Genomic DNA, 217367 nt, shown 5'->3' on the forward strand with positions numbered 1-217367 from the left:
TCCGTCCGCCGGGCACTCGACGTCGGCCGCACCGCCGCCGACCTGCACGCCTTCCTCACCACCCACTCCCGCACCCCGGTCCCGCAGCCGCTCGCGTACCTGATCGACGACGTGGCCCGAAGACACGGCCATCTGCGGGTCGGGGCGGCCTCGGCGTACGTCCGCTGCGACGACGACACCGTGCTGGGCGAGATCATGGCCGACAAGCGGGCCGCCGCCCTGCGCCTGCGCCGCCTCGCCCCGACCGTCCTCGCCACCCAGGCGGACCCCGCGACCCTCCTGGAGGGCCTGCGCGCGATGGGCTACGCGCCCGCCGCCGAGTCCGCCGAGGGCGACGTCCTGATCACCCGCGCCCACGCCCACCGCACCCCGCCGCGCACCGCCCCCGAGCCGGTGCCGGACGGCCCGCCTGCCCCGGACCCCACCCTCCTCGCCGCCGCGATCCGCGCGATCCGCGCCGGCGATCTCGCCGCCACCACCCCACGCAAGCCCACCGGCACGACGGTGCAGGGCGGCGAGCTTCCGCGCACCACGGCGGCCGAGACCCTCGCCACCATGCAGGCCGCCGTCCTCACCGGCGACACCCTCTGGATCGGCTACGTCAACGCCGAGGGCACCGCCAGCCAGCGGGTCATCGCCCCGATCCGCGTGGAGGGCGGCTTCGTCACGGCGTACGACCACACGGCCGACGAGGTCCGCACCTACCCCCTGCACCGGGTGACCGGCGTGGCGGAACTGGCGGAGGACTAGGGCGCCGGCCGCCCGCGCCACCGTCGTGGCCGGTCGCGTCGGCCGGGCGGTCAGCCGTTCCGCACCGGGGCGTCCGCCGGCAGGCCGAAGTGGGCGCGGGCCGCGGCCTCCAGCCCGGCGGACGCCATCTTCCTGTGGATGCGGGACACGGCGGAGGGGCTGAAGTGCTTCTCGTACCACGCGGTGCCCGCGTCGTCCGGGGCCTCCTCGGTGGAGACGACCCGGTAGCCGCCGTGCGCCGTGTCCCGCTCCAGCCGCACCACCTGCGGTGTCTCCGCGCCGCCGAACAACACCAGGGCTCCCTCGTGGGCGCCGAACTCCTCGCACAGGCTGTCGATACCGGCCCGCACCCGGTCCCCGCTCGCCTCCAGTTCCAGGGCCTCCGCCCGGCAGAACCAGCGCGCCCCCGCAGCGGTCCCGCTCTCCCCGGTGCCGGTCCCGGCGGACCGCGCCACCAGCCGGGCCTCGATCGCGGGACGCACCTCGGCCCAGAGGCCGGCGTCCACGGCACTCGACCCGCGTGCCCACACCCCGGCGGCGAACAGCACCACCAGGGCCCCGGCGCCGGTCCCCCAGATGCGTACGGACATCACCCCGCCCCTCCTCCCCGAGCCGCACGCGCCGCGCGGCTCCCCCCGGACAGGACACCCGAAACGGGCTCAAGGTTGCACAGGACGATCGGACAGCCGCGGACACCGGGCACAGGCGGAGCACATTGCGTACGACGGCGAAGATGATCGCTCGCGCTTCAGGCACACTGGAACTTTGGTCCATGACGATGGCCGCCATGACGATGGCCGCATGGACCGAAGGGAAAGGGTGCCGCGCGTGAATGGTCCGTTGATCGTCAATACGATCAGACGCGATGCGCACACTAGCGGATAGATCCGAACTGTGGAGTGACTACGGTCGGCTGCGCGTGCTGTCGTTGCCGTCAGTTCTGGCAGCCACAGCCGCTCGCGGCCTTGGCCTCGGCGACCGTTGTCGACGGATCGGCGGCCTGCTCATCGGGGGTGCAACAGACACTTACGCCGCAGCAGGCCGCGGTTGCGGAAGAGTCGTCCGTGTCGGCCGTGCTGGCAGGCCTGACCGCGCGGACGATGGCGGAGTGCATGCCGTCGGCAACCGGGTGGGTGGGAGTGATCTCGACGTCAGCGAAGCCTGCGGCCTCCAGCCCCTGGCGGTATTCGGAGAAGGACAGTGCGCCAGCGATGCAGCCGACGTAGTCGCCGCGCTCGGCTCGCTGTCCGGGCGTGAGAGTGTCGTCGGCGACGACGTCGGAGACGCCAATCCGGCCGCCGGGCTTGAGGACGCGGAAGGTCTCGGCGAACACGGCGGGCTTGTCGACGGACAGGTTGATCACACAGTTCGAGATCACCACGTCGATGGTGTTCGCGGGCAGCGGGATCGCCTCGATGGTGCCCTTCAGGAACTCGACGTTCGTCGCGCCGGCCTTCTCGGCGTTGGCTAGGGCCAGGGCCAGCATCTCGTCGGTCATGTCCACCCCGTACGCCTTGCCGGTGGGGCCTACGCGTCGGGCCGAGAGCAGGACGTCGATGCCACCGCCCGACCCCAGGTCGAGGACGCGCTCGCCCTCACGCAGTTCTGCGACGGCGGTCGGGTTGCCACAGCCGAGGGAGGCGGCGACGGCCTCAGCGGGGAGGGCATCGCGCTCGTCGGCGGCGTACAGGGTCGAGCCGAAATTCTCGTCGATCTCGACCGGTTCGGGCCCGCAACATGCGGCGCCCCCCTCGGTCACCTTCACGGCCGCCGCGGCATAGCGCTGGCGGACGGTTTCACGCAGTTCAGTGGACTGCTCGCTCATGACTCACTCCCAGGTGACGGGGCATGGCGGTGCCCCGGAACGGCCTATATTGACGTTCATTGATGCAACCTTGCGCCTTGAATCGAAAAACGTCAACATAGAGGCATGTCGAAACAAGAGCTTGAGGTGATCGGGCAGGACGCCGCGTGTTGCGCGGGGCTGTCCTCACCGCTGGATGAGGACCAGGCGGCCGAGCTGGCGAAGGTGTTCAAGGCCCTGGGCGACCCCGTCCGGCTCCGGCTGATGTCGATGATCGCCTCCCGTGGGGAGGGCGGCGAGGTCTGCGTGTGCGAGCTGACGCCGGCCTTCGAGCTGTCCCAGCCGACGATCTCCCACCACCTCAAGCTGCTACGGCAGGCCGGACTCATCGACTGCGAGCGACGCGGGACTTGGGTGTACTACTGGGTGCTGCCTGGCGTCCTGGACCGACTCGCCGCATTCCTGACCGCGCCGCAGACCGCCGGAGCCACCGCGTGACCGCGCTCCTGAGCCGCCGTGTCGCCGCCGAAACCATCGGGACTGGGCTGCTGGTTGCTGTCGTCGTCGGCTCCGGCATCCAGGCCACCGAGCTGTCGCGCGACGTGGGCGTGCAACTGCTCGCCAACTCCCTCGCCACCGTCTTCGGCCTCGGCGTGCTGATCGCCCTGCTCGGGCCGGTCTCCGGCGCGCACTTCAACCCGGCCGTCACCCTCGCCGCCTGGTTCACCGGCCGCCGCAAGCCCGACGGCCTCACCCTGCGAGACGTGGCCGCGTACGTGCCCGCACAGATCGCCGGGGCCGTCGGCGGGGCAATCCTGGCCGACGCGATGTTCGCCAAGCCGCTGGTCCAATGGTCCACGCACGACCGGTCCGCCTCTCACCTGTGGCTGGGTGAGGTAGTCGCCACGGCCGGGCTGATCCTGCTGATCTTCGGCCTCGAACGCATCGGCAATGCCTCCCTCGCACCGGTGGCCGTGGCCTCGTACATCGGGGCCGCCTACTGGTTCACTTCCTCGACCTCCTTCGCGAACCCGGCAGTGACCATCGGCCGGGCCTTCACCGATACCTTCGCCGGAATCGCCCCTGCCTCCGTCGTCCCGTTCATCGCTGCCCAACTGGCTGGAGCCTTGCTCGGGCTGAGTGCCGTCATCGCTGTGTACGGCCGTCCCACCCCCGCCGGGGACAAGGTCGTCGTCCAACACGGCGAACCCGAACTCGCCTCCTCCTGACCCACTCCGCTCTCCCGGAAAGACGCCTGCCATGAGCACCCCCACCCCACGCCCCTCGGTCCTGTTCGTCTGCGTTCACAACGCCGGCCGCTCCCAGATGGGCGCCGCCTTCCTGAACCACCTGGGCGGTGACCAGATCGAGGTCCGCTCGGCCGGCTCCGCCCCCGCCGATGCGGTCAACCCCGCCGTGGTCAACGCCATGGCTGAGGTCGGCATCGACATCTCCGCTGCAACACCCAAGGTCCTCACCACCGAGGCGGTGCAGTCCTCGGACGTGGTGATCACGATGGGCTGCGGGGACGCCTGCCCGGTTTTTCCCGGCAAGCGGTACCTGGACTGGCAGCTGGACGATCCCGCCGGGCAGGGTGTCGACGCCGTCCGGCCCATCCGGGACGAGATCGAGCAGCGCGTGCGCGGTCTGCTCGCCGAACTCGGTATTTCAACGGCGGCATGACAGACAGGCTGCGGTCGCGGGGGCTCACTCGGCAAGGCGCGACTTCCGCCCTCTCCTGGTGTGATCGTCGGCGGGCAAGCCCAGGGTCGGCGAGCGCCGCCGCTGCCGTCAGCGCTGCTGCCATCGGGGCACACGCGTCAGCCGAGGTACGGCTGCTCACGGTGTTCTAGAAAGTGCTGAAGCCGTAGCCGCTGGGTGTGGTGCATAGGCAGCTCGCCCAGCTCCTCCGTCGGGACGAATCGCAGTTCCGTGGATTCGTCGGAGATCGCGAGTTGCCCGCCCACTACTCGGGCGGTGAAACAGACATTGAACTGTCGGCGCACCTCACCGTCCGTATAGGCGATGACGTGGCGCGGGTCGGTGTACGTCCCGACGAGCCCGGTGATCTCCACGTCCAGGCCCGTTTCGTCGGCGTCAGCCCTGGCTGTCAGCCGCCTCGATCTCCCGTTCGCTCTCCTTCGCCGCTGCCGCCCGCCGCATGTGGCCCTCCTCGCCGAAGTACACCGACAGACGCGACGTGTCCAGCTTCTTGCCGCCACGCCGCGCGGGTGCCACCTCCACGTAGCCGCCCGCGTTCAACAGCAGATCTCGCTTGCCGGCCACGTCCGAGCGCTTCCACTGCTCGGCGTGCGTCTCGCCGGTCGGCTCCGCCTTCACACCGCCCGGCCTCGCCGTTCGCTGCCTCTCCTTCAGGGTCGCCAGTCGCTCTTCCAGCTTGGCGTACTGCTCCGCGTACCGGATCGCTCCGTCGTCGCCTCTGAACAGGCCCCGGTCATAGCGATCCTTTTGCAGGTCGGCCAACGCTTCCTCGGCCTGCCTGATCTGCGGGCGGAAGTCCTCGCCCACCTCCTGGACCATCCGCATCACGGAAAGGTGCCCGTACTTCGCGAGGAACTGCTCGGTGACGTGCTCCTCGGTGGTCACCCCGGCCACGGTCGGCCCGTAGCACTTCACGCCCTGCTTCTCCTCCCCCTTGGCCGCCCGCTGGCGGTACTTCAGCGGGCCGATGCACCGGTACCGAAGCTGACCGTTGCGCCCGCTGAAGGTGTACATGCGCTCGCCGCAGACTCCGCAGTGCATGATGCCGCGCAGCAGCGACGTCCCCTCCCGGCGCTTCTCACCGGGATTGGCCCGGCGCTCCAACTCGTCCTGGAGCGCCTGCCAGGTGTCCGTGTCTAGGATCGGCGGGCGGTTGACCAGGGGCAGACCGTCCGTCCGCAGGATCGGCTTTCCGTCCTCGATGACCTGGCCGAGCAACTGGGGGTTGCCCAGCATGCTGCGCAGCGTGGTCGTGTACCACTGCTTGGAGTCGCTGCGCTTGCCCGTGGTCTGGCGTGAGGTGTGGCCGGGTGACGGGACGCCCTCCTTGTTGAGATCGTTGATGATCTGCATGAGCGAGTCCTTGGCCAGGACCCGTTCCACGATCCGCTTGATCGTCTTGGCCTCGTCCTCGTTGACCGCGAGGACCTTGCCCGCCCCGTTGGGGTTGGGGACGACCATGTACCCGTACGGGACCCGACCGCCGGTGTAGCGGCCCTCGCGACGCAGGTGCTCGTGCGCGCTGGATACCCGCATCCCGATGGTGTCGGACTCCAGCTCAGCGAAGACCGCGATCACCTTCGCCATGGCCCGGCCCATGGACGACGTGAGGTCGAGCGGCTCCGTCGCCGACGCAAGCGCAACGCTCTGGTGCTCGGCGAGTCTCATGATCTCCGCGAAGTCGACCGTCGAACGCGCAAGCCGATCGATCTTGAAGAACACGATCACGTCCAGCTCGGCGAGCCTGGTCAGGATGCGTTGCAGGCCCGGCCGGTCGAGCCCGCGTGAGAAGCCCGAGACATCGATGTCCTCCTCGGCGGCCACGACCTCCCAGCCGCGTGCCTCGCACAACGCTTCACAGGCCGCGCGCTGGCGTTCCGGCGAAGTCGTCTCGTCGGTTTCGCGCGATAGGCGAACATAGATAGCGGCGCGCATCCCCGGCGCGCTGGCCGGGACGCCCTTCCGGCGTCGGGCACGGGGCATAGCCCGTGCTGTGACAGGCGTTGGTTCTGTCACGAGACGACCTTATCTCCGGAGGTATGTGTGTCCTGCCTAATCGTCCAGTCCGACAAGACCCTGCTCCTCGAAGTGGACCACGAGCGGGCGGACGAATGCCGTCGGGCCATCGCGCCCTTCGCCGAGCTGGAGCGGGCACCGGAGCACATCCACACCTACCGGGTGACCCCGCTGGGCCTGTGGAACGCGCGGGCGGCCGGTCACGACGCCGAGCAGGTCGTGGACGCGCTGGTGGAGTTCAGCCGCTACCCGGTGCCGCACGCGCTGCTGGTCGACATCGCCGAGACCATGGACCGCTACGGCCGGCTGACGCTCAGCAAGCACCCGGCGCACGGGCTGGTGCTGACCACCACCGACCGCCCGGTGCTGGAGGAGATCCTGCGCTCCAAGCGGATCACCCCGCTGGTCGGCGCCCGCATCGACCCCGACACCGTCGCCGTGCACCCCTCCGAGCGCGGGCAGATCAAGCAGACCCTGCTCAAGCTGGGCTGGCCCGCCGAGGACCTCGCCGGGTACGTGGACGGCGAGGCGCACCCGATCGAGCTCGCCGAGGACGGCTGGGCGCTGCGGCCGTACCAGAAGCAGGCCGTGGAGAACTTCTGGCACGGCGGGTCCGGTGTCGTCGTGCTGCCGTGTGGCGCGGGGAAGACGCTGGTCGGGGCCGGGTCCATGGCGCAGGCCAAGTCGACGACCCTGATCCTCGTCACCAACACCGTCTCCGCGCGCCAGTGGAAGCACGAGCTGGTCAAGCGCACCAGCCTCACCGAGGACGAGATCGGCGAGTACAGCGGGACGCGCAAGGAGATCCGGCCCGTCACCATCGCCACGTACCAGGTGCTCACGACGAAGCGGAAGGGTGTCTACCCGCACCTCGAGCTCTTCGACTCCCGCGACTGGGGTCTGATCGTCTACGACGAGGTCCATCTGCTGCCGGCTCCTGTCTTCAAGTTCACCGCCGACCTCCAGGCGCGCCGGCGGCTGGGTCTCACGGCCACCCTCGTGCGCGAGGACGGCCGGGAGTCGGACGTGTTCTCCCTGATCGGGCCCAAGCGCTTCGACGCCCCCTGGAAGGAGATCGAGGCGCAGGGCTACATCGCACCGGCCGACTGTGTCGAGGTGCGGGTCAACCTCACCGACTCGGAGCGGCTCGCCTACGCCACCGCCGAGACCGAGGAGAAGTACCGCTTCTGTGCGACCACCGCGACCAAGCGGAAGGTCACGGAGGCGATCGTGAAGCGTTTCGCGGGCCAGCAGATCCTCGTCATCGGCCAGTACATCGACCAGCTCGACGAACTCGGCGAGCATCTGAACGCCCCCGTCATCAAGGGCGAGACCTCCAACGCCCAGCGCGAGAAGCTCTTCGACGCCTTCCGCGAGGGCGAGATCAGCGTGCTGGTGGTCTCCAAGGTCGCCAACTTCTCCATCGACCTGCCGGAGGCGACGGTCGCCATCCAGGTCTCGGGCACCTTCGGGTCGAGGCAGGAGGAGGCCCAGCGGCTGGGCCGGGTGCTGCGCCCCAAGGCCGACGGCCACCAGGCGCACTTCTACTCCGTCGTCGCCCGGGACACGATCGACCAGGACTTCGCCGCCCACCGCCAGCGGTTCCTGGCGGAGCAGGGCTACGCCTACCGGATCGTGGACGCGGACGAGCTGCTGACGGAGGGCTGAGCACGGCCCGGCGGGTCCAGAGCGTGGGCCGCCGCGCCCGCCAGCAGCGCCAGCCCCACGAGCGGGTACGGGGCCGCGAGAGGCTGTTGCCACCACGGGAGACGCAGGTCGAGGTCGCCCTCGTGGGGCAGCAGCCACATCGTGCGGGCGGTGAACACGGCCCCGGCGGCCAGGGCCAGGCGCGCGCGGCCCGTGGCGAGCAGCACGGCCAGGAGCGGGACGCACCACACCCAGTGGTGGGACCAGCTGATCGGACTGATCAGCAGGGCCGTGAACGCGGTGAGGAGGATTCCCCAGCGGTCCCCTGCGTCACGGCCCCCCGCTTGACGGTCGTCGCGGTGGACGCGGGACGCCAGCCACAGGCCCGCCGCCGCCACCGCGGCCGCCGGGACCGCCCAGGTCAGGCCCGGTGTCTCGGAGTGCAGCGATCTGGCGATCAGGCCCTGGAGCGACTGGTTGTCGATGATCCAGGCCCTGCCGACCCGGCCGGTCTCGAACAGGCGCCGCGTCCAGAAGTCCGCGGTGGCCGAGGGGAGGAGCAGGGCACCGAGCAGTGCCGTGCCCGTGAAGGACGCCGTCGCAACGCCCGCCTCCTTTCTGCGTGCGGTCAGGAACAGGTAGGCGATGAAGACCGCCGGGGTGAGTTTGATGCCGGTCGCGATGCCCAGGGCCAGGCCCTTGGCGCGGGAGCCGGACGGGCGGGTGAGGTCCCACAGGACCAGGCAGGTGATCGCCAGGTTGATCTGGCCGAAGAGGACGGTCTGGAAGACCGGCTCCAGCCAGAGGGCGCCCGCGGTCGCCGTGCAGAGCAGGGGCAGGGGTGCGGTGCGGCCGGCCAGCCGGGCGGAGAGGGTGACGAGGGAGGCGAGCAGGAGCGCGTTGCCCGCGAGGAACGCCACCTTCAGGGCCGGGACGGAGATCCAGGTCGTCGGGACGAAGAGGACCGCCGCGAACGGCGGGTACGTCGCCGGCAGCCGCCACTCGGTGACCGTGAAGCCGTACAGATCACCGCCGTGCACCACGGCCTCGCCCTCGGCCCGGTAGACCAGCAGGTCGGCCATCGGGGCGTGGAGGAGAAGACAGAGGGCGGCGAGGGAGGTGAGGGAGGCTGAGAGGAGAGAGACCGGCAGGAGGAGACGCGACGGGAGGGACCGGGGCGGGGGAGGGCAGGGTGGCGGCACCGTGCGGTTCGGCACGGTGGAGACCCTATGCCGTCACTTGCGGTGTATGCCCGCTTCCTCGCCGTACTCGCCGAGTATGGCGACGCTGAACGCCGCGGTGACGAAGACCTTGACGGCTCGCAGGGCGTCGCCCAGGCGGTGGTGGGGTGCGCCGTCCACGGCTGTGGCGCCCGGCGGGCGGCTGGGGGCTGGTGTGATGGCTGCTGCGCTCATGTCTCAATGGTCGTACTTCGGGCATGAGCGCGGCATCGGTCCACGGGTCCAATTTCCGGCATCCTCCCGTCCACCCCGGGATGGACCCCGACCCCTACCTCCGACCGGCCTTCAGGGTGATGTCTCCCCTAGGGGGAGGAGCGCCGAGGAAATCCGTTGGCCTCCCCCGCCCCCACCTCACTACAATCTCCGCTCTTGCCCGCCTCCTTCCCCGGAGTGCCGCCGACCGGACGGAAACCGGTCGGCTGATCGCCACCCGCGCGACAAACCGCACGCGCCGTCCACCGCAGGCCCTCGGAGGCACCCCCTTGTCCACGCCCGCCCACGACCCGCTCACGGACCGACACACCGCGACGGCCACCGCAGCCGCACCCGCGACCGCACCCGCACCCGCGACCGACCCCCTCTCCCGTGAGCGCGCGCACCTCGCCGAGTCGCGGTCCGCCCTGCGCGCCATGCGGGAGGACGTGGAGTCACTGGACATCCGCGACGTGACCGCGAACTGGGTCAACGCCGAGGTACTGGCCCGTCAGATCGACGAGCGCATCAAGGCGCTGGCCGACCTCAGCGACACCCCGCTCTTCTTCGGCCGCCTCGACTACCTGCACGCCCCCGGCGCCGACCAGGCCGAGGGCGCGGACGGGGAGCGCTTCTACATCGGGCGCCGGCACGTGCACGACCACGACGGCGACCCGATGGTCATCGACTGGCGGGCGCCGGTCTCGCAGCCGTTCTACCGGGCGTCGAAGAAGGACCCGTTGGACATCGCGCTGCGCCGCCGGTTCGGGTACACCCGCGGCGAGATCACCGCCTACGAGGACGAGCACCTCTCCGACCCCGCCGAGGCGGCCCGTACCAGCAAGCTGCTCCAGCAGGAGATCGAGCGGCCGCGCGTCGGCCCGATGCGCGACATCGTCGCGACCATCCAGCCGGAACAGGACGAGATCGTGCGCAGCGGGCTCGGCGGCACGGTGTGCGTGCAGGGCGGCCCCGGAACCGGTAAGACGGCCGTCGGCCTGCACCGGGTGGCCTACCTCCTGTACGCGCACCGGGAGCGGCTGGCCCGTACCGGCACCCTCGTCATCGGCCCGAACCGGTCCTTCCTGCACTACATCGAGCAGGTGCTGCCCGCGCTGGGCGAGCTGACGGTCCAGCAGGCGACGGTGGACGACCTGGTGGGCCGGCACGTCGAGCTCCGGGGCAGCGACGACGCGGCCGCCGCGGTCATCAAGGGCGACGCCCGGATGGCGGAGGTCCTGCGCCGGGCCGTCTACGCGCACGTCACGATGCCCACCGAACCGGTCGTGGTGGTCCGCGGCTCCCGGCGCTGGCGCGTTCCGGCGTACGAACTGGAGGACATCGTCCGTGAGTTGCTGGACCGGGGCATCCGGTACGGCGCTGCGCGCGAGGCCCTGCCGCAGCGCATCGCGCACGCCGTGCTGGTCCAGATGGAGCGGTCGGGGGAGGCGCCCGACGACCGCGTGCAGGACTCGGTGGCGCGCAACGCGGCGGTGAAGGCGGCCGTGAAGCAGGTGTGGCCGCCGGTCGACCCCGCGAAACTGGTCCTGCGCCTGCTCACCGACGCGGACTTCCTGGCCGAGCACGCCGACGGGATCCTCACCGAGGACGAGCAGAAGACGATCGTGTGGGCCAAGCCGGTTCGGTCGGTGAAGTCGGCCAGGTGGTCGCCCGCGGACGCCGTGCTGATCGACGAGGCGACGGATCTGGTGGAGCGCACGCACTCCCTCGGCCACGTCGTCCTGGACGAGGCGCAGGACCTCTCTCCCATGCAGTACCGCGCGGTGGGCCGCCGTTGCACCACCGGCTCGGCGACCGTCCTCGGCGACCTGGCGCAGGGCACCACGCCCTGGGCCACCCGGAGCTGGGACGAGGCGCTGGCCCACCTCGGCAAGGCGGACGGCGTGATCGAGGAGCTGACGGCGGGTTTCCGCGTCCCGACCGACGTGATCACCTACGCCTCCCGGCTCCTCCCGCACATCGCGCCCGGCCTCACCCCGGTCGCCTCGGTCCGTGAGAACCCGGGTTTCTTCGCCGTCCGTGCCGTCACCGAGGCCGCCGACGTGGTCTCGGCGTGCGCGGAGCTGCTGCGCAACGAGGGGTCGACGGGGCTGATCGCGGCGGACGCGCGCGTGCCCGCGCTCGCCCAGGCGCTGTCGGCGGCCGGGATCGGCCACCTGTCCCCCGGTGAGGAGACCACGGCCGAGACCCGCCTCACCCTGGTCCCCGCCTCGCTCGCCAAGGGCCTGGAGTACGACTACGTGGTCCTCGACGAGCCGCAGGCGGTGGTGGACGGCGAGCCGGACGAGCGGACGGGCCTGCGGCGGCTGTACGTGGCGCTGACCCGAGCGGTGTCCGGGCTGATCGTGACCCACACGGCCCCGCTGCCCCCGCAGTTGACCTGACCGGTGCGGGTGCCCAGGGGGCGCTGGCCCACCAGGCCGGGAAGGCCCCACCGGCTGCTGCCCCGCGGGCCACGGGCCCACCCGACTGGCCGAGGGGTGCCCACCCCGGCCGGGAGGCCGGGACCGGTGGGGTGTCGTCCGCTGGTCGTCGGCGGGTGCGGGTGCACGGGGGGGGCGTACCGGCCGGGCGGCGGAGTTGCGGGTCAGCGCGGGTCCGCGACCCTGGGTGGGGCCACCGGCGGTCGGTCCGGTCGGTCCAGTGCGTGGCGCCACTCCCGTACCGCCGCCTCCGACACCGGGCCGGTCCAGCCGCCGGGGCGGGCCGCTCCCCCGATGTGGAAGGCGTCGACCCCTGCCGCCAGCAGGTCGGGGACGTGGTCGAGCCGAAGCCCTCCGCCGACCAGGAGGGTCTGCTCGTAGCCCGGTTCGCCGCGTCGGCGTGCCTCCGCCTGCAGCGTGGGCAGCCCCTCGTCCACGCCCTCCGCGGCGCCCGCCGTGAGGTAGGTGTCCAGGCCGGGCAGGTCGGCGAGCTCCTTGCGCAGGGCGTCGCGGTCGGCGGCCCGGTCGATCGCGCGGTGGAAGGTCCAGCGGCAACCCGCCAGCACCTCCGCCACCCGCTCCACCGCGCGCAGGTCCACCCCGCCGGCCGCGTCGAGGAACCCGAGCACGAACTGGTCGGCGCCCGCCGTGCGCAGTTCCCCGGCCACGTCCAGCAGACGGTCGACGTCCCCGGCCGCGAACCCGTCCGCCAGCCGCAGCATCACGCGCAGGTCGAGGTCGACGGCGGCCCTGATCGCGGCGAAGGTCCCGGGCGGCGGCGTCAGCCCGTCGGACGCCATGTCGGTGACCAGTTCGAGGCGGTCCGCGCCTCCGGCCTGGGCGGCGACCGCGTCCTCGACGTCGAGGGCGATCACCTCCAGGACTGCACGCGTGCTCATAGGGCCCCTTCCGTGGTGTTCCCCGTGTACCCATGCGACCGACCACAGGAGGTCTAGTCCAATCCAGGGTACGCGGGGAACACCGAGGGCCGCGAGACCGCCTCCCGGGGCCGGCCGGACCGAAGAGGGTCAGCACCGGAGAGGTTCACCCGTACAGGTTCAGCTCCTTCGCTTCCGCCCCCGTCAGCTCGTACGACGCCCCGTCCGCGGACCGTCCGGTGTACAGCCGTACGAGCGTCGCCGCGTCCCCGATGAAACGGGCCGGGGTCCGGGTCCCGCTCGGCTCGCCCAGTTGCAGGGGCTCGTCCACGTCGTCCAGGTCGGCCTGCAACCGGAGGTGTCCCCGCTGCCGGGTCACCTGGGCCAGCAGCGAGAGGGCGTCCGGCAGGCCCGCGCCCGCGTACGCCCCCGGCTCCCCGAGGGTGTCGCGGACATCACCGGCATGCACCCACTCCCCGAGGGCGACCCGGTCCAGCACGCCGTCCGCCCGCCCCGCGATCACCTCCCCGGCCTCGGTCATGCCACGCTCCAGTTCGTCCAGCACGCGCGCGTGGGACCAGTCGGCGCGCTCCGCGATGTCCCGGTCGTTCGACGCGGGCGAGAACACCCCCTCCTCGAAACGGCCGTCCACCACCCGCATCAGGGCGGACGAGCAGTGCGCGAGCACATCCCGCACCGTCCAGCCCGGACACGCGGCGGTCGGCAGCGCGAAGTCCGCGTCCGGCCGGGCGCGCAGGAGCGGGATCAGGGTGTCGCGCTCGACGGTGAGAAGACGTCCGGGCAACTGGGGATCACGTACGTCGGCAACAGTCATGCCTCCCACGCTAGGGGGATGTCAGTGGTGCGCGGGAGAATGAACGCATGGCCGATCTCGACGACCTGCGTTCCCGCTGGCTGCGCGCGCTGCGCACGACAGGGGAGGAGGACGCCCGCCGTCCCGACCCCGCCCGTTACGCCGACGCCCTGCTGGACCGCTGGCAGGAGCCGCAGCGCCGGTACCACACGCTGGCCCACCTCACCGCGGTCCTCGACCACATCGACACACTGGAGGAGTACGCGGACGACCCGGACCTGGTCCGGCTCGCCGCCTGGTTCCACGACGCGGTGTACGCGCCGGACCGCTCGGAGAACGAGGAGCGCTCGGCCCGCCTCGCCGAGCGCGCCCTCGCCGAGGCCGGGGTGTCCGCGTCCGCGACCGCCGAGGTGGCCCGCCTGGTCCGGCTCACCGTCACCCACGACCCGGCCCCCGGCGACCGCAACGGTGCGGTGCTGTGCGACGCCGACCTGGCGATCCTCGCCGCCCCGCCCGCCCGGTACGCGGCCTACACCGCCGAAGTGCGCGAGGAATACCACTTCGTGCCCAACGACGCCTTCCGCGCGGGCCGTTCCGCGGTTCTGCGCCAACTCCTGGACCTGCCCCAACTGTTCAGAACCCCGTACGGACGCAGCAACTGGGAGCCGACCGCCCGCTACAACCTCGCCGCCGAGCTGGAAATGCTGTCGACCGCCGAGGATCCGGCGTTCTAGGGTGCGGCCCATGCGTGCAATGGGCGGGGATCAGGTGGCGGAGGCCGTCGCGGACTGTGTGGCGACCCTGGGGACGGCGGTCGACCGGGACTGGGAGGGGGTGACGGCGGGGCGGCTGGAGTGGAGCTGCCGCGAGACGGCCCTCCATGTCGCCGACGACCTCATCGGCTACGCCGCCAACCTGGCGGGGGACGCCCAGGACGACTACGTGCCCTTCGAGATCAGCCTCGAAGAGGGCACCGACAACTCCGGCCTCCTGCACGTCGTCCGGGCCACCGGCGCCCTGCTCGCCGCCGCCGTGCGCACCGCGCCGCGCGGGGCCCGCGCCTTCCACCCGTACCCGTTCCGCAGCGCCGACCGCGTGGGGTTCGCCGCGATGGGGGTCGCCGAGGTGCTGCTGCACACGCACGACATGGCGCAGGGCCTGGAGATCCCGTACCACCCCGCCGAGGAACTCGCCGAGTTCGTCCTCGCCTTCCTCTTCCCGCACGTCCAGCCCGGCCCGACGCCCTGGGAGACCCTGCTGTGGGCCACCGGTCGCGGCGAACTGCCCGGCCGCGCCCCCGTCACCGAGTGGCGCTGGCGCAACAACCTCGTCCTGTCCGCCGACCGCCTCGACCTCGTCGGCATCCGCCCGGCCGAGGCCCGCGACCTGCGCCTGGGCGGCGACGGCGGCTTCGAGTGGATCGAGGGCGGCCCCTACGAAGGCACCAGGGACGCGGCGGGCTTCCTGCTGAAGGCGTACGAAACAGGCGTGCACCGGCCCGAGTTCGGGGTCTTCGCCCTGGTCCGCCGCGAGGACGGCCGCGCGATCGGCGGCCTCGGCTTCCACTCCGCGCCGGACGAGGAGGGCCGCGTCGAGATCGGCTACGACCTGGTCGAGGCCGCCCGCGGCAACGGCTACGCGACCGAGGCACTGCGCGCCCTGGCCGACTGGGCGCTGGCCCGCGACGACGTGAACTCGCTGTTCGCGACCACCGACCCCGCCAACAGCGCCTCCCAGGCGGTGCTCGTCCGCGCCGGGTTCACCAGGGTGAGCGAGGACGGCGAGGGACCGGCCTTCGAACTGCGTGCCGGCCGGTGACCGTCACCGGGGTACGTCGCTCTTGCGCCTGCGCAGCCCCGCCCCGTGCAGCAGCCGCACCACCTCGCGGCTGCTGACCTCCACGGCACCGGCGCGCACCGCGTCGGCGTAGCGGTGCGCGGGGATGTCGTAGTGGTCGCGTTCGAAGGCGCGGCGCGGTACGGACAGGTGCTCGGCGAAGACGTGCAGTTCGGCGTAGGAGACGTCGCTGACCAGGTGGGACCACATCCGGCCGTGGCCCGGCCAGTTCGGCGGGTCGATGTACACCGTCACGAGGACGCCGCCCCGCCCGTGGCGTGCCCCAGGGAGCCGATGGAGGCGACCTTCACGCCCGCCTTGTGGCACACCCAGTGCGGGTCGGGGCCGAGTTCCGGTTCGACGTCCAGCGCGTGCGGGTCGCCCGAGCCGCACACCGGGCACAGCGGCCAGCGGCCGTACCGCTCCAGCAGCGCGTCCTGCACGTCCTGTGCGACCAGCCCCGCCACGTACCCCGCGCCCTCGGGCCACTGCTCGACCCACCAGCGCCGCTGTACGACCGAGTCCTCGACCAGCGAGACCACGTCCGCCTGGGCCACGTCGCCCGCGACGAGATCGGCGAGCACCAGGGCGCGGGCGGCGTGCAACGTCTGTTCCAGGGGGCTTACCGGGTCCATGGACCCATTGTGCGGGGTCTTGACCGAGAGCCCGAGTCGAAAATACTTTTCACGAGTGAACGAGGACGTGAAGGAAACTTTCACCCAGAACCGTTCCACTCCGCACCGGGACCGCCCGGGAAACGCGCGGCCACCCGCCCCGGCCGCGCTCGCCGCCAAGGTGCGCACCCTCGCCTCGTCCATGACCCGCTCCATGCAGCGCGTCGCCGAGGCCGTCGCCGGCGACCCCGCGGGCTGCGCGGCCCTCACGGTCACCGGCCTCGCGGAACTCACCGGCACGAGCGAGGCGACCGTCGTGCGCACCGCCCGGCTGCTCGGCTACCCCGGCTACCGCGACCTGCGGCTCGCCCTCGCCGGGCTCGCCGCGCAGCAGCAGTCGGGGCGCGCGCCCGTCCTCACCACCGACATCGCCGTGGACGACCCGCTCGCCGACGTCGTCGCGAAACTCGCCCACGAGGAACGGCAGACCCTCGCGGACACGGCCGCCGGCCTCGACACGGCACAGCTGGGGGCAGCCGTCGACGCGCTCGCCGGTGCCCGGCGGACCGATGTGTACGGCATCGGGGCGTCCGGGCTCGTCGCCCAGGACCTCACGCAGAAGCTGCTGCGGATAGGGCTGATCGCGCACGCCCCCGGCGATCCGCACCTGGCCGTCACCAACGCCGTGCAGCTGAGGGCGGGTGACGTGGCCGTCGCGATCACCCACTCCGGGTCCACCGGGGACGTCATCGAGCCGTTGCGGGCCGCCTTCGAACGGGGGGCGACGACGGTCGCCGTCACCGGGCGGCCGGACTCACCGGTGACGCAGTACGCCGACCACGTGCTCACCACCTCGACCTCGCGGGAGAGTGAACTTCGGCCCGCGGCCATGTCCTCGCGGACGAGTCAGCTGCTGGTGGTGGATTGTCTGTTCGTGGGGGTGGCGCAGCGGACGTACGAGGCGGCGGCACCGGCGTTGGCGGCGTCGTACGAGGCGCTCGCTCATCGGCACCGGTAGCCGCACCTCCCCCCTGTCCCGCGCCCCTGAGTCAGCCGACCCGGCGCCCGTCGAGAAGAGCCCTCTGCCCATGACCACCGAACACCCCGTCCTCCGTGCCGAACTCGACTCGCTCACCACTGAGGCGTTCAGACCGGAGCTGGCCGACATCGACACGCTGCCCACCCTCGACATCGCCCGCCTGATGAACGGCGAGGACGCCCAGGTCGCAGCCGCCGTGGGCCGGCGCCTTCCCGAGATCTCGGCCGCCGTCGACGCCATCGCCGCCCGGATGGCGGACGGCGGCCGGCTGGTGTACGCCGGGGCCGGTACCGCCGGGCGGCTGGGCGTCCTCGACGCGTCCGAGTGTCCGCCCACCTTCGACACCCGCCCCGGTCAGGTGGTCGGGGTCATCGCGGGCGGGCCGGAGGCCCTGGTCACGTCGGTGGAGGGGGCCGAGGACTCGGCGGAGCTGGCCCGGCAGGACCTCGACGCCCTCGGTGTCGGCGCCGCCGACACCGTCGTCGGGATCTCGGCCTCCGGCCGCACCCCCTACGCCGTCGCCGCCGTCGCACACGCCCGCGCCCGCGGCGCCCTCACCGTCGGCCTCTCCTGCAACGAGGGCAGTCCGCTCGCGGCCGCCGCCGAGCACGGTGTCGAGGTGGTCGTCGGCCCCGAGCTGCTCACCGGCTCCACCCGGCTGAAGGCGGGCACCGCCCAGAAGCTCGTCCTCAACATGCTGTCGACGATCACGATGATCCGCCTCGGGAAGACCTACGGGAACCTGATGGTCGACGTCCGCGCCTCCAACGACAAGCTGCGCGCCCGGTCCCGGCGGATCGTCGCCCTCGCCACGGGTGCCTCGGACGCCGAGATCGAGGACGCCCTCACCGCGACCGGCGGCGAGGTGAAGAACGCCGTCCTGGTGATCCTGGCCGGGGTGGACGGGCCGACCGCCGCCCGCCTTCTGGAGGAGTCCGGCGGCCGTCTGCGCGCGGCGCTCACCACGGCGGCGGGCTGACCCGCACGCTCGGGGGGTGCAGAGAACGCCGTACGACACCGCCAGCGCGCTGCTCCCCCTCCTGGGCGGCCCCGCGAACGTGACCTCCGTCGCCCACTGCATGACCCGGCTGCGGGTGGGTCTCGTCGACCGCTCGATGGCCGACGCTCAGGCGGTGCGGGCGGTGCCCGGGGTGCTGGGGGTGGTGGCCGACGGGGACACCCTCCAGGTGGTGATCGGGCCGGGCGCGGTGGTGACGGTGACCGCGGCGTTCGAGGCGCTGCTCGGCGCGGCCGAGATGACCGAGGGGACACCGGCCGCTGCCCGGCCCAGCGCCCTCGAACCCGCCGCGCCGGCCTTCGACACCAGAACCATCGACACCCCGGCGATCGACACCACGGCCACCGACACCCCGGCCACCGACACCACGGCCACCGACACCACGGCCTTCGAGGCCCCGGCCTTCAACACCACGGCCACCGAGACCTCGGCCTTCGACACCACGGCCACCGAGGCCCCGGCCTTCAACACCACGGCCACCGAGACCCCGGCCTTCAACACCACGGCCGAGACCTCGGCCTTCGACACCACGGCCACCGAGGCCTCGGCCACCGCCGCCCCGGTTTCCGACACCACGGCCATCGATGCCCCGGCGCTCGCCGCCCCGGCCATCGACGCCCCGGCGCTCGCCGCCCGTGGTGCCGAGTTGCGGGCGGACCGGGCCCGGCGCAACGCGACCCCCTTCAAGACCGCCCTCCGCCGGGTCGCCGACGTCTTCGTCCCGCTCATCCCGGCGCTGATCGGGTGCGGGATGCTCGCCGGGCTGGGCGGGCTCCTCGTCAACGCCGGTTGGCTGCCCGGCCTGACCCCCGCCCTCGCCGCCGTCTCCTCCGGCTTCATGGCGCTGATCAGCGTCTTCGTCGGCTACAACACGGCGAAGGTGTTCGGTGGGACACCGGTGCTGGGCGGCGCGGTCGCGGCCGTCGTCGTCTACCCGGGCGTCGCGAAGGTGACCGCCTTCGGGGTCGCCCTCTCCCCCGGCCAGGGCGGGGTCCTCGGCGCCCTGGCCGCCGCCCTGCTCGCGACGTACGTCGAGAAGTGGTGCCGGGGACGCGCCCCGGCCGCCCTCGACGTCCTCCTCACCCCCACCGTCACCGTCCTCACCGCCGGCCTGGCCACGCTCTACGGCCTCATGTACGTCGCCGGGGTCGTCTCCGCCGCCATCGGCACCGCCGCGAACTGGCTCCTCACCACCACCGGCCCCCTCGCCGGACTGGTCCTCGGCGGCCTCTTCCTCCCCCTGGTCATGCTGGGCCTGCACCAGGCCCTGATCCCCATCCACACCACCCTCATCCAGCAGCAGGGCTACACCGTCCTGCTCCCCCTCCTGGCCATGGCGGGCGCGGGCCAGGTCGGCGCGGCCCTCGCCGTCTACGCCCGCCTCCGCCACGACACCTCACTGCGTACGACGATCAGATCGGCCCTCCCCGCGGGCCTGCTGGGCGTGGGCGAACCCCTGATCTACGGCGTCTCGCTCCCCCTCGGCCGCCCCTTCCTCACCGCCTGCGCGGGCGGCGCGGCCGGCGGCGCGTTCGTCGGGTTCTTCGCGACGCTCGGCGACCGGGTGGGCGCGACCGCGATCGGACCGTCGGGCTGGGCCCTGTTCCCGCTCGTCACGGGCAACAGGGGACCGGCCCTGGCGGCGGCGGTGTACGCGGGCGGGCTGCTGACCGGGTACGCGGTCGGCTTCCTGGCCACGTACATCGGGTTCAGGGGCGACACGCCGCGTGGGCGGAGTGGGCGCAGCGCACCGAACCGACGGAGCACGGCGGGCGCCCCGTCACCTCGGTGAGCCGCGGCGACCCGGCGCCGCGGCACCGCGGCTGACGCTTTACCGACGCTTCACCGCGTGGCGGCGTCGGCGAGGATCGCCCGGAGCCGGGCGAGGCACTCGGTGACGAAGGCGGGAAACGTCTCCCAGTAGTAGGCGACCCCGGCGACACCGACGGCGATCGCCCAGGCGCGGGCCCGGACCCAGGTCGGGTCATCGAGGCCCATGGCGTCCCAGTAGGCCTGCCGGGCCTCCTGCGGCAGGTCCCAGAGCACGGCGTGCTCGGCGTCCGGGTGGCCGACCGAGAGGGCGCCGAAGTCGATGACCGCGTGCAGCCTGCCCCGCCGGACCAGCAGGTTGGTGGGCCTGAGGTCGCCGTGCAGCCATACGTGCGGCCCGTGCGGATCCGGCAGCGCGAGCGCCGCCCGCCACAACCGCTCCAGGGTGTCGACGTCGAGTTCGCCGCCCGCGATCCGGCGGCAGTCCGCGAGGTACTCCCCGACCCAGTCGTCGCACTCCCGGAGGCTGCCCCCGCGGTACCAGCTCAGATCGTCCGCACGCACCGCCCCCATGAGGCCGACGCCGTGCAGTTCCCGCACGACCGCCGCCAGGTCGGTGCCGAAGGCGGCCCAGTCCCGGACGCTGTCCGGACCGGCCTCGGCACCGTCGATCCAGCGGTAGACCGACCAGCGGGCCGGGTAGGCGTCGGTGGGCGTCCCGGCGTGGACGGGCTCGGGGACGGCGTACGAGAGGGAGGGCGCCAGGCGCGGCAGCCACTCGTGCTCCTTGCGCAGGGCCGCGCCCTTCTCGACGGTCCGGGGCAGCCGCACCAACAGCTCGTCCCCCAGCCGGTACATGGTGTTCTCCGAACCCGCCCCCACGAACGACAGAGACAGCCCCGCCCACTCGGGACACTGAGCCACCAGCAGCGCCCGCACCACCGCCTCGTCGACCGCGATCTCACCCTCATGAAGAACCACGACGGCAGTGTCCCCACCGCACACTTCGCCGGGCCAACGAATTACCACCTTGGGTTCAGATCACCCGTTCTCACTCGTTCCAGTGATCGCTGCTCGCGAGCAGCGATATGCTGTTGGCGACATAATACGGTCCGCCACATGGCTGACTTGTACGCGATCGAGCTGGAGCCCGAGGTGCGCAGTCGGCTGGAGCTCCTCCCCGGCAAACAGCACCGCAAAGTGGCGGAGTACGCCGACTTGCTGTCCACCCTCGGGCCTCGGACACCCATGCCGTTCGACCGCCCTCTGGAGGACGGGGTGTACGAGCTGCGCCCCACGCTGGGCGGTGTGAGCACACGGATCACGTACTGGTTCGCGCCTGGGCGGCGCATCGTCCTCCTCACCGTCTCCCGCAAGACCCGCATACACGAAGCGGACCAGGTCGCCCGTTCGGTGGCCGCCCGTAAGGTGTGCGCCGACGAGCACGGTCCGGCCCACGTGACGTACAGCCGCGCCGAGGAAGGAGACGCGTGATGAACCACTCCCGCTGGAAGTTGGCGCGCGAGAAGGAACTGGCCCTGGGGCCCGCCGAGGCCCCCGAAGTTGCCGCCGAGCGCGCGGAGATCCGACTGGCCATGGCCTTCGCTCAAGCCGTGTACGAGCGCCGCAAGGAGTTGGGATTGTCCCAGGCCGGCCTCGCCGAACGCGCCGGGCTCACCCAGGCGAAGATCTCCCGCCTGGAAGGCGCCGACACCGTACCGACGCTCCCCTTGCTGCGGCGCCTGGCCCTGGCCCTGGACGCCTCACTCAACATCGCCCTGGACGGCGATCGCGAGGAAGTCACCTTTGTCGCCCATCCGGCAGCTTGACGGCGCATACTGCCGGCTGCCTGGTCGGCCTTCGTGGCGGACGTGAAGGAGAGCGCCCGGTGACGAAGTGACTCCGGGGAGGCGATCGACGGCCGTTGTCAGTGGCGTCTGCGAGGGTGGGGTCACAGAGATCAGCCGGGCTGGAGGGGGCGCGGGATGACGGGGCGGGATGACGGGGCCTGGGCCGGTATGGACTACCGGGGCTGGCTTGACCACGCGGACGTGAGGCGGAGGCTCGATGCCGGGGCCGATCCGGAGAGGTGGGGTGTCGGAGGCTCACGGCCCCTGCACCGCGCGGCGGTTTTCGGCTCACCCGAGGTCGTCGCCGAACTGGCCCGCCGAGTCGCCGACGTGGACGCGCTGGAGAATGACACAACCGCCTTGTGGGACGCGGTGCTCGCGGGTCGTACCGAGAACGCGCGAGCACTCGCCGCCGCCGGGGCCGACCCGCTGTGGACGGGGTTCGGCGGCTGGACTCCGGCACGCCTGAGTCTGGCCGGGCCGGAGCCGGACCTGTTCACACCGGCCGCGGGCGTGTCCCCTCTGACGGACACCGAGCGCGCCAGGGCGGAGGAGAGCCGGAGGCTTCTCGCGGCGCTGGGGGAGTTCCCCTACGAGGGCCTGGGGCTGGCCTGCGTCGCAGGGATCGACGCCGAGGAGGCGATACGTCGCCTGGAGGCGGTGCCGGCCGACGCCCAATTCATGGAAGACCTGCTGGAGGACCCGTACGAGTACGAGCTCGACGACACCCTGCTGCTGGTCGGCGTGACGACCGTGCCAGGCGGCTGTGTACTCACCCAGCCCTGGGGATACGGCCCGTCCATGCCCGGACTCCATGCCCGCCTCTCCTCGGGCACCGTCTCCTACGGCCTCTACGCCAACCCCAAGAGCGGCAACCAGGGCAGCATCCACCGCGACGGCGTCTGCGAGGGCTGGGACCTGCACCCCGGCGGCGGCCCGGACGCCGAGGACAGCCCGGAGGAGGTCCTGCTCTCGTACCTGTACCAGTACAAGGCCGTGGCCTACTGCCTCGCCCGCACCGGCCTGCGCCCCACGAACGCCCGCGCGGTCATCGGCCCACCGGACCACTGGGTCGCACTGCCCGAGCGCGACTACTGGGCGACGTGAGAAGGGTTCCCGAGGCTCGAGCGTCCAGACGCTCCGGCGGTGTTGTCAGCGCCCTGTGCAACCCTGGTTCCCATGAACCACGCCCAGCTCACCGCCCTCGGCCGGGCCCTTCGCGTGCTCGGGGAGCACGGGGACGCGCTGACCGGCGACACGCCCGATGCCAAGCTGTACGAGGTCAAGGACGATCTGCGGCGCGCTCTCGACCTGCTGGAGGAGAGCGTCGGCGCCGCCGCCCCCACCACCCGGTGCCCCGAGCACCCGCAGGGCCCCGTGGACAAGAGCGCCCCCGATCTGTGCCTGCTGTGCGAGACGCGGCGGCGGGCCGCGCGGCGGTCGGAGTTCGCCGGTGGGCCCCGGCCCGCCGGGGCGGGAGAGGCCGCGGGGCCGTCCATGTCCCGGTACGGGGTGCGCGCCGACCGGCCGCAGCCGCAGCAGCGCTGGCTGCCGGAGGCGTGGAACGGGCGGGAGTGGCAGCTGTGCGGCACCCCCCGGCGCGACCGGCGGGAGGCCGAGCTGTACATCGCCGCCCAGCGCCGCGGGTCCCGGCCCGCGATGGCCTACCGGCTGGTGCACGAGTTCACCGACTACGAGGTGGTGCGGGTGTGGGGCAACCCCGTCCACGTCGACGTCGAACCCCTCGGCAACCTCTGACCCCCGGCCGACGGCCGGCGCGGGTCAGCCGAGCAGGGGGGACGGGGTGAACTCGTACCCCTCCCAGAGCTGCCTCGTCCGCTCCTCCGGGTACGCCGTGGCCGTCGGGGTCGCGTCCATGAGCTGGGTGGCGCGGGTCCGGGTGTCGTACGCCGGCCAGCCCGGGTCCCCGGTCCTCGCGAACGCCGTCCACGCGGTGCGGAAGCGGGTGGAGAGGGTCTGGGCCTCGGCGGTGACGTCGGCGCCCGCCCAGAGGAGCTGGGCGAGGTCCGCGTCGAAGGTGCCGAAGAGGAGGGGGATGTCCAGTCCGTGGCAGGCGCCCAGGACCCCGCCGCTGCCGGGGGCGCCCCAGGTCAGTTCGTAGAGGTGGGCCCGGCCGCCGCCCGTGGTCTGGGCCTCCGCGAGGCGCAGGGACGGCATCGCGAACAGCCAGTCCGTCTGCACCTGTTCGTACAGCGCGGTGGGTGACGCGTCGGGGTGGGCCGCGCGGTAGGCCTGCTCGCCCGCCTCGCCGCCCGGTCCGAACAGGCGCAGCGCGCCGGTCGCCTGCTCCTCCGTGATCCTGCCGTGCATGCCGGCCAGGACGAGGAAGAGGCGGAACTCGTCGCGGTTGTGGCCGACGAGCAGGTCCACGTCGCGGGCGGCGCCGGAGGCGAGTGCCTCCCAGGGGGTGCTGGGCAGCACGTCCCCGTCGACCACCGGGGAGAACGGGGTGACCGTCGGCGCGATCCGGCCCCAACGGTCCACGTACTGGGCCATCTTGGCGCCCAGCGCCTGTCCGGCCTCCGGCAGCCGGCGCGGGTCGGTCGTCGCCAGGTCGGCCACCGTGGGGCGCAGGCCGGCCTCGGCCGCGAGGGCCCTGCCGATGTCCTCGGCCAGCTCGGCGGAGAAGAAGGTGCCCGGGACGCTCTGCGCGATCGCCCGCCGGAACAGGCCGCGCGCCCTCGGCATGGTGAGGAGCGAGGCCACCGACCCGGCGCCCGCGGACTCGCCGAAGAGCGTGACCTGGCCGGGGTCGCCGCCGAACGCCGTGACGTTCTCCCGTACCCACTCCAGGGCCGCCACCTGGTCCAGCAGGCCGCGGTTCGCGGGCGCTCCCTCGATGTGGGCGAAACCCTCCATGCCGACGCGGTAGTTGAGGGTGACCACGACGACGTCGCCCTCGCGGGCGATGCGCTGCGCGTCATAGCCGGGGCTGCCGGAGTGGCCCAGCTTGTACGCGCCGCCGTAGATCCACACCATCACCGGGCGGCGGGCGGCCGGGTCCGGGTCGGGCGTCCACACGTTCACCGTCAGCCAGTCGTCGCCCTCGGGGGCCTCCAGTACGCCCGTGCGCCCCTGGATGCCCAGGTCCTGCGGGGGCGGCGGCCCGAAGGCGTACGCCTCGCGGGTGCCGTCCCACGGGTGGACCGGCCGGGGTGCCGCGAATCGTGCCTCCCCCACCGGGGGTTCGGCGAACGGGATGCCCCGGAAGACCGCCAGTCCGTCCTCCCAAAGTCCGCGCACGGCACCGGCGGCCGTCCGCACGACGGGTCCCTCGGCGGCCGCGGGGGCCGGCGTCCGGGTTTCACTGGCGGTCATGGTCGCTCGCTCTCACCTCGGCGGCTGCTGGTCACCGGTGGAACGCACGGCACCACGGGTAAGTGCCGGTGTCCGCGGCCAGTGCAGTCGCGTGTCTCGCTCCTGGTCACGTTCGGCGTGCTGGCGGGATGCGGGTCGGGCGGCCCGAGACGCGCGGGGCACGCGGCGTCCGGGCCGGGCTGGTGCTGCTGTCGGCGCTCGCCGCCGTCGGCGGCTGGGGCTGGGCGCGGCGGCGCCTGGGGGCGGAGACGGCGCGGACCTGCGCCCTGGTCCTCGGCGTCCTCTCCCTGCCGGTGCAGGGAGAGGACGCGCTGGTCATGACCGTGTTCCGGTGATCACACACGTCTCCGCCCGCCGACCCGCCCGGCTCGGCTCGGAAGCAGCTCAGCTCAGCTCAGCGACTTCAGGGCCGCCGCGTCGTACGGCTTCAGCTCGTCCGTCCTGCCGGCGAGGACCTTCGACGCCCACTCGGGGTCCTGGAGGAGGGCGCGGCCGACGGCGACCATGTCGTACTCCTCGCGCTCCAGGCTGTCGAGGAGGTCGTCGATGCCCCTGACCTCGGAGCCCTCGCCCATGAAGCCCTTGATGAAGTCGCCGTCGAGGCCGACCGAGCCGACGGTGATGGTGGGCCTGCCGGTGAGCTTCTTGGTCCAGCCGGCCAGGTTGAGGTCGGAGCCCTCGAACTCGGGGAGCCAGTAGCGCCGGGTGGAGGCGTGGAAGACGTCGACGCCGGCGGCGGCCAGCGGCGTGAGGATCGCCTCCAGCTCCTCGGGGGTCTCGGCGAGGCGGGCGTCGTAGTTGTCGGACTTCCACTGCGAGAAGCGGAAGATGACCGGGAAGGTGGCGGAGACCGACGCGCGGACCGCGGCGACGATCTCGGCGGCGAACTTCGTACGGGCCACCAGGTCGCCGCCGTACGCGTCGGCACGGCGGTTGGTGCCCGCCCACAGGAACTGGTCGAGCAGGTAGCCGTGGGCGCCGTGCAGCTCGACCCCGTCGAAGCCGATGCGCTCGGCGGCGGCCGCGGCCTCGGCGAACGCGGCGATCACGTCGTCCAGGTCCTGCCGGGTCATCTCCTTGCCCTCGCCCTCGGTGCCGTCCAGGCGGATGCCCGAGGGGCCGACGGCGGGGGCGTCCGCGAACGGCGGCCGGCCCTGCTTGCGGACCATGCCGATGTGCCACAGCTGCGGGACGATCGTGCCGCCGGCCGCGTGCACGCCCTCGGCGACCTTCGCCCAGCCCGCCAGCTGCTCCTCGCCGTGGAACCGCGGGACACGGCTGCTGTCGCCGGCCGAGTCGTGGCCGACGTACGTCCCCTCGGTGACGATCAGACCGACACCGGCGGCGGCCCGGCGGGCGTAGTACGAGACCACGTCCTCGCCGGGGATGCCGCCGGGGCTGAACTGGCGGGTCATGGGCGCCATCACGATCCGGTTGGGGACCGTGAGCCCGTTCAGGACGATGGGGCGGGAGAGGATCTCCGCCGCGCGGGAGGCGGGGGGCGTGGTGACGGTCACGTGGGGGGCTCCTCGTGAGTGGGGCGGGTACCCGAGGCCGGGCACCCGAGGTCGTACGGTCCGGCTCGTCGACCGGGTGGTATGTGCACGCGCATCGAGTGCGCGTCGTGCACAACGATCCGTCCGCCCGCGCGCATTCCCGCTCCCGGCACCGAAGCCGTGTGACCCCCGCCACGGCCCCGGCGGGGGTGCCTCGCGTCCCTTATCGGGTGGCGGCCCGCACCGGGGCGCTGCGAGCATCTGCGGATGCAGACACTCGCCGACGAGCTCGGTCACCTCTCCTACTCCGTCACCGGTGACGGACCGCCCGTCGTACTCGTGCACGCCGGCGTGGCGGATCACCGCATGTGGGACGCGGTCGCACCCGCCCTCGCCGAACGGCACACGGTCGTCCGGTACGACCTGCGCGGCTTCGGCGCGTCCGCGCCGCCGAGCGGACCGTTCGGCGAGAGCGACGACCTACGCCGCCTCCTGGACCACCTCGGCCTCGACCGGGTCCGGCTGGTGGGCGCCTCCTGGGGCGGCCGGGTGGCCGTGGACTTCACGCTCACCCACCCGGACCGGGTGCACTCGCTGGCGCTGCTCGCCCCGCCGTGGCCGGGGTACGACTGGTCCGCGCAGATGATCACGTACGACGAGGCCGAGACGGCGGCGCTGGCCGCGGGCGACCTGGACACCGCCGTCCGGGTGAACCTGGACATGTGGCTGCGCGGGCCGGCCCGTGGCTGGGACGACGTCGCCGACGGACTGGCCGACCGGCTCCGCGAACCGCTGCGCACGTCGCTGGTGAACCAGGACGTGGTGGGCGAGTACTCCCAGGGGCCCACGGCCGGCGACCTCGCCGGCATCCGCGTGCCCACCCTGGTGGGGATCGGCAGGCTCGACGTCACCGACTTCCAGGACATCGCGCGCCGCTACGCCGCCGGGATCCCCGGCGCCACCCTGGTCGAGTTCCCCACCGCCGCGCACCTGATCGCACTGGACGCACCCACCGAACTCACCGCGGCACTGGGCCCGTTCCTCGCCCGTTGAGGACTGCCGGGACCGCCCGCGGCACACTCGTCGGTCACCGGCCTCCCCCAGCCTCCGGCCAGGAGGCACCCCGCCGCGCCGTCCGCCGCGGCAGCGACCGCCCGAGCACGGCACCCCCGCCCCGCGGCCGGACGCACCAGCCCCCGCCCGCCGAACGCCCCGCCGAACGGGGCCCGCTCCCCGCCCGTCGGGGGCCTGGGCCGGGCCCGGGTACGGCGAAGGGCGGTACCCCCTGGCGAACAGGGGGTACCGCCCTCGGCGCTGTGCGGGAGCTGCCGAGCCGTCAGGCTCAGAAGTCCATGTCACCGCCCGGCATGCCGCCCGGGGCGGCCGCGGCGGCCTTCTCCGGCTTGTCGGCGATGACGGCCTCGGTGGTGAGGAACAGCGCGGCGATGGAGGCGGCGTTCTGCAGGGCGGAACGCGTCACCTTCGCCGGGTCGATGATGCCCTCGGCGACCAGGTCGACGTACTCACCGGTCGCGGCGTTCAGGCCGTGACCCGGGGTGAGGTTGCGGACCTTCTCCACCACGACGCCACCCTCGAGGCCGGCGTTGACGGCGATCTGCTTGAGCGGGGCCTCCAGGGCGAGCTTCACGGCCTGCGCGCCGGTCGCCTCGTCACCCTCCAGCTCCAGCTTCTCGAAGACCTGGGAGGCCTGCAGCAGGGCCACGCCACCACCGGCGACGATGCCCTCCTCGACGGCCGCCTTCGCGTTGCGCACGGCGTCCTCGATGCGGTGCTTGCGCTCCTTGAGCTCGACCTCGGTCGCGGCACCGGCCTTGATGACGGCGACGCCACCGGCGAGCTTGGCCAGGCGCTCCTGGAGCTTCTCGCGGTCGTAGTCCGAGTCGGACTGCTCGATCTCGGCGCGGATCTGGTTGACCCGGCCCTGCACCTGCTCGGTGGAGCCGGCGCCGTCGACGATGGTGGTCTCGTCCTTGGTGATGACGACCTTGCGGGCGCGGCCCAGCAGGTCGAGGGTCGTGTTCTCGAGCTTGAGACCGACCTCCTCGGAGATGACCTCGCCGCCGGTGAGGATGGCGATGTCGTTCAGCATCGCCTTGCGGCGGTCGCCGAAGCCCGGGGCCTTGACGGCGACGGACTTGAAGGTGCCGCGGATCTTGTTGACGACCAGGGTCGACAGGGCCTCGCCCTCGACGTCCTCGGCGATGATCAGCAGCGGCTTGCCCGACTGCATGACCTTCTCCAGGAGCGGGAGCAGGTCCTTGACGGAGCCGATCTTGGAGTTGGCGATCAGGATGTACGGGTCGTCGAGGGACGCCTCCATCCGCTCCATGTCGGTGGCGAAGTACGCCGAGATGTAGCCCTTGTCGAAGCGCATACCCTCGGTGAGCTCCAGCTCCAGACCGAAGGTCTGGGACTCCTCGACGGTGATGACGCCTTCCTTGCCGACCTTGTCCATCGCCTCGGCGATGAGCTCGCCGATCTGGGTGTCGGCGGCGGAGATGGAGGCCGTGGAGGCGATCTGCTCCTTCGTCTCGACATCCTTGGCCTGCTCGAGGAGGGCACCGGAGACGGCCTCGACGGCCTTCTCGATACCGCGCTTGAGGGCCATCGGGTTGGCGCCGGCGGCTACGTTGCGCAGACCCTCCTTGACCAGGGCCTGGGCGAGAACGGTCGCGGTGGTCGTACCGTCACCGGCGACGTCGTCCGTCTTCTTGGCGACTTCCTTGACCAGCTCGGCGCCAATCTTCTCGTACGGGTCCTCGAGCTCGATCTCCTTGGCGATGGAGACACCATCGTTGGTGATCGTGGGGGCGCCCCACTTCTTCTCGAGGACGACGTTGCGGCCCTTGGGGCCGAGCGTCACCTTGACGGCGTCCGCGAGCTGGTTCATGCCGCGCTCGAGGCCGCGCCGCGCCTCCTCGTCGAACGCGATGATCTTGGCCATGTGAAGTGGTCCCTCCAGGACTGGGGGTGAGTCTTCGAGGACCGCGCCCGCGCCCGCGACGGACGGCTCGCCGACCCGTGGGTTCCTTGCCCCACCCGGCCTGCGGGCCTCACCGACCCGGTCCTTCTTTGTCACTCTCACCTTCAGAGTGCTAACGCAATGATTAGCACTCGGCCTAGGCGAGTGCAAGCGCCTCCCGGGTATCGGGCGGCGCGCTCAGCCGCCCGCGAACACCCGGGCGGCGCCCTCCGGGGCCCGGACCGGCGCCCTCCGGGACACGGCGAAGGGCCCGCCCCCTGACGGGAGCGGGCCCTTCCTCGTGTGTGCCGTTTCAGGCGGTGACGCGAACCATGTCGGCCTGCGGGCCCTTCTGACCCTGCGAGATCTCGAACTCGACCCGCTGGCCCTCTTCCAGGGTGCGGTAGCCGTCCATCTGAATCGCGCTGTAGTGGACGAACACGTCCGCACCACCGTCGACCGCGATGAAGCCGTACCCCTTCTCCGCGTTGAACCATTTGACGGTGCCCTGAGCCATGCCTAACTCCCCTATTACTGGCCCTTGCACAGATCCACACTTCGCGGATCCGGGTCAGACCTCACCCCCCATTGGTTGGGGGCGTGCGCCGGAACGCGTCGACCGCGGCTGAATGTATCTGTCCAACTGCCGTCTGCAACAGGTCAATCGGACGAGAATTCTGGGCGGGAAGGGTCCGGAATGTAGCGAGAATTCGGTTGAATTCAGGGCAAGTCGGGCCCCATAAAAGCCACGAAAGCCGCATATGACCGGCACACTTTGGCTACTTCTTGGCAGGCCAGCGGTATCCAATAACAGGGCCCGCGCCCCGGTGATCGGGACCGTGTTCCCCAACTGTACCGCGCTCAACCACACAGAATTGCCCCCTCCGCTTCTCTCGCGGAGGGGGCAATCCCATTCACAACCCGTGATTCCTGTTACCGAAGGTAATGTTCGGTCATTCGGCCATCACGTCAGGCGGGTCGGCGGCTCAGCCACCGGCGACGGCCGGGATGATGGAGACGCCGGCGCCGTCCGGCGTGACCGTCTCCAGGCCCTGCTCGAATCGCACGTCGTCGTCATTGACGTACACATTGACGAACCGGCGCAGCTTGCCCTGGTCGTCGAGAACGCGGGCGGCGATCCCGGTGTGGTTCTTCTCCAGGTCGGCGATGACCTCGCCGAGGTTGGCGCCTTCCGCGGCGACCTCGGCCCGGCCGCCGGTGTAGGTACGCAGGATGGTGGGGATGCGAACGGTGACGCTCACTGTCTAGACCTCCGGTCCGGGCAACGCCCTGGTTCTGTGCGGTCGGCTCAGGCGAGCCCGGCCTCGTGGAAAGACTCGAGATTCGGGCGGATGGTCGCGGTGAGTCCCGTACCCGCGACCGCGTCCAGTGTCTTCAGTCCGTCACCCGTGTTGAGGACGACGATCGACTTCGCCGGATCGATGAGCCCGTTCTCGATGAGCTTCCTGGTGACGCCGACCGTCACCCCGCCCGCGGTCTCCGCGAAGATGCCCTCGGTCCGCGCGAGCAGCTTGATGGCGTCGACGACCTGCTCGTCGTCGACGTCCTCCACCGCGCCGCCGGTGCGCCGCGCGATGTCGAGGACGTACGGGCCGTCGGCCGGGTTGCCGATGGCGAGGGACTTGGCGATGGTGTTCGGCTTCTGCGGCCGGACCACGTCGTGACCCGCCTTGTAGGCGGTCGACACCGGCGAGCAGCCCTCCGCCTGCGCACCGAAGATCTTGTACGGCTTGTCCTCGACGAGCCCGAGCTTGATCAGCTCCTGCAGCCCCTTGTCGATCTTCGTGAGCTGGGAGCCGGAGGCGATCGGGACGACCAGCTGGTCCGGGAGCCGCCAGCCGAGCTGCTCGCAGATCTCGTACGCGAGCGTCTTGGAGCCCTCGGCGTAGTACGGCCGCAGGTTGACGTTGACGAAGCCCCAGCCCTCGCCGGCCGGGTCGCCGATCAGCTCGGAGCAGAAACGGTTCACGTCGTCGTAGTTGCCCTCGATGCCGACGAGCTCGCCGCCGTAGATCGCGGCCATGACGACCTTGCCCTGCTCCAGGTCGTGCGGGATGAACACGCAGGAGCGGAAGCCGGCCCGGGCCGCGGCGGCGCCGACGGCACCGGCCAGGTTGCCGGTGGAGGAGCAGGAGAGCGTGGTGTAGCCGAAGGCACGGGCGGCCTCGACGGCCTGGGCGACGACGCGGTCCTTGAAGGAGTGCGTCGGGTTGCCCGAGTCGTCCTTCACGTACAGCCCGCCGGTGACGCCGAGCTCCTTGGCCAGGTTGTCGGCCTGGACGAGCTTGGTCCAGCCCGGGTTGATGTTCGGCTTGGTCGCCACGTCCGCGGGGACGGGCAGCAGCGGCGCGTAGCGCCAGATGTTCGCGGGTCCCGCCTCGATCCGCTTGCGGAGCTCCTCGGTGTCGTAGCCCGAGAAGTCGTACGCGATCTCCAGCGGGCCGAAACACTCCTCGCAGGCGAACACCGGGCCGAGCGGCACGCGGTGGCCGCACTCGCGGCAGGACAGCGCGGCGGCGGGGCCGAGGTCCACGGTCTTCGGGGAAGCGGTTGCAACAGTCTGCGCAGCCATGTGAGGCGAGGCCCTTTCTCCTCATCTTCCTCACGGCGCATCTCGCCGTGAGACGGATTTGGCACCTTCCCTAGCCGGGAGCCTCGCTGTGAACACGAGACCGGCTGGAGGGTTGCCGGGGCTTCATCGGGCCGTTTCCCTCTGCCCCTCTGGATGAGCTGTATTCGGTTGTCAACGCACGGTGACCCCAGGACATGCGATGGTCACGCGCGTTGTTCAAGACTGTAACCGAAGGCCAGGACAGTTGAGATAGTCGTCCGTACCGCGAGATGGATCACACCCCGCAGTGTGACCGTGACAGTGAGGAGCCGCTGACTGTGCTGGAAGAAGCCGAGCGCTGGCTGGCCACCCGCTCCTGGTCCGTGACCGACCGTCCGCTGCACCGGATACTCGCCGCCAAGCAGCGCACCGGTCAGTCCGTCTCCGTCGTGCTGCCCGCGCTCAACGAGGAGGAGACGGTCGGCGACATCGTCGCGGTCATCCGTCACGACCTGATGCGGCAGGTGCCGCTCGTCGACGAGATCGTGGTCGTCGACTCGGGCTCCACCGACCGCACGGCGGCGGTGGCCGCGGCGGCGGGCGCCCGGGTCGTCCACCGTGACACGATCCTCCCCCGCATCCCCGCCGTCCCCGGCAAGGGCGAGGTCCTGTGGCGCTCCCTGCTCGTCACCGGCGGGGACGTCATCTGCTTCGTCGACGCCGACCTGAAGGACTTCTCCTCCGACTTCGTCACCGGCATCGTCGGCCCGCTGCTGACCGACCCGGACGTGCACCTGGTCAAGGCGATGTACGACCGCCCGCTCGCCGGCGCGGCGGGCCAGGGCGGCCGGGTCACCGAGCTGATGGCCCGCCCCCTGCTGAACATGCACTGGCCGCAGCTGGCCGGGTTCGTGCAGCCGCTCGGCGGCGAGTACGCGGCCCGCCGCACCCTGCTGGAGCAGCTCCCCTTCCCGGTCGGCTACGGCGTGGAGCTGGGCATGCTGGTGGACGCCCTGCACCTGGTCGGCCTGGACGCGCTCGCCCAGGTGGACGTCGGGGTGCGCAAGCACCGCCACCAGGACGGCCAGGCCCTCGGCCGGATGTCCGCCGCGATCTACCGCACGGCCCAGCTGCGGCTGGCCCGCGGCCATCTGATCCGCCCGTCCCTGACCCAGTTCGAACGCGGCGAGGACGGCTTCGAACCCCGCACCTACTCCGTGGACACGGAGGAACGCCCGCCGATGGTGGAGATCGCGGAGTACGCCGACCGCCGGGTGGCCTGACCTGGTACACGTTCGCCCGTCGGGCGTGGCCGTACGTTTGAGCGTTTACAAGCCGGGCTAGGTTGAGGCGTATGGCTTCCCCCATGGCTTCCACCGGCAGTGCAGAGGTGCTGGTCGCGTCCAACCGCGGCCCGGTTTCGTACGAGGTGCACCCTGACGACGCGGACCGCGCCCTGCGTGCCAAACGCGGCGGCGGCGGGCTGGTCTCGGGGCTCTCGGCCATCGGGCCGGACGCGAACGCGGTGTGGGTGTGCGCCGCGCTGAGCGACGGTGACCGCGAGGCGGTCCGGCGGGCCGGGGGCGGCCTGCTGCCGGAGGCGGACACCGGGGGCCAGCGGGTCCGGATGCTCGACATCGAACCGGGCGTGTTCTCGGACGCGTACAACGGCATCGCGAACTCGGTGCTGTGGTTCGTCCACCACATGCTCTACCAGACCCCGCTGGAACCGGTCTTCGACGCGGAGTTCCGGCGCCAGTGGGAGTCGTACCGGGCCTACAACCGCGCGTTCGCCGAGGCGCTGGCCGAGGAGGCGGGCGACGGCGCGGTGGTGGTGATCCAGGACTACCACCTGGCGCTCGCGCCCCGGATGCTGCGGCAGCTGCGGCCCGACCTGCGGATCGGTCACTTCTCGCACACCCCGTGGGCACCGCCGGACTACTTCCGGCTGCTCCCCGACGACATCGCGGCGGAGCTGCTGAGCGGGATCCTCGGCGCCGACCACGCGGCGTTCCTGACCCGCCGCTGGGCGGACGCGTTCGTGGCCTGCTGTCACACGGTGCTGGGCCCGGGGATCCCCTCCTCGTCGGACACCCGGATCGGGGTGCACGGCCTGGGCGCCGACGCCGACTTCCTGCGCAAGCGGGCGCACGAGCGGGACGTGGACGAGCGGATGGCGGCCCTCCGGGAGGAGATCGGGGAGGGCCGCAAGACCATCGTCCGGGTCGACCGGACCGAGCTGTCGAAGAACATCGTGCGCGGGCTGCTCGCCTACCGGCAGCTGCTCGACGACCGTCCCGAGTGGCGGGAGCGGGTGGTGCACGTCGCGTTCGCCTACCCCTCGCGGCAGGACCTCGCCGTCTACCGGGACTACACGGCAGAGGTGCAGCGGGTCGCGGACGAGATCAACTCGGCGTACGGGACGGCGGACTGGACCCCGGTGGTGCTGCACGTCAAGGACGACTTCGCGCGCTCGCTGGCGGCGTACCGGCTGGCCGACGTGGCCCTGGTGAACCCCATCCGGGACGGCATGAACCTGGTCGCGAAGGAGATCCCGTTGGTGTCGGACGAGGGGTGCGCGCTGGTGCTCTCGCGGGAGGCGGGGGCGTACGAGGAGCTGGGCGAGGACGCGGTGGTGGTGAATCCCTACGACATCGGGGGGACCGCGGCCGCGTTGCAGGAGGCGTTGACGATGAGGGTGGAGGAGCGGGCGGAGCGGTGCAAGCGGCTGGCCGCCGCGGCGACCGCGTTGCCTCCTGCGGCTTGGTTTCTTGAGCAGTTGGGGGCGTTGGGAGGGTAGTTCGTCGGGTGCGGGTGGGTGGGGGCTGGTCGCGCAGTTCCCCGCGCCCCTAAAGGGCGCTCATGGCAGCCAGGGTCTGTAGGAGCCGTACGACGCCCTCCGGGCCGTTCACCACCAGGTCTGCTCGGTCGGCGAGGTCGGTCACCTCCTCGTTGCCGCTGCACACCAGGAGGCCCGGGACGTTCTCCTTGCGGAGTTCCTCCACCGCGGCGAAGGCCGGGATGTCGCCCAGGTCGTCGCCCGCGTAGAGGACCGCGCCCGCGCCGATCTCCCTCGCGAACTCGCGGAGCGCCACCCCCTTGTCCATGCCCGGCGGGCGGAGCTCCAGGACCAGGCGGCCCGGTTCGACGATCAGGGCGTGCCGGGTGGCCAGGTCGGTGAGGGGGACGCGGAGGGCTTCGAAGGTGGCCTGGGGGTCGTCGGCCCGGCGGGTGTGGACGGCCACCGCGAACCCCTTGTCCTCGATCCAGGTGCCGTGCGCGGCGCCCACGCGGTCGAGGAGGGCGGGGAGTTCGGCGCGGACGGCCGCGATGCCGGGGTGCGGGGGCGGGGCGGTGAGTTCGCCGGTGGCCGCGTCCCAGCGTTCGGCGCCGTAGTGGCCGAGGACGACCAGGTGTTTCAGGCCGGGGATCTCGGCGAGGCCGCCGTGGCGGACGGCGACCTCGGCCGGGCGGCCGGTGATGACGGCGACGGCGGCCACCTTCGGCGCGAGGGCCGACAGGGCCGCCGCGGCGTCCGGGTGGGCCCGCGCCTGCTCGGGGTCGGCGACGATCGGCGCCAGCGTCCCGTCGAAGTCGAGGCCGACGAGGGCGGTGCGGGGCCGCGCGAGCAGCGCTTCGAGTCCTTCGCGACCGGCGGGGGTGCGTGGCGTCGGGAGGGGTTCCGTGACGTGGGGGTCCGTGCTGTGGTTGCCCATACGGCTGACAGTATCCGAGCGCCCTCGTTTCAAGCGTCCCGAAGATCCCCCACGGCCGTCAGCGCTCCCCGCGCCGCGTCTCGCGCACTCTGCGCAGCCGGTTCACCGTCACCGGGTCGTGGGCCAGTGCCCGCTCGTCGTCGAGCAGGGCGTTGAGGAGCTGGTAGTAGCGCACCGGCGCCATGTCCAGCTCCTCCCGTATCGCCCGTTCCTTCGCGCCGGGGCTCGGGAAGCCCCGGCGTTCCAGGGCGAGGATCGTCAGCTCGCGTGCGCCCAGTTCTTGCCGGTCCATGCCGAGAACCGTACGCGCTCAGCCGGTCGCGGCCGCCGTACGGCTGTCCGCGAGGGACGCCTCGGCCTGGATCTGCGTGAGCACGCTGGTCGGGTTGCCGGACGGGCTGACCGCCGTACCGATCTGCTTCTTGATGTCGGCGCTGACGGCCGCCCAGGACGTCTTGCCCGCCGGGTACAGCTCGGAGGTCGGCAGCTGCTCCAGGAAGGGGCGCAGCTGCTTGTCCTGGGCCTGGCCGGAGTCGGTCATCGTCTGGGACGCGGACGTGGTGACGGGCAGCAGACCGTACTCGCGGGAGAAGTCGAGGACGTTCTTCTCGCTGTAGACGTAGTTCAGGAAGTCGCCGACCTGCTTGGCGTGGCCGTTCTGCTTGAACGCCGCCATCCAGTCGGTGACGCCCATGGAGGCGGTGGGGGTGGACTGGCCGGCGCGGGCCGGCATGGCGACCGTGCCGAACTTCACGCCCTTCTTCTCGGCCTGCTTGATCAGGGTGGGGTGGCCGTTGAGCATGCCGACCTGGCCGTCGGCGAACGCGGCGAACGCGGTCGCGCGGTTCAGCCTGCCGGGGGCGGTCGGGCCGGTCAGCCCCTTGCCGACCAGCTCGTCCTTGAGCCAGGTGAGGGTGTCGATGTTCTGCGAGGAGTCGATCGTGTACGTGCCGGTGTCGTCGGTGTAGCCGCTGCCCCCGCTGAGCAGCCACTGCATCGTCTCCGCCTGCGCCTCCTCGGGGCCGAGCGGCAGCGCGTACGGGTACTTCACGCCGCGTGCCTTGAGCGCCTCGGCGTCGGCCGCCAGTTCGGTCCAGGTGGTGGGCGGGGTGAGGCCGGCTTCGGAGAAGAGGGTCTTGTTGTAGAAGAGGACGCGCGTGGACGCGGCGAAGGGGATGCCGTACTGCGCGTGGTTCCACTGGCCCGCCTCGGCGAGCTGGGACGGGAAGTCGGCCTGCACCGGGATGGAGAGCAGGTCACCGGCCTCGTACAGCTTGCCGGCCGCCGCGTAGTCGGCGTACGCGCCGATCTGGGCCAGGTCGGGGGCCTTGTCGGCGGCGACCATCTCCTTGACCTTGCGGTCGACGTCGTTCCACGAGTAGACGGTGACGTCGATCTTCACGCCGGAGTGCGTGGCCTCGTACGCCGCGGCCAGCTTGTCCCAGTACTTCTGGGAGCTGTTGGCGGCGGAGTCCCCGTAGTCCGCGGCGACGAGTCTGAGGGTGACGTCCGAGGATCCGGTCGTCCCACAGCCACCGAGGACCGCCGTCATGCCCAGAGCGGACACCACCGCGGTCATTCCTGCCTTACGCCGCCGCACCTGTACTACCTCGATCTAACTGTCTCGCCGTTCAACATGTGGACCCATAAGGTCTACACCACGCGAGTGGACTAGACCTCTTGCGGGTCGGCGGGCCACACTGTCCTCGTGAGACATGTCATCGCCCTGGACGTGGGCGGCACCGGAATGAAGGCCGCGCTGGTCGGCCCGGACGGCGAGCTGCTCCACCAGGCCCGCCGGGCGACCGGCCGCGACCGCGGCCCCGACGCCGTGGTCGCCGCCATCCTCGACTTCGCCGCCGACCTGCGGGCCCACGGCGAGCGGCAGCTCGGCGAGCCGGCGGCCGCGGCCGGCGTGGCGGTGCCGGGCATCGTCGACGAACACGCCGGGACCGCGGTCTACGCGGCCAACCTCGGCTGGCGCGACGTTCCGCTGCGCGCCCTCCTCTCCGACCGCCTCGGCGTCCCGGTCGCCCTCGGCCACGACGTCCGCACCGGCGGGCTCGCCGAGGGCAGGCTCGGCGCGGGCCGGGGAGCGGACCGCTTCTTCTTCGTGGCGCTCGGCACCGGTATCGCGGGCGGCTTCGGCCTGGACGGCCGGGTGGAGCCGGGCGCGCACGGCTTCGCGGGCGAGATCGGCCACGTGGTCGTACGGCCGCGGGGCACCCCCTGCCCGTGCGGGCAGCGCGGCTGTCTGGAGCGGTACGCGTCGGCGGCGGCGGTGAGCGAGGCGTGGGCGGAGGCCTGCGGCGACCCGGAGGCGGACGCGGCGGACTGCGCGAAGGCCGTCGCGTCCGGCGACCCGAACGCCGTACGGGTGTGGGAGGAGGCGGTCGGCGCCCTGGCCGACGGCCTGGTCACGGCCCTGACCCTGCTGGACCCACGCGTCCTGATCATCGGCGGCGGCCTGGCGGAGGCGGGAGACGTGCTCTTCGACCCGCTGCGGGAGGCGGTGCGGACCCGGGTGACCTTCCAGAAGCTCCCGGCGATCGTCCCGGCCGAACTGGGAGACACGGCCGGCTGTCTGGGCGCGGGACTGCTGGCCCAGGACCTGTTGACTACGACGACTACTGCGGAGGTAACGCCCTGATGGCTGCCAACGAGCGTGAGGACGGCGCCCCCTCAGGGGCGCGGGGAACTGCGCGATCAGCCCCCACGCACCCGCAGCCGGGGGCAAACAGCCTGATCCTCTCCGGTGCCCGGACAGTCCTCCCCACCGGAGTGGTCGACAAGGGGCGCCTGGTCGTCGACGGCACGAAGATCGCCGCCGCCGCCCCGGCGGACGCCCAGCTCATCGACCTCACCGGCCACTACCTGATCCCCGGCTTCGTCGACATCCACAACCACGGCGGCGGCGGAGCCTCCTTCAGCTCGGGCACCGCCGAACAGATCCTCACCGGCGTCCGCGCCCACCGCCTGCACGGCACCACCACCCTGGTCGCCTCCACCGTCACCGACGACATGGACGTCCTCGCCCGCCAGGCCGCCCTCCTCTCCGAGCTCGCCGAGCAGGGCGACATCGCCGGCATCCACTTCGAGGGCCCGTTCATCTCCCCGTGCCGCAAGGGCGCCCACTCCGAGGGGCTGCTGCGCGACCCGGACCCGGCGGAGGTCCGCAAGCTGGTCGACGCGGCGCGCGGGCAGGCGAGGATGGTCACGCTGGCCACCGAACTCCCCGGCGGCATCGAGTCGGTACGGCTCCTCGCCGAGCACGGCGTGATCGCGGCCGTCGGCCACACGGACGCGACGTACGAGCAGACGGTCGAGGCGATCGACGCGGGCGCCACGGTCGCCACCCACCTCTTCAACGCGATGCCGCAGATCGGACACCGCGCGCCCGGCCCGATCGCCGCGCTCCTGGAGGACGAGCGGGTGACGGTCGAGCTGATCAACGACGGTACCCATCTGCACCCCGCCTCCCTCCAGCTGGCGTTCCACCACGCGGGGCCGGACCGGGTCGCGTTCATCACGGACGCCATGGACGCGGCGGGCGCCGGTGACGGCCGCTATCTGCTGGGCCCGCTGGAGGTCGAGGTCACGGACGGGGTGGCGCGGCTGGTGGAGGGCGGTTCGATCGCGGGCTCGACCCTGACCCTGGACCGCGCGCTCCGACGGGCGGTGACCGTCGACCGCCTCCCCGTCGAGCACGCCGTCGCCGCGCTGTCCGCCAACCCGGCCCGCCTGCTCGGTCTTTACGACCGCGTCGGCTCCCTGGAGCCCGGCAAGGACGCGGATCTCCTGGTCCTGGACGACGAGTTCACGCTGAAGGGCGTGATGAGGAAGGGCGAGTGGGTGGTCGCACCCGAACTGCCCTGACCGCGGGGTATCGCGGGGGTGGGGGAGGTCAGGCCAGGCCGGCCGCGATGGCGCGGCGCACGGCCTCGGCCCGGTCCCTGATGCCGGCCTTGGCGAAGAGGTTGTTGATGTGCGTCTTCACGGTCGCCTCGCTCACGAAGAGCTTCTCGGCGATCGCGCGGTTGGGCAGGCCCTGGCCGATCAGGGTGAGCACTTCGCGTTCGCGGGGCGTGAGGTCCGCGGGCAGCTGCGGTCCGGACGCCGTCGGTCTGGCGCGGACGGTGGCCAGCAGCCGATCCTGGACCTCGCGGTCCAGGACGGACTGCCCCGCGGCGGCGGCGCGGATCGCGCGGACGATGTCCCGGCGTCCGGCGTTCTTCGTCAGATAGCCGCGGGCGCCCGCGCCGAGGGCGGCCAGGATCGAGTCGTCGTCGGCGAACGTGGTGAGCACGACGACGGCCACCTCGGGGTGCCCGTCGCTCAACCTGCGGGTGGTCTCGATTCCGTCGAGCACGGGCATGCGCAGGTCCATCAGCACGACGTCCACCGGACCGGCGGCGACCGCGTCCAGTACGCCGTTGCCGTCCGCGGCCGCCGCGACGACGTCGATGTCCTCGGCCAGACCCAGCACCGCGGCGAGCGGCTCCCGGACGGCCGCCTGGTCGTCGGCGACGACCACGCGCAACGGCGCGGAACTCTCGGTGGGTTCACTCATCGCGGGATCACTGCCTCCACTTGCCAGCCGCCTTGGTCCGGTCCCTCGGTGACCGGGCCGGCGGTGAGGGTGCCGCCCAGCAGGGCGACGCGTTCGCGCATTCCGATCAGTCCCATTCCGCTGCCCGCTCCCGCGTTCACCGCACGGCTGGCCCGCCGGTTGCGGATCGTCAGCGTCGTCGAGGAGGCCGCGAAGACCAGCTCCAACCGCACCGCACCGCCCGGGGCGTGCCGCGCGGCGTTGGTCAGGGATTCCTGGGCGATCCGCAGCAGGTTCTGGGTCACCTGGGCCGGTATCTCCCCGGGGGTGCCGCAGACGGTCAGGGCGTCGCGGTGGCCGGACGACTCGAGCATCGCGGTGAGGGTCTTCACCAGCGGCAGCGAGTCCTCGCGGAGCGCGTGGACGGTCCACTGCGCCTGCTTCAGGCTCTCCTTGACGAGGCTGTGGGCCTTGTCATTGACCGCCCTGACCTTCTCCAGGTCGCCGGTGTCGAGCAGCGCGTCGGCCAGTTCCAGCTGCATGTTGATCCCGGCCAGCGAGTGCGCCAGGACGTCGTGCACGTCCCGGGCTATCCGGCCGCGTTCGGCGAGCACGGCTGCCTGCGCCTCGGCCCGGGCGGCGCGCTCCGCGCTCTCGGCCGCCGACAGCGCGGCGTCCACGGCCTGATGCTGGACGCGGTTGACTATCCCGATCAGGACCGGTGCGCCGGTCGTGAGGCCAACAGCCCAGGGCAGCAGGTCGTGACCGGGCCCGACATCGAAGTACAGGACGCCGCCGCAGAGCAGGCCACAGGCCAGCGCCAGGACGAGGGCCGGTCTGGTCGGCAGCCGGTACCCGATGTGACCGGAGATGAAGAAGGCGAAGAGGTAACCCGTTCCGCTGCGGCTGACGCCGATCAGCGCGGCCGCCGCGAGGACGCCCAGCGACAGCCAGACGACGGCGACTCGCGGTGGGACCTTGCCCAGGGGCAGGCCCCGGCCCAGCAGCGCCGCACTGTTCAGTACGAACAGGACCGCGACCACCAGCCCCCGCCCGCTGCCGCCCATCGGTCGGATCGTCAGGGCCCCGCAGACGATGACCGCCGCGGTCAGGGCCCACTGCACCCGGGGGTCCCGGCCCGGGATCGGCCGGGGTGCGGCCGACGGGGGCTGGACCTGTCCGGGGGAGGAGGCGGTCTCGGCGGTGGGCACGGCCAGACCATAACTCACGGTCGGACCGCGACGCGGTGCGAGGCGGGGGCGGGCTGCCCGGCGGTCAGCATCCGGCTGCGGACGAAGATCGTGGCCAGCCGGGTGACGACCTCGGTGAGCGCCATCAGGACGAAGGCCGCCACCCATGCCTGGTCGCTGGTGATGTGGTGGGCGAGGCTGAACCGGGCAACGTCGTCGGCGCCGCCGTGCTCGGTCCACAGCTGGAAACCCATCCGGGCACCCATGCCGAGCACCCACAGGATCGCGGAGACCGCGCCCGCCTTGATGAGGATGTGCTCGCCCGCGGTCCTGACCCTGGTGTAGACGCCACCGGCGACGCCGAGTACGGCGCCCGCGGCCATGAGTGCTCCTACCAGCACCAGGTCGTTGCCCTCGGTGGGAACGGAGTCCAGGTACGTGTGGGCCACGTAGGCCACGATCCCCAGGGGGATCAGGAAGGTCTTGAGGTCCAGCCGGCCTTCCCGCAGCTGCCGGAAGACGACGAGGATGAGAGTGATGTCGGTGATCCACTCGGTCGTTGTCATGCCCCCAAGCCTGCTGTCACAGGGCCCGCGACGCCTGGACCCATGGGTGGAAACGAGGGTGGAGAAGCAGGCGGGGCGCCACGACAGCACCTAGGCCCGGCCGCCGTCCCTTTGGCATGATCGAGCCCCCGAAACGAACCCCACGGCCGCGCCTGCGCGGGAGGTCGCCGGTGATCCTCACCGTCACGCTGAACACCGCTCTCGACATCACCTACCGGGTCGGCGCACTGCGCCCGCACACCTCGCACCGCGTCTCCGCCGTGACCGAACGGCCGGGCGGCAAAGGGGTGAACGTGGCACGGGTGCTGGCCGCGCTCGGGCACGAGACGACGGTGACCGGGTTCGCGGGCGGGGCCACCGGGGCGACGGTACGGGAGCGGCTCGCGGAGACGGCGGGGATACGGGAGGCGTTGCTGCCGGCGGCCGGGGCGACCCGGCGGACGGTCGCCGTCGTGGACGAACGGACGGGCGACACGACCCAGTTGAACGAGCCGGGGCCGCAGATAGCACCCGCCGAGTGGGGTGCTTTCCTCGACCACTACGAGGAGCTGCTGCGCGGGGCCTCGGCGGTGGCGTTGTGCGGGAGCCTGCCGCCGGGGGTGCCGGTGGGGGCATACGCCGGGCTGGTCAAGGCGGCCCGTGCCGCCGCTGTCCCCGTTCTCCTCGACACCAGCGGCGAAGCCCTGCGGCGCGGGGTGGCGGCCCGGCCCGACCTGGTCAAGCCGAACGCATTCGAACTGGCCGAACTCACCGGCTCCCACGACCCGTCCCGCGCCACCCAGGACGCCCGCCGCCGCGGCGCCCGCGCGGTGGTCGCCTCCCTGGGCCCCCAGGGTCTCCTCGCGCTCACCCCGGAGGGCTGCTGGCGAGCCGTCCCACCCACCCGAGAACACGGCAACCCGACGGGAGCGGGCGACGCGACGGTGGCCGCCCTCCTGTCCGCCCAGGTGGAGCAACTCCCCTGGCCGACCCGCCTGACCCGCGCGGTGGCCTTGTCAGCGGCGACGGTACGGGCACCGGCGGCGGGCGAATTCGACCGCGGGACCTACGAGAAGCTGCTGGGCCAGGTCACGGTGACCGGTGAGATCGCTGTGGCGTAATTCCGCCTTCAGTCTGGTTCAAGCGTTCGATAAGGTCGCAATCGATCATGGATCCACTTGACCAGGATCCAATCCCAAGGGGGTATGTCATGCGCGCATCAAGAAACTTCGCCCGACTCGCAGCTGTTGGCATCGCATCGGCGGGCCTCATCGTCTCCATGAACTCCTCGGCAATGGCGCGCGACTGGCCCGGCGCTTACGCCTACACCGGCCACACCGCTACCGTCAGGGCCGACAAGACCACCAGCTCGGCCAAGCTCGACACCATCTCTGGGCTTCAGGGACGGAAGTGTGGAGTCAGCGATTGCGAAGCGCACGCCGGGGGTTCGTACACGTGCTGGAGTGGCGGCCCGAAGGGCAACACGTGGGTCACGGTCTTGTACAACGGCAACCATCTCGGCTGGGTAGCCGAGAAATGCGTGAACTTCGGGCGCATCGAGTGACAGGAATTACTCCTTGAAGGGGTCCCTGCCGCCCTCTGGGCGACAGCGACCCTTCTGGCGTTTCGAGGCGCTCAGCCGCCGGACTTGACCCAGCCCTTCACCAGCCACATCTGGTCGAGCAGAGCGTCGCACTGGTTGCCCTGTTCGCAGGAGAGCTTGATGGTGTTGGTGCCCTTGTTGAGCTGGACGTAGTTGTAGGTCCGCGTCCAGCCCTTGGTGTAGTCGCCTGCCGCTGCGTGCGCGTAGTTCTTCATGCCGACCGGCGTGTTGGACGCCGTGCCGTTGACCGTGAGGGTGGCGGTGGCGTCCTTGCCGGGGACGCTGTAGCCGACGTACACCGAGTACTTGCCGCTGTCGGGTATGCCGTTGACGGTCCACGTCACTGAGGCGCCGACGGCGTTGAAACCCGTCACGTAGGTGCCGCCGTCGGCATTCGCGCCCTTGACGTCCGAGGCCACGGTCGCGCCGCCGTCCAGGCGCAGCGCCTTCGCGTCGATCTTCGGCAGCTCGCCCGACGCCGACACCGAGCTGGTGCTCGACGGGGAGGGGGACGCGGTCCCCGACTGGGTCGGGGTGGTGGAGGCGCCGGTGTTGGCCTTGTTCTTGTCGCCGTTGCCGTTGAGCATGGCCACGCTGATGCCGATGACCACCGCGGCCACGACCGCGATCGCGCCGATGAGGAGGCCCTTGGTGTTCGGGCCGCGGCCGCGGGCCGGGGCGGGCGGGGCCTGGCGGGTGGTCGGGGCGCCGCCCGGGAAGGTCTCCGGGGCCTGGTAGGCCGCGGCGGGCTGCTGGCCGTAGCCCCCTGCTCCCGGCTGCTGCGGGATGGTCTGGCCGCCGTACTGCGGCGCCTGCTGCTGCCCGCCGTACGTGCGCTCGCCGACCGAACGCACTCTGCTGACGGCGTTCGGGTAGCCGTAACCACCGGAGCCGGACGGCGGCTGGGCCCCTCGGGCCTGGCCGTCGGCGTAGAGGTAGCCGAACGGGTCGTCGTCCTCGGGCGTGCTCGCGCCGTTGTCGCCGGGCGTCATCCCTTGGTACTCCTCAACAGGTGCGGGCGGATGCAGTACAGGTATTGAGTGTCGAGCCTACCCGGTCTGACTGAGCCAAACGGGTGACCCAGACCGCATCAGCGAGCTGACCTGCGCATCATCCGGCACGCCGATGCGCTTTGGGACGAGATCGTTTCTCTACGTACATCCGCTCGTCCGCGGATTTCAGGACTTCGTCCGCCGTCATGCCGCAGTGCGCCCAGCCGATGCCGAAGCTGGCGCCCACCCGGACCGCCCGGCCCTCGGCGCGGATCGGCTGGATGATCTCGTTGCGCAGGCGTACGGCGAGGTCCTGGGCGTCGGCCTGGCCGAGCCCGTCGGCGAGGATCACGAACTCGTCGCCGCCGAGCCGGGCCACGGTGTCGCCGTCGCGGACGCCCCTGCTGAGGCGCCGGGCGACCTCGATGAGGACCGCGTCACCCGCGTTGTGCCCGAACCGGTCGTTGATCGACTTGAAGCCGTCGAGGTCGCAGAAGAGCACCGCGAGCCCCTTGGCGCCGTCGTCGCGGCTCTCGTCGGGGGCGACGGTGTGCACGTGGTGGTCGAAACCGTCGTACGACGACGAGGAGCCGCCCGTCGCGCCGGCGAAGTCGAAGCCGTGGCCGTTGACGTCGTAGGCGGGGTGGCCGTAGGCCGCGTCCAGCGACTCCGGCTCCCCGCTGCGGCGGCAGAGCCGGGCGGTGAGCCGGGAGCGCAGCTCGGCCGAGTTCGGCAGGCCGGTGAGGGCGTCGTGGGAGGCGCGGTGGGCGAGCTGGAGCTCGCGACGCTTGCGTTCCTCTATGTCCTCGACGTGGGTGAGCAGGAAGCGGGGCCCGTCGGCCGCATCGGCGACCACGCTGTTGCGCAGGGACACCCAGACGTACGTGCCGTCGCGGCGGCCCAGGCGCAGTTCCGCGCGGCCGCCCTCCGCCGAGGTGCGCAGGAGGGTGCCGATGTCCTCGGGGTGGACCAGGTCGGAGAAGGAGTAGCGGCGCATCGCGGAGGCGGGGCGGCCCAGGAGGCGGCACAGGGCGTCGTTGGAGCGCAGTATCCGGCCGTGCTGGTCGCCGCCCATCTCGGCTATCGCCATGCCGGAGGGGGCGTACTCGAAGGCCTGCCGGAAGGATTCCTCGCTGGCGCGCAGGGCCTGCTGCTCGCGCTCCAGCCGGACCAGGGCCCGCTGCATGTTCGCACGCAGACGTGCGTTGCTGATCGCGATGGCGGCCTGGAAGGCGTACATCTGAAGGGCCTCGCGGCCCCAGGCGCCGGGGTGGCGGCCGTTGCGCGGGCGGTCGACGGAGATCACGCCGAGCAGTTCGCCGCAGGAGCTGCCCGATATGCCGGGCGTGTACATCGGGGCGAAGAGCCGGTCCGACGGGTGCCACTCGTCCTCGAACCGGGGGGCGGGGCCGTCGGTGTACCACTGCGGGACGTCGTCGTCGTCGAGGACCCAGCCCTCGGTGTGCGGTATGAAGACGAGGTCGCCCCACTTCTCGCCCATCCCCAGCCGCCGGTCCCAGGAGTCGCGGGAGCCGACCCGGCCGGTGATCAGGGCCTCGGCGGCCGGGTTGCCGGAGAAGGCGGCGACGACGAGGTCGCCGTCGGGGCGCACGAGGTTGACGCACGCCATCTCGTAGCCGAGGGCGGATATGACGCCGTCCGCGACGGTCTGCAGTGTGTCCGCCAGGCTGCGGGCCGTGTTCATGTCGGCCATGACCTGGTGCAGCTGTCGCAGGGACGCAAGACGGACGTAGGGTTCCGATTCGGTCTCCATGCTCGCCCTCCCCCCGAGACCTCGCAGCGAATCAAGGGTCTGCTTCGGCGCTACTTTTCCCCGCCACTGAATCACAGCGCGCTGCCCACTCGGTACACAGGGTCAACAATTAATGCCCCTTGTGACTCAAGTCACAGGGAAAGGTGAGCAATTGCGTGGAGTTTCTGCGTTTTCCCTGTGTGTTTACGAACACAGCCTTTGTCGGCCCATGGTCCTAGGACCCGGCTCGGGCCGATGGCCGATGCGGTCGCGCGGGGACCGACATTAGCGTTTCCGGCGTGCTGAAGACTCCCTCTCCCGCCGCCGCAGAAGCCACCGGGCATGCTGTGGGGGTGAGCAACGAAGCGTTCAAGGCCGCGATGTCCCGGCTGGCCGCCGGTGTGGTCCTGGTGACCGCGCAGGAGCCGCCGCTGGACCCGGACGACCCGATGGCACCGGCGGGCGAGGACGTCGGCATGACGGCGACCGCGTTCCTCTCGGTGTCGCTGGATCCGCCGTTGGTGCTGGTCAGCCTGCGTACCGGGGCCCGTATGGACGACATCCTCGACGAGCAGCCACTGTGGGCGGTCTCCGTGCTCACCGAGAGCCAGCGGCACATCGCCGGCCGCTTCGCGATGAAGGGCCGCATCAGCGACCGGCTGCTCTTCGAGGACATCCCGTACGTCCGCGGCGAGGTCACCGGCGCCCCGCTGGTCGGCGGCGCGCTGGCGACCCTGGAGTGCCGCACCGAACAACGGGTCGTCGCGGGCGACCACACCCTCGTCATCGGGCGCGTCCTCGGCGCGGAACTCCCGAGCGCGGAAGGCGGGCCGCTGATGTATTTCCGGGGCCGGTATCGCCAGTTGGGATGAGACCGCGCGGTCTGTTTTCCGGAATTCCCCCGGCCGACCGCCGAACGCCCTCTTACAGAAGTGACTTCTGCGAATTGACGACGGGCACACGGGCGCCCCGACGGAACCGGAACGCCCGTCGTGTGATCGTCGGCACAGACCGCGCGGTCTGGTTTTCCGTGCTTACCAGTCGCGGCCCGTCCGTCCCCGTTTGGTCTCCGAGCGCTGCTTCTTCTCGCGCAGCCGGCGCTCGTTGATACCGCGGGGGATGCGGGTCGGTCTGCGGGGCTTGGGCGGGGGTGCGGTGGCCTCGGCGAGGAGGGCTGCCAGGCGTACGGCGGCGGTCTCGCGGTTGCGCCACTGGGAGCGGTGCTCGGAGGCGCGCACGGTCACGACGCCGTCCACGAGCCGCCCCGCCAGCTTCGCCAGCGCCCGTTCCTTCCACACCTCCGGCAGCGCCGCGGTGTTCGCCAGGTCGAAGCGCAGCTCCACCTGTGAGTCGCTGGTGTTGACGTGCTGCCCGCCGGGCCCGGAGGAGCGCGAGAAACGCCAGTTGAGCTCGGCCTCGGGGAGCGAGACGGAGCCGCGGATGACGTAAGGACCGGACATGTCCTCCATGGTCGCGCGCCTGACCGGCGCACGTCACGCGAATAAGTTCCTCATCCGTTTGGCAAAGAAGGTAAAGGAAGCTGGAACCTTCGGTACCCCTCGTGGCGTTCATACCGGTAGCTGTAGCTTCAAGCCCGTACGCCGCACGGCCGTACGCATACGAGGGAAAGGACCCCCGACCATGGCTGTAAGCCTCTCCAAGGGTGGCAACGTCTCGCTCACCAAGGAGGCTCCGGGCCTGACCGCCGTCACCGTGGGCCTCGGCTGGGACGTCCGCACCACCACCGGCACGGACTTCGACCTCGACGCCTCGGCCATCGCGGTCAACGCGCAGGGCAAGGTCTACTCCGACGCCCACTTCGTGTTCTTCAACAACAAGAACACCCCGGACAACTCGATCGTCCACACCGGCGACAACCGCACGGGCGAGGGCGCCGGCGACGACGAGGCGATCAACGTCAACCTGGCGGCCCTGCCCGCCGACATCGACAAGATCGTCTTCCCTGTCTCGATCTACGACGCCGAGAACCGCAGCCAGAACTTCGGCCAGGTCCGCAACGCCTACATCCGCATCGTCAACCAGGCGGGCGGCGCGGAGATCGCCCGCTACGACCTCTCCGAGGACGCGGCGACGGAGACGGCCATGGTCTTCGGCGAGCTGTACCGCAACGGCGCGGAGTGGAAGTTCCGCGCGGTGGGCCAGGGTTACGCCTCCGGCCTGGTCGGCATCGCCCAGGACTTCGGCGTCAACGTCTGAGAGACGCTGCGCTGAGCGGGAGCCCCTGGTGCAACGCCGGGGCTCCCGCCTCCCGCCGCTCAGCTCACGGACGCGGACGCGGACGCGTGGGACACGAAGGCGGCCCAGGCGGAGGGGGCGAGGGCGAGCCGGGGGCCGGGGGCGGCGGGCGTGTACGGGTACTTGGAATCGCGGATGTGGATCGTGGTGGGGGTGAGGGCTATTTCGAGGCAGGAATCGCCGTCGGGGCCGTCGCTGTAGCTGCTCTTGAACCACGCCAGTTCGGAGGCGTCCACTGAGGGTCCCTTGCGAATCATGTCTCTCCCAGCAGTTGCTCGATGAAGGCCAGCGACTCTCGCGGCGTGAGCGCCTGAGCCCGGATGGTGCCATAGCGCAGCTCAAGGATCCGCAGCTCTTTCGGATCGGAGGTCAGCCGCCCGCCGTACGCGCCGTCGGAGCGACCCACGGCCGAGCCATCCGGGAACTTCAACACCTCGATCTTCCCGCTCAGGCCTGGATGGGCTTCAGCGTTCGTCGGCATCACCTGAAGGGTGACGTTTCGCAACTGCCCGACCTCCAGCAGATGTTCAAGCTGCTGTCGCCAAACCATTGTGCCTCCGACCGGCCGGCGCAGCGTCGCCTCCTCTTGGACGAAGCTGAGCGCCGGTGCGGGTGAGCGTTCGAAGATGGACGCTCGGGCCATACGAGCAACTACCCGCCGCTCCGCCTCCTCCGGCGAATACGCTGGCTGCCACGCCTCGAACAGGGCCCTCGCATGCTCCGGCGTCTGCAACAGGCCGTGAAGACTGAGCCCGACGTACACCCCGATCTCAACAGCCTGCCCCTCCAGCTTGGCCAGCTCCCGCACCTTCTTCGGGTACCGGACCCGCTTCACGTCCTCCCACGTCGCCGAGATCAGCCCCCCGGCTTCCAGCACCTCGTCAGCCCGGTTCAAGTACTCCTGCCGGGGGATCCGCTTCCCTCCCTCCACCTTGTAGACCATGTCCTCCCCGTAGCCGACGGCCTCCCCGAACTCAGCGGCGCGCATCCCCACCGCCTCGCGCCGCAGTTTCAGTTGACGTCCGACGGTGGCGATGACGGCCACTCCCCAGTCGTCGTCCGGGTCGACCTCCCACCCCGGCTCGGCCACCTCACCGTCCACGGTCATCCCGGGCACCCCTCTCTCCGACAGCCAAGACAGCACTGGACAAGCGCCGGACAGTCACGGTACGTAGCGCCTCCATCGCTGTTCACGGTACGCACGGGCGGCCACGCTGGGTGACGTGAACGACGAAATCTCCACCCCCCTCCGGAACATGAGCCTGCGGCTCTCCCCCACTCCGCGAGGCGCACGCCTGGCCCGGCTGCTGACTGCCGAGCAACTCCGCACGTGGGGACTGCCCCTGGACCCGGCGACGCAGATCGTGGCGGAGCTGGCGGCGAACGCGGCGACGCACGGACGGGTGTCAGGCCGCGACTTCGGCCTCCTTCTCTACGTCGTGGGAAGCACCCTGCGCATCGAGGTCACAGACACGCGAGGTGACCTCCAGCCACAGCCCCAACGCTGCACGCCGGACGCGGAGTCGGGCCGGGGCCTCGTCCTCGTCGACGCGCTCGCCGACAAGTGGGGCGTGACCCGGGGGCTGTCGCCGCGCAAGACGGTGTGGGCCGAGATCGAGGTGCACCCGTAGCCCGGAAACGCGGACCCCGGGTGCACGGGACGTCACCACCAAAGAACGAGGGGAGAAAGAACTCCCACCAAACCCCACCCCTCCCGCCCGTCGCGCAGAGTCACTCCCGCGAGTGAATATGCCCAAGTCAGCTGGATTTGAGGCGGGTTGGGTGCCCTACGCTCAGCGCACCAACCGCAGAAAAAACTTCGGCCCCCGCCGGGACGGCAATCCCAGTGCGAGGGCCTGACCACCTAGGAAGCCGACCTTCCCGATGGATACCGAAAACCCTAGCGCGCCCTCCTGCGCCGAGTCCCGCGTTGCCGCCAGGAAGCACCCGAACCGGGGGTCAGGCGGTCTCCTGCACGACAACGCCCGCCACACCTCGCACTTCGTGGTGATCGGCAACCACCTCGCCCAGCACCCCACCCTCTCGGCGCTCGCGATCGGCCTCGGGGTGCACATCCAGTCGCTCCCCAAGGGCGCCCAGGTCGACATCAAGAGCCTGGCGCTGCGCTTCCCGGAGGGGAGGGACCGTATCGGCGCGGCCCTGCGGGAACTGGAGGCGGAGGGCTACCTGCGGCGCGAGCGGGAGCGGATCCCCGACGGGCGGATCGTCACCCGCACGGTCTCCTGCAACAAGCCCGGGCACCGGACCGCCACGGCCGAGACCCCCGACCGGCCCGCCCGGCGCACGAAGACCGCCACGGACAAGCCGCCTCCCCGCAAGCGCCTCCCCGCCGTACCGCGGCCCTCCACCACCTCCCCGGCGCTCCTCGGCACAGCCCTCGACATCCTCGCCGGCCTCCGCCGCCGCGACCCCCGCCTGTTCCTCTCCGCCACGGACGCCGAGCACCTCGCCCCGGGGGTCGCCGCATGGCTGGAGCGCGACATCTCCCCCACAGCCGTACGCCACGCGCTGACCGACAACCTTCCGGCGGAACCCCTGATCCGCCCGGCCGCCTTCCTGGCCCACCGCCTGGCGGAACGACTCCCGCCCCCACCCCCGTTCCGGCCCCCTGCCGCACCGGCCCCGGAGCCCAGACACCCGTTCCAGACCTGCGACGGCTGCGACCGCCCCTTCCGCGCCCCCACCCCCGGCCCCTGCCGCGACTGCCGGACCGGCCATGCAGGACCGTCCGAGAAAAGTGCCCCGGCACGCGGCCACCTGGAGGTGCGACTGTGACCGGCGCTGGCGTGAGCGCAGGCGCGCGCTTTTCCGCAGGGCGACCAACTGGGCCCCCGTCTGGGCGCAAGGTCCGTTTTCGCCGCAGGCAAGAGCTCGCGTCTCTGCGGTCTAGCTGGAAACCGTCCGTGCGATGTTGTCGATCGCGGCGTCGGCGATCCGGTTTCGCGTCTTGGTGTCGACCCCTGCTTTGGCGAGCGCCTCGAGCCCTCGGTGTGTGGTGAGGATCAGCCCGCCCAGCACCTCGGCGTCGGCGGACGGATCCACGTGTCCGGCGCGCTGTGCCTGCTCGACGAGTCGGCGGCAGCTGTCGAGCAGCGTTTCGTACGCCGCGAGCGACCTGGCCGCGATGGCGTCGTTCTCCCACGACAGTTCGGCCGTGGTCTTGGCGAGGAGGCAGCCACGCCGGCCCTGGTAGCCCTCCGGCGCTCGGAGCCAGCTGCGGAGGCGGTCAAGGGCCTGGTCTTCGGGACCTTCGAGCCGTGCGGCAGCACCCTCGTCCGACCGCGCGCAGTACTCCTCGAACACTCGCCGGAAGAGTGCCTCTTTGTCACCGAACGCACCGTAGAGGCTGCCTTTGCTGAGCCCTGTCGCGCGGGAGAGATCGTCGACCGAGGTGCCGTGGTAGCCGGTTTCGTTGAACTGCCGGTGCGCAGCAGCTATGACGTCCTGCTCGTTGAACTTCCGGGGTCGCGCCATGCGGCGATATTACGCCGTTCCGAACTGTCGGTCCAAAACTTCTGGACGATCGGTCCAGAACTCCTTTATTGTGGACCGCATGTTCAGAACTACTACTTCACCCGACCCCATCGAGTTCGCCGGCAAGCGCGCAGTCGTGACGGGAGGTTCCCGCGGGATCGGCGCGGCCATCGTGCAGCGGCTGCTCGACGGCGGCGCGACCGTCGCCACCACGGCCCGCAACGCCACCGACGAGACGCCGAAGGCCGCCACCTTCATCCAGGGCGACATCAGCACGCTCCCGGGTGTGCGGGCCTTCACTTCGGCAGCACTCGACGAACTCGGCGGCGTCGACATCGTGGTCAACAACGCCGCCGCAGCGGGCACCCACCTCGGGGGCATCGCGACCATCCCCGACGAAGAGTGGGTCGACGCACTCAACCTCAACTACCTGTCCGCCGTGAGGGTCAACAACGAGCTGCTGCCGGCGCTGCGCGAGGCCGGAGCGGGCAGCGCGATCGTGAACATCTCTTCTGGAGCGGCCGTCACGCCCATGCCGCCGCTGGCCCACTACGGTGCCGCCAAGGCCGCGCTCAACAACTACGGCAAGGCCCTGGCTGCTGAGCTCGCGCCTGCCGGAATCCGCGTCACCACGATCATGCCCGGCAACGTGCTCACCCCGGGCGCCGACGCCATCCGCCAGAACTTCGCCGACGCGATGGGGGTCCCTCTCGCCGACATCACAGCGGGAATCCCGCTGGGACGCCCCGGAGACCCGCGCGACATCGCGGAGGCCGTTGCCTTCCTCGTGTCAGACCGGGCCCAGTGGGTCACCGGAGTGAGCCTGGCAGTCGACGGCGGCGAACTCCCGATCATCTAGCAGTACTTCGTCAGCCCGTAAACACCGTCCCTGGCGCAGTCCTGCCGTCGGCAGGACTGCGCCGTATGTGACGTACCACGGCCGACGAGACGCTGTGGGCAGCCTCGCCGGCCGCGATCAGTGCAGGGTGGCTCAGCCGATGGCGTTCAGCATCGCTGCTTCGACGTGGTCCGCGGCGTTGCGGTGGCCGAGGGCGTTGGGGTGTACGAAGGACAGCTGGTCGGGGAGGGTGACGAAGCCTTCGACCCACTTGGCGTCGTCGCAGACGCTGTGGTGCTGGGAGGAGCCGTAGAGGTCGACGAAAGTGGCGGCGTCCTGCGTGCCGGTCGAGTCGTCGATGGCCTTGTTGAGGGGTTCCAGGACGTCCTTGCGCAGCCAGTCCAGGTCGCCCTGGGTGATCGTGCCGAACTTCGTCAGATCGCCGAAGCCGCACTTGGAGGCGTCCTTGGGGACGATGGTGGGGTAGCCGACGGCAATGATCTTCGCGTGCGGGGCGCGCCCGTGGAGCACGCGGAGCATCCGGTCGTACTCCTCGCGCACCTTCCGCAGCCGGGCCGGGACGCCGGCGCCCAGGGCGTCCTTGCACGGGGTGCCCTTGCCCTCGCTCTCGCCGCCCAGCTGTGGACACTTCATGAGGAGGTCGGCGAAGCCGAGGGTGTTGCCGCCCGCGCCGACGGTGATGACGTCCGTGCCGGGGCCCACCGCCTCGGACTGGGGCGGGACCGGGGGGAAGGGGTAGTCCGGGTCCTCGGAGAGGGGCGGCAGGTGGCGGCCGATCGGATGCTGGGGGGTGTCGGTGACGTTCTCGATGGTGGCGGCGCCGCAGCTGACGTTGGTCAGGTCGAAGAGGCCGCCGAGGTCGCGGTCGATGACCTGCGGGTAGGAACGGTCGGTGCGCTCGCAGCCGTCGCGCGGGACCTCGAAGACGTCGCCCGCGGCCTGGATGACCCCGGCGGTGTAGGAGTCACCGAGGGCGACCCACTGATAGTCCGCGGCTGCGGCGGGTTGGGCCCCCACGAACTGGGCGGGGACGACGGCGCCGGCGGTGAGGGCTGCGGCCGAGCCGAGCAAGGCCAGACGAGTGCGGAAGCGAGCCACGAATCCTCCAGGGATACGGTCTTGGCGTTGCTTTGACCATAAAGAGGGCTTCACTTAACGCACTAGATCCAATACTGACAGTAGCTACTTGCTGGTCGGGGTGCGTCTCTGTGGGTGACCGGGGGCGGCGTGTCGACCGTTCGGGGGCGGTCCCCGCACAGCGCGGCGACCGTTCTTGATCGAGTGCGGGGCACCGGCCGGACACACGCCCCGGCGACGGCTGGCTCGTTCTCGATCACCGGAGGGGCGGGGATAGGTTGCCCGCATGATCCTCCAGCCCCTGGCCGTGCGGCCCGGTGACGACATCCCGGGACCGGTGCTCACCGAGATCACCGCCCTGTACGCCTCGAACCGCGCCTTCCACGCGCTCAGCGGGGACTTCCCGGACCCGGACGACGTGCGGCCCGAGCAGGTGGCGCGGGCGCTGGCGGACGAGCTGGCGCATCCGGACGCGGAGGTGCTGCTCGCCCGCAGCGGGGGGCGGCTGGTCGGGATCGCGGTCACCCTCGCCCGGCATCCGGACCCGGCCGACCCGGACCCGTGGATCGGGCTGCTGATGGTGGACGCGGGGGTGCGGGGGCAGGGGCACGGCCGGCGGATCGCGACCGCCGTCGAGGACCGCTTCCGGGAAGCCGGCCGTACGGCCGTACGGCTCGCCGTGCTGGAGAACAACCCGGACGGCCTCGCCTTCTGGACCGCCCTCGGCTACGAGGTGATCTCTCACCGCCCGGACCGGGAACACGGCCGCCCGTGCGCCGTCCTGCGCAGGGAACTGGGCGGCGTGGACGGCTGATTCGCCGGTGCCGCATCAGGCAACGCTCACCCGCTCCTCGTCCTGCGATGCCGGGTGGCTGCGGTCAGTCGGTTGGTGATCTCTTCGGCGGTCAGCACGAGCGAAGCTATGCGGTGGCTCAGTTGACCGCCCACTGAGTGCCGACGACACTGACGCCCCCTACCGGCGTGGCATCCTCGCCATAAGGCGATCATCCCGGCAGGCGACCCGGGAGAGAACGGAGTGTGACCGCACCACAGAAGTGGACCAGAGCCGGAAATCGGGTTCGGGCTCAGCTTCTGTGGTGCGGCCGCCGAACACGCCCTAGCAGTACATGTCCGAGCCCTGGTTCTGGACGCCCGACCCCGAGAAGTTCCACGTCGGGGTGTAACCCGTGCAGATGGGGTTGCCGTGGCTGTCGGTGAACTGGACGTCGCCGAGGTAGTTGCGGTCAGTGCTCGGGTAGGAGTTGATCGGCAGGAAACCCGAATCCCACCACGCGGTCCCGTCGAAGACGACCGTCGGAGACTTCGGACCGAGTGCGAAGGAGCCCCTGGAGGAGTTGAAGACGTTGATGTAGCCGTGCGAGCCGGTCCAATTCGTATTGGTGATGTGCGCCTCCGTGTAGGCGGTGCGATCACACGAATTCCAGTCGAGGGAGAAATAGCCGATGGTGTGACCGCCACTCCAGATGTTGCGGGTCGGACCGAGTTGGGACTTTCCGCACGAGGCGGCGGCAGCAGCGGGGCCGGTGATTGCCATGGTCAGACCGCTTGCGGCGACTGCGAGTGCCAGCGCGGTGGCGCCGGCCCGTGTACGGGCGTGCAGCTTCATACAGGCTTCCCCCTTGGTGAGTTGACTGGGCTCGCGGCCTGCCGGCACCGGCTGACCGCCCCGCAGGAAACGCTACGAACGCGGATCCTTCACCTGTCCTAGATCCGTCCTAGGTAACAGAGAGCTACTGGGCTCGGGCAGGCGTTCACCAAGGTCATGACGGAGTCCTCCTAGGGATGCGCCGGCTTCCCGTCGCCGTACAGCCAGTCCTTCCAGATCGCGTCGAAGTTCTTGCCCGGCGCCATCTTCTCCACGTACGCGGTGAACTCGGCGGTGTCCGCGTTGCCGTGGCGGTGGGCGGCCGCCCAGCCCCGGAGGATGGCGAAGAACCTGTCGTCGCCGACGGTCTGCCGGATCTTGTGCAGGACCATCGCGCCCCGTTCGTACTCCGGCCGCTCCGAGATGTGGGCGGCGCCCGGCGGTTTCGCCGGGGGGAAGCCCCACAGGGTCGCGTCGTCCTTGCGGGTCGCGTAGACCCCGTCGAATATCTGCTGCGCGGTCTGGCCGCCGTGGTCCTCCTGCCACAGCCACCCGGCATAGGTCGCGAAGCCCTCGTTGAGCCACATGTCCCGCCAGTTCTTCGGGGTGACGGAGTCGCCGTACCACTGGTGGGACAGTTCGTGGACGAGGGTGTGGAGTTCCGGAGCACCGGGGAACACCGGCCGGTTCTGGGTCTCCAGCGCGTACCCGGCGTCGCCCGGCCGGTCGACGACCGCGCCGGTGGAGGAGAAGGGGTAGGGGCCGAAGGTGTGCTGCTCCCACGCGATGATCTCGGGGATCCTCGCGAGCACGCTCTTGCTCGCGGCGGCCTGCGTCGGGTCCACGGCCACGTACACCGGCAGACCGTCGGAGGTGGTGGACCGGGTGATCGTGAAGTGGCCGATGGCGAGCGTGGCGAGGTAGGTCGCCATCGGCTCCGCACAGTGCCAGACGAAGGCGGTCCGGTCACCGTCGGTGGTCTCGCTCTTCAACTCGCCGTTGGAGACGGCCTGGAGGCCCTTGGGCACGGTGATCGTGATGTCGTACGACGCCTTGTCGGAGGGAAGGTCGTTGCCGGGGAACCAGGCCATGGAGCCGACGGGCTCGCCGAGGGCCAGCGCGCCGTCGGCGGTGCGCAGCCAGCCCTCCTTGGAGCCGTCGGGGTCGGTGATCGTCTCCGGGCTGCCCGCATAGCGCACGGTGGTGGCGAAGGTCGTGCCCTTCTTCAGGTCGTCGTGCGGGCGGATCGTCAGCTCCTGGCCGGCGCGGTTCCAGCGGGCCTTCTTGCCCCCGACGGTGACCGTGTCGACGTCCAGCCCCTTCAGGTCGAGGTCGAAGGCGGTCAGGTCCTGGGTGGCGCGGGCGGTGATGACGGCGGTCCCGGTGAGGTGCCGGGTTCCCGGGTCGTAGGCGAGGGTGAGGCCGTAGTGGCGCACGTCGTAGCCGCCGTTGCCGGCCTTCGGGAAGTACGGGTCGTGGAGGCCCGCGCCACCGGGGGTGCCGTGGACTCCGCCGCTCGCGGTGAGCGTGAGGGCGGCGGAGAGCACGAGGGCACCTGCGGCGACCGAGAAAACGCGTACACGTTTGGACACGCGATCGATCCTAATGAGGCCGGGGCGATTCCCTCAGGCCGATGAGGCGGAAGGTTCCGGCCGTGACACCATCGGTTACGTGCTCGACATCGGCTACGCCCTCTCCAACCGCTTCCCGGACCCGCCCCAGACCGACTACCGGCGGGTGGACGTCCACGCGCTGCGCCACGACCTGTTCTGCGGGGACGTCTACCTCGCCGACACCAAGGCGGACCGGGAGGTGTCCACAGCCTGGGGATGGGTGCCGGTGCTCGACTTCGCGTGGGCGCTGTGCGACATCGTGGAACGGCTGGACAGGGATCCGGCGGGGTCCCGGGCCGCCCGGCCCCAGCACGCGGAACTCGACTTCACCGAGTCCACCGACCGCATGCTCTTCGAGCGCCGCTTCGGCTGGGTGGACATCGAGGCCGACTGGATGCCCGCCGAGGAGCCGCCCCTCACCTTCTCCCACGCCGAACTGCGCCGGGAGGCCCGGGACTTCCTGCACGACTTGCTCGCCGACCTCACCGACATGCACGAGGACCTCGCCGACAACCCGGCGGTCTGGACCCTCCAGGCCCGCTTCCCGAGACTCCGCTGAGCGACGGCGGTGCTGCTGAACGACCTCCGCGTGTACGGGAGTTGACCGCTCGCTGAGGTGGGAGTGACAACTGGGGCCGGAGTCGGCGGAAGCCGTCGCGGCCGTCCCGGCCGTGCGTACGTTGACTCCGTGCGGACGCAGCGCCAGGCAGGCGACAACGGAAAAGACGCCTCTCCCGAGTCCTCCCGGGCGCCGGTCGGCGCCCGGCCCACCGGCCCCACGGAACACGCCGTGCTCGCCCTCCAGGGCAAGGCGGGGAACACGGCCACCACGCTGGCACTGCGCGGCGGCAAGGGCATCGGCAAGGGCAAGGGCAAGGGCGTCTCCCGGCCGACGACGGGGCGCGGCCGGTCCGCGCCACCCGCCTCCATCGAGGAGGAGCACACCGCACCGGGGCTGGTCCTGCCGCCGTACCTCATGGAGTTCCAGGCCGCCGGACTGTCCACGGCGTACGGGCTGACCGGGCACGAGTTCGTGCGCAACGCCGTGGCCGCCGTCGTCGGCCACGCCGCCGACGAGGTCGCCGCCCTCGCCGCCGACCTGGCCGCCCGCCCCGAGGCGTACTACGGACAGGGCCGCGCCGTCGCGGTCCAGGGCAGGAACGGCAAGGAGAAGTACGACGTCACCGTCACCGTCTCCCGCTCCCCCGACGACCGGCCGCCCGTCTTCCACCCCGGGAACCTGCTCGCGAAGACGGTGCCGGACCCGGACGGGGCGCCGCTCGCCGCCGTCGACGAGGCCGAGGGCAAGGACACCAAGGTCGACGTCCAGCACAACACCGCCGCCACCGTCGCGACCACCGCGACCGGCGGGTCGAGCAAGGGCCTGGGCGGCATGGCCTTCGGGCTCGCACCCGTCGTACCGGGGCTGTGGCTGGGCGGCGCCGGGATGGCGAACGCGCAGCCCTGGCAGTCCTCGCGGGAGTCGCGCGGGCAGCGGAACGTGGCCGAACCACGGGTGCTGCGCAGCGACAAGGGCTCCGTCGAGGCACCCCGCAAGGTGCGCTACGGCGTGCGGATCAAGAAGCACGGCGCCGAGCGCGTCCAGACCTTCCACGGCTCCGGCACCCTCACCCAGCGGGTGCCCACCGAGCACCTCGTCCCGGCCGGCACCCCGGCGCCCGCGGCCCCGGCCGCCGTCGGAGCGGACACCGCCCGGCGCGTCTCGCTCGCCGACTCCCTGGCGCCGGTCGCGGTCACCGCCACCGGCGCCCCGCACCAGGGCGGCGGTGGGCTCTTCGACACGGTCGCCTCCGTGCTGCACCCCTCGCTCACCGCCCCCGGGGCCCCCGGCCGCGCCCGGCTCCACGAGGCGACGGCCACCGCGACCGTCCTGGAGGACCTGCCCCGGCTGCTGCGGGACGGCGTGACCGGCGAGGACCTGTCGTCCAAGGACGGCGCCACCGTGGGCAGTTACCGCATGCACGCCGCGATCACCGGGATGTCGCCCGCCTGGAGCACCGGCGGGACCCAGCTGCGCACCCACCAGCAGACCCAGCACACCGTCACCGAGGGCGCCGGCAAGGGACGGGCGGTCACGGGCGGCCTCGGCCCGGCCATCGGCGTCGGCGCGGCCGGGAACGCCGCCGTCCTGCGGGGCACGGCCATGCCGGTCGCGGCGGCCCGCAAGGCCCGGTTCACCGTGGCCGAACAGACCGTGTCCAGCCGCCAGGGCGCGGAGGTGCGCGGCGACAAGGTGCTCTACCTCGCGAGCGTGCAGATCACCGCGGAGGGCACGGGACCGCGCTCGGCCGAGATGATCCTGCGCCCCGGCACCCGGGTGGCCCGGCACTCGATGCAGGTGTGGATGAGCCTGCGCGCCGACGAGGCGCAGTCGCTCGGGCTGCCGCTGCCGCCCGGCGTCGAGGCCGGCGAGTTCATCGAGAAGCCCAGGCGGACCGACGAGCACGGGACCGAGACCGACGTCGAACGCCACCTCCCCTTCGGCGCCCTGGGCTCCAGCGTCACCCTCAGCCAACTCGACACCGGCCCCATGATCCGGGCCGTACGGGAGCTGTTCGCGACCGACCCCCGACTGGCCGGCTACCTGCCCGCCTTCGGTACGGACGCGCTGACGTCGGCGCCGGGCAAGGAGGAGGCCGCGCTCCAGCGGCGCAACCACCGGGAGCTGATGGCCGCCCTGTCCGAGACCAACCTGCGCGTCAACAAGGACCAGCTGACCACGACCGGCATCCGGGTACGGCTGCGCCGCAAGACCACCCTGCACGCGCACGACGTACAGCTGCGCGTCCGGGGGCACCTCCGCGAGACCGGCTACCTCGGCGACACCGACAACTGGCTGGTCCGCAGCCACTCCGGGGTCACCGGCAGCACGCAGAGCGGGCGCAGCAGTTCGCGTTCCATCGGCGGTCTGGTGCTCGGCCAGGCCAGGATCGTCCCCGGCGCCCTGACCGGCTCGGCCCGCTACGAGAAGCACCGCACCGGCACCCGCCGCAACCAGGCCGGCCCCACCACCCGCACCGACGTCCTCACCAACGGCTCCGAGAAGGCCGCCACCTTCGGCGCCGCCCTGCGCCTGGACGTCGACGTCACCATGACCTCCCGGCAGCGCAAGCTCGGCCGCGCCCTCGTCCCCGGCTCCCCGGGCCAGGACGCTCCGGTGGTCGCCCCGCTGGCGGGACTGCGCCTGGACGAACAGGACGTACGGCTGGTCACCCCGACCGAGTTCACCCTCGACGAGGAGGGCAGGCAGCGCCGGGACGCGGTGCGCGAGCGCCGCAGGGCACAGGACCCGCGGCCCGAGCACGCCGTCACCGCCGAGGGCATCGGCGACCTCGCCGGCCTCGTCCCCCGGCCGTCCGTCGGGCAGCCGCTGCGGGACTGGCAGCTGGTGGAGACGGTCGGCGACGGCAAGGCCGTCCGCGACCTCGCGTTCCAGTTGCTGTCCCGGGCCGCCGCCCGCAGCAAGGGCGTCCGCGAGGATCCCGCGCTGGCCGCCGAGGGGCTCGCGCCGCGGCTGGCCGTCGAGGAGCGGTTCGCGCCGCAGGCGATCACGGCGGCGCTGCGACAGGCCGCGTCCTCCGGGTGGGTGGTGAAGAACCTGCGCTACCCGCGGCGGCTCGCCGCGCTGAACGGGGCGGTGGGCACCCGGCTCACCCTGACCAACCCGAAGTTCCTGCACCGGGGCGCGGGCCCGGGCACCGAGACCTTCGTGCTCGGCGGTCACCAGGCGGCCGGCCAGGAGGGCCGGGGCACCACCAGCACCTGGCAGTTCGGCGCCACCGGCTCCGAGAACGCCGCCGAGTGGCGGCTCGGCCAGGGCCTCTCCGGGAGCCGCACCACCAGCACGGGCGACACCCGGTCCGCGGCCCTTTCGGGCACGGTCGAGCGCAACGCCCACACCCCGAAGAAGGCACCGCTCTACCTGGTCCAGTGCGATCTGCTCGTCACCATGGTGGCCGAGGTCAAGGTCACCGGCGGCGGCCCGTACGTGGCGACGGCCGCCCGCACCCTGCCGGCCGAGGCGGCGGTGTGGCTGACGGAGGCGCAGCTGCCGGCGCCGATCCGCAGACAGCTGAACCTCGACCCGGAACCGACCCTGATGACACCCCCCTCCCGACCGGGACAACACCCGGGAGAGAAGGCACGGACAGCGGAGGGCTCGCGGACGGCCGGCGATTCGCGGACAGCGGAGGAGGCGCGGACGGCCGAGGGCCCGCGCACGACCGAGGGCTCGCGCACAGCCGAAGGCCCGCGCGCGGCCGAAGGCTCCCGAGGGGCCGAAAGCTCGCGGGCCGGGGCGGAACGCGAGGCTCGGGAAAGGGCGGCGGCCACCACGGCTCCGGCCGAGACCGCCAGGCCGGCGGCCGGGCCGGCCAAGGACGCGACCGGCTCCGCGAGGGGCCCGGCCGGGCCCGCGAAGTCCGCCGCCGACCCGACATCCAGGTCCGCCACCCACCCCCCGTCCAAGTCCGCCGCCGATTCCTCCACCTCCACCTCCGCCGCGCCGCGCAGCGCCCCCTCCTTCGGCCGTGCCCTCCCCCTCGGCTTCGGCATGATCGAGGACCTGCCGAACTTCGTACCGCTCCTGGCCCGGCTGCGCACCCGCCTCACGGAGAGCGGCCGGCAGGACCTCGCCGACGCCCTGCTGCCCCGGCGGCAACTGGCCGACCGCAACGACAACGTGCAACGGCTGCTGCGCGTCCTGGACCGCGACGGCAGCACCGGCCTGCTCTCCGGCGCCATGGACGGCGGCGTCACCGTCGAGCTGTTCGACGGCCGGAGAACCCCGTACTGGGCGGTGTTCAGGATCAACCGCCTCGGCGACGGCGGCTACGACGGCCCGGCGGGCGACGGCCGGGACATGGAGTACATCACCGCGGCCGTCGCCCAGCAGGCCACCTCCCACGACGACGGCGTGACGACCGGCGTGGAGGGGATCTTCGCCGGCTCCGGCAAACCGGACGGCGGCGCCGGGCAGTTGAAGAGCACGGGTGGCGCGGCGGGGCTCGGCGCGGGCTGGGGCGGCTCGCGGCGCTCCGGCGCGGCCGGCCGCGGGCAGCTCGGCATGAAGACGGTCGCGGAGGCGAAGACCGCGAAGTCGTCGAGGATGCGGCTGCCGATCGAGGCCACCCTCGAACTGCACCAGGGCGACCGCCGACTCGCCCTGGTCTCGCTGGGCCGCCAGGCACTGACCCACCGCGTCCTGGACCAGGACCTCGCCGCCCTCGGCCGGCTGACCGCACCGCGCCACCGGACCCCGGCCCCGACCCCGGCACCCGGCCCCCGGGACGACCACCGGGCCGCGCTCGGCACCTGGCGCTCGGGCGGCGTACGCCTGCCGATGGAGGCGCAGGTCAACGGCTTCCAGGGGGCCCCGCAGGTACGGGAGCTGGTCAACGCCGCGGTCCGGGAGGCGGGCGGCGGCGACCGCTTCCGCACCAGGGGCCAGGCCGCCGCCTACGCCCTGAACGAGGCCGTCTCCACCGAGTGGCTGATCGCGGCGCTGCCCCTGCTGACCTCCGCCGGGGCCGAACTGCCCCCGGTGCACGCCACCGGAGCGACGGGCCAGGACCTGCGGACGTCGCTGCACGCGCGGCTGCGGGACGGACGGGTGCTGGGCGTCGGCGACAAGATGACCTTCGAGACGGTGGGGCAGAGCCATCTGGACGCGCCCCGGCCCACCCAGACCGACGGCCTGAGCTCCGCCGACCACGGCAGGTCGGCGCGCGCTCTGGCGGGCGCGGGGCTGCTCAACGCCGACGAGTTCCGCCTCAACCAGCTGATGGGCAACGCCGGGGGCGCGGGCGGCGCGGCCGACCTGGCGGCGAACGCGGCCGGCTCGATGCCGCTGCACAAGCCCAAGTCCGGCTCCGTCCTGGTGCAGTTCACGCTGGACGTGCGGGTGGTGGCGAAGGTGACCGACCGCGTCCGCTCCGGCCGCACCGGCACCGCCGTACGGGAACTGACCCTGCCCCGGCCGGTGGTGATCCGGATGCCGGAACCGGTGGTCCGCCGCATGCTTGCCGCGCAGCCGGACCGGCTCCAGGACCCGGACGACCGTCTGGGCCTGCGGAAAACGTCGGCACCCCCACCCCAGGCCTGAGCCCCCGACCCGAGCCACCGGAGGCGCCCGGTGGCTCTCACCCCTCCACGCGGATCCCCAGCTGCACCGCCAGCACCGGTGCCAGGTCCAGCAGTTGGGACATGCTGATCACCGCCCCGGCCAGCCGCTCCACCCCGCTCGCGATCTCCAGCGACGCGGCACCGCGCAGATCGACGTCCTTCATCGTCACGCCCCGGAAGTCCGCCCCCTTCACGGCGCAGTCGACGAACTCCACGCGCTCCAGGACGGCGTCGCCGAAGTCCGGCTCCACCAGGACGCAGCTCTCGAAGACCACGTCCCTGACCTTGGCCGTGCGCAGGTTCAGGTAGTCGATCTTGCCGCCGCGGACCACCACCCGCTCCAGCACCGAGCCGTGCAGCTGGGTGCCGCCGAGCCGGGCGTCGACCAGCTCCACATCGCGCAGGGTCGCCTCGGCCAGGTTCGTGCCGACGCCTCTTATGCCGGTGAGGACCGTGTCCAGCACCCGGGCGTGGCGCAGCCCCGTCTCGTCGAAGGCGCAGTTCGTCACCGCGCAGTCCATGAAGCGGGCGCCCGCGCCGTCCTGTCCGGCGAAGTCCGCGTCCCGGAACTCCACCCCGTCGTAGTCCCCGTCCGGTTCCAGCCCGCCGTCGACCCACGGCTCCAGCGGGGGCAGCCGCACCTCCGGCCGCCGCGCACCCTTCACCCTGCCGCCACCGACCCCGCCGGACCCGCCGGCCCCAGTCCTCGCCATGCCCCCCATAGTGCAGCCCCCCACTGACAATCCCCCCCACTGCCCATCCCTGTCACACTCCGGCCGCCCGATCCGTCGTACCGGTGAGGAAGCGCAGTCTTCGGCCCGCACGGCCGGAAAGGTGGTCCTGGAACCATGACCAGGAACAGCACAGCACGGGATGCGGAGCGTCCCGATCCGTGGTCTTCTGACCGAATGAGCGGCGCCCGGACGGCTGGGACGAACGCCGGTGCGGACGGAGCCGACCCGCGCCGCTGGTGGGGGCTGGTCGTCATCGCGCTGGCCCAGCTGATGGTCGTACTCGACGCGACGATCGTGAACATCGCCCTGCCGTCCGCACAGCGTGCCCTCGGCATGTCCGACGGCAACCGGCAGTGGGTGATCACCGCCTACACGCTCGCCTTCGGCGGGCTGCTCCTGCTGGGCGGCCGGATCGCCGACCTGGTCGGCCGCAAACGCACCTTCGTCATCGGGCTCGTCGGCTTCGCCGCCGCCTCCGCGTTCGGCGGCGCCGCCCAGACCCCTGGGATGCTGTTCGGCGCCCGCGCCCTCCAGGGCGCCTTCGCCGCCGTCCTCGCGCCCTCCGCGCTCTCCCTGCTCACCACCACGTTCACCGACCCGCGCGAGCGCGGCAAGGCCTTCGGCATCTACGGCGCCCTCGCGGGCAGCGGCTCCGCGATCGGCTTCATCGTCGGCGGCCTGCTCACCGAGTACCTGAACTGGCGCTGGTGCCTGTACGTCAACGTGCCCATCGCCATCCTCGCCGTCGCCGGCGCGCTCACGCTGCTGCGGGACCGGCCCGGCCACACCGGCGCCCGCCTCGACGTGCCCGGCGCGCTGCTCGGCTGCGGCGGACTCGTCGCGCTCGTCTACGGCTTCAGCGAGGCCCAGCCGCGCGGCTGGAGCGACCCGCTGGTACTCGGCCTGTTCGCGGCCGGTGCCCTCCTGCTCGCCGGGTTCGTGTGGTGGCAGACACACGCCCCGAGCCCCCTGCTGCCGCTGCACATCGTCAAGGACCGCAACCGGGCCGGCAGCTTCCTGACGATGGCGCTCGCGACCGTCGCCATGTTCGGGCTGTTCCTCTTCCTGACCTACTACCTCCAGGTCATCCTCGGCTACTCCCCGGTCCGGGCGGGCCTCGGCTTCCTCCCCCTGACCGTGGCGATCATCGTCGGCTCCACCCAGATATCCGCCCGCCTGCTGCACCGGGCGGCCCCGCGCCTGCTCATGGTCCCCGGCATACTGCTCGCCGCCTGCGGCCTGCTGCTCCTGACCCGGATCACCGTCCACTCCTCCTACCCCACCGAGATCCTGCCCGCGCTGCTGCTGATGGGCCTCGGCATGGGCCTGACCTTCATGCCGGTGTTCGCCACCGCCACCTCCGGCGTCGCCCCGCAGGACTCCGGGGTCACCTCGGCCACCGTCAACACCTCACAGCAGGTCGGCGGCTCCATCGGCACCGCCCTGCTCAACACCGTCGCCACCACCAGCACCGCCACCTACCTCGCCGCCCACCTGCACGACCCCGCCCAGAAGGCGGCGGTCGTCCCGGAAGCCGTCGTCCACGGCTACACGGTGGCCATCTGGTGGGCGGTGGGCGTGATGCTGCTGGCCGCCCTGGTCGCGGGTCTGCTGGTGACGGCGAAACCGCCGAAACACGACGCCGCGGCCGAGACACCGATGCCGGAGCCGGTCGGCTGACCGTCAACCGGCCGGAATGTCATTCACCCGTGCGACGTCACAGTCGTGCGTGAATCACTTCATGGGATTTCTCCGGGGCCTCGGCAGCAGGGCGTGGGCGTACGTCCGCAGCGCCCCCGGCACGTACATCTGGCTGGCGATTCTGTTCGTGACGACCGTCGCGCTGCACTACATGTCACCGGCGTTCGAGCAGCAGTTCCTGCGACAGCGCTCCACCAACCTGCGGGAACTGTCCGACAACCCGGTGCGGGTGCTGATCGCCAGCGCGATGTGGATCGACGGCGGGGACTGGGTGCCGTACGCACTGCTCTACACCGTCTTCCACGCCCCGGCCGAGCGCTGGCTGGGGACGGTGCGCTGGCTGCTGGTGTGCGTCCTCGCGCACGTGCTGGCGACGCTGATCAGCGAGGGCGCGCTGCTCAAGGGCATCCACGACGGCATCGCCCCGCACTCCGCCGTCAACGCCCTCGACTTCGGAGTGAGTTACGCGCTCGCCGGGGTGATCGGGGTGCTCACCTACCGGATCGCCCGGCCCTGGCGGTACGCGTACGCCGTGATCGTCCTGCTCGGGTACGGACTGCCCCTGACGGAGTCGCCCACCTTCACCGACCTCGGCCACTTCGTCGCCGCACTGATCGGCCTGACCTGCTGTCCGCTGGTCAGAGGCCGCGGAAAAGCATGGAATCCGAAGGAGACACTGGACGCCCTCAGAGGTTAGCGTCCGGACATGAACAGCTCGGCACGCAGTTCGGCAGGCAGCTTCGTCAACGGCGGCATCTCCTTCTGGTACGCGGACGACGGCCTCCCCGCGGGACGGGAGCCGCTCACCGGCGACGCCTCGGCCGACGTCGTGATCGTCGGCGGCGGCTACACCGGTCTGTGGACCGCGTACTACCTGAAGCAGGCCGCCCCCTTCCTCCGGGTCACCGTCCTGGAGCAGAAGTTCTGCGGCTACGGCGCCTCCGGCCGCAACGGCGGCTGGCTCTACAACGGCGTCGCCGGCCGCGACCGGTACGCCGCACGACACGGCCGGGAAGCCGCCGTACGCCTCCAGAAGGCCATGAACGAGACGGTCGCCGAGGTCGTCGCGGTCACCCGGGCCGAAGGCATCGACGCCGACCTGCACCAGGGCGGGGTCCTCGAAGTCGCCACCACCCCCGCCCAACTGGCCCGCCTCAGGGCCTTCCACGAGCACGAGCTGTCCTACGGCGAGACCGACCGCGAACTGTACGGCGCCGGGGCGACCCGGGAACGGATCCGGGTGGCCGACGCCGTCGGCTCCACCTGGACCCCGCACGGCGCCCGGCTGCACCCGGTGAAACTGGTGAAAGGGCTGGCGGCGGCCGTGGAGGCACTCGGCGTGGTCATCCACGAGTCCACCCCGGTGACCGAGATCCGGCCCAAGCACGCCGTCACCCCCTACGGCACGGTCCGCGCCCCCTACGTCCTGCGCTGCACCGAGGGCTTCACCGCGAACCTCAAGGGGCAGCGGCGCACCTGGCTGCCGATGAACTCCTCGATGATCGCCACCGCCCCGCTCACCGAGGAGCAGTGGGAGACGGTGGGCTGGACCGGCCTGGAGACCCTCGGCGACATGGCACACGCCTACATGTACGCCCAGCGCACCGCCGACGGACGGATCGCGCTCGGCGGGCGCGGGGTGCCGTACCGCTTCGGCTCCCGGACCGACAACGACGGCCGCACCCAGCAGACGACCATCGACGCCCTCCGGGACATCCTCGTCCGCTGCTTCCCCTCCCTGGCCGGTCTCGCGATCGAACATGCCTGGTCAGGAGTGCTCGGGGTGCCCCGCGACTGGTGCGCGACGGTCACCCTGGACCGCTCCACCGGCCTCGGCTGGGCGGGCGGCTACGTCGGCTCCGGCGTCGCCACCACCAACCTCGCCGCCCGCACCCTGCGCGACCTCGTCCAGCTCGACTCCGGGCAGGCCGGCCGCACCGACCTGACCGAGCTGCCCTGGGTGAACCACAAGGTCCGCAAGTGGGAACCGGAACCCTTCCGCTGGCTCGGCGTGCACGGCATGTACGCCACCTACCGAGCCGCCGACCAGCGCGAACGCCTCCACCCCAGCACCACCTCGTCCCCGCTGGCCCGCATCGCGGACCGCGTCGCGGGCCGCCACTGACCCACCGCGCCGCGCGAAGCCCGTTACGGCTGCTGCCCAGGGGTACCCGTGTGCCACGGCCGGCCGTGTCCGGCACCCGCACCCCACACAGCGCGGAGCAGATACGTGAAGACCCTCGTCCCCCGCAGCGCCCACCGGAGATCCCCCGCGCCCCCGCGGCCGCGGGCGCTGCCTCACACGGCCGGCGCACGGCTGCCCCAGCCCGCCGGACGACCGGCCACCCCGCACGCCACGACCCCGATCACCGTCCACGCGAGCACCCCGGTGCCGGGCGCGAACCCGTGGGTGCCTCAGAGGACGGGGGCCCGAGGATGACGGCCGATTCCCTCACCACCTCCGCCCCCCGGTTCCGGTGCTGGGCCCCGCCGGGGGTCTACCGGCCCGGGACCGACACCGGGCTGCTCGGCCGGGCGCTGCGCCGGGAGCACGTCACCAGCCGTACCGAGGTCCTGGACCTGGGCACGGGCAGCGGCGCCCTCGCGGTGCAGGCCGCCCGACTCGGCGCCCGGGTCACCGCCGTCGACATCTCCTGGCGGGCGCTGGCCACCACCTGGTGCAACGCCCTGCTGAACGGCCGGACCGTACGGGTCCACCACGGTGACCTGGCGTCCGCGGTGCCCGGCCGCCGCTTCGACCTCGTCGTCACCAACCCGCCCTACGTCCCCGCCCCACCCGGCGACGGCCCGCCCCGGGGCCCCGCCCGCGCCTGGGACGCCGGCACCGACGGCCGCCTGCTGATCGACCGCATCTGCGCGGCGGCACCGACCGTGCTGCGCCCCACGGGACGGCTGCTCATGGTCCACTCACACCTCAGCGGCGTCGAGGAGAGCCTCGACCGACTGCGGGCCGCCGGCCTGCGCGCGGAGATCGTCGACCGCACCCGGCTGCCCTTCGGCCGCGTACTGCACTCCCGCCTCGCCTGGCTGCACGAACGCGGACTGGTCGCCGACAGCACCGGACGCCCGACGGAGGAACTGGTGGTCATCCGTGCCGAACACACCTGACCGACCGCGCCGCGTCCGCGTCCAGCGCGACGGCCCGCTCCTGGTGGAGGGGCCGGTCGAAGTGGTGGACGAGGACGGCGAGGTGTGCGTGTCACGACGCTTCATGGTGGCCGTCTGCACCTGCCGCCGCACCCGCACCCCACCCTGGTGCGACACCAGCCACCGCCGCCGTACGAAACGGGACGAGACCTCATGACCGGTGCCCCCCTGCCCGCGCCCCGCGGCCCGCTCTCGGCCGCCCTCCTCGACACCCTGCGCGGCTCACCCGTCCCCGACCCGCCGCCACCGCTCCCCGCCGACCCCTACGGCGACGACCTGCAACTCTCCCTCTACATCCTCTACGAACTGCACTACCTCGGCTTCGACGGCGTCCCCGACGACCGCGAATGGGACCCCCGACTCCTCGCCCTGCGCGCCGAGTTGGAGGCCCGCTTCCTGCACGCGCTGCGCACCGACGTGCCCGTCGAGCTGACCGCGACCGCCGCCCAGGCCCTGGACGAGCTCCAGCTCGAACCGGTCGGCGAGGTCGACGGCAGCCTCTCCCACTTCCTGCGCGACCACGGCACCCTCGACCACTTCCGCCAGTACGCGGCCGTGCGCTCGCTCTACCACCTCAAGGAGGCCGACCCGCACGCCTGGGTGATCCCACGGCTGCGCGGACGCGCCAAGGCGGCCATGGTCGCGGTCGAGTTCGACGAGTTCGGCGGGGGCCGCGCCGACGAGATCCACGCCCAGCTGTTCGCCGACCTGATGGCGGACCTGGGCCTGGACACCTCCTACGGCCACTACCTGGACGCCGCCCCGGCCGAAGCGCTGGCCACCGTCAACCAGATGTCCCTGTTCGGCCTGCACCGGGCCCTGCGCGGCGCGCTCGTCGGCCACTTCGCCACCGTCGAGGTGACCTCGTCCCCGGCCTCCCGCCGCCTCGCGGAGGCCCTGCGCCGCATGGACGCCGGCCCGGCGGCGGTCCGCTTCTACACCGAGCACGTCGAGGCGGACGCGGTCCACGAACAGGTCGTACGCCACGAGGTGGTCGCGGGCCTCCTCGCGGACGAACCCCACCTGGAACCCGACGTGGTCTTCGGCATCCGCACCACCGGCCACCTGGAGGCCCGCCTGGCGGCCCACCTTCTGAGCACGTGGCGGAACGATCACTCCGAAAAAGAGAAAGACCGGGTCACCACAACGTGACCCGGCCCCTGCGGAGCCCCCTGTCGGATTCGAACCGACGACCCTTCCCTTACAAGGGGAATGCTCTGGCCAGCTGAGCTAAGGAGGCACCGCGCACTACAACGCCGTACGCGAAGGCGGCTCCACTGTACACAGTGCCCGTTTCCGGAGCCACGAAGTTCCACCCCCCACTCGTCGAAGAACTGTGCGTAACCATCCGTGCACCCGTTCGTTGATCGGTCTGACGTGCTGTTCCGGAGACCGGATCCTGTGGAGGGGTGCATGGGGGAGTCGGCGAAGAGTCCGAAGCCCGAGGTGGTGGAGGGCGAGGAGGCCGAGCGGATCAAGCGGGAGGCACTCGGTATCGGCGGCCGTCGGAAACACCACGCTCGTGAAACCACCCGTCTCACGGCGCACGCCAAGGACGCGGACGCCCGGCACCGGCTCTACCGGTTCCGCTTCTATCCGACGGAAGAGCAGGCGGCGCAGCTGGAGCGGACGTTCGGTGCCTGTCGGTGGGTCTACAACGAAGGGCTCGCGTTGCGCTCCGGGGCCTGGGAGCGGCATCGGGTGAAGGTGGGGTTCGCTGAGACGTGCCGGGCTCTGACGGGTTGGAAGCGGGCTGAGGGGACGTCCTGGCTGGGGGATGTTTCGTCGACGGTGCTGCAGCAGTCGCTTCGGCATCTGGATCAGGCGTACGGCCGGTTCTTCAAGGGGCAGGCGAAGTATCCGAGGCGGAAGAGGAAGGGGCGGTCGCGGGATTCGGCGACGTATGTGCGTACGGGGTTCCGGTGGGTCGAGGATCTGGGGCGGCCTGGTACGGGGTTGATCACGCTTGCCAAGCAGTCGGTGCCGTTGGACGTGCGTTGGTCGCGGGCGTTGCCCGCGGGTGTGGTGCCGGTGCGGTTGTCGGTGACTCGGGACCGGGCCGGCCGGTATTTCGTGTCGACGCTGGTGGAGGAGCGGATAGCGCCGCTGCCTGCGGTTTTCGTGTCGGGGACGGGGGAGCCGAAGGCGGTCGGACTGGATCTGGGGGTGGCGTCCCTGGTCACTCTGGACGATGGTTCGACGTTCGGTCATCCGAGGTTGTTGAAGCGGTATGCGGAGAAACTTGCGCGGTTGCAGCGGGAGCTGCACAGGAAGGTGAAGGGGTCGAGGAACCGGGGGAAGGTCAGGGAGAAGATCGCGCGGTTGTACGCGCTCATCGGTGACGTGCGCAGGGACATGCTGGACCAGTTGACCACCCGCCTCGTGCGCGAGAACCAAGTGCTCGTGGTGGAGGATCTTTCGGTCGCGAGCCTGACGCGGGTGGCGCGTGGCAGGGGGAGGCGGCGCAAGGCGAAGCTGAACCAGGCCATCCTAGATGCCAGTTGGGGTGAGTTGGTGCGGCAGTTGCGGTACAAGTGCGAGTGGTACGGGCGGGAGCTGGTGATGGTCGACCGGTTCTTTCCGTCGACCCGGCGCTGCTCGGCCTGTCACGTCGTGGGGCCGAGGTTGGACGTCTCGGTCCGGCAGTGGACGTGTTCCGGGTGCGGTGCGCTGCATGATCGGGATGTGAATGCCGCGGTGAACCTCCGGGACGAGGGTTTGCGGTTGCTGTCCGCCGTGTAGGCGGCCGGCGCGGTACGGACCGACGGGCCGTCGGCCGGAATGCCTGTGGAGTTCATGTAAGACCGGTCGGGCGCGGCTCACAGGGCCGTGTGCGGTCGGCTGCGGGCGATGAAGCAGGAAGCCGTATGGGCAAGGTCACAAGACAGCTGCTCTGCCTTCGCTCGAAAATTTCCGCGAAGTTCACAGGGCTCCAGGTACTGACATACAGGGTGAACGCCAGGTACCGTCTCGATCCAGTTCACTCTCGTGGACTACACCACCACCTTCCTACAACGGATCGTCCGGCACGTTCCTGCCGGTAGAAGGGGGCCTCTGAGCCATGGCCACTGTCACGTTCGACAAGGCGACCCGGATCTACCCCGGTTCCACCAAGCCCGCCGTCGACGGCCTCGACATCGCGATCGAGGACGGCGAGTTCCTCGTCCTGGTCGGCCCGTCGGGTTGCGGCAAGTCCACCTCGCTCCGGATGCTCGCGGGGCTCGAGGACGTCAACGGCGGCGCCATCCGCATCGGTGACCGCGACGTCACGCACCTGCCGCCGAAGGACCGGGACATCGCCATGGTGTTCCAGAACTACGCCCTCTACCCGCACATGACCGTCGCCGACAACATGGGCTTCGCACTCAAGATCGCCGGCGTCAACAAGGCGGAGATCCGGCAGAAGGTCGAGGAGGCCGCGAAGATCCTCGACCTGACCGAGTACCTGGACCGGAAGCCGAAGGCCCTGTCCGGTGGTCAGCGTCAGCGTGTCGCGATGGGCCGTGCCATCGTGCGTGAGCCGCAGGTCTTCCTCATGGACGAGCCGCTGTCCAACCTGGACGCCAAGCTCCGTGTCTCGACCCGTACGCAGATCGCGTCGCTGCAGCGCCGCCTCGGCATCACCACCGTCTACGTCACCCACGACCAGGTCGAGGCCATGACGATGGGCGACCGGGTCGCGGTCCTCAAGGACGGTCTGCTCCAGCAGGTCGACTCGCCCAGGAACATGTACGACCGGCCCGCCAACCTCTTCGTCGCCGGCTTCATCGGCTCCCCCGCCATGAACCTGGTCGAGGTCCCGATCACCGACGGTGGCGTGAAGTTCGGCAACAGCGTGGTGCCGGTCAACCGCGAGGCCCTCAAGGCCGCCTCCGACAAGGGTGACCGCACGGTCACCGTCGGCGTCCGCCCCGAGCACTTCGACGTCGTCGAGCACAACGGCGAGGTCGCCTCCGCGCTGTCGAAGGACACCGAGGACGCCCCGGCCGGTCTCGCGGTCTCCGTGAACGTCGTGGAGGAGCTCGGCGCCGACGGCTACGTCTACGGCAGCGCCAAGGTCGGCGACGAGCTCAAGGACCTGGTCGTCCGCGTCAGCGGCCGCGCGGTCCCGGAGAAGGGTGCCACGCTGCACGTCGTGCCGCGTCCGGGCGAGACCCACGTGTTCTCGACCTCCACGGGTGAGCGCCTCTCCGACTGAGGTCTTCGCGACTGAGCGCTCGTCACCGTGACAAACCTCTGACCAGGGTGAATCCACCCAGGTTGACGTCGAGGGCCCCGCAGCCTGCTGCGGGGCCCTTTCCGTTGCCCGATTTACCCCGGCAAGCGGGTGGTTTTCGAGCAGCGTGCGTCAACCCCTTACCCAGAACAAGGCACTTCCCCGTCCCCCGAACCGGTGACTAAATGTCGCCAAATCATTACCGCACGCTACCCTCACACGCGTGAAGCACTCCACCACCCCTCAGACGCGACGTGGCCACCGGGGCGGCCCTGCCCGCCGGATCGGCCGCACACTCGCCCTTGTCCTGCCCGTCGTCCTGGTGCTCTCCGGGACCCTCGCCGTCACCCGCGTCAACTGGACGGGAAGCCCGCGGAGCTCGGTGCTCACCGCGACCGACGTGACCGAGGCGAGCCTCTCCCGCAAGGCCACCGTCCAGGCCCCGCAGGACGTGCTGCGCGACCAGTTGATGACCGAGCTCCAGGACAAGAACCCCGGCCAGGTCCTGACCCACCTCCAGCAGGCGGTCAACGGTCATCCGTCGCTGGCCGAGCACTGCACGTCCATCGCCCGCGCGCTGGGCCGGGCCGCCGTGCGCATCTACGGCGCCTCGCGCGCCCAGTCGTACGCCCGCCCGGTCTGCGACACGTCGTTCGCGTCCGGTGTCCTGGCCGCGCACAGCTGACGCCGGCGGGTAAGGGAGGTAACGGCTCCTTAAGGGCCCCCGGGCGGCGGTCGGCCGCCCCCGGGGCGCGTCGTACAGTTCGGGGCATGACCCATCCGAACGCCGCGTTGCGCCCCACTCAAGCCGTGGTCCTGGCCGGTGGCCAGGGCTCACGGCTTCGTCCGTACACCGATGACCGGCCCAAGCCGATGGTCGAGATCCCCGGTACGGGCACGCCGATCATCGGCCACCAGCTGACCTGGCTCGCCGAGGAGGGCGTCACGGACGTGGTGGTCTCCTGCGGCCACCTCGCCGAGGTACTGCAGAAGTGGCTGGCGACGGCCGACCTGCCGCTCTCCGTCACCACGGTGGTGGAGAACGAGCCGCTGGGCCGCGGTGGCGGCCTCAAGTACGCCGCCGCCCACCTTCCCCACCCCGAGCGGCCCTGGTACGCCACGAACGGCGACATCTGGACGCGGTTCTCGCTGCGCGACATGGCCGACTTCCACACGGAGCGGGACGCGGTGGCGACGCTGGCGCTCGCCCGGCCGCGGATCCCGTGGGGTGCGGTGAAGACGGACGGCTTCGGGCACATCACCGACTTCATCGAGGCGCCGCCGTCGACGTTCGAGATCAACGCGGGTGTGTACGTGTTCTCGTCCGCGTTCGCCGGGATGCTGCCGGAGCGGGGGGATCATGAGCGGACCACGTTCCCGCATCTGGCGCGGAGCCGACAGCTGGCCGGGTTCCCGATCCCGCAGGGGGCGTACTGGCGGGCGATCGACACGGCGAAGGATCTGACGGAGGCGGCGAAGGAGTTGGCCGCGCTGGGGCGGTAGCCGAAAAGGGGGCTTGCGGTCGGTTGTCGGCCGCGGGTGCCTGAGGGTTGCTCGCGCAGTCCTCGCGCCCCTGAAGGTTCACTTGCGCGCGTCAAGAAGGCCCGGTGACGGGCCCGGCCCGTCACCGGTTCCGCTGGGCTGGGTCCTCCTCGGTGTGGATCCCGTGCCGGTGCGCGTACACGATGGCCTGCGGGCGGTCGCGGCTGCCGGTCTTGGCGAAGATCTGATTGATGTGGGTCTTTACCGTGGAGCGGCTCAGGTACAGCCTGGCGGCGATCTCCGCGTTGGACAGTCCCTGCGCGATCAGGCCGAGCACTTGGCCCTCGCGTTCGGTGAGGCCGTCGGGGAGGGTGGCGTCGTTCCTGGGGTGGCCTGGGTCGTTGCGGCGGCTTGCGTGGATCAGGCGGGCGGCGGCGAGCGGGTCGAGCATGGTGTGGCCGGAGACGGCGGCCTTGATGGCGCGGTGGATGTCCGCGGCGGAGGCGTTCTTCGTCAGGTAGCCGGTGGCGCCTGCTTCGAGTGCGGCGAGGATGGAGTCGTCGTCGGTGTAGGTGGTGAGTACCACGACGGCCGTGGCCGGACGCTCGGTCTTCAGCCGGCGGGTGGCCTCGACGCCGTCGGTGCCGGGCATGTGAAGGTCCATCAGGACCACGTCGGCCTCATGCTCGACGGCCAGTTCGACGGCCTGCGCGCCGTCCGCGGCCATCCCGGCGACGTGCACCCCGTCGACGGCGCCGAGAATGGTGGCCAGGCCCTCGCGCACGACCTGGTGGTCGTCAGCGATGATCACGGAGGTCGGGGTGGGGCTCATCGGTCGCTCCCGTCGCTGCGGTTGCCCGGGGTGGCCCGTCGGTAGGGGATTCGTGCGGTGACCTGCCATCCGCCGTCGGGTGTGGGGCCCGCCTGAAGGTCGCCGCACGCCTGCTCGACGCGTTCCCTCATGCCCCGGAGCCCGAACCCGCCGCCGCTCGCGCGCGGCGCCGGGGGTGTGTCCGGGCCCGGGGCGGGTCGGGTATTGCCGACCTGGACGGTCACGTCCCGCGGACCGAAGCCGACCCGCGCGCTCACGCGCGCGCCGGGGGCGTGTTTGGCGGCGTTGGTCAGTGCTTCCTGGACGAGCCGGTAGAGCGTGAGCGTGGTGTCGGTTTCGAGCTCTTGCCGGCCGCCGTCCACCTCGAGCTCTGCCTGATGGAATGCGCAGAGCCGTTCGAGCTGCGCGGCCGGCGGTGCGCTCTCGCCGCGCAGCGCGCGGACCGCCTGGCGTGCCTCGTCCAGGCCCGTGCTGACCAGCTCGTGACCGAGCTCGATCTGTGGGATGAGCTTCTCGGGCGGCGCGTTGGTGCGGGCGAGGGTGTCGATCGCGGTGAGCTGGATCGACAGGGCGCCGAGCGTATGGGCGAGCACATCGTGCAGTTCGCGGCCGAGGCGGTTGCGCTCACCGGCGAGTTCCGCCTCGGCCCGAGCGAGCTCGGTACGCCGGCGTTCCGTGGCGACCAGTGTGCTGCGCCGGGCTCGCTGGTCGATCTCGCGTCGGCTCGCACCGGCCACCAGTCCGGCGAGGGCCACAGCGGCGGTGGCCAGTAGGCGCCCGGGAAACGGCCCGTGAGGGATCGCTGCGAGACAGTGGGCGACGGGGCCGGCGGTGGACAGCACGAGAGCGGCGACCGGATCGAATGCGACGGCGGCCGCGCTCGCCGCGACGCCGGTGAAGATCAGCCCGTTGGTATCGGTGACGGCGATCACCGCCCCGGCCGCGCACATCACCGCGGCGACCACGGCCACGTGGCCACCGCGGGTGCCGGCGATCAGGGCAAGCCATGCCAGCGAGGCGACGGCCAGGGCGACGGGCGCCACGATCCCCGGGTCGGCGGGGAGTGTGACGACGTTGATCCAGATCGACACCCCCAGCCCCACCAGCATGACCGCGACGCGCGCCCGCGGGTCGGGGATCATGCCGCTCAGCCCGATCCCGGGATGGTCCGCGGCCGGCCTGAATCTGCGGGAGATGCTCATCGGTCCTGATGATCCCAGGACGGCGTGTCTGAAGAGCGTGCCCGAAGCGCGCGGACCGTGCGGATGATCCAGGTGAGCAGCGGTGTGAGGATCACCGTGCGACGCCCATCGTCTGCGCGGCGCCCACGACCGGGACGGCCCGGGCCCGGCACGCGCGGCCTCGCGCCCACAGCCCCAGGCTGCGGAACAGGCTCATGCTCACGGACAGGAAGATGAAGCCGTTCGTCAGAGCGGTGTCACTCAGGTGCTGGGTGGCCATGAACACGCCGAGTCCCACCGGAAAGATGTGCTGGGCGCCGTAGGCGAAGCCGAGCCGGGCGGCGGTCACAGCGATCCAGACCGCCGCGTAACCAGCCCCCGAGCGGCTGACCGCAGCGGGTCTGCCCGGGGTGGGCGAGGTGCGCGGCCGGCCCCCTCGCCAATCCGGGTGGTAGTCGACGGACACCAGCAGCGGGCAGACCGAGAACAGCCCGAGCGCCGCCCCGACAAGCGTGCCGGCGGCCTGAAGCAGCAGGTCGTTGCCGCCGGTGGGCAGCGAGGTGAAGAAGAACGGCACGATGAGGCCGACGCCGATGATCGGCCGTCCCACCCGGAACCAGCCGATCTTGCGGCGGCCGAGATCGGACTCGAGTACCACGGCCAGGATCACCAGCTGCATGATCACGATGTTCGCTGTCATGCCCCCCACCCTCGCCGCGACGCCCGGTCCTGCCATCGGCCTCCGGGCTGGTCACCGGGTGGAGATGCGAGGACGGGGGGTGGAGACCGCGGTCCACCCCCTCTGCCGAGGACCGCGGGCGGGTTACTTGCTCCCTGGTGTCCGAGCTTGGGTGTCCGAGCTTGGGTGTCCGAGCTCGGACACCCGGGCCAGGAAGCCCCGTACCTCTCCGGCGGTACGGGGCTTCCTGCTCTGCTCCTGCTAGCCCAGCAGGCCGCCCACCAGGCCCGGTTGGCCTGTGGAGGTGCCGCCGCCGGTGGTGGTGCCGGTGGTGGTGCCGCTGCCTCCGGAGGAGGACGTGCCGCCGGTGGCGGTGCCGCCCGAGGTCGGGCCCGCGGTGGTCGGGGCCGGAGCTGTGTGGCGGCGCGGGACCTGGCCCGTGGTGCCCTGGGTCTGGCTGGGGGTCGTGGTGGTGGTCCCGGTGCTGTGGGTCGCGCCCGGGGTGGATGCCGACTGGGACGGGCCCGCCGTGGCGCCGCCGGAGGGAGCGGTGCCGGCCGAGGGGGTCTTCTTGGGGTGGCGCTTGGTCGACTCGCCGGGGAGCGGGGAGCCGGGGAGGTTGTTGCGGGGGGCCTCGCCGGGGCCGGGGACGACCACGCGGCTGGAGTCGCGGACCGCGCCGCCGAGCAGGGAGCCGACGAGGAGGGTGAGGCCGACGGTGACGGCGGTGATCAGAGCGCCCCGGCGCAGCACGAAGGCACGCAGGTCCCAGATGTCGGAGTGGGGGCCGAGGCGGCGCCAGGCGCTGCCCGCGAGACGGCCGTCCACCGAGTAGACGGGGGCGCCGGCGATGATCAGCGGCGACCAGGCGGCGAGGTAGATGATGTCGGGGGCGTCGTACGCGGGGACCGTCTTCCAGCTGACGGTGACGATGAGCGCGGCGGAGAGCAGGGCGCCGACGACCGCGGCGACCCGCTGCCAGCAGCCGAGGACGGTCAGCACGCCGACGATCACCTGGAGGAAGGCGATGACGAGGCCGGAGCCGACCGGGTGCTGGAGGGCGAACTGGCGCAGTGGCTCGGCGACTTCCCAGGGGTGCAGGGAGTCGAGCCACTTGACCATGGAGCCGCGCTTGCCGCCGTCGAAGTAGACGGGGTCGCACAGCTTGCCCATGCCGGCGTAGACGGAGATGAAGCCGAGGAAGATCCGGAGCGGGAGCAGGACGACGCCGAGGTTCATCCGGCGGCCGGGGTAGTAGGCGTGCCGGGCGGGGTCGCCTTCGCCGGTCCGCCTGGCGGGCGCCGGTTCGCCGAAGTCCTCGAACCGGTCGTCGTAGCCGTGGTCGCCGTAGCCCGACCCGTGGTAGCCCGGTTCGTCGTAGGCGCTGCCCACCTGCAGCATGTCGGGGAGCAGCCGGTTCTCGCCGGAGGCCGGGGAGCGGGGGTGGCCGACCAGTGGTGTCTCGACGGTCTGGTCGAGTGCGCCGTAGCCGTCGTCGACGCGCGGGATGACCCGGGTCGCGCCGGCCGGTTCGAGGGGCTCCTCGGCGTGCCGGACGCTGCCGCCCCGGACGGCCTGGAGCAGCCGGTGGGCGCCGGTGTCGTCGGGCGCGGACTTGCCGCTCCAGACGACCGGGCGGCGTCGGCCGGGTGCCGCCCCCGCCCTGCCCGCCGGGCCGGCGGCCGGGATGCGCGCGGTGTCCTGGGTGGCGCTCAGGTGCCGTGCGACCCGGGGGGATTGGGTACGCCGTGTCGATGCGCCCAACTGCACGCGGAAACTCGCGTGGTTGACGATGACCTGCGCCGGATCGCTCGGCACCTTCACCATGCTCAGCGCGGGAGCGTCGTCGGGCCCGGAGGCGAATCCGGAGCGGAATCCCGGCGAGCGGTCCCCCGTGGGAGTGCGGGGTGTTCTGGTGTCCACACTCATCTAACCGAGTGACGTGGAGTTAGGACACTGCTTTGACCGGCCGGATGTGTCCGGACCCCGTCAAGGATGTCCTGGACGCCGGAATCACCCCGCACGGGTGAGGTTACGGACGTTTGTTCATTCCCGGCGCCGGGTCGCCTCGTACGGTGGTCAGCTGCGCTTCCGTGCCGCCTCGTACAGCACGATTCCCGCCGCCACACCGGCGTTCAGCGACTCCGCGCCGCCCGGCATCGGGATCCGTACCCGGAAGTCACAGGTCTCGCCGACCAGCCGCGACAGGCCCTTGCCCTCGCTGCCCACGACGATGACGACCGGGCCGGACAGGGCCTCCAGGTCACCGACCTCGTGCTCGCCGTCGGCGGCGAGGCCGACGACCACGATCCCGGCCTTCTTGTACGACTCCAGCGCCCGGGTCAGGTTGGTGGCGCGGGCGACGGGCGTACGGGCCGCCGTACCGGCCGACGTCTTCCAGGCGCCCGCCGTCATACCGGCCGCGCGGCGCTCGGGCACGACCACGCCGTGGCCGCCGAACGCAGAGACGGACCGGACGACCGCACCGAGGTTGCGCGGGTCGGTGACCCCGTCGAGGGCGACGATCAGCGGGTCCTCGCCCTCGTCGGCGGCCGCGTCCGCGAGGTCCTCGGGGTGCGCGTACTCGTACGGCGGGACCTGGAGGACCAGGCCCTGGTGGTTGAGGCCGTTCGTCATGCGGTCCAGCTCGGGGCGCGGGGCCTCCATGAGGTTGATGCCACCGCGCTCGGCGACGAGCTGGAGGGCCTCGCGGACCCGCTCGTCGTTGTCGATGAACTGCTGGACGTAGAGGGTGGACGCCGGGACGCCCTCGCGCAGCGCCTCGACTACCGGGTTGCGGCCGACGACCATCTCGGACGTGCCCTTGCCGCCCCGGCCGCGCGCGACCGGACGGCGCTGGGCCTGCTTGGCCTTGGCGGTGGCGATGCGGTTCTTCTTGTGACCCTTGCGCATCTCGGCGGGCGGGGTCGGGCCCTTGCCCTCCAGGCCCCGGCGCCGCTGGCCGCCACTGCCGACCTGCGCGCCCTTCTTGCCGGACATGCGGCGGTTGTTGGCTGCCATGAGTTACCCGTCTCCGTGAGCGTCGTTTCGTACGTGCGTCTTATGCAGTGTGCCGCCCGGGGGGCCGGGCGGCACAGTTGATCTTCAGATCGGGGCGGCTGGGCCCTAGGACCTGAGGGTCCAGCGCGGGCCCGAGGGGCTGTCCTCGATCGCGAGACCGGACTGGTTCAGCTGGTCGCGGATGGCGTCGGCGGTCGCCCAGTCCTTGCGGCCGCGGGCGGACTCGCGCTGGTCGAGGACGAGTCGTACCAGGGTGTCGACGACCCCGTGCAGGTCCTCGCCCTTCTCGGTCCCGCCGGCCCAGTGCGCGGCCAGCGGGTCGAGGCCGAGCACGCCGAGCATGGCGCGGACCTCGGCGAGGCGGGCGACGGCCGCTTCCTTGTCGTCGGCGGCCAGCGCGCTGTTGCCCTGGCGGACCGTGGTGTGCACGACGGCGAGCGCCTGCGGGACGCCCAGGTCGTCGTCCATCGCCTCGGCGAACGCCGGCGGGACCTCCGCCGAGGGCTCGACGGCTCCCCCGGCCAGCTCCACCACGCGCTGCACGAAGCCCTCGATCCGCGCGAACGCCGACTCGGCCTCGTGCAGCGACTCCTCGCTGTACTCGATCATCGAGCGGTAGTGCGGGGTGCCCAGGTAGTAGCGGAGCACGATCGGGCGCCAGTGCTTGACCATCTCCGAGACGAGCACCGAGTTGCCGAGGGACTTCGACATCTTCTCGCCGCTCATGGTGACCCAGGCGTTGTGCACCCAGTACTGGGCGAAGTCGTCGCCGAACGCCTTGGCCTGGGCGATCTCGTTCTCGTGGTGGGGGAAGATCAGGTCGAGGCCGCCGCCGTGGATGTCGAAGGCCTCGCCGAGGTACTTGTGGGCCATCGCCGAGCACTCCAGGTGCCAGCCGGGACGGCCGCGGCCCCAGGGCGTCTCCCAGCTGGGCTCGCCCGGTTTAACGGCCTTCCAGAGCGCGAAGTCCCGCTGGTCCCGCTTGCCCGTCTCGCCCTCGCCGCTGGGCTGGCGCAGGCTGTCCAGCTCCTGGTTGGAGAGCTGGAGGTAGTCCGGGTAGGAGCGGACGTCGAAGTAGACGTTGCCGTCGGCCTCGTAGGCGTGTCCGCGCTCGATCAGGCCGCGCATCATCTCGATCATCTCCGGTACGTGCCCGGTCGCGCGGGGCTCGTACGTCGGCGGGAGGCAGCCGAGCGCGGCGTAACCGTCGTTGAACGCGCGCTCGTTCTCGTAGCCGATCGCCCACCAGGGGCGGCCCTGGTCGGCGGACTTGGTGATGATCTTGTCGTCGATGTCCGTGACGTTGCGGATGAACGTGACGTCGTAACCGCGGTATTCGAACCAGCGGCGCATGATGTCGAAGTTCAGGCCCGAGCGGATGTGGCCGATGTGCGGCGCCGCCTGCACGGTGGCACCACAGAGGTAGATCGAGACACAGCCCGGGACGAGCGGGGTGAAGTCACGGATCTGCCGGGCGTTGGTGTCGTACAGGCGAATGGTCACGGGTCCAAGGGTAGTGGGCGGAGGGTGGTGCGCGGCACCGGTATGGGGAGCGCCGTGGTCGGGTGCGGGTGCACGGCGGCTTGTCGCGCGGTTCCCCGCGCCCCCATAAGAATCCGGTCACGCCGTTTTCACGACCAACGCCGTCGCCACCGCCATGAGACCTTCGCCCCTGCCCGGGAACCCCAGGCCGTCCGTAGTGGCCCCGGAAACCGACACGGGAGCCCCGGCCGCGTCCGAGAGGATCTTCTCGGCCTCGTCCCGGCGCTTTCCGATCTTCGGGCGCGGGCCGACGACCTGTACGGCGACGTTCCCGATCACGAATCCGGCGGCGCGGACGATCCGGGCCGCCTCCGTCAGCAGGGTCACCCCGGACGCGCCCGACCACTCGGGACGACCGGTGCCGAAGTGCTGCCCCAGGTCACCCAGTCCTGCCGCCGAGAACAGCGCGTTGCACGCGGCGTGCGCGACGACGTCCGCGTCGGAGTGCCCGGCGAGTCCCGGGCCCTCGCCCTCCCACTTCAGGCCGGCGCACCACAGGTCGCGGCCCTCCTCGAAGGCGTGGATGTCGGTACCGATGCCCACCCGGGGGAGGATCACCTCAGAAACCGGCTCAGAAACCGGCTCAGAAACCGGCTCAGAACCCATCGTTCAGCCTCCTGCGGGCCAGGACCGCTTCCGCGAGCACCAGGTCGAGGGGGCGGGTGACCTTGAAGGCCTCCTCGTGGCCGGGGACGACCACGACCTGCTCGCCGAGCCGCTCCACCATGCTCGCGTCGTCGGTGACGTCGTCGGTGACCGTCTCGTGGGCGCGGACCAGCGTCGCGCGGTCGAAGCCCTGGGGCGTCTGGACCGCGCGCAGGCGGTCGCGGCGCGGGGTGGCGAGCACGGGCTCGGGGTCGCCGGGTACGGCCGCCGGCTCGACCTCCTTGACCGTGTCGGCCAGCGGAAGGGCGGGGACCACGGCCCGGGCGCCGTCGCGGACCGCCTGGACGACCGCGTCGACCGTGTCGACGGGGACGAGGGGGCGGGCCGCGTCGTGGACGAGGACGATGTCGTACTCGGGGGGCAGCGCGTCGAGGCCGAGCCGCACGGACTCCTGGCGGGACTCGCCGCCGGGGACCACGAGGAAGTCGGTGCGGTCGGGAAGCGCGTGCGCGTCCAGCAGGGACTTGACCTCGGAGGCGCCGTCGGGCGGGGCCACGACCACGACCAGGGAGACGGCGCGGGAGGCGGCCAACGCGCGCACGGCGTGGACGAGCATGGGGGTGCCGTTCAGCGCGCGGAGCGCCTTCGGGGCGCCCGGACCGAGCCGTACGCCACGGCCGGCGGCGGGAATCACGGCTGCCGTGCGCAGTGCGGCGCGCGGTTCCGCCGGCCGTTCCGTCAGCGGTTCCGTACGCGAAGGACGCGAATCGTCAGACATCGGTTCCTGTCAGGTTTGTGTGCGGGCCTGGCGTGGGTATGGCCTGGGAAGTGCCGGGCGCGACGCCTTGACCGGACCCTTCCGTGACACTGGTCGAGCCAGCAGCCCGGGCCCGGCACGCCTAGTATCGGGGGTCCCCGCCGGGGTGGGTCTCAGGGCGGGTTTCCGAGTGAGAGTTCCGTACGGTGGGTGCCGTTGCCGTATGACGTTTCCGTACGACGGGTGCCGGGCACAGAGATGCCGCAGCGCCCGGCGACAGTGGCTTGTCATCGGGCACCGCGGCATTTCAGTGTGCGGAGTTCAGCGTTTCAGCGTGTCGAGCCGGACCGCGTCAGGACGCGAGCACCTCGTCGAGCAGGGCCTCGGCCTTGTCCTCGTTCGTGTTCTCCGCGAGGGCGAGCTCGCTCACCAGGATCTGGCGGGCCTTGGCGAGCATGCGCTTCTCACCTGCGGAGAGTCCGCGCTCGCGCTCACGACGCCACAGGTCACGCACGACTTCCGCGACCTTGATGACATCGCCGGAGGCGAGCTTCTCCAGGTTTGCCTTGTATCGACGGGACCAGTTCGTGGGCTCCTCGGCGTACGGCGCGCGCAGCACCTCGAAGACCCGGTCCAGCCCGTCCTGACCGACCACATCACGCACGCCGACGAACTCCGCATTGTCCGCTGGCACACGTACCGTCAGGTCACCCTGGGCGACCTTCAGCACCAAGTAGGTCTTGTCCACGCCTTTGATCTGGCGAGTTTCGATGGCCTCGATCAGCGCGGCCCCGTGATGGGGATAGACCACGGTGTCGCCAACCTTGAACGTCATGTGACAGGTACCCCTTCCGTGGCTATCCAGGGTAACACGGAAACCGGCGGTTCTGAATGGCGTTTTCGCAGGTCAGGGCATATCTCAGGGCTTGACAACAGCGACAGGAACGTGCTGCGCGGGCCGTCCGGAGGCAGGTATTCGCAGGTCGGAGCACCTCTTCGGGCGAGGAGAAACGCGCACGTTACACACATCCGGACAGCTCCCCAAGTGGCTTAACGTCCACAAATGTCCGCTTCCAAGCGTACGACTTCCGCTACTCCGTTCGGTCACCCGAGCCGGATCCGAGGGGTTTCCGGAATTGATCACCCGCGTCCGACCGAACGGTACGTGATCGATTTCCCCGGTGGTCATGCATTCCTTCACGTAAATTTTGCGCCGCGTGTTGCGGACGAGTTATGTGAATGCCTGACGCGCGTCGCGGCAAAGCGGCCGGGGCGCCACGTGCGGCGCCCCGGGTACCCCCTGGTGGAGGGAAGGACGGGGCTTGGGGAGGGTCGGGTGCGGCCGCGCGGGAACGGCTCGGTAACCTAAGGCCGCTGACAGACACTTAGGGTGGCTTTATAAGGGAGTCGCCCGCGCGTTCAAGGAGATGCCGCCGCCGTGAGCAGCAGCCTTCGACGCGGCGCCCTCGCCGCCTCCGCCATCGCCTTCTCCGTCGCCTCGCTCGCCGCGTGCGGTGCCGGCAACGACTCCCAGACCCTGGAGATCAAGCCGGACAACGCCGCGACCAGCGTCGGCGACATCAAGGTCCAGAACGCGACCGTGATCACCCAGCCCGACCTCACGTCGACCGGCCCCGCGGTGATCTCCGCGACCATCTTCAACACGGGCACCCAGCCGGAGACGCTCCAGTCGATCGTCGTCGCCGGCACCGACAAGACCGCCGAGCTGCACGCCACCAAGTCGCAGCCGCTGACCATCCCGGGCGGCGGCCGGCTGATCCTGGGCGGCAAGGACAACGCCTCCGCGGTGCTGCCCAGCAGCCGTGAGGCGATCAAGGACGGCAACGCTCAGAAGATCACGTTCACCTTCAGCAAGACCGGTGACGTGAGCCTGCGGGCGTTCGTGGTCCCCGCGGAGAGCTACTTCACCGGCTGGGGCCCGAGCTCGGTCCCGTCGCCCTCCGCCTCCGCGTCCGCCTCCAGCTCCCCGGCCGCCTCCGGCTCCCCGGCCGCGGGCAGCAAGGCGAGCGAGAGCGCCAAGCCGGGCAAGGGCAAGGCGTCGGAGAGCGCCTCCGCCAACCCGAGCGACTCGGCGTCGGCGTCGGCGAACGCGGGCTGATCGGTCGCAGGCCGGTCGCGCCGTCGTACGAGAACGCCTGAAGGGCGGCCCCCGGCGGGGGCCGCCCTTCAGGCGTTCGTCCAGGTCAGCGGTTTACGGCTCGAACTTGTACCCGAGCCCCCGGACCGTCACCAGGTACCGCGGCGCGCCCGGGTCCGGCTCGATCTTCGCGCGCAGGCGCTTGACGTGGACGTCGAGGGTCTTGGTGTCGCCCACGTAGTCGGCGCCCCACACCCGGTCGATGAGCTGCATGCGGGTCAGGACGCGGCCCGCGTTGCGCAGCAGCATCTCCAGCAGGTCGAACTCCTTGAGGGGGAGGTCGACCTTGGAGCCGGAGACGGTGACCACGTGGCGGTCGACGTCCATGCGGACCGGGCCGGCCTCCAGCGCGGCCGGCGTGACCTCCTCCGGCTCGCCCCGGCGGCGCAGCACCGCGCGGATGCGGGCGACCAGCTCACGGGAGGAGAAGGGCTTGGTGACGTAGTCGTCGGCTCCTATTTCGAGCCCGACGACCTTGTCGATCTCGCTGTCCTTGGCCGTCACCATGATGACGGGGACGTTGGAGCGGCCGCGCAGCTGGCGGCAGACCTCGGTACCGGGCAGCCCCGGCAGCATCAGGTCGAGGAGGACGAGGTCGGCGCCGTTGCGCTCGAACTCGTCGAGTCCGTCGGGCCCGGTGGCCGCCACGGCGACCTCGAAGCCCTCCTTGCGGAGCATGTACGACAGGGCGTCGGAGAAGGACTCCTCGTCCTCGACGACGAGCACACGGGTCACGGAAGGACCTCCGGGGCGGGAAGCGGTTCGTACGGGGATGACTCGGTGGTGCCGGCCTCGTCGTCGAGGTCGGGGTCGGGGTGCTGCGACGCGCGGTCGCGTACCGCGCCCGCCTCCGGCAGCCGGAGGGTGAACGTGGAGCCCTGGTTCTCGGCGCTCCACACCGTGACCTCCCCGCCGTGCGAGGCGGCCACGTGCTTGACGATGGCGAGGCCGAGGCCGGTGCCACCGGTGGCCCGGGAACGGGCCGGGTCGACGCGGTAGAAGCGCTCGAAGATGCGCTCCTTGTCCTTGTCGGAGATGCCGATGCCCTGGTCGGTCACGGCGAGCTCGATCATGTCGCCGCCGGGCATGCTGACCCGGCGGGCGGCTATCCCGACCCGGGTGCGGGCCGGGGAGTAGTTGACGGCGTTCTCGACCAGGTTGCCGAGCGCGGCGGCGAGCTGACCGCGGTTGCCCCAGACGTGCAGGTCGGCGGTGCCGCCGGCGGCCATGGTGATCTGCTTGGTGCCGGCCTGGTGGCGGCACCGGTCGATCGCCTCGGCGACGAGTTCGTCCACGCGGACGGGCTCGGCGTCCTCCAGCGGATCGTCGTTCTGCACTCTCGACAGGTCGATGAGCTCCTGGACCAGGTTGGTCAGGCGCGTGGCCTCGATCTGCATACGGCCGGCGAAGCGCTGCACGGCCTCCGGATCGTCCGAGGCGTCCATGACGGCCTCGGAGAGCAGGGAGAGCGCGCCGACCGGGGTCTTGAGCTCATGGCTCACGTTCGCCACGAAATCACGGCGTACCGCCTCGATGCGACGGGCCTCGGTGAGGTCCTCGACGAGCAGCAGCACGAGCCGGGAGCCGAGCGGCGCCACCCGGGCGGAGACCGCGAGGGCCTCGCCGCGGCCGGTGCCGCGTCGGGGCAGGTCCAGCTCCACCTGTCGTATCTCGCCGTCCCGACGGGTGTCCCTGGCCATCCCGAGCATCGGCTCGACGGCGAGTTTGCCACCGCGCACGAGTCCGAGGGCGTACGCCGCCGAGCTCGCCTTGACGACGGTGTCGGCCTCGTCCAGGACGACCGCCGAGGAGCGCAGCACGCTCAGCACGGTGTCCACGCCCGGGGGCAGTACGGGGTCGGTGTGCAGAGAAGTCCTGGTCGGTCGCTTCTGGTCGCGTTCGCTCCAGCGGAACGCCAGCATGGCGATGACACCGGTGAGTACCCCGGCGATCGCTGCCGCTGCGGCGACCGCCGCGTTCACGTCCATGCAAACAGGTTAAGCAGGGGGTACGACATCCCCACAGCCATGGAAGTGCGACCTCGAACACTCGTCGCCCAGAGTTCACCTTGGAGCCAGTATTGGTTCATTTGGGGTGGCAGAAACGGTCGCGTTGAGACCGGAACGTGGGAGCGTGGGGTTCGCAGCTGGTTTCGGCCACGGGCCCCGGCCCCCGGAACCCCTGGAACACACGCACGAGAGGGAACCCCTGATGCGGGACGCGTACCACGAGGAACTCGACTCGATCGGCGACAGCCTGGTCGACATGGCCAGGCTGGTCGGCTCGGCCATCGGGCGCGCCACGACGGCGATCCTCGACGGCGACCTGAAGCTGGCCGAGAGCGTCATCGAGGCCGATCAGAAGGTGGACGAGCTCCACCACGACCTGGAGGCGCGTGCGATAGCCCTGCTCGCCCGCCAGCAGCCGGTGGCGACCGACCTGCGGATCGTCGTCACCTCGCTGCGGATGTCCGCCGACCTGGAGCGCTCCGGCGACCTCGCCCAGCACGTGGCGAAGCTGGCCCGGCTGCGCTTCCCGGAGCGCGCGGTCCCGCGGGACCTGGAAGCCACCATCCTGGAGATGGGCCAGCTCGCGCAGCGCCTGATGGCCAAGGCCGCCGAGGTCATCGTCACCAAGGACGTCGACCTGGCGCTCCAGCTGGAGCAGGACGACGACGAGATGGACCTGCTGCACCGCACGCTCTTCTCGCACCTGCTGGACGACCGCTGGAAGCACGGCATCGAGACGGCCGTCGACGTGACGCTGCTCGGCCGCTACTACGAGCGGTACGCCGACCACGCGGTCGCCGTCGCCAAGCGCGTCGTCTTCCTGGTCACCGGCGAGCACGCGGACGATCTGCAGCCCGACATCCAGCCGGTGACGGGCACCGAGGGGGCGTGACCGCCTCGGCGGGCGGGGCTCGCGCGGTGCGGGGCAGGCGTGCGAGCGCCACCGTGCGCCGTTGATGCGCCCAGCGGAACGGGCATGGAATGGGCAAGGGCACCCCTGCTTCTGGGGAATCCAGGGGCCAGGGCTGCTTTTCTCTAGGGACCTCTAGGAGGGATCCATGGCCGAATCCCCCAGCACCACGCCCGACCCCACGCAGGAACGCGACACCGACCAGCCCACCGAGATCAAGAACCTCCTGGTCATCGGCGCCTGCGGGTGCGGCTCGGGCTGCGGCTGCGGCTGCCAGTCGGGCGGCCCGTGCCAGTGCGGCTGAGCGGACGACCCGGACACGGCGGAGGGCCCCGGACTCAGGTCCGGGGCCCTTCGCGTGCCGGGCACGCGCGACGGGCGCAGCATGGAATTGCCCCGTAAAAGGTGAAGGAGGTGGCAGCCATGCCGCAGTTCATGGACGTCCACCACGGGATGCAGGGCATCACCGCCGACCAGCTCAAGGAGGCCCACGAGGCCGACCTGGCCGCCGAGAAGGACGAGGGCGTGCACTTCGAACGGGCCTGGGCCGACCCCGAGTCCGGCAACGTCTACTGCCTCTCCGACGCACCCTCGGCCGAGGCGGTCAGGCGCGTCCACGAACGCACCGGTCACCCGGCCGACGAGATCCACGAGGTACCGCTGTCGATCTGGTGAGCACGGGCGTTCCGTGCAGCTACTCGTACCAGGGCCCGGGCAACGGCCCGCGCTTCCCGCCCGCCGGAACCCCCGCCATGTCACCGGCCTTCCCGAGGTCGCCCCGGATGTGCAGGTAGAGGGAGGGGGTCGGCAGTCCGACGGTCTGGATCCAGCCCCTGCCGTGTACGTGCCCTGCCGCGATCAGTTTCTCGGCCTGACCGGGCGGCGCCATGGTGCGCGCGTAGCTCTGGCAGATCGTCTCGCCGCTGTCGGCGAAGGCGTAGCGGGCGGCGTAGGCGTAGCCCTCGTGGAGCCACACGTACAGCACGATCGGCTTGTCCAGGACGGTGCGGAACCAGTCCGCCGCGAGCCGGGCGAGCCGGTCCGTCGGCCCCGTGGCGTCGAGCGCCCATGCGCTGGGCGCGTCCGGGAGCCGATACAGCTGGTTGTGCAGCCGGTCCCCCTGGACACGGTCGCCGACCAGGTGCACGCCCAGGTCGACGAGGTGCAGCCGCGGCTCCACCCGGTCGGTAAGACCGACCGACGCCAGCAGCGCCCCCCAGCCGTCGGGCCGGGCCACCTCCCCGAACACGTCGGCCGGCGCCCAGGCCCGGCAGAAACCGTTCAGCCCCGAGACGAACTCCCGCTCGGCGTCGGTGAACTCGAACTCGTCGTCCGGGTCGTCGATCTCGAACCAGTCCCGCGTTGTCATGGACCGGACTCTACGAGGGCGGACGGCCCGCGCTCGACTGCTTTTGAACGGCCCTCGCGGCCGCCCCGGTCCGTCGGCCCACCTGCGGTCACCTACGGAACTCCCCTTCGGGGATGCGAAAGTGACCCCATGACGACACCGGAGACGTGGCAGGCCGAGGAGACAGAGGCACTCGCGGTGGACGGGCTCCGCTGGCTGACCGGAGTGGCACGGGAGACGACCGGAGCAGGTCTCGCCTGGCCGACCAAACCATCGGACGACGAACTCGACCCGACGCTCTACGGCGGTACGGCCGGTGTCGTCCCCCTACTCCTCGAAGCGTGGCGGCACTTCGGCGACGACACCTACGCCGACACCGCGCTGCGCGCCGCCCGCAGCCTCGCGGAGTCGGTCGACGGCATCGACGGCGACTCCCTCTACGTCGGCCGCACCGGAATCGCCCTGGCCCTGCGCGCCGTGCACGAACAGCTGGGCGACACGGCCGCCGGTGCCGCCGCCGACCGTGCGCTGGGCCTCGTACGGGCACACTTCGACGGCACCCGGTGGGGCGAGCCGTTCGACCTGATAGGCGGCAACGCGGGGATCGGCCTCGGGGCGTTCCTGGCCGGCGACGCCGACCTGGCCGTCCTGGCCCTGGAGCCGTATCTCCGGACGGCGGAACGGACTCCGGCGGGCGTCCACTGGGCGTACCGCACGGGTGTCGACGCCCGTCTGCACCACGTGTCGCACGGCACGCTGGGCATCGTCCTGGCGCTGGCCAGGGTCGGCGCGGGCACCGGCCGTACGGATCTGGTCGAACTGGCGCTGGCCGGCGCCGCCGACGTCGTCGCCCGCGACGAGGCCGGACCGGCGGGTTTCCTCGTACCGCACTCGACCCCCCAGTACCGCCCGGGTACCACCGCGTCCGTGAGCTACGGCTGGTGCCACGGCCCGGCCGGGGACGCCCACGTCTTCCGGCTCCTGCGGGACGTCACGGCCGACCCGGTCTGGGCCGCCCTCGCCGACCGCTGCTGGCACACCATCACCCACTCCGGCCTGCCCCGGCGCCTGCACCCCGGCTTCTGGGACAACAACGGCCGCTGCTGCGGCACCGCGGGAGTGCTCGCCCTGGCCGGCGACCGGATCGCCGAACTCCAGGACCCGTACGACTTCGCCGACACCCTGGTCCGCGACCTGGCCGTCCGCGCGATCCGGGACAGCACGGGCGCCCGCTGGTCCAACCACGAACACCGGGCCACCCCACCCGACCTGGAACCACGCACCGGCTGGGCCATGGGCAACGCGGGCATCGTCCGCGAACTCCTCCGCCTCGCCCGGCTGCGCCGGGGCGGCGCCCCCGCCTACGCGTTCCCCTGGCCGGACCAGCCTCCGGTCCACACCGTGACCACCCACACCACGGCGTGAGCCGACGTCCCCACTCCAGCGTGTGAGGCCCCGCGAGGGCGGGGTGCGGCACTGTAAGCGGTCCGGCAGGATGCGCGGAGCTTCACCTGCCCGACAGACCTGGCACCAGCGGCCACCGTGTCTCCGTACGTGTCCTCGGGCGTTCTCAGTCCGGAATCCTGACCGGACACGACGTCCTCGACTGCGAGATCGTCCTCGTGACGGAAACCGTCAACGCCACCTTCGCGGTGACCGTCCTCCCTGAGGACCTGGAGGACGGGGAGAACGCTCTGACGACCCTGGAATCCGGTCGGTTCGCCACGTGGCTCGATTCCGGACGGACTCCCTCCATGAAGTTCAAGCCCGACCAGAGCGGCGGGCTATGGGTGTCTGTTCACGACGAGCCCTCGTCGGGAGTGATCGTCACCGTCCCGCTGTTCGCGCCGTCGAAGGCATGGGCCGCCGAGCAGCGGCACCTGCTCGCGCGAGCGCGCGTGGCCTACCCGCGCGAGGTCGTCGAGACGTCTCCCGGAGCCTACGAATGGCGGCGACCGTCAACGGCCGACGACCCCGTCTGCAATGGAAGGCAACGGCGCGCTGAGGCATGGAGGTTGCCGTACGCCGTGGGGTTCTCTAGGGGGCCGTACGGCTGGCGGCTTCGGCCTGGGCGATGGCTTCGGCTTCACTGTCGGCCAGGGCGAGCGCGACACCGAACGCCTGGGCGATGTGGCCGGCGGCTGACATGACGCGTGCCGTCCCGACGACAGGGGCGATGGCGACGAGCAGGTCTTGAAGTTGCTCGACCGTGAATTCGGCTTTGATCGCGGGGTTGATGTGGGCCAGATAGGAGATCGCTGGTGCGTCCATGGCCACGAGTGCGGCAATACGGGAGAGGATGAGCGTCCGCTCGTCCATGTGACAGTGCTCGATGGAGTCGATCGTCATGGCGGCGATCGTGTCGAATACCGGAGTCTCGGGTGCAGTAGCCATGGTTGGCCTGCCTCCTCGCGATGTAGGGACATTTCATCCGCTCAAGCGGGAATCCCCCCTGCACAAGCGGAGGTTGCGAATCAAGCGTAGGCACGCTCGGCTGGTAGCGCGCGTCGAGCCGGGCTGCTGGACCGGGCGCGCGACAGGTCCGCTTCGCGCGCGTGGCCCAGGGCAGCGAATCCGTGGCTTCGTTCCCGTGCTCGCCGAATGCCGCGCTCGCTCCGTCCGGGTCCGAGGCGTCCCCTGCGGAACCACCCGCAGGGTGTGAGGCGGCCGGTCCCCTTCAGGCGCACCGTGGACTCTGAACGTCCGGTGAAGCCGCGGGGGAGGAAGAAAGGACCACGCAGACATCGGCCGCACCCAGGCGCGTCACCGCCTTCCACGGGAGCAGGAGGGCCCGGACATGTGCCGCCGGATCGCTTACTCGGGTACGCCCGTCCTTCTCAGCAAGGTCCTGTTCGAGCCCGAGAACAATCTGATCGACCAGAGCCTGCATTCCCGCCTGGGAGTGGAGACGACCAATGGCGACGGCTTCGGTGTCGGCTGGTACGCCTCGGGCTCGGCATGAGGGCCCACAGTGGGCCCAGACCGTGAAAATGCCCCCGCGCCGCGCTGTATGCGCAGGTCGGGGGCATGATCACGGAACCTACTTCTTCTTGCCCTGGGTGTTGCCGGGAATCTCGGTGAGCTGGGTTTTTGCTGGTCAGGAGCGGCGGGCTCGTGCTCCTGGTGGTCGTCGTTGGTCGTCCTTGGCCACTGTCGAGCGACCTCGGACGGCCCAGGGACGGCCCGGCGCTGACGCTCGCCAGGTCTTCATGGCAAGGCGTTGTCAGTGGCGCCAGCTAGGGTCGCGGATGCGCGGCTGGCATCCGAGGTACCCAGCTCTGTAGTGCAGTTGCATCCCCGGCCCTGTCTGGGGGCGGCCCGGGAACAGGCCGGGACCTAACCGACGGTCGGGCTTCGTCGATGGTCAAGAGCGAGACCTGCCAGCGCCGGCCGCGCACCTCTTCGTCCCGAACTATCGGCTGCGGGGCCATTGAGGACTGCTGGGCTGGTCACTCGGCCGTTGACGTTCCTTGATGGTCGGCCGCGCGCGGAGGTTGCTGTACTCGCTGCTGTACCGCAGCCAATGGAGCTTCCGAGATGGACCCGGTGATCAAAGCATGCTTATGGAGTGCCCCGGTTGCCCTCCGGCCGTGGGGCTGGGCCGACTCCTCCGCGATGCTCGACGATCGGGCATGACAGTCGGTCTCTGCAGCTACCCTGCATTGGGTAGCGGGACGTGTCGGGGGAGGTGCCCTTCGTGGCGACCATCAGCGCGAGCCGGAAGATCGAGCGTGCCGGAGTCAACGCCCTGCGGACGCTGCTTGAGGAACATGACCATCTCGTCCAGGAGATCGACGGGGGCGCTGATCACGGCGAAGACCTATACGTCGGGTTCGCCAGTGAGGGCCGGCGTACCGGGCACGTCATCGCTATCCAGGTGAAGAGCGGCCAGAAGTACAAGCGAGCCAACGGGTACGCCATCCCTGTCGCCGACCATCGGGATGATTGGAAGGAGAGCCGTCTCCCTGTGGTGGGCGTGGTCTATGACCGCGACGAAAAGCGACTCTTCTGGGTCAACCTCACGAAGGAATTGCGGCGTGGTAGCGAAGCGACGTGGATTCAAGTTCCGCGGGCCAATGAGTTAAGCGATGGGTCTCTCCCCGGATTTATCGCTGAGCTTCAGGGGTTCATCGATGCGCAGGGTATGTGGCTCGGCAGCGAAGACGAGACGGAAGGCCAACCACCCGACGCAGTCGGTGAGTCCTCCAAGGGAAATCCGAAACTCACCACCCCGCCAACCCCGTCGGAGGCTACGTCACCCGGCCCGGAGTCGAAGCAGAGGAGCACCGTCACTGCAGGGCTAAACCGGACAGGTCCGACATCCGGCCTCGACGCGGCAGTCGCTGCGTTGAAGGCCGATCGCCATCGTGCACGAGAGCGCGGCTACCAGGACGGAGTGCGCCTAGCTCCTCACCTTGGCTGGTCCGCTCTCGATGAGCTTGGCAACCGAGATTTCGACTTCGGAAGCTGGTTGGAAGGCTGGCGCAATGGGTGGCTAGACATTCAGATGGGACGAGCCCCCTCGGGTACCACGAGGCCAACATGGCTTCCACTGCTCGCCGATCACCTCGGGGCCCTGGTGGCCCCGATCGGCTACGAGCAATGGTCCTTTACTCCGAGCAGGGCATACATCGACGGTTTCATCGCCGGGCTTCGCGCGGTGTGGCAGGATGCAGGTGCGTCCATTCCGGGCGGTATATCGCCCAAGCAGCAATCTGCCAGCCCACAGTCTGCACCCACCTCCGGTGCCAGCACCGCACGGAACCATGGAGAGCAGCAGAGCAGCAGCGCTGATGCCGCACCTGCAGCACCAGCAGGAGGCCAGCGGCTCTCACGCGCCGTTCCTGGAGAGGATGTCACACCACCGGCTGTGTGCAGCGATCAGAAGAGACTAACCACCGTTAAAGGCGTCCTCGGGAGCATCAACTTCGACGGCGAAACCGTGTTTATCCGCAAGGAGGGCTACGGCCCACGCATGAAAGGCATTCGGTCGCTCACCGTCCGAGAGATTGACCACGTCATCGTCAAGCCAGCTACGGCGATGTTTCACGGGTACATTCAATTTGTCCTACGAGATCACCCACCTGCGCCTGACCAACTCCTAAGCATGGCCAGCGGACGACCACACCGGGAAGACCCAGACTCAATGTCATTCACGCGCCGCGCCAACCGTGAAATCGAACACCTTAAGACGGAGATTGAGAGCGCAATCGCCACGGCGAGGGATGGCGTCCCGCCGAGTGGTTCAGCAGCACCACGGCATAGCCCAAGGTCATGAGGCGGCCATCGTGATGGAGATCCCTGGGGACTCCCGGATCATCATCGCCCTGGACGTGTAACACGCACGTCCTGCGCGAGCCATGAGGCACATGGATCGGCTGCTGTGGAGGCGTCCCGGTCGGGCCGGCGCGCATCGACGGCAGAGGCAGATGTCAAAAGCTCCGTCGGGATGGAGCCTGCGACATCCGCTTTAGGAGTTCGATCCGGTGGCCGTGCCTGCCCCGTATCCCCGGTGTTGGAGGGCGGCGCCGAATCCGAGGCCAGCTGCCTTGGTACGCCACCGTGTGCGCCTGTTGATGTCAGTGGTGGATGTCATTCCTCTCCACCCATCTGTCTTCAACCGAACGGCTCGCCCTCGCCTGGCTCCCGTGCAAGGCTACGGTGATTCCGTGCTGCAGGGGGACCCATGTATGTGCCGTCAGACGGACCCGCAGACCGCTTCGTACCGCCGCCCGGGGGCCTGCACCGGCTTCACCTCGTTGAGTACCAAGGTGGTTTACGCCTCTGCGAAGACGCTACGGGCCTCCTCGTCGGTCCAACCGATCGGCGCCTGCAGCGGGCCGGGCTCTACGTCACCAACCTACGAGGTGTGACGTACTACCAGGCGGCGGCAAACGGGCTGACCTGCGCCCAGGTCAGCCCTTGCGACTGGTGCCTGAGCCTGACAACCCCCACGATGGCTATGCCGTGGCGGTCTATCCCAACACAGGCAACGGTCCGATCGGCTACGTCAACAAGCAGAAAGCTCGTGCCTGGTCTCGGTTGATCGCCGAGGGAGCAGAGCTCTCCGCGGTGAGCCTGAGGGGGACTGGGCCGGGAATGAAGTGCGATGCAGTGGCAGTTCTGGCTGCCGAGCCGAGGGTGGTCGCCCACCTCCTGTCGCCGCGGCCCACGTTGCTTCCTCGGCCGGCGTTCCTCGGGTAGCGATCGGCTATGGCGCGCTCTCAGCTTGGGAAGCTTGGGTTCTCCACGGGCGATTGCTCAGCTGACCTGCGACAGAGCGGCGGCGTGGCCCATTTAATGTCGGCTGAGTTCCCCGCCGTTCCCCGTGGTTCCCCGCTCGATCTGGCACGGTTATGGCACGTCCTGCTCGCCCCGTACGCTCTATCGGAGACTGGGGTTTCGATCATTTGGCGTGGTCGGCATGCGGGTGTAACGCTCCTGCTAGCGTGTTGTGTTCCAGCCGAGGGATAGGTATCTTGCCAGCTCTTCGGCACTCAGCCAGTGCGTTCCATCAGCGTCCCTGATCGGGCACTTAACGGCTGCTGGATCTCGCTTACTGGACAGAATGAACGGTTTGTGAGCGTCGGGCTGCTGCGGGATATAGATCACCAGAATGCCAGCCTCAGAATCAATAGGATGCCATTCAACTTCAAGTCCGCGAATGTATGGCTTGACTCGACTGCGCAGGATCTTTCGATATTGTTCTCTATTGATCTCTACAGTTCGAATTGGGGTGATGGCTTCAATGATTTCGCCATCCCGTTTCGCCACTGTTGAAAATCCAATGACTAGCAGCCCTCCGTGCAAATTGGCGAACGCGGCCACATCTTTGCAGAATTCTTCCTCAGCTGCTGGATTCCCCAGCTTGTAAGGTTGACTCTTGACGTCAAGCCAACTGCATTCTTTACGCCCCAGCAATGCTCCTGGGTTACCAGAAACAATTGCCGAGTAGGCTTGGGGTAGTGTAAAACGACTCTCTGTTACGGGTGGAGGCGTAACTTGGTGGACGCTTGTCTGCCACTTTTTAATAGCCAGGGCCAGGGAGTCGCCTGACAATTCCGGTGCGAAGAGAGCCGCAAAGGAAGAGTCGAGGGAATATCTGGGGCGCGCGGAGGTTGTGGGCAAGCTTGCGCTTAGCAAGGCCCCTGTCGTTAGTAGCGCTGCAACCGGACCTGTACGCAGGTACTCGCGCGCGTTGTCCCTATACCAGGGAGTGCCGCGGGGGTAGCCAGCTTGCTCACACAGCCGTTGGACCTTGCTCGCGCGTCCTGGCCCCGTTACCGCCTCGTAGTAGGCTCGGCGGTCCATGTCACTACGTCGAGCCGCGATTGAGTCGCTCATCGCTGTGACGGTCACGATGTTGATTGGCCGCACGCCGTCGATCGAACCCACATAGAGGGCTACGAAGACCACAGCTGCGGCTCCCGGACTCGCGCCATGCGGAGCGCCAGCAGAAGTGGCAGGGAAGATTAGAGACAGGCGTTGCAAATACTCTTCTTGGGAAGGCAAGAGCGCAGGCAGTGCGTCTTCTGTTAGCGTCTCAAGCATGCTTCACCCTACTGCCGCGGGCGTCAGGCGACACGGGCTTTAGCTCCGACTCCGGTCTGAGCAACCGCTGAAACCGGCTAACACGGTTCCGACCACCGCTTTAGGGGAGAGGAGGGGTGATCTGCGAGCTGAGCTGGGGCTTCGCCGGCCGAGGAAGGGGGCGGGCACTTGACCGTGAGGCACCGGCGCTGCCCGTGACAGCCCCCTGCATCTGGCACGGTTGTGGCACGAACCTCAGCCGACGACAGTCAGCCACGACGGCGGGCGCGCCGACCGACCAGGCGCGCGTGTGTTTCAGTACCCCCCACTGACCTTCGCCACGTTGCTGCTGTCGTCGACCAGAGTGAGTCGCGACGGCCGCTCCGTGACGACGTTACCCGAGCCCGCAGCCCGCTGTGACTATGAGGGCGGTCCGACCACTGACCTGGGGTGTTCTCGCCTCCTGGGAATTCTAAGAGTTTCGCGGCGGTCTCCCTGCGATTGCAACCTCCAACGGCGCTTGATTAAGAGAATTCCACCGCGCTTGAGAAACTTCTGAAGTTATCTTCGTTCGAAGACGCTGTAGCTTCCACCATGGCTTGGAAATTGGTGATTGCTAGTGCTACGCGGTCCGCGTTCTTCAACCCGCCAGAAACGGCTTCATTCAGTTGATGGGCGAACGGCAAACAGGCGGCCACGATGGGACGCCATTTTTCCTCGGCGACTTTCGGACTGATTGAGTCCTTGAAGCGGAGAGAAAAGCGATCAGGGATTGCGGATCCCAATACGGTCTCAAGACATTCCGCGATAGCGGACACCATCAGATGAATAGCGCCGCGCTGCCTGAAGAATGCCATGTGGCGATTTTGAGCCGCAGTCCTGCCATTTTCAGAGATATGTGTGATTTCTAGCTTTGCCGCCTCGATGGCTCGCAGAAGCGAGTAGGCAAACAATACGTGGCGCGCGGAGGTTTTGTCGTTGTAGAACTGGGCGTAAACGCCATCTTCATCCCAGATTCGACGGGTGTCGTTGTAGGCGATGTTCGGCTTTCCGTGGAAGTCTGCAAGAGCCTGTGCGACTGTCGAATCTGGCAACAGATTCCTTGATCGCTCGATAGCATCCCGAGTACCTCCCCGGCGGCCCCCCTTGTAGTCGGCGTCGGGGATGGTGGAGAATTCCTGGCGCAATCGCTCTTGGACGGCGTCCTTGCTGCGAAAGTCCGACGCTTCTACCTTATTTTGAGTGTTGTTGTACCTGACGATCTCGCCTAGTACCTCTGGATCGTCGCATTTAACAAACCGAGCCATAACCCAGGTCTCATCAAGGTTGCCGGCTTCACCATCTGTAAGTGTGCCAATCGACCCAGTGGTCTGAGCGCCGTTGATGATCCCAAGCCCTGAGATCTCTAGGGTTGCCTCACTTCCAGTTGTCGCAGGCGTGTGAGAGAAGGAATTAACTAGGATGGTGAGCCCATTGTTGTAGACCCAGAAGTTATCAGGAGTGTCGCGAGCGGTATTTTTTATCCCGTAATTGATGTTACGTTCAGAGCGGACGATCCCTAGATAATCCCGAACATTCGGAGACATCAGATCGGATTCATGAATCTTCCATAGATCCCGCAGCCAAGAGGCGCGAACTGATGTGCAAAAAGAGCGCCATTTGGCCCCGTTAGCTTCAAAGCCACCTTGGATCGGGATAATGAAGGAGTCCGTTACCGAAATCGGATTCTTAGTCCTGGTGTAGAACTCCTCTAGGCGATTGAGGCCGATCTCTGAAGAGGTGATAGAAGTGGTTCGCGCCTTAGGGAACTCGGAAGAAATCAATGCCTTGGCGGTATGAGCCACCTGGTCAAGCTCCGAGCGGACATTGAGGGATTCCGGAAGGTTGTGACAATACCAGATATCGAATTCACGGACCTTATCGGATTGAAAGGCTTCCCTTACCTCCTCTGCCGCGTACCGGAGATTCTCGGGCAAGCCGTTCAAAGGCCCTTTGAGAAGCCAGGTGACCGCCGTATTGAGGTCGCTTGCCTTATTGGCCGGCGCTTCCTGCTTCTCCTTGCCGGAATAGTACGCCTGCCCAACTACTACGCGCTCACGGTCAGTGTCCACAAAAACCAGATCGCACTTCTTGTCATTGCTGCCGTCCGTGAGAGCGGTGGCGGCAACGGACTGGATGTCCTCGATTCCGAGATTAAGCTGAAGAGCGAAAAGAATCAGACCATTATCGCCGTACTGCTGAAGGTCATCACGGCTAGCGTATGCCGCGATGGAGGACGACTTACTCGGAACCTGTCCAGTCATGCGCAGATCGTAGCGTCCGGGGCTGTAGACCGACCAGTGAAATGACTTCTTACGGCAAGCGGCTGATTGCTGTGCGCGCGGCACGGACACCGGCCGGGCTGGAGCGGGACGGAGGCAGGAGCGCAGGCCCGGACGGGGGCCGGGCCGCGCGCGGGGAGCGGAGCGAGCCGCCTTGAACCTGTAAGGAAGGTTGTAACTCAGTCGGTTGTGTGGGGCGCCTGAGGTGCTGTGTGCGGTTTGAAGTCGTCTGTGCAGAGCGGGAGTTCAACGCCTTGGCGGTGTGCCAGCGGCAGGAAGATCACGGGCCGGATCGCCCATGTGATGCGGGTGCTGGCCTGCGTGACTGTCACCGTGCAGGGCTCGGCTCGCAGGAGAGCTTTCCTCGTCGCTATGCGGCCGTCGTACAGCCATTCCCACGCTTCCTGGGATGCGTCGGGGTCGAGTGCCGGTGAGATGGTGCGGAGTGCGATGGCGACCCATCTGTCTGCCTGGGGCGCGGAGTAGGCGTCGAAGGATGCCCGGAGCGCCGGCCATCCCGTCTCGTCGGTGATGTCCTCGGTCCAGCATTCGCACCAGTAGCCGCGCTGCGGCTTGTCCATCAGCACGGGTGGCCTCCGGTCGGTCGGCCCGCGAACAGCTCGGCGGTGACCGTGTAGCCGCCGTCGCTTTCGTGGACGACGACGCGATGGGCGATTGCGCTGACCATGCCCAGGCCTCGGCCGTGTTCGGCCTCCTGGTCCTGGCGCTTGATCTTCGGCGCTGTGCCGGCGGCCCCGTCGTCGGTGACCGACAACGCGATCACCTGTGCTGACACCGCAAGGGCCAGATGGAAGCTGCCCGACTCCTGGCCGCTGGCCGTGTGGAGGATCGCGTTCGCGCTCAGCTCGCTCACGATCAGTTCGACGTCTTCGGCTAAAGGGGAGCCTCGCAGGATGTCGCGGGTCCAGCGGCGGGCTCGGCTGACCTCTTCCGGGAAACCTGGGCAACTGAGCCCCCAGACCCGGGCTGTACTCATATACTCGTGCATACAAGTTCCTTCATGCTGGTAGGCCGCCATGTGCAGCGGATTCGGGCTAGACGAGTTTCACGCCATCGTGGGCGCGGATCGCAGGTGGAGACGCCGCGTCCATCGCGTCCAGGACACGGATGGCGTACGCCTCGTCGGCAAGCTCGGAGACTTCTTCACGGGTCGCCCAGCGCAGGGCGCGGGTCTCGTCACCAGTGGTGGGCGTGCCGTCGGCGGCCTCGCAGCGGAAGACCAGAGAGACGATCAGGCCCGTCATGTTCTTGTAGACGCCGGTCAGGGTCGCCGGAAGGACGATCTTGATGCCGGTCTCTTCGAGGACTTCGCGTTGCAGGGCCTCGGGGATGGTCTCCTCGCGTTCGAGGACACCGCCCGGCGGTTCCCACTTGCCGTTGTCCCGGCGCTGGATCAGGAGGGCCCGGCCGCGGGTGTCTATGACGACCCCGGCGACGCTCACGGAGTGCGGGCGTTCTGTGCTCACGTTCCTCGGCCCTCTCGGCTGGCTAGGCTCTCACCGTAGCAACAACACTCACCCACTCGTCTAGATACCTAAAGGAGTACAAGTGAGCCCTGCTCTTCCTTCGGGCCTCCTCGGAGATCTCGACCCCACGAGCGATCGTGCGGTCTTCCGGCAGATCGCCGACCAACTGCGCGAGGCCATCGACCGTGGGCGGTTCGGCGAGGGCGAGAAGCTGCCCTCGGAGGCTGAGCTTGTCGAGCACTACGGGGTGTCCCGGATGACGGTCCGGAACTCCTTCTCCATCCTCCAGGGGGAAGGGCTGGTGCATGCCGAGCACGGGAAGGGTGTGTTCGTGCGGCCCCGGCCTCCCGTGCGGCGGCTCGCCTCCGACCGGTTTGCCCGGCGGCATCGGGAGCAGGGGAAGTCCGCGTTCATCGTGGAGGCGGATGCGGCCGGCAGTCACCCCCAGGTCGACAGCCTTGAAGTGAAGGAAGAGAAGGCCAGCCAGGACGTCTCCACGCGGCTCGGGTCCGTGCGGCGCGTGCTGGCCCGGCGGCGCCGGTATCTTCTCGACGGCCGGCCGGTCGAGTTCGCCACCTCATACCTCCCCCTCGACATCGCCCGCGGCACCCAGATCGCCGAACCCAACCCCGGGCCTGGTGGCATCTACGCCCGGCTCGAAGAGTTGGGCCACCGCCTCGATCACTTCGAAGAGGAGATTCGCGCCCGGATGCCCTCGCCCGACGAGGTGAAGACGCTCCGGCTGGCCTCGGGTGTGCCGGTCATTCACCTGATCCGTACCGCCTTCGACACCGAGGGGCGGCCCGTCGAGGTTTGCGACACGGTCATGGCGGCGGACGCCTACGTCCTGTCGTACCAACTCCCGGCGACCTGATCGTCATGGTTTGCGGTGGTGTGCGGGCGCAGCTCTCCGAACTCGTATACCCCAACACACTCACTCGTATAGACGAGTGGGCAAGTTGTGTGACAGGGTGATCGTCGTGAGCCCGGGAGATCGGGTTCGCAGATCGCTAGATGTATAGACGAGTAGATAGGAAGTGTCCTGTGCGCACCATCCGTGTGGAGACCACCGCCGCCACGATCCTCCTCACCGAGGCTCCTGAGCCCAAGGTCCGCGACCGCCAGACCGGCGAGATCGCCAAGGACGCCCTGAGCGGTGAGGCGCTGATGACCATCGGCGTCGTCTACATCGAGGACGGGGAGTCCTCCCTGATCAAGGTCACCGTGCCGGAGGGCGGCGTTTCCGAGGGGCTGAACCTCGGTGCGCCGGTCTCGCTCCCCGGTCTCGTCGCCCGGCCATGGGAGTCCGTGTTCAACGGGCAGCAGCGTCACGGCATCGCATATCGGGCCGCTGCCGTCACTCCGGCCGCGTTCCCGGCCGCCATGGGGGCCACCGCCTGATGACCGACCTGACAACGCTTCTGGAGGTGGGTGGTCCTGTCGCCGCGCTCGGCGGTGGGGCCGCCTACACCCGGGCCAAGTACCCGGCGCTCTACTGGTCCGCCGTCGGCGGCCCGATATCCACGGTCCGTCTGCTCAGCTCGTACGGCTCCGTCATGGAAGCCTGCGGCCTGACCGTCGCGCCCTCCCGGCTGCGGGTCCTCGCCGTCAAGGCCACCACTCGGCGGGAGGTCCGGGCGGTCCCGCCCCGCCGGGGCATCATCCGTCCCACCTCGACCGGGCTGCGGCTTCGCCTCCGGCTCGCTCCGGGGCAGGAACCCGCCGACCTCGCCGCCTCGGCCGAGCGGTTGCGGCACGCCTGGGGAGTGCATGCCGTCTACGTCACCACGGTGAAGCCGGGTGTGGTGGAACTGCGGCTCGTCGGCTACGACGTCCTGCGGCGGGTACGCATGCCCCGCAAGTCCGGCGGCGGGTTCCTCAAGGTGCCGGTGGCGCTGCGCGAGGATGCCATGCCCTTCGTACGCGACTACCGCGCCGTTCCCCACCAACTCACCCTCGGCGCAACCCTGTCCGGCAAGTCCATGTACCTCCGGCACCTCATCGCCGGCCTCGCCCCTCAGCCCGTTGCCCTAGTCGGAATCGACTGCAAGCGGGGTGTCGAACTGGCGCCGTTCGCAGCAAGGCTCTCGGCGCTCGCCACCGACCCGGACGAAGCCGCCGAGCTGCTGCCCGCCCTGGTCAAGGAAATGGAGGATCGATACGACCTGATCAAGGAACGGCAGGGCATCGCGCCCGGCACCCCGGACGAGGAGATCACTTCCGACATCTGGGGCCTGCCGGAGAGCGAACGCCCCGTGCCCATCGTCCTGTTCGTCGACGAGGTGGCCGAACTCTTCCTCACCGCGACCCGCAAGGACGAGGAACGGCGGGACGAGATGGTCACCCAGCTCATCCGTCTCGCCCAGCTCGGCCGCGCAGCCGGCATCTACCTGGAGGTGTGCGGGCAGCGCTTCGGCGCCGAACTCGGCAAGGGCGCCACCATGCTCCGGGCTCAACTCACCGGCCGCGTGTGCCACCGCGTCAACGATGAAGCCTCCGCCAAGATGGCGCTCGGTGACATCGCTCCCGAAGCGGTCTTCGCCGCCTGTGCCATCGCTCCTGAGATGCCTGGTCTCGCCGTCGCGGGCGACACCTCCGGCGGCTGGTCCCGCATCCGCACCCCGTACCTCTCCCTCGGTGATGCCGCCGGGTCCTGCCGGGAGACGGCGCACCTGGTGCCCGACCTGCCTTCACTCAAGCCCTTCCGGCCTCACGTGCCTGTGCACCCGGTCGAGACTCCGGCCCCGGTCGTCCGGCCGCGTCCGGTGACCGACTGACCGTCGTCCCTTCCTCGCATCGGTCGGCGTGACCACCTCGCGTCATGTCCCTACCCCTGCCATGCCCGAAACCGAAAGGAGCCGGACCGTGCGCGCCCACCTCGGCCGTGTCGACGCCGTGTTGGTCCAAGCGCTCATTGCTGCCGCGCTGTCCTTCGCCCACCTCCATGACGTAGCCATGGCGGCCGGACAGGACGGGTGGAAAGCCTGGGCCTACCCGATCAGCGTTGACCTGCTGCTCGTCGCCGCATGGCGTCGACTCCGCTCCGGGACGGCCAAAGCGGCGGCCTGGTGCTGGTTCGTCATCGCCCTCGTCGCATCCCTCGGAGCGAACGTCGCCACCGCCGGCCTCCTCGACCTGGACGACGTCCCGGCATGGCTACGAATCCTCGTCGCCGGATGGCCCGCCGTCGCCTTCCTCGGCGGCACCCTCCTCGTCCACTCAGCGCCGAAAGCAGCCACCGAAGAGATCGGCGCCGACGTCATCGAGGACCAGGAGCACGAGCCCGAAGCCACACCAGCACCGCCGCCTGTCCAACCCGCCATCGAGGCGCCGCCGGAGCAGCCGCCCGTCCCGGTCCCGGCCGCCCTGGTCGACCACGCCCGAAAGGTCGCCGCCGAACACCACACCCGCACCGGTACCCCGATCGACACACCGACCCTCCGCGCCCGCCTCGGCGTCCCGGCCCCCATGGCCGAAGCCGTTGCTGCGCAGCTCTGAGGCGAATGCCGATGAGGGGGTTATCGCTTCCTCAGCGCTCGCCGCGTTCCGACAACGGCCGAAATGATCATGACCTCAAGGCAGCACGTGGTGATCACGGTGGCCCAGGACTCGCCCACCCACCACCTTCCCCCAACACACGCGAGCCCAAGTACCAACGCGGCCGTACCGAAGGCGGCCAGCCGCCGTGCCCCTTGTGACATGCCGCCTATCTACACGCCGTCACGCCCAACAGGCAAGCAATCAAAGGGAAGGACGCCTCTCTTGCCAGCCAACCGCCGCTTCCGCAACGTCATCCGGATCGGCCCCGTCCAGGTCGGCACCGCCTACGACGACCGGGGCCGCGAGAAGCACACCGCCGCCTGCACCGCCCCGCGTTGTGGCTTCTCCGCCGACTACGACAGCCGCGCCGCCGCCGAACTCGCCGCCCGCACCCACCGCTGCCCCGTCCGCTGAAAGGACCCTGCGCCCCGTGACCCTCAACCTTCCGCTCGTCGTCGTCCTCGGTTTCTTCGCCTGGGCGGCCGTCAAGTACCTCGGCGTCCGCACCTGGATCGTCGTCCTGGTCGCCCTCTTCGGCTTCTGGCTCTCCCACACCTTCCTCGCCCCCGCCATCGAATCCGGCACCCGTTCCGGCGTGACCGTCATAAACGGCTCACATGCCTAGACGAGTAGATAAGGAGTCTTGACTGTGTTCCTGCCCAAGTACCCCGACAGCCCCACCCCGCCGCCCGCACACACCCACACCCCGACCGACCCGGCCCCCGCCCTGCGCTCCGCGCTCCCGGCCGTCTCCATCAGCACCGGCGCCGTCGTCGCCGTGCTCACGGGCGGCGTGGTCCTCACCGCGCTCCTGACCGCCGTCGCCGTCTCGGCCATCTCCGTGGCCATCGCCGCCGTGGTCCTGCGCTCCCTGCTGCGCGAACACAACCGGCGCTGAACCGTGCCCGACCCCTGGGGCGGCCACGACACCGCCAAGCATCCGGCCGCCCCGGGGCCCGTCACCCCCTGACCGAGCCAGCCAGAAGGAGCCCGCCATCTTCACCCGCACCACCCCGCCCCCGCTGCGCGAACTCACCAACCTCGCCGCAGGCGGCACCCTGCCCGGTATCCTCCGCCAACTCTCCGGCCTCGGCGGCTGCACCAACCCCATCCGCCTCGACGGCCACCGCACCGAGTACGACGTCGACACCACCACCGGCGAGATCGGCCGCATCCTCCAGCACCTCGACTCCACCGACCTGCCCGCCGGCCAACTCCTCGTCCGCTGCAACAACCGCCGCACCACCCGCTGCCCGGCCTGCGCAGAGGTCTACCGCCGCGACACCTTCCACCTGATCACCACCGGACTCCGGGGCGGCAAGGGCACCCCTGAACACGTCGCCACCCACCCCCGCGTCTTCGCCACCTTCACCGCCCCCGGCTTCGGCCCAGTCCACAACCGCCGCACCGACGGTCGCGCCTGTCGCTGCGGCACCCACCACGAACAAAACGACGACGCCCTCGGCACTCCGCTCGACCCCGACACCTACAACTACGAAGCGGCCGTGCTCTGGAACGCCCACGCTGGCGCCCTCTGGCGGCGCTTCTCGATCTACCTCCGCCGGGAGGTCGCCAAGCGCGCTGGCCTCTCCCAGCGCCGCCTCCGCGACCATGCCCGCGTCTCTTTCGCCAAGGTCGCCGAATACCAGAAGCGCGGCGCCGTCCACTTCCACGCGGTCATCCGCCTCGACGGCCCGAACGGCGGCGACACCCCGCCCCCGCCCTGGGCCACCGCCGAACTCCTCACCGACGCCATCCAAGCGGCCACCGCCAAGGTCCGGGTTGACGGCCCGGCCCTCGACGGCCGCACGCACACCTTCGCCTTCGGCCGCCAACTCGACGTCCGCACCATCCGATCCGCCGACTTCAACGACGGCCAAGAGCTGACCGAAAGGGCCGTAGCGGCGTACATCGCGAAGTACGCCACCAAGGGCGCCGAGACAGCCACGGGCGCCCTCGACCGGCCGCTGAAGTTCGCCGCCGAACTCGCCCAGCTCGACATCAGCGACCACGCCCGACGACTCATCCGAACCGCCTGGACCCTTGGCGCCCGTAAGAGCCTCGAACACCTCCGCCTCCGCGCCTGGGCCCACATGCTCGGCTTCCGCGGCCACTTCTCCACCAAATCCCGCCGCTACTCCACCACCCTCGGCGCCCTCCGCGACGCCCGCGCCGAATGGCGCCGAGCACAGGCGGCAGCGACCACCACGCCCGACAACGCGCCCGGGACGACGTACGTCCTCGCCCACTGGGTCTTCGCCGGCACCGGCCTCTCCGCCGCCGAAGCCTGGCTGTCCGCATCCCTCGAACCAGCCCCCGGAACCGAAGGAGAACCCACTCGTGGCTAGCCGACGCCTCACCCTCGCCGACTTGGCCACCGAACCGCGCGCCCTGCCCGCGCGGTACCTGACCCCCGAGGACCTGGTGGAGATGTTCGAGCTGCCCAGCGTCGAGACGGTCTACCAGTGGCGCCGCAAGCGCACTGGTCCCCGTGGCTTCCGTGTCGGTCGGCACCTGCGCTTCGATCCGGCCGACGTTCGGGCCTGGGTGGACTCGCAGCGCAAGGGGGCGGCTGCCTGATGGCCGGACACATCCAAGACCGCTGGTACAGAACTGAGGTCGGACAGGACGGCAAGGACCGCAAGGTCAAGACCGAGCGCTACGGCACCGGCATGCGCTACCGGGCCCGGTACGTCGGTCCGGACGGCACGGAGAAGTCAAAGAGCTTCCCCGACCGGCAAAAGCGACTCGCCGAACAGTGGCTCGCCCACATCGAGGCGGACATGGCGCGCGGGCAGTACATCGACCCGCGCGCGGCACGGATCACCTTCCAGCAGTATGCGGAGACCTGGGTGGAGACGCAGGGAGCGGACCCCAACACACAGGCCTCGATGGAGTCGCAACTCCGCCTGCACGCCTTCCCTCATCTGGGATCACGTCCGCTCGGTTCCTTCCAGCCCGCCCATATCCGCGACTGGGTACGGAAGCTCCAGGAGAACGGTGTCCGGGGCTCGTACGCCCGGACGATCTACTCCAACGTTCGCGCCGCCCTGAGTGCGGCGGTGGACGACGGACACCTTCCGCGCAACCCGTGCGCAGCCCGCTCGGTCCGGCCGCCCACGGTCGACACGAAGCGGGTCGCCCCCTGGACAACGGAACGGCTCTTCGCCGTCCGGGCCGGCATGCCCGAGCGTTTCCAAGCCATGGTTGACCTGGGTGGCGGCTGCGGGCTACGCCAGGGCGAGATCCTCGGCGTCGCCGTCGACGCCATCGACTTCGGTTCGGACACACTTCACGTGGTCCAACAGCTCAAGCTGAGTCGGAGCAAGGCGGTGTTCGCTCCGCCCAAGGGCGGCAAGCTGCGAGACGTACCGCTTCCCGCGCCGGTCGCCGATGCACTGCGGGACCACATGAAGCGGTTCCCGCCGGTCGAGATCACCTTGCCGTGGAAGGTGGCCGACGGGCCTCCGGTGACCAAGCAGCTGATCTTCACCGGGCCGCGGGGCGGGCACGTCTGGCGTACGTCGCTCAACGAGGAGGTGTGGAAGCGGGCTCTGGCCTCGGCCGGTGTGATCCCCGAGCGAGAGCCAGGTGGGGCGTACGCGGAGTCGCGCGAGAACGGCATGCACGCACTCCGCCACTTCTACGCCTCGGTGCTCCTGGACGCGGGCGAGAACATCAAGGCCCTGGCCGAGTACCTCGGCCACTCGGACCCCGGCTTGACGCTGCGGGTGTACGCACACCTGATGCCTTCCAGCCAGGAGCGCACCCGCAAGGCGATCGCTGCCACTTGGGGCGATTCGGGGAGCTAGCTTTCAGCTCAATCTCCACGCGAATCACGGCGACAGATTCATTTGAAACCGGATTCACGTTACGCGATTTCGCGACTCTCGAATCACACATCATGATTACGCGTTTCCGATTACGGCTTTGGCATCCGGCGTCTTTTCACGTTCACCAATCCTGAATCCTGTCCACGTGAACTGCCTACCAAAGTTCGTCGCTACATTTGGCCCCAGCAGGCCAGCCAGTCCAGCCGTGTCGCGGCGCGTGCCGCACCTCAGGGAGGCCGTTCGGCGACGCCCGACCAAGCGCCACAAGGTTCTACATCCGCCCAGCCCCTGATACGGACGGCTAGTTAATAGGGTAGATATAGCGCTGAGCTGAGCCTTTGGTTAATCACCAGCTGAGGCAGTATGGTCCTGCTACCCAAATAGCGGAGAGGCCGCCCATGCAGGGGCGACCTCTCCTCTCCATGGGCTTGTTCATTGACCCAGCGATAGGACAACACATGACTCACATGGAGAAGGCCATAGTGCCACGGCGGGGCCTGCGCATCGACCTCGCCCTCCGCGAGAAGCCGTTCACCTTCATTGGCCTCGGCGGTGCCGGCCTGGGCCTGCAGTCTGGAACCGGCCCCGTTGCCGCTTACCTGTTCGCCCTCGTCGTGGCAGTCCGCGTGCAGATCAGTCGCATCTAAGTCCCACGGCCCCCAGACGGCCCCAGCACACCAACGAGCCCCCTACCAGCGGCGAACCCGCAGGTAGGGGGCTTGATCAGTCAGGCTTACTTCTTCTTGCCCTGGTTCTTGACCGCCTCGATCGCCGCTGCTGCCGCTTCCGGGTCGAGGTAGCGGCCGCCGGGGGTGGTCGGGGTGAAGTCGGGGTTGAGCTCGTAGTAGAGGGGGATGCCGGTGGGGATGTTCAGGCCCGCGATGTCGGCGTCCGAGATGCCGTCCAGGTGCTTGACCAGGGCGCGGAGGCTGTTGCCGTGGGCGGCGACCAGGACCGTGCGGCCGGCCAGGAGGTCGGGGACAATGCCGTCGTACCAGTAGGGGAGCATGCGGACGACGACGTCCTTGAGGCACTCCGTGCGGGGGCGCAGCTCCGGGGGGATGGAGGCGTAGCGGGGGTCGGAGGCCTGGGAGAACTCCGAGTCGTCGGCCAGCGGCGGGGGCGGGGTGTCGTACGAGCGGCGCCAGAGCATGAACTGCTCCTCGCCGAACTCGGCCAGCGTCGCCGCCTTGTCCTTGCCCTGGAGGGCGCCGTAGTGGCGCTCGTTCAGGCGCCAGCTGCGGTGGACCGGGATCCAGTGGCGGTCCGCCGCTTCGAGGGCGAGCTGCGCCGTGCGGATCGCGCGCTTCTGGAGGGACGTGTGGACCACGTCGGGCAGGAGGTCGGCGTCCTTCAGGAGCTCACCGCCGCGGACTGCCTCCTTCTCGCCCTTCTCGTTGAGGTTGACGTCCACCCAGCCGGTGAACAGGTTCTTCGCGTTCCACTCGCTCTCGCCGTGGCGGAGGAGGATCAGCTTGTACGGTGCGTCGGCCATGGGTCAGAGCGTAATCGACGTGTTCGAGCCGGGGAGCCGACGGCAGGGTGGCGTCCCAGGGGGCGGACAGTTGACTGCATTTGTTAATTGAGTGGCTCAGCAGAGCAAGGGGTCAGTAAGTTCCGTTCAAGCCTCGCACTACTTACTTCTTGCCCTGGGGGAGCCATGCCGTCCGCAGCCCTGCGCCGCGCCGTCCGGGAGACCGTCTCCGGTCTGCCCCGGGAGTTCTGGTGGCTGTGGACCAGCACCCTCGTCAACCGGCTGGGCGCCTTCGTCGCCACGTACATGGCCCTCTACCTCACGTTGGACCGGGGATACAGCGCCTCGTACGCCGGGCTCGTCGCCTCGCTGCACGGGCTGGGCGGCGTCGTGTCCTCGCTGGGCGGCGGGGTGATGGCCGACCGGCTGGGACGGCGGCCCACCCTGCTCGTCGCCCAGAGCGCCACCGCCGGGGCCGTCGCGCTGCTCGGGTTCGTGCAGGACCCCGTCGCCATCGCCGTCGTCGCCTTCCTCGTCGGCATGGCCTCCAACGCCTCCCGGCCCGCCGTGCAGGCGATGATGGCCGACATCGTGCGGCCCGAGGACCGGGTGCGGGCGTTCTCGCTCAACTACTGGGCCATCAACCTCGGGTTCGCCTTCTCGTCCGTGGGCGCCGGGTTCGTCGCCGAGGTCAGTTATCGCGCCGGGTTCCTCGTCGAGGCCGGGATGACCGCCGTGTGCGCGGTCCTCGTCTTCCTCAAGCTGCCCGAGTCCCGGCCGCAGCGCACCGTCAAGGAGGCCGAGGCGGTCGGCCTCGGGAGCGTGCTGCGCGACGGCCGGTACATGGCCGTCGTCGGACTGTCCTTCCTCGTCGCGCTGGTCTTCCAGCAGGGGTCCGTCGGCTTGCCGGTGGCCATGGGCGAGGCCGGGTTCACCCCCGCCGACTACGGCCTGGCCATCGCCGCGAACGGCGTGCTGATCGTGGTGCTGCAGATTCCGGTCACGCGCGTCATCGAGCACCGCGATCCGCGCTCCCTGCTCGTCGTGTCGTCCCTGCTCGCGGGGTACGGCTTCGGGCTCACCGCCTTCGCCGGGTCCGTCGGGGTTTTCGCGCTCACCGTGTGCGTGTGGACGCTCGCGGAGATCGTCAACGCGCCGACCCAGACCGGGCTCGTGGTACGGCTCTCGCCGGTCCACGGGCGGGGGCGCTACCAGGGGATGTACACGCTGTCCTGGTCCGCCGCCGCGCTCATCGCGCCGCTGATGTCCGGTGTCGTGATCGACCGGTTCGGGGCGCGGTGGCTGTGGGGGCTGTGCGCGGTGGTCGGTACGGGGGCCGCGCTCGGGTACGGGCTGCTGATGCGCCGCCTGCCGGAGGAGCACGCGTCGGTGACGGGGACCGCGGATGCGGCGACGGGGACCGCGGATGCGGCTGCGGGCGGGGCGGAGGCGGCGGCCGAGGTACGTGCCTGACGGCCGCCGCCCCGCTCGCGCGCGCGGGGGTCAGTCCGTGCAGCCCGTGACGATGACCGGGCTGCCCGCGCAGTTCGTCGGGGTGTTCCGGGTGATCGTCGCGTCGCGGACCGTGAACTGGTTGGTGGTGTAGACGCCGCCCGGAGCCACCCTGGAGGCGTTGTCGCGGACGTAGGTGTGATCGAGGGTGACGCGTCCGGCGTTGTTGTAGATGCCACCGGCCCGGGAGGTGCCGACGCCGTTCGCGCTGTTGGTGAGGACCTTGCTGTCCTCCAGGACGAGCTCGGCGTTGCCCGTGGCGTTGTAGATGCCGCCGCCGACGCCCGCCGTGCCTGCGACGACGTTGCCGACGACCTCGGTGTTCGTCAGCCTCAGCCGCGACAGGTTCCAGATCCCGCCGCCCTGGTCACCGGCCGCCGTGTTGTTCGCGACCTTGCTCTCGCTGACCTCCAGGGACGCGCTGCCGCTGGCGGCGACCCCACCGGCCCGCCAGGCCGAGGTGTTGCGCCTGATGAGGCTCGCGTCGACGAAGGTGTTGCCGGCGGCCAGGTAGAGCGCGCCGCCGACGCTCCGGGCGTGGTCGCGGCTGAACTCGGTGCCCTGCACGCTCAGCGTGCCCGCGCTGTACACCCCGCCCCCGTAGGCCGCGTTGTCGAACGCCACCCAGCCGTTCCGGACGACCGCCGTGGCGTTCGGGGACACCGCGACCCCGCCCCCGTTGCCGGTGGCGGTGTTGTCGATCACGTCGACGCCGGACAGCGTGAGCCTGCCGCGGCTGTCGACGAGCACTCCCCCGCCGTCCCCGTCGGTGCTGCCGCCGCGGACGGTGAGGTCCTCCAGCCGGAGGTTGCCGCCCGCGGCGACGTGGAAGATCCGGAAGGTGGCGGGCGGGTTCCCGGACCGGACGATCGTCGCGCCGTTGCCCCGGATCGTGAGCTTCTGGTCGACGACCGGCAGGCCGTCACCGGTGCTGAAGGGAGCCGTCAGCCGGTAGGTGCAGCCGGCGGAGAGAGACAGGACCTCATCCGGTGACGCGGTGGCGACGGCGGTCGTCAGCGCCGTCGAGTTGCAGGCGACCGGTGTGGCGGAGGAGTCGTCGCGGGCCGCTGCCGGTCCGCCCGCCGCACAGGTGACGATCGCCGCCGCGACCACGGCCGAGCTGGGGAATCGGAGGTATCGCATGTTTCTGAGATGCGACATTCGTCATGATGATGGTCGGATACGATCATCCGCTCACCCGGTCACGCCATGCGATTCCTCCGGTCGGCGGAGTCACGGATGCATCCGCGCCCCCTTCAGCACCTTGTCCACCCCGTTCCGCGGCCCGTGGACGGCGAGCCCGACCAGGTCCAGCTCGGCGGTGGGTACGGCACGGACCGCCGCGCGGTTGTCGCGGTCGTTGCCGGTCGTGAACAGGTCCGCGGTGAAGACGGCACGGAACAGCGCCCGGCTCAGGGCCCGCTCGTGCGCCGCCCGCAGCGTCTCCTTCGTCCCCTCGAAGACCAGCACCGGCTGCCGGAACATCGGCAGGTACGCCACCCCGTCGGCGTCCTCGTAGGGCTCCCCGACCACCTCGGGGACGGTCGCGCCCAGTCCGCTGACGAGGAACGCGGTGACGTTGAGGCGCTGCCAGGACTCCAGGTCCTCGCGCAGCAGTACGGCGATCTTCGTGTCGAAACGGACTGGTTCGGTGCCCGTGGAACTCACGGAACTCAAGGAACTCGGGGAACTCGGGGAACTCGGGGAACTCAAGGAACTCATGGCATGAGACTGCCGATCGGCGTACCGCCCCGTCTTGTACGTTGTTTGCATGGCCAACCGGCACCCCGCCAACGCCCGGCAGCCCGCCACCCAGGAGGTCACCGCGTGGCGTCCCCGGGTCCCGGGCGTCGCCGAGGTCTTCCACGCGCGCTTCACCGGGTACGCCTATCCGATGCACGTCCACGACGCCTGGACGCTGCTCATCGTGGACGACGGCGCCGTACGGTACGACCTCGACCGGCACGAGCACGGCACCCCGGGCGACACGGTCTCGCTGCTGCCCCCGCACGTGCCGCACAACGGCTCCCCGGCCACCGCGGACGGCTTCCGCAAGCGGGTGGTCTACCTGGACAGGGCGCTGCTCGGCGACGACCTCATCGGGGCCGCCGTCGACGGCCCCGACCTGCGCGACCCTCTGCTCCGGCAGCGCGTCGGCCGGCTGCACACCGCGCTCGCCCGCCCCGGCGACGAGCTGGAGGCCGAGAGCCGCCTCACCCTCATCGGCGAACGGCTGCGCGACCTGCTCCGCCCCCGGCCGGACACCCGCCCGGACACCCGCCCGGAGACCCGGCGGCGCCCCGACCCGGCGCTCGCCCGCACCCTGCGCGAACTCCTCGACGAGCGGGTCACCGAGGGCCTCGCCCTGGCGGAGGCCGCACGGCTGCTGCACTCCCATCCGGCCCATCTGGTGCGGGCGTTCAGCGGCGCGTACGGCATCGCCCCGCACCAGTACCTGATGTCCCGCCGGGTCGGCCGGGCCCGTCGGCTGCTGCTCGACGGGGTCCCGCCCGGCGAGACGGCCACCGCCACCGGCTTCTACGACCAGGCCCACCTGACCCGGCACTTCAAGAGGCTGGTGGGGGTGCCCCCGGGGCGCTACCGGGACAGCGCGCGCTGAGCCTCGTACAGGTTCCGTGGCCGTACCGCGTCCCAGGTGCCGTACAGGTCGAGGCGGGAGTGCAGGTCGCCGGTGAAGTCGGGTACGTCGATCTGGTCGAAGTCGGTGACCGTGTTGAGGCCGACGGTGGCGGAGTACGGGGCGAGGCCGTCGAGGCGCATCAGGCCCGCCCTGCCGTTGGTCACGCGTACGTTCCAGTGGGTGAACCGCGCTCCGAACAGCGGGCCCGCGTTGGCGTCGCCGCCGTGCCGGCCGTTGTTGTTCACCGTGATGTCGGTGCGGACGTTCGCGAAGGGCAGGCCGCGGTGGGAGTCGAAGGTGCCCATCTGCATCTCGCCGCGTGACCAGACGTTGTGGGAGGACAGGCCCTCGACGTTGATGCCGTGCAGCTGGGTGTCGGACGGGGCCGGGACCGTGCGCTGTTCGATCGTGAAGTCCTCGACGAGGTTGTCGTGGGAGCCCTCGCGGCAGAAGTAGGGGTGGTGTTCCCCCCGGCCGCCGACCCGGGTGCGGCGCAGGGTGCAGGCGGAGGCGGCGACCAGACCGAAGCCGTTGTCGACGTTGCGGACCGTGACGTCGTCCACCCAGCAGTCGTACGCGCACTGCAGGACGACCCCGTTGTAGCCCTTGTCGAGGAGGTGCGGGGACTGCGGGGTCTCCATCACGTCCAGGGTGAGGCCCTCGACCCCGGACCCGGTCAACTCCGGCACGTGCGTGGTGAACCGGGGGTTCCACTCGGGGCGCAGGTCCACCGGGAGCGGGCGTTCCAGGGTCACCCGGCGGCCGCGGACGGCGGTGACGCGGACGGGCCATTCGTAGGGGACGTAGGACAGCAGCTTGGTCTTGTCCTCCCAGGTGTAGGCCGCGGGGCCCGGACCGCCGCCCGACATGTGCTGGAGGAGGGTGTGAGCGGTGTCGTCGAAGACGCGGAGCAGGACCAGGCGGCCGGGGCGGAGCCGGGCGGCGTCCGCGACGGTGACCGTCCAGTCGCCCCGGCGGGCGGGCGCGACGGGCGTCAACTGCTCCCACTCGTCGCGCTTGTTGCCGGTCCAGCCCTCGAACGGCCAGGCCTGCGCCCGGACGGCGGCCACCAAGGAGTCCCAACGGGCTTTCGGCGCCAGCCAGATCAGGCCGCCCGCCCAGGACCACGCCGACTTGGTGCCGCCGTAGCGGGAGCCGTAAGGGCCGATCAGCTCGGTGAGGTTCTTCGTCGCGTACAGGGTGGTGCGGCCGCTGCCCGCGCCGCGCAGCACCACGTGGTCGTACCCGAGCTGGACCAGGCCGTCGATGCGGAAGGTGCCCGGCGGGATGGTGACCGTGCCACCGCCGGCCCTGGCGGCTGCGGCGATGGCACGGTTGATCGCGGGGGCGCAGTCGGTGACGCCGTCGGCCACGGCGCCATGGGCACGCACGTCGGTCACCACGGGGAGCCGGCGGATGCGTGCGGCGCCGGCCCGTCCGACGTACGGGATCTGCGGGTGGGTGAAGGGGGTGCGGATGAACTCACGCCAGAGGGCGGGGACTTGGGCGTCGGAGGCGCGGGCGGTGCCGACACCGGCGACTGCGGTCGCGGCCACTGCCGTGGCGCCGGCGAGCAGGGTCCGTCTGGTCATGCCGTGGTGCGCGGTACTCATTCTGCGCGTCCTTCCATGCGAGTCAGTCATGGATGTGAACGACGTTCAGATCTGCGTCGAGCGTGAGCATGCCACGGGTGCCGTGCCCCACGAAAGGGCCATGCAGAGGTCAGTCAGCGGGGTGTTCGATCAGATGAGTGAACGCTTCCAGGTTCCGGGTCGACTCGCCCCGCGACACCCGCCACGCGTACTCCTTGCGGATCGAGGAGGCGAAGCCCAGCTCCAGGAGGGTGTTGAAGGCGCCGTCCGCGGCCTCCAGGACCTGGCCGAGCAGGCGGTCGATCTCGTCGGCGGTGACGGAGCCGAGCGGCAGCCTGCCGGTGAGGTACACGTCGCCGAGCCGGTCGACGGCGTAACTCACGCCGTACAGCCGCAGGTTGCGCTCCAGGAGCCAGCGGTGCACGGCCGGTTCGTTCTCGTCGGGGTGACGGATGACGAAGGCGTTCAGGGAGAGCGAGTGACGGCCGACCAGGAGCGAGACGGTGGTCTTCAGCTTGCGGGTGCCGGGGAGTTGCACGACGTAGCTGCCGGACTCCGGGCTCTCCCACTCCAGTTCGGCGTCCTTCAGGACACCCTCGATGACCTGCGCCGCCCGCTGTTCCTGTGAAGCATCACCCATGGGCCGAGCGTACGCGACGGCGGTGGGACTGGGTCGCGGCCAGGTAGACGTCGGCGGTGGCGGCGGCCGCCGTGTCCCAGCCGAAGCACCCGGCGTGCCGGGCGGCGGCGCTGCCGAAACGGTCGGCGAGGGACGGGTCGTCGGCGAAACGGCTCAGCACGCGCGCGTACGCGGCGGGATCGTGGCCGCGCACCAGGAAGCCGGTCTCGCCGTCCCGTACGGCCACCGGAAGCCCGCCGACCGACGCGGCGACGACCGGGGTGCCCGCCGCCTGCGCCTCTATCGCCACCAGGCCGAAGGACTCGCTGTAGGAGGGCATCACGAGGACCGAGGCGGCCCGGAACCAGTCCGCGAGCTGCTCCTGCCCGACCGGCGGCCGGAACCGCACCACGTCCGCTATGCCGAGCCGCGCGGCCAGCTTCTGCAGGCCCTCCGGCTTCGCGAGGCCGCTGCCGCTGGGACCGCCGACGATCGGCACGACGATCCGGGAGCGGAGTTCGGGACGCTCGTCGAGGAGGACGGCCACGGCACGCAGCAGCACGTCGGGGGCCTTCAGCGGCTGGATGCGGCCCGCGAAGAGCGGCACCAGGGCGTCCTGCGGGAGGTCCAGGCGGGCGCGGGCGGCGGCGCGGCCGTCGCCGGGACAGAACCGGTCGAGGTTCACGCCGGGGTGGACGACGGCGACCTTCGCGGGGTCGGCGCTGTAGTGGTGGACGAGTTCCTCGGCCTCTTCGGAGGTGTTCGCGATCAGCCGGTCGGCGGCGGACACGATCTGGGTCTCGCCGATGACGCGGGCGGCGGGCTCGGGCGTGTCGCCGTCGGCCAGGCTGGCGTTCTTGACCTTGGCCATGGTGTGCATGGCGTGCACGAGGGGGACGCCCCAGCGCTGGGCGGCGAGCCAGCCGACGTGGCCGGAGAGCCAGTAGTGCGAGTGGACGAGGTCGTAGTAGCCGGGGCGGTGGCCGGCCCAGGCCTGCATCACGCCGTGCGTGAAGGCGCACAGCTGGGCCGGGAGGTCCTCCTTGGCGAGCCCCTCGTAGGGGCCGGCGTCGACGTGCCGTACGAGGACGCCCGGGGCGAGTTCCACGGTGTGCGGGAGGCCGCCGGCGGTGGCCCTGGTGAAGATCTCCACCTCGATGTCGATCGCGGCGAGGCGCTGCGCGAGCTCCACGATGTAGACGTTCATGCCGCCCGCGTCGCCGGTGCCGGGCTGGTGGAGCGGTGAGGTGTGCACGGAGAGCATGGCGACGCGGCGGGGGCGGCGGGAGCGCAGGAGCCTGCTGACGTACTGGCTCACGTGGCGGTCCTCCTTGTGCGGGCATGCCTTCGGGAGGACGTGGGGGTCCTCTCGGTCTGCAACAGCGGGAGGACGGGTTCCCATTCCGGCGGTGGTCAATTTTACCGACAGATTGCCTGTCGTCGCTCAACCGTTCGATGACCGGGGGCGTGGGGGTGGCGTGCGTGGGGATGGGGAGCGTGGGGGGGGTGGGGCCCGAAGTGGCGCTCACACTTACCCTCGTATGCATGACTACCCGCGCCTCCCGCCCCGTGGGGACGGTGACGCGCGGGACCACCAACCCCAACCGGTTGCGCCGCATGGACCGGTGGATCGCCGCGTCCCACGGGGCCGAACTGCGGCGCGCCCGCGACCCTCTGGCCATCGACCTCGGGTACGGGGCCGCGCCCTGGACCGCCGTCGAGCTCCTCGGGCGGCTGCGGACCGTCGCGCCGCGCGCTCGGGTCGTCGGGGTCGAGATCGAGCCCGCCCGGGTGGCCGCCGCGCGACCGTACGAGCGCGAGGGGCTCGCCTTCCGGCACGGCGGGTTCGAGATCCCCGTCCCCACGCGGCCGTTGCTCATCCGCGCGGCCAACGTGCTGCGGCAGTACGACGAAGGTGAGGTCGGCGGCGTCTGGGAGCGGCTGCGCGCGCGGCTCGCGCCCGGCGGCCTGCTGGTCGAGGGGACCTGCGACGAGATCGGGCGACGGCACGTGTGGGTGGCGCTCGGGCCCGAAGGGCCGCGCACGGTGACCTTCGCGACCCGGCTGGGCTCGCTCGAACGGCCGTCGGACCTCGCCGAACGGCTGCCGAAGGCGCTGATCCACCGCAACGTGCCGGGCGAGCCGGTGCACGCGTTCCTGCGCGACTTCGACCGCGCCTGGGCGGCGGCCGCGCCCTACGCGTCGTACGGCGCCCGGCAGCGGTGGATCCGGGCGGTGCGGGACCTGACGGCCGACTGGCCGGTGACGGACTCGGCGGTGCGCTGGCGGCAAGGGGAAGTGACGGTGGCCTGGGAGGCGTTGGCGCCGGCGGCCTGACGGGGCGACCCGACGGGATGGTTCGACGGGACGGCTCGACGGGACGGCTCGACGGGACGGCGGGAACGATCTCGGTGAGGCGTACGTCACACAGGCGGGGAGATCGTCATGTCCGGGGGGAATCCGGGGAGGAACCCACCTGCCGTCACCCCTGTCGCTTTTCGGCGCCGCGTGGCACGATCCTCCCCGTATCGTATGTTACTGACGATTAATCAGTTCTGGGGGCGGAACATGGGACCGGACAAGCACTCCGTCCGGCCGGGTGGGCGCGGGATCCTGGCGACGGCGGTGACGGTGGTCTGCGCGGTGACCGTACTGACGGCACCCGGCACGGCGTTCGCGGCACCGGACCCCACACCCTCCCCGAGCGCGTCCCCGAGCGCGTCCCCGAGCCCCTCGGTGACACTTCCGCCCGACAAGGACCTCGAAGCGGTACAGCGGAAACTGGACGACCTCTACCACGACGCGGCCGTCGCCACCGACGCCTACAACGCCGCCGAGGAGGCCGCCCAGAAGCAGTCGGCCCAGATCGTCGACCTGGCCAAGAAGATCGTCAAGGGGCAGCAGAGACTCGACCTGTTGAAGCAGCGGGCGGGCCGGGCGGCCGCCGCCCAGTACCGCACCGGCGGACTCCCGGACACCGCCCAGCTGATGCTCAGCGACGACCCCTCGGAGTTCCTGGACGGGGCCGGACGGGTGCTCCAGGGCGAGCGCGCCACCAAGGCCCTGATCAGCGAACTGACCCAGACCCAGCAGGACTTGAAGCAGTACGCGGCGGACGCGGCCGACCAGTGGGACAAGCTGGAGGCCGGACGCAAGGCGAAGGCCGCCGCCAAGAAGAAGATCACGGAGCGGATCGCGGCCGCCGAGGAGCTCCAGTCGAAGCTGCAGAAGAAGCAGAAGGAACGGCTGGCCGAGCTGGAGCGGCAGGCCGCCTACAAGGCGCAGACCGCCTGGCTGGACACCGGGATACTGGGCGAGATCCACGGCAAGGCCTCCGCGGCCGGCGAGAAGGCGATCGCCTTCGCCACCGCCCAGATCGGCAAGCCGTACGTGTGGGGCGCCGAGGGCCCGGACTCGTACGACTGCTCCGGACTGACCTCGCAGGCCTGGGCGAGCGCCGGGAAGCCGATCCCGCGGACCTCGCAGGAGCAGTGGAAACAGCTCAAGCACGTCGACGTCAAGGACATGCGCCCCGGCGACCTGATCATCTACTTCGACGACGCCAGCCATGTCGCCCTCTACATCGGGGACGGCGCGATCATCCAGGCCCCGCGGCCCGGACGGACGGTGTCGATCGGGGGCGCCGGGACGATGCCGATCCTCGGAGTGGTGCGCCCGGATGCGTAATGCCCCTTTCGTGAGCTGTGTCATGTGACCCGGCCCACGGCAACACCCGCTCAAACCCGGGTGGCACGTGAGCTTCGTCATCCCTGTTCCACCGCCCGCTGCCCCAACTGCGGTACAGCACACGGCATATGACAGCGGCCTGAGACCGAGCGACGCGGCTCACACCATTCCGTTGCGGTGGCCAGTACCGCTATGGTCCCCGTCGGTGGGGTCGAGTCCCTCGTCCCACCACGCCCTCGGGGGGAGGGAAGGAACCCGACAGATGCCCGTACCCGTACCGCGGCAGAGAGCGATCCCGGCCGCGGAGAGTGGTCAGGCGCCGGCCGCCGTATCCGCACAGGACGGCGGCCCCCTCAAGGAAGAGGCCAACCGCACGGAAGCCGTCGCGCCGAACGCAGGCGGCACCACTCTCACCCTGCTGCTGATCGAGGACGATCCGGCCGGCTCGCCGATCCTGCCCGAGCTGCGCGACGCGTCCGGCACCTCGATCCGGATCCGCACCGCCCGCAACCTCACCGAGGCCGAGCGGCTGCTGACCGACGACGTCCACTGCATCCTGCTGGACCTGGCGCTGCCCGCGCCGGGCGGCAAGGACACGGAGGGCGAGCTGGCCGTGCTCAAGCACGTGCTGGAGCTCGCACCCCGCCACGCCGTTCTCGCGCTCACCGCCTCCGGCGACGCCGAGCGCGGCACCGAGGCCGTGCGCGTCGGCGCGCAGGACTACCTCTTCCGGGACGAACTGGACGGACGGCTGCTGAGCCGCGCCATCCGGTACGCCGTCGAACGCAAACGCTCCCTCACCACCGAGCGCAAGCTCGCGGAGGGGCGGATGCGGGCGCAGGAGAACCGGCGCCTGGAGCGCGGCCTGCTGCCCACACCCCTGCTGGACGGCTCCTCGCTGCGGTTCGCCGCCCGCTACCGCCCCGGCCGCTCCCGGGCCCTGCTCGGCGGCGACTTCTACGACACCGTGCGCACCCCCGACGGCACCGTGCACGCGATGATCGGCGACGTCTGCGGGCACGGCCCGGACGAGGCCGCGCTCGGGGTCGAGCTGCGGATCGCCTGGCGGGCGCTGACCCTGGCGGGGCTGTGCGGGGACCAGCTGCTCGGCACGCTCCAGGAGGTGCTGGAGCACGAGCGCTCCGACGAGGAGATCTTCGCGACGCTCTGCACGGTCGACATAGCGCCGGACGGGCGCCGAGCGGGCCTGTGCCTGGCCGGGCACCCGGCGCCGCTCCTCGCCCGGCCGGGCCGGCCGGCCGAGCTGCTGCCGTACGACAACAACGGCCCGGCGCTCGGCCTGCTGAAGGGTGCCCGGTGGCCCCGGACGCAGGTGGAGCTGGGGGCCGAGTGGAGCCTGATGCTCTACACCGACGGGCTGATCGAGGGCCGGGTGGGGGTCGGCGGGGAGCGGCTCGGGCAGGAGGGGATGGTCGAGATGGTGCGGCGGCAGCTGGACTCCGGGCTGACCGGGGAGGCGTTGCTGCGCGCGGCGGTGAACGAGGTGCGGCAGCTCAATGGGGGTGAGCTGACGGACGACGTGGCCGTCGTACTGCTGGATCGCGAGGTCTGAGCGGGTCCGCGCCGCGGACGCCCCCGGAAAGGGGTCAGCGGCCGCCGTTGTACGGGCCGTACGGGCCGTCGCTGCTGCTGCCGCCGCGGCGGCCCCGCCAGCCGCCGCCTCCGCCCGAGACCTGCTTGAGCGCCGGCCGGACGTCGACGATGTAGACGATGCTCGCCACCACGCCCGCGATCGGGAGGATGGAGAGGATCGAGAAGAGGTAGCTGACGACCAGGGCGATGGCCAGGATGATCAACCAGAAGATCTTGTTCTGCTTGTCGGCCGCACGGAAGGCGTCCTCCCGCCGGAACGCGGCGTCGAACAGCCCGAACGCCGCCAGCGCCATCAGGACGATCTTCAAAATCCCCAGGAACCCCGCGAACCCCAGCATCAGCATGCCGCCACCACCGTTCCTCTCCCGAGCCCCGATCCCTACGCGGCCACCGTACCCGTAGAACGGGCCGGGCACCCTCAAGGTGCCCGGCCCGCTCACAGCGCTGATACGACCCTTACTTGGCCGGCGGGGTGGTCTTCTTGGCCGTGGGGGTCGCCTTGCGGGGCGCCGGGGCCTGGACCTTCTTGGGGGCGGCCGGGGCCTTCTTCACGGTGACCGGCTTGGCCTCGGCGGCCTTGGGCTCGTCGGCCTTCTTCGGCTCCTGCCGGGTCCCGACCGGCTCGGGCTTGCCCTCGACGACGATGGCGAGGTCCTCGATCTCCTCGGCCGCCTCGCCGCGCCAGGTCTTCACGGCCTGCTCGCCGTGCTCGGCGACCTTCTCGTAGGTCTCGCGGGCCTTGACGGCGTACTCGGCGGCCACGCCTACCCCGCGCAGGGCGAGGTCCTGGGCGGACTCACCGAGCTTCTTGAGGTCACCGTCGAGGGAGACGATGAAGCCGTTGACCCGGGTCTGGAGGGTGGCCTGCGCCTCCTTGGCCTTGGCACCGGCCTCCTTCGCGCGGGCGGCGGCCTTCTCCTGCACGGCCTTCGGGTCGGTGTTGCGCACGGCCTCGATACGGGCCGGGGCCTCGGTGCGCAGCTGCTCGACCAGGCCGGGGACCTTCTTGGCCTGCTGGAGGGCCAGGTCGGCGGTGCCGGCGGCGAAGTAGAGCGGGGTCGGGTCGCTGAGGGTCTTGCGCAGGTCGTCGGTGATGGCCATGGTGATGGTCCTCCCGTATTAAAGTTCGGCTGAGGGTTTTGTGGTCCGCGGCGCGGCGGCCGGCGCGCTTGGCCGGCTCATCCGGCCGTCCGCCGGGGACCGGTTGCACTGTCGTTCTCGCTGTCGTTCTCGGTCCTGGCACCGCCGTCGACGGCGTCACCCGCCCCGAAGCCGTTCTCCTTGCGGAACGACTCGTAGATCTGCAGGAGCACCTGCTTCTGCCGCTCGTCGAGAGTGGGGTCGGCGAGGATGACCGCGCGGGTCTCCACCTCGTTCAGATCCCGCTCGGCGTCGAGGATCCCGGCGCGGACGTAGAGCGTCTCGGCGGAGATCCGCAGCGCCTTGGCGACCTGCTGGAGCACCTCCGCGCTCGGCTTGCGCAGCCCGCGCTCGATCTGGCTGAGATACGGATTGGACACCCCGGCGGCATCGGCGAGCTGCCTGAGCGACAGCTGCGCGTTGCGCCGCTGCTCGCGCAGGTACTCACCGAGATTGCCGACGTTGAGCGATGCCATGCCTCCACAGTGCCCCACCCTCGCTAACAATTGCAAGCACCTGCTTGCAATAGTGCGCCGTGTCATACCCGGATGGCTGTGCCGGTCCACGCCGAGAAGCGGCGTTGTCGGTGGGTCCTGCCAGGGTGTGCGTCGTGGACGAATGGGGGGAGCGCGTCGACGGTCGAGATCGCGTGCTGGGGGTGGTCACCCGCCGGGAGGCGATCCGGGAGGGTTGGCTGCACCGGGTCGCCGTGACGGTGTGTCGTGATGATCGTCGCCGGGTCCTCGTCCACCGGCGGTCGGAACAGGTATCGCGCCTCCCCGGGCTCCATGAGGTCGAGGTCGGTGGCGCCGCACAGGTCGGCGAGCCCTATGAACAGGCCGCCGCGCGGGAGCTGGCCGAGGAACCGGGCATCCGTGCGCAGCCGCGCCTGCTGTTCACGTTCGTCAACCGCAGGCAGTGGCCCCTGATCCCGGTGAGGTCGCCTGGCATGGCTGGCTGACCGAGCCGGAGCTCTGCTCGGTGGTCAGGACGGCTGGACCCCGTCGAAGAGGGTGACGGCTGTGGCGGGGTCCGGGGTCAGGAGGCGGTCCAGGCCTGCCGTCGTGATCTGCGCCCAGCGGCCGGCCCGTGCCCACATCCGTTCCTCGAAGGCGCGGACGGTGGCGTCCAGGTCCTCGGAGCCGGTGGCGATGGACTCGGCCAGTTCGGCGCCTTCCAGCAGGGCGAGGTTCGCGCCCGCCCCCAGTGGGGGCATCAGGTGGGCGGCATCGCCCAGCAGCGTCACCCCGGGGACATGGGTCCACGTGTGGCCCACGGGCAGGACGTGGAGCGGGCGGTGGACGAAGGCGGGGCCGTGGCGGAGGAGATCGAGGACGGGAGGAGCCCAGCCGTCGAACAGGGACAGCAGACTCGCCCGTACGGCCTCGGCGTCGGCCAGGTCCAGGTGCGCGTGCCAGTCCGGTTCCGCGCGGAACTGGGCGTACACCTTGACGTGGCCGCCGCTGCTGCGCTGGGCGACGAGCTTGCGGTGCACCCCGTACACCGCCACGGAGCCGTCGCCGACCAGCCGGGCGAGGTCGGGATGGCGGGTGTCGACGTCGTCCAGGGAGGTCTCGACCGTGGTGACGCCGGTGTAGTGCGGCGTCACCGGCGAGACCGCCGGGCGGGTCCGGGACCAGGCGCCGTCCGCGCCGACCACGAGGTCGAACGTCTCCTGTCGCCCGTCCGCGCACTGGACCACCGCGCCGCCCCCGGCCCCCGGCACCACCCGCGTCACCTCCCGCCCCCACTCGACGCCGAGAGGCCCCAGCAGCAGGTCACGGAGTTGCCCGCGGTCGATCTCGGGATTGGCCCGGTCGTCCGGGCGGGGCCGCCAGTCGCGCAGGACGGTCCCGTCCGTGTCCAGGATGCGCATGGCCTGCCCCTCGGGACGGGACAGCGCCCGGAACTCCGCCAGCAGGCCCGCCATGTCCAGCGCCCGCTGCCCCAGCCCCTCGTGCAGGTCCAGGGTGCCGCCCGGGGGGCGGGCGTCGGGGGCGGGATCGCGTTCGAGGACGGTGACGGGGTGACCGTGGCGGTGCAGGACGCGGGCGAGGGCGAGGCCGCCGGGGCCGGCTCCGATCACTGCGATGCGGTGTCTCATGTCGATACACTGTATTGGGAGGGTGCGCTGTATAGCAACGGTACGGTGTGTCCATGACTGTGTGGGACCGGCCCGAGCCGCCGACTCGACCTGTACCCCTCGACCGGGAGCGGATCGTCGCCGCCGCCGTCGCGCTGGCCGACGAGGGCGGTCTCGACGCGGTGTCCCTGCGCAAGGTGGCCGCCCGGCTGAACGCCGGGCCCATGCGGCTGTACGGCTACATCTCGACCAAGGAGGAGCTGTTCGACCTCATGGTCGACGAGGTCCAGGCCGAGATCCTCCCCGAGGAACAGCCCGCCGACTGGCGGGAGGCGCTGGCCACCCTCGCCCACCGCACCAGGCGGACCGCGCTGCGGCACGAGTGGCTGGCCGACCTGCTCGGCGGCCGTCCGAGCCTCGGCCCCAACGGCCTGGCGGTGACCGAGGCCACGCTGGCCGCCCTGGACGGCCTCGCCGACGTGGACACCGTCATGCGCGCCGTGGAGACCGTCAGCGCCTACGTCACCGGGGCGATCAGGCGCGAGATCGCGGCCCTGCGGGCCGAGCGCGCCACCGGCCTGTCCGAGCGGGAGTGGCAGCGCGCCCACGGCCCGCACGTGACGCGGGTGCTGGCCACGGGCCGCTTCCCGGCACTGGCCAGGGCCGTGCACGACGGCACGGACGTGGAGCCCGAGACGACCTTCACGACCGGCCTGGACTGGGTCCTCGACGCTGTGGCCGCCAAACTCACCCGGCCGTCGACGTGACGCTCAGCTCCTGCCGAATGCGAGCGAGGTCGGGGTCGGTGTCCACGGGCCGTGCGGAACTGACCACCGCACCTACAACCGCCCCGGACTGAACCCGCTACGGCGCCGCTCCTCAGGAGTGACCGCCAAGGGCGGCCTCCGGGAGGTCCACTACGACCCCTACGACCTGTCCCAGATCTGGGTACGCGACGCACGCACCGGAGAGCTCACCACCGTTCAGATCCGCTGGGCCGTGCCGCCCGGCTTCGGAGCTGTCCCAGCAGAACCGACAAGGCCCAGCTCGGAGACACCTCATCCATAGAGTGATCGATCGCGTCATCTTTGGCTTGAAGTCGGCGAGCCCGCGCATATGCCGTTGAAGACGCCTCATTGCATGACTAGCGTCACGCCCTGTTGTGGGCACTGAAGGGCCGACGGGGGCAGTCATGGACAGGCGAGGACAGGACGACACACGGCTTCGGGGCGGTACCGCCTTGACCGACCACGCCATCGACCGCAACGAGTGGGCGCTCGCCCCGATCATGCTGCTGCGGCATGCCGGGTTCCCCTGCTCTCTCCTGCAGAACGTTGCCGATGCGTCGACTCCGAGAGCCGCAGACGCCGTACTCACCCGCTGTGATGAGGCGCTTCGGATCGGGCAGCAGTTAAAGGCGGTGCTGCGCGAGGAGCGCGTGGGAACGAAGGGAGACATCGCCTCCGGGGTGGGCATGTTACGTCCTTTCCCACCGCGGGATCTTGCCCGCCTGGAGACAGACCTCAGCCCGACATCCATGGAGCTGGTCAAGCGCTACCAGGACGCGGTTGTGGCCCTGGACAGCATGTGGGTGTCTTTCGAGAAGGATCATGCTGCCGCGCTGGCTCGCGGTCGGGAGACCGTCATACGCCTCTTTCGGGACCCCGCGCTCCAGCAGGTTCTGCTCCTGTCGAACGACGCACGCTTCGAGGAGTTCGTCGGATGGATCGACGGTGGCGGAGGAGGATCAGACGGGCATGTCAAGCGCATGACCGATCTGCTCGCCATGTATCTCCAGCGGGTCACGACGAAGAACGAGACGCATTCGCACTTCGGCCCTCTCGCGGTAGCCCGGGTCGCACCCGACACCACAGGGATCTCCTGGTCCACCGGTCCGCTGCGGCGCGCCGCCTTCCTCAGCCACTGGGCAGGCGAAGCGATCGCCGAAGCGTTCAGCGGCCGCCCTGAACTCTTCGAGACCGTACGTCCTCGGCGGCGCCCGCTCGCGTTCAGCCAGGATTCGCGGATCCGGCTGTACTCCTTCGAGACGCGGACGGGCATGCCGGACGACTGGCGCTTCGTCGAGGTGACGGCCGAAACGTTCGACAACGACCAGACGTGGCTGTGGGAACGATGCGACGGCGAGCGCACAGTGGCACAGCTCCGCGCTGCATGGATACGACGCGGCGACACCCCCTCCCCTCGCGCCTTCGACAAGGTGCTGCACGAACTGGTGAGCAGGGACTGGCTGATAGCACGCTGGGAAATTCCCGTCGGGGCCGCCGATCCTCTCCAGACGCTGACCGGACACCTGGAGGAAGGGTCAGCCGATCTCGCGGTGGTGCGGTGGTTCGCCGACACGCTGCGACAGTTTGCCGACGGCCCGGTCGAAGACCGGGCAGCTCTGCTGGGCCGCCTCAAGAAGACCTTCGAGGAGATCACCGGGACTGCGGCCAACCGTTCCCAGGGACTGCACTACTCCGACCGGAGCGTCCTCTATGAGGAGGCGTACAGCCCCGTCAGGAACATGGCCCTCGGCCAGGACGTCGAGAGCGTCATCAGCCGCGAGCTGTCCGTGGTCTACGACCTGACACTCATCGCCCCCCGGCTCCGTGTCCGCCGCGAGCAGGAAATCCTGCATGGCTGGATGAAGGAACGTTTCGGCCTGGGAAACCCCGTTGCTCTCCAGCACTTCTACGCCGGCTTCTTCGAGGACAAGCCGCAGCTCACCCGACAGTGCGAGGAGGTTGACCGGGACATCGCGACGCTCGACCACGAGATCACTGCCGTACTGCTGGCAGGGACCACGGGCGATCAGCACGAGACGGTCGTCGACCGGGGTCAGCTGGAGGATCTGCTCGCGCGCCATCCGGCCACTCCACCGGCGCTGTGCAATCCGGACGTCATGCTCGCCGCACGGGACGCCGACGCGCTCGACAACGGCGACTTCCTCGCCGTTGTCGGCGACTGCCATGCCGTCCGCGAGGCGCTCACCCACTCCAGCTTTGCCCCGATGATGCAGGCCGAGGCCCCGGACCTGCTCGACGAGGTCTACGCGCGGTACCAGAGCCTTCTCGACGAAGACGAGGTGCTGATCGACCTCTCTCGCGCGCATCCTGACAAAACCGCCGCCCAACTGACTTACCCCTGCCCGGACCTGGAGGTTCACGGGCTGTCCCCGAAGAGCCGGGACGCCGTGCTCCAGCCGCATCAGCTGTACGTCGTGGCGACCACCGAACGCCTGGAGCTCCGCGCTGAGGGAGTAGAGGGACGCCTGAAGCTGCTCGCCCCGCTGGCCGGCGGACCCAGCATCCGCCAGGACCCGTTGTCCCCGTTCGCCTTCCCCCGGCACTTCGGAGGCGTCGGAATACGCAGCATCGGCCACGACCATCTGCCGCGCATCCGCTGCGGCCGCGTCGTACTGCACCGGGAGCGCTGGCGCATACCCGCGAACGCCCTTCGGGGATGGAGCCCCGGGACGCGTCCGGCGAAGGGGGACGCGGCCGAGTTCGCCGCCGCTCGCAAGCTCCGCCGTGACCTGAGCCTGCCTCGCCACGGTTTCCTGAAGATCCCCGGCGAGCCGAAACCGGTGTACGTCGACTGGGAGTCCCCGCTCATCGTCAGGCAGATCTTCCGTCTTGCCCGGAGGTCGGATTCCCCCTTGGAATTCAGCGAAATGCTCCCGTCGCCGGAACAACTCTGGCTCGAGATCGACGGAGAACGCCATACGAGCGAACTGCGCTGTGCGGTCTTCTCCCGCGGGTCCAGCTGACCGCTCCACTTCGAGGATGCCCCATCATCATCGAGCAAAGGGACGACCATGCCCAAGAGCTGCATAGTCCAACTTCCTTTCCCCTCCAGTCATGACCCAGACCCCCACCTGTCGAGCTACTACGGCGACTACGACCGGAGATTCCGGGCGCTACTCCCCGAGTACTTCATCCCGTCCGACGGGTTATGGGAGATGCCGCTGTGGGTCGCCCATCTGACCGCCCTGCTGGACACAGCGGGCATCGACTCCGTCTTCCGTGACCTGTCGAGGACGTCGGCGGAACCGGACGCCTGCTCCGAGCCATTGCTGGAGGCGACAACCCCCGGCGATCTGGTCCTCATGTCACCTCTCGCCCAGAACTTCCGCCTCGCACTGGACGTGGCCAAACACTTGGAGCACGCCGGACGCCGTGTCGTCCTTGGCGGGAACATGGCCCCACTCGCCCCGGACGGTTCCGTCCACGCGGTACACCGCGGCCAGCTCGACGCCACGTTCGTGCGCAGACTCGTGGGCCTCGCCTCCGGGGCGGGCGGTGGCCTGGAGAAACCTCTTCTACCTGGGCTGGCGTCCGAGCGGATCACCTGGGCACCGGACTACCGCCATCTCGGCGGCTACGAGGGCCAGGTTCCTCTGCTGCGGCTCAACGCCAGCCACGGATGCCTGTACCAGTGCTCGTTCTGCGGCGATGCCTGGAGCAAGCAGCTCACCCTCGTCGAGAAGGACACCCTCAAGCAGGAAGTGGACGAACTCACCACCCGGTTCCCGGACACCCGGCTCTTCTACATCGGCGACAAGACATTCGGCCAGTCACGCGAAGCGGTTGCCAACTTGTTGGACGTCTTCCACGACCGGCCCGGATACCGGTTCATCGTGCAGACACACGTCATGCAGGTGAAGGACTGGATCGTTGACGCCATGCTGGAACTCGGCGTCGTCGCCGTGGAACTCGGCTTCGAGTCGGCCGACTCCCAGATGCTGAAACGGCTCAACAAACTCTCACGCGGCCTCGATGACTACACCACGAAAATCCACAAGTTGAGCGACGCCGGCCTGAAGGTCGTGCTCAACATGATGGGCGGCCTCGACGAGGAAACGGAAGCCGCGCACGGCCAGACCGTCGACTGGATGCGGCAGAACAGCTCGGCTCTGTGGCTCTTCAACCTCTACAACTTCGTTCCCTATCCACTCACCCCGGACTTCCCGAGGCTGCGTGAGCGCATATTCAACTGGGACTTCGCCGACTGGCGGGAGGACGTTCCCGTCGTCTACCGGCCGCAACACCTGTCTCCCGAGGCAAGCTGGGACCTGTTCCAGGAGAAGATCGCTGCTGCGCACGACATCATCCGCACCCCGATGACCATTCCCTCGTCCTCTGCGCAGGAGAAGTGACATGACCGAGCTCCCCGACTTCGAAGCACTGCAGAACAGCGTCAAGGCCGAGGACTTCGAGCAGGACCCGCTGCCGGGATGGGCCGGCGTCGCGACGCTCTTCGGTACCCCCACCACTCGCGCCGACCAGGTGGACGTGGGAGAGGACGGCTGGGTGGTGTCCGGCGTTCCTTTCGACGCCACCGCCAGCTCCCGGCCGGGAGCCGCGGAAGGGCCCCGGGCCATCCGCCAGGCAAGCCTGGTCTTCTCCAGCTATCTGACCAGTCTGGGCCAGTGGCGGATGCTGGACACCCGCACCGGCCAGGCCTTCCGCTACCGCGCCCCCCAGGTCGCGGACGCCGGCGACCTCCACATCTACCCCACGGACACCGTGCGGACGTTCCAGGCCGTCGCGGCGGAGAGCCGCCGGCTGAGCCAGTCCGCGCCGCGTCTGATCTTCCTCAACGGTGACCACTCGTGCACCTTCCCCACGTTCGCCGGTTTCCGTGCCGGGCGGCTCGACCGCGGAGCGGGCCGCGTGGGGTTCATCAACATCGACCACCACTTCGACTTCGGCAACTGGAGCACGCTGCACGGGCCTCTGTACCACGGCTCCAACTCCCGCAGGATCAGCGAGATCCCTCAGATGCGTCCGGAGGACATGGCCTTCGTGGGCGTCGGCGACGTGACCAAGTACGACCAGTACCGAGGTCTGATCGACAGTGGCTTCCACGTCGTGCCAGGCTCCCAGATCGTCAGAGACGGTGCCGCCGCCGCACTGCGCCCCCTCATCGACGAACTCGGCTCGCGATGCGACACGGTTTACGTCTCGCTCGACATCGACGTGCTCGACAGCGCCTCGGCGACCGGCACCGGCCATGTGACCATGGGCGGCATCAGCACCGGAGACCTCCTCGACGTCTACGAGGAGCTCCGCGCGCTTCCCGTCGGCGCTGTCGACATGGCGGAGGTCGCCCCCCGCTACGACCCGTCCGGCGGCACAGCGCAGATCGCGGCACGCCTGCTCTTCGAGTTCCTCTTCCGCACCGAGTGCGTTCCGTCCGAGCTCGGGCCCTGGTCCGCCAGCACCTCCGACGAACCCCTGGAGCACCAGTGAAATTCACCCCCACCGAGGCTCGGTTCGACTGCACCGGTCTCGTCTCCGGGCCTCAGGACCGGCGCGAGCAGGCACTGGACGACTTGGCCACCGCGTCCGTCGACGTCATCCACCGGGTCGGCTTCGCGGTGTTCCGTATCGGCCGCCTGAGGCTGGGCGTCGAGGAGAGCCGTCGGCTGTCGACAGCCCTGGCCGAACGGATCCGCGCCGCGCTGATCGCCCGTGGCGCCCCCGCGGAGATGCGGCTGGAGATCGACCGGCCACAGCAGACGTACGTACCCGAGGGCTTCTCCACCCGGACCCTGCTGCCCCACCACGACGGACAGCACTGCTCCTATCTGACGCCCAGTCTCCAGGACGCGCCCGACTGGGATCCCGCCTGGCGGGAGTTCGGCAGCTCCGGCTACACCACTACTCCCGCGCACAAGATGTACCAGGGCATCTTTCTCCCCGACGTGGGAGAAGGACTGAGCGTCACAACGTACTACGACTGGCTCGGCGTCATCGACGACGTGCTCGACCGGCGTGACGTCGAAGCCGGAGACGACCGGCCGGCCACTGCGGCACGCTGGATCGGTGGCAACCTGCGCCGGGGGCTCGAGCGTCAGCCGGAGCACGGCTGCGCCTATCCGTCGTTCGGAGCCATGCTCGGTCTGGAGGAGCCCCTTTGGCATGGCCTGTCCTTCCATCACAGCGAGGCCGTGCTGACGAAGGAGGAACGGGTTCGCTACCCCGCCGCCGTGCCGCTGGCCCAGCGCTGTGCCTGCGGCGAGTGTGAGGGCGAGGCGGCACGTCTCTTCTGCCACCAGGTACTCATGGCCACCGGTCTGACCTGGGCGCAGTTCCGACGCCGCTGGGAAGTACTCGCACCGGGTGAGCACTGCGACCTGTTGTTCGGCCATAACCTCACCATGCTCCACGGCGGCCTGGCCGGCGGTCCAGGACGGATCATCGAGCCACTGTGCCTGGTCATGGACACCCCGTCCGGCCCCGAGTACGAGCGATGGCTGGCCGCGTCCTGGCGGCGTTCGCTGCCCGGAGCGCATTGATGCGGGGGGCGTCCGCCACTCTCGCCACCCCGGTCGACCTGCACCTGCACACTCGGCACTCCGACGGGGACGAGGCTCCGGCAGAGCTGGCACGGCGCTGTGTCGACGCCGGGCTGCGCGTGGCCGCCGTGACTGACCACAACACCGTGGCCGGCATCGCCGCGTTCGAGCAGGCCGTCGGCGGACGCCTCACCGTGATACCCGCTTGCGAGGTCACCGCCACCTGGCGTGGCGAGGAGACCCACTGCCTGGCCTACTTCGTCGACCCCCATGACCCGCGGTTCCAGGAACGGATCGGTGGTGTCCACGACGCCGAACTGGTGTGGTGGCGCACCTGGACCGACCGCGCGCAGGCCATAGGAGTGCCGCTCACCTGGGACGATGTGGTGCGACAACTCGGCGGCCACCGTGTGGCCTATGTGGGCGACTATCTCGCCCTGCTGCTGGAGGCGGCGCACGGTGACCCGAGGTTCGCCGACTACACGACAGAGGAGTACGGCCGACTCGTGGCCGACTGGTGTCGTCCCGGTCGGCCGCTCCATGTGGAGCATCCGGAGAAGCCCGAGGTGGTCGACGTCCTGTCATGGATCGAGGAGGCGGGTGGTGTCGCCGTCCTCGCACACCCCAGCACGTTCGTGACAGGCCTGGACGGTTCCGAGTGCGTGGAACTGCTGGAGCCACTGCGGGAAGCCGGACTGGCGGGGCTCGAAGTGTGGACGAGCTGGCACACGCCGGCTGACAGCGCCCACCTCGCCGATGTGTGCGACATGCTCGGCCTCGTCGCGACCGCCGGGTCCGACTACCACGGGGTGCGGGTCAAGCCCTGGGCGCCGCGGCCTGGCCTGCTGCCCGCTCTCCCCGCGGATCCCCTGGCCGTCATCGACGCGCTGCACGACCGTCGTCCCGTCCGCACGAGTACCGAGGCAGGGCTGTGACCAGCGTCAACGACTCCCAGACCACCACGAATCCCGTCCCGGGCGGGGCGTGGAGGCTTGTACCGATCGTCGTGCTCCGGCAGGCCGGCTTTCCGATGGAGGCGCTCACCCCCCTTGTGGACACCGCCTCCGTCGATGAGGCCCACGCTCTCCTGGAGAGCAGGAGCAGGCTGACTTCGCTGTCGCGGGAACTCAAGCCGGTGCTGCGGCAGCACCCGGTCCCCGGGTGCCCGCAGTCGGCGTCGCGCGTGGGCCAGCTACGACCGCTGCCCGGCCGTGAACTGCGGCGTGCCACCGCGGCGCTGCCCGACGAGGCGGCGCGCACCCTGCACGCCTACCAGGGGTCCGCGGAGGAGTTCGCCAGGGAACAGATGGCCTTTACCGCCCGGCACCGAACCCGCCTGGACCGGGCGAGAACCGCCGTGGCTGAGGCGTTCCGCGACGAGCGCCTGCGGCACGTGCTACTGCTGTCGAACGACGCTGCGTATCCGGAGTTCGCCGCATGGCTCGACACCTTCCAGGGGGACATGGGTCGGCACACCCGAAGAATGACCGACCTGCTCACGATGTACCTCCAGCGGGTGACGACGAAGAACGAGACCCACTCCCACTTCGGACCGTTCACCGTGGGCCGGGTCGGGGACGTGCCGGGCATCGCATGGGCCTCGGAGGGGGAGATGGAGCGCCGGACGCTCTTCAGCCACTGGGCGGCGGAGAAGCTCGCCCAGAGCGCCGCGGCGGTCCCCGGCCTGTTTGACTTCGTACGTCCTCGCAGGCGCCCGCTGTCCTTCCTGCGCGACGGCCGGATCGACCTTTACGCGTTCACCACCCGGGACGGGCTGGACACCGACTGGAACTTCCAGCACCTCGGAGGCAGGGAGGTGGCAGCGCACGAGGCGTGGCTGTGGCAGCGTTGCGACGGGGAACGAACGCTTCGCGACCTGCGCTCGGAGTGGGACACCGAGTTCGGTTCCCGCACCCCCGTCCCCTTCGACCAGGTGCTGAAGGAGCTGGTCGCGCGTGAATGGGTGGTGGCCGAGTTCGAGATCCCCGTTGGCGACCATGAGCCCCTGGCAGCCCTGCGCCGACAGCTGCTCTCCGCTCCACCGGAACAGGCCGCACCGATACTCTCGGCTATCGGTCACTTCGAGGAGGACCTGGCCTGCTTCGCGAAGCTGTCCCTCGCCGAGCGCCCGGCCGCACTGACCGCGACCAAAGCCAGGTTCGAGAAGCTGACGGGAACCGGCGCAAACCGCAACAGCGGCCTGCACTACGCCGACCGGAGCATCCTGTTCGAGGAGGCCCACGGCGAGCTGGCCGGCCTGACCATCGGCCCGGACATCGCCCGCTTCATCACGGACGAACTGTCGATCGTGTACGAGACCGTGCTCGCGCGTCCACGGCTGCGCATGCGGCGTGAGCTCGCCATCCTCACGCGATGGGTGGCGGAGCGCTTCGGCGCCGGTGTCGAGGTCCCCCTGGACCGCCTCTACTCGGAGTTCTTCCGGGACCGGCACGCCATCGAGGAGGAGTGCGCCGCCGTTGAGGCCGAGCTGGCGGCGCTCGACCGTTTGATCACCGACGCCCTGCTGGGGGAGGGGGGTGCGGACCGGCCGGAGGTCGTCGTGGAAAGGGACCGGATGGAGGCGATCCTCGCTGCCCATCCCCGTACGCCTGCGGCAGTCGTTGATCCGGACGTGCTGTTCGCTGCCACAAGCCGTCAGGACCTGCGCGAGGGCCGGTTCACCGCGGTGATCGGAGACTGCCACGCCGTCCGGGAGGTCATCACTCACACCAGCTTCGGCCCCTTGATCCAGGAACGCGCCCCGGAGCTGCTGCCAGAGGTCTACGAGGGCTACCTGTCCCTGCTCGACGACGGTGAGGTCCTCGCCAACCTGTCACGGGGCCACCCGGACAAGTCGTCGACGCAGCTCGTCTACCCCTGCTACGACCTGGAGGTCTACGGCCGTTCCGGGCAGTCGCGCGACCGGGTGGTGCAGCCCTCCCAGCTGTACGTCGTGCTCCGTGACGGACGGCTGGAGCTGCGCGCCCACGGTGTCGCGGGAAGGCTACGACTCATGGCACCCCCGGCCGGCGGACCGAGCATCCGCCAGGACCCGCTCTCCCCGTTCGCTTTCCCACGTCACTTCGGCGGGGCGGGACTGGACGCCCCCGCACTGGAGCACATCCCCCGTATCCGCTGCGGCCGTGTCGTCCTGCAACGCGAGACCTGGCGGGTCCCCGCCGCCCGCCTGCGTGGTGCGGCCGCCTTTGACGGCCTCGTGGGACCGACGGGCGGGGAGGAAGCCGCGGAGTTCGTCGCGGCCTGCCGATTGCGCTCCGAGCTCGGCCTGCCCCGGCACGTCTTCGTCAAGGTTCCTGGTGAGCCGAAGCCGATCTACGTCGACTGGCAGGCTCCGCTCCTGGTACGGCAGTTGTGCCGACTGGCCGCGCGGAAGGACGGCACACTGGAGATCTCCGAAATGTTGCCCACGCCCGACCAACGCTGGCTGAGCGTGCACGGACATCGCTACACCAGCGAGCTGCGGTGTGCCGTGTTCTCACCGGAGAGCCCGAGGTGAGCGCACACACCACCGTTCGCTTCAGTTCCGGCTATCACCGGGTGATCGGTGCCGCGAGCGCGTCGGCGGTCGGCGACGGCATGCGTTTCGCCGCCCTTCCGTTGCTGTCCGCCGCGCTGCTGCACGACGCGTTCCAGGTGTCCGCGGTCACCGCGGCCACGACGGTGCCCTGGCTGCTGTTCGGCCTGCCGGCAGGGGCGTATGCCGACCGGTTCGAGCGCGGTCGCCTGATGGTCATCGCCGACCTGCTGCGCGCCCTGACGCTGATCGTCACCGTGGTGCTGCTTACGTGCGGCTGGCTGACGTTGTGGCCCCTGATGACCGCGGCGTTCATGCTGGGGGTCGGGGAGGTACTGTTCGACTGCGCGTCCTTCGCGCTGCTGCCGGGCATCGTGCCCAAAGAGAAGCTGGAGGCGGCGAACGGCCGACTCTTCGCGGTCCAGACCGTGAGCCGCGATCTGCTGGGACATGTGCTCGGCGGCGTGCTCTTCGTGGTGGGCAGGGCGATTCCGCTCCTGCTCGACGCACTCTCCTTCCTGATGTCTGCAGCGCTGCTGACCGGCGTTCGCGGGCCGCGGCCCGAGCGGTCCACGGTCAGGCCTCGGCTCCTGACCGAGATCCGCGAGGGCCTGGTCCACGTGCTCCGTGACCCTCTGCTTCGCGCCCTGACTCTCTCCGCGGGCGTCATCAACGCCGTATACCTCGGACAGATCGCCGTCTTCGTCATCCTGGTGCGCGACGTGCTGGAGCTTCCGGACGCCGCATACGGGGCATTGCTGGCCGCCGGAGCTGCCGGGGGCGTAGTCGGCAGTGTGGCGGCGAGCCGTATGACCGGAGCGATAGGCCGGGTCCCCACCCTGATCGGAAACCTGGCCCTCATGGGGGTCGGAGGTCTGGCAGTAGCAGCAACCGACAGCGTGTACGTGGTCACCATCGGATACTGCGCCGCCGGGTTCGGCCTCATGGTCTGGAACGTCGTGGCTGTCTCCCTGCGGCAGGAACTCATCCCGGACCGCTTCCTCGGCCGGGCAACCGGCGTATACCGGTTGTTCGCCTGGGGAACGATGCCCCTCGGTGCGCTGATCTTCGGCTGGCTGAGCACGTCGGCGGGACCGCAGACGGCCTTCGCGGTCGGCGGCGCGGTCACACTGGTGATGTGCCCGCCCATCGCTTTCACCCTGCTGAAGGACAGCAGAATCACCGATGACCGCAAGACCCCCGAAGGTGCACATGATGAGTGAGCGATTCACCGAGTTGGACAGTCTGGCCGAACGGTGGGGCTTGAGCAGCCTGGAACTGGTCGGCAAGGGACTGGAATTCTCCGTCTACCGGGCGCAAGGGCGCAACGGGCAGCCCGTAGCGGTACGTCTCGCGCACCGGCGATTCGACTCGAACGCCAATGACCCCCACGTGGACACCCGGGCACTGCTCCTTCAGGAGTACGAGATCGCGAGGCATCTGGCCACCCATGGTCTGCCGGTCGCCGAGGCCAAGGAGCTCGTCCTGGCGGACGAGCCGGCATCCCCTGACGTCCTGCTGTCCGCATACGTCCCCGACGACGGGTCGGATCTTGACTCCTTCGCGCTCGGGCAGCTCCTCGCACGACTTCATCAGGTGCCGCCGCCACGACTGAAGCTCGTCGCGTCGGAGAGTGTGCCCACGGCGAGCGCGATCACCGCACGCATCGGGCGCCGTTGGGCCGAGATCGGCCGCCTTGTCGACGACTGGCCCGAACCGCCGGACGCGTCCCTCATCGCCGAACAACTCGCCGGCCTCACTGAGGACAGCCTCCTCCACCTCGACGTCCGCAGCGACAACATCCGGCGCAGGCAGGGGCAGGCTGTCGCTCTGCTGGACTGGTCGAACGCCCTGCTCGGATCCCCCTCGCTGGAGTTCGGGCGCCTGGTCGAGTACGCCCGGTATCCCGAGAACGAGCTCGACATGGCAGCGATCCGCAGCGGATACACGAGGACGGCAACGGTGCCGCCCGACAGCGATCCGTGCTTGTCCGTGTGCCGACTGGACGCCGCACTGATGCTGGCTCTCGTCTTCCTTTCCGAGGCTCCCGACCCTGGCCGCGGACCGGCGGCAGCCGACCACGCACGAGAACTCGCGCTCAGGGTGGTCGCACGTCACGCGTAACCGTTCATTTCACTTCGAACCTCTTGGAGAAGCCATGGTGAACCTCACCCGTATCTACACGAAGACGGGAGACGACGGCACGACCGCCCTTGGTGACATGAGCAGAACGAGCAAGCTGGACAAGAGGCTTGCGGCCTACGCCGACGTGGACGAGGCGAACTCCGCGATCGGCGTGGCCATCGCGGCAGGGGACCTCTCCGACGAGATCACCACTCTTCTGGTGCGGATCCAGAACGACTTGTTCGACGTAGGCGCGGACCTCTGTACGCCTCTGTCGGAACCCGGGGGCGACACGGCCTCGCTCCGTGTGGAGGACTCGTACATAGAGTTTCTGGAAGAGCAGTGCGACCGGTTCAACGAGGGTCTCGAAAAATTGCGCAGCTTCATTCTGCCTGGTGGAACGCCTGGTGCCGCTTTCCTCCATCAGGCCCGAACCGTGGCGCGCCGTGCCGAGCGCGCGACCTGGGCCGCTCTGGAAGACCACGGGGAAACCATGAACAGCAACACGGTGAAGTATCTGAACCGGCTCTCCGACCTGCTCTTCATTCTCGCCCGGCAGGCCAACATCGCCCGAGGGGACGTCCTGTGGCAGCCGGGCGTCAACCGCTAGGGGTGGAAGAGCTTGTCGGGACTTCCCGCTCGTCAGCCGTACGGCTGAACGTACCGCCGTTTCAGAAGGGCAGCGGTCTCGCGTGGACCACGTCCAGGCGGGAGACCGCGCGGGTCAGGACCACGTAGAGCCGGTGCGGTCCCCGCTCCTCCCCCTCCGCCACCGCCGCCGGTTCCACGGCCACCACGTGGTCGTACTCCAGGCCCTTGGCCAGACCCGCCGGGACGACGGTCACCCTGGCGCCGGGGTCGGCCGGGTCCGCCGGGGTGATGCCCGCCGACGTCAGGGCCTCGCGCACGGCGGCCGCCTCCGCGTCCGCCGCGATCACGCCGACCGAACCCTCCCGGGTCAGGGCGTCCCGTACCGCGGTCACCGTCGTCGCGAGCACGTCGTCCGTGGGGCGCAGGGTCAGCTCCCCGTCCGTGCGGAACGACCTGGCCTCCGGGACGTCCGTGCCGAGCCGCCGCAGCAGCCGGTTCGTGAGCCCCACGACCGCCGCCGGGACGCGGAAGCCCGTGGTGAGCGGGACCACCCTCGCCTCCGGCTTGCCCAGGTGGTGCAGCACGGTGTCCCAGCTCCGCGCCGCCCAGGGGGTCGTGGCCTGGGCCAGGTCGCCGAGGACGGTGAGGGAGCCGAAGGCGGCCCGGCGGGCGATCGCCCGGCACTCCATGGGAGACAGGTCCTGGGCCTCGTCGACGACGATGTGGCCGTACCCCTCGGGGTGTGCCACGAGTCCGGCGACCTCGTCGAGGAGGACCAGGTCGGCGGCCGACCAGCGGGCGGACCGGTACGAGCGCGGCGGCCCGGGCCGGTGGAGGTGCCGCTGTTCGGCGGGGGTGAACACGCCGTCGGCGGCGCGGGCCAGCACCGCCGGGTCCGAGAGGAGCCCGGCCACCACCTCCTCCGGCCGGACCTTCGGCCAGACGGTGTCGAGGTAGGCGCTCATGGCCCGGGAGCGCTCCAGACGCCGGGTCCAGGTGGGCGGCTGCGGTCCCGCCCGGCGTTCGGCCAGCAGCTGTACTTCCCGCATCGCGCGCCCCCTGACCCGCTCGCGGCCGACGGCGTACGGCGGTTCCTCGTCCCGTACCCCCTCGACGATCCGGGCCAGCGTCTCGGCGGCCACCCGCCAGGTGTAGGTGCCGTCCGAGAGCGACAGCGGGGCGATGCCCGCGGTGGAGACGTGCGCGTACACGGCGCGGCGCAGGACCTCGGCCATCCGGGGGTCGTGCTTGAGCGCGGCGGTGCGGTCGGGGTCGGTGGCGGTGGCCGGGTGGCGGGCGATCTCCTCGCCGAGGGTGGTCTGGCGCACTCCGGTCTCGCCGAGGGCGGGCAGCACCTCGGAGATGTAGGAGAGGAAGGTCCGGTTCGGGCCGAGGATGAGCAGGCCGGAGCGGCGGACGCGCTGGGGGTGGGTGTAGAGGAGGTAGGCGGCCCGGTGCAGGCCGACGGCGGTCTTGCCGGTGCCCGGGGCGCCCTGGACGCAGACGGAGTCGGCGAGGTCGGCGCGGACCAGGTCGTCCTGGTCGGGCTGGATGGTGGCGGCGATGTCGCGCATGGGGCCGACGCGGGGGCGTTCGATCTCCCGGGTGAGGAGGGTGCCGGTGCCCGACTCGCCCTTGCCGAGGTGTTCGTCCTCCATCCCGGTGAGGTCGGCGGAGTCGCCGCGGCTGCCGGGGGCCCAGCCGAACCGGCGCCGTACCGCGACGCCCTGCGGGTCGTCGGGGCCGGCCTGGTAGAAGGCGCGGGAGACGGGGGCGCGCCAGTCGACGACAAGGGGCGGCGCGGTCGGTTCCTCGCTGATCCGCAGCCGGCCGATGCGGTAGCTCTGCCCGGCGTGCTCGCCCGCCTCGAAGTCGAGCTTGCCGAAGAACAGCGGGCCCTCGGGCAGTTCGCGCATCTCCTTGGCGCGGCTGCGCAGCCGGTACCCGAGCACCTCGGCGTCGGCGCCGGACGCGGAGACGTCCTCGCCGGTGACGACGTGCTCGGCGGCGCCCTCGACCATCCGGGCGAGGGCGGCTCGGCAGGTGTCGTGGTAGGCGCGTTCACGGTCGAGTTCCTCCTGCATGGGGACAGCGTAGACGAGGAAACGTAACCGGGTTAAATTTTTTACCGAGACTCAGCAGGGCTCAGTCGTCGACGGCCAGCACCCGTTCCAGCCGCGCGAACGCCCGCTCCGCCGCCCGTACCGCGTCCTCCCGTACGTCCTCCACCCGCTCCCCCGCCACGATCCGCCGCCAGTTGTCCTGCGCGAGGATCCGCTGTACGGCGATGATCTGGCCGGCGGCCAGCCGGGCGTCCAGGGTGCCGCCGAGGGCCTCGGCGAGCGCCGCCTCGGAACGCTCCAGGTAGGCGTGCTGGCGGGCGACGAGGGTGGCGGTGCTGTTGAGGAGGGTGTGGAAGGCGAGCACCTGGGGGTGGTCGTTGAGGCCGGTGACCGGGTCGTTGTGGGCGAGACCGGACAGGAAGCGGTCGCGCAGGACGCCGACCGGGGACCGGGCGCCGGCCCGGGAGGCCTCCGCGACCAGCCGGGCGGCCTCCGTCTCGTGGTCGGCGATCCGGTGCAGGACCAGGTCCTCCTTGGCGGGGAAGTACCGGAACAGGGTCGGTTTGGAGATCCCGGCGGCGGCGGCCACCTCGGCGACCGACACGGCATCGAACCCCTTCGCCAGGAACAGCCGTACGGCGACGTCCGACACGTCCTCGTACATCCGCCGCTTCTTCAGCTCCCGCAGGCCCATCTCACCCATGGGGCGAGCCTACGCAGGGAGCACGTCATGCCGCGGTCCCCTGGCGCCAGGGCGGCCGCTTGGCGAGCAGCCACAGGTCGTCGAAGTGCTGGGTCCAGGTCGCCACGGCCGCCCCCGCGGCACCGTCGCGGGACCACACGTTCAGATCCGTGCGACAGCCCTTGGGGTCGTAGTACTCGTCGCCTCTGTCGTGCAGCCGCATCCGCACCGACAGGTCGTACAGACCGTGCAGCACCTGCTGCCGGTTGAAGATGCAGATCTTGTCGCGCGGGATGCCGGGGTAGAGGCGGTACTCACACTCGGCGCGCACCCGGCCGTCGGCCGTGAGCCGTGCCGCGAGCTGGGAGAGTATGCCGTCGTACTCGGAACACTGCCGCTCCAGGCGCTTGCGGAAGTCGGGGTCGTCCACAGGCGCGTCGAGATCTCCCACCGTGGATGGAACCGTCATCGGCTGTCCGAAGTCCGGGACGAGAATGCGGACGAGTACCCTGCGGGTGGTTCCGGGGCGGCGGGAGAGGTCCTCCAGACAGGCCTGCAGGGAGTGGTAGAGCGTCTCGCCCGTGTAGCCGAGGAAACTGATCTCGACCCTCCGGGCCTCGAAGGCCTCGGTGACGAAGTTCCCCAGCTGGCTGGAGTTCACCGGCGCCCGGGCCGGGGAACGGACCGACGACGTCAGCTCTTTCACCTGGTCGTAGAGGACGTGACCGACGAGGCTCAGCAGGGCGCCGCCGAGGTAGGCCTTGCCTTCCAGCGCGTCACCGACGGGCTTCACGAACTGGGCCGTGAGGCCCGTGGCGAAGATGCCGAGCAGCAGGACCCGGGTCACCAGCGACTCGACCCGTTCCTGAAAGCGTCTCAGCCGTGAACCCCCACCCCCGCGGCAAACCGGTATTCGGTGCACTCATGTTCCCCCTTGGTCAGAGGGCGAGCAAGATGTGGTTCGCCGTCGCCCGGCCGGGCAGGCCCAGGGATCCCTTGGCCGCCGCCAGCGTCATGGCGTACGAGTCCAGGGCCCGCCGGACGTTGGGAGCGTCGACGCTCGCTCCGGTGACCAGCCGGTCGAGATCGACGTAGGCCGAGCGGACGATCTCGATCCAGCGGTACACCCGCCAGTCCTGTTGCCAGGCGTGGGTGAACTCGGGCTCCAGCCTGCGCACCCAGCGGCGGAACATCCGGTCGCGGATCTCCGGCCGGGTCGGGGTCAGGTGCATGTGCCGCACCAGGTCGTACAGCGGGTCGCCGACCAGGGCCATCTCCCAGTCGATGAGGGTCAGTACGAGCTCGTCGTCGCGGCGCACCAGGTTCCAGGGGTTGAGGTCGCCGTGCAGCAGGGCCGGGGCCCGGCGGCTGACGCGGTGCCGGGTGAGGATCTGCCGCAGCCGTCCGGCGTCGGGGAGGCCCACGATGCGGGCGAGTTGCTGGGACTCCTTGGGGAGCCCGGCGACCAGGGCGACGAGTTGTTCGCTCAGCCAGTGGTAGAAGTCGGGTTCGCCGGAGGCGGGGTCGAGCTGGGTGTGGTCGACCCCGGTGAGCGCCGCCAGCTGGTCGACGAGCCCGTCGGCCTCCTGCGGCCGGAGCCCGTGCACCGGGTGGTCGGGTTTGCGCCCGGTGTCGCCACCCGGGGCCTCATAGGTGTGAATGGCGAAGCGGTCCCGCGAGTAGGCGGGGTGGTGACGGGAGTGGCTCTCCCCCAGCGCCAGGACCCGGGGGGCGGCCACAGCGGCTCCGGAGCGCTCGATCGCCCGCAGCACCGCATGCTCACTGAGGTAGCTGCGCTCACGACGACACGCGTGCGGCACCTTACGGCGGATCACCACGGGGAAGTCGATGCCCGGCACCCGGATCACCGAGTTGAGGTGTGCGGTGCCCTTGAACACATGGCGGGCCGGTGCGGTTGCCTCCAGCGACAGTGCCGCGCTCACCGCCGAGTGCGGGAAGTCCGGGTGTTCGGGCACCCGCCGGTCCTGCCGCCATTCCATGACCTCGCCGATCCGGCCGCGCTGCGCGGCTCCCCTGGCCGTCGCGGAGACCGCCCAGCGGAACAGGACGTGCTCGATCTCCCGTTCGCCGGGCACCGTGCGCAGCCGCAGCGGTTCGGCGGCGGCCTGCAGGGCGCGGCCGATGGACGCCGTCGCCGACCGGAGGTTCTGTTCGTCGAAGGACCCCTCCAGGGATTTCGCGGCCCGCATCACGTCCGGGTAGACGGACTGGGCCCGCTCGAAGTCCACGTAGTGGCCAAGGTCCTTGGTCACCCCGTGCGTGGCGGCCGGCCGTACCGCGCGCACGGCCGCCGCCCAGGCGTCGACGACCTCGTCCCACTGCTGTGCCGGGTAGTCCATCCTGACCAGATGGACTGCCAGGTCGTGCAGCGGATCACCGAAAGTGGCCAGCTCCCAGTCCACGCAGGTGAGCGGCGGGCCGCCGTCCGGCGAGACGACGAGGTTGTCGCGGTGCAGGTCCCCGTGGAGGAGGCCGTACGGGCGCCGGGCCATCCACGGCACGCGCTCGGCGAAGCGGAGCAGGGCGTCCTCGGGGATGCCGAGGGCGGCGAACAGCCAGCCGTACGCGGCAGCGTTGGCCTGCCGGATCTGCAGGTCCGCCGTCCTGGCCAGCGTCCGCAGGAAGCTCTGGCTGTCCGTGTGGTTCCGCGGCCACGTCGGCGGAAGCGGCGGCAGTGCCGTACCGCGCACCTGGGTCATCCTGGCGAAGAGCTGCGCCGTCTCCCTCAGCAGGAGTGCGTCGACCGGTTTGCCGTTCTCGCAGACGCTGGAGAGCGGGACTCCTTCCACATAGCTGTGGATGGTGAAGCGATTCCCCTCGAAGAGGCACTCGGGCACGTGGGGCAGCACGCCTGTGATCGCCCGCAGGATCCGCGCCTCGTCGTCCCACGTCCGGATCACCACGGGGAGGGCGTCGGTCCTGCGCACCCGGACGGTCACGGCGGTACCGGGTGGCCGGCCCAACAGCCGGGCCATCGGCTCGGTGAGCGGCAGCACGTAGTTCTGGTGGTGGTGGCCGCCGCTCGCCAGGCCCCACTGCGCGGCATGGCCCAGGAACGCCTCGTACTCCTCGTCGGGCAGAGGCCTGCCGAGTGCTCCCCCGGCGACGCCGGCGGGGACAGACGGTGCACCCACTGGTCGCTCCGGGGGTGGTACGCGCGCGTTGGTCGCGGGGATCGGGCAGGGAAACGGTATTGCCAGGTGACGCACGACACGACTGGAGGGGCGACGGAGTGACCCTGTCGAGTGAAGGGTCGCTCGTATGTACGGTCACCCGTTGGCGCGGTCGTCCGAGACTGGCTCTTTGGGCCATCCCCTCATACGCACGCAACCGAGCGGTTGCTCAGGCGGTTCCGCACTCTAGCGCAGCGGAGCCCCTTCCGGATCACGCTGCCGCTACGGCTGGAAGGCGAGCAGGTTCCAGACGGACTCGAACCATCGGGTCGCGTTGTCCACGAAGGCCGAGCCGGCCGAGTCCGGGTCCGCGTCCCGGACGTGGTGGGTGAGGGTCGCCCCGAGACCCAGCACGTCCACGGCCTCCGCCTCGGCGCCGTCCTCCAGGATCACCGTACGCAGGATCGGCTCGTAGAAGCCGTGCAGGACCTCGTCGTGGTTGATGACGTAGAGCTTGAACGTCGGGGCGAGTTCGGTGTGCCGGATCTGCAGGTCGACCGACGGCACCAGGTTCTCGGTACGGAGCTGCTCCAGAACCGTGCGCAGGGATTCGGTGTGCGCCCGGGTGATGGCGTGCAGCCGCCGCGGCAGGCGTGGATCGTCCCGGTCGCTCTTGTTCCGGGGGTACGGCATGGCCGGCGTGTCGGCCGGAAGGATCACGCGCAGGGTGATCCGCGCGGGTGCGATGATGCGGGCCCGGATCCGCTCGGCCTGGACGCGGATGTGGACGTCCAGGCTCTCCGAGGTCAACGTCGCGATGTCCAGGGCGACTTCCTCGCGCTCGAAGGCCTCGCCGATGAGCGGTCCCAGGGTGATCGGGTGGCGGGAGCGGGTGGCCCGGGGCGCGGAGGACCGGATGTGCCGGCGCCGTACGACCCGGGACCCCTTGCCCTGCCGGGACTCGATCCAGCCCTCGGTGCGCAGGACGCGCAGCGCCCGCTGCACGGTGTCGCGGGAGACCCGGAACTCCGTCGCGAGCGACTCCTGCGACGGGAGGTAGGAGTGCAGCGGGTAGGCGCCCTCGGAGAGCCGGAGCCGGAGCTCCTCCGAGACCCGCTGAACCGCACCCCTGCCGTCGTTCGCCCGCTTCGTCACCCCGCCGTACGTACCTCCGGGCGGGCCTTCGCAAACAATCGCCGGTCAACTGTCCTGCCCTGCTGCCGGGTTGCGCCGACGCCTACGGTCGCACCATCGCCAGCAAGGGTTTCAGGGAACCGACGACGTGGGTCGCGCCCGCCTCGGTCAGGAGCTTGGCCTTCCGTTCGTTACGCGCGTAGCCGAGGAACGGGACCCCGGCGCCGCGTGCCGCCTCCAGGTCCGTGGGCGAGTCGCCGATCATCAGGGCCGCGTCGGGGGCGGCGCCCATCGCGCTGAGGGCGCGGTTGAGGCAGTGCGGGTCGGGTTTGAGGCGGTGCAGGTCCTGGGTGCGGCCGTAGATGTGCGGGGCGAAGCAGGCGGTGAGGGCGCGGTCGTCGAGGTAGGCCCGGACCACCCGGGGTGAGTTGTTGGTGGTCACCGCCATCCGCGCGCCCAGCGCTCGCCACGTCTGTATCAGGACGTCCGCGTACTTCGTGGGCATCGCCGTCGACGTGGCCCGCAGTTCCTCCTTCGTGAGCCGCTCCTCCAGCTCGGTCACCAGGTCACTGCCGGGATGCCGGCGGTCCACGGCGCGCAGCACGAGGTGCGGGTCGAGGGAGTCGCGCTCGGTGTCCGTGACCAGGCCGCGCAGTCCTCGGCTCGCCAGCCACGCCACCAGGCCGTCGGCGACCCGTTCCGCCGAGTGGCCCGCGAACAGGCGGCAGATCGGCCCGTCGAAGTCCCACAGGACGACGCGAGCGCTTCTGATCAGTTCCGTGAGTTCTTCGGTCGCGTTCTCGTTGTTGGCCGTCACCGGTTCAGTCTGCGTCGTATCAGAAGTCACTAGGAGAGTGTCAGGTCCGTGGTGATGGTTTCCCAGAGGGCGTCGAACCACAACTGCGATTGGTCCACGAACGCGGCGTCGCGATGGCCGGACCGTCTCTCGAAGGAGAAGAGCAGGGACTCGGAGCCCACGGCGTCGTACATGTCGAGCATGCCGGCCTCCGTCTGCTCCTCGCGGCGGGTGACCATGTAGTAGGCGAAGAGGGCCTCGGTCCCGTTGAGCAGGTAGAGCTTGACCGGAGGGGTGAACGGCAGGGCCCGGAAGGTGACGTGCACGTCGATCTTGTGGGTGGAGCGCAGGCCCTGGAGGTTGTACTGGAGGACCTGGCCCTGGGCGTTGCGCATGCCGAGCCAGCGGTTGTGGACGGTGTCGCCGTCGCCCTCGACCGCCGCGGTCGGGAAGGCCAGCTGGATGTCCCGGCTGGGCAGCAGCACGCGGACGTCGATGCGCTCGGGGCGGATCCGGCCCTCGTGGATCATCCGCAGCGGCTCGGCCAGCGCGGGCAGCAGGCTCTGGGCGGTGAGGCAGGCCGCGTCGATGCGGACGTGCGGAGCGGCGAACGCCTCGGTGACGCGGGGCCCGAGGCCCACCATCGTCGGCTGGGGCTCGTCGAGCGCCGGGGACGGCGGCTCGGCGATGCGCGGCGGGCTGCCCTTGCTGACGTTGGTCAGCAGGCCGTCGTCCTGGAGCACCCGCACGGCCTGGCGCACGGCACCGCGCTCCACGCCGAACTCCTCGGCCAGCTCCGCCTGGGTGGGCAGGCGGTCACCCACCTTGAGGTCGCCCGTGCGGATGCGTTCCCGCAGGGTCCGGGCGATCTCCTGAGGTGTGCTGCCGGTGCTCACTGCCACGTTCTCCTGGGTCACGACCAAACGCTACAACTTTGATCCATCTATGGGGAGTTGTTTGAAGATTGGTTATAAGTTACAGCCAACTGGGGACAACACAGTCAGAGTTGGTTACCAACTTGGCCGAGTTGGTGGAAGCTTGCTTCCCGACGATGGGGGAACCGACATGCCCGCCGCCCTCGCTCTTCTCTCAGCCGTCTTCGTTCTCGGTTTCGAACAGTTCGTCCAGTCGACGTACGGTGCCACTGGCATTATCGGTCTGCTGCTGCTCACCGTGGGGATCAGGGCCAAGAGCCCGGCGTTCAGCTCCGCCGGCGCGGTCCTGCTCGCCCTGGTGCTCACGGGCCCCGCCCTGTAGGCGTCAGCCCGACAGCTCCAGATCCGAACTGATCGTCTGCCACAGGGCGTTGAACCAGAGCACGGACTGGTCGACGAACGTGGTGTCCCGCAGGCCCGTGCCCCGCTCGAAGGCGAACAGCATCGAGCGGGTGCCCACGGCGTCGTACGTCTCCAGATGCTCGTGGCCGATCTCCCGTTCGTGGCGCCCCAGCGTGTAGTAGGCGAACAGCGCCTCGTCCCCGTTGAGCAGGTACAGCTTGACCGGAGGGGTGAAGGGCAGCGCCCGGAAGGTGACGTGCACGTCGATGCCGTGGGTCGCGCGCAGGGCCAGCAGGTTGTGCCGCAGCACCTGGCCCTGCGCGTTGCGCTGGGCCAGCCAGCGGTTGTGCACCGCGTCCTCCGCCGAGGCGTCCACCGCCGTCGGGAACGCGAGGTCGATGCTCCGGCTCGGCAGCAGCACCCGGACGTCGATCTTGGCCGGTTCCAGTAGCCCCGCGTGGATGAAGCGCAACGGCTCGCCGAGGGCGAGGTTGAGGGAGACCGAGGTCAGGCAGAGCGCGTCGATCCGCACGTGCCGGGCCGCGAAGGCCGCCTCTATCCGGGGCGTGAGGCCGACCATGGTGGGCAACGGCGGCGCCTCCGGCCCCAGGGGAACCTCCACCGTGCCGGTGTCCCTGGCCACGGTCGCCGGGCTGCCCTTCGTCACGTTCGTGAGCAGGTGCTCCGACTGGAGGATGCGCAGGGCCTGCCGGACGGCCCCGCGCTCGACCCCGAACTCGTCGGCCAGCTTGGCCTGCGTGGGCATGCGCTCACCCGGCCGCAGCACCCCGGACCTGATCCGGGTGCGCAGCGCGTCGGCCACCTCGCGGTGTGACGCAAGAGGCCGCTGCGACCTCTTCCGCCCATTGGCGGAGGCGTGTTCGGGGTCCACAGACAAACGTTACAACTTCCCGCCATCTTTAGGCAGTTCACGGAAAGGTGGTTATGAGTCGCTTCCAAGCGGAGATAAGTACAGTTGAGTTGGTCACCAACTCGTACAACATGGTCCTACTTCCTCGGCGGTTGGCCGACCGGGTTCCCTTCCGGAGGGGAGCCGGGAGCCCGGTCACTCAGGACGGCCGACGAGGCGCACGACCAGCACAGCCACAACTGAACACCGACAACCGAACACCGCAGGACCCGCACAGCCACAACTTCACAGCTCGCTACGGATGAGCCGCACAGTCACAACCGAAGACAGACACAACCGAACAAGGTGATTCAGGCACCCGTCGTCGGCAGAAAGGGGACGACTAGAAGATGTCCGGGCACCACGGCCGCCCGGACGTGCGCAGCAGGGCGTCGGCCTCCCGGGCGGCGCCCACTCGCTGTTCCTGGACCCGGCCGAGGGCGTGCAGCCGCGACACGGTCTGGTCACCGAGCCAGACGCTCGCCAGGTCGGCGACGTCGAGGGTGAGGTCCGGGGTGTCGGTGGTCGGGGCGCAGGACGCGCCTTCGGGGGAGGCGTCCAGCCGGTACCGGCCGCCGGCCAGCCCCTGCCGGTCCGCCACCGCCAGGACCAGCGACCCCGCCGTGTCGTACGTCCGTGCCTCCAGGGCCCGTACGACGTCCAGGATCCGCACCCACAGCCAGTCCGCCTGGTCGGTGATCCGCGCGGCGCGCGGGTCGGGAAGGTGGTGCGGCAGCAGGTCGTCCGGTGACCGCCGGCCGCTCGTCACCGAGGTGATCCAGTCGATCGAGCACAGGTAGTGCCACAGCGCGCGCTCCGCCGCCGGGGTCGCACCGAGCAGCCAGTCGACCTCCGCGGTGTTGTACGGCTGCTTGTGCTGCCAGTGGTCGTCCGACCGGTACGACACCATGCCCTCGACCTCGCCGGCCGGAGACCGGTACACCGCGTAGAACGGCTCGGTCCAGTCCTCGTCGAAGCGGACGGCCCCGGTGTTCACCTGCCACCACAGGTCGCTGCGGCTGACCGCGCCCGGGGTGGCTCGGTGGACCCGTTCGTGCAGTTCCGGGCCGAGCTTGCGGACGTCCTCGCCGTCGACGAGGTCGATCCGGCCGCCGCCCTCGGGGCGCGACCAGCGCGGGTCCAGGCCGCTGCGCGGGACGTCGATCTTCCACTCGGTCAGGGTGGTCGCCGGACCGAAGCCGTAGCGGCCGTAGATCGGGTACTCCGCGGCGATCAGCGTGGCGACGACGTCGCCGCGGTCCTTCGCCGCGGCGAGGTCCTGGCTCATCATGCGGGTGAGCAGGCCACGCCGGCGGTGGGTGGGGCTGACCGTGACGTTCGAGACGGCGTCGGCGGGGACCGGGGCTCCGCCGACCGCCGTGAGCTCCTGCGCGAAGGAGCGGAACGTGGCCACGCAGCGGGGGCCGTCGAAGGCGCCGAGGAGTCTGCCGGGTACGAACTGCCTGCGGCGGGCCTCGAGCTGGGCTTCCGTGAGGGTGGGCGGGTGCAGGAAGCCGGTCTTCAGTGCGCGGTGCCAGTCGGCGAGCTCGGGTTCGGTTATGGGGCGGACTTCGACGGGGTCGGTCATGCGTTCACGGTAGGTGTTCGACAGGGGGGTGCCGAGTGATTTTCGGGTGCGGCCGCGTGGGGGTTTGTCGCGCCCACGCGGCGGAGCCGCGTCGATACAGCCCCGCGCCCCTGGAGGGATGCCCTCGCCTCACGTCAGCAGGTCGTCGACCTGGGCTTCGCCCTCGCGGTATCTGCGGGTGATCTCGGCGCTCGAACCGTCCGCCGTGCGCTGCAGGTGCTGCCGCCGCCTCGACACCTCCTGTTCGTAGCGGATCAGGCGGCCCATCGCCGTGGTCAGCTCCAGGTCCGTGCGGGCCTGGAGGTCGGAGAGTTCGACCTCGGCCAGCATCTCGGCGGCGAGGCGGCCGTACTCCTCGTTGTGCGGGGTGCCCAGGGTGACGTGGCGGGCCGACTGGCGGTGGCGGGCCGGGGCGTCCGTGAGGATCTCCGGGAGGCGGTCCACCACCGAGGCCGCGCCGGCCGGGGAGCGGCGGGCCAGTTCCGCGCGCAGGATGTCGATACGGCCCTGGAGCAGCCGCCGTACGTAGCTCAGGTCCGCCTCGTCGCGCTGAGCGTCCCGGCGCAGGACGCGCAGCTCGGGCAGGCTCAGGCGGGTCAGGTCGTGCTCCGGCGGCTCCGGGGGCAGCGGGATGCCCTGGCCGCGCTGTGCGGGCGGCCTGGGCAGGCTCGGCGCGCTCTGCGCGCCCTGCACCTTCAGTCGCCCGGTACTCGGTGTGCTCATACGCCTCTACCGTCCCCTCGACCGGTGTGTGGAAGCATGGTGCCACCCCAAGTGGCCGCTATGTGAATGAGTGCCCCCGAACGGCCGTAGATGGGGCCTTAAGGATCAATAATGGACCCGCTGTGGGGGCCGGGTGGACGCCGGGCATGATGGTGGGCATGCGAGCGGTGGTTCAGCGGGTGGACGGTGCCAGTGTCGTCGTGGACGGCGAGACGGTGGGCGCGATCGAGGGCGAGGGGCTGTGCGTGCTGGTGGGGGTGACCCACGAGGACACGAAGGAGAAGGCGGCCCAACTCGCCCGGAAACTCTGGTCCGTTCGGATGCTGGCGGACGAGAAGTCGTGCAGTGACGTCGACGCGCCGCTGCTCGTGATCAGCCAGTTCACGCTGTACGGGGACGCGCGCAAGGGGCGGCGGCCGACCTGGAACGCGGCGGCGCCCGGCGAGGTCGCCGAGCCGCTCGTGGAGGAGGTCGTCGCGCAGCTGCGTGCACTCGGGGCGACCGTGGCGACCGGCCGGTTCGGAGCGCAGATGCGGGTGTCGCTGACGAACGACGGGCCGTTCACCGTCCTGCTGGAGATGTGAGCCCGCCGCTCCCCGGTCGTCCTACGGCTCGACGATCACTTCCTGTGCCGCCGCCGTCTGCCCGGCGACCAGCCGGGCGTCGGCGGGGACGTTGCGCTTGACCAACGCCAGGGCCACCGGGCCGAGTTCGAAGTGGCGTACGGACGTCGTCACGAAGCCGATCTTCCGGCCGTCCTCGCCTTCGTCGGCGACGCGGATCTCGGTGCCGGGCGGCGGCAGGTGCACCTCGCTGCCGTCGAGGTGCAGGAAGACCAGGCGGCGCGGCGGCTTGCCGAGGTTCTGCACCCGGGCGACCGTCTCCTGGCCCCGGTAGCAGCCCTTCTGCAGGTGCACGGCGGTACCGATCCAGCCCAGCTCGTGCGGGATGGTGCGGTGGTCGGTCTCGAAGCCGAGCCGGGGCCGGTGGTGCTCGACGCGCAGCGCCTCGTGGGCGAGGAGCCCGGCGGGCGGGCCGGCCTTGGCGGCGAAGGACTCCAGCTCCGCCCGGGGCAGGAAGAGGTCGCGGCCGTACGCCGTCTCGCGGACGACCACGCCGTCCGGGACCTCCGTGATGGAACCGGCCGGGAGGTGGACGACCGCGAAGTCGGCGGTGCGGTCGGCGACCTCGACCCGGTAGAAGAACTTCATCGACTCCAGGTAGGCGATCAGCGCCTCCTGGGTGCCGGGCTCGACGTGGGCCCAGACCGTGGTGCCGTCGTCGACCAGGTACAGCGCGTGCTCGATGTGGCCGTGCGCGGAGAGGATCAGGGCCTCGGTGGCCTCGCCGGTGGGCAGCTCGCTGACGTGCTGGGTGAGCAGCAGGTGCAGCCAGCTCAGCCGGTCCTCACCGGTGACCGCGACGACGCCCCGGTGGGAGAGGTCGACGAAACCGGCGCCGTCGGCGAGGGCGCGCTGCTCGCGGAACAGGTCGCCGTAGTGGGCGGCGACGCCTTCGTCCACGCCCTCGGCGGGCACCGCACCGGGCAGGGACAGCAGGGGGCTCTTCATACGACTAAGCCTACGACTCGGTAATTGAAGTGCGGACGGTCGCGGTCCCGGCCGGCCGCTGCACGCAGTCCTTGCAGCGCCCGAAGATCGCGAAGTGCTTCATGTCCGTCTCGAAGCCGAACTCCCGCCGCAGCTTGGCGGTGAACTCGGCGGCCACGGCCACGTCCGCCTCGATCACGTTCTCGCAGTCGCGGCAGACCAGGTGGATGTGGTGGTGCCGGTCGGCGAGGTGGTACGTCGGCGCCCCGTGCCCGAGGTGGGCATGGCTGACCAGCCCCAGCTCCTCCAGGAGCTCCAGGGTCCGGTAGACCGTGGAGATGTTGACCCCCGACGCGGTCTTCCGCACCTCGCCGAGGATGTCGTCGGGGGTCGCGTGCTCAAGGGTGTCCACGGCTTCGAGCACGAGTTGCCGCTGCGGCGTCAGCCGGTAGCCGCGCTGCCTTAGGTCGCTCTTCCAGTCGGTGCTCACCACACCGAAAGTCTAGAACTACTTCCGAATTCCAGGACTACTTGAAGAACGCGATGCCGTCGTCCGGCATGTCGTCGGGGAGGGCCTTGGCCCAGCGCTCGACGTCCTCCGGGGTGACGACCTTCTTCAGGTGGGCCGACATGTAGGGGCGGAGTTCGACCTCGGGGGTCTGCTTCTCGCCGACCCACATCAGGTCGCTCTTGACGTAGCCGTACAGGCGCTTGCCGCCGGTGTAGGGCGCGGAGGCCGCGGTGCGGGCCACGGCGTCCGTCACGAGGTCGATCTGCGGCTTCTTGTCGGCCATCTCGCCGTACCAGATCTCGATCACGCCGTCGTCGCGGGTCATCGTGACCTCGACCCTGCGGTCCGCGTCGATGCGCCAGAAGCCGTGCTCCGTCTCCAGCGGACGGACCTTGTTCCCGTCGTTGTCCAGCACCCAGGTCTGGGAGTGGTACTCCAGGAAGTCCCGGCCGTCGTGGCCGAAGGTGACCTCCTGGCCGAAGTTGCACTTCTCCGAGCCCGGGAAGTCGTGGACGCCCGCGCCGGCCCAGCTGCCCAGCAGGAAGGCGAGCGGGACCAGGTCCTTGTGCAGGTCGGACGGAATCTCGATCATGGCGGCGGTTTCCTAGACGGGTTCCTGGACGGGGTGGTTCAGCGCTGGCCCTGGTACAGCTTCTTCACGGTCAGTCCGGCGAAGGCGATGACGCCGACGCAGACCAGGACCAGCAGGGTTTCGAAGAAGATCTCCACGGGTGCTCCTTGAGCGAGGGTGGGCGTACACAGAGCCGGGGCCCAGCTTACGCGGCCGGGCCCCGGGGCTCTTGGCGAGGTCAGCTCAGCAGCTCGCCCTGGAGGGTGACGGTCTGCTCGAAGGGAACGGCGAGCGCGCTGCCCTTGCGGGACTGGACGACCAGGGCCAGGGTGTCGCCCGCGGCGAGGTACGCCTCCCGCACCTCCTCGGCGCCGTACGGCTTGCTCTCGCGGATCGGGGCGGTGTGCACGCGGTCGAGGTGGGCGGCCACCGGGAAGCCCAGGTCGCGCTCGTACGCGTCGCCGCCCCGCACCGGGTACTTCGGTGCCTCGTACCCCGTGAAGTCGTTGCTGAGCATGTGCTCGGCGATCGACGCGGTGTCGAACTGGAGCAGGTAGACGCGGGTGTGGGTGCCGTCGGCGGTGGTCCAGCCGCGGGCCGCGATGTGCCGCAGGCCGTTGTCGACGAGCTTCTGGCCCACCTCCGTGCGGTCCGCAGCGTGCGCGAACTCCTGGAGGAACGTCTTCGTCGGCAGCCAGCCGTCGGTCCCCTTGAGCGCCTGGTCCACGGTGGCGCCGCTCGGCGCGGGCAGTACGAGTTTCCGCAGGTCGGCATAGTGGGTGCCGGCCTTGTTGCGGGCGTCGTCGTTCGGCCCGGGGCTGCCGGCCGGCAGCGGCGGCTTCACGAGCGTGGGGTACTCCCAGCGGCCGTCGGAGTGGGTGGCGAGGCCGGGTACGTCGGTCCGGTCCAGCAGGGTGACGCCGTACGCCGTCCCGGACCCGGCGGCCGCGAAGACGGCGACCGCGGCGGCCCAGCGCAGCGCGGCCCGCAGCCGCCGCCGGTCCTTCTTCGGCGGCTCGGGTGCCTCCGTGGGCACCGGCGGCACCGGCGGCACCTGGATCTCCTCGGTCGCTGGTGCGGCCTGCGCCGGCTCGTTGACGGTCATACCGACGCTCCCGGGTCCTTGATGCGGTCGAGCTGGGCACGGAGCATGTCCGCGGCGCTCCCCTTGTTCAGCGGCTTGGCCGCGGTGGCCGTGGCGCTGACCAGGACGTCGCCCACGTAGCCGGAGCAGAACATCAGGTCGAGCGTCTCCGTCGAGCCGGACGCCACCAGGTAGCACGCGGTCGACTTTTCGTATCCCTTGATCACGGGGCCCTTGCGCAGCACCTTCAGCGCGCCGAGGTACCCGTTCTGCTGCTGCGCCAGGGAGCGGGCCGTGCCGCGGCTGCCCAGCTCCGCCAGCACGATCCGCATGGTGTACGTGTTGGCGTACGGCACCTCCGTGTTCACGTAGCTGCGCATCGCCATGCCCTTGACCGGGTTCCGGTCGAACTGCCGCTGCATGGCCCGCTGCTGGGTGAGCGGCAGGTCCTTGATCGACTCCGCGCGCAGCAGGTCCGCCTCGCGGCCGGACAGCGCGGCGTCCGACCCGAACCGGGTCATGTCCGGGCCCCGCTCGTACGAGTCGCCGTACGGCAGCAGCATCCCGTGCAGCCCGCTGCCCGCGGCCGGCTCGGTCTGCTTGGGGTCCTTCGGCAGGCTCCAGACGGGGGCGCCGGGGTCGCGGTCCGCGTCACGGACGGTGACGACGGTGTACGCGACCCCCGCGAGAACGGCCGCGACCAGCACGCCGACCCCGGCGAAGGTGGCGACACGACGCCGGGCACGGGGCTTTTCGACGCCCTCGGGGGGTTCCGGGTTCTCGCTCACAGCTGCTCCATCTGCCGCTTCGCCAGATCCATGACCTTCGCCTTCGGGATCGGCTTCGTGTCGTAGATCCAGATCTCCATGGCGATGTCCCCGCGCCACGCGTGCGCCTCCGCCGAGTACACGCCCACGCCGTAGCTCGTGTCGGGCTTGTGGTGGACGTACGCCATGCCGTCGCCGGTGCCGGGTATCGGCCAGCCGTCGGTGTCGTGGTCGTCCGGCGGCTGGGCGTTGTCGTTCCCGGCGCCCGCGTCGTCGGCGGCCTGCGTGCCGCGCTCCGTCTCCCGGTACTGGACCAGCCGGATCTCCGCTGTGTACGTGCTGCCCTCACGCCAGTCGACGACGGCCACCCGACGGAGCTCGTCCTCCCTGGCCAGCCTGCGGAACGCGTTGTCCGGGCTCTGGAACTCCTCCGCGTATGCGGCGAGGTCCATCCACCCGTCGTTGCCCACCTCGATCAGCGCCTTGCGGGCCCCGGCGGGCTTGCGCAGCAGTAGCTTGCGCAGATCGCCGTCGGTCTTCACCTTCCGGTCCTGGGCGGCCGACAACGGCTCCGGACCGGCGCCCTTGGCCTGCGCGAGGGACGGCTGGGAGAGCGACGGCAGGGCGGTGGGCGCGCGGTCGGCCTGGACGAGGTAGCCGACGCAGGCGCCCGCGACGACGCCGAGCACGGCGGCACCGGCGATCAGGGCGGGAGTACGGCGCCGTCTTCGGGCCGCGGGTGGTGCCTCAGGTGGCGCTTCTGGTGTCTCCAAGGGATCCCCCTGTGCGAACGGAGGCACGGATTCCTTGATCCGCGCTGCACAGGAGACTCCTGGCCGGATCACTGAGTTGTACAGCGATCGGTCACGATCAGGACACCGGCGCGAGCGGGATGATCGTCACGGCTACCACCAGCAGGCTTACATTCAGGGCGAGTTGTCGGTCTCCCATCCGCAAGTGAACCCCGATCGCGCCGAGTTGGAGGAGGACGAACCCGGCGGCGGCGACCGCGGCCAGCCAGGGGGCGATCCCGGTCAGGGGCGGCAGGACCAGGCCGAGCGCGCCGAGCACCTCGACCGCGCCGATCGCCCGCACGGCCGCCATCGGCAGGTCGTCCACCCACGCCATCATCGGCCGCAGCCCCTCACGGCTCCGTACCGCCTTCAGACCGCCCGCGTAGAGGTAGAAGAGGGCGAGCAGGCCGGCCAGGATCCCGTACGCGGCCCTCATGAGTCGGCGGGCTCGGTGGCGTACCGGCTCATCACCTCGGCGTGCGCCTGCCCGGTCGGCGCCGTACCGGCCGCGAACATGTCCCGCAGGTCCCGGAAGTACTGCACGTACAGGTCGGGGGTGAACGTGCTGAGCATGACGGCGGGTGCGTCGGTGACGTTGGCGAAGGTGTGCGGGGCGCCGGGCGGGACCATGACGAGCGTGCCCGCCGTGGCGTCGTAGTCGTCGTCCCCGACCGTGAAGCGCACCGAGCCGGAGATGACGTAGAAGCCCTCGTCGTGCTGCGCGTGGCGGTGCTGCGGCGGCCCCGGGGTGTGCGGGGCGAGCACGGACTCGGCGAGTCCGAGGCGGTGGCCGGTGGTGCGGCCGTCCTCCAGGACGCGCATCCGGGTGGTGCCGAGGAGCAGCACCTCGCCGTCCTCGGGGCCGACGACGGACACCGTGGGAGTGCCGGCGGGGATGTTGTTGTCGTGTGTGGTCATGCCTCGATTCCACGGCCGGGGCGGTGCGGCTGTCCAAGACCTGTTCCGCCCCCTCGATACCCGATCGGTATCGTGGCCGCATGGAGCTACGGACGCTGCGCTATTTCGTGGCCGTCGCCGAGGAACTCCACTTCGGCCGGGCCGCCGCACGGCTCCACATGAGCCAGCCTCCGCTGAGCCGTGCGATCAGGGCGCTGGAGGCGGAGACCGGGGCCGTGCTCCTCGAACGCTCGTCGGCCGGTGTCGCCCTCACCCCCGTCGGAGCGGTCCTCCTCACCGAGGCGCGTGCCCTGCTCGACCGGGCCGAGACGCTGCGGGTCCGCGTCGCCGCGGCGGCCGGGACCGCCGTCCTCACGGTCGGGCTGCTCGGCGACAGCACGGACCCGGGCGTGACCCGGCTGGCCCGCGCCTTCCGCGCCCGCCACCCGGGCGTCGAGATCCGCATCCGCGAGACCGACCTCACGGATCCCACCTGCGGGCTGCACGCGGGCGCCGTGGACATCGCCCTGACCCGGGCACCCTTCGACGAAACCGGGCTGACGGTAAGGGAGTTGCGGGCCGACCCGGTGGGTGCGCTGCTGCGCGCCGACGATCCGGCGGCCCGCCGGGAGAGCCTGCGGCTCGCCGACCTGGCCGACCGGCGCTGGTTCCGGTTCCCGGACGGCACGGACCGGCGCTGGCAGTCGTACTGGAACGGCGGGACGGTCCGGGAGGGGCCGGTGGTACGGGCGGTGCAGGAGTGCAGGCAGGCGGTGCTGTGGAACGGCACGGTCGGCATGACCCTGGCCGACCACGACCCCGGCGACGGGCTCGTGGTGGTGCCGGTGAGCGACATGGCGCCCAGCCGGGTGGTGCTCGCGTGGCGCGCGGGGGACGGGAATCCGCTGCTGCGGTCGTTCACGCAGGTGGCGGCAGCCGCCTACCGCCCCTGCTTGACCCCGTCCACGAAGGCGGCCCAGGCGGGGGCCGCGAAGAGAAGGGTCCCGTAGGAGGGGGCTTTGCTGTCCCGCACGGGGATGTGGGAGCGGGGGCCTACGGCGACTTCGAGGCATTCGCCGCCGTCGGAGTTGCTGTAGCTGCTCTTGCGCCAGGTGAGATTGCTCAAGTCGATGACTCGCACGGCACTTCCTCCAACAAACGCAAGATGAACATCCGCGACTCGGCAGGGCTCAGCGCCAGGTCACGAACGTCATCATAAGTGCGGTGCATCAGCTCAACCCGGGTTGATTCTTCGATCAGTTCGCCCCGCACGTCGTTTTCGGTATAGGCAACCGTACGGCCTTCGACCAGCCTCAGGAACATGACGGACATGCTGTCCAGCCGGTGCAGCCCCTTGCCGAAAGGCAGCACGTGCAGCGTGATGTTGGGGCGACCTCCCGCTGCCAACAGGTACTCCAGCTGTTCGTGCCATTCCCCCGGATCGCGAAGCGAGTTGCGCAGCACCGCCTCCGAGAGAATGACGCGAAACGGCGGGGCGTCGTCGCCCTCCAGCACCCTCTGCCGCCCAATGCGCGCGATGACTTGTTGCTCCAGCTCCTCGTCTTTCAGGCCTCCCGCCGACAGCGCCTCGCGCGCATACGCCGGAGTCTGGAGCATCCCCGGCGGACGGCTCACGGCGTAGTGCCACAGGCTGGTCGCCTCTGCCTCCAGCACCATGTACCGCCGGTACTGCTCCTTGAACTGCGACGGATCCCCCACCGCCAGCTCCCACAAGGCCAGCAACAACCCCGGCGTCCCGTAGTACTGGTCCAGCGCCTCCACCACTTCCGGGCTCCCCAGACTCCGCCCGCTCTCCATCTTCCCGAAGTTGGACGCGTCCCAGCCCAACTCCCCCGCCAGCTCCCGCAGGCTCACCCCCCGTTCCGCCCTCAGCAGCCGCAGTTCCTCCGCGAACCGTTGCCGGGGCTCCTGGCTTCGGCCCGTCACCACCCGCCTCTGCGGCATCGCACCCCTCCCGCGCCCCATGGAATTTGTGGAATGAGCGCCGCCAGACGGGGAAGAACCGCACCTCGTCGGCGTGCCTACCCCGCTTCCCGGCCATGCTCGTAGCAGCCTCGACACGCAGAGTAGTCCAACTCTCGCATTTCGTATAGATGTTGGACGAAAGGAGCAAATGCCATGGAGCCCGGAACCCTGTTCTACGACACCGCCACCGACCAGGTCGGCGAGTATCGGGACCGCTCGGGGCCGTACGCGATGCTGCGGCCCGTCGGCGGCGGCAGGGAGTGGGAGGCGGATCCCGCGACGCTGCGGCCCGCCACCGACAGAGAGCGGATCAGCGCCGGCGTACGCGCGGCGAACGACCGTACCCGGTCCGTACCACCGGACCCGGAGGACCTCAGCCGGCCGCCCCGGCCGGTACCCGGCTGCGCCGCGTGCGCGGAGCTGGGCGACCGGCGGGAGGCCGCGCTGGCCGGGTACGACCACAGCGCGGCCGTCGACGCGAACGTGCTGCTGCGCCAGCACCAGCGCGCGGAGCACCGGCCATGAGGCGTGCCGTGGACGTCAGTGCGTCGGCTCCACCGTCAGGTCACCGTTGGTCGTCGACAGGTCCAGGCGGTACCGGCCCGACGGGTCGTTCCTGAGCCCCACCTTCTGGTCGCCGTGGGTGTCGGCCGCCGAGATCCGGTAGTCGGCGGGCGGTGCGGTGACCGTGAGGCTGCCGCTGGTCGTGCGGGCCGTGATGTTCTGCGGGGTGGCCGTCCGGATCGTCACCTCGCCGTTCGTCGTCTCGGCGTCGACGTCACCGCCTGTGGCGCCTTTGACCTGCACATCGCCGTTGGAGGTGCGCAGCTTCACCGGCCCCTTCGCCCCGTCCACGGCGATCTCGCCGTTGTCGGTGTGCACGTCGACCGGGCCGACACCGGTCAGTGTGACGTCGCCGTTGGAGGTGCCTCCCGCGACCGGGAGACCCACGGGCACCTTGACGACGTAGTCGACGCCGCAGTGCCGGCCGCAGCCGGAGAGCGTCAGGACGCCCTGGTCGACGCTGAACGAGGTGCCGGTCGGCTTGTCGCCGCGGTAGTCGACCTTGCGGTGCACGGAGGCCGTCGAGACGTCCGCCGAGGCCTCCACCCGTATCCCGCCGTCGCCGCTGTCGAGACGGATCGAGGTGATCTTCTGGGGCACCTTGGCGTCGTCCTCGAAGGTCTTCTGGTCGACGACGGAGCACGCGGAGAGCCCGCCGAGAGCGAGCGCGGTCAGAGTCGCCGACGTCAGGACGCGGTTCGGTAAGAGACGCATGGAGGGGACTCTACGCAGCCGCGTCGCCGCCCACGATGGGGAAAACCCCCCGATCCCCGCCCCCGATTAAGCTGCTCGCATGGCCAAGAAGCTCCTGATCAAGGTGACGGCCGGGGTGGACGCCCCGGAGCGGTGTTCGCAGGCGTTCACGGTGGCAGCGGTGGCCGTGGCCAGCGGCGTCGAGGTGTCGATGTGGCTGACCGGGGAGTCCGCGTGGTTCGCGCTGCCGGGGCGGGCGGCCGAGTTCGAGCTGCCGCACGCCGCACCGCTGCCGGACCTGCTCGACTCGATCCTGGCGGGCGGCACGCTCACGCTGTGCACGCAGTGCGCGGCCCGCCGGGACATCACGGAGAAGGACGTGATCGAGGGCGTGCGGATCGCGGGCGCGCAGGTGTTCGTGCAGGAGGCGATGGCCGAGGGCACGCAGGCACTCGTCTACTAGAGACGCCGCGGGGCTGGGCCCTGTCGTCACATTCCCGTCGTCGCCCGGAGGGCGGCCCTGCGGCGTCAGGTGCGTGCTCTGGGGGTCCCCCCGGCCGAAGGCTGGGGAGTGCCGGGCCCTGGCCCACGTACTGGATGTACTTGGGTCTGGGCCCGGTGCGGCGAGTGGGGGTCCCCCCGGCCGGAGGCTGGGGGAGCGTGCATGGCGTTGCGGGGCAGGCGGGAATTTGACGACAGGGCCTAGGAGCGGGGGCCGCCCGCGTCGTCGTAGCGCTGCCGGGCCCGGTCGACGTGGTCGAGGTGGGTGCCGGCCCAGTCGGCGAGGTGGGCGAAGAGCGGGGCGAGGCTGGCGCCGAGGTCGCTGATCTCGTACTCGACGCGGGGCGGCACCTCGGGGTGGTAGGTGCGCACGACCATGCCGTCCCGCTCCAGCTGGCGCAGGCGCTGGGTGAGCACCTTCGGGGTGATGCCCTTGATGCGCCGTTCCAGCTCCACGAACCGCTGACGGCCGAAGGCGTGCAGCGACCAGAGGATCGGTGTGGTCCAGCGGCTGAACACGATGTCCACGACCGGGGAGATCGGGCAGGCCAGCTCCGGGTCGGTCTCCATCGGCCTGCACACCCCTCTGAGGTAGTCACTTTCCTCTGGGTACCTACTATATCGGCCCTGTTAGCGTCCCGTCATCGCTGAAAACACCGGGGACAAACGGGAGTTGAGCATGATCGTGGTGACGGGTGCGACCGGGAACGTCGGGCGGTCGCTGGTGCGGGCCCTGGCGGAGTCCGGGGAGCGGGTGACGGCGGTGTCGCGGGGCACGGCCCCGGTGGGGCTGCCGGACGGGGTCGGGCACCTGCGGGGCGATCTGGGCGAGCCCGACTCTCTGCGGGCCGCCTTCGAGGGCGCCGAGGCGCTGTTCCTGCACGACGGCGGGACGGGCGGGCACGGGCTCGACGCGCGGGCCGTGCTGGACCGGGCCCGGCGGGCCGGGGTGCGGCGGGTGGTGCTGCTCTCCTCGCAGGGCGTGGTGACGAGGCCGGATTCGCCCTCGCACGGCGGGGTGATGCGGGCGGTCGAGGAGGCGGTGCGCGCCTCGGACCTGGACTGGACGATCCTGCGCCCCGGCGGCTTCGCCTCCAATGCCTACGCCTGGGCGGAGTCGGTGCGCGCCGAGCGGACCGTGGCCGCGCCGTTCGGGGACGTCGGGCTCCCCGTCGTCGATCCGGCGGACGTCGGGGAGGTGGCCGCCGTGGCCCTGCGCAAGGACGAGCACACGGGTCGGGTGTACGAACTGAACGGTCCCGCGGTCGTCACGCCCCGGCAGCAGGCGGCGGCGATCGGGGCGGCCCTCGGGGAGCCGGTGCGGTTCGTCGAGCTGAGCCGGGCGGAGGCGCGGGCGCGGATGGCCGCGTTCATGCCGGAGCCGGTGGTGGAGACGACGCTGGCGGTGCTCGGCGAGCCCACCGAGGCCGAGCTCCGGCTCAGCCCGGACGTGGCGGCGGTGCTGGGCCGCCCGCCCAGGACCTTCACGGAGTGGGCCCGGCGCAACGCGGCGGCGTTCCGTTAGGGGTCGGGACGCCTCAGGGGCGAGGGCGCTTCTTGCCGTCCAGTTCGTCCCACCACTCGTCGGACTGGGGATCCCCGGAGGGGTCGTCCCACCAGCGGTCGTCGGGGCCGCGACGGTTCGCGACCATCGCGGCGACCGGCGGGATGACCATGGCCACCAGGCACATCCCCACCGCGGCCGGGACGGACCAGATGCGCACGACTCCCCACGCCAGGACGAAGAGCCCGATGCAGATCCCCATCATGACGAAGTAGGTGCGACGCCGACGAGCGAGCATGACTCCAGAGTAGGTCCGGTGCCCCGACACGGCGCAGGGGCCGTGTCCCCGGGCCGGAACGCCCCGGAGACACGGCCCCTGGCCGTGGTGCTGCTCTCAGACCGCGATCGCGACCTCGGCGAGGCCGCCCTGCTGGGCGACGACCGTGCGGTCGGCGGTACCGCCGGGGACGAGGGCGCGGACGGTCCAGGTGCCCTCCGCCGCGTAGAAGCGGAACTGTCCGGTGGCGGAGGTCGGGACCTCCGCGGTGAACTCGCCGGTCGAGTCCAGGAGGCGGACGTAGCCCACCACCGGCTCGCCGTCGCGGGTCACCTGACCCTGGATCGTGGTCTCACCGGGCTTGATCGTCGAGGGGTCCGGGCCGCCGGCCTTCGCTCCACACATGCGTTACTCCTGTCGAGGTCTTGAAAGGTCGGTCTGAGGGGGCTTACGGGGGCCGCGCGGCCTTACTTGTTGGCGCCGAGCTCGATCGGGACGCCGACGAGGCTGCCGTACTCGGTCCAGGAGCCGTCGTAGTTCTTGACGTTCTCGACACCGAGCAGCTCGTGCAGGACGAACCAGGTCAGGGCCGAGCGCTCACCGATACGGCAGTAGGCGATGGTGTCCTTGGCGAGGTCCACCTGCTCCGCGGCGTAGAGCTCCTTGAGCTCGTCGTCCGACTTGAAGGTGCCGTCGTCGTTGGCGTTCTTCGACCACGGGATGTTGCGGGCGGTCGGGACGTGGCCCGGACGCTGCGACTGCTCCTGCGGCAGGTGGGCCGGGGCGAGCAGCTTGCCGGAGAACTCGTCGGGGGACCGCACGTCGACGAGGTTCTGCGAGCCGATGGCCGCCACGACGTCGTCGCGGAAGGCGCGGATCGCGGTGTTCTGCGGCTTGGCCTTGTAGGTGGTCTCGGTGCGCTCCGGGACCTCCTCGACCAGCTCGCGGGCGTCCAGCTCCCACTTCTTGCGGCCGCCGTCGAGGAGCTTGACGTTCTCGTGGCCGTACAGCTTGAAGTACCAGTAGGCGTAGGACGCGAACCAGTTGTTGTTGCCGCCGTACAGGATCACCAGCGTGTCGTTGGCGATGCCCTTCGCCGACAGGAGCTTCTCGAAGCCCTCCTGGTCGATGAAGTCGCGGCGGACCGGGTCCTGCAGGTCCTTGGTCCAGTCGATGCGGATCGCGTTCCTGATGTGGTTCTTCTCGTAGGCGGTGGTGTCCTCGTCCACCTCCACGATCGCGATGTTCGGGTCGTCGAGGTTGGCCTCGACCCAGTCGGCGTCGACCAGGACGTCGCTGCGGCTCATGCTCTTCTCTCCTCCGGGGCAGGTGCGGCGGGGCGGTGCGCGTGCAGGGGGTGCGCGGCGGGGCGCACGGATGCCCTGAGCGTGGGCAGGGCGGGGATGCGGAAGCCGGTGCTTCCGCTCAGAAAGTGCGACAGAGCATGGCGGCGACGCGGCACAGGTCGACTGCCCGCCGCTTCGTGAGGTCCGCCTGTCGCTTCATAAGGCTCGATCGTAGGGACGGATAACCGGGCATGTCACCGGCATGTCGCATGGTGAGACACGATCGTCCGAATTGCGGAACGCCGGGGCCGTTCGAGTGGCGCGGCGGGGCCGCCGGACGTCCGCGTCCGGCACCGCATCTGCGGTACGGACGTGACCGTCTCGCCTGATGGACACGGTGCTCCCCCGGCCGTGGACACCGCCGTGGCGCTTACTACCCGGCCAGCCGGACGTTCGAACCCCGCACCGCGATCTTCACACCGTCCGGCACGGCCTCCACCTTGTCCAGCCGGACGCCGCCGGGGAGCTGGTCGATCGCCTGCTGGAAGTCGGAGGCCTGCCGGAAGCGGTTCTCCACGAGGGTGACCCCGGCGAGCTTCGGGAGACCGTCGGCGTGCACCTGTACGGAGTTGTCCTTGACGGTGACCGTGCTGAGGACGGGGACCTTCTGGTGGGCGTTGATGCCGGGGACGGTGATGTCGAGGGTGACCTTGATCTTGCCGTTGCCGCCGTCGCCGAGACCGACGACCCGGCCGGTGAAACCGAGACCCAGGTCGGTGGGCTGGGTGTCCACGTTCTTCAGCAGCTCGCTGTACGAGATGAGGGCGCTGCCGGTGGCGGTGCGGGCGGTGGCGGAGCTGTAGTCGCCGGTGAAGGTGACGTCCTTCATGTCGGCGTTCAGGTCCTCGATGCGGATGGTCTTGCCGGCGGTGCCGGTGGTGGCGTCGTAGTCCTTGATGCCGACCTGCACGTCGTTCAGGGTGCCGTCGGCCACCTGGGTGAGGAAGGGGAAGCCCTTGATGGAGACGTCGGGGTCGGTGGCGAGGTTCTCCGTCGTCTTCAGCTTGCCGGCGGCCTCGCCTTCGGCGAAGTGCACGGCGACGCGGTCGACGACCACGAAGAGGATGCCGATGACCACGACGACGATCAGGAGTATTCGCAGGGCGCGCATGTGGTGGGGTCCCCAGGGTCGACGGATCCGACGGTTTCCTTGCGGCTGCCCACGCTAGCCCTGCGGGAACGGGGGGACGGGAAATTATCGAACGCGGACGCGTCGTGTTTCGCTGCGGCCCGGTGGGGGCTGGTCGCGCAGTTCCTCCCCCAGCCGAAGGCTGGGGGAGGAACTGCGCGAGCAAGCCCCGCACACCCGCAGCCGACGAACCGCCGCCGATGTCAGTGCAGGATCCAGATCACCGGGGCCGCCGCTGCCAGGGGCAGGGCCACGCCCGCGGTGAAGTGGACGAACCTCGACGGGTAGTCGTAGCTCGCCACCCGGTGGCCGACGAGCGCGCACACCCCGGCCGCCGCCCCGATCAGCGCCCCGCGCGTCCCCACGCCCGTCATCCCGCCCACCGCGATCCCCGCCCCGGTCGCCGCCAGCAGCGCGACCACCATCGACGCCGGGGTGGGCAGCGGCAGCGCTCTCGCGAGGACCGCGACGGCCACCGCCGCCGCGCCCACCGTCACCGCGTCGGTGTCCGCACCGAGGTACCCGGTCGCGATGATCGCCAGCGCGGACGAGGCGACTGTGGCCATCAGGCCGTACATACGGGTGTCGGGGTCCGCGTGCGAGCGGAGCTGGAGGACCAGGGTGAGCAGGACCCACACGCCCAGGGGACCCAGGATCGCCGCCGGCGCCTGGTCCCGGCCCGCGACGAGCACCGCCACGTCCGCCGTCACCCCGCCGAGGAAGGCCAGCGCGATGCCCTGCCGGGCGGGCCACATGCCGTTCAGCCGGAACCAGCCCGCGGCCGTCACCGCCTGGAGGGCCACCAGGGGGAGCACCAGCGCGTACGTGGAGACCTGCGCCGTCACCGAGAGCAGCAGCCCGAGCAGGGCGGTGAGCAGCGCCGGCTGCATCCCCGGCTCGATGATCGGCGAGCGCCCCTCCAGCCGGGCCCGCTGCGCGTCGGTGATCCGCGCGTTGCCGGCGAGGGTGGCGGGACCGTACCCCTGGTCGGATCCGGCGGGCGCGGGCGCGGGGGCCGGGGCAGCGGCGTACGCCTGCTGAGGCTGCTGCTGCGGCTGTTCGGCGGGGTACGGCCGTTCGTACGACTGCGGCTGCAGGTACGCCGTCTCCGCGGCCGGCGGCGCCGGGGACGCCGGCGGCACCGGGGCGTGCGTCTGGGTCTCCCAGGTCTGCCCCTGCCACTGCTGTGTGGCGTACTGCTGCTCGTCGTACCCCCACTGCTGGGGCGTCGGCTGCTGCTGGGGCTGCTGGTACGGGTCGTAGCCCTCGTACGGCTGGTTGCTCATCGCTCTCGCTCACCCTCCTGCGAACGGCGGGAGCACCTCGACCGTGCCGCCCTCGGCCAGCCGTACCGTCTCATGCTCGCGCATGCCCACGGGGTCACCGTCGATGAGGAAGGAGCACCGTCGCAGGACGCGCGCGAGTTCCCCGGGGTGTCGCGTGCGCACCGCGTCCAGGGCCGCGGCGAGGGTGTCCGCGTCGTACGGCTCCTCGGCGACACCTGCGGCGGCCTTCGCGGCGGCCCAGTAGCGCACCGTGACCTTGGGCATCGGATTCCTTCGGATTCGGCTGTGTACAGGGTCAGGCTAGCCCGCCCGCGCGACCGCCCAGTCGCCGATCCTGGCCAGCAGTCGGTCGTCGGCGGCGTGTTCGGCGTGGCCCATGCCGGGCTCCAGCCACAGGTCGGCGGCGCCGTCCGCGGCCGCGGCCAGCATCTGCGGGTGGTCGACGGGGAAGTAGCCGTCGCTGTCGCCGTGCACGATCAGCAGGGGGGTGGGGGCGATCTTCGGCACCGCCTCCACCGGGGACAGCGGCACCGGGTCCCAGTCGCGGTGGTGGATGCGGGTGCGGAAGCCGTAGCGGCCGACCAGGCGGCCCTCGGGGCGGGTGACCAGCCAGTGCAGGCGGCGCATGGGGGCCGTGCCCCGGTAGTACCAGCGGGCCGGGGACGACACCGAGACCACCGCGTCCACCCCGCCGTACAGCGCCGCGTGCCGCAGCACCACCGAACCGCCCATGGAGAAGCCGACGGTCACCACGCGCGCGTGCCCGAAGCCGCGCGCCCAGGCCACCGCCGCGTCCAGGTCGAGGACCTCGCGGTCGCCGACGGTGGTGCGGCCGCCGGAGCGGCCGTGCCCCCGGAAGGAGAAGCTGACCACGGGCCCGTGAGCGGCGAGCGCGGCCACCACCCGTCGTACGTGTGGCCGATCCACGTCTCCCGTGAAACCGTGGGCCATGACGAACACCAGGTCACGGGAGGGTGACCGCGAGCTGTCGTATACGAAAGAAGCGGGATCGTATACGGAATCGATCGCAATCCCGTCTGCGGTGTGCAGAAACGTCCGGATAGGGGTGCTTCTGCTTGTCTCGCAGTTCGGACGAACGGTGGAACTGTCCACATGACCTGCCGGACCGTTGCTCATGTGGGCTATTCTGCTGGCAGAGGACTCGGGCGACGCCGCCACCGGGTCCTTTTGTGCTTTCGGAAGCGCTGTATACGAAGCGGGAAACTCCAGGTGACCGCGGACGTACGGAGGTTCGGGAGCGCAGCGCAGTGTCATTGCACACAGTCCTCGCAGGGACCGAGGAGGAACCAGACAAATGAGTTCTCTGCTGCTCCTGACCAACGCCCTCCAGCCGTCGACAGAGGTGCTGCCGGCCCTCGGCCTGCTCCTGCACAACGTGCGGGTCGCCCCGGCCGAAGGCCCCGCCCTCGTCGACACCCCGGGCGCTGACGTCATCCTGATCGACGGCCGCCGCGACCTGCCGCAGGTGCGCAGCCTCTGCCAGCTGCTGCGGTCCACCGGCCCCGGCTGTCCGCTGGTCCTGGTCGTCACCGAGGGCGGCCTCGCCGCCGTCACCGCCGACTGGGGCATCGACGACGTGCTCCTCGACACCGCGGGCCCCGCCGAGGTCGAGGCGCGGCTGCGGCTCGCCATGGGCCGTCAGCAGATCGTCGCCGACGACTCCCCCATGGAGATCCGCAACGGCGACCTCTCGGTCGACGAGGCGACCTACAGCGCGAAGCTCAAGGGCCGGGTCCTCGACCTCACCTTCAAGGAGTTCGAGCTGCTCAAGTACCTGGCCCAGCACCCCGGCCGGGTGTTCACTCGTGCACAGCTGCTCCAGGAGGTCTGGGGGTACGACTACTTCGGCGGCACCCGGACCGTCGACGTGCACGTACGACGGCTGCGCGCCAAACTCGGCGTCGAGCACGAGTCCCTGATCGGCACCGTACGGAACGTCGGTTATCGATTCGTTACGCCTGAGAAGGGCGAGCGGAGCGGTGACGAGGCCAAGGCGCGGGAGGCGCGGGCCGAGCGCGCAAAGGCGGCGGATGCGGACGCATCGGCGGACCTGGGCGCGGTCGAGGTGCCCGCGGAGGCGTAGTCGCCGTCCGGGCGCGGCGTACCGTCGCCCGGACGGGCATTGCTTCCGCAAGCGAAGCTCCGATACGCCCTGCCCAGCGCGGGTCCATCCGCGTAGACTCCGCGCGTGGCCAAGGTGACTCGGGATGATGTGGCGCGGCTGGCGGGGACCTCCACCGCCGTGGTCAGCTATGTCATCAACAACGGACCCCGGCCGGTCGCACCGGCCACGCGCGAGCGTGTCCTCGCCGCGATCAAGGAACTGGGGTACCGGCCCGACCGGGTCGCCCAGGCGATGGCCTCGCGGCGCACCGACCTCATAGGCCTGATCATCCCGGACGCCCGCCAGCCGTTCTTCGGCGAGATGGCGCACGCGGTGGAGCAGGCCGCGTCCGAGCGCGGAAAGATGGTGCTGGTCGGCAACACCGACTACGTCGCCGAGCGCGAGGTCCACTATCTGCGCGCGTTCCTCGGGATGCGGGTCTCCGGCCTCATCCTCGTCTCCCACGCCCTCAACGACCTGGCCGCCGCCGAGATCGACGCCTGGGACGCCCGGGTGGTGCTGCTGCACGAGCGGCCGGAGGCGATCGACGACGTGGCCGTGGTGACGGACGACCTCGGAGGCGCCCAGCTCGCGGTGCGGCACCTGCTGGAGCACGGGTACGAGTACGTGGCCTGCATGGGCGGTACGGCCGACACCCCGGCCGTCGGCGACCCGGTCTCCGACCACGTCGAGGGCTGGAAGCGGGCGATGGCGGAGGCGGGGCTGGCCACCGAGGGGCGGCTCTTCGAGGCGCCGTACAACCGGTACGACGCGTACCGGGTGGCGCTGGACGTCCTCGCCGGGCCCGAGCGGCCGCCGGCGATCTTCTGCTCCACCGACGACCAGGCGCTCGGCGTGCTGCGGGCGGCGCGGGAGCTGCGGATCGACGTGCCCGGGGAGCTGGCGGTGGCCGGCTTCGACGACATCAAGGAGGCGGGGCTGGCGGACCCGCCGCTGACCACGATCGCCTCCGACCGGCCGGCGATGGCGCGTGCCGCGGTGGACCTGGTGCTGGACGACGGGCTGCGGGTGGCGGGGTCGCGGCGCGAGCGGCTGAAGACGTTCCCGTCGCGACTGGTGGTGCGCGGCTCCTGCGGCTGCGGGTAGTTCGCCGGCTGCGGCTGCGTGGGGGCTGGTCGGGCAGTTCCCCGCGCCCCCGCACCCACAGGAACACCTTCATGAACGACCCCTTATATCGGGCAAACGAGGTTCTCGCGGCGTTCTCAGCGGGCACTCAGGAAGCTCTCATGGTCGCGGGACAAGCTTCTAGTCATGACCGAGAGCTTCCGCCGCAGCGGCGAGTACGAGAACCCGCAGGGTCCCCAGGGTGACGCCTACCAGGGCGCGTACCCCCAGCAGCAGCACGCCTCCGCTCCCACTCCCACCCCCGTGAACCCGGAGTGGCCGCCCCCGCCCTCGCACCAGCCGGGGCAGGCGGCGCAGCAGCCCGACGGCGCCGAGCACTCGGTCCACGGCGGGAAGAAGCGGGCCCGCGGCCCGATGGCCCTGCTCGCGGCGGTCGCGATCGTCGCCGCGGCGGTCGGTGGCGCCACGGCGTACGGATTCCAGGAGCTGACCGGCAAGGACCAGGTCGTCTCCAGCAGCACCACCACCAACGTGGTCCCCTCCAGCAAGAAGGGCGACGTCGCCGCGATCGCCGCCGCCGTCAGCCCGAGCGTCGTGGAGATCACCGCGACCCTCAGCAACGGCACCTCCACCGGTTCCGGCGTGATCGTCACCAGTGACGGTCAGATCGTCACCAACAACCACGTGATCTCCGGCGCCCAGTCCATAAAGGTGACGACCAGCACCGGCAGGTCGTACACGGCCAAGGTCGTCGGCACCGACAGCGCCAAGGACCTCGCGCTCATCAAGCTCCAGGGCGCCTCCGGTCTCAAGGTCGCCACCCTCGGCAACTCCGACGGCGTCCAGGTCGGCGACACGGTCGTGGCGATCGGCTCCCCCGAGGGCCTGAGCGGCACCGTCACCAGCGGCATCGTCTCCGCGCTCAACCGGGACGTCACTGTCTCCACCGACGAGGGCCAGGACCAGCAGGGCCAGGGCGGCGACGGCCAGTGGCCGTTCTCGTTCGGCGGCCGCCAGTTCAACGGCGACACCGGTTCGTCGACGACGACCTACAAGGCCATCCAGACGGACGCCTCGTTGAACCCCGGCAACTCCGGCGGCGCCCTCATCGACGCCGGCGGCAACATCATCGGCATCAACTCGGCGATGTACTCGGCCAGTTCGAGCTCCTCCTCGTCCTCCTCGGACGCGGGCAGCGTCGGCCTCGGCTTCGCCATCCCGATCAACACCGTGAAGGCCGACCTGGCCAAGCTGCGGTCCGGCTCCACCAGCTGAACCACCCGCACGAGCACGTAGTCACGTAGCAGGGAGTACGTCATGATCAAGCAGGTTTCGCACCAGGTGACCGGCAACGCCCCCGCCGACCTCGTACTGGCCCTCGCGGTGGCGTACGAACTCCACGCCCCCACCGAGGCGGCCCCGCCGACCCCGGCGACCCCGGCCCCCCGCGCCCCGGAGCTGGTGCCGGCCCCGCAGCTGATGGGCCTGCGCACCTCCGCCGCTCGGCCGCACCAGCGCAAGGTGCCGCTGAGCCGCATGACCCTGGTCCGCGGCTGAGCCGCCGCGCATACGCGACAGCCCGGAAACATGCGAGGCTGAGAGACGTCCCGACCGAGACCCACCGCACCCCGAGGAAACGCGAGCGATGAGCCCCGCCGAAGGCGACCGTGACCCCCAGCGCATCCTGATCGTCGACGACGAACCGGCCGTACGCGAAGCGCTCCAGCGCAGCCTCGCCTTCGAGGGGTACGAGACCGAGGTCGCCGTCGACGGCGCGGACGCCCTGGAGAAGGCCACCGCCTACAAGCCGGACCTGATCGTCCTGGACATCCAGATGCCGCGGATGGACGGGATGACCGCGGCCCGCCGGATCCGCGGGGCGGGCGACACCACCCCCATCCTGATGCTGACGGCCCGCGACACGGTCGGCGACCGGGTCACCGGGCTCGACGCGGGGGCCGACGACTACCTGGTCAAGCCCTTCGAGCTGGACGAACTCTTCGCCCGCATCCGAGCGCTGCTGCGCCGCAGCTCCTACGCGGCCTCCGTGTCCGAAGCGGCCCAGGAGGACGAGGCGCTCACCTTCGGCGACCTGCGCATGGACCTCGCGACACGGGAGGTGACCCGGGCCGGCCGCCAGGTGGAACTCACCCGTACCGAGTTCACCCTCCTGGAGATGTTCATGGCACACCCGCGCCAGGTCCTCACCCGCGAGCAGATCCTCAAGGCCGTCTGGGGCTTCGACTTCGAGCCCTCCTCCAACTCCCTCGACGTGTACGTCATGTACCTCCGCCGCAAGACCGAGGCGGGCGGCGAACCCCGCCTCGTCCACACCGTGCGCGGCGTCGGGTACGTCCTGCGCCAGGGCGGCGCCGAGTGAACACCCTCGCCCGCCGCTTCCGCGCGCTCCCGATCCGCGCCCGCCTGTCGATGCTGGTCGCGGCAGCGGTGGCGTTCGCGGTGGCGGCGGTCTCGGTGACGTGCTGGTTCATCGTCCAGGGAAAGCTGTACGACCAGCTCAGGAACGACCTGGAGAGGCAGCAGCACGGGCCAGCAGTGGGCGCGGCCATAGACGTCGCCCTCGCCGACTGCTCCGAGTCGCCCCAGGGCAACACCAACTACCGGAGCAACTACGGCCAGGTGGTCACGGCGGACGGCACGATCTGCCTCATGCCCGGCTCCACGGACGAGGTCAAGGTCACCCAGGACGACAAGAACGTCATCAGGAGCGGAGACACCGGCACGCTCTACTTCCGCAACGGCACCGACAGGGACGGCGCCGCGGTACGCGTGATGACCCAGGTGTTCGCGACCCGGAGCGGCTCCTACATCGGACTGGTCAACGCTCTTCCCCTGAAGAGCACCCAGAACACCCTCAACGACCTCGCCCTGATCCTCCTGCTCGTCTCCGGTGTCGGAGTCCTCGGCGCGGGAGCCGCGGGCCTCGCGGTCGCCCGGGCCGGTCTGCGCCCCATCGACGAACTCACCGAAGCCGTCGAACACGTTGCCCGCACCGAGGACCTCAGCGTCCGCATTCCGGTGGAGAAGGAGGCGGACGACGAGGTGGCCCGGCTCTCCCGCTCCTTCAACAGCATGACCACGTCCCTGGCCAGCTCCCGCGAGCTCCAGCAGCAGCTCATCGCGGACGCCGGCCACGAGCTGCGCACCCCCCTCACGTCGCTCCGCACGAACATCGAACTGCTCACCCGCAGCGAGGAGACCGGCCGCCCGCTCCCGCCCGCCGACCGCAAGGCACTGCTCGCCTCGGTGAAGGCCCAGATGACCGAGCTGGCCTCGCTGATCGGCGACCTTCAGGAGTTGTCCCGCTCGGAGGGGCAGCGCGGCGAACGCGTCCAGGTCGTCGCCCTTCAGGACACGGTCGAGGCGGCCCTGCGCCGCGCCCGCCTGCGCGGCCCGGAGCTGACGATCACGGCGGACGTCCAGCCCTGGTTCGTACGCGCGGAACCCTCCGCCCTGGAGCGGGCGATCGTCAACATCCTCGACAACGCGGTGAAGTTCAGCCCCGAGGGCGGCACCATCGAGGTGGCCCTGGACCGGGGCGTCCTCACGGTCCGCGACCACGGCCCCGGCATCGCGGAGGACGAACTCCCCCACGTCTTCGACCGCTTCTGGCGCTCCCCGAGCGCGAGGGCCCTCCCGGGCTCGGGGCTGGGCCTGTCGATCGTGGCGCGCACGGTGCGGCAGGCAGGCGGCGAAGTGACTCTGGCCCATGCCAACGGCGGCGGCACCGTGGCGACCGTACGGCTACCGGGGGCGCCTACGGCTCCGCCGGAGGCGCCGTAGCTCAATCTCTCCAAAGGCCGATGCCCCTAGCATCCGCGGATGCTAGGGGCATCGGATCACACCGTTCAAAACCTCACATCAGAGCCCTGGATTCTGAGGGGGGATCAGCTGGTCACGGTGTGGATCCGAATCGAATCCGGATCGACCGTATTGTTTTTCACCAAATAGGTGTCAAGGTGAAACTTCGTATTCTCCGGAAGGTTCCCCGTTGACCACGAGCTGCAGTACCCCGCCGCGTGGCCACTGGTTGAGATGCTCCGTATGGTCTGTGTTTCATTTCCAAAGGAGTCGATCGCGACCAGCGTGGCTAGCACGGCATAGCCGTCGCTCTTCTCGTCACAAACCCTGAAAGAGTCACCAGGAATGGTCGTCCCATGCGGGTCGGCAGCCCAATCCGCCTCGCCACCGGGAACATCGATCACCTGGTAACCGAGGTCTACCGCAGACGCCGAGTTGGTCATCGCGGCGCTCGCAACCATGGCGACGGCTACGACGAAGAGTCCGGCCGGTCTACGCTTGTACATGCACTTTCCCCCAAAGTTCCCTCGGTCCACACTCAAGGACCACACGGACTGTACACGTCAACTGCACAGCGAACAAAGGCAATTCGCGACGGCCGCAGCCATCTGTGGGTCGTGGAGACTCCCAGGAACGCTCCATGCCGGCGACCGGATACTCGTGTCTTCGACGAGCGCCCCCGGCTGACGCCCCACTACCGGGCCATGAACGCAGGCACAAGGAGTGTGCGCTCTGCCCGCAAAGTGTCCGGCGTCCCCGCTCCGGCATCTGCGGGATGACCTGATCGTTCTCCGTGGTGTGAGTGGTCATGACCGATGCCCTCCCGCGACGCGTCAGGTCTTCGACCATAGCCGCTTCGCGCATCAAGCCCTCGGGCATATATCGCCCGAATGTGCGCGACCGGCCTCTCTCTTGACTCCGGCCACGAACACGGACCAGGACACGGCCGAGAAGACGAGGTGGCCGGCGGACGGGAGTTTGCTGTCCCCGACGGGAACTATGCCGGTGGCCGTCGGCGACCTCAACGCAGTCGTTGACTCCAACCTCGCTGTAGCTCGACTTGTACCAGGCGGCGGTTTTGAGGACTTCGCCCGCGGGGTGCTGTCTGAGGTCCAGACAACGGCTGACGGCGATGAGGCAGTCGAGGAACAGGGGGCGGCTCGTCTCGGGGGGCTCCCGCCGAGAACGGCAGTATCTGGAGCATCACGTTGGGCCAGTGCGCGGTGGTCTCAAGGTGAAGCAGCTGGTTCTGCCAAGCCCAAAAGCGAACACCTAAATGGTCGCGACGATCGCCGGTTGTCGAAGACCTGCTGGCGCAGAAGCTCACCGCCGCGCAGATCGCCGAAACTGCCCTCGTTCGAGTCGGCTCAGCCCGCTCTTGTCGATCCTTGCCCGTTCCTGTCCCCCCCGACGCACGGCCTTCCTGACCGGGCGAGACGCCGAATACCTGAGCCCCTCGCCCCACACCCTCTACGTCTGGCGTCACCAGCCGCCAAGGACCGCCGAGCTTCCGTATGGGGCCGTGTGGCCGCGCATGTACCGGCTGGAGGCCCTCGACGCCTGGGTTCGAGAGCAAGAGCAGGCTGATTCGCGCTCCAACACGACCCTGAGCCCGCTCAACGCGGATGCGCTCGGACTACGACTCGAGCGCCGAGGGCGGCGAGCCGTCAGACTGGCCACCATCCACACCGTAGTCCCGTCACGGTCCCATCAGTCCAGCATCAGGACGGCTTCACCTGTTCGTGGGCTGTGATCACCCGCGCTTCGGTCCCGTGATCGCCTCCCCGATCACGAAGCCCTTCGTCGGGCCTTCGGGAACGGTGACCTCGGTGCCGTAGGGGACGCGGTGGACTCCCACCCAGTCGGCCTTGTCGGGGTCAGGTTCAGTGAGGACCGTGACCGTGCCGTGGCTGTCATAATCGTCGATGATCACGTAGACGGGGATGCCGGCGCGGGCGTACTCACGGCGCTTACGGACACGGTCTCGGTCCTGGTTGCGCTTGCCGGGTGAGACGACCTCGGCGATGAGGGCGACAGCAGAAGCAGCCACCCCCAGTTGTTCCTCGTCTCCGTGCGGCTCCAGGTCTTCGGGAGCGATGAGGATGTCAGGAATCCATCCCTTGCGCTCGTGGATGACGTTGGTGTCCTGAAACGCCCCGTGCTCTCCCTCACCCAGGAACCGCACCAGTGCGTTGCGGAGGCGGTTGACGATTTGAGCGTGGGACAGACGACCGGTGGGCGACACCTCGATGGCTCCCTCGATGATCTCGGCGCGGTAGCCCTCGGGGAGTTCCATTGCCTTCCATGCCTGCCACAGGACCTCGTCCAGGTCGGGTCCGTCGAAGAGTTCGGCCTGAGCCTCGGACATGGTCTTGGGCCTCTCCTGTGCGAGAGCGGTCAAGGTGACACCACCTCCTCAAGTGTGGGCTGGGCGTGCCTGCGGCACAAGCAACGCGATCACGGTAGGTAAGTCGACGCCGTTGACCTGGCGAAATGACGCCAGATCACCCGTTCGAGCGAAGGTGGAACGGTCCGGTGTCGCCCGGCTCGAAGCACACCCCTGGCCTGGCATCGGGGCCCGCAGCGGGCCGCCGTACTCTCTCCTCAGTCGCGTGCCTGTTCGGTGCGCCTGGGGAGGGCACGGATCGTGTGCGAGGGTGGAGTCGAGCGGGAGTACCGGAGGCGTCGCAAGCCGCCGCTGGCGTACCTCGTCCTGCCAGGGGTACTGGTGGTGAACGCGTTCATCCAGACCAGCCGGTTCTACGGAGACCGGGGCGGGGACGGCAGCGACCGGTGGGGGCCGCCGGTCTTCGCGGTGCTGCTGGTCCTGGCGGTCGCGCGGGTCGCGCTGGAGCAGTTCCGGGCGCACACCAGGGTCACGGCCGCCGGCATCACCGCACAGGGGCCGGTGCGTGCGCGGACCTGGGCCTGGTCCGAGATATACGACATCCGGGTCGAGCAGGCCCCGCGCGGTTCCGGGCGGGGGGCACCCCAGTGGCTCACCTACCTGTACGACCACCGGGGCCGCCGCTTCCTGCTGTGGCAGCTCAATGACTGGCAGCTGGACGACCCCTACGCCGAGGTCGCCGAGCTGTGCCTGGCCGCCGCGCCGCTGCGCAGCTTCACCTGGGAGCCGCGCCCGGACGTCGAGGAGCGGATCCGGCGGGGGGCCGTGCGCCGCAGGGCGTGGCTGTGGGGAGCGTACGGGACGATCGTGTCGGTGTTCCTCATGCTGGTGGTCGGCTTCGCACTGATCGTCACCGGGCGCTCGGACCATCCCTTCCTGCTGATCGTGTGCGTCCCGGTGGCCGTCGGCGTCGTCCTGGGCGCCGTACTCCAGTGGTACTGGAGCGTCCGCCCGCCCCGTTCCCTCACCCCGCAGCCCTAGCTACCACCTGAGGATCATCGTCTCGTCCAGGACGGGGGCCGGGTCCGGCGCGATCGTCTCCGGAAGGGGGTGGGCGAGGTCCGCGTAGGCGCCGCCGTGGGCGAGGAGTTCGGCGTGGGTGCCCGCCTCCACCAGGCGGCCCCGGTCCACGACCAGGATGCGGTCGGCGTCGGGGGCGAGCGTGAGATCGTGCGTGATCATGATGGTCGTACGGCCCGCCATCAGGGTGCGCAGGGGGGCGACGACCTGGCGGGCGGCGATCGCGTCCAGGCCCGCCGTCGGCTCGTCGAGGACGAGGACCGGGGCGGCGCGCAGCATCGCGCGGGCGATGGCGATCCGCTGGAGCTGGCCGCCGGAGAGGGCGGCCGTGCCGGGGGCGATGGGGGTGTCGTAGCCCTCGGGGAGTGCGGTGATGAAGGCGTGGGCTGCGGCGTCCCGTGCGGCCTGCTCGATCTCGGTGTCCGTGGCGCCGGGGCGGCCGCAGGCGATGTTCTCGCGGACCGTGCCGTTGAGGATGAGCGTCTGCTGCGGGAGCAGGGCGACGTTCTCGCGGAGGAACTCCAGGGGTACGTCGGTGAGCGGGACGCCGTCCAGGCAGATCACGCCGGCGGAGGGGTCGTAGAAGCGGGTGAGGAGCTTGGCGACGGTGGACTTGCCAGCGCCGCTCTTGCCGGTGACCAGGATCAGTTCGCCGGGCCCGGCCGTGAAGCCGACGTCCCGGAGGGAGGCGCGGGGGGACTCCGGGTAGCGGAAGGAGACGTCGTGGAAGCTGACCCAGCCGTGGACCGGCCAGGGGCCGACGGGTTCGGCGGGGTCGGTGACGGCGGGCTCGGCGTCCAGGATCTCGCCGATGCGCTCCGCGCCCGCGGTGGCCGCGGTGAGGGTGAGGCCGAGCTGGCCGAGGTTGCGGACCGGCGGGTAGAGGTAGCCGAGGAACGCGGCGAAGGCGAGGAGCTGACCGAGGGTCATGCGGTCCGCGGAGATCTCCCAGACGCCCAGGCCGATGACGGCGAGCACGCAGAAGGTCTCCACGACCTCGACGAACTGGGCGTACATCTCACTGAGCCGGGCCCCGCGCACGCTCGCCCGCAGCCAGGCGCGGGCCTCCACGTCGAGGCGCTTCTCCTCGTCCCGGCGGCGGTTGTAGGCCTGGGTGAGGACGACGTTGCCGAGGGACTCCTCGACCACGGAGGTGATCGCGCCGTCGGCGACCCGCTCGTCCTGGGAGGCGGTCCTGATCCGGCCCGAGAAGCGGCGGGCGGCGAACAGGAACAGGGGCGCGAGGACGAAGGTGGCCAGCGCCAGGTCCCAGCGCAGCCAGCAGGCGGCGGTCGCGTAGAAGACGGCGGAGAACGCGGCGGCGACGGTGCCGACGACACCGGAGACGACCATCTGCTCGATGGCCTCGACGTCACCGGTGAGGCGTTCGACCAGGTCGCCCTGGCGGTGCCGCTGGAAGAAGTGCGGGGGCAGGTCCTGGACGTGCCGGAAGACCTTGGCGCGCAGGCGCAGCACGAATCTCTCGGCGGTCCAGGTGGCCAGCGAGTTGCCGAGGTAGCCGACGAACGCGCCGACCGCGGCGACCAGCAGCCAGGCGCCGGCCGGGCCCCAGAAGGCGGACAGCGAACCGGCCTTGAGGGCGTTGTCGGTGAGGTCCGCGAAGAGCAGGATCGCGGCGGTCTCGGCGAGCGCGGACACCACCACGCACGTGATGATCATCCAGAGCCACTTGCGGTCGCCGCGGGTCAGCGGCCAGAAACGGCGGAAGGCGGCACGGGCCTCTCTCATGGTCGGCAACTCCCTTCGCACGGAGGTGCGCACGGCCGAGGCGGGGCCACCGGTCGCGATCAGGCCTGACCGGTGACCCCGCCTCGCGGTGCGCTGCCTCAGCCGTTGTCCACGGGACGGCGCTTCGGAGCCGGCTTCTTCGGGGCGGGCTTCTTCGGCGCCGGGGCGGGCTCGTGGTGCTTCTTCACCGGGGCGATCTTGCGGAAGCTCATGATGACGTACCTCTCGGCTGTGAATTAATGTGGATTACTTCTGTGAATTCTTTGTCAGCACTCGTCGCCGATGGGTCGACGCTTCGGAGCCGGCTTCTTCGCCACCGGCTTCTTCGGGGCGGGGGCGGGCTTCTGGTGCTTCTTGACCGGGGCAATCTTGCGGAAGCTCATGGTTTCTCCTTCGATTCATTCGCTCTGTCGTCCGCGCCGTTCGCTTTCGACAAGGAAGACATTACGTGATCCGCGCATCGAGAAAAGCCATTTTCGCTAAGACATGAATGAATTACAGCTGAGACATATTTTCAGAAGCAACGGGGAACCGAACGGAACTTCACACAGGTTTTATGAAACAGAACGGGCCCGGTGCACGCGTGTGCGCGCACCGGGCCCGTGGGTTACCGCACGGGGGACTACCGCACGATCGTGATGCGGTCGGCGGCCGGCGGTGCGAGGGGGTTCGTCGCCGAGGAGTTGGCCGTCAGGTACCGCGCGAGGGCGGACAGGTCGTCCGTGCCGACCAGGTCGTCGGTGCCCTGGCCGAGGGTGGTGAAGCCGTCGCCGCCGCCCGCGAGGAAGGAGTTGGTGGCGACGCGGTAGGTGGCGGCCGGGTCGATCGCCTTGCCGTCGAGGCGGATCGAGTCGCCGACGACGCGGTCCGCGCCGGTCTTCGTCAGGTCCAGGGTGTACGTCAGGTTCCGCGAGGGCTGGAGGATCTTCGGGGCCGCCGCGTTGCCCCCGCTCACCTGCTCCTTGAGCACCTGGACCAGCTGGGCGCCGGTGAAGCTCTGGAGGTTCACGGTGTTGGCGAAGGGCTGGACCGTGAAGCCCTCGGCGTAGGTGACGACCCCGTCGCCCTCACCGGCCTTGGCCGCGTAGGTGAGGCCGGCGCGCACCCCGCCCGGGTTCATCAGCGCCAGGTCGGTCTCCGGGTCCAGCTCCCTGCCGTAGGCGAACTGGGCGTCGGCGATGAGGTCGCCCATCGGGGACTCGGTGCCGGTGTTGGCCACGTCGGCGGAGATGTAGCCGATCGGGCGGTTGCCGATGGGGGCGGCGAGGGCGTTCCACTTGCTGATCAGCCGGGTCATGTCGGGCGCCTTGGCGACGTCCCGGGTGACCACGCGGTTCGCGGACTTCACGGCCGTACGCGCGATGTCGCCGGTGCGGCGGTCGTACGTGAGGGTGGTGTCGGTGTACAGGCGGCCGAAGGAGGCGGCCGAGGTGACCATGCGGGGGTGGCCGGCCGGGTCGTCGATCGTGCAGACGTACGCGTTGTGGGTGTGGCCGGTGACGAGGGCGTCCACCGCCGGGGTCACGTTCTTCGCGATGTCGACGATCGGACCGGAGACGCCGTCACCGGCGCCCGGCGCGTCGCAGTCGTAGTTGTACGACGACGAGCTCGGGAAGCCGCCCTCGTGGACCAGCGCCACGATCGACTGGACGCCCTGGCGCTGCAGCACCTTGGCGTACTTGTTGATCGTCTCGACCTCGTCCTTGAAGGCGAGGCCCTTGACGCCGTCGGCGGAGACGATGCCCGGCGTGCCCTCCAGGGTGACGCCGATGAACCCGATCCGCACGTCCTTCTTCTGCCAGACCCAGTACGGCTTGAGGATCGGCTGGTGCGTCTTCTCGTCGAGGACGTTGGCGGCGAGGTAGGGGAAGTCGGCGCCCTTGAACCGCTTGTCGGTGTAGCAGCCGTCGGTGGGGTGGCAGCCGCCGTCCTGGAGGCGGGCGAGTTCCTTCGCGCCCTCGTCGAACTCGTGGTTGCCGACCGTCGTCACGTCCAGGTCGAGCTCGTTCAACGCCTCGATGGTGGGCTCGTCGTGGAAGAGCCCGGAGATCAGCGGGGAGGCGCCGACCATGTCACCGCCGGCGGCCGTGACGGAGTACGGGTGGCCCGCACGGGCCTCGCGCAGATGCGTGGCGAGGTACTCCACACCGCCCGCGTCGATCGTCTTCGTCGTCCCGTCGGCCTCGGTCTCGGCGACCCGGCCGGAGGAGCCCGCCGGCGGTTCGAGGTTGCCGTGCAGGTCGTTGAAGGAGAGCAGTTGGACGTCCTGGTAGCGGCCCGGCCGCGGGTGTCCGTGCCCGCCGCCGGTGTGCGCGTCGGCGGGCAGTGCGCTCGCGAGCGCGGCGGCGGTGGCGAGCCCTACGGCGGACGCGAGCACGGCGTAGGCACGGCGTCCGGACGGGCGGGAAGTGGCCGGCATGAAACCCCCCTGTGGGTCTGCTGAGAAGTGGCCCGGTCCGGCGCAGCCTAGGGTCAACGCGCGTAGCGCAACAGAGGTTTCTTGGTTACATCCTGGTTGCCTTTTGCCCCGCCTTTTACCTTCACCCGTGCACCCGTTCCGCCCGTGCGGGCCCGTACCCTCGTACGCATGACCAGCGACGACACCGCACGGCCGCCCATGTACTCCCGCTCCGTCGACACCTGCTCGGCGCTCACCGAGGACCAGGCCGAGGCCGTCCTCACGCTGCTCACGGAGGCCGCGCGGGCCGACGGCCAGCAGCCGGTGTCCGAGCAGGGCCGCCTCCAGCTGCGCGGGGGCCCCCGGGACGGCGTCTCCCATCTGCTCCTCACCGTCGGCGGCGAACTCGTGGGCTACGCCCAGCTGGAGGACACGGACCCGGTGGAGGCACCGGCCGCCGAACTGGTCGTCCATCCGTCCCACCGGGGGCACGGGCACGGCCGCGCCCTGGGCAGCGCGCTGCTGGCGGCGACCGGCAAGCGACTGCGGGTGTGGGCGCACGGCGGGCACGCGGCGGCCCGGCACCTCGCGCAGGTCCTCGGCCTCACCCTGTTCCGCGAACTGCGCCAGCTGCGCCGTCCGTTGACGGACCTCGACCTGCCCGACCCGAAGCTCCCGGAGGGCGTGACGGTCCGTGCCTTCGTGCCCGGCAAGGACGACGCGGCCTGGCTCGCCCTGAACGCCGCCGCCTTCGCCCACCACCCCGAACAGGGCTCGCTCACCCAGCGCGACCTCGACGACCGCAAGGCCCAGCCCTGGTTCGACCCGGCCGGCTTCTTCCTGGCGGAGCGCGGGGGCGAACTCGTCGGCTTCCACTGGACGAAGGTGCACGAGGAGGAGGGCCTGGGCGAGGTGTACGTCCTAGGCGTCTCCCCCGCCGCCCAGGGCGGCGGCCTCGGCAAGTCCCTCACCACGATCGGCCTGCGCCACCTCGCCGGACGCGGCCTGCCGACGGCGATGCTCTACGTCGACGCGGACAACACGGCGGCGGTCACGGTCTACGAACGCCTGGGCTTCACCACCCACGAGACGGACCTGATGTACCGCACCGAGACCTGACCCCACCTCACCGCCCCGGCGGTCGCCGGCGGTTGATCAGGCGGGCGGACCTGCCCAGCACGGCGACGGCGACGGCCGCGGCGATTGCCTTGACGAGCGGTGCGGCGCCGCCGGCCAGGGTGGCCCCGGCGAGGAGGAGGACGACGGCCGCCGAGAGCCAGGGCATGGCTCTCTCGGCCGGACCTCCGTCGCGAAAGGGGTTCTCCATGCCTGTCTCCTCGTCCCGCCCGCCCGGCGGGTGATCCGCCGCCCTCCTCATCATGATCATGCCCGCGTCGGCCGTGAGCGCCCACAGCCACTCCGTTTGACTTTCCGGGCCGACTTCCACCACCCTTTCACTACTTAATTAGTGAAAGGGTGGTTGTACGGGTGGTCGAGTACCGCATCGACCGGCGCTCCGGCGTCGCCACCTACGTCCAGATCGTCCAGCAGACCAAGCAGGCCCTGCGCCTGGGGCACCTGCGGCCGGGAGACAGGCTGCCCACCGCCCGTGAGGTGGTCGAGGCCACCGCCATCAACCCCAACACCGTCCTCAAGGCCTACCGGGAGCTGGAGCGCGAGGGCCTGGTCGAGGCCCGGCGCGGTCTCGGCACCTTCGTGAGGCGCGCCCTGGGCACCGCACCGGCCGAGTCCCCGCTGCGCGGGGAGCTGGAGGCCTGGGCCGCACGGGCCCGCGAGGCCGGCCTGGACCGCGACGACGTGGCCGCGCTCTTCACCGCCGTACTGGAAAAGCACTTTCAGGGAGACAACTGATGACCGACACCGCGATAGCGGCCTCGGCACTGGGCAAGCGGTTCGGCCGGCGCGGGGGCTGGGCGCTGCGCGACTGCACCTTCCGGCTGCCCGCGGGGCGGGTCTGTGCCGTCGTCGGCCCCAACGGAGCGGGCAAGTCCACGCTCCTCGCCCTCGCCACCGGTCTGCTGGGCGCCACCGAGGGCGCGCTGACCGTCCTCGGCACCACCCCGGCCGAGGCCCGCGCCCGGGTCGGCTACGTCGCCCAGGACAAGCCGCTGTACCCGCAGCTCACGGTCGCCGAGACGCTCCGGATGGGCGCCGACCTCAACCCGGGGCGCTGGGACGCGACGGCCGCCGAGCGGATCGTGGCGGCCGGCGCACTGGACCCGAGGTCCAGGGTCCGCACCCTCTCCGGCGGCCAGCGCACCCGCGTCGCCCTGGCCCTCGCCCTCGGCAAGCGGCCCGAACTGCTGCTCCTGGACGAGCCGATGGCCGACCTCGACCCGCTGGCCCGGCACGAACTGATGGGCGTGCTGATGGTGCAGGCCGCCCAGTACGGCACCACCATCGCGATGTCCTCGCACGTGGTCGCCGAGCTGGAGGACTCCTGCGACCACCTGCTGCTGATCGGCGGCGGCCGGGTCCGGCTGGCCGGCGAGATCGACGACCTGCTGGCCGCCCACCGCCGGGTCGGCGCCCCCGCCGACGCCCCGCTCGCCCCGCACACCGTCGTCGAGTCCCGCACCACCGGCCGCCGGCTCAGCGCCCTGGTCCGCCCGACCGGCCCGCTGCCCGACGACTGGGACACCGACAGCCCCACCCTGGAAGAGCTGGTCCTCGGCCACCTCCGCAACCCCGAGGCCCCGGCCCTGGTCCCCGCCGAGGCCGCCGTATGACCGCCCTCACCGTACCCATGAGGCCCCGCCTGACCCGCTGGGTGCTGCGCCTGCACCGCCCCGCGCTGTACGCCTGGACGGCCCTCGTCCTGCTGACCTCCGTCCTGCTGATCCTCCTGCGGGGCCCGTTCGCCGACGCGGCCGCCGAGGGCTGGCGGCAGTACAACCGCTGCGCGTTCAGCGACCCGTGCGCGTACGACCAGAGCGCGATCCTGCGCTACAAGGACTGGTACAACTACGGCACCCTGACCATGTGCGCGCTGCCCTTCCTCGTCGCCGCGTGGGCGGGCGGGGCGCTCGTCGGCAGGGAACTGGAGTCGGGGACGGCCCGGTTGGCCTGGGCGCAGTCCAGCAGCCCGGTCCGCTGGCTGACCGTCCGGCTGGCGGTCCCGGCCGCCGCCGTCACCGCGGGGGCGGCCCTGCTGGCCTGGCTGCACCACCTGGTCTGGACCGCGGGCCGGGGCCGTATCGACACGGCCGCGCCCTGGTACGACCTCTTCACCTTCCACACCAACGGCCCCACGATCGTCGCCCTCACCCTCGCCGGCCTGGCCGCGGGCGCCCTGGCGGGGCTGCTGCTGCGGCGCGCGCTGCCCGCGCTGTCGGTCGCCCTGCTGCTGACGGGCGCGATCTGCGTCTCCTCCCAGGCCCTGCTGCCCCACCTGTGGCCGGCCCTCGGCCGCACCCGACCCGGGTTCTTCTTCTCGCCGTCCGGGTCCTGGCAGGTGAGCGGTGGCAGGACCGGAGGTCGGTACCACGTCGCCTATCACCCCTACGCCCACTACTGGCCGCTCCAGCTGACCGCAACGGCCCTCCTCCTCGCCGTCACGGCCCTGCTCACCCTCGGCTGCTACCTCGTGCTGCGCCGCCTGACCGGAAAGGCGGCCCGGGGATGACCGCGCCGACGCTGACGGGGCTCCCCCGGACCGTGCTGCGGCTGCACCGGCCGGCCCTGCTGATCTGGACCCTGTTCGTGGCCGGGACGTGCGGCTGGCTGGTGTGGCTGACGGAGGGCGCCCCGAAGGACCCGGGCCTGCGGGGACCGGCCTGCGCCGACACCTGCGACCGGCTCGCCTTCCTGCTCACCTACCCGACCCAGATGGACTGGGTCGGCACCCTGATCACCTACGCCTTCGTCGGCGCCGCCGCGTTCGCGGGCGGCGCTCTGATCGGTCGTGAACTGGAGTCGGGGACGGCCCGGCTGGCGTGGACGCAGGGCATCACCCCGGCCCGCTGGCTGGCCACCAAGCTGGCGCTGGCCGCCCTCGCGCTCGCCCTGGGCGGCACCACCCTCGTCCTGGTCTTCCGCTGGGCCTTCGCCGCCCAGGCCGACCCGGTCCGGACACTGGACTGGTCCTCCGCCTCGGTGTTCGCCGCACGCGGCCCGCTGCTGGTGGCGTACGCGCTGTGCGCGCTCGCCGTCGGCACGCTCACCGCGCTGCTGCTGGGGCGGGCGCTGGCCGCGCTGGGGACCGCGGCCGGGGCGATGTGGCTGTTCAACTCCGTGCTGACGTACTACCGCCCGCACCTGTGGTCCACCGACACCCGTACCGGGCCGCACGCCTTCGACCTGCCCGACGGCGACTGGGTGGTGGCCGAGGGGTCCACCGCGCACGGGCACTTCGCCGCCTACCACCCCGCGTCCCACTTCTGGCCGCTCCACCTCACCGAGACCGCGATCGTCCTCGCCGTCGCCGTCCTCGCCGTCCTCTGCTCCTTCCGGGCACTCAAGATCCGCCCGGCGGCCCCCGCGTAGGCGGGCCGCGCCGGCCGTCCCGGGGCCGGAAGCGTCGGTCCCGTGCGTCCCTCCTTCGGGGGAAGGGTGTACTGGATCGTCGCTTTCGTGAACCCCGGCGCCCCCGCGGTCGATCACAGACGTCCCCGAGCCGCTCCCCGCTATCCCGCACGCCATGTCTTCGTAACCATTGGTTCAGACGGACTTGCGACGCTCAGCCAATGAAGCCCGCCGTGCCAGAGCCTTCGCCGCCCCCCGAGGGGTTCGCGGGAAACGGGGTCGTCCACCTCCCACCCGCACGTTCCGACGCGCCTGTCACGCCCCGGGCGCGGAAGAATGGGGTCATGAGTCAGCAGAACGCCCAGGCAGCCGAGGTTCAGCACGCCCAGCCCTCCGTGGGCTCCATAGCCGCGCACCGCCCGCATACGGTGGCCGCCGCGGTCTCCGACCTCGAACCCGACATCGACGCCGACCTCGACGCGTACGAGGAGTCGCAGCTCGACGGCGACCGGCTGCCCCAGGGCCGGTTCCTGGACCGGGAGCGCAGCTGGCTCGCGTTCAACGAGCGGGTCCTCGAACTCGCCGAGGACCCGAACACCCCACTGCTGGAACGGGCGAACTTCCTGGCGATCTTCGCCAGCAACCTGGACGAGTTCTTCATGGTCCGGGTGGCGGGCCTGAAGCGCCGCATCGCCACCGGCGTCGCCACCCGGTCCGCCTCCGGCCTCCAGCCGCGCGAGGTGCTGGAGATGATCTGGGCCCGCTCCCGTGAGCTGATGGCCCGGCACGCCGCCTGCTACCACGAGGACGTCGCCCCCGCGCTCGCGGAGGAGGGCATCCACCTGGTCCGCTGGGCCGAGCTCACCGAGAAGGAGCAGGCGCGGCTCTTCACGCTCTTCCGGCACCAGATCTTCCCGGTCCTGACCCCGCTGGCGGTCGACCCGGCGCACCCCTTCCCGTACATCTCCGGCCTGTCCCTGAACCTGGCCGTGGTGGTCCGCAACCCGGTCAGCGGCCACAAGCACTTCGCCCGCGTGAAGGTGCCGCCGTCGCTGTCCCGCTTCCTGGAGAGCAGCCCGGGCCGGTACGTCCCCATCGAGGACGTCATCGGCGCCCATCTGGAGGAGCTGTTCCCGGGCATGGAGGTCGTGGAGCACCACGCCTTCCGGCTCACCAGGAACGAGGACCTGGAGGTCGAGGAGGACGACGCCGAGAACCTCCTCAAGGCCCTGGAGAAGGAACTCATGCGGCGCCGCTTCGGGCCGCCGGTGCGCCTGGAGGTCGAGGAGTCCATCGACCGCGACGTCCTCGACCTGCTGGTGCGCGAGCTGAAGATCGGCGAGGCCGAGGTCTACCCGCTGCCCGGCCCGCTCGACCTGACCGGCCTGTTCCGGATCGCCGGTCTGGACCGGCCGGAGCTGAAGTACCGCAAGTTCATCGCGGGCACCCACCGCGACCTCGCCGAGGTGGAGTCCGCCTCCGCGCCCGACATCTTCGCGGCCCTGCGCGAACGGGACGTGCTGCTGCACCACCCGTACGACAGCTTCTCCACCTCCGTGCAGGCCTTCGTCGAGCAGGCCGCCGAGGACCCGGACGTCCTCGCCATCAAGCAGACCCTGTACCGGACCTCCGGCGACTCCCCGATCGTCAACGCGCTCATCGACGCCGCCGAGGCCGGCAAGCAGGTCCTCGTCCTGGTCGAGATCAAGGCCCGCTTCGACGAGCACGCCAACATCAAGTGGGCCAAGCGCCTGGAAGAGGCCGGCTGCCACGTCGTGTACGGCCTCGTCGGCCTGAAGACGCACTGCAAGCTGTCCCTGGTGGTGCGCCAGGAGGGCGACACCCTCCGCCGCTACAGCCACGTCGGCACCGGCAACTACCACCCGAAGACGGCACGCCTGTACGAGGACCTCGGGCTGCTCACCGCCGACCCGCAGGTGGGCGCCGACCTTTCCGACCTGTTCAACCGCCTCTCCGGCTACTCCCGCCGGGAGACGTACCGCCGCCTGCTGGTGGCACCCAAGTCGCTGCGCGACGGACTGATCGCGCGGATCGACAAGGAGGTCCAGCACCACCGTGCGGGCCGCCCCGCCTTCGTCCGCATCAAGGCCAACTCGATGGTCGACGAAGCGCTCATCGACGCGCTCTACCGGGCGTCCATGGCCGGCGTGCCGGTCGACATCTGGGTGCGCGGCATCTGCGCCATCCGCCCGGGTGTCACGGGCCTCTCGGAGAACATCCGGGTCCGCTCGATCCTCGGCCGCTTCCTCGAACACTCCCGGGTCTTCGCCTTCGGCAACGGCGGCGAACCCGAGGTGTGGATCGGCAGCGCCGACATGATGCACCGCAACCTCGACCGCCGGATAGAGGCCCTGGTCCGGGTCATCGACCCGGCCCACCGGGCAGCCCTCACCCGGCTCCTCGAAACCGGCATGTCCGACTCCACCTCCTCCTGGCACCTGGGCCCGGACGGCGAATGGACCCGGCACGCGACCGACGCCGACGGACAGCCGCTGCGCAACATCCAGGAGATGCTCATAGACGCCCGGAGGCGCCGGCGTGGCACAGCAACACCTTGAACCGACGGACCCCACGGCCCGGGCCGTCAGCGGGGACGCCCTAGCGGGCTACCTGCGCGCCCAGGCCACGGAGTTCCTCCGCGCGCTGCGGCTGCACCGGGAGACCGGTGCGGCCGCGGGCGCGGCGGAGGAGTCCGTCGACGCGGCCCGTGCGCTGCGCCGCTCCGCCCGGCGCATCAGCGGCAGCCTGCACACCTTCCGACCGCTCCTGGAGGCCGACTGGTCGGAGGAGATCCGCCCCGAACTCGCCTGGCTGTCGGGCACGTTGGGTCTTGAGCACGCGTACGAGGCCAGACTGCAGCGGCTGCTGCTCGCACTGCACCGGCTCTCCGGCTCGACCGCCCTGCCCGGCCAGGCCACTTCGGAGGTCCGGACCGACCGCGGCAACCTCACCGTCGGCGCGGCGAAGGCGGGCGCCCTGCTGGACCGCCAGCTGACCCTCGCCCGCACCCGGGCCCACTCCACGGCGCTCCAGGCGCTCGGCTCCTCCCGCTTCCACGCGGTCGCCGACAAGGTGGCGGTGCTGGCCAGCGAGGTCCCACTGACGGCCGCGGCCCCCACCGCCGACCTGCGCCCGGCGGCGGCCGCCGCCGAGGAACGCCTCACCGACGCCATCGCGGCCCTCCCGCTGGTCACGGCCGGCCACCCCTACAACGCGGAGGCCCTCGTCCACGGCCTGTCCCCGGACCCGTCCCCGCACCCCCAGGACGGTCCCTGGCACCAGGTCCGCCTGCTGCTGCGCCTGCACCGCTACGCCCGCGAGGTGCTGTGCGGCCAGGGCGCCCCCGTGGACGTCCGGCTGCTCACGGCCGGCCAGGCCCTGAACCGGCACCGGGACGCCTCCGAGGCCGCCGCCGCGGCCGCCGCGGCCGCCCGCACCCCGCGCATCGCCCCGGCGACCGCCTACGCCCTCGGCGTCCTCCACGCCGACCAGCGGCACGAGGTGGAGGCGGCCCGCTTCGCCTTCCAGCAGGCGTGGCAGGAGCAGCCGCTGGAGGCGGTGTGAACGACACCCCGGTACACGCGGCGGGCTGCGTCCTGTGGCGCCGCTCACCGGTCGACGGCGACCTGGAGGTCTGCCTCGTCCACCGCCCCAAGTACGACGACTGGTCCCACCCGAAGGGCAAGCTCAAGCGGGGCGAGGACGCCGGCACGGCCGCGCTGCGCGAGGTCGGGGAGGAGACCGGCTGCACGGCGACGCTCGGCAGCGAGCTGTCCACCGCCCTCTACTACGCCAACGGCCGCCCCAAAGAGGTCCGTTACTGGGCGGGCGAGGCGGGGGAGGGCCACTTCACCCCGAACCACGAGGTGGACAGGATCCTGTGGCTGCGGCCGGCGGAGGCCCGGCGCCGCCTGACCCAGCCGAGGGACGCGGAACTGGTGGACGAGTTGCTGGCCACGCTGCACAACACTCCGTGAGGCGTGTCACCCGACACCGGACATCCGACACCCCCGCACCCGACACCCCCGCACCCGACCGCGTCTCACCCGCCGGCCAGGTGCCCCTCCGCGTCCGTACGCGCCAGGCTTCTCGCCCGCCGCGCCGGTCCCCGCCAGCCACACGTGCACCGGGCGAAGCAGAACCGCCCCTGCTCAACCGTGTCCGCCTCGTGTTCCGCCCTCTGCAGGGCCCGTCCGGAACCGTCCTCCTGCGCCACACCGACAACGTTACCCAGCGCCGGTGAAGCCCAGGCATGCGTGACGGCCCCCCTCACCCCTCGTTAACCGGAACGACAGGCGGCCCGCGACGGACGTACCGGTGGGGGTAGGCAGCGATGGATCGGCGGCAGCACAGGCGCGCTGGGAAGACGGCCGTCACCGTGGGCCTCGTGGTCGGACTCGGCGCGTGCGCCACCGGCTGCGGCGGCGCCACGGCGGAGGGTGCGAGCGGACCGCCCGGGGACCCGGTCACCGTCCTCGAACACGCGGCGGACGCCCTGCTGAACGCCCGCACGTCCAGGGCGACCACGTCGATGGAGATGGCGGCCGGCGGCACCCGGGTCACCATCCGCGGGCAGGGCGTCTACGACTACGACCAGCAGCTCGGCAGGCTCACGGTCGTCCTCCCGCAGGACCCCACCGGCACCCCCGAGCACCGCCCGATCACCGAACTCCTCGCCCCGGGCGCGCTGTTCATGAAGAACCGGGGCGCCGGGGTGCCCGCCGACAAATGGGTGCGGGTGGAGACCGCCTCCCTCTCCGACGGCAACCTGGTGACCGGCGGCGCGACCGACCCGTTCGCGGCGGCCGAACTGCTGCGCGGCACGCGCACGGCGACGTACGTCGGGCGGACGGAGGTCGCGGGCGCCGGGGTCCGGCACTACCGGGGCACCGCCGACCTGGCCGTCGCGGCCGAGGCCGCCTCCCCGGGCAACCGGCCGGCCCTCGCCGCCGCGGCGAAGGGGTTCGCCACCGCCGAGGTCCCGTTCGACGTGTACCTCGACGACCAGGGCCGGATCCGCAAGCTCAGGCAGCGGTTCAGCTTCGTCAACGACACCAGCAAGGGCACGGTCGCGGTCGCCTCCACCACCCTGCTGTACGACTTCGGCACCCCCGTGGACGTGAGGTTGCCGCGCTCCCGGGACATCTACGCGGGCCGGATCGCCGAAAACCAGCCGCCGCACTAGTCCGGGATCGAGCCCGTACAACCTGTGAACTAGCCCGTCCGTGCCATGCGCGTTGTGTAGACCGCTGCCTACTCTAGGAAGCGGTGACGGCAGAGAAGAGGTGATGCGCGTGGCTCCGGTCGGCGGTACGGCAGTTCAGGACCACGTGGCCCTCGCCGAGATCGAGCTGTGCGGAGAGCTGATCATCGCGGCGTCGGCCGCCGAGGACCGCCTCAGCCTGGAGAGCATCGACGAGGTGCTGAGAGTGGCCGAAGAACGCGGGGACGGCTAGTTCCGGTGCCCCGCCGGCGCGGTCACGTCCGCAGCAGGCGGCCGATCGCCTTCGTGGCCTCCTCCACCTTCGCGTCGATCTCGTCGCCGCCCTTGACGGCGGCGTCGGCGACGCAGTGCCGCAGGTGCTCCTCCAGGAGCTGCAGGGCGAAGGACTGCAGGGCCTTGGTGGAGGCCGAGACCTGGGTGAGTATGTCGATGCAGTAGGTGTCCTCGTCCACCATGCGCTGCAGGCCCCTGATCTGGCCCTCGATCCGGCGCAGCCGCTTGAGGTGCTCGTCCTTCTGCTTGTGGTAGCCGTGCGTGGTCGCCGGTGCTCCGCCCCCGGAGGGCGTCACGGCGTCGGCCTCGGTGGTCGTCATCGCGTCCTCCGCATTATCGAGACACATACCCCTGGTGGGTATATGGTAACGAACTTTGCTGGGTATAGGGCCCTCGGGACGCCCCCGTGCTGATCACCATGCCCGATGGGCGAAACTGGACGGCGGCCCATTAGCCGTGGCCGGATGATGCGCTTAGCATCAGCCTGACCGAAACCCATGCATACCGAGGACCCCAAGTGCGCTTTCGTCTGACCCCCAGGGAGACGAGCTTCTACGACATGTTCGCCGCCTCCGCGGACAACATCGTCACCGGCTCGAAGCTCCTGATGGAACTGCTCGGGGCGGACGCGTCTGCCCGGGCCGAGATCGCAGAGCGTATGCGGGCAGCGGAACACGCAGGTGACGACGCCACACACGCGATCTTCCACCAGCTGAACTCCTCGTTCATCACGCCGTTCGACCGCGAGGACATCTACACCCTCGCGTCCTCCCTCGACGACATCATGGACTTCATGGAGGAGGCCGTCGACCTGGTCGTCCTCTACAACGTCGAGGAACTGCCGAAGGGCGTCGAGCAGCAGATCGAGGTGCTGGCACGGGCCGCCGACCTGACGGCCGAGGCGATGCCCCACCTGCGCACGCTGGACAACCTCACCGAGTACTGGATCGAGATCAACCGGCTCGAGAACCAGGCCGACCAGATCCACCGCAAGCTTCTCGCCCACCTCTTCAACGGCAAGTACGACGCGATCGAGGTGCTGAAGCTCAAGCAGATCGTGGACGTCCTGGAAGAGGCGGCGGACGCGTTCGAGCACGTGGCGAACACGGTGGAGACCATCGCCGTCAAGGAGTCCTGAGGCGTCGATGGACACCTTCGCGCTGGTCGTGACCATCCTGGTCGCGCTCTTCTTCACGTACACGAACGGCTTCCACGACTCGGCGAACGCGATCGCGACCTCGGTGTCGACGCGGGCCCTGACCCCGCGGGCGGCGCTCGCGATGGCCGCTGTGATGAATCTCGCGGGCGCCTTCCTGGGCTCCGGGGTCGCCAAGACGGTCAGCGAGGGCCTCATCGAGACCCCGCAGGGCTCCCAGGGCATGGGCATCCTGTTCGCGGCGCTCGTCGGCGCGATCGTCTGGAACCTGGTGACCTGGTACTTCGGCCTGCCGTCGTCGTCCTCCCACGCCCTGTTCGGCGGGCTCGTCGGCGCGGCCCTGGCCGGGGGCACGGAGGTCCTCTGGAACGGCGTCGTCGACAAGATCATCATTCCGATGTTCCTGTCGCCGGTGGTCGGACTGATCCTCGGCTACCTGGTCATGACGGCCATCATGTGGCTGTTCCGCCGGTCCAACCCGCACAAGGCGAAGCGCGGCTTCCGCATAGCCCAGACCGTCTCCGCGGCCGGCATGGCCCTCGGCCACGGCCTCCAGGACGCCCAGAAGACCATGGGTGTCGTCGTGATGGCCCTGGTGATCTCCGGCCACGAGACGTACGGCGACCCGATCCCGGCCTGGGTGAAGATCGTCTGCGCGCTGATGCTCTCCCTCGGCACCTACGCGGGCGGCTGGCGCATCATGCGCACCCTGGGGCGCAAGATCATCGAGCTCGACCCCCCGCAGGGCTTCGCGGCCGAGGCCACGGGTGCGTCGATCATGTTCACCACGGCGTACCTCTTCAAGGCGCCGATCTCCACGACCCACGTGATCACCTCGGCCATCATGGGCGTCGGCGCCACGAAGCGCGTGAACGCGGTCCGCTGGGGCGTGGCCAAGAACATCGTCCTGGGCTGGTTCATCACGATGCCGGCAGCAGCCCTGGTCGCAGCAGCGGCCTACGGGATCCTCAAGCTGACGGTGCTGTAGTCACGCCACCCCAGCCCCCCTCTGGGAGACAAGCTGATGCCACACCATGGCGCGTCGGTTCGCGGCGCCGTCTGTGCACTCACCGCCGCCATGGCCGTAGCCGGCTGCAGCGCCCACGGAGCCGGCGCCCCCACCCTCAGTCGTTCAAGCCCTGCCGTCAGCGCATCGCACACCGAGGCGGCTCCCGGGAGGACCGCTGATCCGCACGGGCCGTCGGTCACGAAAGCACCGAAGCTCACCTCCGACGGCATCACCGCTCTGGCCACCGGAACTCGCCTGACGGAAAGCGCCGTATACCCGATTCCTGATGGAATCAAAGCAGGAAAAACCCTGGCGATCGCCATCAACTGCCAGGGCCCGGGACGCCTTCGCGTGCAGGTGCACCCGACAGGCGTCTCCTTCCCTCTCCTGTGTGAGAAAGGGAAGGTCCTGCCCACCATGAACGAGATGCAGATGTCTGAGCGCCACGCGACGGGTTCGCTCCAGTCCACGGCAGAACAAGGGGTCACGTGGTCGTTCACGGTCGGCTGGGACCCCCACCCGCCTGAACGGCAGCAAACCTGACCTGTGCAAAAAGCGGGCCCGCCCCCGGGAGCCAGGGGCGGGCCCTTTTGCGTCCTCGCGGTGGCACCGCCATGCAGCACCGCGAGGGGTCGGTGTCGGCTCAGCCGAAGCGGCCCGAGATGTAGTCCTCGGTGGCCTGGACCGACGGGTTGGAGAAGATGCGCTCCGTCTCGTCGATCTCGATCAGCTTGCCGGGCTGGCCGACGGCGGCCAGGTTGAAGAAGGCCGTGCGGTCCGAGACCCGCGCCGCCTGCTGCATGTTGTGCGTCACGATGACGATCGTGAAGCGCTCCTTCAGCTCACCGATCAGGTCCTCGATGGCGAGGGTGGAGATCGGGTCGAGGGCGGAGCAGGGCTCGTCCATGAGCAGCACCTTCGGCTCGACCGCGATCGCGCGGGCGATGCACAGCCGCTGCTGCTGACCACCGGAGAGCCCGGAGCCGGGCTTGTTCAGGCGGTCCTTGACCTCGTTCCAGAGGTTCGCGCCCTTGAGCGACTTCTCGACGATGTCGCCGAGCTCGCTCTTCTTGTAGTTGCCGTTCAGCCGCAGACCCGCGGCCACGTTGTCGAAGATCGACATCGTGGGGAACGGGTTCGGGCGCTGGAACACCATGCCGACCTCACGGCGCACCGACACGGGGTCGATCCCGGCGCCGTACAGGTTCTCGTCGTCGAGGAGGACCTTGCCCTCGACCCGGCCGCCGGGGGTGACCTCGTGCATCCGGTTCAGCGTGCGCAGGAACGTCGACTTGCCGCAGCCGGAGGGGCCGATGAACGCCGTGACGGTGCGCGGCTCTATGTTCATCGAGATGTCGTCGATGGCCTTGTGGGAGCCGTAGAAAGCGGTGAGCCCGCTGACGTCGATTCGCTTGGACATTACTTCTTCACTTCCAGACGGTCGGTCGCTGTGAGGCCGGTCAGCGACCGGTCTTCGGGGCCTTCCAGCGGGCGATGCCGCGGGCCACCAGATTGAGGATCATCACGAAGGCGATCAGCGTGAGCGAGGCCGCCCAGGCCCGGTCGTAGGCCGCGTTGGCACCGGCGCTGTTCGCGTACTGCTGGTAGATGAACAGCGGCAGCGACGACTGCGCACCCTCGAAGGGGTTGTTGTTGATGAACGGGTTGCCGAACACCAGCAACAGAACCGGGGCGGTCTCGCCCGCGATACGGGCCACGGCCAGCATGACGCCGGTCGTGATACCGCCGATGGAGGTCGGCAGGACCACCTTCAGGATGGTGCGCCACTTGGGCACGCCGAGCGCCAGGGACGCCTCGCGCAGCTCGTTCGGGACGAGCTTGAGCATCTCCTCGGTGGAGCGCACGACCACCGGCATCATCAGGATGGCCAGGGCCAGCGATCCGGCGAAGCCGAACGGCTGCATGTCGAAGATCAGCATGATGCTGAGGATGAACAGACCCGCGACGATCGACGGGATACCGGTCATCACGTCCACGAAGAAGGTGACGGACTTGGCCAGCCGGCCGCGTCCGTACTCGACGAGGTAGACCGCGGTGAGGATACCGATCGGGGCGCCGATCAGAGTGGCGAGACCGACCTGCTCCAGCGAGCCGATGATGGCCGCGTAGGCACCACCGCCGGGCTGGGAGTCGGCGACGACGCCCATGGAGTGGGTGAGGAAGTAGATGTCCAGGACCTTCACGCCGCGCGAGACGGTCACCCAGAGCAGGGAGACCAGCGGGACCACGGCGATGACGAAGGCGACCCAGACCAGGGAGGTGGCGACGCGGTCCTTGGCCTGCCGGCCGCCCTCGACCTTGGCGGCGATGCCGTAGGTGCCGAGGACGTACAGGAGGCCCGCGATCAGACCCCACTGGATCTTGCTGTCCAGGCCGGCCACCAGACCGATGACCACGCCCAGGACGATCGACCCGCCGACGATGGCGTACGGGGACCACGAGGGGAGACTGGCGCCCTGGAGCGTGCTGGGGCGCTTGTCGGCGACTGCTGCGGTGCTCATGCGTTGGCCCCCGAGTACTCCGCACGGCGCTGGATGATGATCCGGGCCGCGCCGTTGACCAGCAGGGTGATGACGAACAGGACCAGACCGGAGGCGATGAGCGCGTCACGGCCGTCGGAGGTCGCCTCACCGAACTTGCTGGCGATGTTCTGGGCGAAGGTGCCGCCGCCCGGGTTGAGCAGGCTGGCGTGGATGTCGAAGTCCGGGGAGAGCACGGTGGCGACGGCCATCGTCTCGCCGAGGGCGCGGCCGAGGCCGAGCATCGAGGCGGAGATCACGCCGGAGCGCCCGAAGGGCAGCACCGCCATGCGGATGACCTCCCAGCGCGTGGCGCCGAGCGCGAGCGCGGCCTCCTCGTGCATCTGCGGAACCTGCCGGAAGACCTCGCGGCTCACGTTGGTGATGACCGGCAGGATCATGATCGCGAGCAGGATGGCGACGGTCAGCAGCGAGCGCGGGGCGCCGCCGTCCCAGGAGAGGAACCCGGTCCAGCCGAAGAAGTCGTTGAGCCAGCCGAACAGGCCGGTCATGTGCGGCACGAGGACGAGTCCGCCCCACAGGCCGTACACGATGGACGGCACCGCGGCGAGCAGGTCGATCACGTAGGCGACGGGTCCGGCGATCCGGCGCGGCGCGTAGTGCGTGATGAACAGCGCGATGGCGACGGCGATCGGGACGGCGATGGCCATGGCGATGATCGAGGAGACCACCGTGCCGAAGGCGAGGACCGCGATACCGAAGCTCGGCGGGATGAGGTTGGTGTTCCACTCGAAGGTGGTGAGGAAGTTGCTGTGGTCGCGGTTGATCGCGAGGGCGGCGCGGTAGGTGAGGAAGACCGCGATCGCGGCCATGATCACCAGCAGCAGGACGCCGGAACCGCGGGAAAGACCGAGGAAGACCCGGTCACCTGCGCGGGTGGCGCCGCGTGCGTTGCGCTTCTGCTCGGCGACGCCGGGCTGTGGAAGGGGGGGCGGGGCGTCTGTCGTCTGCGTCGTTGTGTCCATCGGGTTCTCCGGTCTGCGGAGTCGCCCTCGCGGGCGGCTCGGAGGAGCCGTACGTCCCGGCTGTGGGGGGCGTACGACTCCGGGCGGCGGTGCACCGGACGGTGCGGCCGGGCCCCTCGCGGGACTCGGCCGCACTCGCGGATCTTTAGCTCAGGCCCTCGATGGTGGTGCGGACCTTGGCGATGATCTCGTCGGGGATCGGGGCGTAGTTGATCGTGGAGAGGACCTTCTGGCCGTCCTCGGAGGCGACGTAGCGCAGGAACGCCTTGGTCGCCGGGAGGGTGTCGGCCTTGTTGCCCTTGTCGCAGGCGATCTCGTAGGTGACCAGGCTGATCGGGTACGCGCCCTCGGCCTTGGTCTTGTAGTCCAGCTTCAGCGACAGGTCCTTGCCGGTGCCGACGACCTGGGCGGCCGCGATGTCGGCGGTGGCGGACGCGGTGGACGGGGCGACCGGCTTGCTGGCGCCCGTGTCGATGCTGGCGGCCTTGATGCCGTCCGAGACGTAGGAGAGCTCGAAGTAGCCGATGGCGCCGGAGGTCTGCTTGACCTGCTGGGCGACGCCCGCGGACTGCGGAGCGGACTGGCCGCCCTTGGCCTGCCAGGCCTTGCCGCCGGAGTACTTCCAGTCGCTCGGGGCGGAGGCGATCAGGTACTTGGTCAGGTTGTCCGTCGTACCCGACTCGTCCGAGCGGTGGAACGCCTGGATCTTCAGGTTCGGGAGCTTCGCGGTCGGGTTCAGCTTCTTGATCGCCGCGTCGTTCCAGTTGGTGATCTTGCTGTCGAAGATCTTCGCGAGGGTCGGCGCGTCCAGAACCAGGTTGTCGACACCCGGGACGTTGTAGCCGATCGCGATGGCGCCGCCGACCATCGGGAGGTCGATGCCCTGGCCGCCGGAGCAGACCTTCTTGGAGGCGGTGACCTCTTCGGGCTTGAGCGCGGAGTCGGAACCGGCGAAGGCGACCTGACCCTGCGTGAAGGCGGTCACACCGGCGCCGGAGCCGGAGCCCTTGTAGTTGATCTGGACACCACAGGCCTGCGAGAAGTTCTTCACCCAGGCGTCGATCGCGTTCTTCTGCGCGGAGGAGCCGTCGGCGAGCAGCTGACCTTTGGCGTTGTCGCACTTGATGGAGCTGGCGTTGGCGGAGGTCGAGGGGTTGCTGCTCGAACCGCTGCTGCTGCCGTTGTCGTCCGAGCCGCACGCCGTAAGGGTCAGGGCACCGGTGACGGCGACAGCACCGAGAGACAGAACGCGCAGCCGGTTCTTGCGCTGAAGCTTCACTTTCGGGAGTTCCTTCCAGAGGCGCCACCTTCGGCGGCGTGCGAAGTAGTGGTGACGAAGCGAGGGGCTCCCCGACTGGGTTTCTACGACCGCTCACCGCATCGCGTACGGCCGAAAGTAGGCAGAACAGGTGAAGCCGCCGATGGGCACAAGTGAACGGAGGGTGAACCCCTGCCGTCGGCCTGGTTAGGTCACGGAACGCTTACGGTGAGGGCACGTGCAGGTCCCAACCGCCGGGTTAAGCGAACAAGTCTTCGGCGTTCGCCATCACAGCCGTTACGACGTCACAGCGTTCGTTACACCGGACGGGAACCCGTGTGCGACGGACGCCGTCTCGATCCAGGACAGCCGACGAAAGGCACGGGCATGGAACGGCGCACCTTCATATCGGGCGGGGCAGCCGCCATCGCGGCGACCGCACTCACGGGGTGCGGCTCGGGCGGGGCGGGCACGGCACTGACGACCGGCACGCCCCTCGCGTCCACATCCTCCCGTACCGCGCTGAAGACCACCAGCGCAGCGGCGGCGGCCAACTGGGCCGCTCTCGCACGCGCCCTGGACGGCACCCTGATACGCCCCGGCGAGGCCAACTGGACGGTCGCCCACCAGCTCTACAACACCCGCTTCGACACCCTGAAGCCGTCGGCGGTCGCGTACGTCGCCCACGCCGACGACATCCGCACCACCCTCTCCTACGCCCAGGCCCACAACCTGAAGATCGCGATCCGCAACGGCGGCCACTCCTACGCGGGTTACTCCTCCGGCGACGGCCGGCTGATCCTCGACGTCTCCAGGCTCAACCGCATCCGCGTCGGCGGCGGTACGGCGGTCGTCGGCGCCGGTGCCAAACTGATCGACGTCTACCGGGGGCTCGCCGCGAAGGGCGTGACCATCCCGGCGGGCTCCTGCCCCACGGTCGGCGTCTCCGGCCTGGTGCTCGGCGGCGGCCACGGGGTCGCGTCCCGGGCGTACGGCCTGACCTGCGACAGCCTCACCCGGGCGACGGTCATCACCGCCGACGGTACGCAGGTGGTCGCCGACGCGAGCACCAACAAGGACCTCTACTGGGCGCTGCGCGGCGCGGGCAACGGCAACTTCGGCGTCGTCACGGAGCTCCAGTTCGCCACCCACCCCACCCCGCAGGGCGTGACGGCGTACCTGACCTGGCCGTGGTCGAAGGCCGCGCAGGTCCTCAAGGCCTGGCAGGAGTGGGGTCCGTCGCAGCCGGACGAGATCTGGTCCTCCCTGCACCTGGAGAACTCCGGCAGCGGGCCGCGCGTCTCGGTCGCCTGCTTCTCCATGGGCACGTACGGCGAGTTGCAGAACGCGGTCGACGCCCTCGCCCACAAGGCGGGCGCCAACGCCTCCTCGGTGTCCCTGCGCCGCCACGCCTACGAGGAGGTCATGGAGATCTACGCCGGCTGCTCCTCCTTCGCCACCGAGCCCCAGTGCCATCTGCCCGGCTCCACCCCCGGGCGCTCCCCGCAGGGCAGGCTCGGCCGGGAGACGTACACGGCCCGCTCCGACTTCTTCGACCGTTCGCTGTCGGCGGCCGGCATCCAGACGGCGCTCAGGCAGATCGGTGCGGTCCGGGGCGGCGCGGGAAGCATCGCGTTCACGGCGCTCGGCGGGGCGGTGAACCGCGTCGCGCCGACGGCCACGGCGTTCGTGCACCGGCGGTCGCGGATGCTGGCGCAGTACATCGTGTCGTGGGGGGCGGGTGCCTCCGGCGGTTCGGGTCAGGCGTGGCTGAACGCGGCGCACGCGGCGATGAAGCCGTACGCCTCCGGCGCGGCGTACCAGAACTACACGGACCCGACGCTGACGGGCTGGAAGAAGGCGTACTACGGGGACGCGGTGACCAAGCTCGGCAAGGTGAAGAAGCAGTACGACCCGGAGAGGTTCTTCTCTTATCCGCAGGGGCTGTGAGGAGCCGGCTCGTCCGGCTGCGGGTGCGTGGGGGCTGATCGCGCAGTTCCCCGCGCGCCTGTCGGGACACGTCGCAGCCGCGCGCAGTCGCGCCCCGCGCGCCTGTCGGGACACGTCGCAGCCGCGGGCAGTCGCGCCGCTGGGGCGGCACGGGTGGGCGCAGCGGCACCCCGCCCACGCGGGTGAGTGAAACCCCCGGGCCCCAGCCTGCCTATGCCGCCAGGTCACGGTCCGTCGGCTCGGCTGCCGTACGGGCCCCCGGCACCACCCCCACCGTCGCCGACCGCCGCCGTACGAGCCCGCCCACCCTCGGGGACGACCCGACCGCCTTCAGCACCGGTGTCAGCAGGGCCGTCGCCAGCGGGGACAGGAGGAGGACGACCGCCGTGCCCAGCGCGAACCCGCCGACCACGTCCGTCGGGTAGTGGACGCCCATGTAGACCCGGCAGAAACCCTCGGCCAGCGCCAGCGCGATGCCCACCAGCCCGAACCTGCGGTGGGCGACGAACAGGCCGACCCCCATCGCCATGGTGATCGTCGCGTGGTCGCTGACGAACGAGTAGTCGGTCTTGCCGGAGACCAGGACGTCGAGGCCCTGGTGGGTGAGGAACGGCCGGGGGCGCTCGACGAAGCCGCGGATGGGAACGTTCACGAGGACGGCGAGCGCGGCGGCGAGCGGCGCCCAGACCAGCGCGGCCAGGGTGGCGGGGGCGTCCTCGTCCCCGCGGCGCCGCACGGTCCACCAGCACCACACCACCAGCAGCACCATCGCGACCAGCAGCCCGTACTCCCCGACGAACTCCATGACCCGGTCGAACCAGTGCGGTGCGTCCTTGGCCAGGCCGTTGATGTCGTAGAGCAGGTCGACGTCGGGGTTGGATCCGGATTCGGCGAGTACAGCCATCGTGCTGCGGCCCCTTCGTCGTCGTTCCGGGACGCACACGGTGTGCGTCGCTCGTGCCACCCCCGTGGTCGGCTACGTCAACAGGAACGCACGGCCTACGCCCCTACGTTCCACCCTCCACCGAATGATCACGCAGACGTTATCGAAGAGAGACACGAAGCCGCAGCTCAGGGGTGGGTTTCACGCTCAGTTCACACCGTGGTGGGGAGTGCTTTCGCGCCATCTTCGGTGACCCGGGTGGCCCCGAAGTAGTCTGCCGAGTCGATGGGGTCGAAGCGGATGACGGCCCCGGTGTACGGCGCGTCGATCATGTACCCGCCCCCGACGTAGATACCCACGTGGTGGATGGCCCGGGAGTCGGAGAGGTCGGTGGAGAAGAAGACGAGGTCTCCCGGGAGCAGTTCGCTGCGGGAGGGGTGCGGACCGGCGTTGTACTGGTCGTTGGCGACCCGCGGCAGGGTGATCCCGACGCTCGCGTACGCCGCCTTCGTCAGCCCCGAGCAGTCGAACCGGCCACCGTCCTGAGCTGTGCCGTTTCCGCCCCAGAGGTAGGGGGTGCCGAGCTTGTTCTGGGCGTAGGTGATGGCACCGGCGGCCTGCTTGGTGGGCGAGAGCCGGCTGACCGGCGCGGCGAAGCTGTCCTCGAGGGTGGTGATCGTCTTGACGTAGTTCCGGGTCTCCGCGTACGGCGGCACACCCTTGTACTTGATGACCGCGTACGCCCCCGCGTTGTACGCGGCGAGCATGTTGTCGGAGACGTTGCCGGGGACGTCCTTGACGTACGAGGCGAGCTGGCAGTCGTAGGAGGCGGCCGACGGGATCGCGTCATTCGGGTCCCAGACGTCCCGCACCCCGTCGCCGTTGCCGTCGATGCCGTGGGTGGCCCACGTCCCCGGGATGAACTGCGCTATCCCCTGGGCCGCCGCCGCGCTCTGCGCCCTCGGGTTGAAGCCGCTCTCCTGGTACAGCTGGGCGGCGAGCAGGGCGGGGTTGAGGGCGGGGCAGAGGTTGCCCCACTTCTGCACGAGAGCCGAGTAGGCGGCCGGCACCGAGCCCTTGGCCAGGTTCCTGGTGGCCCCCTCGACCCCGTTGAGGAGGTTCCCGGCGACGACGTACACCCCGACGACGAGCAGCATGACGAAGCTCAGCCCGAGGCCGACCGCCGCGCCACCGATCACCCATACTTTCCGCACGCCCCAACCCTCCCCCATGGCAGGGCCGTTCAACGCCATTTCGGCTGAGAGTGGCGCTATTTCACAGCAGGAAGGCGCGCATGACGCCGTTTCACCGGGCGGTGGCGTCCCGGTACAGCTCGGCGGCCTCGCGCCCGAGCACCACGCTGTACGAGGTGTCGGCCGTGGCGCCGCCCTGCTCGTGGCCGCCCAGCACCCCCACCACCTCGTGGTCGCCGTTCACCCAGGGGCTCCCGCTGGTGCCGCCGGTGAACTCGGGACAGTCGATGCGCTGTTGGGTGGAGCTGTGGGCGAGGGGCTTGTTGGTGCAGCTGATCGGCACCTCACGGGAGTCGGGGTACCCGATGACGGTCACGGCGGTGGCCCCGGTGGCGACGCCGGTGGCGAACCGGTTGGCCCTGGTGACGTCCTCGATGCGCTTGCCGGCCAGCTCGTCCACGGCGGCGAAGGCGACGTCGCTGTCCTCGTCCTGGCCGTGCGACCAGCCGTCCGGCAGGTACCGCCTGCCGACCTTCCACACCCCGTACGGCGCCAGCCCGTCCCGGTAGCCGGGCACGAACACCAGGTTCGTGCCGTCGTCCCCGTCGACGCAGTGCGCGGCGGTGACGATGAGGTCCCGCTGCGGGCTGTGCACGACGGAGGCGGTGCAGAAGTGGTTGCCGGACAGGCTGCCGGCCTTGTCCGCGCTGAACAGCGCCCCGACCCTGGCGCTGGCGGCGGTGGCCCCCACCACCGCGGTCACCCCGAACGGACCCGCCGCCTCGTCGGCGGCGGCCACGGAGGCCGAGGTGGCGGCCAGGACCACCACCGCGCACAGTGCGACGCGGCGCGTGGTGACGTAGATGCGTGAGGTGCGCTTCATCAGGCTCCACTGTGTCCCACGAAGGTGAGAAACCTTCCCCGACTTCACTGAGATTTTTCTGTGAACCGCCCGCGCGGCCGTCCCTTCCCGCCTCGGACGGCCCTGCTCAGAACGTCGTGGTCATCCCACCGTCCACCGCGATCGTCTGCCCCGTGATGAAGGAAGCAGCCTCGCTCGCGAGGAAGACGACGATCCCCGCGATCTCCGCCGGGCGGCCCCAGCGCCCCAGGGCGGTCCGGGTCCGCAGCCAGGTCCCCCATTCCGGGTCGGCGGCCGGGTCCACGCCGGCGTAGGCATCGGCATCGGCATCGGCATACGGGGCGAACGTGCCCGGCGCCACCGAGTTCACCGTCGTACCGCTCGGGCCGAGGTCGGCCGCCAGGGCTCGGGTCAGGCCGTCCAGGCCCGCCTTCGCCGTGGCGTAGGCGACGTCACCGGTGCGGCCCAACTGGCCGACCACGGAGGAGACGTTGATGATGCGGCCCGGCGTGCCCCGCGCGGCCAGGCCCCGGGCCACCGTCTGGCTGAGCGCGTACGCCGAGGTCAGATGCGTGTCGAGCAGCGCCGACAGCTCGTCCGGGGTCATCTCCTCGACGCCCCTGCGGTCCCGGTGGCCCACGTGGTTGACCAGGATGTCGAGGGTGCCGACGGCGGTCACCGCCTCCTCGGCCGCCGCCCGGTCGGTCACGTCGAACGCCACGCCGACCACGTCCAGGCCGTCGGCACGCAACCGGGTCACCGCCGCCTCCAGCGCCCCCGCGTCCCGCCCGTTGAGCACCACCCGCGCCCCGGCCCCCGCCAGGCCCCGCGCCATCTCCAGACCGAGCCCCCGCACGGAGCCGGTCACCAGGGCCGTACGTCCGGTGAGGGAGAAGTCCACGGCGCCGGCGGTCATACCGCCACCTCCCGGGAAGCCGTCGTGCACGTCGTGTCGGCTCACCGTATCCAGGTCCGCCGCCGGGCTCGCCGGCGTCCACCACCCGGGCGTTCACTCCCCCCGGACCTTCACAGGGCCCGCGCCCCCAGCGTCCACGTGACCCCGGTCATCTCCTCCGAGAGCGTCCACAGCCGGCGTGCCGCCGCCGGGTCGCTCGCCGCCCGGCTGCGGCCGACCAGCGTCGGCGCGCCCCGCATCTCCCCGAGGCCGTCGGGACCGACGTAACTCGCGCCGGGCAGGACCTGGGTCGCCGCGTAGAGCGTGGGCAGGGTGCCCGCGCGGTCGTCCTGGGCGAGCAGCCGGTTGCCGAGGGCCATACCCAGCCGGGCGAGCGGATTGGCGTGGTGGCTCTGCAGGTTGGTCGCCGCGTAGCCGGGGTGCGCCGCGAGCGCGCGGACCCGGGAACCGGCCTCCGTGAGACGGCGCTGGAGCTCCAGGACGAACAACAGGTTGGCCAGCTTGGACTGGGCGTAGGCGCGGGCCGGGGTGTAGGTGCCGCGCAGGTTGACGTCATCGAAGTGGATCACGCCGTCGCCGCCGCGGTGCAGACCGGAGGAGACGGTCACCACCCGGTCGGTGACGTACGGCAGCAGCAGGTTCGTGAGCGCGAAGTGGCCCAGGTGGTTGGTGCCGAACTGCATCTCGAAGCCGTCGGCGGTGCGCTGCTCCGGCAGCATCATCACGCCCGCGTTGTTGATGAGCAGGTCCAGCGGGCGGTCCCAGCCGTCCGCGAACTCCCGCACCGAGGACAGGTCGGCCAGGTCCAGCCGGCGCACCTCCGTGCTGCCGGGCACCTTCGCCGCGGCGGCCCGGCCGCGCTCGGTGTCCCGCACCGCGAGCACCACATGGGCGCCCACCCGCGCCAGCGCGTCCGTGGCCACCAGGCCCAGACCGCTGTTGGCCCCGGTGACCACGGCGGTCCGGCCGGAGAGGTCAGGGAGATCGTTCACGTTCCACTTGTGCTTCTTCTCAGCCATGACGTCAAAGTAGGCGTCGACAACAATGCTGTCAACGACAACAAAGGTGGCGACGACAACAAAGGTGGCAGCGTCTACAAAGCTGTCAGCGCCAACATCGGGTTACGATGGCCCCCATGCCGCAAAGCCGCCCCTACCACCACGGAGACCTGCGCGCCGCCCTGCTCACCAGCGCCGAGCGCACCCTGCGCGAGAAGGGCGCCGCCGCCCTGTCCCTGCGCGAGCTGGCCCGTGACATCGGGGTGAGCCACGCCGCTCCCGGCCGGCACTTCAAGGACAAGCAGGCCCTGCTGGACGCGCTCGCGCTCAGCGGCTACGACCGTCTGAACCGGGCCCTGACCACGGCGGACCTGCCCGAAGCCGCCCTGGAGCCGCGCCTGACCTCGCTCGCCCGGGCCTATCTCGGCTTCGCCGTCGAGAACCCCGAGCTGCTGGCGCTGATGTTCGCGCGCAAGCACGACCCGGACATCGACGCGCGGCTGGCCGAAGCCGTCGACCTGTCCATGGGGTCCTTCGTCCGGCTGACCGCGGAGGCACAGCGGCGCGGCGAGATCATCGAGGGCGACCCGGAACAGCTCACCCTCGCCGCCGCGGCCGGCATCCACGGCCTCGCCAGCCTCATAGCCGCCGGCGCCCTGCCCGCCGACGAGGCCCTGGCCGGCCTGGAGAGCCACGTCCATCTCCTGCTGCACGGCCTCAAGCCCCGCTGACACCGGATCATTACGCCCCTCAATGCGCCGTCAACGCGCATTGCCCGGCGCCCCCTTCGGCCCTCCGGGTCAATCGAACCCCAACTTCCGGCCATCCGGCGGCCATTGATCAGTAAGCCCGCGCCACCCTTGGGTAACGCGGAAGTCAGGATTCCGAAACCCATCTTGTTGTCGCGTACCCAACAACGCGATGGTCGACGCGGGCCGCCGCCCCCACCGGGGACCACACCCCGGTGGCCCCCCACCCGCAGGCCTCTGTCCCCTCTTCCAGGAGGCTGTACGTTGCGTACGTCCACCCCCAGCTCCCCCCACACCAGCGGTAGATGGCGTCGGCTCGGCACCGCTTTCGCGGCCACCGCGGCGCTCGCCGCCGCCGGCCTCGGCACCGCGGCCCATGCCACCGCGGCCCCCGCGACCGCGACCCCCAAGGTCAGCACCAAGGCCATCGCCGCCCAGGTGGCGAAGGCCCACGTCCAGTACGAGAAGGCCGCCTGCGGCGCCACCCCGAAGAAGGGCTTCGCCGCCTGCGACGCCCTCCGTGTCACCGGCGGCACCACCGCCTTCATGGAGAGGCAGGCCGCGGTCAAGGGCATCGCGCCCAGGACCGTCAAGCCGCACGCCGCGTCCGACTCCCCCACCGGATACGGCCCCTCGGACATCCAGTCGGCGTACGGCCTGACCGACGCCGCCTCCGCCAACGGCTCGGGCGAGACCGTCGCGATCGTCGACGCCTACGACGACCCGAACGCCGAGGCGGACCTCGCCACCTACCGCTCGTACTACGGCCTGCCGGACTGCACCACCGACAACGGCTGCTTCACCAAGGTCTCCCAGACCGGCTCCACCACCTCGCTGCCCTCCGCCGACAGCGGCTGGGCCGGTGAGGAGTCCCTCGACCTCGACGTGGTCAGCGCGACCTGCCCGAACTGCAACATCCTGCTGGTCGAGGCCAAGTCCGCGAGCGACGCCAACCTGGGCACCGCGGTGAACGAGGCCGTCAAGCTGGGCGCCAAGTTCGTCTCCAACAGCTACGGCGGCTCCGAGTCCTCCTCGGACACCTCGTACGACACCTCGTACTACAAGCACCCCGGGGTGGCCATCACCGCGAGCGCCGGTGACGAGGGGTACGGCGCCGAGTACCCGGCCGCCTCCCGGTACGTGACCGCCGTCGGCGGCACCAAGCTGTCCACCTCCTCCAACAGCCGCGGCTGGACCGAGTCGGTGTGGAAGACGTCGAGCACGGAGGGCACCGGCTCCGGCTGCTCCGCCTACGACGCCAAGCCCAGCTGGCAGACCGACGCGAGCTGCTCGAAGCGCATGATCGCCGACGTCTCCGCGGTCGCCGACCCGGCCACCGGCGTCTCCGTCTACGACTCCTACGGCGCCGACGGCACCGGCTGGAACACCTACGGCGGCACCAGCGCCTCCTCGCCGCTGATCGCCTCGGTGTACGCCCTGGCGGGCACCCCGGGCAGCAGCGACTACCCGGCCCAGTACCCGTACAACGCGGCCGGCACCTCGGCGCTGAACGACGTCACCAGCGGCAACAACGGCACCTGCACCACCTCGTACTTCTGCACCGCCCGGTCCGGCTACGACGGCCCGACCGGCTGGGGCACCCCCGAGGGGACCGGCGCCTTCACCGGCTGAGCCCCTCACCGATCGACCTCCCCGTCGGGTCACGGGGAGCCGCCACCGTGAGGGGGACGTGGGGTCCCCTCGGCGGCAGGGTAAGAGAGACGGGCCACGGCATCCGGCCGTGGCCCGTCTTTCGTCCCCGGCCGTTTTCCATGCCTTGGCAACTCCCTTGAATTTCCTGTGTGTTGCGTCAAGTGTCCGCCACCCGCAGGACAACGGGCGACCATCGGCGGGTCACGCGAAGGCCTCGTTCGGCAATGCGGAAGTCAGGATTCCCGACACCCCTTGTTGTCGCGTACTCAACAAAGGATTCTCTTCGCGGACCGCCGTACCAGATCGCACCCGCACTGCCCCTGTTCGAACTGTTCCACCCCATTGAGGAACATCAGGAGGCTGCACGCATGCGTTCCACTCCCCCCAGCAGATCGTCCCTGCGCGGTGGCTGGCGCCGTATCGCCACCGCCGCGGCGGCCACCGCCGCCCTCGCCCTCGCCGGCTTCGGCACCGCCGTCCAGGCCACCGCGGCACCTGCCGCCCCGTCGAAGGTGACCTACACCGCGACCCCGTGCGCCACCCCCAAGCACAAGGGTGAGCTGGCCTGCAACTCCTTCCGGGTCACCGGCGGCCTGACCGCCTTCCAGAAGCAGCAGGCCGCGAGGACCGGCATCACCCCCAAGGCCGCCGACGCCTCCACCCCGTCCGGCTACAGCCCGACCAACCTCCGCTCGGCCTACGGCCTGACCTCCGCGGCCTCCTCCAACGGCTCGGGCGAGACCATCGCGATCGTCGACGCCTACAACGACCCGAACGCCGAGTCCGACCTCGCGACCTACCGCTCGTACTACGGCCTGTCCGCCTGCACCACGGCCAACGGCTGCTTCAAGAAGGTCAGCCAGACCGGCTCCACCACCTCACTGCCCTCCTCCGACGCCGGCTGGTCCGAGGAGATCTCCCTCGACCTCGACATGGCCTCCGCCATCTGCCCCAACTGCAACATCACGCTCGTCGAAGCCACCAGCGCCACCATGGCCAACCTGGGCACCGCGGTGAACGAGGCCGTCAAGCTGGGCGCCAAGTTCGTCTCCAACAGCTACGGCGGCTCCGAGTCCTCCTCGGACACCTCGTACGACACCTCGTACTTCAACCACCCGGGCGTCGCCGTCACGGTCTCCGCCGGTGACAGTGCCTACGGGGCCGAGTACCCGGCCGCTTCCAAGTACGTGACCTCGGTGGGCGGCACCAAGCTGTCGACGTCCTCCACCACCCGCGGCTGGACCGAGACCGTCTGGAAGACCAGCTCCACCGAGGGCACCGGCTCCGGCTGCTCCGCCTACGACGCCAAGCCCACCTGGCAGACCGACACCGGGTGCACCAAGCGCATGATCTCCGACGTCTCCGCGGTGGCCGACCCGGCGACCGGCGTCTCGGTCTACGACTCCTACGGCGTCACCGCCGGCTGGTACACCTTCGGCGGTACCAGCGTCTCCGCGCCGATCATCGCGGGCGTCTACGCCCTCGCCGGCACCCCCTCCAGCGGCTCCTACCCGGCGAAGTTCCCCTACAACTACGCCGGCACCGCCAACCTCAACGACGTGACCAGCGGCAACAACGGAACCTGCACCACCTCGTACTTCTGCACCGCCACCACCGGCTACGACGGCCCGACCGGCTGGGGCACCCCCGAGGGCGTCACCGCCTTCGCCGGCTGACCCGACCTCAGGAAGAACGGTGGGCCCTGGCATTCACGCCGGGGCCCACCGGCCGTTTCCCCACGGCCCCCGTGAGAACATCGTCTCGATCCGTCACCCGACCGGCCGTCAGAAACGCGCCAGGCCATGAAAAGGGTCAACGACGGAACCACACGACAGGTTCCGCTCAGGCCTCATTGCCCGGCGTGACCTGCCGTGATACACAGAGTGACCGGACGAGCCTTTCGTACGAAACCCGCCAATCAATGACGTCAAGTCGACATACTCCGGCGGCTTTGTCAGCGAGAATAGAGCGTGACCTCTGCACCGGGCAGGGGCGGCCAGAACTACCCACCAGGGGCGGTGACTTACATGTTCTACGCGGCCGACAAGGGAGACATCAACACCATCATCGGCGGAATCGCTCCGGACTGGGGGCCTTTCGGCAGCCTGGGCAACGAGGCGAAGACGATGATCCAGGTGGTCATGGCCGTGGCCATCCTCATCTGCCTCGGCATCGCCGTCTGGGGTGCCGCCAAACAGCGCATCGGCGCCACAGCTCTCCGCGACACCTTCAGTGCCGAGCAGGGCAAGGGCCTCATCATCGCCGGACTGACCGGGGTCTTCATCATCGGCTCCCTCGGCACCCTGTTCACCATCGTGTACGGCATGGCCGTCTAGGCCGCCTGGACCTCACCCTTCCCCGCTCCGAGGTTGCGTTTCCCTGATGTCGAGTCACCACACCGCGCCCGCGCGGGAACCAGCACGGCTACCGTCGTACTGCTACGCGTTCCGGTACGACGTGGAGGGGGAGTACGCGGCATGAGCCTCGGAGACGAGCCCGGCTACCCGGAGACCGGCCACACCCGCACCCGCCTGCCCGACGACCCCTACGGCGGCGCCTCCCGCCGCGGCGGCCGCTCCTCCTCACGGAGCCTGGTCACGGTCGTCGGCGTGGTCGTCCTGCTGATCGCGGCGATCGCCTTCGCGAACAGAGGCGACGGCGACAACAACGACTCCTCGTCAACCACGACCACCAACGGCGGCGCCGGCGGGCCGACCACATCACCCACATCGGCAACCGGAACCAAGCCGGTGGAAACAAAGACCAACGGCATCCCCTCAGGCTTCGCCCACACCCAACAGGGCGCCGAGAGCGCAGCGGCGAACTACGCGGTGACGCTGGGCTCGACAGGCATGTTCAACACGGACAGCCGGCACAGAATCGTCAACGGCCTCTACACGTCGGCCGCGGCCGGCAAGCTCCAGACCGCCATGGACACGGCCTACTCGGCGAGCTTCCTCAGCAAACTGGGCCTCGACGCGAACGGCAACGCCCCCAAGGGCAGCACCTTCGTGTCCCGCACGGTTCCGGTGGGCACCACGGCCGAGCAGTACGCCGACAGCAACGCGAAGGTCTCCGTGTGGTACGTCGGGCTCATCGGCATGTCGGGGACGTCCTCCACGAATCCCGTCACCACCACCTGGAAGACCTGGACCTTCGACCTGCAGTGGGCCGACGACGACTGGAAGATCAGCGCGGACACGCAGAAGGACGGCCCGGCGCCGGTTCCCGGTGACGACCAGGCCGCCGCTTCGGACCAGATCAGCAAGGCCGTCGAGCAGTACGGAGGGTTCACTTATGCCCGGTAACCCGCGTCGCGTACTCAAGCTCACCGGCGTCCTGGCCACCGTGCAGACCGCGGTCGTCCTGCTGGCGACCCGTGCCGTGGCAGACCCGACACCCTCACCCACCGCCAGCCTCACGGCCTCGCCCTCTCCCTCGGCGTCCGCGAGCAGTGACTCCTGCGGTCTACTGATCGGCCCCGCCAAGGACTACTGCGAAAAGGGCGCCGGCAGCGGTACCAGCGGTGGCGTTGACAACAATCCCCTCAGCTCCACCCTCGACCCCCTCTCCTCCCTCGCCCAAGGCTGCGCCAAAGCCGCCTCCTGGACCGTCGACAAGCTCAGCGGTGCCGTCAAGGAGACCGCCAACGTCGACTTCACCAACGAGAAGTTCCTCCAGCAGTACGCCGTCGTCTTCGCCGCCTCGACGATCCTGACGCTCCTGCTGTGGCTGCTGGCCGTCGCCAAGCGGGCGGTCCGCGGCGTCCCCCTCACCACCGCCATCTCCGAAGCCGTCGGCTTCCTCTGGCTGACCGTGCTGGCCTCCGCCTTCACCCCGCTGATCCTCTACACCATCGTCTCCGCGACCGACGGCGTCACCGACGTCCTCGCGAAGACCACCGGCAACCAGACCGACACGTTCTTCGGCACCTTCTCCGACGCCCTCAACAAGGGCGACGACATCGGCGGCGGCCCCATCATGCTGATCGTCGTCTCCCTGGTCAGCATCCTCGCCGCCGGCGTCCTGTGGCTGGAGCTGGTCATCAGGGCCGCCCTCCTCTACGTCGGCGCCCTCCTCGGCACCGTCGTCTACGCCGGCCTCGTCGACAAGAACCTGTGGGGCCACGTCCGCCGCTGGGCCGGCATCATGATCGCCGTCATCCTGGTGAAACCGGTCATCGTGATAGTGCTGGGCCTCGCAGGCGCGCTCTCCTCCGACGGCGGCCCCGACGCCTTCTCCGCCGTCGTCTCCGGCCTCGCCATCATCCTGCTCGCCATCTTCGCCAGCGCGATGATCTACCGCTTCGTCCCCGGCTTCGGCGACGAGATCGCGAACGGCCGCAACAACCGCATCATGCAGGGCGCCGAAGGCAAGGCCGCCGCCGTCATCAGCAGCCCCGCCAACCTGGTCGCCCAGGGCATCCGCACCCACAGCGCCCGCGCCGACAACAACGGCGGCGGTGGCGGTTCCGGCGGCGGCTCCTCCGCCGCCCGCCCCGCCAACCCGGCCTCGGGCGGCGTCGCCGCGCACAGCACCCGCGCCTCCAACGGCGGCGGATCCGTCCCCTCCGCCGCCCCCGCGCCCCGCGCGCCCAGCCCGGCGAACACCCCGCACGCCAGCAACACCCGCAACAACAGCTCCGGAGGTGAGGGGCGTTGACGACCGAGTCCCATCTGTCCCATCCGATGACGCCTCGCCGTACGTATCTCATCGGCCGCGCCCGGCCGAACGCGATCGTCGGCCGCAACCGTGAGTCCGGCGAGATCGGCCTGATCATCGTCGGCGCGTTCCTCGGCATGATGTGCGGGCTCCTCGTCCCGATCCTCTCCCTGCGCATCGTCCTGCTGATGGGCTTCCCGCTGCTCGCGCTGGCCGCGGTCTACGTGCCGTACAAGCGCCGCACGTTCTACAAGTGGTTCGAGATCAACCGCAGCTACAAGCGCACCCTGCGCTCGGGCACCGTCTACCGCTCCGCCGCCAGCGAAGCCGGCACCCGCATCGACGGCCGGGAGGTTGAGATCGGCCCGCCGCCCGGCATCGGCCGCATCAGCTGGCTCGCCGCGCCCTTCGGCCCCGACGAGATCGCCGTACTCCTGCACGCCGACCGCAAGACGGTCACGGCCGCGATCGAGATCGAGGGCCCGGGCGTCGGCCTGCGCGACTCCGAGGACCAGGAAGCCCTCGTCGACCGCTTCGGCACCCTCCTCAAGCACGTGGCCAACGGCGACGGCTTCGTCACCCGCCTCCAGATGCTCGCCCGCACCCTGCCCGCCGACCCCGACGCGCACGCCAAGGACGTCGCCCAGCGCGGCGACGACAAGGCACCGGCCTGGCTGGCGCAGTCGTACGACCAGCTGCAGTCCATGGTCTCCACCAGCAGCGAGCAGCACCGCGCCTACCTCGTCGCCTGCATGCACTACTCCCGCGAACTGGCCGCCGAGGCACACGCCATGGCCCGCGCCGCCCGCCCCCAGGCCGGCCGCAAACTGGACCGCGACTCGGGGCTCGCCGTCGTCATGGCCCGCGAGCTCACCGACATCTGCTCCCGCCTCCAGGAAGCGGACATCCGCGTCCGGCAGCCCCTCGGCCAGGGCCGCCTCGCCTCCCTGATCCACTCCATGTACGACCCCGACCACCCCATCGACCACATCCAGGCGATGACCCAGCGCAACGCCTGGCCGGCCGAACTGGACGCCATGGAGCCGACCTACCTCCAGGCCAAGACCCGCGAGTCGTCCACCCGCGAACCCTGGTGCCACGCCACGGCCTGGGTGAAGGAGTGGCCGATGACCCCGGTCGGCGTCAACTTCCTGGCCCCGCTCCTCGTCCACACCCCGGACGTCATCCGCACGGTCGCGGTCACCATGGACCTCGAACCCACCGAGGTCGCCATCGAGCGCATGCTCACGGAGAAGACCAACGACGAGGCGGAGGCGTCCCGCGCCGCCAAGATGAACCGGACCGTCGACCCCCGCGACATCGCCGCCCACAACCGCCTCGACCAGCGCGGCGAGGACCTGGCCAGCGGCGCCGCCGGCGTCAACCTGGTCGGCTACATCACGGTCTCCTCCCGCTCCCCCGAGGCCCTCAACCGCGACAAGCGCACCATCAGGGCGTCCGCCGGAAAGTCGTACCTGAAACTGGAGTGGTGCGACCGCGAGCACCACCGCGCCTTCGTGAACACACTGCCCTTCGCCACCGGAATCCGAAGGTAGAGGCTGATGCGCTGATGCGGGACCCGCTGTCCGTCCTCACCGAAGCCTTCACGTCCTTCCTGTTCGGGAAGGTCGAGACGACCCGCTCCCCGGTCCGCACCTCCACCGGCCAGGCCCAGGCCGTCTACCTCCCCACGGCCGCCCCCGGCCTGGGCGACTCGGGCGTGATCATCGGCCGCGAGGTGTACTCCGGCAAGGGCTACATCTACGACCCCTTCCAGCTCTACGGCCAGCAACTGCCCGCCCCGCACTGGCTCGTCCTCGGCGAGTCCGGCAACGGCAAGTCGGCCCTGGAGAAGACCTACGTCCTCCGGCAGCTGCGCTTCCGCGACCGACAGGTCGTCGTCCTGGACGCCCAGGGCGAGGACGGCGTCGGCGAGTGGAACCTCATCGCGGAGGAGCTGGGGATAACCCCCATCCGGCTCGACCCGACCGCGGCCCTGAACCACGGCATCCGCCTCAACCCGCTGGACCCCTCGATCACCACGACGGGCCAGCTCGCGCTGTTGCGCACCATCATCGAGGTCGCGATGGGCCACGGCCTCGACGAACGCTCCGGCTTCGCCCTGAAGGTCGCCCACTCCTACGTCAACGAGACGATCCTCGACCGCCAACCCGTCCTGACGGACATCGTCGAGCAGCTACGGCACCCCGAACCGGAGTCGGCCGAGGCGATGAACGTCGCCATAGACGACGTACGGGCCTGGGGCCTGGACGTCGCCCTGGTCCTGGACCGCCTGGTCGACGGTGACCTGCGCGGCATGTTCGACGGCCCCACCACGGTCGGCATCGACCTCGACGCCCCGCTCATCGTCTTCGACCTGTCCCACATCGACCGCAACTCCATCGCCATGCCGATCCTGATGGCGATCGTCGGCGTGTGGCTGGAGCACACCTGGATCCGCCCGGACCGCAAGAAGCGCATCTTCCTCGTGGAAGAGGCCTGGCACATCATCAACAGTCCGTTCGTGGCCCAGCTCTTCCAGCGCCTGCTGAAGTTCGGCCGGCGCCTCGGTCTGTCCTTCGTCGCGGTCGTCCACCACCTCTCCGACGTCGTGGACGGCGCGGCGGCCAAGGAGGCCGCGGCGATCCTGAAGATGGCCTCGACCCGCACGATCTACGCCCAGAAGGCGGACGAGGCACGGGCGACGGGCCGCGTCCTGGGTCTGCCCCGCTGGGCCGTGGAGATCATCCCCACCCTCACCCCCGGCATCGCGGTCTGGGACGTCAACGGCAACGTCCAGGTGGTCAAACACCTGGTCACCGAGACGGAACGCCCGCTCGTCTTCACCGACCGCGCGATGACCGAGTCGTCCAGCGACCTGGCCGACGCCGACGACGCGCTGCGCGCCGCCGAGCTGGAGGCGGAACAGCGGGCGGCGGCCTTCGTGGAACAGCACCTCGGCGACTCCGAGTCGACGGTGGCGTAGGGAGGCCGTGCGTGAGACCGGACCCTCGGCAGGAGCGGGAGCACCGCGGCGGTGGCGGCGTTCCCGACGGCCTGCTGATCGGCATACTCGGGTTCCTGCTGGGCGTCACGGTCCTGGTGTGGACGGCGACGGGACTGGCCGCCTGGTTCGCCCACGGCAGCTGGCCCTCGACGGTCACCCTCACCCACACCCCACCGGCGATGCGCCACCTCATCGGCGAACCGCACGACCTCCCCGGCGCCTGGCCCGACACACCGGCGGCCCGGCTGTCCGGGTGGGGCCTGTTCTGGGGCCTGTTCCTCGGCCAGCTGATGATCCTGCTGGTCCTCACCGTGTTCGTCCTGGGCACAGTGACCCGCTGGCGCGCGAGCCGCAGGAAGCGGACGGCGCCAGCCGGGCAGCCGACGACGGATGGGCAGGCAACGGCGGCCGACGCGACCCCGGTCCCGGTCCCGGCACGAGCGACCGTCCAGGCCCCCGCCCAGGCCCTGAGCCCGGCCGTCCCGACGCCCCCCGCCACCGAGCAGGCCGTCCCGGGCCAGCAGGCCGTCCCGGGCCCCAGGATCCACATCGCCCCCGTCGAAGCCCGCCGGACAACCGCGACCCAGGCCATCCGTGACGCGGCAGGCCCCGCCCTCGTCGTCACCTCCAACCCCACCGTCTGGTCCGAGACCAAGGACGCCAGGGCCAAACTCGGCCCCGTCCTCCTCTACGACCCGAACCACCTCTGCGACACCCCCGCCCGCTTCCACTGGTCCCCCACGGTCGGCTGCGAGGACAAATCGACCGCGGCCCTGCGCGCCCAGTCCCTGCTCACCCCCGTGAAACCCAGCGCGAAGATCGACCAGGCGGTCACGGAGACGGCCGAGACCCTGCTGCGCAGCTACCTGCACGCAGCGGCCCTGGAGAACCGCACCATCCGCCACGTCCACCGCTGGGCCCAGGGCACGGGCATCCAGGACGCCGTACGGACCCTCCGCACCCACCCGAAGGCGGCTCCCGGCTCCGCCGGCGAACTGGAGGCCGCCCTCACCGCCCACCCGGAACGCAGGGACGTCGCCCAGGAACTGACGGCCCGTGCCCTGGCCGCCCTCTTCACCGTCAACATCCGCGAGGCCTGCAATCCCAACCGATCCGATGCCCTCGCTTTGGATTCCTTCGTGCACGAAGGGGGCACGCTTTATGTGGTCGGTGAATCCATCGAGGACCCCAGGACCAACCCGGGCGCGATGCCCCTCCTGACGGCCCTCGTCTCAAGCGTGGTCGAGCATGGCCGGCGCATGGCCGAACGGTCATCCTCCGGTCGGCTCGACCCACCACTCACCCTGGTCCTGGACGACGTGGCGGCCGTGGCTCCCCTCCCGCAGCTGCCCGACCTGCTCGCCAGCGGCCCGGACCAGGGCCTGCCGACCCTCGCCCTGCTCCGCTCCCACGAGCAGGCCCGGTCCCGCTGGCCGCACCGGGAACTACCGGTCTAGGACGAACTCCACCTCGGTCTCGGCCGCGTTCTTGTCGAACGGCACGAGCACTCCGCTCGGCACGAACCCCGCCTTGCGGTACGCCCCCTGGGCCCGCGCGTTGTCCTCGTGCACCAGCAGCCGTATCCGCTCCGCACCGCGTTCCCGCGCCCAGCCGATCCCGGCGTCGAACAGCGCCCCGAGCAGCCCGTTCCCACGGTGCTCGGGCCGTACGAACACCCCGACGATGTGCCCCTGCCGCCGCTCGACCGGGAATCCGGCCCAGTCCTTCGACCCGGCCTCCTCGATCAGCACGGTCACGGAACCGGCCCACGTCCCGTCCGCCGCCTCAGCGATGAACTGCCGTGCCGCACCGGCTTCCGCCGCCGACCCCGCGGCCCGCTCCCGATAGAAGGAGTCGGGCCGGGCCAGCGCCTCCTCGTACGACTCCAGGAAGGCGATGTCCGCGACCGGGTCCCGCAGGGCGACGAGCCGAAGCCGCTTGACGTCCTCCCATTCGTCGGCCCGTATCGCGCGAACGACGTATTCACTGCTGGTCGAAGCACTCATGCGGCCAAACTAACGCTCACCCGGGCCCTGTTGTCAGTGCCCCCCTCTACCGTGAACGTCATGACGACTCTGCCGAACCGCCCGAACACCGCCCTGCTGATCGTCGACGTGCAGAACGGCGTGGTGAACACCTCCCACAACCGCGACGAGGTCATCGCCAACATCAACACCCTGATCGCCAAGGCCCGTGCCGAGGCGGTCCCGGTGATCTGGGTCCAGCACTCCAGCGACGAGCTGAAGCCGGACAGCGCCCCCTGGGAGTACGTCCCCGAGCTGACCCGGGAGGCGACCGAGCCCCTCGTGCACAAGCGCTACGGCGACTCCTTCGAGGCCACCGAGCTGGAGTCCGTGCTGGCCGAGCGGGGCGTGGGCCGCCTGGTCGTCACCGGCGCCCAGACCGACGCCTGCATCCGCTCCACCCTGCACGGCGCGATCGTCCGCGGGTACGACGCGACCCTGGTTTCCGACGCCCACACCACGGAGGACCTCACGCAGTACGGTGCGCCGGCACCGCAGCAGGTCATCGCGCACACGAACCTCTACTGGCAGTGGCAGGAGGCCCCGGGCCGAAAGGGCGGCACGGTCACGACGGCGGACGTGACCTTCTGAAGCCGCAAAGACCTATAACGCAGAAAACCCCCGCATCCTTGGATGCGGGGGTTTTCCCAATATTTGTTCGGCGGCGTCCTACTCTCCCACAGGGTCCCCCCTGCAGTACCATCGGCGCTGTGAGGCTTAGCTTCCGGGTTCGGAATGTAACCGGGCG

216 protein-coding genes, 1 tRNA gene, 1 rRNA gene, 4 pseudogenes and 1 riboswitch (1 of these 223 cut by a window edge) are annotated in these 217367 nt (G+C 70.5%); of the genes and pseudogenes, 113 read left to right on the plus strand and 109 right to left on the minus strand.

Translation table 11 applies throughout. The features are described from left to right. Positions 1-750: the 3' portion of a helicase-associated domain-containing protein gene (locus tag ACZ3KP_RS15900; protein ID WP_467499924.1), read on the plus strand. 1785 nt of this gene lie to the left of the window's left edge; 750 of the gene's 2535 nt are visible here — the last part of the coding sequence; its start codon lies beyond the left edge, outside the window; it ends in the stop codon at positions 748-750. A 50-nt stretch (positions 751-800) separates the two neighbouring features. Here the strand turns inward: ACZ3KP_RS15900 and ACZ3KP_RS15905 are convergent, their stop codons facing one another. Continuing rightward, a complete protein-coding gene (locus ACZ3KP_RS15905; protein WP_467499926.1) occupies positions 801-1340 on the minus strand; it encodes a hypothetical protein in 540 nt (179 codons plus the stop codon). Positions 1341-1684: 344 nt separating this feature from the next. After that, on the minus strand, positions 1685-2575 hold the full coding sequence (gene arsM / locus ACZ3KP_RS15910; protein ID WP_467499928.1) for an arsenite methyltransferase: 891 nt from the start codon (positions 2573-2575) through the stop codon (positions 1685-1687). 105 nt (positions 2576-2680) lie between these two features. Between arsM and ACZ3KP_RS15915 the strand changes: the two genes are divergently transcribed. The 3 genes from ACZ3KP_RS15915 to ACZ3KP_RS15925 are packed head-to-tail and all read left to right on the plus strand — an operon-like array spanning position 2681 to position 4237. Continuing rightward, a complete protein-coding gene (locus ACZ3KP_RS15915) occupies positions 2681-3052 on the plus strand; it encodes an ArsR/SmtB family transcription factor (RefSeq protein ID WP_208900195.1) in 372 nt (123 codons plus the stop codon). Further along, complete coding sequence (locus tag ACZ3KP_RS15920; protein ID WP_467499931.1) at positions 3049-3783, plus strand: aquaporin; 735 nt, start codon at positions 3049-3051, stop codon at positions 3781-3783. The genes ACZ3KP_RS15915 and ACZ3KP_RS15920 overlap by 4 nt, the downstream gene beginning before the upstream one ends. A gap of 31 nt (positions 3784-3814) precedes the next feature. Continuing rightward, on the plus strand, positions 3815-4237 hold the full coding sequence (locus ACZ3KP_RS15925; protein ID WP_467499932.1) for an arsenate reductase ArsC: 423 nt from the start codon (positions 3815-3817) through the stop codon (positions 4235-4237). Between the two features lie 137 nt (positions 4238-4374). On the opposite strand, the pseudogene ACZ3KP_RS15930 reads toward ACZ3KP_RS15925, so the two are convergent. Both ACZ3KP_RS15930 and ACZ3KP_RS15935 read right to left on the minus strand, forming a co-directional pair. Next, positions 4375-4647 (minus strand): annotated as a pseudogene (locus ACZ3KP_RS15930) (NUDIX hydrolase); the annotation flags it as partial. A 4-nt stretch (positions 4648-4651) separates the two neighbouring features. After that, positions 4652-6259, minus strand: coding sequence for a recombinase family protein (locus ACZ3KP_RS15935; protein WP_467499934.1), 1608 nt, complete (start codon positions 6257-6259; stop codon positions 4652-4654). A gap of 60 nt (positions 6260-6319) precedes the next feature. Here ACZ3KP_RS15935 and ACZ3KP_RS15940 point away from each other — a divergent pair, with 60 nt between their 5' ends. Then, positions 6320-7960, plus strand: coding sequence for a DNA repair helicase XPB (locus ACZ3KP_RS15940; RefSeq protein ID WP_467499936.1), 1641 nt, complete (start codon positions 6320-6322; stop codon positions 7958-7960). On the opposite strand, the gene ACZ3KP_RS15945 is transcribed toward ACZ3KP_RS15940, so the two are convergent. Both ACZ3KP_RS15945 and ACZ3KP_RS15950 read right to left on the minus strand, forming a co-directional pair. Continuing rightward, positions 7918-9021: a glycosyltransferase 87 family protein gene (locus ACZ3KP_RS15945; protein ID WP_467499938.1), complete on the minus strand. Its 1104-nt coding sequence runs from the start codon at positions 9019-9021 to the stop codon at positions 7918-7920. The genes ACZ3KP_RS15940 and ACZ3KP_RS15945 overlap by 43 nt on opposite strands. A gap of 153 nt (positions 9022-9174) precedes the next feature. After that, the gene (locus ACZ3KP_RS15950) at positions 9175-9354 is read right to left on the minus strand and encodes a hypothetical protein (protein ID WP_132891986.1); all 180 of its coding nucleotides are present in this window, start codon (positions 9352-9354) and stop codon (positions 9175-9177) included. A gap of 308 nt (positions 9355-9662) precedes the next feature. On the opposite strand from ACZ3KP_RS15950, the gene ACZ3KP_RS15955 reads away from it, so the two are divergent. Next, positions 9663-11777 carry a HelD family protein gene (locus tag ACZ3KP_RS15955; protein WP_467499942.1) on the plus strand — a complete coding sequence of 705 codons (2115 nt, stop codon included), beginning with the start codon at positions 9663-9665 and terminating at the stop codon, positions 11775-11777. A gap of 203 nt (positions 11778-11980) precedes the next feature. Here the strand turns inward: ACZ3KP_RS15955 and ACZ3KP_RS15960 are convergent, their stop codons facing one another. Together ACZ3KP_RS15960 and ACZ3KP_RS15965 are read right to left on the minus strand one after the other, a co-directional pair. After that, positions 11981-12715, minus strand: coding sequence for a copper homeostasis protein CutC (locus tag ACZ3KP_RS15960; RefSeq protein ID WP_467499944.1), 735 nt, complete (start codon positions 12713-12715; stop codon positions 11981-11983). Between the two features lie 145 nt (positions 12716-12860). Continuing rightward, positions 12861-13529, minus strand: a complete 669-nt coding sequence (locus tag ACZ3KP_RS15965; RefSeq protein WP_467499946.1) for a maleylpyruvate isomerase family mycothiol-dependent enzyme — start codon at positions 13527-13529, stop codon at positions 12861-12863. A 47-nt stretch (positions 13530-13576) separates the two neighbouring features. Between ACZ3KP_RS15965 and ACZ3KP_RS15970 the strand changes: the two genes are divergently transcribed. Both ACZ3KP_RS15970 and ACZ3KP_RS15975 read left to right on the plus strand, forming a co-directional pair. Next, complete coding sequence (locus tag ACZ3KP_RS15970) at positions 13577-14242, plus strand: HD domain-containing protein (RefSeq protein WP_467499948.1); 666 nt, start codon at positions 13577-13579, stop codon at positions 14240-14242. 10 nt (positions 14243-14252) lie between these two features. Continuing rightward, positions 14253-15326 carry a GNAT family N-acetyltransferase gene (locus ACZ3KP_RS15975; RefSeq protein WP_467499950.1) on the plus strand — a complete coding sequence of 358 codons (1074 nt, stop codon included), beginning with the start codon at positions 14253-14255 and terminating at the stop codon, positions 15324-15326. 3 nt (positions 15327-15329) lie between these two features. Here ACZ3KP_RS15975 and ACZ3KP_RS15980 read toward each other — a convergent pair whose 3' ends face one another. Together ACZ3KP_RS15980 and ACZ3KP_RS15985 are read right to left on the minus strand one after the other, a co-directional pair. Further along, entirely contained in the window at positions 15330-15599 is a 270-nt protein-coding gene (locus ACZ3KP_RS15980; RefSeq protein ID WP_467499952.1) for a DUF4031 domain-containing protein, read from the minus strand. Next, positions 15596-15979 (minus strand): hypothetical protein, encoded by a 384-nt coding sequence (locus ACZ3KP_RS15985; RefSeq protein ID WP_358974309.1) that lies wholly within the window; start codon positions 15977-15979, stop codon positions 15596-15598. Before ACZ3KP_RS15985 ends, ACZ3KP_RS15980 begins: the two co-directional genes overlap by 4 nt. 55 nt (positions 15980-16034) lie before the next feature. Between ACZ3KP_RS15985 and ACZ3KP_RS15990 the strand changes: the two genes are divergently transcribed. From ACZ3KP_RS15990 to ACZ3KP_RS16000, 3 genes are all read left to right on the plus strand, one after another. Next, a complete protein-coding gene (locus ACZ3KP_RS15990) occupies positions 16035-16976 on the plus strand; it encodes a MurR/RpiR family transcriptional regulator (RefSeq protein WP_467499954.1) in 942 nt (313 codons plus the stop codon). Positions 16977-17046: 70 nt separating this feature from the next. After that, on the plus strand, positions 17047-17976 hold the full coding sequence (gene murQ, locus ACZ3KP_RS15995) for an N-acetylmuramic acid 6-phosphate etherase (RefSeq protein ID WP_467499956.1): 930 nt from the start codon (positions 17047-17049) through the stop codon (positions 17974-17976). A gap of 16 nt (positions 17977-17992) precedes the next feature. Then, positions 17993-19807 carry a PTS transporter subunit EIIC gene (locus ACZ3KP_RS16000; protein ID WP_467499958.1) on the plus strand — a complete coding sequence of 605 codons (1815 nt, stop codon included), beginning with the start codon at positions 17993-17995 and terminating at the stop codon, positions 19805-19807. Positions 19808-19857: 50 nt separating this feature from the next. On the opposite strand, the gene ACZ3KP_RS16005 is transcribed toward ACZ3KP_RS16000, so the two are convergent. Next, the gene (locus tag ACZ3KP_RS16005) at positions 19858-20766 is read right to left on the minus strand and encodes an aminoglycoside phosphotransferase family protein (RefSeq protein WP_467499960.1); all 909 of its coding nucleotides are present in this window, start codon (positions 20764-20766) and stop codon (positions 19858-19860) included. A gap of 138 nt (positions 20767-20904) precedes the next feature. Between ACZ3KP_RS16005 and ACZ3KP_RS16010 the strand changes: the two genes are divergently transcribed. The 4 genes from ACZ3KP_RS16010 (at position 20905) to ACZ3KP_RS16025 (ending at position 23393) form a co-directional block, all read left to right on the plus strand. Beyond that, positions 20905-21279: a type II toxin-antitoxin system RelE/ParE family toxin gene (locus ACZ3KP_RS16010; protein WP_467499962.1), complete on the plus strand. Its 375-nt coding sequence runs from the start codon at positions 20905-20907 to the stop codon at positions 21277-21279. Next, positions 21279-21614, plus strand: coding sequence for a helix-turn-helix domain-containing protein (locus tag ACZ3KP_RS16015; RefSeq protein ID WP_467500285.1), 336 nt, complete (start codon positions 21279-21281; stop codon positions 21612-21614). Before ACZ3KP_RS16010 ends, ACZ3KP_RS16015 begins: the two co-directional genes overlap by 1 nt. Positions 21615-21770: 156 nt before the next feature. Further along, on the plus strand, positions 21771-22742 hold the full coding sequence (locus tag ACZ3KP_RS16020) for an ankyrin repeat domain-containing protein (protein ID WP_467499964.1): 972 nt from the start codon (positions 21771-21773) through the stop codon (positions 22740-22742). Positions 22743-22814: 72 nt separating this feature from the next. After that, entirely contained in the window at positions 22815-23393 is a 579-nt protein-coding gene (locus ACZ3KP_RS16025) for a hypothetical protein (RefSeq protein ID WP_467499966.1), read from the plus strand. A 24-nt stretch (positions 23394-23417) separates the two neighbouring features. On the opposite strand, the gene ACZ3KP_RS16030 is transcribed toward ACZ3KP_RS16025, so the two are convergent. Further along, positions 23418-24974: a carboxylesterase/lipase family protein gene (locus ACZ3KP_RS16030; protein ID WP_467499968.1), complete on the minus strand. Its 1557-nt coding sequence runs from the start codon at positions 24972-24974 to the stop codon at positions 23418-23420. A gap of 128 nt (positions 24975-25102) precedes the next feature. Between ACZ3KP_RS16030 and ACZ3KP_RS16035 the strand changes: the two genes are divergently transcribed. Beyond that, entirely contained in the window at positions 25103-25309 is a 207-nt protein-coding gene (locus ACZ3KP_RS16035; RefSeq protein ID WP_467499970.1) for a hypothetical protein, read from the plus strand. A gap of 54 nt (positions 25310-25363) precedes the next feature. On the opposite strand, the gene ACZ3KP_RS16040 is transcribed toward ACZ3KP_RS16035, so the two are convergent. Beyond that, complete coding sequence (locus tag ACZ3KP_RS16040; protein ID WP_467499972.1) at positions 25364-26491, minus strand: NADH:flavin oxidoreductase; 1128 nt, start codon at positions 26489-26491, stop codon at positions 25364-25366. A 246-nt stretch (positions 26492-26737) separates the two neighbouring features. Between ACZ3KP_RS16040 and ACZ3KP_RS16045 the strand changes: the two genes are divergently transcribed. Beyond that, complete coding sequence (locus ACZ3KP_RS16045; RefSeq protein WP_467499974.1) at positions 26738-27523, plus strand: alpha/beta fold hydrolase; 786 nt, start codon at positions 26738-26740, stop codon at positions 27521-27523. Positions 27524-27812: 289 nt separating this feature from the next. Here ACZ3KP_RS16045 and groL read toward each other — a convergent pair whose 3' ends face one another. From groL to thrC, 4 genes are all read right to left on the minus strand, one after another. Then, positions 27813-29435 carry a chaperonin GroEL gene (groL, locus tag ACZ3KP_RS16050; RefSeq protein WP_046730948.1) on the minus strand — a complete coding sequence of 541 codons (1623 nt, stop codon included), beginning with the start codon at positions 29433-29435 and terminating at the stop codon, positions 27813-27815. A gap of 331 nt (positions 29436-29766) precedes the next feature. Beyond that, positions 29767-29970, minus strand: coding sequence for a cold-shock protein (locus ACZ3KP_RS16055; protein ID WP_004986573.1), 204 nt, complete (start codon positions 29968-29970; stop codon positions 29767-29769). Between the two features lie 469 nt (positions 29971-30439). After that, positions 30440-30715, minus strand: coding sequence for a MoaD/ThiS family protein (locus ACZ3KP_RS16060; RefSeq protein ID WP_132892004.1), 276 nt, complete (start codon positions 30713-30715; stop codon positions 30440-30442). 47 nt (positions 30716-30762) lie between these two features. Next, positions 30763-32046 carry a threonine synthase gene (thrC, locus tag ACZ3KP_RS16065; RefSeq protein WP_358974354.1) on the minus strand — a complete coding sequence of 428 codons (1284 nt, stop codon included), beginning with the start codon at positions 32044-32046 and terminating at the stop codon, positions 30763-30765. A gap of 18 nt (positions 32047-32064) precedes the next feature. Beyond that, a riboswitch (SAM riboswitch) is annotated at positions 32065-32206 on the minus strand. 157 nt (positions 32207-32363) lie between these two features. Here thrC and ACZ3KP_RS16070 point away from each other — a divergent pair. Together ACZ3KP_RS16070 and ACZ3KP_RS16075 are read left to right on the plus strand one after the other, a co-directional pair. Further along, the gene (locus ACZ3KP_RS16070; protein ID WP_467499977.1) at positions 32364-33308 is read left to right on the plus strand and encodes a glucosyl-3-phosphoglycerate synthase; all 945 of its coding nucleotides are present in this window, start codon (positions 32364-32366) and stop codon (positions 33306-33308) included. An 83-nt stretch (positions 33309-33391) separates the two neighbouring features. Continuing rightward, a complete protein-coding gene (locus ACZ3KP_RS16075; RefSeq protein WP_467500286.1) occupies positions 33392-34825 on the plus strand; it encodes an alpha,alpha-trehalose-phosphate synthase (UDP-forming) in 1434 nt (477 codons plus the stop codon). 49 nt (positions 34826-34874) lie between these two features. On the opposite strand, the gene otsB is transcribed toward ACZ3KP_RS16075, so the two are convergent. From otsB to ACZ3KP_RS16090, 3 genes are read right to left on the minus strand one after another with little or no spacing between them, the layout of a single operon-like run. After that, a complete protein-coding gene (otsB, locus tag ACZ3KP_RS16080; RefSeq protein ID WP_467499979.1) occupies positions 34875-35741 on the minus strand; it encodes a trehalose-phosphatase in 867 nt (288 codons plus the stop codon). A gap of 58 nt (positions 35742-35799) precedes the next feature. Further along, on the minus strand, positions 35800-36033 hold the full coding sequence (locus ACZ3KP_RS16085) for a DUF3263 domain-containing protein (RefSeq protein ID WP_358974363.1): 234 nt from the start codon (positions 36031-36033) through the stop codon (positions 35800-35802). 18 nt (positions 36034-36051) lie between these two features. After that, positions 36052-37320 (minus strand): ABC transporter substrate-binding protein, encoded by a 1269-nt coding sequence (locus tag ACZ3KP_RS16090; protein ID WP_467499981.1) that lies wholly within the window; start codon positions 37318-37320, stop codon positions 36052-36054. Between the two features lie 129 nt (positions 37321-37449). On the opposite strand from ACZ3KP_RS16090, the gene ACZ3KP_RS16095 reads away from it, so the two are divergent. Together ACZ3KP_RS16095 and nagA are read left to right on the plus strand one after the other, a co-directional pair. Beyond that, positions 37450-38391 carry an ROK family protein gene (locus tag ACZ3KP_RS16095; RefSeq protein ID WP_467499983.1) on the plus strand — a complete coding sequence of 314 codons (942 nt, stop codon included), beginning with the start codon at positions 37450-37452 and terminating at the stop codon, positions 38389-38391. Continuing rightward, positions 38391-39617 (plus strand): N-acetylglucosamine-6-phosphate deacetylase, encoded by a 1227-nt coding sequence (gene nagA / locus ACZ3KP_RS16100; protein ID WP_467499985.1) that lies wholly within the window; start codon positions 38391-38393, stop codon positions 39615-39617. Before ACZ3KP_RS16095 ends, nagA begins: the two co-directional genes overlap by 1 nt. 28 nt (positions 39618-39645) lie before the next feature. Here the strand turns inward: nagA and ACZ3KP_RS16105 are convergent, their stop codons facing one another. The 3 genes from ACZ3KP_RS16105 to ACZ3KP_RS16115 all read right to left on the minus strand — a co-directional run bounded on the left by ACZ3KP_RS16105 (position 39646) and on the right by ACZ3KP_RS16115 (position 42046). Further along, positions 39646-40311: a response regulator gene (locus ACZ3KP_RS16105; protein WP_467499987.1), complete on the minus strand. Its 666-nt coding sequence runs from the start codon at positions 40309-40311 to the stop codon at positions 39646-39648. Further along, on the minus strand, positions 40308-41414 hold the full coding sequence (locus ACZ3KP_RS16110) for a sensor histidine kinase (protein ID WP_467500288.1): 1107 nt from the start codon (positions 41412-41414) through the stop codon (positions 40308-40310). Before ACZ3KP_RS16110 ends, ACZ3KP_RS16105 begins: the two co-directional genes overlap by 4 nt. 101 nt (positions 41415-41515) lie before the next feature. After that, positions 41516-42046, minus strand: a complete 531-nt coding sequence (locus ACZ3KP_RS16115) for a hypothetical protein (RefSeq protein WP_467499989.1) — start codon at positions 42044-42046, stop codon at positions 41516-41518. Between the two features lie 170 nt (positions 42047-42216). Between ACZ3KP_RS16115 and ACZ3KP_RS16120 the strand changes: the two genes are divergently transcribed. Together ACZ3KP_RS16120 and ACZ3KP_RS16125 are read left to right on the plus strand one after the other, a co-directional pair. Beyond that, a complete protein-coding gene (locus ACZ3KP_RS16120; RefSeq protein WP_467499991.1) occupies positions 42217-43146 on the plus strand; it encodes a 1-phosphofructokinase family hexose kinase in 930 nt (309 codons plus the stop codon). Between the two features lie 89 nt (positions 43147-43235). Further along, a complete protein-coding gene (locus tag ACZ3KP_RS16125) occupies positions 43236-43589 on the plus strand; it encodes a hypothetical protein (RefSeq protein ID WP_467499993.1) in 354 nt (117 codons plus the stop codon). Positions 43590-43660: 71 nt separating this feature from the next. Here the strand turns inward: ACZ3KP_RS16125 and ACZ3KP_RS16130 are convergent, their stop codons facing one another. Together ACZ3KP_RS16130 and cdgB are read right to left on the minus strand one after the other, a co-directional pair. Further along, positions 43661-44620: a CBM35 domain-containing protein gene (locus ACZ3KP_RS16130; RefSeq protein WP_467499995.1), complete on the minus strand. Its 960-nt coding sequence runs from the start codon at positions 44618-44620 to the stop codon at positions 43661-43663. Positions 44621-44738: 118 nt separating this feature from the next. Next, positions 44739-46394 carry a diguanylate cyclase CdgB gene (gene cdgB / locus ACZ3KP_RS16135; protein ID WP_132892013.1) on the minus strand — a complete coding sequence of 552 codons (1656 nt, stop codon included), beginning with the start codon at positions 46392-46394 and terminating at the stop codon, positions 44739-44741. A gap of 332 nt (positions 46395-46726) precedes the next feature. Between cdgB and ACZ3KP_RS16140 the strand changes: the two genes are divergently transcribed. Continuing rightward, positions 46727-47245, plus strand: a complete 519-nt coding sequence (locus tag ACZ3KP_RS16140) for a flavin reductase family protein (RefSeq protein ID WP_467499998.1) — start codon at positions 46727-46729, stop codon at positions 47243-47245. A gap of 162 nt (positions 47246-47407) precedes the next feature. On the opposite strand, the gene arfB is transcribed toward ACZ3KP_RS16140, so the two are convergent. Then, on the minus strand, positions 47408-47842 hold the full coding sequence (gene arfB / locus ACZ3KP_RS16145) for an alternative ribosome rescue aminoacyl-tRNA hydrolase ArfB (RefSeq protein WP_358974384.1): 435 nt from the start codon (positions 47840-47842) through the stop codon (positions 47408-47410). A gap of 172 nt (positions 47843-48014) precedes the next feature. Between arfB and ACZ3KP_RS16150 the strand changes: the two genes are divergently transcribed. Further along, a complete protein-coding gene (locus ACZ3KP_RS16150) occupies positions 48015-48590 on the plus strand; it encodes a TerD family protein (protein ID WP_132892015.1) in 576 nt (191 codons plus the stop codon). Between the two features lie 59 nt (positions 48591-48649). Here ACZ3KP_RS16150 and ACZ3KP_RS16155 read toward each other — a convergent pair whose 3' ends face one another. Then, positions 48650-48886 (minus strand): DUF397 domain-containing protein, encoded by a 237-nt coding sequence (locus tag ACZ3KP_RS16155; RefSeq protein ID WP_467500001.1) that lies wholly within the window; start codon positions 48884-48886, stop codon positions 48650-48652. Beyond that, positions 48883-49737 carry a helix-turn-helix domain-containing protein gene (locus ACZ3KP_RS16160; RefSeq protein ID WP_467500003.1) on the minus strand — a complete coding sequence of 285 codons (855 nt, stop codon included), beginning with the start codon at positions 49735-49737 and terminating at the stop codon, positions 48883-48885. The genes ACZ3KP_RS16155 and ACZ3KP_RS16160 overlap by 4 nt, the downstream gene beginning before the upstream one ends. Positions 49738-49852: 115 nt before the next feature. On the opposite strand from ACZ3KP_RS16160, the gene ACZ3KP_RS16165 reads away from it, so the two are divergent. Both ACZ3KP_RS16165 and ACZ3KP_RS16170 read left to right on the plus strand, forming a co-directional pair. Further along, complete coding sequence (locus ACZ3KP_RS16165; RefSeq protein WP_467500005.1) at positions 49853-50260, plus strand: ATP-binding protein; 408 nt, start codon at positions 49853-49855, stop codon at positions 50258-50260. Between the two features lie 253 nt (positions 50261-50513). Beyond that, complete coding sequence (locus ACZ3KP_RS16170) at positions 50514-51425, plus strand: helix-turn-helix domain-containing protein (RefSeq protein WP_467500007.1); 912 nt, start codon at positions 50514-50516, stop codon at positions 51423-51425. A 111-nt stretch (positions 51426-51536) separates the two neighbouring features. Here ACZ3KP_RS16170 and ACZ3KP_RS16175 read toward each other — a convergent pair whose 3' ends face one another. Then, entirely contained in the window at positions 51537-52124 is a 588-nt protein-coding gene (locus ACZ3KP_RS16175; protein WP_467500009.1) for a TetR/AcrR family transcriptional regulator, read from the minus strand. 79 nt (positions 52125-52203) lie between these two features. Here ACZ3KP_RS16175 and ACZ3KP_RS16180 point away from each other — a divergent pair, with 79 nt between their 5' ends. Beyond that, complete coding sequence (locus ACZ3KP_RS16180; RefSeq protein ID WP_467500011.1) at positions 52204-52983, plus strand: SDR family oxidoreductase; 780 nt, start codon at positions 52204-52206, stop codon at positions 52981-52983. Between the two features lie 132 nt (positions 52984-53115). Here ACZ3KP_RS16180 and ACZ3KP_RS16185 read toward each other — a convergent pair whose 3' ends face one another. Then, positions 53116-54081, minus strand: coding sequence for an SGNH/GDSL hydrolase family protein (locus tag ACZ3KP_RS16185; RefSeq protein WP_467500013.1), 966 nt, complete (start codon positions 54079-54081; stop codon positions 53116-53118). 265 nt (positions 54082-54346) lie between these two features. Here ACZ3KP_RS16185 and ACZ3KP_RS16190 point away from each other — a divergent pair, with 265 nt between their 5' ends. Then, on the plus strand, positions 54347-54874 hold the full coding sequence (locus ACZ3KP_RS16190; protein ID WP_467500015.1) for a GNAT family N-acetyltransferase: 528 nt from the start codon (positions 54347-54349) through the stop codon (positions 54872-54874). A gap of 303 nt (positions 54875-55177) precedes the next feature. On the opposite strand, the gene ACZ3KP_RS16195 is transcribed toward ACZ3KP_RS16190, so the two are convergent. Both ACZ3KP_RS16195 and ACZ3KP_RS16200 read right to left on the minus strand, forming a co-directional pair. Next, entirely contained in the window at positions 55178-55687 is a 510-nt protein-coding gene (locus ACZ3KP_RS16195; RefSeq protein ID WP_467500017.1) for a hypothetical protein, read from the minus strand. A gap of 170 nt (positions 55688-55857) precedes the next feature. After that, positions 55858-57258, minus strand: a complete 1401-nt coding sequence (locus ACZ3KP_RS16200; protein WP_467500019.1) for a M1 family metallopeptidase — start codon at positions 57256-57258, stop codon at positions 55858-55860. Positions 57259-57337: 79 nt separating this feature from the next. On the opposite strand from ACZ3KP_RS16200, the gene ACZ3KP_RS16205 reads away from it, so the two are divergent. Next, positions 57338-57838: a hypothetical protein gene (locus ACZ3KP_RS16205; protein WP_358974423.1), complete on the plus strand. Its 501-nt coding sequence runs from the start codon at positions 57338-57340 to the stop codon at positions 57836-57838. A 129-nt stretch (positions 57839-57967) separates the two neighbouring features. After that, positions 57968-63403 (plus strand): hypothetical protein, encoded by a 5436-nt coding sequence (locus tag ACZ3KP_RS16210; RefSeq protein WP_467500021.1) that lies wholly within the window; start codon positions 57968-57970, stop codon positions 63401-63403. A gap of 37 nt (positions 63404-63440) precedes the next feature. On the opposite strand, the gene ACZ3KP_RS16215 is transcribed toward ACZ3KP_RS16210, so the two are convergent. Further along, positions 63441-64136: a pentapeptide repeat-containing protein gene (locus ACZ3KP_RS16215; protein WP_467500023.1), complete on the minus strand. Its 696-nt coding sequence runs from the start codon at positions 64134-64136 to the stop codon at positions 63441-63443. Between the two features lie 195 nt (positions 64137-64331). On the opposite strand from ACZ3KP_RS16215, the gene ACZ3KP_RS16220 reads away from it, so the two are divergent. The 6 genes from ACZ3KP_RS16220 (at position 64332) to ACZ3KP_RS16245 (ending at position 70178) form a co-directional block, all read left to right on the plus strand. Next, complete coding sequence (locus tag ACZ3KP_RS16220; RefSeq protein WP_467500025.1) at positions 64332-65837, plus strand: MFS transporter; 1506 nt, start codon at positions 64332-64334, stop codon at positions 65835-65837. Between the two features lie 61 nt (positions 65838-65898). Then, on the plus strand, positions 65899-66555 hold the full coding sequence (locus ACZ3KP_RS16225) for a rhomboid-like protein (RefSeq protein ID WP_467500027.1): 657 nt from the start codon (positions 65899-65901) through the stop codon (positions 66553-66555). A 9-nt stretch (positions 66556-66564) separates the two neighbouring features. Further along, entirely contained in the window at positions 66565-67983 is a 1419-nt protein-coding gene (locus tag ACZ3KP_RS16230; RefSeq protein ID WP_467500029.1) for an NAD(P)/FAD-dependent oxidoreductase, read from the plus strand. A 311-nt stretch (positions 67984-68294) separates the two neighbouring features. Continuing rightward, on the plus strand, positions 68295-68987 hold the full coding sequence (locus ACZ3KP_RS16235; protein WP_467500031.1) for a HemK2/MTQ2 family protein methyltransferase: 693 nt from the start codon (positions 68295-68297) through the stop codon (positions 68985-68987). Then, complete coding sequence (locus ACZ3KP_RS16240) at positions 68971-69183, plus strand: CDGSH iron-sulfur domain-containing protein (protein ID WP_467500033.1); 213 nt, start codon at positions 68971-68973, stop codon at positions 69181-69183. The genes ACZ3KP_RS16235 and ACZ3KP_RS16240 overlap by 17 nt, the downstream gene beginning before the upstream one ends. Beyond that, positions 69180-70178, plus strand: a complete 999-nt coding sequence (locus tag ACZ3KP_RS16245; protein WP_467500035.1) for an iron-containing redox enzyme family protein — start codon at positions 69180-69182, stop codon at positions 70176-70178. The genes ACZ3KP_RS16240 and ACZ3KP_RS16245 overlap by 4 nt, the downstream gene beginning before the upstream one ends. A gap of 14 nt (positions 70179-70192) precedes the next feature. On the opposite strand, the gene ACZ3KP_RS16250 is transcribed toward ACZ3KP_RS16245, so the two are convergent. Further along, positions 70193-70266 (minus strand) — tRNA-Thr (locus ACZ3KP_RS16250). A 173-nt stretch (positions 70267-70439) separates the two neighbouring features. Between ACZ3KP_RS16250 and ACZ3KP_RS16255 the strand changes: the two genes are divergently transcribed. From ACZ3KP_RS16255 to ACZ3KP_RS16270, 4 genes are all read left to right on the plus strand, one after another. Beyond that, positions 70440-71768, plus strand: a complete 1329-nt coding sequence (locus ACZ3KP_RS16255; RefSeq protein WP_467500037.1) for an RNA-guided endonuclease InsQ/TnpB family protein — start codon at positions 70440-70442, stop codon at positions 71766-71768. 319 nt (positions 71769-72087) lie between these two features. Further along, complete coding sequence (locus ACZ3KP_RS16260) at positions 72088-73224, plus strand: ABC transporter ATP-binding protein (protein WP_358974450.1); 1137 nt, start codon at positions 72088-72090, stop codon at positions 73222-73224. 241 nt (positions 73225-73465) lie between these two features. Continuing rightward, on the plus strand, positions 73466-73927 hold the full coding sequence (locus ACZ3KP_RS16265) for a hypothetical protein (protein ID WP_467500039.1): 462 nt from the start codon (positions 73466-73468) through the stop codon (positions 73925-73927). 86 nt (positions 73928-74013) lie between these two features. Then, on the plus strand, positions 74014-74745 hold the full coding sequence (locus tag ACZ3KP_RS16270; protein ID WP_467500041.1) for a nucleotidyltransferase family protein: 732 nt from the start codon (positions 74014-74016) through the stop codon (positions 74743-74745). A gap of 121 nt (positions 74746-74866) precedes the next feature. Here the strand turns inward: ACZ3KP_RS16270 and ACZ3KP_RS16275 are convergent, their stop codons facing one another. From ACZ3KP_RS16275 to ACZ3KP_RS16315, 9 genes are all read right to left on the minus strand, one after another. Next, positions 74867-75556 carry a response regulator gene (locus tag ACZ3KP_RS16275; protein WP_467500043.1) on the minus strand — a complete coding sequence of 230 codons (690 nt, stop codon included), beginning with the start codon at positions 75554-75556 and terminating at the stop codon, positions 74867-74869. Then, the gene (locus ACZ3KP_RS16280) at positions 75553-76665 is read right to left on the minus strand and encodes a sensor histidine kinase (RefSeq protein ID WP_467500045.1); all 1113 of its coding nucleotides are present in this window, start codon (positions 76663-76665) and stop codon (positions 75553-75555) included. Before ACZ3KP_RS16280 ends, ACZ3KP_RS16275 begins: the two co-directional genes overlap by 4 nt. 184 nt (positions 76666-76849) lie before the next feature. Beyond that, positions 76850-77437: a hypothetical protein gene (locus tag ACZ3KP_RS16285; protein ID WP_467500047.1), complete on the minus strand. Its 588-nt coding sequence runs from the start codon at positions 77435-77437 to the stop codon at positions 76850-76852. Positions 77438-77677: 240 nt separating this feature from the next. Then, complete coding sequence (locus ACZ3KP_RS16290; RefSeq protein WP_467500049.1) at positions 77678-79345, minus strand: DoxX family protein; 1668 nt, start codon at positions 79343-79345, stop codon at positions 77678-77680. A 150-nt stretch (positions 79346-79495) separates the two neighbouring features. Continuing rightward, entirely contained in the window at positions 79496-80437 is a 942-nt protein-coding gene (gene rlmB, locus ACZ3KP_RS16295) for a 23S rRNA (guanosine(2251)-2'-O)-methyltransferase RlmB (RefSeq protein WP_467500051.1), read from the minus strand. A 105-nt stretch (positions 80438-80542) separates the two neighbouring features. Further along, entirely contained in the window at positions 80543-81940 is a 1398-nt protein-coding gene (gene cysS, locus ACZ3KP_RS16300) for a cysteine--tRNA ligase (RefSeq protein WP_467500053.1), read from the minus strand. Positions 81941-82057: 117 nt separating this feature from the next. Then, positions 82058-82585 carry a 2-C-methyl-D-erythritol 2,4-cyclodiphosphate synthase gene (ispF, locus tag ACZ3KP_RS16305; protein ID WP_467500055.1) on the minus strand — a complete coding sequence of 176 codons (528 nt, stop codon included), beginning with the start codon at positions 82583-82585 and terminating at the stop codon, positions 82058-82060. Then, on the minus strand, positions 82575-83363 hold the full coding sequence (gene ispD, locus ACZ3KP_RS16310; RefSeq protein WP_358974480.1) for a 2-C-methyl-D-erythritol 4-phosphate cytidylyltransferase: 789 nt from the start codon (positions 83361-83363) through the stop codon (positions 82575-82577). The genes ispF and ispD overlap by 11 nt, the downstream gene beginning before the upstream one ends. A 331-nt stretch (positions 83364-83694) precedes the next feature. Then, on the minus strand, positions 83695-84177 hold the full coding sequence (locus ACZ3KP_RS16315; protein WP_003953493.1) for a CarD family transcriptional regulator: 483 nt from the start codon (positions 84175-84177) through the stop codon (positions 83695-83697). Between the two features lie 603 nt (positions 84178-84780). Between ACZ3KP_RS16315 and ACZ3KP_RS16320 the strand changes: the two genes are divergently transcribed. After that, entirely contained in the window at positions 84781-85461 is a 681-nt protein-coding gene (locus ACZ3KP_RS16320) for a copper chaperone PCu(A)C (protein ID WP_467500057.1), read from the plus strand. A gap of 93 nt (positions 85462-85554) precedes the next feature. Here ACZ3KP_RS16320 and phoP read toward each other — a convergent pair whose 3' ends face one another. Further along, entirely contained in the window at positions 85555-86226 is a 672-nt protein-coding gene (phoP, locus tag ACZ3KP_RS16325) for a two-component system response regulator PhoP (protein ID WP_018568744.1), read from the minus strand. 5 nt (positions 86227-86231) lie between these two features. Continuing rightward, positions 86232-87488 (minus strand): two-component system sensor histidine kinase PhoR, encoded by a 1257-nt coding sequence (gene phoR, locus ACZ3KP_RS16330; protein ID WP_358974486.1) that lies wholly within the window; start codon positions 87486-87488, stop codon positions 86232-86234. Between the two features lie 223 nt (positions 87489-87711). On the opposite strand from phoR, the gene phoU reads away from it, so the two are divergent. The 3 genes from phoU (at position 87712) to ACZ3KP_RS16345 (ending at position 89094) form a co-directional block, all read left to right on the plus strand. Next, positions 87712-88401 carry a phosphate signaling complex protein PhoU gene (gene phoU, locus ACZ3KP_RS16335; RefSeq protein ID WP_132892041.1) on the plus strand — a complete coding sequence of 230 codons (690 nt, stop codon included), beginning with the start codon at positions 87712-87714 and terminating at the stop codon, positions 88399-88401. Between the two features lie 166 nt (positions 88402-88567). Beyond that, on the plus strand, positions 88568-88723 hold the full coding sequence (locus tag ACZ3KP_RS16340; RefSeq protein ID WP_467500059.1) for a hypothetical protein: 156 nt from the start codon (positions 88568-88570) through the stop codon (positions 88721-88723). A gap of 119 nt (positions 88724-88842) precedes the next feature. Next, positions 88843-89094 (plus strand): SCO4226 family nickel-binding protein, encoded by a 252-nt coding sequence (locus ACZ3KP_RS16345; RefSeq protein WP_132892042.1) that lies wholly within the window; start codon positions 88843-88845, stop codon positions 89092-89094. 19 nt (positions 89095-89113) lie between these two features. Here ACZ3KP_RS16345 and ACZ3KP_RS16350 read toward each other — a convergent pair whose 3' ends face one another. Continuing rightward, the gene (locus ACZ3KP_RS16350) at positions 89114-89788 is read right to left on the minus strand and encodes a hypothetical protein (protein WP_467500061.1); all 675 of its coding nucleotides are present in this window, start codon (positions 89786-89788) and stop codon (positions 89114-89116) included. A 129-nt stretch (positions 89789-89917) separates the two neighbouring features. Between ACZ3KP_RS16350 and ACZ3KP_RS16355 the strand changes: the two genes are divergently transcribed. Next, positions 89918-91192 (plus strand): lanthionine synthetase LanC family protein, encoded by a 1275-nt coding sequence (locus ACZ3KP_RS16355; RefSeq protein ID WP_467500063.1) that lies wholly within the window; start codon positions 89918-89920, stop codon positions 91190-91192. Positions 91193-91278: 86 nt separating this feature from the next. After that, positions 91279-91917 (plus strand): DUF5959 family protein, encoded by a 639-nt coding sequence (locus ACZ3KP_RS16360; RefSeq protein ID WP_467500290.1) that lies wholly within the window; start codon positions 91279-91281, stop codon positions 91915-91917. Here ACZ3KP_RS16360 and ACZ3KP_RS16365 read toward each other — a convergent pair. Next, positions 91805-92161: a carboxymuconolactone decarboxylase gene (locus tag ACZ3KP_RS16365; RefSeq protein ID WP_360561406.1), complete on the minus strand. Its 357-nt coding sequence runs from the start codon at positions 92159-92161 to the stop codon at positions 91805-91807. The genes ACZ3KP_RS16360 and ACZ3KP_RS16365 overlap by 113 nt on opposite strands. A gap of 403 nt (positions 92162-92564) precedes the next feature. Here ACZ3KP_RS16365 and ACZ3KP_RS16370 point away from each other — a divergent pair. From ACZ3KP_RS16370 to ACZ3KP_RS16380, 3 genes and pseudogenes are all read left to right on the plus strand, one after another. Beyond that, positions 92565-92717 (plus strand): annotated as a pseudogene (locus ACZ3KP_RS16370) (class II glutamine amidotransferase); the annotation flags it as partial. A gap of 747 nt (positions 92718-93464) precedes the next feature. Next, positions 93465-95045, plus strand: a complete 1581-nt coding sequence (locus ACZ3KP_RS16375) for a DUF4365 domain-containing protein (RefSeq protein WP_467500065.1) — start codon at positions 93465-93467, stop codon at positions 95043-95045. A 626-nt stretch (positions 95046-95671) separates the two neighbouring features. Further along, entirely contained in the window at positions 95672-95971 is a 300-nt protein-coding gene (locus tag ACZ3KP_RS16380) for an HIRAN domain-containing protein (RefSeq protein ID WP_467500292.1), read from the plus strand. A 240-nt stretch (positions 95972-96211) separates the two neighbouring features. On the opposite strand, the gene ACZ3KP_RS16385 is transcribed toward ACZ3KP_RS16380, so the two are convergent. The 5 genes from ACZ3KP_RS16385 to ACZ3KP_RS16405 all read right to left on the minus strand — a co-directional run bounded on the left by ACZ3KP_RS16385 (position 96212) and on the right by ACZ3KP_RS16405 (position 101081). Then, positions 96212-97318: an RNA-binding domain-containing protein gene (locus ACZ3KP_RS16385; RefSeq protein WP_451469735.1), complete on the minus strand. Its 1107-nt coding sequence runs from the start codon at positions 97316-97318 to the stop codon at positions 96212-96214. Between the two features lie 503 nt (positions 97319-97821). Beyond that, complete coding sequence (locus ACZ3KP_RS16390; protein ID WP_451469736.1) at positions 97822-99600, minus strand: AIPR family protein; 1779 nt, start codon at positions 99598-99600, stop codon at positions 97822-97824. Positions 99601-99797: 197 nt separating this feature from the next. Next, positions 99798-100199, minus strand: a complete 402-nt coding sequence (locus ACZ3KP_RS16395) for a hypothetical protein (protein WP_467500294.1) — start codon at positions 100197-100199, stop codon at positions 99798-99800. Continuing rightward, positions 100199-100627 carry an ATP-binding protein gene (locus tag ACZ3KP_RS16400; protein ID WP_467500068.1) on the minus strand — a complete coding sequence of 143 codons (429 nt, stop codon included), beginning with the start codon at positions 100625-100627 and terminating at the stop codon, positions 100199-100201. Before ACZ3KP_RS16400 ends, ACZ3KP_RS16395 begins: the two co-directional genes overlap by 1 nt. 46 nt (positions 100628-100673) lie before the next feature. Next, entirely contained in the window at positions 100674-101081 is a 408-nt protein-coding gene (locus tag ACZ3KP_RS16405; RefSeq protein ID WP_362719603.1) for an NUDIX hydrolase, read from the minus strand. A 106-nt stretch (positions 101082-101187) separates the two neighbouring features. On the opposite strand from ACZ3KP_RS16405, the gene ACZ3KP_RS16410 reads away from it, so the two are divergent. From ACZ3KP_RS16410 to ACZ3KP_RS16460, 11 genes are all read left to right on the plus strand, one after another. Then, positions 101188-101979 (plus strand): GntR family transcriptional regulator, encoded by a 792-nt coding sequence (locus tag ACZ3KP_RS16410; RefSeq protein ID WP_089100239.1) that lies wholly within the window; start codon positions 101188-101190, stop codon positions 101977-101979. Between the two features lie 170 nt (positions 101980-102149). Beyond that, the gene (locus ACZ3KP_RS16415) at positions 102150-102506 is read left to right on the plus strand and encodes an SCO3933 family regulatory protein (protein WP_467500070.1); all 357 of its coding nucleotides are present in this window, start codon (positions 102150-102152) and stop codon (positions 102504-102506) included. After that, positions 102506-103882 (plus strand): FtsK/SpoIIIE domain-containing protein, encoded by a 1377-nt coding sequence (locus tag ACZ3KP_RS16420; protein ID WP_467500072.1) that lies wholly within the window; start codon positions 102506-102508, stop codon positions 103880-103882. Before ACZ3KP_RS16415 ends, ACZ3KP_RS16420 begins: the two co-directional genes overlap by 1 nt. An 88-nt stretch (positions 103883-103970) precedes the next feature. Then, positions 103971-104603: a DUF2637 domain-containing protein gene (locus tag ACZ3KP_RS16425; RefSeq protein ID WP_467500074.1), complete on the plus strand. Its 633-nt coding sequence runs from the start codon at positions 103971-103973 to the stop codon at positions 104601-104603. Positions 104604-104867: 264 nt separating this feature from the next. Beyond that, complete coding sequence (locus tag ACZ3KP_RS16430) at positions 104868-105059, plus strand: mobile element transfer protein (RefSeq protein ID WP_352093630.1); 192 nt, start codon at positions 104868-104870, stop codon at positions 105057-105059. Positions 105060-105075: 16 nt separating this feature from the next. Beyond that, positions 105076-105270, plus strand: coding sequence for a hypothetical protein (locus ACZ3KP_RS16435; RefSeq protein WP_132888888.1), 195 nt, complete (start codon positions 105076-105078; stop codon positions 105268-105270). A gap of 24 nt (positions 105271-105294) precedes the next feature. Then, the gene (locus ACZ3KP_RS16440) at positions 105295-105543 is read left to right on the plus strand and encodes a SpdD protein (RefSeq protein WP_467500297.1); all 249 of its coding nucleotides are present in this window, start codon (positions 105295-105297) and stop codon (positions 105541-105543) included. A 124-nt stretch (positions 105544-105667) separates the two neighbouring features. Further along, positions 105668-106993 carry a replication initiator gene (locus ACZ3KP_RS16445; protein ID WP_467500299.1) on the plus strand — a complete coding sequence of 442 codons (1326 nt, stop codon included), beginning with the start codon at positions 105668-105670 and terminating at the stop codon, positions 106991-106993. Next, positions 106986-107225, plus strand: a complete 240-nt coding sequence (locus ACZ3KP_RS16450) for a helix-turn-helix transcriptional regulator (RefSeq protein WP_451469743.1) — start codon at positions 106986-106988, stop codon at positions 107223-107225. Before ACZ3KP_RS16445 ends, ACZ3KP_RS16450 begins: the two co-directional genes overlap by 8 nt. Then, a complete protein-coding gene (locus tag ACZ3KP_RS16455; protein ID WP_467500077.1) occupies positions 107225-108457 on the plus strand; it encodes a tyrosine-type recombinase/integrase in 1233 nt (410 codons plus the stop codon). Before ACZ3KP_RS16450 ends, ACZ3KP_RS16455 begins: the two co-directional genes overlap by 1 nt. A 479-nt stretch (positions 108458-108936) precedes the next feature. Then, positions 108937-109125: a hypothetical protein gene (locus ACZ3KP_RS16460; RefSeq protein WP_451469745.1), complete on the plus strand. Its 189-nt coding sequence runs from the start codon at positions 108937-108939 to the stop codon at positions 109123-109125. An 86-nt stretch (positions 109126-109211) separates the two neighbouring features. Here ACZ3KP_RS16460 and ACZ3KP_RS16465 read toward each other — a convergent pair whose 3' ends face one another. Beyond that, positions 109212-109973 carry a phosphoglyceromutase gene (locus ACZ3KP_RS16465; RefSeq protein ID WP_467500079.1) on the minus strand — a complete coding sequence of 254 codons (762 nt, stop codon included), beginning with the start codon at positions 109971-109973 and terminating at the stop codon, positions 109212-109214. Positions 109974-110138: 165 nt separating this feature from the next. Between ACZ3KP_RS16465 and ACZ3KP_RS16470 the strand changes: the two genes are divergently transcribed. Beyond that, complete coding sequence (locus ACZ3KP_RS16470; protein ID WP_467500081.1) at positions 110139-111425, plus strand: MDR family MFS transporter; 1287 nt, start codon at positions 110139-110141, stop codon at positions 111423-111425. A 30-nt stretch (positions 111426-111455) separates the two neighbouring features. Here the strand turns inward: ACZ3KP_RS16470 and ACZ3KP_RS16475 are convergent, their stop codons facing one another. Both ACZ3KP_RS16475 and ACZ3KP_RS16480 read right to left on the minus strand, forming a co-directional pair. Continuing rightward, complete coding sequence (locus tag ACZ3KP_RS16475) at positions 111456-112607, minus strand: hypothetical protein (protein ID WP_467500083.1); 1152 nt, start codon at positions 112605-112607, stop codon at positions 111456-111458. Between the two features lie 90 nt (positions 112608-112697). Beyond that, positions 112698-113132, minus strand: coding sequence for a DUF2000 family protein (locus ACZ3KP_RS16480; protein WP_467500085.1), 435 nt, complete (start codon positions 113130-113132; stop codon positions 112698-112700). 103 nt (positions 113133-113235) lie between these two features. On the opposite strand from ACZ3KP_RS16480, the gene ACZ3KP_RS16485 reads away from it, so the two are divergent. Next, positions 113236-114084: an AraC family transcriptional regulator gene (locus ACZ3KP_RS16485; protein ID WP_467500087.1), complete on the plus strand. Its 849-nt coding sequence runs from the start codon at positions 113236-113238 to the stop codon at positions 114082-114084. Here ACZ3KP_RS16485 and ACZ3KP_RS16490 read toward each other — a convergent pair. The 3 genes from ACZ3KP_RS16490 to mshA form a co-directional block, all read right to left on the minus strand. Beyond that, positions 114063-115718 (minus strand): glycosyl hydrolase family 28-related protein, encoded by a 1656-nt coding sequence (locus tag ACZ3KP_RS16490; RefSeq protein ID WP_467500089.1) that lies wholly within the window; start codon positions 115716-115718, stop codon positions 114063-114065. The genes ACZ3KP_RS16485 and ACZ3KP_RS16490 overlap by 22 nt on opposite strands. A 109-nt stretch (positions 115719-115827) precedes the next feature. Continuing rightward, positions 115828-116337: a type III secretion system chaperone family protein gene (locus ACZ3KP_RS16495; protein WP_467500091.1), complete on the minus strand. Its 510-nt coding sequence runs from the start codon at positions 116335-116337 to the stop codon at positions 115828-115830. Then, the gene (gene mshA, locus ACZ3KP_RS16500) at positions 116330-117634 is read right to left on the minus strand and encodes a D-inositol-3-phosphate glycosyltransferase (protein ID WP_467500093.1); all 1305 of its coding nucleotides are present in this window, start codon (positions 117632-117634) and stop codon (positions 116330-116332) included. Before mshA ends, ACZ3KP_RS16495 begins: the two co-directional genes overlap by 8 nt. A gap of 227 nt (positions 117635-117861) precedes the next feature. Here mshA and ACZ3KP_RS16505 point away from each other — a divergent pair, with 227 nt between their 5' ends. The 3 genes from ACZ3KP_RS16505 (at position 117862) to ACZ3KP_RS16515 (ending at position 121576) form a co-directional block, all read left to right on the plus strand. Beyond that, a complete protein-coding gene (locus ACZ3KP_RS16505; protein WP_467500095.1) occupies positions 117862-118653 on the plus strand; it encodes a class I SAM-dependent methyltransferase in 792 nt (263 codons plus the stop codon). A gap of 231 nt (positions 118654-118884) precedes the next feature. Beyond that, positions 118885-120003, plus strand: coding sequence for a C40 family peptidase (locus ACZ3KP_RS16510; protein ID WP_467500097.1), 1119 nt, complete (start codon positions 118885-118887; stop codon positions 120001-120003). Between the two features lie 262 nt (positions 120004-120265). Beyond that, on the plus strand, positions 120266-121576 hold the full coding sequence (locus ACZ3KP_RS16515) for a PP2C family protein-serine/threonine phosphatase (protein WP_467500099.1): 1311 nt from the start codon (positions 120266-120268) through the stop codon (positions 121574-121576). 34 nt (positions 121577-121610) lie between these two features. On the opposite strand, the gene ACZ3KP_RS16520 is transcribed toward ACZ3KP_RS16515, so the two are convergent. From ACZ3KP_RS16520 to ACZ3KP_RS16530, 3 genes are all read right to left on the minus strand, one after another. Beyond that, complete coding sequence (locus ACZ3KP_RS16520; RefSeq protein WP_358974532.1) at positions 121611-121961, minus strand: DUF2516 family protein; 351 nt, start codon at positions 121959-121961, stop codon at positions 121611-121613. Positions 121962-122073: 112 nt separating this feature from the next. Beyond that, complete coding sequence (locus ACZ3KP_RS16525; protein WP_467500102.1) at positions 122074-122718, minus strand: hypothetical protein; 645 nt, start codon at positions 122716-122718, stop codon at positions 122074-122076. A gap of 77 nt (positions 122719-122795) precedes the next feature. Beyond that, entirely contained in the window at positions 122796-123233 is a 438-nt protein-coding gene (locus ACZ3KP_RS16530; protein WP_358974538.1) for a helix-turn-helix domain-containing protein, read from the minus strand. A gap of 104 nt (positions 123234-123337) precedes the next feature. Here ACZ3KP_RS16530 and ACZ3KP_RS16535 point away from each other — a divergent pair. Further along, positions 123338-123774, plus strand: a pseudogene (locus tag ACZ3KP_RS16535) (NUDIX domain-containing protein). Here the strand turns inward: ACZ3KP_RS16535 and ACZ3KP_RS16540 are convergent. Continuing rightward, positions 123743-124861 (minus strand): FAD-dependent oxidoreductase, encoded by a 1119-nt coding sequence (locus ACZ3KP_RS16540; protein WP_467500104.1) that lies wholly within the window; start codon positions 124859-124861, stop codon positions 123743-123745. The pseudogene ACZ3KP_RS16535 and the gene ACZ3KP_RS16540 sit on opposite strands and share 32 nt — an antisense overlap. A 53-nt stretch (positions 124862-124914) precedes the next feature. On the opposite strand from ACZ3KP_RS16540, the gene ACZ3KP_RS16545 reads away from it, so the two are divergent. The 10 genes from ACZ3KP_RS16545 (at position 124915) to ACZ3KP_RS16590 (ending at position 138415) form a co-directional block, all read left to right on the plus strand. Beyond that, on the plus strand, positions 124915-125607 hold the full coding sequence (locus ACZ3KP_RS16545; RefSeq protein WP_467500106.1) for a TetR/AcrR family transcriptional regulator: 693 nt from the start codon (positions 124915-124917) through the stop codon (positions 125605-125607). 473 nt (positions 125608-126080) lie between these two features. After that, positions 126081-128612 carry a lantibiotic dehydratase gene (locus ACZ3KP_RS16550; protein WP_467500108.1) on the plus strand — a complete coding sequence of 844 codons (2532 nt, stop codon included), beginning with the start codon at positions 126081-126083 and terminating at the stop codon, positions 128610-128612. A 48-nt stretch (positions 128613-128660) separates the two neighbouring features. Beyond that, the gene (locus ACZ3KP_RS16555) at positions 128661-130001 is read left to right on the plus strand and encodes a B12-binding domain-containing radical SAM protein (RefSeq protein ID WP_467500110.1); all 1341 of its coding nucleotides are present in this window, start codon (positions 128661-128663) and stop codon (positions 129999-130001) included. A gap of 1 nt (position 130002) precedes the next feature. Then, entirely contained in the window at positions 130003-131097 is a 1095-nt protein-coding gene (locus tag ACZ3KP_RS16560; RefSeq protein WP_467500112.1) for an arginase family protein, read from the plus strand. Then, the gene (locus ACZ3KP_RS16565; RefSeq protein WP_467500114.1) at positions 131094-132146 is read left to right on the plus strand and encodes a hypothetical protein; all 1053 of its coding nucleotides are present in this window, start codon (positions 131094-131096) and stop codon (positions 132144-132146) included. Before ACZ3KP_RS16560 ends, ACZ3KP_RS16565 begins: the two co-directional genes overlap by 4 nt. Then, positions 132146-133081, plus strand: coding sequence for a PHP domain-containing protein (locus tag ACZ3KP_RS16570; RefSeq protein WP_467500116.1), 936 nt, complete (start codon positions 132146-132148; stop codon positions 133079-133081). The genes ACZ3KP_RS16565 and ACZ3KP_RS16570 overlap by 1 nt, the downstream gene beginning before the upstream one ends. Next, positions 133078-135663: a lantibiotic dehydratase gene (locus ACZ3KP_RS16575; RefSeq protein ID WP_467500118.1), complete on the plus strand. Its 2586-nt coding sequence runs from the start codon at positions 133078-133080 to the stop codon at positions 135661-135663. Before ACZ3KP_RS16570 ends, ACZ3KP_RS16575 begins: the two co-directional genes overlap by 4 nt. Next, positions 135660-136904, plus strand: coding sequence for an MFS transporter (locus ACZ3KP_RS16580; RefSeq protein WP_467500120.1), 1245 nt, complete (start codon positions 135660-135662; stop codon positions 136902-136904). The genes ACZ3KP_RS16575 and ACZ3KP_RS16580 overlap by 4 nt, the downstream gene beginning before the upstream one ends. Beyond that, on the plus strand, positions 136897-137805 hold the full coding sequence (locus ACZ3KP_RS16585; protein ID WP_467500122.1) for a phosphotransferase family protein: 909 nt from the start codon (positions 136897-136899) through the stop codon (positions 137803-137805). Before ACZ3KP_RS16580 ends, ACZ3KP_RS16585 begins: the two co-directional genes overlap by 8 nt. Before the next feature lie 34 nt (positions 137806-137839). Then, positions 137840-138415, plus strand: a complete 576-nt coding sequence (locus tag ACZ3KP_RS16590) for a cob(I)yrinic acid a,c-diamide adenosyltransferase (RefSeq protein ID WP_467500124.1) — start codon at positions 137840-137842, stop codon at positions 138413-138415. Positions 138416-138476: 61 nt separating this feature from the next. Here the strand turns inward: ACZ3KP_RS16590 and ACZ3KP_RS16595 are convergent, their stop codons facing one another. The 7 genes from ACZ3KP_RS16595 to ACZ3KP_RS16625 all read right to left on the minus strand — a co-directional run bounded on the left by ACZ3KP_RS16595 (position 138477) and on the right by ACZ3KP_RS16625 (position 147128). Continuing rightward, on the minus strand, positions 138477-140480 hold the full coding sequence (locus ACZ3KP_RS16595; RefSeq protein WP_467500126.1) for a HelD family protein: 2004 nt from the start codon (positions 140478-140480) through the stop codon (positions 138477-138479). A gap of 61 nt (positions 140481-140541) precedes the next feature. Beyond that, complete coding sequence (locus ACZ3KP_RS16600) at positions 140542-141162, minus strand: TetR/AcrR family transcriptional regulator (protein ID WP_467500128.1); 621 nt, start codon at positions 141160-141162, stop codon at positions 140542-140544. 25 nt (positions 141163-141187) lie between these two features. Further along, positions 141188-141988 (minus strand): hypothetical protein, encoded by an 801-nt coding sequence (locus ACZ3KP_RS16605; RefSeq protein WP_467500130.1) that lies wholly within the window; start codon positions 141986-141988, stop codon positions 141188-141190. A gap of 91 nt (positions 141989-142079) precedes the next feature. Next, the gene (locus ACZ3KP_RS16610) at positions 142080-144296 is read right to left on the minus strand and encodes a phosphotransferase family protein (RefSeq protein ID WP_467500132.1); all 2217 of its coding nucleotides are present in this window, start codon (positions 144294-144296) and stop codon (positions 142080-142082) included. Positions 144297-144557: 261 nt separating this feature from the next. Further along, positions 144558-145430, minus strand: a complete 873-nt coding sequence (locus tag ACZ3KP_RS16615) for a winged helix-turn-helix domain-containing protein (RefSeq protein WP_467500134.1) — start codon at positions 145428-145430, stop codon at positions 144558-144560. 82 nt (positions 145431-145512) lie between these two features. Continuing rightward, the gene (locus ACZ3KP_RS16620) at positions 145513-146226 is read right to left on the minus strand and encodes an HAD family hydrolase (protein ID WP_358974587.1); all 714 of its coding nucleotides are present in this window, start codon (positions 146224-146226) and stop codon (positions 145513-145515) included. 29 nt (positions 146227-146255) lie between these two features. Continuing rightward, positions 146256-147128 carry a FadR/GntR family transcriptional regulator gene (locus ACZ3KP_RS16625; RefSeq protein WP_467500136.1) on the minus strand — a complete coding sequence of 291 codons (873 nt, stop codon included), beginning with the start codon at positions 147126-147128 and terminating at the stop codon, positions 146256-146258. Between the two features lie 142 nt (positions 147129-147270). On the opposite strand from ACZ3KP_RS16625, the gene ACZ3KP_RS16630 reads away from it, so the two are divergent. Beyond that, complete coding sequence (locus ACZ3KP_RS16630) at positions 147271-147462, plus strand: hypothetical protein (protein ID WP_132892071.1); 192 nt, start codon at positions 147271-147273, stop codon at positions 147460-147462. Between the two features lie 3 nt (positions 147463-147465). Here the strand turns inward: ACZ3KP_RS16630 and ACZ3KP_RS16635 are convergent, their stop codons facing one another. The 3 genes from ACZ3KP_RS16635 to ACZ3KP_RS16645 all read right to left on the minus strand — a co-directional run bounded on the left by ACZ3KP_RS16635 (position 147466) and on the right by ACZ3KP_RS16645 (position 150703). Continuing rightward, complete coding sequence (locus ACZ3KP_RS16635; protein WP_467500139.1) at positions 147466-148380, minus strand: winged helix-turn-helix domain-containing protein; 915 nt, start codon at positions 148378-148380, stop codon at positions 147466-147468. Between the two features lie 355 nt (positions 148381-148735). Continuing rightward, entirely contained in the window at positions 148736-149980 is a 1245-nt protein-coding gene (locus tag ACZ3KP_RS16640) for a GNAT family N-acetyltransferase (protein WP_467500141.1), read from the minus strand. 129 nt (positions 149981-150109) lie between these two features. Next, positions 150110-150703: an RsiG family protein gene (locus ACZ3KP_RS16645; RefSeq protein ID WP_467500143.1), complete on the minus strand. Its 594-nt coding sequence runs from the start codon at positions 150701-150703 to the stop codon at positions 150110-150112. Between the two features lie 158 nt (positions 150704-150861). Here ACZ3KP_RS16645 and dtd point away from each other — a divergent pair, with 158 nt between their 5' ends. Beyond that, positions 150862-151287, plus strand: a complete 426-nt coding sequence (dtd, locus tag ACZ3KP_RS16650; protein ID WP_358974618.1) for a D-aminoacyl-tRNA deacylase — start codon at positions 150862-150864, stop codon at positions 151285-151287. Between the two features lie 21 nt (positions 151288-151308). Here dtd and ygfZ read toward each other — a convergent pair whose 3' ends face one another. The 8 genes from ygfZ to ACZ3KP_RS16690 all read right to left on the minus strand — a co-directional run bounded on the left by ygfZ (position 151309) and on the right by ACZ3KP_RS16690 (position 156898). After that, a complete protein-coding gene (gene ygfZ, locus ACZ3KP_RS16655) occupies positions 151309-152274 on the minus strand; it encodes a CAF17-like 4Fe-4S cluster assembly/insertion protein YgfZ (RefSeq protein ID WP_467500146.1) in 966 nt (321 codons plus the stop codon). Positions 152275-152284: 10 nt separating this feature from the next. After that, the gene (locus tag ACZ3KP_RS16660; protein ID WP_467500148.1) at positions 152285-152746 is read right to left on the minus strand and encodes a Fur family transcriptional regulator; all 462 of its coding nucleotides are present in this window, start codon (positions 152744-152746) and stop codon (positions 152285-152287) included. 34 nt (positions 152747-152780) lie between these two features. Beyond that, positions 152781-153356, minus strand: a complete 576-nt coding sequence (locus tag ACZ3KP_RS16665; protein WP_132892078.1) for a heme-binding beta-barrel domain-containing protein — start codon at positions 153354-153356, stop codon at positions 152781-152783. Between the two features lie 217 nt (positions 153357-153573). Further along, positions 153574-154440, minus strand: a complete 867-nt coding sequence (locus ACZ3KP_RS16670) for a hypothetical protein (RefSeq protein WP_467500151.1) — start codon at positions 154438-154440, stop codon at positions 153574-153576. Further along, positions 154437-155207 carry a hypothetical protein gene (locus tag ACZ3KP_RS16675; protein WP_467500153.1) on the minus strand — a complete coding sequence of 257 codons (771 nt, stop codon included), beginning with the start codon at positions 155205-155207 and terminating at the stop codon, positions 154437-154439. The genes ACZ3KP_RS16670 and ACZ3KP_RS16675 overlap by 4 nt, the downstream gene beginning before the upstream one ends. After that, a complete protein-coding gene (locus ACZ3KP_RS16680; protein ID WP_467500155.1) occupies positions 155204-155959 on the minus strand; it encodes a hypothetical protein in 756 nt (251 codons plus the stop codon). The genes ACZ3KP_RS16675 and ACZ3KP_RS16680 overlap by 4 nt, the downstream gene beginning before the upstream one ends. A gap of 97 nt (positions 155960-156056) precedes the next feature. Next, the gene (locus ACZ3KP_RS16685) at positions 156057-156416 is read right to left on the minus strand and encodes a DoxX family protein (RefSeq protein ID WP_467500157.1); all 360 of its coding nucleotides are present in this window, start codon (positions 156414-156416) and stop codon (positions 156057-156059) included. Beyond that, complete coding sequence (locus ACZ3KP_RS16690; RefSeq protein WP_467500159.1) at positions 156413-156898, minus strand: cupin domain-containing protein; 486 nt, start codon at positions 156896-156898, stop codon at positions 156413-156415. Before ACZ3KP_RS16690 ends, ACZ3KP_RS16685 begins: the two co-directional genes overlap by 4 nt. A gap of 80 nt (positions 156899-156978) precedes the next feature. Here ACZ3KP_RS16690 and ACZ3KP_RS16695 point away from each other — a divergent pair, with 80 nt between their 5' ends. Next, positions 156979-157887: a LysR family transcriptional regulator gene (locus ACZ3KP_RS16695; RefSeq protein WP_467500161.1), complete on the plus strand. Its 909-nt coding sequence runs from the start codon at positions 156979-156981 to the stop codon at positions 157885-157887. Here the strand turns inward: ACZ3KP_RS16695 and ACZ3KP_RS16700 are convergent. Next, complete coding sequence (locus ACZ3KP_RS16700; RefSeq protein WP_467500163.1) at positions 157818-158018, minus strand: DUF397 domain-containing protein; 201 nt, start codon at positions 158016-158018, stop codon at positions 157818-157820. The two genes, ACZ3KP_RS16695 and ACZ3KP_RS16700, sit on opposite strands and share 70 nt — an antisense overlap. Further along, on the minus strand, positions 158000-158842 hold the full coding sequence (locus ACZ3KP_RS16705) for a helix-turn-helix domain-containing protein (protein ID WP_467500165.1): 843 nt from the start codon (positions 158840-158842) through the stop codon (positions 158000-158002). The genes ACZ3KP_RS16700 and ACZ3KP_RS16705 overlap by 19 nt, the downstream gene beginning before the upstream one ends. A 174-nt stretch (positions 158843-159016) precedes the next feature. Here ACZ3KP_RS16705 and ACZ3KP_RS16710 point away from each other — a divergent pair, with 174 nt between their 5' ends. After that, positions 159017-159388 (plus strand): hypothetical protein, encoded by a 372-nt coding sequence (locus tag ACZ3KP_RS16710; protein WP_358974649.1) that lies wholly within the window; start codon positions 159017-159019, stop codon positions 159386-159388. A gap of 15 nt (positions 159389-159403) precedes the next feature. On the opposite strand, the gene ACZ3KP_RS16715 is transcribed toward ACZ3KP_RS16710, so the two are convergent. Then, complete coding sequence (locus tag ACZ3KP_RS16715) at positions 159404-160141, minus strand: DUF4097 family beta strand repeat-containing protein (RefSeq protein ID WP_467500167.1); 738 nt, start codon at positions 160139-160141, stop codon at positions 159404-159406. A 79-nt stretch (positions 160142-160220) separates the two neighbouring features. Here ACZ3KP_RS16715 and ACZ3KP_RS16720 point away from each other — a divergent pair, with 79 nt between their 5' ends. Further along, positions 160221-160583: a DsrE family protein gene (locus ACZ3KP_RS16720; protein ID WP_132892088.1), complete on the plus strand. Its 363-nt coding sequence runs from the start codon at positions 160221-160223 to the stop codon at positions 160581-160583. A 239-nt stretch (positions 160584-160822) separates the two neighbouring features. On the opposite strand, the gene ACZ3KP_RS16725 is transcribed toward ACZ3KP_RS16720, so the two are convergent. Then, positions 160823-161191 carry a winged helix-turn-helix transcriptional regulator gene (locus ACZ3KP_RS16725; RefSeq protein ID WP_467500170.1) on the minus strand — a complete coding sequence of 123 codons (369 nt, stop codon included), beginning with the start codon at positions 161189-161191 and terminating at the stop codon, positions 160823-160825. Between the two features lie 109 nt (positions 161192-161300). Here ACZ3KP_RS16725 and ACZ3KP_RS16730 point away from each other — a divergent pair, with 109 nt between their 5' ends. Then, positions 161301-162146 (plus strand): SDR family oxidoreductase, encoded by an 846-nt coding sequence (locus tag ACZ3KP_RS16730; RefSeq protein ID WP_467500172.1) that lies wholly within the window; start codon positions 161301-161303, stop codon positions 162144-162146. Positions 162147-162159: 13 nt separating this feature from the next. Here the strand turns inward: ACZ3KP_RS16730 and ACZ3KP_RS16735 are convergent, their stop codons facing one another. From ACZ3KP_RS16735 to ACZ3KP_RS16765, 7 genes are all read right to left on the minus strand, one after another. Then, entirely contained in the window at positions 162160-162423 is a 264-nt protein-coding gene (locus ACZ3KP_RS16735) for a DUF3099 domain-containing protein (protein WP_132892091.1), read from the minus strand. Between the two features lie 96 nt (positions 162424-162519). Then, a complete protein-coding gene (locus ACZ3KP_RS16740) occupies positions 162520-162807 on the minus strand; it encodes a DUF1416 domain-containing protein (protein WP_046732511.1) in 288 nt (95 codons plus the stop codon). A 62-nt stretch (positions 162808-162869) separates the two neighbouring features. Further along, positions 162870-163709 carry a sulfurtransferase gene (locus tag ACZ3KP_RS16745; RefSeq protein ID WP_467500175.1) on the minus strand — a complete coding sequence of 280 codons (840 nt, stop codon included), beginning with the start codon at positions 163707-163709 and terminating at the stop codon, positions 162870-162872. Positions 163710-164121: 412 nt separating this feature from the next. After that, positions 164122-164859 carry an LmeA family phospholipid-binding protein gene (locus tag ACZ3KP_RS16750; RefSeq protein ID WP_467500177.1) on the minus strand — a complete coding sequence of 246 codons (738 nt, stop codon included), beginning with the start codon at positions 164857-164859 and terminating at the stop codon, positions 164122-164124. Positions 164860-165080: 221 nt separating this feature from the next. Next, positions 165081-166163 (minus strand): hypothetical protein, encoded by a 1083-nt coding sequence (locus ACZ3KP_RS16755; RefSeq protein ID WP_467500179.1) that lies wholly within the window; start codon positions 166161-166163, stop codon positions 165081-165083. Between the two features lie 9 nt (positions 166164-166172). Continuing rightward, entirely contained in the window at positions 166173-166427 is a 255-nt protein-coding gene (locus ACZ3KP_RS16760) for a MoaD/ThiS family protein (RefSeq protein ID WP_132892095.1), read from the minus strand. 36 nt (positions 166428-166463) lie between these two features. Further along, positions 166464-167300: an alpha/beta hydrolase gene (locus ACZ3KP_RS16765; protein ID WP_467500181.1), complete on the minus strand. Its 837-nt coding sequence runs from the start codon at positions 167298-167300 to the stop codon at positions 166464-166466. A gap of 178 nt (positions 167301-167478) precedes the next feature. Here ACZ3KP_RS16765 and ACZ3KP_RS16770 point away from each other — a divergent pair, with 178 nt between their 5' ends. The 6 genes from ACZ3KP_RS16770 to ACZ3KP_RS16795 all read left to right on the plus strand — a co-directional run bounded on the left by ACZ3KP_RS16770 (position 167479) and on the right by ACZ3KP_RS16795 (position 173178). After that, positions 167479-168267 (plus strand): response regulator transcription factor, encoded by a 789-nt coding sequence (locus ACZ3KP_RS16770; protein WP_132892097.1) that lies wholly within the window; start codon positions 167479-167481, stop codon positions 168265-168267. Positions 168268-168372: 105 nt separating this feature from the next. Continuing rightward, the gene (locus ACZ3KP_RS16775) at positions 168373-169395 is read left to right on the plus strand and encodes a LacI family DNA-binding transcriptional regulator (protein ID WP_387153652.1); all 1023 of its coding nucleotides are present in this window, start codon (positions 168373-168375) and stop codon (positions 169393-169395) included. 165 nt (positions 169396-169560) lie between these two features. Beyond that, positions 169561-170649 (plus strand): S1C family serine protease, encoded by a 1089-nt coding sequence (locus ACZ3KP_RS16780; protein WP_467500183.1) that lies wholly within the window; start codon positions 169561-169563, stop codon positions 170647-170649. 42 nt (positions 170650-170691) lie between these two features. Next, on the plus strand, positions 170692-170931 hold the full coding sequence (locus tag ACZ3KP_RS16785; protein WP_467500185.1) for a hypothetical protein: 240 nt from the start codon (positions 170692-170694) through the stop codon (positions 170929-170931). Positions 170932-171019: 88 nt separating this feature from the next. After that, positions 171020-171754, plus strand: coding sequence for a response regulator transcription factor (locus ACZ3KP_RS16790; protein WP_132892101.1), 735 nt, complete (start codon positions 171020-171022; stop codon positions 171752-171754). Further along, positions 171751-173178, plus strand: a complete 1428-nt coding sequence (locus ACZ3KP_RS16795; protein WP_467500187.1) for a sensor histidine kinase — start codon at positions 171751-171753, stop codon at positions 173176-173178. Before ACZ3KP_RS16790 ends, ACZ3KP_RS16795 begins: the two co-directional genes overlap by 4 nt. A 104-nt stretch (positions 173179-173282) precedes the next feature. Here the strand turns inward: ACZ3KP_RS16795 and ACZ3KP_RS16800 are convergent, their stop codons facing one another. The 3 genes and pseudogenes from ACZ3KP_RS16800 to ACZ3KP_RS16810 form a co-directional block, all read right to left on the minus strand. Further along, positions 173283-173702: a hypothetical protein gene (locus tag ACZ3KP_RS16800; protein ID WP_467500189.1), complete on the minus strand. Its 420-nt coding sequence runs from the start codon at positions 173700-173702 to the stop codon at positions 173283-173285. 357 nt (positions 173703-174059) lie between these two features. Then, positions 174060-174348 (minus strand): annotated as a pseudogene (locus ACZ3KP_RS16805) (DUF397 domain-containing protein). A 601-nt stretch (positions 174349-174949) separates the two neighbouring features. Continuing rightward, positions 174950-175597, minus strand: coding sequence for a Uma2 family endonuclease (locus ACZ3KP_RS16810; protein WP_467500191.1), 648 nt, complete (start codon positions 175595-175597; stop codon positions 174950-174952). Positions 175598-175843: 246 nt separating this feature from the next. Here ACZ3KP_RS16810 and ACZ3KP_RS16815 point away from each other — a divergent pair, with 246 nt between their 5' ends. Beyond that, a complete protein-coding gene (locus ACZ3KP_RS16815; RefSeq protein ID WP_467500193.1) occupies positions 175844-176584 on the plus strand; it encodes a PH domain-containing protein in 741 nt (246 codons plus the stop codon). On the opposite strand, the gene ACZ3KP_RS16820 is transcribed toward ACZ3KP_RS16815, so the two are convergent. Next, on the minus strand, positions 176585-178372 hold the full coding sequence (locus ACZ3KP_RS16820) for an ABC transporter ATP-binding protein (RefSeq protein ID WP_467500195.1): 1788 nt from the start codon (positions 178370-178372) through the stop codon (positions 176585-176587). 622 nt (positions 178373-178994) lie between these two features. After that, complete coding sequence (locus tag ACZ3KP_RS16825) at positions 178995-180791, minus strand: bifunctional metallophosphatase/5'-nucleotidase (RefSeq protein WP_467500197.1); 1797 nt, start codon at positions 180789-180791, stop codon at positions 178995-178997. A 168-nt stretch (positions 180792-180959) separates the two neighbouring features. Here ACZ3KP_RS16825 and mshD point away from each other — a divergent pair, with 168 nt between their 5' ends. After that, positions 180960-181889: a mycothiol synthase gene (gene mshD, locus ACZ3KP_RS16830; RefSeq protein WP_467500199.1), complete on the plus strand. Its 930-nt coding sequence runs from the start codon at positions 180960-180962 to the stop codon at positions 181887-181889. A gap of 7 nt (positions 181890-181896) precedes the next feature. Here mshD and ACZ3KP_RS16835 read toward each other — a convergent pair whose 3' ends face one another. Beyond that, entirely contained in the window at positions 181897-182097 is a 201-nt protein-coding gene (locus ACZ3KP_RS16835) for a hypothetical protein (protein WP_467500201.1), read from the minus strand. Positions 182098-182258: 161 nt separating this feature from the next. On the opposite strand from ACZ3KP_RS16835, the gene ACZ3KP_RS16840 reads away from it, so the two are divergent. The 9 genes from ACZ3KP_RS16840 (at position 182259) to ACZ3KP_RS16880 (ending at position 190732) form a co-directional block, all read left to right on the plus strand. Beyond that, entirely contained in the window at positions 182259-182642 is a 384-nt protein-coding gene (locus tag ACZ3KP_RS16840; protein ID WP_132892108.1) for a GntR family transcriptional regulator, read from the plus strand. Continuing rightward, complete coding sequence (locus ACZ3KP_RS16845) at positions 182642-183520, plus strand: ABC transporter ATP-binding protein (protein ID WP_467500203.1); 879 nt, start codon at positions 182642-182644, stop codon at positions 183518-183520. Before ACZ3KP_RS16840 ends, ACZ3KP_RS16845 begins: the two co-directional genes overlap by 1 nt. Beyond that, positions 183517-184416 carry an ABC transporter permease gene (locus tag ACZ3KP_RS16850; protein WP_467500205.1) on the plus strand — a complete coding sequence of 300 codons (900 nt, stop codon included), beginning with the start codon at positions 183517-183519 and terminating at the stop codon, positions 184414-184416. Before ACZ3KP_RS16845 ends, ACZ3KP_RS16850 begins: the two co-directional genes overlap by 4 nt. Continuing rightward, a complete protein-coding gene (locus tag ACZ3KP_RS16855; RefSeq protein ID WP_467500207.1) occupies positions 184413-185276 on the plus strand; it encodes a hypothetical protein in 864 nt (287 codons plus the stop codon). Before ACZ3KP_RS16850 ends, ACZ3KP_RS16855 begins: the two co-directional genes overlap by 4 nt. Before the next feature lie 200 nt (positions 185277-185476). Beyond that, positions 185477-187834: an RNA degradosome polyphosphate kinase gene (locus tag ACZ3KP_RS16860; protein ID WP_467500209.1), complete on the plus strand. Its 2358-nt coding sequence runs from the start codon at positions 185477-185479 to the stop codon at positions 187832-187834. Further along, the gene (locus ACZ3KP_RS16865) at positions 187815-188840 is read left to right on the plus strand and encodes a CHAD domain-containing protein (protein ID WP_467500211.1); all 1026 of its coding nucleotides are present in this window, start codon (positions 187815-187817) and stop codon (positions 188838-188840) included. Before ACZ3KP_RS16860 ends, ACZ3KP_RS16865 begins: the two co-directional genes overlap by 20 nt. After that, positions 188837-189253: an NUDIX hydrolase gene (locus ACZ3KP_RS16870; protein WP_467500213.1), complete on the plus strand. Its 417-nt coding sequence runs from the start codon at positions 188837-188839 to the stop codon at positions 189251-189253. The genes ACZ3KP_RS16865 and ACZ3KP_RS16870 overlap by 4 nt, the downstream gene beginning before the upstream one ends. A 356-nt stretch (positions 189254-189609) precedes the next feature. Continuing rightward, positions 189610-190461 (plus strand): SCO4651 family lipoprotein, encoded by an 852-nt coding sequence (locus tag ACZ3KP_RS16875; RefSeq protein WP_467500215.1) that lies wholly within the window; start codon positions 189610-189612, stop codon positions 190459-190461. 103 nt (positions 190462-190564) lie between these two features. Then, complete coding sequence (locus ACZ3KP_RS16880) at positions 190565-190732, plus strand: hypothetical protein (RefSeq protein ID WP_165939509.1); 168 nt, start codon at positions 190565-190567, stop codon at positions 190730-190732. A gap of 22 nt (positions 190733-190754) precedes the next feature. Here the strand turns inward: ACZ3KP_RS16880 and ACZ3KP_RS16885 are convergent, their stop codons facing one another. Further along, positions 190755-191093, minus strand: a complete 339-nt coding sequence (locus ACZ3KP_RS16885) for a metal-sensitive transcriptional regulator (protein ID WP_132892117.1) — start codon at positions 191091-191093, stop codon at positions 190755-190757. 197 nt (positions 191094-191290) lie between these two features. Here ACZ3KP_RS16885 and ACZ3KP_RS16890 point away from each other — a divergent pair, with 197 nt between their 5' ends. Both ACZ3KP_RS16890 and ACZ3KP_RS16895 read left to right on the plus strand, forming a co-directional pair. Then, entirely contained in the window at positions 191291-191911 is a 621-nt protein-coding gene (locus tag ACZ3KP_RS16890; protein WP_360251577.1) for a DUF47 domain-containing protein, read from the plus strand. Positions 191912-191918: 7 nt separating this feature from the next. Continuing rightward, positions 191919-192917 (plus strand): inorganic phosphate transporter, encoded by a 999-nt coding sequence (locus ACZ3KP_RS16895; RefSeq protein ID WP_467500219.1) that lies wholly within the window; start codon positions 191919-191921, stop codon positions 192915-192917. Between the two features lie 664 nt (positions 192918-193581). Here ACZ3KP_RS16895 and pstB read toward each other — a convergent pair. The 4 genes from pstB to pstS all read right to left on the minus strand — a co-directional run bounded on the left by pstB (position 193582) and on the right by pstS (position 197743). Beyond that, positions 193582-194358, minus strand: a complete 777-nt coding sequence (gene pstB, locus ACZ3KP_RS16900) for a phosphate ABC transporter ATP-binding protein PstB (protein WP_132892120.1) — start codon at positions 194356-194358, stop codon at positions 193582-193584. Between the two features lie 40 nt (positions 194359-194398). Further along, a complete protein-coding gene (pstA, locus tag ACZ3KP_RS16905; protein ID WP_467500221.1) occupies positions 194399-195460 on the minus strand; it encodes a phosphate ABC transporter permease PstA in 1062 nt (353 codons plus the stop codon). Next, positions 195457-196464 (minus strand): phosphate ABC transporter permease subunit PstC, encoded by a 1008-nt coding sequence (pstC, locus tag ACZ3KP_RS16910; RefSeq protein WP_467500223.1) that lies wholly within the window; start codon positions 196462-196464, stop codon positions 195457-195459. Before pstC ends, pstA begins: the two co-directional genes overlap by 4 nt. Positions 196465-196609: 145 nt before the next feature. Continuing rightward, on the minus strand, positions 196610-197743 hold the full coding sequence (gene pstS, locus ACZ3KP_RS16915) for a phosphate ABC transporter substrate-binding protein PstS (RefSeq protein WP_467500225.1): 1134 nt from the start codon (positions 197741-197743) through the stop codon (positions 196610-196612). A 366-nt stretch (positions 197744-198109) separates the two neighbouring features. Between pstS and ACZ3KP_RS16920 the strand changes: the two genes are divergently transcribed. Next, complete coding sequence (locus ACZ3KP_RS16920; RefSeq protein WP_467500227.1) at positions 198110-199672, plus strand: FAD-binding oxidoreductase; 1563 nt, start codon at positions 198110-198112, stop codon at positions 199670-199672. A 211-nt stretch (positions 199673-199883) separates the two neighbouring features. On the opposite strand, the gene ACZ3KP_RS16925 is transcribed toward ACZ3KP_RS16920, so the two are convergent. The 5 genes from ACZ3KP_RS16925 to ACZ3KP_RS16945 all read right to left on the minus strand — a co-directional run bounded on the left by ACZ3KP_RS16925 (position 199884) and on the right by ACZ3KP_RS16945 (position 204545). Next, positions 199884-200576: a phosphatase PAP2 family protein gene (locus tag ACZ3KP_RS16925; protein ID WP_467500229.1), complete on the minus strand. Its 693-nt coding sequence runs from the start codon at positions 200574-200576 to the stop codon at positions 199884-199886. A gap of 191 nt (positions 200577-200767) precedes the next feature. Next, a complete protein-coding gene (locus ACZ3KP_RS16930) occupies positions 200768-201787 on the minus strand; it encodes a C40 family peptidase (protein ID WP_467500301.1) in 1020 nt (339 codons plus the stop codon). A gap of 73 nt (positions 201788-201860) precedes the next feature. After that, complete coding sequence (locus ACZ3KP_RS16935) at positions 201861-202631, minus strand: trypsin-like serine peptidase (protein ID WP_358984345.1); 771 nt, start codon at positions 202629-202631, stop codon at positions 201861-201863. 106 nt (positions 202632-202737) lie between these two features. Further along, a complete protein-coding gene (locus tag ACZ3KP_RS16940) occupies positions 202738-203526 on the minus strand; it encodes an SDR family oxidoreductase (RefSeq protein ID WP_467500231.1) in 789 nt (262 codons plus the stop codon). A 110-nt stretch (positions 203527-203636) separates the two neighbouring features. Further along, complete coding sequence (locus ACZ3KP_RS16945; protein WP_467500233.1) at positions 203637-204545, minus strand: oxidoreductase; 909 nt, start codon at positions 204543-204545, stop codon at positions 203637-203639. A 107-nt stretch (positions 204546-204652) separates the two neighbouring features. Here ACZ3KP_RS16945 and ACZ3KP_RS16950 point away from each other — a divergent pair, with 107 nt between their 5' ends. The 9 genes from ACZ3KP_RS16950 (at position 204653) to ACZ3KP_RS16990 (ending at position 216052) form a co-directional block, all read left to right on the plus strand. Continuing rightward, positions 204653-205255, plus strand: coding sequence for a TetR/AcrR family transcriptional regulator (locus ACZ3KP_RS16950; protein WP_467500235.1), 603 nt, complete (start codon positions 204653-204655; stop codon positions 205253-205255). A 282-nt stretch (positions 205256-205537) separates the two neighbouring features. Beyond that, positions 205538-206905, plus strand: coding sequence for a S53 family peptidase (locus tag ACZ3KP_RS16955; RefSeq protein ID WP_358984334.1), 1368 nt, complete (start codon positions 205538-205540; stop codon positions 206903-206905). Positions 206906-207294: 389 nt separating this feature from the next. After that, on the plus strand, positions 207295-208602 hold the full coding sequence (locus tag ACZ3KP_RS16960) for a S53 family peptidase (protein WP_467500237.1): 1308 nt from the start codon (positions 207295-207297) through the stop codon (positions 208600-208602). 351 nt (positions 208603-208953) lie between these two features. Further along, positions 208954-209262, plus strand: coding sequence for a hypothetical protein (locus ACZ3KP_RS16965; protein ID WP_046732870.1), 309 nt, complete (start codon positions 208954-208956; stop codon positions 209260-209262). Positions 209263-209403: 141 nt separating this feature from the next. Then, complete coding sequence (locus ACZ3KP_RS16970; protein ID WP_467500239.1) at positions 209404-210234, plus strand: DUF8175 domain-containg protein; 831 nt, start codon at positions 209404-209406, stop codon at positions 210232-210234. Next, positions 210224-211588 (plus strand): hypothetical protein, encoded by a 1365-nt coding sequence (locus tag ACZ3KP_RS16975; protein ID WP_467500241.1) that lies wholly within the window; start codon positions 210224-210226, stop codon positions 211586-211588. The genes ACZ3KP_RS16970 and ACZ3KP_RS16975 overlap by 11 nt, the downstream gene beginning before the upstream one ends. Continuing rightward, positions 211585-213144 carry an SCO6880 family protein gene (locus ACZ3KP_RS16980; protein WP_132892133.1) on the plus strand — a complete coding sequence of 520 codons (1560 nt, stop codon included), beginning with the start codon at positions 211585-211587 and terminating at the stop codon, positions 213142-213144. Before ACZ3KP_RS16975 ends, ACZ3KP_RS16980 begins: the two co-directional genes overlap by 4 nt. 14 nt (positions 213145-213158) lie before the next feature. Next, complete coding sequence (locus tag ACZ3KP_RS16985; protein ID WP_046732874.1) at positions 213159-214574, plus strand: ATP-binding protein; 1416 nt, start codon at positions 213159-213161, stop codon at positions 214572-214574. Positions 214575-214585: 11 nt separating this feature from the next. Next, positions 214586-216052, plus strand: coding sequence for a type VI secretion protein (locus ACZ3KP_RS16990; protein WP_467500244.1), 1467 nt, complete (start codon positions 214586-214588; stop codon positions 216050-216052). On the opposite strand, the gene ACZ3KP_RS16995 is transcribed toward ACZ3KP_RS16990, so the two are convergent. After that, complete coding sequence (locus ACZ3KP_RS16995) at positions 216041-216601, minus strand: GNAT family N-acetyltransferase (protein WP_467500246.1); 561 nt, start codon at positions 216599-216601, stop codon at positions 216041-216043. The two genes, ACZ3KP_RS16990 and ACZ3KP_RS16995, sit on opposite strands and share 12 nt — an antisense overlap. Positions 216602-216661: 60 nt before the next feature. Between ACZ3KP_RS16995 and ACZ3KP_RS17000 the strand changes: the two genes are divergently transcribed. Next, on the plus strand, positions 216662-217210 hold the full coding sequence (locus tag ACZ3KP_RS17000) for a cysteine hydrolase family protein (RefSeq protein WP_360561318.1): 549 nt from the start codon (positions 216662-216664) through the stop codon (positions 217208-217210). 65 nt (positions 217211-217275) lie between these two features. On the opposite strand, the gene rrf is transcribed toward ACZ3KP_RS17000, so the two are convergent. Beyond that, a 5S ribosomal RNA gene (rrf, locus tag ACZ3KP_RS17005) occupies positions 217276-217367 on the minus strand; the annotation flags it as partial.

The sequence above is a fragment of the Streptomyces sp. NPDC020958 genome (assembly GCF_055562175.1).

Excerpts from the sequence above, each read along its gene's own strand:
- ACZ3KP_RS16760 (WP_132892095.1), bottom strand. The coding sequence starts at position 166,427 with ATGCCCAAGGTCACGGTGCGCTACTGGGCCGCCGCGAAGGCCGCCGCA.
- ACZ3KP_RS16665 (WP_132892078.1), bottom strand. The coding sequence starts at position 153,356 with ATGATCGAGATTCCGTCCGACCTGCACAAGGACCTGGTCCCGCTCGCC.
- ACZ3KP_RS16085 (WP_358974363.1), bottom strand. The coding sequence starts at position 36,033 with ATGGACCGGCAAGAACTGGGCGCACGCGAGCTGACGATCCTCGCCCTG.
- ACZ3KP_RS16015 (WP_467500285.1), top strand. The coding sequence starts at position 21,279 with ATGAACCACTCCCGCTGGAAGTTGGCGCGCGAGAAGGAACTGGCCCTG.
- ACZ3KP_RS16285 (WP_467500047.1), bottom strand. The coding sequence starts at position 77,437 with ATGACAGCGAACATCGTGATCATGCAGCTGGTGATCCTGGCCGTGGTA.
- ACZ3KP_RS15975 (WP_467499950.1), top strand. The coding sequence starts at position 14,253 with ATGCGTGCAATGGGCGGGGATCAGGTGGCGGAGGCCGTCGCGGACTGT.
- ACZ3KP_RS17000 (WP_360561318.1), top strand. The coding sequence starts at position 216,662 with ATGACGACTCTGCCGAACCGCCCGAACACCGCCCTGCTGATCGTCGAC.
- ACZ3KP_RS16590 (WP_467500124.1), top strand. The coding sequence starts at position 137,840 with ATGGTGAACCTCACCCGTATCTACACGAAGACGGGAGACGACGGCACG.
- ACZ3KP_RS16020 (WP_467499964.1), top strand. The coding sequence starts at position 21,771 with ATGACGGGGCGGGATGACGGGGCCTGGGCCGGTATGGACTACCGGGGC.
- ACZ3KP_RS16995 (WP_467500246.1), bottom strand. The coding sequence starts at position 216,601 with ATGAGTGCTTCGACCAGCAGTGAATACGTCGTTCGCGCGATACGGGCC.
- ACZ3KP_RS16750 (WP_467500177.1), bottom strand. The coding sequence starts at position 164,859 with ATGCGCGCCCTGCGAATACTCCTGATCGTCGTCGTGGTCATCGGCATC.
- pstA (WP_467500221.1), bottom strand. The coding sequence starts at position 195,460 with ATGAGCACCGCAGCAGTCGCCGACAAGCGCCCCAGCACGCTCCAGGGC.
- ACZ3KP_RS16730 (WP_467500172.1), top strand. The coding sequence starts at position 161,301 with ATGATCGTGGTGACGGGTGCGACCGGGAACGTCGGGCGGTCGCTGGTG.
- ACZ3KP_RS16875 (WP_467500215.1), top strand. The coding sequence starts at position 189,610 with ATGGATCGGCGGCAGCACAGGCGCGCTGGGAAGACGGCCGTCACCGTG.
- cdgB (WP_132892013.1), bottom strand. The coding sequence starts at position 46,394 with ATGGAGACCGAATCGGAACCCTACGTCCGTCTTGCGTCCCTGCGACAG.
- ACZ3KP_RS16365 (WP_360561406.1), bottom strand. The coding sequence starts at position 92,161 with ATGGCTACTGCACCCGAGACTCCGGTATTCGACACGATCGCCGCCATG.
- groL (WP_046730948.1), bottom strand. The coding sequence starts at position 29,435 with ATGGCCAAGATCATCGCGTTCGACGAGGAGGCGCGGCGCGGCCTCGAG.
- ACZ3KP_RS16710 (WP_358974649.1), top strand. The coding sequence starts at position 159,017 with ATGGAGCCCGGAACCCTGTTCTACGACACCGCCACCGACCAGGTCGGC.
- nagA (WP_467499985.1), top strand. The coding sequence starts at position 38,391 with ATGGCTGCCAACGAGCGTGAGGACGGCGCCCCCTCAGGGGCGCGGGGA.
- ACZ3KP_RS16260 (WP_358974450.1), top strand. The coding sequence starts at position 72,088 with ATGGCCACTGTCACGTTCGACAAGGCGACCCGGATCTACCCCGGTTCC.
- otsB (WP_467499979.1), bottom strand. The coding sequence starts at position 35,741 with ATGGGCAACCACAGCACGGACCCCCACGTCACGGAACCCCTCCCGACG.
- dtd (WP_358974618.1), top strand. The coding sequence starts at position 150,862 with ATGCGAGCGGTGGTTCAGCGGGTGGACGGTGCCAGTGTCGTCGTGGAC.
- ACZ3KP_RS16030 (WP_467499968.1), bottom strand. The coding sequence starts at position 24,974 with ATGACCGCCAGTGAAACCCGGACGCCGGCCCCCGCGGCCGCCGAGGGA.
- ACZ3KP_RS16290 (WP_467500049.1), bottom strand. The coding sequence starts at position 79,345 with ATGAGTGTGGACACCAGAACACCCCGCACTCCCACGGGGGACCGCTCG.
- pstB (WP_132892120.1), bottom strand. The coding sequence starts at position 194,358 with ATGTCCAAGCGAATCGACGTCAGCGGGCTCACCGCTTTCTACGGCTCC.
- ACZ3KP_RS16340 (WP_467500059.1), top strand. The coding sequence starts at position 88,568 with ATGGCCGAATCCCCCAGCACCACGCCCGACCCCACGCAGGAACGCGAC.
- ACZ3KP_RS16945 (WP_467500233.1), bottom strand. The coding sequence starts at position 204,545 with ATGGCTGAGAAGAAGCACAAGTGGAACGTGAACGATCTCCCTGACCTC.
- ACZ3KP_RS15970 (WP_467499948.1), top strand. The coding sequence starts at position 13,577 with ATGGCCGATCTCGACGACCTGCGTTCCCGCTGGCTGCGCGCGCTGCGC.
- murQ (WP_467499956.1), top strand. The coding sequence starts at position 17,047 with ATGACCACCGAACACCCCGTCCTCCGTGCCGAACTCGACTCGCTCACC.
- ACZ3KP_RS16455 (WP_467500077.1), top strand. The coding sequence starts at position 107,225 with ATGGCCGGACACATCCAAGACCGCTGGTACAGAACTGAGGTCGGACAG.
- ACZ3KP_RS16155 (WP_467500001.1), bottom strand. The coding sequence starts at position 48,886 with ATGATTCGCAAGGGACCCTCAGTGGACGCCTCCGAACTGGCGTGGTTC.
- ACZ3KP_RS16160 (WP_467500003.1), bottom strand. The coding sequence starts at position 49,737 with ATGACCGTGGACGGTGAGGTGGCCGAGCCGGGGTGGGAGGTCGACCCG.
- ACZ3KP_RS16640 (WP_467500141.1), bottom strand. The coding sequence starts at position 149,980 with ATGACCGACCCCGTCGAAGTCCGCCCCATAACCGAACCCGAGCTCGCC.
- ACZ3KP_RS16025 (WP_467499966.1), top strand. The coding sequence starts at position 22,815 with ATGAACCACGCCCAGCTCACCGCCCTCGGCCGGGCCCTTCGCGTGCTC.
- pstC (WP_467500223.1), bottom strand. The coding sequence starts at position 196,464 with ATGGACACAACGACGCAGACGACAGACGCCCCGCCCCCCCTTCCACAG.
- ACZ3KP_RS16755 (WP_467500179.1), bottom strand. The coding sequence starts at position 166,163 with ATGAGCAACCAGCCGTACGAGGGCTACGACCCGTACCAGCAGCCCCAG.
- ACZ3KP_RS16595 (WP_467500126.1), bottom strand. The coding sequence starts at position 140,480 with ATGCAGGAGGAACTCGACCGTGAACGCGCCTACCACGACACCTGCCGA.
- ACZ3KP_RS16395 (WP_467500294.1), bottom strand. The coding sequence starts at position 100,199 with ATGGACAAGCCGCAGCGCGGCTACTGGTGCGAATGCTGGACCGAGGAC.
- ACZ3KP_RS16960 (WP_467500237.1), top strand. The coding sequence starts at position 207,295 with ATGCGTTCCACTCCCCCCAGCAGATCGTCCCTGCGCGGTGGCTGGCGC.
- ACZ3KP_RS16505 (WP_467500095.1), top strand. The coding sequence starts at position 117,862 with ATGACTACCCGCGCCTCCCGCCCCGTGGGGACGGTGACGCGCGGGACC.
- ACZ3KP_RS16825 (WP_467500197.1), bottom strand. The coding sequence starts at position 180,791 with ATGCCGGCCACTTCCCGCCCGTCCGGACGCCGTGCCTACGCCGTGCTC.
- ACZ3KP_RS16090 (WP_467499981.1), bottom strand. The coding sequence starts at position 37,320 with ATGACCGCGGTGGTGTCCGCTCTGGGCATGACGGCGGTCCTCGGTGGC.
- ACZ3KP_RS16175 (WP_467500009.1), bottom strand. The coding sequence starts at position 52,124 with ATGGCGCGACCCCGGAAGTTCAACGAGCAGGACGTCATAGCTGCTGCG.
- ACZ3KP_RS16820 (WP_467500195.1), bottom strand. The coding sequence starts at position 178,372 with ATGAGAGAGGCCCGTGCCGCCTTCCGCCGTTTCTGGCCGCTGACCCGC.
- ACZ3KP_RS16530 (WP_358974538.1), bottom strand. The coding sequence starts at position 123,233 with ATGGCATCGCTCAACGTCGGCAATCTCGGTGAGTACCTGCGCGAGCAG.
- ACZ3KP_RS16770 (WP_132892097.1), top strand. The coding sequence starts at position 167,479 with ATGAGTTCTCTGCTGCTCCTGACCAACGCCCTCCAGCCGTCGACAGAG.
- ACZ3KP_RS15905 (WP_467499926.1), bottom strand. The coding sequence starts at position 1,340 with ATGTCCGTACGCATCTGGGGGACCGGCGCCGGGGCCCTGGTGGTGCTG.
- ACZ3KP_RS16935 (WP_358984345.1), bottom strand. The coding sequence starts at position 202,631 with ATGAAGCGCACCTCACGCATCTACGTCACCACGCGCCGCGTCGCACTG.
- phoU (WP_132892041.1), top strand. The coding sequence starts at position 87,712 with ATGCGGGACGCGTACCACGAGGAACTCGACTCGATCGGCGACAGCCTG.
- ACZ3KP_RS16725 (WP_467500170.1), bottom strand. The coding sequence starts at position 161,191 with ATGGAGACCGACCCGGAGCTGGCCTGCCCGATCTCCCCGGTCGTGGAC.
- ACZ3KP_RS16930 (WP_467500301.1), bottom strand. The coding sequence starts at position 201,787 with ATGGGGGAGGGTTGGGGCGTGCGGAAAGTATGGGTGATCGGTGGCGCG.
- ACZ3KP_RS16220 (WP_467500025.1), top strand. The coding sequence starts at position 64,332 with ATGAGCGGCGCCCGGACGGCTGGGACGAACGCCGGTGCGGACGGAGCC.
- ACZ3KP_RS16495 (WP_467500091.1), bottom strand. The coding sequence starts at position 116,337 with ATGGGTGATGCTTCACAGGAACAGCGGGCGGCGCAGGTCATCGAGGGT.
- ACZ3KP_RS15935 (WP_467499934.1), bottom strand. The coding sequence starts at position 6,259 with ATGCCCCGTGCCCGACGCCGGAAGGGCGTCCCGGCCAGCGCGCCGGGG.
- ACZ3KP_RS16555 (WP_467500110.1), top strand. The coding sequence starts at position 128,661 with ATGCCCAAGAGCTGCATAGTCCAACTTCCTTTCCCCTCCAGTCATGAC.
- ACZ3KP_RS15950 (WP_132891986.1), bottom strand. The coding sequence starts at position 9,354 with ATGAGCGCAGCAGCCATCACACCAGCCCCCAGCCGCCCGCCGGGCGCC.
- ACZ3KP_RS16845 (WP_467500203.1), top strand. The coding sequence starts at position 182,642 with ATGACCGACACCGCGATAGCGGCCTCGGCACTGGGCAAGCGGTTCGGC.
- ACZ3KP_RS16715 (WP_467500167.1), bottom strand. The coding sequence starts at position 160,141 with ATGCGTCTCTTACCGAACCGCGTCCTGACGTCGGCGACTCTGACCGCG.
- ACZ3KP_RS16835 (WP_467500201.1), bottom strand. The coding sequence starts at position 182,097 with ATGGAGAACCCCTTTCGCGACGGAGGTCCGGCCGAGAGAGCCATGCCC.
- ACZ3KP_RS16720 (WP_132892088.1), top strand. The coding sequence starts at position 160,221 with ATGGCCAAGAAGCTCCTGATCAAGGTGACGGCCGGGGTGGACGCCCCG.
- ACZ3KP_RS16695 (WP_467500161.1), top strand. The coding sequence starts at position 156,979 with ATGGAGCTACGGACGCTGCGCTATTTCGTGGCCGTCGCCGAGGAACTC.
- mshD (WP_467500199.1), top strand. The coding sequence starts at position 180,960 with ATGACCAGCGACGACACCGCACGGCCGCCCATGTACTCCCGCTCCGTC.
- ACZ3KP_RS16670 (WP_467500151.1), bottom strand. The coding sequence starts at position 154,440 with ATGACCGTCAACGAGCCGGCGCAGGCCGCACCAGCGACCGAGGAGATC.
- ACZ3KP_RS16885 (WP_132892117.1), bottom strand. The coding sequence starts at position 191,093 with ATGACGACCACCGAGGCCGACGCCGTGACGCCCTCCGGGGGCGGAGCA.
- ACZ3KP_RS16600 (WP_467500128.1), bottom strand. The coding sequence starts at position 141,162 with ATGGGTGAGATGGGCCTGCGGGAGCTGAAGAAGCGGCGGATGTACGAG.
- ACZ3KP_RS16315 (WP_003953493.1), bottom strand. The coding sequence starts at position 84,177 with ATGACGTTCAAGGTTGGCGACACCGTGGTCTATCCCCATCACGGGGCC.
- phoR (WP_358974486.1), bottom strand. The coding sequence starts at position 87,488 with ATGGACGTGAACGCGGCGGTCGCCGCAGCGGCAGCGATCGCCGGGGTA.
- ACZ3KP_RS16490 (WP_467500089.1), bottom strand. The coding sequence starts at position 115,718 with ATGAGTACCGCGCACCACGGCATGACCAGACGGACCCTGCTCGCCGGC.
- ACZ3KP_RS15915 (WP_208900195.1), top strand. The coding sequence starts at position 2,681 with ATGTCGAAACAAGAGCTTGAGGTGATCGGGCAGGACGCCGCGTGTTGC.
- ACZ3KP_RS16195 (WP_467500017.1), bottom strand. The coding sequence starts at position 55,687 with ATGAAGCTGCACGCCCGTACACGGGCCGGCGCCACCGCGCTGGCACTC.
- thrC (WP_358974354.1), bottom strand. The coding sequence starts at position 32,046 with ATGGCTGCGCAGACTGTTGCAACCGCTTCCCCGAAGACCGTGGACCTC.
- ACZ3KP_RS16850 (WP_467500205.1), top strand. The coding sequence starts at position 183,517 with ATGACCGCCCTCACCGTACCCATGAGGCCCCGCCTGACCCGCTGGGTG.
- ACZ3KP_RS15925 (WP_467499932.1), top strand. The coding sequence starts at position 3,815 with ATGAGCACCCCCACCCCACGCCCCTCGGTCCTGTTCGTCTGCGTTCAC.
- ACZ3KP_RS16460 (WP_451469745.1), top strand. The coding sequence starts at position 108,937 with ATGACTCACATGGAGAAGGCCATAGTGCCACGGCGGGGCCTGCGCATC.
- ACZ3KP_RS16790 (WP_132892101.1), top strand. The coding sequence starts at position 171,020 with ATGAGCCCCGCCGAAGGCGACCGTGACCCCCAGCGCATCCTGATCGTC.
- ACZ3KP_RS16130 (WP_467499995.1), bottom strand. The coding sequence starts at position 44,620 with ATGACGCCCGGCGACAACGGCGCGAGCACGCCCGAGGACGACGACCCG.
- ACZ3KP_RS15985 (WP_358974309.1), bottom strand. The coding sequence starts at position 15,979 with ATGGACCCGGTAAGCCCCCTGGAACAGACGTTGCACGCCGCCCGCGCC.
- ACZ3KP_RS16765 (WP_467500181.1), bottom strand. The coding sequence starts at position 167,300 with ATGAGCAACGGTCCGGCAGGTCATGTGGACAGTTCCACCGTTCGTCCG.
- arfB (WP_358974384.1), bottom strand. The coding sequence starts at position 47,842 with ATGGAGGACATGTCCGGTCCTTACGTCATCCGCGGCTCCGTCTCGCTC.
- ACZ3KP_RS16630 (WP_132892071.1), top strand. The coding sequence starts at position 147,271 with ATGCCCGCCGCCCTCGCTCTTCTCTCAGCCGTCTTCGTTCTCGGTTTC.
- ACZ3KP_RS16270 (WP_467500041.1), top strand. The coding sequence starts at position 74,014 with ATGACCCATCCGAACGCCGCGTTGCGCCCCACTCAAGCCGTGGTCCTG.
- ACZ3KP_RS16860 (WP_467500209.1), top strand. The coding sequence starts at position 185,477 with ATGAAGCCCGCCGTGCCAGAGCCTTCGCCGCCCCCCGAGGGGTTCGCG.
- ACZ3KP_RS16390 (WP_451469736.1), bottom strand. The coding sequence starts at position 99,600 with ATGACTGGACAGGTTCCGAGTAAGTCGTCCTCCATCGCGGCATACGCT.
- arsM (WP_467499928.1), bottom strand. The coding sequence starts at position 2,575 with ATGAGCGAGCAGTCCACTGAACTGCGTGAAACCGTCCGCCAGCGCTAT.
- ACZ3KP_RS16950 (WP_467500235.1), top strand. The coding sequence starts at position 204,653 with ATGGCCCCCATGCCGCAAAGCCGCCCCTACCACCACGGAGACCTGCGC.
- ACZ3KP_RS16515 (WP_467500099.1), top strand. The coding sequence starts at position 120,266 with ATGCCCGTACCCGTACCGCGGCAGAGAGCGATCCCGGCCGCGGAGAGT.
- ACZ3KP_RS16785 (WP_467500185.1), top strand. The coding sequence starts at position 170,692 with ATGATCAAGCAGGTTTCGCACCAGGTGACCGGCAACGCCCCCGCCGAC.
- ACZ3KP_RS16510 (WP_467500097.1), top strand. The coding sequence starts at position 118,885 with ATGGGACCGGACAAGCACTCCGTCCGGCCGGGTGGGCGCGGGATCCTG.
- rlmB (WP_467500051.1), bottom strand. The coding sequence starts at position 80,437 with ATGGCAGCCAACAACCGCCGCATGTCCGGCAAGAAGGGCGCGCAGGTC.
- ACZ3KP_RS16225 (WP_467500027.1), top strand. The coding sequence starts at position 65,899 with ATGGGATTTCTCCGGGGCCTCGGCAGCAGGGCGTGGGCGTACGTCCGC.
- ACZ3KP_RS16970 (WP_467500239.1), top strand. The coding sequence starts at position 209,404 with ATGAGCCTCGGAGACGAGCCCGGCTACCCGGAGACCGGCCACACCCGC.
- ACZ3KP_RS16180 (WP_467500011.1), top strand. The coding sequence starts at position 52,204 with ATGTTCAGAACTACTACTTCACCCGACCCCATCGAGTTCGCCGGCAAG.
- ACZ3KP_RS16010 (WP_467499962.1), top strand. The coding sequence starts at position 20,905 with ATGGCTGACTTGTACGCGATCGAGCTGGAGCCCGAGGTGCGCAGTCGG.
- ACZ3KP_RS16685 (WP_467500157.1), bottom strand. The coding sequence starts at position 156,416 with ATGAGGGCCGCGTACGGGATCCTGGCCGGCCTGCTCGCCCTCTTCTAC.
- ACZ3KP_RS15945 (WP_467499938.1), bottom strand. The coding sequence starts at position 9,021 with ATGGCCGACCTGCTGGTCTACCGGGCCGAGGGCGAGGCCGTGGTGCAC.
- ACZ3KP_RS16115 (WP_467499989.1), bottom strand. The coding sequence starts at position 42,046 with ATGACAACGACCGAGTGGATCACCGACATCACTCTCATCCTCGTCGTC.
- ACZ3KP_RS16400 (WP_467500068.1), bottom strand. The coding sequence starts at position 100,627 with ATGCACGAGTATATGAGTACAGCCCGGGTCTGGGGGCTCAGTTGCCCA.
- ACZ3KP_RS16925 (WP_467500229.1), bottom strand. The coding sequence starts at position 200,576 with ATGGCTGTACTCGCCGAATCCGGATCCAACCCCGACGTCGACCTGCTC.
- ispF (WP_467500055.1), bottom strand. The coding sequence starts at position 82,585 with ATGGGTTCTGAGCCGGTTTCTGAGCCGGTTTCTGAGCCGGTTTCTGAG.
- ACZ3KP_RS16895 (WP_467500219.1), top strand. The coding sequence starts at position 191,919 with ATGGACACCTTCGCGCTGGTCGTGACCATCCTGGTCGCGCTCTTCTTC.
- ACZ3KP_RS16690 (WP_467500159.1), bottom strand. The coding sequence starts at position 156,898 with ATGACCACACACGACAACAACATCCCCGCCGGCACTCCCACGGTGTCC.
- ACZ3KP_RS16920 (WP_467500227.1), top strand. The coding sequence starts at position 198,110 with ATGGAACGGCGCACCTTCATATCGGGCGGGGCAGCCGCCATCGCGGCG.
- ACZ3KP_RS16520 (WP_358974532.1), bottom strand. The coding sequence starts at position 121,961 with ATGCTGATGCTGGGGTTCGCGGGGTTCCTGGGGATTTTGAAGATCGTC.
- ACZ3KP_RS16355 (WP_467500063.1), top strand. The coding sequence starts at position 89,918 with ATGACGACACCGGAGACGTGGCAGGCCGAGGAGACAGAGGCACTCGCG.
- ACZ3KP_RS16780 (WP_467500183.1), top strand. The coding sequence starts at position 169,561 with ATGACCGAGAGCTTCCGCCGCAGCGGCGAGTACGAGAACCCGCAGGGT.
- ACZ3KP_RS16215 (WP_467500023.1), bottom strand. The coding sequence starts at position 64,136 with ATGGCGAGGACTGGGGCCGGCGGGTCCGGCGGGGTCGGTGGCGGCAGG.
- ACZ3KP_RS16735 (WP_132892091.1), bottom strand. The coding sequence starts at position 162,423 with ATGCTCGCTCGTCGGCGTCGCACCTACTTCGTCATGATGGGGATCTGC.
- ACZ3KP_RS16570 (WP_467500116.1), top strand. The coding sequence starts at position 132,146 with ATGCGGGGGGCGTCCGCCACTCTCGCCACCCCGGTCGACCTGCACCTG.
- ACZ3KP_RS16560 (WP_467500112.1), top strand. The coding sequence starts at position 130,003 with ATGACCGAGCTCCCCGACTTCGAAGCACTGCAGAACAGCGTCAAGGCC.
- ACZ3KP_RS16800 (WP_467500189.1), bottom strand. The coding sequence starts at position 173,702 with ATGTACAAGCGTAGACCGGCCGGACTCTTCGTCGTAGCCGTCGCCATG.
- ACZ3KP_RS16745 (WP_467500175.1), bottom strand. The coding sequence starts at position 163,709 with ATGAGCCGCAGCGACGTCCTGGTCGACGCCGACTGGGTCGAGGCCAAC.
- ACZ3KP_RS16045 (WP_467499974.1), top strand. The coding sequence starts at position 26,738 with ATGCAGACACTCGCCGACGAGCTCGGTCACCTCTCCTACTCCGTCACC.
- ACZ3KP_RS16465 (WP_467500079.1), bottom strand. The coding sequence starts at position 109,973 with ATGGCCGACGCACCGTACAAGCTGATCCTCCTCCGCCACGGCGAGAGC.
- ispD (WP_358974480.1), bottom strand. The coding sequence starts at position 83,363 with ATGTCTGACGATTCGCGTCCTTCGCGTACGGAACCGCTGACGGAACGG.
- ACZ3KP_RS16485 (WP_467500087.1), top strand. The coding sequence starts at position 113,236 with ATGGCCAACCGGCACCCCGCCAACGCCCGGCAGCCCGCCACCCAGGAG.
- ACZ3KP_RS16075 (WP_467500286.1), top strand. The coding sequence starts at position 33,392 with ATGGCTTCCACCGGCAGTGCAGAGGTGCTGGTCGCGTCCAACCGCGGC.
- ACZ3KP_RS15960 (WP_467499944.1), bottom strand. The coding sequence starts at position 12,715 with ATGAGCACGCGTGCAGTCCTGGAGGTGATCGCCCTCGACGTCGAGGAC.
- ACZ3KP_RS16035 (WP_467499970.1), top strand. The coding sequence starts at position 25,103 with ATGCGGGTCGGGCGGCCCGAGACGCGCGGGGCACGCGGCGTCCGGGCC.
- ACZ3KP_RS16190 (WP_467500015.1), top strand. The coding sequence starts at position 54,347 with ATGATCCTCCAGCCCCTGGCCGTGCGGCCCGGTGACGACATCCCGGGA.
- ACZ3KP_RS16255 (WP_467500037.1), top strand. The coding sequence starts at position 70,440 with ATGGGGGAGTCGGCGAAGAGTCCGAAGCCCGAGGTGGTGGAGGGCGAG.
- ACZ3KP_RS16235 (WP_467500031.1), top strand. The coding sequence starts at position 68,295 with ATGACGGCCGATTCCCTCACCACCTCCGCCCCCCGGTTCCGGTGCTGG.
- ACZ3KP_RS16855 (WP_467500207.1), top strand. The coding sequence starts at position 184,413 with ATGACCGCGCCGACGCTGACGGGGCTCCCCCGGACCGTGCTGCGGCTG.
- ACZ3KP_RS16475 (WP_467500083.1), bottom strand. The coding sequence starts at position 112,607 with ATGCGATACCTCCGATTCCCCAGCTCGGCCGTGGTCGCGGCGGCGATC.
- ACZ3KP_RS16525 (WP_467500102.1), bottom strand. The coding sequence starts at position 122,718 with ATGGCCATCACCGACGACCTGCGCAAGACCCTCAGCGACCCGACCCCG.
- ACZ3KP_RS15965 (WP_467499946.1), bottom strand. The coding sequence starts at position 13,529 with ATGACTGTTGCCGACGTACGTGATCCCCAGTTGCCCGGACGTCTTCTC.
- ACZ3KP_RS16105 (WP_467499987.1), bottom strand. The coding sequence starts at position 40,311 with ATGAGTGAACCCACCGAGAGTTCCGCGCCGTTGCGCGTGGTCGTCGCC.
- ACZ3KP_RS16880 (WP_165939509.1), top strand. The coding sequence starts at position 190,565 with ATGCGCGTGGCTCCGGTCGGCGGTACGGCAGTTCAGGACCACGTGGCC.
- ACZ3KP_RS16245 (WP_467500035.1), top strand. The coding sequence starts at position 69,180 with ATGACCGGTGCCCCCCTGCCCGCGCCCCGCGGCCCGCTCTCGGCCGCC.
- ACZ3KP_RS16540 (WP_467500104.1), bottom strand. The coding sequence starts at position 124,861 with ATGAGACACCGCATCGCAGTGATCGGAGCCGGCCCCGGCGGCCTCGCC.
- ACZ3KP_RS16350 (WP_467500061.1), bottom strand. The coding sequence starts at position 89,788 with ATGACAACGCGGGACTGGTTCGAGATCGACGACCCGGACGACGAGTTC.
- ACZ3KP_RS16170 (WP_467500007.1), top strand. The coding sequence starts at position 50,514 with ATGGATACCGAAAACCCTAGCGCGCCCTCCTGCGCCGAGTCCCGCGTT.
- ACZ3KP_RS16645 (WP_467500143.1), bottom strand. The coding sequence starts at position 150,703 with ATGAGCACACCGAGTACCGGGCGACTGAAGGTGCAGGGCGCGCAGAGC.
- ACZ3KP_RS16150 (WP_132892015.1), top strand. The coding sequence starts at position 48,015 with ATGGCTGTAAGCCTCTCCAAGGGTGGCAACGTCTCGCTCACCAAGGAG.
- ygfZ (WP_467500146.1), bottom strand. The coding sequence starts at position 152,274 with ATGAAGAGCCCCCTGCTGTCCCTGCCCGGTGCGGTGCCCGCCGAGGGC.
- ACZ3KP_RS16420 (WP_467500072.1), top strand. The coding sequence starts at position 102,506 with ATGACCGACCTGACAACGCTTCTGGAGGTGGGTGGTCCTGTCGCCGCG.
- ACZ3KP_RS16470 (WP_467500081.1), top strand. The coding sequence starts at position 110,139 with ATGCCGTCCGCAGCCCTGCGCCGCGCCGTCCGGGAGACCGTCTCCGGT.
- ACZ3KP_RS16985 (WP_046732874.1), top strand. The coding sequence starts at position 213,159 with ATGCGGGACCCGCTGTCCGTCCTCACCGAAGCCTTCACGTCCTTCCTG.
- ACZ3KP_RS16585 (WP_467500122.1), top strand. The coding sequence starts at position 136,897 with ATGAGTGAGCGATTCACCGAGTTGGACAGTCTGGCCGAACGGTGGGGC.
- ACZ3KP_RS16275 (WP_467500043.1), bottom strand. The coding sequence starts at position 75,556 with ATGAGCCCCACCCCGACCTCCGTGATCATCGCTGACGACCACCAGGTC.
- ACZ3KP_RS16740 (WP_046732511.1), bottom strand. The coding sequence starts at position 162,807 with ATGTGTGGAGCGAAGGCCGGCGGCCCGGACCCCTCGACGATCAAGCCC.
- ACZ3KP_RS16280 (WP_467500045.1), bottom strand. The coding sequence starts at position 76,665 with ATGCTGGTGGGGCTGGGGGTGTCGATCTGGATCAACGTCGTCACACTC.
- ACZ3KP_RS16230 (WP_467500029.1), top strand. The coding sequence starts at position 66,565 with ATGAACAGCTCGGCACGCAGTTCGGCAGGCAGCTTCGTCAACGGCGGC.
- ACZ3KP_RS16125 (WP_467499993.1), top strand. The coding sequence starts at position 43,236 with ATGCGCGCATCAAGAAACTTCGCCCGACTCGCAGCTGTTGGCATCGCA.
- ACZ3KP_RS16345 (WP_132892042.1), top strand. The coding sequence starts at position 88,843 with ATGCCGCAGTTCATGGACGTCCACCACGGGATGCAGGGCATCACCGCC.
- ACZ3KP_RS16055 (WP_004986573.1), bottom strand. The coding sequence starts at position 29,970 with ATGGCTCAGGGCACCGTCAAATGGTTCAACGCGGAGAAGGGGTACGGC.
- ACZ3KP_RS16545 (WP_467500106.1), top strand. The coding sequence starts at position 124,915 with ATGACTGTGTGGGACCGGCCCGAGCCGCCGACTCGACCTGTACCCCTC.
- ACZ3KP_RS16940 (WP_467500231.1), bottom strand. The coding sequence starts at position 203,526 with ATGACCGCCGGCGCCGTGGACTTCTCCCTCACCGGACGTACGGCCCTG.
- ACZ3KP_RS16705 (WP_467500165.1), bottom strand. The coding sequence starts at position 158,842 with ATGCCGCAGAGGCGGGTGGTGACGGGCCGAAGCCAGGAGCCCCGGCAA.
- ACZ3KP_RS16975 (WP_467500241.1), top strand. The coding sequence starts at position 210,224 with ATGCCCGGTAACCCGCGTCGCGTACTCAAGCTCACCGGCGTCCTGGCC.
- ACZ3KP_RS16385 (WP_451469735.1), bottom strand. The coding sequence starts at position 97,318 with ATGCTTGAGACGCTAACAGAAGACGCACTGCCTGCGCTCTTGCCTTCC.
- ACZ3KP_RS16965 (WP_046732870.1), top strand. The coding sequence starts at position 208,954 with ATGTTCTACGCGGCCGACAAGGGAGACATCAACACCATCATCGGCGGA.